The organism is Sphingomonas kyeonggiensis (genome assembly GCF_030812785.1).
Classification (GTDB): Bacteria; Pseudomonadota; Alphaproteobacteria; order Sphingomonadales; family Sphingomonadaceae; genus Sphingomonas; species Sphingomonas kyeonggiensis_B.
Genome location: NZ_JAUSTJ010000001.1, coordinates 718,769 through 942,383 on the forward strand (window position 1 = coordinate 718,769; position 223,615 = coordinate 942,383).

Here is a 223,615-nt window from a genome sequence, read left to right on the forward strand (position 1 = left end):
CATGGCGCCGGCGCCGTTTCTACCGCATGCTCGCCGCCATGTTGTTCAAGGCCGCCGAACCCGAGGAGCGCTACCGCGTCCTCCAGCGTTTCTATCAGCTCGATCCGGGGCTTATCGGGCGTTTCTATGCCGGGCATTCGACGCTGTTCGATCGGCTGCGGATCGTTTCGGGCAAGCCGCCCGTTCCGCTGGGCAAGGCGGTTTCGGCAATTTTGGGGGCGTCCAGGTGAAGCGTGCGGCAGTGGTGGGTGCCGGGATCGGCGGGCTGGCGCTCGCCATCCGGCTGCAGTCGGCGGGTGTCGACACGGTGGTGCTGGAGGCGCGCGACAAGCCCGGCGGTCGCGCCTATTTCTGGGAGCGTGACGGCTTCACCTTCGATGCCGGCCCCACCGTGATCACCGCGCCCGAGGCGCTGGAGGAGCTGTGGCAGCTCTCCGGACACCGCATGTCGGACGATGTGACGCTCAAGCCGATCTCGCCCTTCTACCGCCTGTCCTGGCCCGACGGCACGCGCTTCGACTATTCCAACGACGATCATGCGCTCGCCGCCGAGATCGCCCGGCTCGAGCCCCAGGACGTCGCCGGCTATGGCCGTTTCCTCGAATATGCCGCCGGCGTATACGAGGAAGGCTATGTGAAGCTCGGCACCGTCGCGTTCCAGGACTTCATGTCGATGGTTCGCGCCGCGCCCGCGCTTGCCAAATATGGCGCCTGGCGCTCGGTCTATTCCAAGGTCTCCAGCTTCATCCGCAACGAGAAGCTGCGCCAGGCCTTCTCCTTCCACACGCTGCTGGTCGGCGGAAACCCGATGACTGCGAGCGCGATCTACGCGCTGATCCATCAGCTCGAGCGCCAGGGCGGCGTGTGGTGGGCCGAGGGCGGCACCAACCGGCTGATCGCCGCGATGGTCCGTCATTTCGAGCGCCTCGGCGGCATTATCCGCCTGGGGGACCCGGTGGCGGGCATCGACACGCTGGGCGACCTCGTCACCGGCGTGCGCACCGCGAGCGGGCACGAGCTGCAGGTCGACGCCGTTGCCTGCAATGCGGACGTGGTCCACAGCTATCGCGACCTGCTCAAGGGCTCGCGCTCCAGTCAGCGCGCCGCGCAGAGCCTCGAGCGCAAGCGCTTCTCGCCGTCACTGTTCGTCGTCCATTTCGGCGTGCGCGGCACCTTTCCGGACATCGCCCACCACTCGATCCTGTTCGGCCCGCGCTACCAGGGGCTGCTCGCCGACATCTTCGATCACGGCGTTCTCGCCGAGGATTTCTCGCTCTACCTCCACCATCCGAGCGCGAGCGATCCGGCGATGGCGCCCGAGGGCCATTCGACCTTCTATGCGCTCGCGCCCGTGCCCCATCTCGGCAAGTTCCCCGCCGACTGGAGCGAGATCGGCCCGGTATTGGAAGAGCGCATCCTGGCCGAGATACAGCGGCGGCTGATCCCCGATCTCAAGGACCGGATCGTGACCAGGTTCAGCTATGCGCCGCCCGATTTCCGCGACGATCTCGCCGCGCATCTGGGCTCCGCCTTCAGCCTGGAGCCGATCCTGACCCAGAGCGCCTGGTTCCGCACCCATAATCGCGACGATGCGATCCACAATCTGTTCTTCGTCGGTGCCGGCACCCATCCGGGCGCGGGCATCCCCGGCGTTATCGGCAGCGCCAAGGCGACGGCGGCGCTGATGCTGGGAGAAGGCAAGTGAGCGGCTTGCTCCCCGCGGCGTTCTGGCCGAAGGCGAGCGAAACCACGCATATCGGGAAGAGCAGCATATGAAGCGCGTCGCAGTCTATTGCGGTTCGGCCAGCCCGGCCGACCCTGTCTATATCGAGGCTGCGCGCCATGTCGGCCGCACTTTGGCCGAGCGCGGCATCGGCCTGGTCTATGGCGGCGGCAAGCTCGGGCTGATGGGCGCGGTGGCCGACTCGGCGCTCGCGGCCGGCGGCGAAGTGATCGGCGTGATCCCCGAGCTGCTCGTCAACGCCGAGGTCGCGCATCGCGGGCTCAGCGAGCTTCATGTCGTCGGCACGATGCACGAGCGCAAGGCGCTGTTCACCGACCTCGCCGACGGTTTCCTCAACCTGCCCGGCGGCACCGGCACGATGGACGAGCTGTGGGAAGCGCTCAGCTGGGCGCAGCTAGGCTATCACAAGGACCCGGTCGGCCTGCTCAACATCGCCAACTATTACGACAAGCTCGTCGAGTTCTGGGAGCATATGGGCCGGGTCGGCTTCGTCCGTCCGCAGCACCAGAACATGCTGATCGTCGACACCAGTCTCGAAGGGCTGCTCGACAAGATGGGCGCGGCCAAGCCGATCGAGACGATCGTCCAGATGAAGCGCGACGATCTGTGAGCGCCCCGCTTCCCTCGCGTGCCGCGATCGTCGCGACCGCGCGGGAAGCGATCGCACGCGGCTCGCGCAGCTTCGGCGCCGCCAGCAGCCTGTTCGACCGCCAGACGCGCGAGCGCGCCTGGCTACTCTATGCCTGGTGCCGCGCCTGTGACGATCTGGCGGACGGCCAGAATCATGGCCACGACGCGGTCGAGGTCGACAGGCAGGCAGGGTTGGCGCGCATCCGCGAATTGACCCAGGCGGCGCTCGACGGCCAATGGGTCGGCGATCCCGCCTTCGACGCGCTGCGCATCGTCGTGGCCGAGACCGACCTGCCCCACCGCTATGTCTGGGACCTGGTGGAGGGTTTCGCGCTCGACGCCGCCGAATGGGGCCCGCGCCACGAGGCCGATCTCTACCGTTATTGCTATCATGTCGCCGGCAGCGTCGGCTGCATGATGGCGGTGATCATGGGCGTCCCGCCCGACGACGAGGCGACGCTAGACCGGGCCTGCGATCTCGGCATCGCCTTCCAGCTCGCCAACATCGCCCGCGACATCGAGGCGGATGACCGGATGGGCCGCTGCTACCTGCCCGACGATTGGCTGACCGAGATGGACATCCCGCCCGGCCAGCATATGAAGCCGCCCTTCCGCCAGCGCCTCGCCGTGCTCGCCGGACGCCTTACCGGCGCCGCTGACGACTATGCCGAAAGTGCCCGCCGCGGGACGCCGGCGCTGCCGTTCCGCTCGGCCTGGGCGGTGCTCGCCGCTGCCGGCATCTATGGCGCGATCGCGAAGAAGGTCGCGGCGCGCGGCGAGCATGCCTGGGATCACCGCGTCGCCACCTCCGGCTTCGAGAAGCTCGGCTGGATCGGCCGCGCCTGGTGGCAGGCGCTGCGCCGCAGGGATCTCTATCCTCCCATGCCGCGCGATCCGGATTTATGGACCCGCCCGCGCTAGCTCAACCGCGGCTATCCGCCTTGCTGCTATTGGCAATCTCCGGCGTCTGGCGCTGGCACGCGCCGGCGATCACCGGGAAATCCAGGTCCATGTTCCGGTGGAGCGCCTCGGCCATCGCCTCCTGGCAACTCGCCTGGCTGGTATAGCGCACCGGCTCGATCCGCGCCTGCCGGCAGTCGAGATTGTCGTCGCTGCAGCCCATGATCGCCAGCACGTAGAAGACCTGGTCCATCGCGCCTTCCTTCCGGGGTGAACAACGGACGGGACGGCCAGCCGTTGCATCCCGGCGCCGAGCGCCCCAAATTCAGCCACGATGGCTTCCAAACTCGATGCACCTTCCGGCGAGCGGCCGATGCTCGCCACGCTGCGGCGTTTCCTCCCCTATCTCTGGCCCCAGGGCGCCACCGGCCTGCGCGCGCGCATAGTCATTGCGCTCACCCTGGTGGTGATTTCCAAGTTCGTGCAGGTCGCCGGACCCTTTGCCTATGGCGCGGCGATCGACCGGATGTCCGGCGGCGCGCGCGATCTCGCCTGGCTGGTGATCGCACTGGTCGGTGGCTATGTCGCCGGCCGCTTCGGCACCTTGCTGTTCGAGAATCTGCGCAACGTCGTGTTTGAACGCGTCGGCCAGGACGCGACGCGGCGGCTGGCGAGCGAAGTCTTCCGCCACCTCCACCGGCTTTCGCTCCGCTTCCATCTCGAGCGACGCACCGGCGCGATCACTAAGGTGGTCGAGCGCGGCACCAAGAGCATCGATTCGATGCTCTATTTCCTGCTGTTCAACATCGCCCCGACCATCCTCGAGCTGGCGATCGTAACGACTCTGTTCTGGACCAAATGGGGCGGCTGGCTTGTCCTCGGCACGCTGGCGATGGTCGTCGTCTACATCGCCTTCACGCGTTGGGTGACCGACTGGCGCTCCAAGCTGCGCGAGCGGATGAACGACCTCGATACCGGTGCGGTTGCACATGCGGTTGATTCGCTGCTCAACTTCGAGACAGTGAAATATTTCAACGCCGAAGAGCGCGAGGCGCGGCGCTACGAGAACGCGGTGTCATCCTATGCCAAGGCGGCGACGGTCAGCGAGAATTCGCTCGCCTGGCTCAATATCGGCCAGGCAATCATCACCAATATGATGCTGTTCGCCGGCATGGCGCTAGTGGTGAACGGCTGGGCGCGGCACCAATTCTCGCCGGGCGACGTCGCGGTGGTCTCGACGCTGCTCACCCAGCTCTTCCGCCCGCTTGACATGCTCGGCTGGGTCTATCGCAATATCCGTCAGGGCGTGATCGACATGGCGAGCATGTTCGACCTGCTCGACGCCCATGCCGAGGTCCGCGACGCACCGAACGCCGTGCCGCTCGCCATCGCCAGCGGCCATGTCCGCTTCGAGGACGTGCATTTCGGCTATGATCCCGACCGCGAGATATTGAAGGGCATCGATCTCGACATTCCGGCGGGCGCCACTGTAGCGGTGGTCGGCCCCTCGGGTGCCGGCAAGTCGACGCTCGCCCGGCTGATGTATCGTTTCTACGACGTCACCGGCGGCCGCATCACCATCGACGGGCAGGACATCCGCGACGTCACCCAGTCGAGCTTGCGTGGGAGCATCGGCATCGTCCCGCAGGACACGGTGCTGTTCAACGACACGATCGGCTACAACATCGCCTATGGCCGCGAAGGCGCCACGTCAGACGAGATCGCCTCGGCGGCGCGCGGCGCCGCGATCGCCGGCTTCATCCAGTCGCTGCCCGACGGTTTCGAGACCCGCGTCGGTGAGCGCGGGCTCAAGCTCTCCGGCGGCGAGAAGCAGCGCGTTGCCATTGCCCGCACCTTGGTCAAGAACCCGCCGATCCTGATCCTCGACGAAGCGACCAGCGCGCTCGACAGCCGGACCGAGGCGGACATCCAGGCGACGCTCGAGGCGATCGAGCATGGCCGCACCACCATCGTCATTGCCCACCGCCTCTCCACCGTCGTCCATGCCGACCGGATCATCGTCCTCGAAAGCGGCCGCGTCGCCGAGCAGGGCACCCATGCGCAATTGCTGCGCAGGGACGGTCTCTACGCCGAGATGTGGGCACGCCAGGCCCAGGAGCGCGAAGCCGAGGGCGGCGACGAGGTGCCAGCGGAATAGTGGAGGCGAGGCGTGCAATTTTGTCGTTGAACCGAGCCAGGTTCCATGCCTAGCATCCGCGGATACTCAAGTCCGGATTCGCGCATGAAGCCGCTCGCATGCCTGCCGCTGCTGCTCCTCGCAGCGGCGTCCGTTCCGTCGCACCCTGAACCCGAGGTCTCGCCCGCGACCCTGCGCGCATGGAGTTCGCGGGAAGGCCGGTTCCACTGGGTTTCGGACGGCATCCGGATCGGCATCGCCCCGGTGCCCTGCGGAACGCCGGCCCAGACCGAGGCATGCCGCTGGGATGGGCACAACAACCAGGCCGACGTGACGATCACGCCGGCGGGCGGTGCGCCGGTCGTGGTCCGGACGACCGACCAGGCCGCCTATTATCGGCTGGGCGTGGTGCGCTTCAACGCACGCGACGTCCGGCCGGGACTGGTGATCGAGAACCGCTCCGGAGGGGCGGGCGGCGATGTGTGGATCCAGCTCTTCCTCCCGGAAAAGTCGGGGTATCGCGAGGTGCGGCTTCCCGGCCATCTGCAGGGCGAGCTGCCCGGGGTGCTGCGCGATATCTCGGGCGACGGCACGATCGACTTCGTGCTCGGCGATGGCCGTTTCGACGGCCGTTTCGGCTGCAACGCCTGCACGCCGCGCCCGCCGATGGTGCTCACCCTGCGCGGCGGCCAGCCCGTCGAGGTGTCGCGCGAGCCGGGATATGCGCATATCTACCGCGAGGACATGGCGCGGCTGCGGCCGGCCTGCCTGTCCGAGCGGCGCGATCGCAACGGCGCCTGTGCCGCCTATGTCGCCGATGCCGCGCGGATCGGCCGGTTCGGCACCGCATGGGCCGAGATGCTGGGCCATTGGGAGCGGGAGGAGAATCAGCTCCAGCAGCCGGAATCCTTGCGCGCATTTCTGAAGAAGACCGGTTACATCTCCTGAAAACAGGGGAGGGGCACATATGTTTTGGGGCCTGATCATCTTCATCCTGGCGCTGCTCGCGGCGCTGGTTCTCTGGTCTGCCTATGTCTCGCGCGGCGTCGAGCGCTGGGTGCCGATGGACGGCCGCCAGGTCGAAGTGCCCGGCGTGCGCATCCATTATGTCGAGATGGGGCCGGCCGATGCCCCTGCGATCGTGATGATCCACGGCATCATGAGCCAGCTGCGCGTCTTCACCTATGCACTGGCCGGGCGCCTCGCCAGCGATCGGCGGGTGATCGTGATGGACCGCCCCGGCTGGGGCTATTCGGTGCTGACCGGCCCGCGGCTCGACCTTCGCGGCCAGGCCGATGCGGTCGCCGCGGCGATCCGCGCGCTCGGGCTGGAGAAGCCGCTGCTGGTCGGCCATTCGATGGGCGGCGCAGTCAGCCTGGCGCTGGCTTTCCGCCACCCCGATGCGGTGCGCGCGCTCGGCCTGATCGCCCCCTATACCCAGCCGATCGACCAGCCGCCCGAGCCGCTCAAGGGGCTCGTCGTCCCGGCGCCGCTCCGCCCGCTGATCGCCTGGACGATCGCGGTGCCGCTCTCGATGCGCACCGGCAAGGCCAAGACGGTGGCGGTCTTCGCCCCCGATCCGGTTCCCGAGGACTTCCCGATCAAGGCCGGCGGCGCGCTCGCCATCCGCCCGGCGAGCTTCCAGATGGGTTGCTACGAGATCGAGATGGCGCCCGAAGTGATGAAGGCCCAGGCGCCGCGCTATGGCGAGATCGCGATCCCCGTCTCGATCCTCTATGGCCGCCAGGATGCGCTGCTCGATCCCGAGCTGCATGGGCGCAAGACGGCGTCGGACATTCCGAACGGCGCGATCGAGATGCTCGACGGCGGCCATATGCTCCCGGTGACGCATGTCGACGCCACCGAGGCCTGGCTGCGCAAGCTCTAGCTGCTGCCGATCTCTGCCGGCTCGGTGGTCCAGCCGAGCCGGGGGATGGTGATCGAGCGCTTCCCCGACAGGTCCGTGCGCGTAACGAACAGCTCCTTGCTCTCGATATATTGGAGTAGCCGGCGAACCCGCCCCAGCGAGCTGGTGCCATAGGTGGCGGCGATCTCGTTGTCGCTCGGGCAGGGTGCGCCCTCGCGCGCGGCGCGGGCGATGAGCAGGAACGGCCCGAGCATGTCGTCAGGCAGGGCGCGCGCCGCCTCCAGCGCCTGCGCCCAGTCGTTGTCCGGATTGCCATGGATGCCGGCGCGCGCCGCCGACAGCCGGCGGACGAAGCTCGACAGGTCGAGCGGCGGCCGGGCAAGCCCTACCATCCGGCAGCGCACCAGGAAGTCCTGATAGAGCACCGAGGGCGAGCGATAGGTGCTCTCCGGATCCTCGACGATGTCGCGCAGCACGTCGGCGATTTTCTGCGCAGCCTCCTCGGCGTCGACCTCAGGCTCTTCCTCGCGCGCCGGCACCGAGCGGGCGAGCGCCTCGAGCAGCCGGTCGGAGGCGAGCTGCGGCGCCTGGACCGGGGCCGGCGGTGTCGGCGGGGTCCATTCGGGCTCGGCGGGGGCGAGCAGCAGGTCCTTCAATTCGGCCGAGGGCGCCTCGGGCAGCGGCGTCAGCTTGGGGCTGCCGCTGCGCGCGCTGGTCTCGACCGCGCCGATCTGGATCGACACCGGCCGGCGCGACACAGCCGGGCCGAGCGCGAGGAAATGGCCGCGCGCCAGGTCGCGGATCGCCTCGGCCTGGCGGCGCTCCATGCCGAGCAGGTCGGCGGCGCGCGCCATGTCGATGTCGAGAAAGGTGCGGCCCATCAGGAAGTTCGAGGCCTCGGCCGCGACATTCTTGGCGAGCTTGGCAAGGCGCTGGGTGGCGATCACCCCGGCCAGGCCGCGCTTGCGCCCGCGGCACATCAGGTTGGTCATCGCGCTCAGCGACGCGCGGCGGACGTCCTCGGCAACCTCGCCGCCGCCCGAAGGGGCAAACAGCTGCGCCTCGTCGACCACCACCAGCGCCGGATACCAATGGTCGCGCGGCGCATCGAACATCGCGTTGAGGAAGGCGGCGGCGCATTTCATCTGCCCCTCGGCCTCAAGCCCTTCCAGGCTCAGCACCACCGAGGCGCGATGCTCGCGGATCCGCGTGGCGAAGCGGGCGATCTCGCGCTCGCTGTAATCCGCCGCCTCGATCGAGATATGGCCATATCGGTCGCTCAGCGTGACGAAGTCGCCCTCGGGATCGATGATCACCTGCTGGACATGGCCGGCGCTCTTCTCGAGCAGCCGGCGCAGCAAATGCGACTTGCCCGACCCCGAATTGCCCTGGACGAGCAAACGCGTCGCCAGCAGCTCCTCGAGATCCATGGCGACGGCATCGCCCTTGCCGTCCGTTCCCATGTCCACGCGCACCGTCATCGCAGACGCTTTGGCCGATGGCGGGGGCGGGGGGAAGCGGGTTCCGGTGAAAATCTGTGGGCGATACGCGTGCGAAACACCGTGGCGCGCTCCGGGCGGCGCTTTCCGGTGCAAACCCTGCTTGCCGCCTGCTCCCGGCCGGCGGATAGTTGCGGGGCATCGAAGGGGGACGGCATGCGCAGATCGGCATGGGTTTTGGCTGCGGCAGCGGCGGCGATCGCGAGCCCGGCTGCGGCGCAGGGCGTGAAGCTGGTGCCGGGAGAAGAGGTCGTGTTCGCGCTCGATGGCGGCACGCCCGTCGGCGCGAGGCGCGGTGCCGCCACGCCAAACGCGTTCGAGGCGGCGGTCGGCCGGCACTTCTCCGGCCAGAAGCCGCCAGAGGCCCCGGTGACCGAGGCCGTGCCGATTCCGGGTGGCGATCGCCTGCCGCCGGCGCCCGAGCCCGAAGCCGGCAAGCTCCGCTTCCGTTTCCTCCAGGTGCCCGGCACCGATCATGCGTTGCTGGTCGTCGATAATGGCTATGCCAGGGGGCTGCTCTACCGTGCGCAGATCACCAGCAATGGCCGGACCGGGCCGACCGATGTCTGCCTGGTCATGCCGGGCAAGGGTGGTGTCGAGCACTGGCCCTATGCGATCGCGTCGATCGAAGTGAGCGGGTTCGAGCTGGTCGATTGGAAGCCCGAGGACGGGGTGCCCTGCAAATAGCCTCGACTTACCCGGCAATCGCCCGCTAACCGGCGGGAATGTCTCAAGCGACCGACACGCTCCGCCGGGTCTTCGGCTTCGACGCCTTTCGCGGCGTCCAGGAGCAGGTGGTGGGCCGCGTCCTTGCCGGCGAGCGCACGCTGGCGGTGATGCCCACCGGCGCGGGCAAGTCGCTCACCTATCAGCTGCCCGCGGTGATGCTCGAGGGAACCTGCGTCGTGGTCAGCCCGCTGATCGCGCTGATGCACGACCAGCTTCGCGCCGCCGAGGCGGTCGGCATCCGCGCGGCGACGCTCACCTCGGTCGACGACAATCGCGCCGAGACCATCGAGCGTTTCCGCGCCGGCCAGCTCGACCTGCTCTACATCGCGCCCGAACGTGCTTCAGGCGAAGGCTTCCGCAACCTGCTCACCCAGGCCAAGCTCAGCCTGTTCGCCATCGACGAGGCGCACTGCGTCTCCGAATGGGGGCATGATTTCCGTCCCGACTACCGGCTGCTCCGCCCGCTGCTCGATCGCTTCCCGGACGTGCCGCGCCTCGCGCTCACCGCCACCGCCGACGCGCACACCCGCGCGGACATCCTCGAGCAGCTCGGGCTGCCGCAGGAGGGGATGATCGTCGCCGGCTTCGACCGGCCCAATATCCGCTATGCCATCGCCCCGCGCGAGAATACCACGCGGCAGGTGATCGACCTGATCCAGGAGACCCCCGGCCCCGGCATCGTCTATGCCCAGACCCGCGCTGGCGTCGAGAAGCTCGCCGAGAAGCTGGCGGCCGAGACGGGCCGGCCGGTGCTGCCCTATCATGCCGGGCTCGATCCCGATGTCCGCCGTCGCAACCAGGCCGCCTTCGTCGCCAGCGAGGACATGGTGGTGGTCGCCACCGTCGCCTTCGGCATGGGCATCGACAAGCCCGATGTCCGCTTCGTCGCCCATGCCGGCCTGCCCAAGTCGATCGAGGCCTATTATCAGGAAACCGGCCGCGCGGGCCGCGACGGCGATCCGGCGGTCGCGCATCTCTTCTGGGGTGCCGATGATTTCGCCCGCGCCCGCCAGCGGATCGGCGAAGTGGAGCCTGCGCGCCAGCCCGGTGAGCGCACCCGGCTCACCGCGCTCGGCGCATTGGTCGAGACCGCGACCTGCCGGCGCCGCATCTTGCTCAGGCATTTCGGCGAGAACAACGCGCCGGAAAGCTGCGGCAATTGCGACAATTGCCTGAGCCCGCCCGCCGCGATCGACGCGACGGTGACCGCGCAGAAATTCCTCTCCGCGGTGTTCCGCACCGGCATGATGTTCGGGGTTGGCTATATCGAGAGCATCCTGCTCGGCCAGTCGAGCGATCGCAGCATCAGCAACGGGCATGAGAGCCTCTCGGTCTTCGGCATCGTCGAAGGCGAAGAGGCGGCGCTGGTCAAGCCGGTCGCTCGCGCGCTGCTGCTGCGCGACGCGCTGCGCGCCAACGATCATGGCGGGCTCGAATTCGGGCCCGAGGCACGCTCGATCCTCAAGGGCGGGGCCAAGCTCGAGCTGGTGCTGCCGCCCAAGCGCGAGCGACGCCGGCGGGGCGGCGGCAAGGCGGGCGGAGACAATCCCGTCGGCAATCCGCTGTTCGAGGCACTGCGCGCCAAGCGCCGCGAGATCGCGCAGGAAACCGGCCTGCCGCCCTATGTGATCTTCCACGATTCGGTGCTGCGCGACATGGCCCTGCTCAAGCCGGAGAGCATCGCCGCGATGGGCAACATCTCGGGCGTTGGCGCGCGCAAGCTCGACGCTTATGGTGATGCCTTCCTGCAAGTGATCCGCGAGGCCGCGTGAGACTGTTGCTTGCCAGCGCCGCGCTCCTCGCCGGCTGTGCCCCCACGCCGCGCCCCGCCCCGCCGGCGCCGCTCACGGCCATCGCCTTCCATGTCAGCTCCTGGGGCAGGCCGGTCTCGTCCTGGACGATCGCGCCCGATGGCAGCGGCAGCTACACCCATGCCGAGGGTCCCGGCTTCGGCACCCGGCTGGTCACCCGCAAGGTCGATGCCGGCGCGCAGGGCTTCGCCCGGATCCGCGCCTTGCTCGCCCCGGCCGAGCGCGCCGCTGCCGCGCCGCCCGGATGCGGCCAGCGCTGGACCGATTTCCCCTATGGTGCCGCCGTCTGGACCGGCGCCGCGGGCAAGGCCGAGATTCCCTTCGACCTTGGCTGCAAGAATCCCGCGCTCAAGCCCATCCACGAGGCATTGCAGGCGGCGGGCAATCAGATGCAGACTTGGTCCAAGGCCGGCCAGGTCATCGAAGACAAGGAGATCACCCCATGAACCTGCGCCGCGTCGATGACAGCATCTCCGTCGCCCCCCAGATCGCCGCCGAGGACATGAGCTTCCTCGCCGAGCAGGGCTTCAGCTTCGTGATCAACAACCGCCCCGACGAGGAAGAGGCGGGCCAGCCCGAGGGCGAGGCGATCCGCGCCGCGGCCGAGGCCGCCGGGCTCGGCTATGCTGCGATCCCCGTCACCCATGCCGGCTTCTCCTCGGCCCAGGTCGAGGCGATGGCGGCGGCGCTGGCCGAGGCGAACGGCCCGGTGCTCGCCTATTGCCGTTCGGGCACGCGCTCGTGCAATCTCTGGGCGCTTGCCGAGGCGTCGCGCGGCAGCGATCCCGCGGAGATCACCGCCAAGGCCGCCCAGGCCGGCTATGACATCTCGGGCATCCGCCCGCTGCTCGACCAGCTCTCCGGCAAGGCGTGACGCAGCTCTACGTCTTCGCCGGCTCGCTCGGCGCCATCCTGGTGATGACGCTGGCGGCCTGGGCGCTTGGTCTGGGCCGCGGTGCCGCCATCGCCAGCGCCGAGGAGGCATGCGAGACCGCCCAGGGCATGATCTCGGGCTTCGATGCCGGCGAGGCGCTGCTCGGCAGCGACGGCCGGGCCGCTCTGGTTCATGGCAAGGCGGGGGATGTCGCGCTGCTCAAGATGCACGGCGCCCGTGTTGCGGTGCGGCATCTGCGCCTGCCGCTGACCAGCCAGGCGACCCCCGATGGTCTCCGTGTCGACAGCGGCGACCGGCGCTTCGGCACCGTGCTGCTGCGCGGCGTGACAGGCTACTGACAACAGGGTAAGTAGGCGCTATGCCCGTGGTGCCTCTTCTTCCCGATCCGGTGACCTACGCCATTCCCGGATTCGTCGTGCTGATCCTGGCGGAGATGCTGATCGCGCGTATCCGCGATCGCCGCCGCTTCTGCCCCAGGGACACGCTGACCAGCCTCGCGCTGGGGCTCGGCAGCACCGTGGCCGGCCTGCTCACCACCGGCCTGGTCTATGCGCTGGCGACCTGGCTCTACCAGTTCCGCATCTTCACGATCGGCTTCGCCTGGTACTGGTTCGTCTTCGCCTTCGTGCTCGACGATTTTGCCTATTATCTCTTCCACCGCGCCGCGCACCGCGTCCGCTGGTTCTGGGCGAGCCACGTCATCCACCATTCGAGCCAACATTATAACCTGACCACGGCGCTCCGGCAGACCTGGACCGGTTTCGTGAGCATCAGCTTCGTCTTCCGTCTGCCGCTGTTCCTGATCGGCTTCCACCCGGCGATGATCTTCTTCGTCGCGGGGCTGAACCTGATCTACCAGTTCTGGATCCATACCGAGACGGTCGGCCGCATGCCGCGCTGGTTCGAGGCGGTGATGAACACGCCCTCGCACCACCGCGTCCACCACGCGACCAACCCGCGCTATCTCGACAAGAACTACGCGGGGGTCTTCATCGTCTGGGACCGTATGCTCGGCACCTATGAGCCCGAGCGCGACGACGAGCGTCCGCGCTACGGCATCGTCAAGGACCTGGGCAGCTTCAACGTCCTGTGGGCCGCGTTCCACGAATGGATCGGCATCGCGAAGGACGTGTGGGCCGCGCCGGACATGAAGTCCCGAATCGGGTACATGGTCGCGCCGCCGGGCTGGAGCCACGATGGCAGCCGCGATACATCCGAGACCATCAAGGCGCGCTGGGAGGCGCGGCAGCAGCAGCAGCAGCGGGGGGATGCGTGGAAGCAGCCGACATCGTCGTCATCGGTGGAGGATCGGGCGGGAGCGCCGTCGCAGGCCGCCTGAGCGAAGGGGGCCGGTACAGCGTCGCAGTGCTGGAAGCGGGTGGCCGCAACACCAGCATCAAGACCCGCATGCCCGGGATGATGCCGTTCCAGCGCCCCGGTTCCAACTGGGCGTTCGAGACCGTGCCGCAGCGCGGGCTCAACGGCCGGCGCGGCTACCAGCCCCGCGGCCGCGGCCTTGGCGGCTCGAGCGCGATCAACGCGATGCTCTATGTCCGCGGCCATGCCAAAGACTATGACGAGTGGCATGACCTCGGCTGCACCGGCTGGGGCTGGGACGACATGCTCCCCTGGTTCAAACAGGCCGAGCACAATGTCCGCGGCGCCAGCGACTATCATGGCGACAAGGGCCGGCTCTGGGTCAGCGACCAGCTCTGGGCGCATCCCGGCTCCGAGGCGTTCATCGACGCGTGCGGCGAGCTCCAGATCCCGCGCAACGATGACTTCAACGGCGCCGAGCAATCGGGCGCCGGCCTGTTCCAGGTCACCCAGAAGAATGGCGAGCGTTGGACAGCGGCGCGCGCCTATCTCGATCGCCGCGACAATCTCGAGATCATCACCGATGCGATGGTCGAGCGCGTGCTGTTCGAGGAAGGCCGCGTCTGGGGCGTCGCCTATCAGCGCGACGGCCAGGCCCGCGAGATCCGCGCCCGCCACGCGGTGGTCCTCGCCGCCGGCGCCTTCCAGACCCCGCAGCTGCTGATGCTCTCCGGCATCGGCCCGGGCGAGCATCTGCGCGAGATGGGCCTGTCGGTACGGATCGACCGGCCGGCTGTCGGCGGCAATCTCCAGGACCATGTCGACTATGTCGCTGCCTTCGAGACCCAGGGCAGCTTCTTCCTCGGCCGCTCACTGTCCGGCACGCTCAAGTCGCTCGGCTCGATCGGCCGCTGGATGGTCAGCCGCAAGGGGCGGATGACCACTCCCTATGCCGAGGCCGGCGCCTTCCTGCGCAGCGATCCCGCGCTCGAGCGCCCCGATCTCCAGCTCCATTTCCTGATCGCGATCGTCGAGGATCATGGCCGCACCGCGGTGCCCGGCCACGGCTTCAGTTGCCATGCCTGTGTGCTGCGCCCGGAGAGCCGCGGCACCGTGCGCCTCCAGTCGCTCGATCCGCGCGTCGCGCCGCTGATCGACCCCGATTTCCTTGGCGATCCGCGCGACCTGGAGCTGCTCAAGAAGGGCACCCGGGCGATGTACCGCGTGCTCGAGGCGCCACAGCTCGCCCAATACAGGGGCCGCGACCGCTATCCGATCGACCTGGACGACGATGCCGCGCTCGAACGGCTGATCCGCGCCCGCGCCGACACGATCTACCATCCGGTCGGTACCGCCCGCATGGGCTCGGACGAAGGCGCGGTGGTCACCCCGCGGCTCAAGGTCCGCGGCGTCGAGGGGCTCTACATCGCCGATGCCTCGATCATGCCCCGGCTGGTCGGCGGCAACACCAACGCCCCGAGCATCGTGATCGGCGAACGCTGCGCCCAGTTCATCAAGGAAGATCTGGGCTAAGACTCCCTCTCCCATTGGGAAAGGGAATGAAAAAAGGGCCGGCGGTCTTAAACCACCGGCCCAGTCGTCCGCAGGAGGAACCTCGGTTGGGCGCCGCTCCTCAGGAGAGGAGAGGGAGCGGCGCCCGATCTCGTCAGTAGTTGTAGGCGCGCTCGCCGTGCGCATTGATGTCCAGGCCTTCGACCTCGACTTCCTTGCTCGGGCGGATGCCGATGGTGAACTTGAGCAGCAGGAACAGGACCAGCGAGACGCCGCCCGAGAGCAGCAGGGTCACGCCCACGCCAGTCGCCTGGGTCACCAGCTGCGTCGCCATGTCGTATTTGCCGGCAACCGCCGGGATCACGGTGAAGTCCATGAAGCCCTGGCCGCCCAGCGTCGGGTCGGCGACGACCGCGGTGCCAATCGCGCCGATGATGCCGCCGATGCAGTGGACGCCGAACACGTCGAGCGTGTCGTCATAGCCGAGCTTGTTCTTCACCGTGGTGACGAAGAAGAAGCAGACCACCGAGGCGACCGCGCCCAGCACGACCGAGGTCATCGGGGCGGCGAAGCCCGCCGCCGGGGTGATCGCGACCAGGCCGGCGACCACGCCCGAGGCCGCGCCGAGCAGCGACGGCTTGCCGTGGACGACCTGCTCGATGATTGCCCACATCGCGCCCGCCGCCGCGGTGGCGACCATGGTGTTGATGAAGGCGAGCGAGGCGAACTTGTTGGCTTCGAGGTTGGAGCCGGCGTTGAAGCCGAACCAGCCCACCCAAAGCAGCGAGGCGCCGATCATGGTCATGGTCAGCGAGTGCGGGGGCATCGGCTCGTTCTTGTAGCCGGTACGCTTGCCGATCACGAGACAGCCGACCAGGCCGGCGATGCCCGCATTGATGTGCACCACGGTGCCGCCCGCGAAGTCGAGCGCGCCCAGGCCCCACAGATAGCCATGGTCGGTGGGCAGGCTGGCGGTGAAGTCCGGACCCGGCCAGTACCAGACCATGTGCGCCATCGGGTAATAGACCAGGATCGACCAGGCCACGACGAACAGGATCAGCGGGGTGAACTTCACCCGCTCGGCGAACGCGCCGACGATCAGCGCCGGGGTGATCATCGCGAAGGTCATCTGGAAGACGACGAAGGTCGTCTCGGGCAGATAGACGCCGTTCGAGAAGGTCGCGGCGAAGGTGTTGGCGTCGACGCCGTGCATCAGTGCCTTGGAGAAGCCGCCGACGAACAGGTTGAGCGCGCCGCCATTGGTGAAGGCCATCGAATAGCCGATGGTCACCCAGAGCAGGCCGGCGACGCAGACGATGGTGAGCACCTGCATCAGCACCGAGAGCATGTTCTTGGTGCGGACCAGGCCGCCATAGAAGAGCGCGAGGCCGGGCACCGACATCATCAGCACCAGCGCGGCCGAGACCAGCATCCAGCTGACATCGCCCTTGTTGACCATCGCGTCGGTCGGCACGACCGGCGCGGCTGCGGCCGGCGCCTGCGCCAGCGCAGGCATCGCGGCGAACAGGGCGCCGAGCCCCGCCACCGCGGCAATCTTTGCTAGTTTCATCTGGACCCCCATCTTACAGCGCCGTCTCGTCGGTCTCGCCCGTGCGGATGCGCACGGCCTGGCCGACATCGAGGACGAAAATCTTGCCATCGCCGATCGCGCCGGTGCTGGCGGCGGCCTGGATCGCTTCGACGGCGCGGTCGGCCAGGTCGGGACCCACCACGACCTCGATCTTGATCTTGGGCACCATGTTGGTGCTGTATTCCGCGCCGCGATAGATTTCGGTCTGGCCCTTCTGGCGTCCGAATCCCTTCACTTCCGACACGGTCATCCCCGCGACGCCGACGCCCGTGAGCGCCTCGCGGACCTCGTCCAGCTTGAACGGTTTTATGATGGCGATGATGAGCTTCATTTCGCCCCCTCGTTTGGCGGTTATCCCGGGGGCTCTCGTCGCAAACAGCGTGCCAAGCGCAAGAAACACACGATTCCGTTGGGTTCCGGCGCAATCAAATATTACGAAGAGGTAAAAATTTGTGCAGTTGCGAAGGCGTGCCTAAAAATTGGGCAGATTTGCCGAGCGTCTCGTGTCGGATTTTCGCGCAAAGGTCAGAGGAGGTGGACCCCGTCGCGAAGCGGCCCACTTCTCATCCGAAGAGAAAGGTCACGCCATGCCGCGCGCAATTACTCCTCCGCGCTCTCTGCGCCTCTGCGCGAACCAACCTTCTTCTCTTCGCTGCCGCGCCTTCGCGTGAAAAATGAAGTAAGCAGCGAAGCATGACGCTCGCGCTTCCCTTTTCCCTGCTGCTGCTCGCCCCGCAGGACGGCCTCCCTCCGGTTCGCTATCCGGTGCTCGCGGCCGAGGCGACGAGCGCAAAGGGCTTCGTGCCCACCGGATGGACGCTGGAGACCAGCATCACCGGTGATCTCGACGGCGACGGCAAGCCCGATCTCGCTTTCGCGCTGCACATGACCGACCCCGCCAATGTGCTAGAGAACAAGGGCGGTTTCTGCGGCGAGACGCTCGACACCAATCCGCGCATCCTTGGCGTCGCGCTGGCCCGGCCGGGTGGCGGCTACCGGCTCGTTGTCCAGAACCACAGCCTGGTCCCGCGCCGCGACAATGCCTGCGCCGAGGACTGGTTCGACAGCGAAGGCGTGAGCGGCGGCGGGCTGGCGATCGCGCGCGGCAATGTCGTGGTCACGCTCGGCCGCTTCATGAGCGCTGGCGGCTGGGGCATGGGCAGCACGGTCTTCACCCTGCGCTGGCGGGAGAATGCGCTGCGGCTGATCGGCTTCGACGTCCGGAACACCCAGCGCAACAGCGGCGAGACCTCGTCGCTCAGCATCAATTATCTTACCCGCAAGGTGCGGACCGGCCACGGCTCGATAGAGAGCGATGCCGAGAAAATCCGCTGGAGCCGGCTTCCCGGCACCGGGCTCCCGACGATCGACGCGGTCGGCAACGGGCTCGACTATGATCCGGGCGGGCTGGTCGGCGGGCTGTGATGCTGCTCGCCATCCTCCTCTCCGCGTTGGCGATGACGCTGATCGTCGGCGTGCGCTATCTGCTGGCGAGCGGTGGCCTCGCGCTCGCCACCCAGCTGCGCCACCCCGGCCTCTATGCCGGGCTCGACAGCCAGATCCGCCGCGAGATCGGTTGGAGCCTCGCCAGCGCCGCGATCTACGGCGTGCCGGCGGGGATCGTCGCCTGGGGCTGGCAGAACCATGGCTGGACGCGGATCTACGCCGATGTCCACGCCTTCCCGCTCTGGTACCTGCCCGTCTCGGTGCTGCTCTATCTGCTCGCGCACGACGCCTGGTTCTACTGGAAGCATCGCTGGATGCATCGCCCCGCGCTGTTCCGCCGCATGCACGCCGTCCACCATGCCAGCCGTCCGCCGACCGCCTGGGCGGCGATGAGCTTCCACCCGCTGGAAGCGATCACCGGCGCGGTGGTGATCCCGGCGCTCGTCTTCCTCGTCCCCATCCATGTCGGCGCGCTCGGGCTGGTGCTCGCGATCATGACCGTGATGGGCGTCACCAACCATATGGGCTGGGAGATCTGGCCGCGCTTCGTCTGGCAGGGGCCGCTGGGCGCCTGGCTGATCACGGCCAGCCATCATCAGCGGCACCACGAACAATATGGATGCAATTTTGGACTCTATTTCCGTCACTGGGACCGGCTCTGCGGCACCGACAAGGGCCTTGGCGCTTTCGATCGCAACCACGCTGCTGCTGGGCGCCGCCGCGCCCGCGCCGAATGAGGGTGGCGCGCTCGACATCGCGTTTACCGGGCTGCGCTCGGCCAAGGGCGTGGTCCGCATCTGCCTGGTGCAGGACCCGAGCGACTTTCCCGATTGCCGCGAGGGCAAGGGCGCGCTGAAGCGCACGCTCCCGGCCGCCAACCCCCGCATCCGCCTCGAAGGTCTGGCGCCCGGCGACTATGCCATCGCCGCGATCCACGATGCCAATGGCAATGCCAGGCTCGATACGGTGCTGGGCATCCCGCGCGAGGGTTTCGGCTTCTCGCGCAACCCCGCGATCCGCTTCGGCCCGCCGCGCTACAAGGATGCGCGCTTCGCTCTCGGCGCCGATGCCCAGATGCAACAGGTTCGGATTCGCTACCTTTTATAGGAACTTGCAGGGATCGGGCCGCGTTTCGCGCCTGCAACATCCTGAAGGCTAGTTCATGATTCGACTTTGCGGCGCACTCCTCGTCTCGCTCCTCGCCGTCGCGCCCGCCTGGGCGCAGGACCAGGCCGAGCCCCAGCCCGCCCCCCAATCGGCCGAAGTCGCCGAGGCGGCCAGCGAAGGCGCAGCGCGGCTCACCCTCGGCGTCGGCGCCGCCTATTTCCCGGACTATGAAGGCTCGAGCCACAATCGCTGGACGCCGATCCCGGTCGCCAATGGCACGGTCGCGGGGATGAGCTTCACCCTGGTCGGCAACCGCGCCCAGCTCGACGTGATCCCGAACGCGACCGGTCCCGGCTGGGACATCCAGTTCGGCCCCGTCGCGGTCTACAACATGAACCGCTCGAACCGCGATTCCATCCGCGATCCCCGCGTCCGGGCGCTCGGCGAAGTCGATTCCGCGCTTGAGGTCGGCGGCTATTTCGGCATCGGCCGCACCGGGCTGATCACCAGCGATTTCGACAAGCTCTCGGTGACCGTGTCCTATCGCAAGGACGTGACCCGGGTGCACCGCGCCGGCATCTGGAACCCGGTGGTCACCTATTCGACGCCGCTCAGCACCAAGGCGATGGTCAGCCTCTCGGCCTCGGCCGAGATCGTCGAGGATCGCTATGCCCGCACCTATTTCGGCGTCACCCCGGCGCAGAGCCTCGCGAGCGGGCTGCCCGTGTTCCGGCCCGAGGGCGGCCAGAAGGACATTACCTTTGGCGGCTATTTCGCCTATGCGCTCACCGGCAACCTGACCAAGGGTCTGTCGCTGGTCGCCGGCGGCACCTATCGCAAGCTGGTCAAGGACTTCGCCGACAGCCCGCTGGTCAGCATCGCTGGCGACCGCAACCAGTGGACCGGCGCGGCCGGGCTGGCGCTCACCTTCTGAGCGCTGGACCTCGCTTCCCCAAGCGCCTAAGACCGCCGTCATCCCCGGGGGAGCGCTGATGCGCGCTTGAGAGGGAAGCAGCAGCTTCCGACCCGCTGAACCTGATCCGGTTGAGACCGGCGTAGGGAGGGAGCGGCCCCACCACAGGACCGTCCTCTCCCCTTTGGAGAAGTGACGAATGGCCGATATCCCCGCCAAGACCGAACTCGCCGTCACCACCGGCGCGATCCGCGGCTCGAAGAAGATCCATGTCGGCCCGCTGAAGGTCGCGATGCGCGAGATCCATCTCGAGCCGGGCTCGGGCGAGGCGCCGGTCCGCGTCTACGACACCTCCGGTCCCTATACCGATCCCGAAGCCCGGATCGACATCATGGCCGGCCTGCCCGAGCTGCGCCGCGACTGGATCCGCGCCCGCGGCGACGTGGAAGAAGTCACCCAGCGCGAAGTCCGTCCCGAGGACAATGGCCAGCTCGGCCCCGATCGCTCGGGCGGCGTCCAGCCCTTCCCGAACGTCCGCAAGAAGGTGCTGCGCGCCAAGCCGGGCGCCAATGTCTCGCAGATGCATTACGCCAAGCGCGGCATCATCACGCCCGAGATGGAATATGTCGCCGAGCGCGAGAATCTCGGCCGCGCCCGCCTCGCCGAATATGTCCGCGACGGGAACAGCTTCGGCGCCTCGATCCCCGATTACGTGACCCCCGAGTTCGTCCGCGAGGAAGTCGCCCGCGGCCGCGCGATCATCCCGAACAACATCAACCACCCGGAATCGGAGCCGATGGCGATCGGCCGCAACTTCCTGGTCAAGATCAACGCCAATATCGGCAATTCCGCCGTCGCCTCGAACGTGGCGCAGGAAGTCGACAAGATGGTCTGGGCGATCCGCTGGGGCGCCGACACGATCATGGACCTGTCGACCGGCCGCAACATCCACGACACCCGCGAATGGATCATGCGCAATTCGCCCGTCCCCGTCGGCACCGTGCCGATCTACCAGGCGCTCGAAAAGGTCGGCGGCATCGCCGAGGACCTGACCTGGGAGATCTTCCGCGACACGCTGATCGAGCAGGCCGAGCAGGGCGTGGATTACTTCACCATCCATGCCGGCGTCCGCCTGCCCTATGTGCCGCTCACCGCCAAGCGCGTCACCGGCATCGTCTCGCGCGGGGGCTCGATCATGGCGAAATGGTGCCTGGCGCACCACAAGGAGAGCTTCCTCTACGAGAAGTTCGACGAGATCACCGAGATCATGAAGGCCTATGACATCGCCTACTCGCTCGGCGACGGCCTGCGCCCCGGCTCGATCGCCGACGCAAACGACGAAGCCCAGTTCGCCGAGCTCTACACGCTGGGCGAGCTGACCCACCGCGCCTGGGCGCAGGACGTGCAGGTGATGATCGAGGGCCCCGGCCATGTGCCGATGCACAAGATCAAGGAGAATATGGACAAGCAGCTCGAAGCGTGCGGCGAGGCGCCCTTCTACACGCTCGGGCCGCTCACCACCGATATCGCGCCGGGCTATGACCATATCACCAGCGGCATCGGCGCCGCGATGATCGGCTGGTACGGCACCGCGATGCTCTGCTACGTCACGCCGAAGGAGCATCTGGGCCTGCCGGACCGTGACGACGTCAAGGTCGGCGTGGTCACCTACAAGCTCGCCGCCCATGCCGCCGATCTCGCCAAGGGCCACCCGGCGGCCAAGGTCCGCGACGATGCGCTGAGCCGCGCCCGCTTCGAGTTCCGCTGGCGCGACCAGTTCAACCTCTCGCTCGATCCGGACACGGCGGAGAAGTATCACGACCAGACGCTACCGGCCGAAGGCGCCAAGACCGCGCATTTCTGCTCGATGTGCGGCCCCAAATTCTGCTCGATGAAGATCACGCAGGAAGTCCGCGACTTCGCCGCCAAGCAGAACGCGCCGGTCGAGGGCTTCCTCGCCGCCGAGGATGCCGAAGCCGGCATGGAGGCGATGTCGAAGCTCTACCACGAGACCGGCCGCGAGCTCTATATGGGCCAAGGCGACCGCGAGCACGATTGAGCCCTATGGCTTGACTTGGACGGGGCGGGCATCGTTCTTTCGCAGGCGAATTGCCGTGCGGAGGAACGATGCCCCTGCTTGCCCTCGCCCTTGCGGCCGCCAATCCCGCCTTCCCGCCGATGGACGACGATCTTCGCGCCGAATGCGCGCGCGTGGCGAAGGTCTATCCGCTCCTGATGATCGCCGCGATGGCCGAGGGGCCGGTCGATTGCGGCGATCCGGAGTCGGGCGAGTCGGTCGATTGCGCCGCGGGCGAGACCCCGGAGCAGAAAAAGGCCCATGCCCTGCGCTGGGAGCTCCGCAAATATCAGGAGGCCGGCTACAAGGCCGCGGACGCTGCCTGCGACGACTGGCGCGCCTATCCCAAGTCCGACGACATGCGCGCGATCGCGGCCAGCGCCATTGCCGAGGCTCGATCACGCGACAAGGCGACTTCGGTACCGCCGGCCCCGGCGCCGGCAAACTGACGCGCCGGGCAATCCGGTAGCGCGGGAAGCTTGACCAATCGGAACATTATGGCAACATTCGGCGCGAACACGCCGGAGCCTGCCGCATGACCGATCATTGCACCGATTTCGATTTCCAGCAGGGCCGCTGGACCGTCCATCACCGCCGTCTCAAGTCGCGCCTGACCGGCTGTACCGAATGGGAGACCTTTGCCGGCACCAGCGAGCAGCGCCCGTTGCTCGGCGGCAACGGCAATGTCGAGGACAATCTCCTCCATCTGCCCGCCGGCGACTATCGCGCCGTGGCGCTGCGTTCCTATGATCCGGAGGCCGGCACCTGGGCGATCTGGTGGCTCGACGCCCGCAATCCCCATGCGCTCGACACGCCGGTGACCGGCCGGTTCGAGCAGGGCATCGGCACCTTCTACGCCGACGACACGCATGAAGGGCGCGCGGTCCACCTGCGCTTCCTCTGGCTCGACACGCAAGGCGATACGCCGCGCTGGGAGCAGGCGCTGTCGGCCGATGGCGGCGAGAGCTGGGAGACCAACTGGGTGATGGAGTTCACCAGGGCCTGAGGCCGGTCCCGATCGCCGGAGTCATGTCCGAAACGGACAAGCTTGCGTCCAAAGCCGAGCCAAACCCCGATACCCTCGCGCGCAGGCAGTGAGGGGAGGGAGCGATGAAATATGCATGGCGTCGATGGAGCGGGGCGCTGCTACTGGGGATGGCGTTCCTGGCGGCACCCGGCGCGCTCGCGCAGAAGCGCATGCTGATCAACGTGCCGCCGACCGCCCTCGAGCTGTCCGACGTGAACACCACGGCGCTGGCCGACCAATTCGTCAGGTCGGGAGCGCTGGTGAAGGTCTATCTCTGGCCAACCGAGTTGGGCGGCGAGGACGATCCCCGCAACATCGTCTACATCACCCCCGAAGCCGCCGAAACGCGCGCGACGGTCGCCGGCAATCTCCGTCGTTTCCTGAGGGCGGACGAGGCGAACGACGTCGAGGTGCTGCCCGAGTACAAGGGCACCAGCATCGTCCCCACCCGCATCGTGTTCAAGGCGCGCCACAAGCGCGGCGGCGCGCCGTTCGAGCAGCTGGTGGACGTCTGGCACTAGGTGCCCAAGGGGCATCGGCATCAGGGGGAGGGCGGAATGGCACAGGCATGGCAGGGGCTGGCTGGCGCGCTGCTGCTGTTCGGTACGCTGAGCCTCGCGCCCGAGGCCGCGGCGCAGGAAGCGCAAGGCGTGGTCAACGGCCCCGACTTCTCGGAAATCACCAGCAAGGCGGCAGCGCAGAAGCTGGTCCGCCAAGGCCAACTGGTACGGATCCGCGCCTTCCCCGCCGAACTGGGCGGCCCGGCCTACAGGCGCAACATCCTCTACGTCCCGCCCGAGGTGGAGGAGGCCCGCCAGCTCCTGATCGGCACCCTCCGCCGCTTCACGGAGGAGGACCTGATCGACAGCCTCGATGTGCAGATGGAGTACAAGGGCACCAGCATCATCCCCGCGCGCATCCACTATATCGGAACGCACAGCCGGGGCGGGGAACCGTTCGAGGCGGTGGTGGAGGTTTGGTAGATTTACCCTTGGTTCGGTAGGTACATCGTTATTGGAGAATCTACTGAATCAGGATCATCAAGTGCCCGTCGTACTTGCGCCGCAATTTGCGACTTATAGGCTTCGAGCTGAGGAACCATTCTATAGATACTGCTCGTATCTATTGTTATGGTTCTAACTTGATTTACATCGAATGGAATTCGGTCTGAGCTTCGCATTAGCTGAACTACTGGCTTGCGTAACATATGCCGGATAGCTAATTCATAAAATACATTGGGATTGTGGTATGACAGGTCAGCGATAACAAGTCTTGCTTTGAAAAGATATTCAATGACTTGCTTGGTTATCACGCCAGGCTGATCGATTTGATCTGCGCGGACAACCTTTAATTTCAAAGTTTCCAGTGCAGGTTCAATAATGGATCCAAGAAACAAATCCGAATGATCTCGCTGCTCGGAGCCGGCCTCTCCGATCGGTGTTATATAAAATGCCGTGGATTCAAAGTGCGCATCTCCGGAGGTAATTAGGTTATTGCCGGATGGGGTAGTAGGTATATATGAATCATCTTGCCTATTAATTGATGAGGGGAGCTCATCAAGAAGATGATCTACAGTTATAATTCTATCTGCGCCTGATAGTGTCTGTAGAAGTCCGACGAATCTCAAATTCACAATGAATGTATCTACAGCTTCCTCGGCCGCTTCCGCATCAACATTAAACTCTTTAATGGCATCAATAAGTGCTGCCTTGGCGGGGAGTCTAAGGGTCTTAAACTGATTATAGAGTCCTGCAAAAGGTTCGATATCAAGTATGGAAAGCTGTACGCGGCATCGAGTTCGCTCTCTAGGCTGAATCTGCTCGTCGGCAGCTTCTTTCCTTCCGAAGTTAACTCAAGAATGTCTGCTTGGTATCCACCTTTAATAAGGCCATATTTGTTTGCATTCGTGATTACTTGCCGACTCAAGCTGCTCTCAGGCGATTTCCCGAGATGATTAAATAGAGTTACGCGTCTAACCGTAGCTCCGGCGCCAAAATCTAATACGGATTTGGCAAAAGTAAGAGCCTCTTCAAAAGGCGAGGCTGGGAAATTTCGAACAATTCTAGATTTCTTATTTTTCTGAGGAGTACCTTCAGATGGCGCCGTGGCATTCCTACGACGCTTGGCGTCAGGTTTTCCGGTGCCTTTTTCCGGTGCGGAGTTGGTTTCTTCCGACATGAGTCCTCCGGATAAAATTCGTTATCAACCAATCACAACGTTGGGCACAAAGCAAGAACGATCCTATGTAGGCTTTGCTGACCCCAAGTAATTGTGGCAATTTGAGCCGGCCGCAAGAATAGCCCATGAAGGCAAAGTGCCTCACCTGGTCCACATCGCCCTGATTGTTCGCGACTATGACGAAGCGCTCACCTTCTACATCGGCAAGCTCGGCTTCACGCTGGTCGAGGACACATACCAGCCCGAGCAGGACAAGCGCTGGGTGACGATCCGCCCGCCCGGTGCGCCGGAGAACGCCACCACCATCCTCCTCGCCCGCGCCGCCACCCCCGAACAGGAAGCGGCAATCGGCAACCAGGCCGCGGGCCGCGTCTTCCTGTTCCTCGCCACCGATGATTTCGAACGCGACTTCGCCGCCTTCACCGCAGCCGGTGTACGCTTCGTCCGCGCGCCCACCGATCAGCCCTATGGCAAGGTCGCGGTGTTCGAGGACCTTTACGGCAATCGCTGGGACCTGATCGAGCACCGCCAGGCCTGATCGCCGCCGCCCCAGATTTGCCTGCAAGCCCATGCAGCTATATCCTCCCGCCATCCGCCCTGGGGGGAACCGCCATGAACACGCACAAGCTGCTGCAGGCCGCGCTTATCCTGTTCGGTGTCGTCTGCTGCCTCGTCTATCCGCTCGCCATCGTCTGGCCCTCGGGCTGGGCCTGGCATGAGGGGTCGCCGGCCGCCTCCAACTATTTCCTGATGATCGTCGGGGTCTATGCGACGCTCGGCGTCTTCCTGATCCGCGCCGCCGCCGATCCGCAGGCGAACCGGTCGCTGATCCTCTTCGCCATCTGGTCGAGTCTGGTCCATGGGCTGATCATGGGCGCCCAGTCCTTCGCCCAGCCGATGCACATGGGGCACATCCCCGGCGACGTGTCGGCGCTGCTGATCATGGCGGCGGTGCTGGCCTGGCTGCTCCACGCCGATCGCGCCCGGGCCGCCGATGCCCCGGCCTGACGGCCTGCCCGCGCCGGTGCCACGCCTCGCCAGGGAAGCTGCGGCCCCCGAGCCGCATCCCCTCGCCACGCCCCAGACCGCCCGCGCCAGCATCCGCATAGGAGAACGCATCCTGCTCGAGGCCGAGGCGCGCGCCACGCCGATCGGGCTGATCGCGATCGGCGGGATGGTCGCGGCGATCCTGCTCGCGGTGCCGCCGATCCTCCGCGCCGCCCGCGCGCCGCACCGGCTCCCGCCCGGCTGATGGATGCTCCCGTGCAACACTTGCCGGGAAACGATCCTACGGCACTCGCACAATAGGATTTCGTCTGATCCAAGCTTGCGGATGGAACAGCAGGACCATCGTATCGCATTCGATCCCGCGCTATCCGCAGGGATCGATCCCTTCCACCCTCCCGCCACGGCATCTGCCGCGGCGGCGCTGCCGCCGGCCTTGCTCGACGCGCATGGCCATGACCCGGACGACTATGAATGGGTCCCGGTCCGGCGGAAGCATAGGCACGACGGCTGGTCGCCCGAGCGCCAGCGCAGCTTCATCGAGGCGCTCGCCGATCGCGGTTCGGTGACCGAGGCGGCGCAGGCGGTCGGCATGTCGGTCAGCAGCGCCTACAAGCTGCGCCGCTCGCCGGGCGGGGAGAATTTCGCCCGCGCCTGGAACATCGCGCTCCATCAGGCGGCGCTGCATCTTGCCGATGTCGCCTTCGACCGCGCGATCCACGGCACGGACGAGCCGGTGTTCGACAAGGAAGGCCGCCGGGTCGGGCGCCGCATGCGCATGAACGACCGGCTGCTGATGTTCCTGTTGCGCGCGCATCTGCCCGAACGCTACGCGCATGCCCATCGCGAGGCGCTGCCGCCCGGCGTCGTGCAACCCGGGCCCGGCATGCCGCTGGCAGCGGCGCTCGCCGCGCTGTCGCCCGTGGCCCCTGCCGATCCCGCCGCCCTGCTCTCGCCCGAGGCGCTGGACGATGCCATCGAGATCGCCGATCTCGCCGACGGCAAGCTGCCGCACTGGCTCTACGAGAAGTCCGAGGACGAGCAGGACGAAGCGGTGCGGGCGGAGCAGGCTGCGATCGATGCGCGGATCGATGCCGAACTCGCCCGGCTGCGCGGCGAGCCCCCGTTCGATGCGGAGTTCGACGACGACTGAGCCGGCGAAAACACGCTTTTTGGCGTGTACTTCGTGTACTTTGAACCCGGCGCCGGGCCGGCTCAGAGCCCCCGGCGCCGCTTCCAGTCGAGCGTCACGCCGATGCGCTTGTCCCAGCTGCCGTCCCACTGCGTCTCCAGGCCGTGTGCCTCGAGCTCGGCGACGATCTCGCGGCCCACGGCCAGCGCGGCGTCCTCGCCTTCGTCACAGGCGCCATAGTTGAGGTAGAGCCCGCCGCCGTCCACCGCGCCCTCGGTGTCCTGCATGTGGTAAAAGGCATAGCCATGCGCCGGGGCGCCGGTCTCCTCGACCGCGCGGACCTCGTCCCAGATCTCGGTGGCGCCGCAATTGCCGCAGCAGCTGAAGTTCTGGCGGGCGATCACGCCGGCCTCTTCCAGCGCGGCGAAGGCGGCGTCGAGCCGGTCGCAATCGGTCTCCTCGGGCCATTGGCGCTCGGCATAGCGCTGCTCGGCCAGCGCCTCGCGCAGCGCCTTCTGCGCCATCGGGCGAAGCGCGTCGGGGGTCAGGTCGTCGGCAAAGGCGTCGGCCGCGTTGGTCAGGATCGCGTCCTCGTCATAGAAGCCGCTCGCCACGTCGCGGCGGATCTGGTCGCGCACCCATTCGGCCTTTTCCTCCGGCGGCGTCGCCGGGGGCGCCAGCACGGCCTCGGTTTCCGTCTCGGGCGCGCGCTTGCCGAACAACCGGCCGAACAGCGACTTCATCATTTCCTCCATCGTCCGGAGGGCAAGATAGCAACTGCCGCGCGCTACGCCTATGCCGCGCGCCGCAAAAACGGGTCAGAACATGCCCGGCACGTCGCGCTGCGGGACGCTCGGCTTTGCCGGAGTGAGCAGCTCGTTGCCGGGCGTCGCGGCGCCGGTCTCGTTCAGGCTGCGCGCCGCGGCGGTGGCGGTGACCGCGCTGATCGCGGTGCAGCTCTTGCCCTGGATGAAGTCGAGCGCGGCGCGGGTCGATGCCTCGCGCGGGTCGCCCAGCTGATAGGCGATGTCGTCCGATGCGCGGCAGCTCGCCTTCACCGTGCCGGCCAGGCCGGAGAAATAGGCGCCCTGATGGTCGCGATTCTCCAGCGCGAAGGCGATGATGCGGAAACGGTCGTCGCAGGCGGTCTTGTCGATCGCGATCTGGCCGACTGGCTTGCCATAGGTGTTGGTGCCGACCAGCGCCATATTGGTGCCGAGATAGGGCAGCATGCCGGCGGCGACGAGCTCGCTGGCCGATGCGGTGCTGGAGGTGCCGATGAACGCGATGCGGGTCGGCGCGATCGACTGGGTCTGCGGCGCGAAATAGGCGGTCTCGTTCTCCGCCGACTTGCTCGGGCGGAAGGTCATATAGTCGAACACGTCCGAGGTGCTGCGATTGGCCCCCAGCAGATTGCCCATCAGCTCGGCGATCGAGACCAGGCCGCCGCCATTGTAGCGCAGGTCGATGATGACCTCGGTCACCCCTGCCGCCTTGAACTGGGCGAAGGCGGCGCGCAGCGGCGAATCGGCGGTGTTGATGAAGGTACGCAGGTTGACATAGCCGACGCGGTGGCCGCCATCGTCGATGATCTTGGCGCCGTAGCGCGACGAGACCGGGGTGAGGGTATAGTCGGTCTTGGAGATGGTCACCACGCGGGTGCCCGCCGCCGCGTCGCTCACCCGCATCACCCGGCTGGTGCCCGCGGTGCTCGGGCCGAGCGCGTTGGTCAGCGCATCGGTGCCGCCCGCGGCCAGGATGTCGCTGACATTCTGCAGGTTGCCGGTGGTGGTGCCGATCGCCTGGATCTCGGTGCCGCGGTCGATCCCGGCGGCCAGCGCGCTGGTGCCCTCGAAGGTCTCGGCCGAATAGAGGCGGTTGCCGCTCAGGTAGAGGCGGAAGCCGAAGCCCGCGCTCGAGCCCGAATTATAATAGGCATTCTCCTCGGCGATCGAGGTGACATAGGTGAAGTAGCGGTCGCGGCCCTGGGCGCGCGCGGTGGCGGTGAGCGCGTCGACATAGGCGCCGACGGTCGAATAGGGCGCCGGGTCGAGGCTGGCGGGCAGCGTCTCGGGGAAGAGATACCATTCGTTGAGCTGCGCGGCGGCCCAGGTCTGGCGTTCGCGCAGGCTGCAGCCTGCCGCCGTGGTGGGGGTGGGCGTCGGCGTGGAGGTGCCCGTCGATCCGCCCCCGCCGCCCGAGACGGAACCGCTCCCGCCACCGCCGCTGCAGCCGGCCAGGGAAAGCGCGATCAGGGCGGTCAGGGTGCGGCGCATCGGTGTCTCCTTGGCCCGAGCTTAGGCTCAGGAAATTTGCGAGTCATCCCCTTGTTATTGCCGGATTCGACTCAATGCACGGAAAGGAACATAAAGCGAACATATCAGGTGAGTCGAAAGCATGGGAATGTCCGAGCCGGTCCTGTACGTCATGGCCAAGCCTCCGCCGGAGGTGCGCCCGGCCCTGCAGCGCTTCCGCAGCGCGCATCGGCTGGACGCGCATTATCCGCCGGACCACTGGCACAGCACGATGCTCAAGCTCGGACTTGCCCGAGACTGGGCGCCGCACCAGCTGGACCGGCTCCGCGAGGAACTCGGCGCGCTCTGTTTCGATCCGTTCGACATGGTGTTCGACGCGATCGACGGACGGGCGCTGCGGGGCCGCAAGGGGATGCCGGCGCCGGCGGCGTTCCACCGTGCGCTCCGCCGCGCCGCGCGGCGTTGTGGCGTGGAGCTGCCGGTGCACAATTTCTGGCTGCACCTCAGCCTCGCCTACAAGGGCATGGGCGTGCCGCGCGCACCGATCGATCCGGTCTCCTGGCGCGTGGAGGAATTCCAGCTGATCCGGAGCGACCATGGCCATGCGACGCTCGGCCGCTGGCCGCTAATCCAGCGCCAATACGCCTTAGCCCTGTAGCGGAGGCAGCGCCCAGTCGATCGGCTTCTGCCCGACGCTCTTCAGGAATTCGTTGGCCTTGGAGAAGTGCTTCGAGCCGAAGAAGCCCGAATAGGCGGAAAGCGGCGAGGGATGTGGCGCCTTGAGCACCAGGTGCCGCCCGCCCCGGTCGATCGAGTCGACGAACGCCGCCTTCTTCTGGGCATGGCTGCCCCAGAGCAGGAAGACCACCGGCTCGGCGCGGGCGTTGACCAGCCGGATCACCGCATCGGTGAACCGCTCCCAGCCACGCCCCTGATGCGATGCCGCCGCGCCCATCTGCACGGTCAGCACCGCGTTGAGGAGGAGGACGCCCTGCTCGGCCCAATGCTCGAGGAAACCGTGCCGCGCCGGCGGGATGCCGAGGTCGGCCTCCATTTCCTTGTAGATGTTGACCAGGCTCGGCGGGGTGCGCACGCCCGGCTTGACCGAGAAGCACAGGCCATGCGCCTGGCCCTCGCCATGATAGGGGTCCTGGCCCAGGATGACGACGCGGACATTCTCCAGCGGCGTCAGGTCGAGCGCGCGGAACCACTCGCTGCCCGCCGGGAAGATGCGCTTGCCCGCCGCCTTCTCGGCGACGAGGAACTGGCGCAGCGCCGCCATGTACGGATCGGCGAACTCGCCTTGCAGCGGTTCGAGCCAGCTCGGATGGAGTTTCACCTCGGCCATGGCCCTCCTGTCCGAAAGCCCGGGCGCGCTGTCAATTGCTACGCGAACGGCAATCGGTCCGAAGCGGGCAGCGGGCGCAATCGGTGGCGTCGAAGCGGCAGAGCGTCTGGCCCAGCTTCTTGGTGCCGATATGGAAATCGAGGAAGTCGCCGCCCTGCCATTCGGGCATCGCCGCGGTCACCGCCTCGCTCGCGTCGCGCCCCTCGGCGCTGCGCCGGACGAAGCCGGTGCGCTGGAGCACGCGCAGTACATGCGTGTCGACGATCAGCACCGGCCGGTCGAGCGTGCTGGCGTTGAGCGTCGCCGCCGCGACCTTGCGCCCCACGCCCGGCAGCCGCTCGAGCCAGGCGAGCGCCTCGCCCAATGGCAGTGCTCCCAGGAAGCGCAGGTCGAAGGTCCTGCGCTCCGCCGCGATCCGCCCGAGCGCGCCGATCAGATAGCGCGCCTTGTCCTCGGCATGGGTGACCGCATGGATGGCGCGCAGCACCTCGGCCGGCCCCGCCGCCAGCACCTGGCCCGGCGTGCCGAAGCGCGCGACCAGCCGGTCATAGGCGGCCAGCGACACCGGGTCCTTGGTCCGTCCGCTGATCAGCGACTTGACCAGCGCTCCGATCGGCGAGCGGCGCGGCAGGGGACCGGCGAGCGCGCGCATCGGCTCCAGCGCTTGCTGCCAGCGCGCAATATCGTCATGCCCATGGAAGCCGAAGCCCGATTGCATGCGGCTATGAATAGAACATAATGAGAACGAGAACAATGGGGCAGCCCGCGCGTTGCCCCGCAAAAGAACAGAGGAGGAGACGATGCCGTTCACCGGAAGCTGCCATTGCGGCGCGATCGCCTATACGGTCGACGAGGATCCGCCCCGCCAGGCGATGGCGTGCAACTGCTCGATCTGCCGCCGCAAGGCACCCCTCCACCACTTCACCACGCCGGACAAGTTCACCCTCCACACCCCGCGCGACGCGGTGGCGACCTATGAGTTCAACCATCACGTCATCCAGCACCATTTCTGCAGCAACTGCGGCGTCGCGCCCTTTGCCGAGGGCCGGGGGCCGAACGGGCCGATGGTCGAGATCAACCTGCGCTGCGCCGACGGGGTCGATCTCGATGCGCTGAACGTCCAGCAGTATGACGGGGCGGCCCGCTGAGACTGGCCGTGGCGGCGGGGCAGTGGCATGGGGCCTCCCATGCACATGACTCACGATCCCGCCGCCCAGGCCGCCGAGACGATCGGCTTCGACCAGTTCCTCGCCGTCGATATCCGCGTGGGCACGATCGTCGAGGCCGAGGCATTCCCGGAGGCGCGCAAGCCCGCCTTCAAGCTGCTGATCGATTTCGGCCCGACGATCGGCCGCAAGCGCTCCTCGGCGCAGATCACCGAGCACTACACGCTCGAGCAGCTGCCGGGCCTGCAGGTCGCCGCCGTGGTCAATTTCCCGCCGCGCCAGATCGGCAAGTTCATGTCCGAGGTGCTGACGCTCGGCTTCCCCGATGCCGAGGGCAAGGTGGTGCTGTTCCACCCGAGCGAGAAGGTGCCGGACGGCGGCCGGCTGTTCTGACCGGTACCGCTAACAATTCCGATTGAAACGAGCCGGACACAAGCATAGCCTCCCCACAAAACAACAAGGGGAGGCACCTAATGACCATGCGACTGGCGCTCGCCGCCATTGCCATGACGATTCCGGCCGGGCTCGCCGCGCAGACGGCACTGGCCGAGCCCGAGATCCTCAACAACGCCAATCCGGACAGCTTCCAGGTCTATGGCCTGCCGGGCGGTGGCAAGCCGCAACCGGTCAAGGACGCCAAGGTCCAGTTCGGCAAGGCGATCCGGGTCGAGACGCCGGGCGGCGGCAATGCCTGGAGCATCGGGGTCAACTCGCCGCTCCAGCTGGGGGTGAAGAAGGGCGACAAGATCGTGATCGCCTTCTACGCCCGGGTGCAGAAGCCGGCCGAGGGCGCGACTACCGCCGAGATCGCCAACGCCCAGATCCAGCTCGCCGCGGCACCCTATACCCGGCTCTTCGGCAACCCGGTCACCGTGGGTCCGGAGTGGAAGCTCTACACCGCCGCCGGCCATGCCGATCGCGACTATGCCAAGGGCGAGCTCGCCGCCGCGCTCCACATCAACACCGCCAGGCAGGTGCTCGATATCGGCGCGATGGCGGTGCTGAACTATGGGCAGAAGCCCTGACGCCTACAGCCTGACCTGCTCCCCGGCGAAAGCCGGGGCCCAGGGTTTCTCTGCTGTGTCGCTTGTGACCCTGGGCCCCGGCCTTCGCCGGGGAGCAGGTTGTCGCGGAATAACGGCTACGCCCGCACCACCGTCACCAGATAGTTCAACGTCTCGCTGGTGCCGGTGACGAACCCGCGCGCCGGCGAGAAGCCCAGCCCCGTGCGGTCGATCACCTTCAGCCCGGCCGCCGCCAGCAACTCCTCCAGCTCCTCGGGGCGGAGGAACTTGTTCCAGTCATGCGTGCCCGGCGGGATCGCACCGGTGCCTTCGGCCAGCGTGATCATCGCCAGATGCGAGGCGAGCGTGCGGTTGGGGGTGGAGAGGAGCATCAGCCCGCCCTCGGCCAGCGCCCCGGCCAGCGCGCCGACGAACGCCGCCGGATCGGTGACATGCTCGATGACCTCCATCGAAGTGACCAGGTCGAAGCTGCGTCCCGGCAGGTCCTCGATCCCGCCCGCGATATAGTCGATGGCGAGCCCGGTCGCGGCGGCATGGGCGCGGGCGGCGCCGATATTCTCGGGCGCGGCATCGATGCCGGTCATCTTCGCCCCCAGCCGGGCGAGCGGCTCGGCGAGCAGCCCGGCACCACAGCCGACATCGATCGCGGTCTTGCCCGCCAGCGGCGCGAAACCCGCGCTGTCGCCGCCCCAATGCGCGTCCACCGCGGCGCGGATATAGCCCAGCCGCGCCGGATTCAGCCGGTGGAGCATCGCCGAGGAACCCTTCGGATTCCACCAGTCCGCCGCCAGCTTGCCGAAATGCTCAGCTTCACGCGGGTCAATCGTAGCTTTGGTTGCGCTTGCCATGCGCCGCTCCTATCAGGGCGCCCCATTATCGTCATCCCCGCAGCTGCGGGGACCAGGCCCGCAAAGCAGACAGGCTCTTTCCATGGCGCGTATCGTGATGAAGTTCGGCGGCACCTCGATGGCAGGCATCGAGCGCATCCGGAACGTTGCGAAGCGCGTCAAACGCGAATGGGATGCCGGCAACCAGGTCGCGGTGGTCGTCTCGGCAATGGCCGGCGAGACCGACCGGCTGGTCAATTTCTGCCGCGAGGCAAGCTCGCTCTACGATCCGCGCGAATATGACGTGGTCGTCTCGGCCGGCGAGCAGATCACCTCGGGCCTGCTCGCCGTGGCGCTCCAGGCGCTTGGCGTGCCGGCGCGTTCCTGGCTCGGCTCGCAGGTCGCGATCCACACCGATGCCGCGCACGCCAAAGCGCGCATCCAGACGATCGATTCTGCCGGGCTCGAAGCGGGCTGGGCGCAGGGCGAAGTCGCGGTGATCCCCGGTTTCCAGGGCGTGACCAGCGATGGCAGCAACCGCGTCACCACGCTCGGCCGCGGCGGCTCGGACACCTCGGCGGTCGCGGTGGCGGCCGCGGTCAAGGCCGATCGCTGCGACATCTACACGGACGTCGACGGCGTCTACACCACCGATCCGCGCATCGTCCCCCGGGCCCGCAAGCTCAAGAAGGTGACGTACGAGGAGATGCTGGAGCTCGCCAGCGTCGGGGCCAAGGTGCTCCAGACGCGCTCGGTGGGCCTGGCGATGAAGGAACAGGTCCGCGTCCAGGTGCTGTCGTCGTTCACCGGCGACGATGCCCCGATGGCGGACACGCTGCCCGGAACGATGATCGTGGGCGAAGAGGAGATTCAGGACGTGGAAAGCCAGCTCATCACCGGCATCGCGCACGACAAGAACGAAGCGAAGATCACCCTCACCGCGGTGCCGGACAAGCCCGGCGCGGTGGCGTCGATCTTCAATCCGCTCGCCGCGGCCAACATCAATGTCGACATGATCATCCAGAACATCGCGCACCAGAGCGCGGGTTCGGCGAGCGCGACCGACGTGACCTTCACCGTGCCGGCCGCCGATCTGGCCCGCTCGATCGAGGCGCTCAACCAGGCCAAGGGCGTGATCGGCTTCACGGACCTGCTCCAGGACACGCGCGTCGCCAAGATCTCGGTGGTCGGCGTCGGCATGCGCAGCCATGCGGGCGTCGCCGCGACGATGTTCAAGACGCTCGGCGAGCGCGGGATCAACATCCAGGCGATCACCACCTCGGAGATCAAGGTCAGCGTGCTGATCAACGAGGACGAGACCGAGCTGGCGGTGCGCATCCTCCACACCGCCTATGGCCTGGACGCGACCGACGAGGCCGCCTGACCGCGTCCTGCCGGATCGCGTTCTGACTGCGCGCTGCAACGAAGCGTAACATGCGGCGCGATGCTGCCATGTTTCGGTCGCGCTGCCGCCGCGCCGCCATGGTTGGGGGAAGTTCGTGATGCGGTGGCCTTCCCGTCTCTTTTCTGACTCGGGACTGCTCCGCAGGCGCGGCGCGGCCTTGCTGATCGCGCTCGTCCTCGAGCTGCTCCTGCTGGCGCTCCTGCTGTTCTTCGTCCCGCCCTTGCCGGGGCGCAAGCAGGGCAACAGCCTCAACACTTTCGGAATCGAGGCGTCGAAGGGCGAGGAGAGCCCCGACAAGAAGCCGGCCGAGAAGCAGCAGAAAAAGGCCGCGCGCGCGCAGAAGGCCCAGGCTCAGGCGCAGACCCAGCCGCCGCCTCCGGTGCCGGTGCCGATCGAGACGCCGGTGCCGGTCGGGCCGCCGACCTTCCTCAAGCTCAGCCGCAACGACTATCAGCAGGGCGATATCGCCAAGGTGCCCTCGCGTGCCGAGACCAGCGACGGCGCAGCCACCGAGACTGCCGATGCGGGCGGCGGGGGCGGGGCGGGCGACACGCCGGTCGCGGGCCGCAAGGGCCGCAACGGCGAGACGCTCTATGTCGCCGAATGGTATCGCGAACCGCGCAACGCCGAGCTCAATCCCTATATCAACCCGAACCGGGCGCGCTTTCCGGGCTATGGGCTGGTCGCCTGCCGGACGGTGGCGCGCTACAAGGTCGAGGATTGCTACGAGCTCGAAGAGACGCGCGGCACGGGCTTTGCCGGATCGGTCCGTCAGGCCGCCTTCCAGTTCCTCGTCCGTCCCCCGCGCGTCGGCAAGAAGCCGATGGTCGGCGCATGGGTGATGATCCGCATCGACTATCGCCAGACCAATCGCCCGTCGGCGGACATCTCGCCTTCGGGTCCGGGAAGCCGGGAGCCCTAGGCTCGGGGGGCGGCTCTGCTTGCAATGTAGGATTTCGCATGGTTGCGTCGAAGCATCGGGAAGCGCCCCCGATCGCTCTTTGACTGGTAGGAAATATAGGACCGGTCCGCTCGCTGGCCTGCGCAACAAGCTTGCGAGAGCCGCAGGGGCGCATGCTGCGCATATGTCGTGACCTTTGTGAACTTCCGGCCCGGCTGCGGCCCCGCGCTGTAGGATCGAACCGAGCCGCGAAAACCCGCTTCTGGCGTGTACTTCGTGTACTTTGGCGATTCGCGGGGGCCTTGCCGGGTAATGGCCTGGGCGGCTAGGCGAGGGGGATGACCAATGCATCTTCCATCGGCGCCGAGCGCCTGGCCCGCCGCATGGCGCGCGGCTGCGCGTTCCTGGGCACCGAGACCGCCATCCTGGGCGGCGCCATGTCCTGGGTGTCCGAGCGCAACCTCGTCGCCGCCATCTCCAATGCCGGCGGCTTCGGCGTGATCGCCTGCGGCGCGATGACGCCCGAGCTGCTCGACAAGGAGATCGCCGGGACCAGGGCGCTCACGTCGAAGCCCTTCGGCGTCAACCTGATCACCATGCACCCGCAGCTCTTCGAGCTGATCGAGGTCTGCAAGAAGCATGATGTCGGCCATGTCGTCCTCGCCGGCGGCCTGCCGCCCGCCGGCTCGCTCGATGCGATCAAGGCCAATGGCGCCAAGCTGATCTGCTTCGCCCCCGCGCTCAGCCTCGCCAAGAAGCTGATCCGCTCGGGCGTCGATGCGCTGGTGGTCGAGGGCATGGAGGCCGGCGGCCATATCGGCCCGGTCTCGACCAGCGTGCTGGCGCAGGAGATCCTGCCTGAGGTCGCCGAGCAGGTCCCGGTCTTCGTCGCCGGCGGCATCGGCCGGGGCGAGGCGATCGCCGGCTATCTCGACATGGGCGCCGCCGGCGTCCAGCTCGGCACCCGCTTCGTCTGCGCGACCGAGAGCATCGCCCACGCCAATTTCAAGAGGGCGTTCATCCGCGCCTCGGCCCGCGACGCCATCGCCAGCGTGCAGATCGATCCCCGCCTGCCGGTGATCCCGGTTCGCGCGCTCAAGAATGCCGCGGGCGAGCTGTTCTCCGCCAAGCAGCGCGAAGTCGCCCAGCTGCTCGACGAGGGCAAGGTCGAGATGCTCGAGGCCCAGCTGCAGATCGAGCATTACTGGGCCGGCGCGCTGCGCCGCGCAGTGATCGAGGGCGATGTCGAGCATGGCAGCGTGATGGCGGGCCAGTCGGTCGGCATGGTCTCGAAGGAGGAACCCGTTGCCGACATCATCGCCACGCTGATGGCCGAGGCGGCGCACGCGCTGGAGAAGCGCGCGGTCTAGACTCGGCCCGGGGAGCGCCTCAGCGGCGCTCCCGGTACAGCTGGTACAGCTCCTTCGCGCACTGGAAAGCCGTCGCCGCGGCGACCACGAGCACGGCGATCTCCAGGCTCTTGTCCAGGCTCTCCTGGATCCGCGCGGCCTTTGCCGTGTCGGTGCCGACAACGGTGACGATCTGCCCGGCCTCGTGCAGCACCTTGGCGATCAGCAGCGTGCCGGCGGTGCAGCCCAGGATCAGCGCGGCGCGCACCACCTTCCAGCCCGGGCGCAGGAAGCCGATCAGGCTCAGCACGATCCGCGCCCAGACCAGCAGCGCCACCGGCCAGTAGAGCGTCGCCCAGACCTGTGCGCCGGTGATGCGCACGCCGGCATCGTGCGGCACGAAGGGGAAGGTGAAGCCGCCTGCCCACCAGATCAGGAAGGCGATGCCGAAGCCGATCTCGAACAGCGGCTCCCAGCGCTTGCGCGGCGGCAGGTCGAGCCGGAGCTTGCCCAGGTCGGGCAGCTCCTCGGGCTTCCACTTGGCGAGATAGGCGTCGAGCCAGCCGAGCCGCTCGATCACGGCGAAGGACAGCGTGACCAGCGCGGCATTGTAGAGCAGCGAATGGGCCAGTTCGCCCGATCCGTGCGCGAGGGCACGGGCAAGGTTGCCGGTCACCACCAGGCCGCCGCCGATCTGCACCAGCTCGATCGCCGCGACCACGACCAGCACGACCTTGAGCACGAACCAGTAGAAGGGGAACACCTCCGCCCCGATCAGCGCGCGCTGCTCGTTATATTGCCCGGCGACAGCGATCGGATGGCCGAACTCGCGCAGCAGCTGGCTGACCTCGTCCTTGCCCAGCGGCCGGCCTAGGCTCTCCTCGCGATCCTCGATGCGCGCGGCGATCAGGTCGGCCAGCTCGGCGATGATGTCGTCGGCCTTGGCGGCCGGCAGGTTCCAGCGCACCGCGCCGAGATAGCGTTCGATGAGGTCCATCACTTGTCTCCCTGCGTCAGGCGGAGGATCGATTCGGAGATCGCGTTCCATTCGGCGAGCAGCTGGCCGAGCACGTCGAGGCCGACCGGGGTGAGCCGGTAGAAGCGCTTGTTGCGCTTGGCTTCCTCGCGCCACTCGCTGGTCAGTAGGCCCTGGGCTTCCAGCCGGCGGAGCAGCGGATAGAGCGCGCCCTCGTCGATCGGCAGCCCGGCTTCCTCCAGGCTGGTGCGCAGCGTGTAGCCATAGCGCTCCTCGCGCAGCGCGCCGAGCACCGCCAGCACCAGCGATCCGCGCCGGAGCTCGACGCGCAGCTTCTCGAACAGGTCTTCCTCGACCGGCATCATCCTGTGCCTCATATCGTGTATGACACATACTATGTAGCGCACAGTATATGTTGACGCAAGGGGGCACCGCTCGTTACGCAAGTGCTTGTAATTTGCGACGAATCGAGGCGGTAAACACCTGATTCACAAGCATTCTTCAGGCCGGATTCAGCGCGATGGGCAATGCTGCAGGCAGGGGATAGAGACCGGGGGGTTTCTTGCATGAAGAAGGTGTTTTGGAGCGCTGTTGCGCTCTGTGGACTCGCGTGTGCAATGCCTGCGCATGCGCAATATCGGGATGGCGGGATGGTCGATCGGCCGCTTCCGCCGACAGGCTCGACGATGAACCAGCTGATCCCGGCCATGGCCGCCGATGGCCGCTATGACACGGTCAATCACGACATCTCGCGTGATCAGATGGCCTGGCATATGCGGGCAGCGCTCAACGTGGCGGCGCTCGGCTGCCGCGACGCAGCGGAGCGCGAGACGGTGGCGGCCTACAATGCGATGCTCGGCCGGCACCGGGCACCGCTCGCCGCCGCCGATGCCGCGGTGAAGGGCCAGTATCGCGCCCGCTACGGCGCGGGCTGGGATTCGCGGCACGACCGCGACATGACCCGGGTATATAACTTCTTCGCCCAGCCGCCCGCCCAGCCCGGCTTCTGCCGCGTCGCGCGGGAGGTGTTGGTGGAGGTTGGACAAGTCGCGCCCGGGCAGTTCGCGGCCTTTGCCGCCGATGCGCTGCCGCGGCTCGAGCAACCCTTCACCGACTTCTACCGCGACTATGACGCGTGGCGCGCCGCCGATCGCGCCTGGCATGGCCAGCTGGCGAGCGTTCAGCGCTAAAACATACGGCGCCGTAACGGTTTGTGTTCGCCTGCGCATGGCGTGGGCGAACACAATCTGTTAGCGCCTTGCGCATGCCCGTTTCCGCCGCCGCCTCGGCCCGTGAAATCCTGACCCGCCTTCACGACGTGATGGCGTCGCGCAATCCGGCGCAGTCGAAGCTCAATTCGGTGGTGGGCATCATCGGCGAGGCGCTCGATAGCGAGGTCTGCTCGATCTACCTGCTGCGCGAAGGGCTGCTTGAGCTGTTCGCGACGCGTGGTCTGGCGCAGGAAGCTGTCCACGTCACCAAGCTCGCGCTCGGCGAGGGGCTGGTCGGCACGATCGCCCAGAATGTCGAGACGCTGAACCTCGACGAGGCCGAGATGCACCCCGCCTTCGCCTATCGGCCGGAGACGGGGGAAGAGGCGTTCCACAGCTTTGCCGGCGTGCCGATCATCCGGCGCGAGCAGTCGGTCGGCGTGCTCGCCGTCCAGCACGCCGAATCGCGGCGCTATGCCAGCGAGGAGATCGAGGCGCTGCAGACCGTGGCGATGGTGCTCAGCGAGCTGATCGCCAATGCCGACCTGATCGATCCGGCGAGCGCCGGCGGTTCCACCCGGCTCCAGTCGACCGCGCCCGAGCTCGGCCACGGCTTCAAGCTGGTCGACGGCATGGCCGCCGGCGTCGCGGTGTTCCATCAGCCGCGCATCACCATCGAGCATACCGTCGCCGAGGATACCGAGGCGGAGCGCCACCGTGTCTATGCCGCGTTCGACAAGATGCGTGAGCAGATCGACCGGATGGCCAGCCAGGCCGAGTTCGGCGTTGGCGGCGAGCAGGACGAGATCCTCGCGACCTACAAGATGTTCGCCTATGACGAAGGCTGGTCGCGCCGGATCAACGAGGCGATCGATTCCGGCCTCACTGCCGAGGCGGCGATCGAGCGCGTCCAGCAGCGCACCCGCCAGCGCATGCGCGAGATCGACGATCCCCTGCTCCGCGACCGGATGCACGATCTGGAGGACCTCTCCAACCGGCTGCTCCGTATCGTCTCGGGCCAGCTCGGCACCGCCGCGCAGATGGGCCTGCGCCAGGATTCGATCCTGATCGCGCGCAACCTGGGTCCCGCCGAGCTGCTCGAATATGACCGCCGCCGCCTGAAGGGCGTGGTGCTGGAGGAGGGCTCGCTCACCGCCCACGTCACCATCGTCGCGCGTGCCATGGGCGTGCCGGTGCTGGGCCGCGTCCGCAACATCCGCCAGCTGATCGCCGAGGGCGACATGCTCCTGCTCGACACGAGCGAGGAGAGCCTGTTCGTCCGCCCGACCCAGGCGATGCAGGAGGCGTTCGAGACCAAGCTCGAGCTCAGCCAGAAGCGTCGTGCCGCCTTCGCCCAGATGCGCGGCGTCGCGCCCGTCACTGCCGACGGGCACCGGGTGACGGTGATGGTCAATGCCGGTCTGCGCGACGATCTCGCCGCGCTCGACCTCACCGGAGCCGACGGCATCGGCCTGTTCCGCACCGAATTCCAGTTCCTCGTCTCGGCCACCCTGCCCCAGCGCGAGATGCAGCGCCGGCTCTACAAGGATGTGCTCGACGCGGCCGGCGACCGGCCCGTCACCTTCCGCACTGTCGATATCGGCGGCGACAAGGCGCTGCCCTATCTCAACCATGACGAGGACGGCGAGGAAGAGAACCCCGCGATGGGCTGGCGGGCGCTCCGCCTCGCGCTCGATCGCGATGGCCTGATGAAGGCGCAGGCGCGCGCGCTGATCGAGGCAGGTGCCGGGCGCACGCTCAACATCATGTTCCCGATGGTCTCCGAGCCCTGGGAATTCGATGCGGCGCGCGAGCTGTTCGAGGCGCAGCGCAACTGGCTCGCCGCGCGCGGTCGCAAGATGCCGACCGAGATTCGCTATGGCGCGATGCTCGAGGTGCCGGCGCTGGCCGAGGTGCTCGACGTGCTGCTGCCGCGGCTCGACTTTCTGTCGATCGGCACCAACGATCTCACCCAGTTCCTCTTCGCCGCCGATCGCGCGCATCCCAAGCTCGCGCTGCGCTATGACTGGCTCAGCCCGTCGATCCTGCGTTTCCTCCGGCGTGTGACCGCGCAGGCCCAGGCGGCGGGCGTGCCGGTGGGGGTCTGCGGCGAGATGGGCGGACGACCCTTGGAAGCGCTGGCGCTGCTCGGCCTGGGTATCGATCGCCTGTCGATCACTCCCGCCGCGGTGGGGCCGATCAAGGCGATGATCCGCTCGCTCGATCGCGCCGCGCTGATCGAGGCGATGGCCGCGATGCTCGCCGAGCCGGGCCGCTCGCTGCGCGATGCGCTCGAAGCCTGGGCAAGCGAACATTCCGTCGAACTGGCCTGATCTGCGGGCAAAATAGCCCCTGTCGGCGTTGACAGGGGCGGCGTGGTGAACGACAGCTTCAGCCGTGGCGGAAGCACCGGGCGCAACCCTTCCGCTACGGAGAGTATGGATGGAAGGCGAAGCCGCCGAAGACCCGAACCTGTTCCCCGCCACGGTGGGCGACAAGCTGCGTGCCGCGCGTGAGGCGCAGGGACTGGACCTTCCCGAGATCGCCTCGCGCACCCGGATTCCGCAGCGCCATCTCGAAGCGATCGAGAAGGGCAATTATGCCGGGCTTCCCTCGATCACCTATGCGCTGGGCTTCGCCAAGGCCTATGCCCGCGCCGTCGGTGCCGACGAGGTGGCGATCGCGCGCGATCTGCGTACCGAGCTGCACCGCAATCCCGAGCGCGCCGCGCCGATCCCCGCCTATGAGACCAGCGATCCGGCGCGCGTACCGCCGCGCGGCCTGGCGATCTTCGGCGCGCTGCTCGCTTTGGTCCTGATCGTCGGCGCGATCCTCTATTACGGCACCGACCTGTTCCGCGGCAGCGCGCCCGCGCCCGAGACGCTGGCGACCGAGGAGCCGGTGGCGAACACCGCCGACAACGGCATCGCCGGCAACGCGGTCGCGATCGTGCCGGTGGCAGCCGGCGGCCAGGTCTCGCTGATCGCGCTCGACACCGTCTGGATCCGCGTCACCGATGCCAAGGGCACCCGGCTCGTCGAGAAGGAGCTCGCTCCGGGCGAGCGCTATGACGTGCCGGCCGATGCCGATCATCCGCGCATCCGCACCGGCGGGCCGGAGAAGATCCAGGTGACGCTCAACGGCTCGAACATCGATCCGCTCGGTCGTGCCGGCACGACCGTCGATGTCGAGGTGAGCGCCGATGCGCTGCGCAACCGCAACCAGCCCGGCGCGGGCCCGATCGCGGGGTCGAGCCCGGCGGCCTCGTCCGCGGCGCCCGCCCGGCGCGAGCGTCCCGCGGCGGCGCGTCCGCCGGTCGTGGCGCCTGCACCTGTCGAGCCGCTGCCTGCGACGAGCACTGCCAACAGCACGCCATAAGGATTTTCCCCGGGACTGGCGGGGAGTGCCTCCTACCGGTTATAGCGAATGTCTGTTCACCTTGTTTGACCTGCACCGGGGGGTGTGATCGATGCGTTTTCTTCTCGCTGCAACGGCAATGGCCGTCGTCTTCGCTGCCGCCGGCACGGCTCAGGCCCAGGATTCGGGCATTTCCGGCCGCGTCGACCGGCTCGAGCGCGAGATGCGCGCCGTGCAGCGCAAGGTCTTCCCGGGCGGCGCCGGCCAGACCGTCGAGCCGCAGATCACGCCCGAGACCGACACCAGCATCCCCGGTATCCCGTCCAGCTCGCCGCTCAATGACCTCACCAGCCGCGTGACCGCGCTCGAGGAGCAGCAGCGCACGCTCACCGGCCAGGTCGAGCAGGGCCAGTATCGCCTGCGCCAGCTCGAGGACGCCTTCGCCGCCTATAAGCGGCTGACCGACAACCGCCTCAAGGCGCTCGAGGATCGCTCGACCGCCAATGCCGCGCTCGGCGGCGAGGACACTACCGTGCCCGGCGACACCGCCGGTGCGGTGATCCGCCCGCCCGCCCCGATCGGCACGCGCCCGTCGATCCCGGCGCCGGGATCGAGCACCACGCCTGCGAACACGCCGAAGCCGACCGGCACACGCGCCCAGCAGGTCGCCGCGATCGAGAAGCCGGCGACCGGCGATCCGGCCGAGGACGGCTATACCTATGGCTTCCGCCTGTGGCAGGCCAAGCTCTATCCGGAAGCGCGCCGCGAGCTCGAGGCGGTGGCGACCAAATACCCGACGCATCGCCGCGCCAGCTATTCGCAGAACCTGCTCGGCCGCGCCTATCTCGACAGCGGCGCGCCCAGCCTGGCGGCGGTCGCCTTCTACGAGAATTACAAGAAGAACCCCAAGGGCGAGCGCGCGCCCGACAGCCTCTATTATCTGGCCCAGGCGCTCATCAAGCTGAAGAAGCCCGCCAGCGAAGTCTGCAAGGTCTATACCGAGCTCGATCAGCTCTACGGCGACAAGCTGTCGATCGAGATGAAGACCGGTGTGGCCGAGGGCCGTGCAAGTCAGAAGTGCAAGTGACCGGCTGACGCTCGACCCGAACACGGTCGAGCGCTTCCGGCGCGACTGTGCGGCGCTTACCGGTGCCGCGCCTTCCCCGGACCATCCCCTCGCGCTCGCCGTCTCGGGCGGGCCGGACAGTCTTGCCCTGCTGCTGCTCGCTCATAATGCCTGGCCCGGCGCGGTGATCGCCGCCACGGTCGATCATGGCCTTCGTCCCGAAGCGGCGGAAGAGGCGGCACTGGTCCGGCGCCTGTGCAACCAGCTCGACGTGCCGCACGAGACGCTGGCCGGCACCGTCCCCGCCGCCGGCAATCTCCAGCAGGGCGCCCGGGCGCTGCGCTATGCCCTGCTCGCCGACTGGGCGATCGGCCGCGCCGCCTGGGTCGCCACCGCGCACCAGCAGGACGATGTCGCCGAGACTTTCCTGATGCGGGCGCGGCGCGGGGCCGGCGTGGGCGGCCTGGCGGCGATGGCGGCGGCGCGGCCGCTCGGCCCGGTCACGCTGATCCGCCCGCTGCTCGGCTGGACCCGTGCCGAGCTGGAGGCGCTGGTCGCAGCAGCCGGCATCGCCCCGGTCCGCGACCCCTCCAATGCCGATCCGCGCTTCGACCGCGTCCGCATCCGAGCGCTGCTCGCCGAGGCTGGGGACTTGCCCGCCGATCGCCTCGCGCTTGCCGCCGCGAATCTCCGCGATGCCGAGGATGCGCTCGCCTGGGCCGCCCAGCGCGAATGGCAGGCCCGGGCAACGGTTGCGCCGGATCGGGTGACGCTCGACCCTGCCGGCCTGCCCCGCGAGCTGCGCCGCCGCCTCGTCGAGCGCGCCGTCGCCGCGGTGCGCGCCGCGCATGGGCTTGGCCCCGACTGGCGCGAGACCGGGCTCGAGCCGCTGCTCGCCGCGCTCGATGCCGGGGGCACCGGTACGATTGCGGAAGTGATCGGCCGAACCAAAGCCGGTATCTGGCGTTTCGAACTGGCGCCGCCGCGTCGATCACACTGATCGACGCTGTTCCATTGCCATTAACTTGGCCGTGCCTATCTTGGTACGCGAAAGGTACCGATTCCGCATGAGCGACAACGACAAGAACCAGCAGGGTCCCGAAAATGGGGGCAACCCCTGGATGAAGAGCCTGTTGATCTGGGTGGGCATCCTGGCGGCGCTCGCCCTGTTCGTCAGCCTGTTCGGCAACAACAGCGCGCCGGCGACCGGCGACGCGATCTCCTATTCGCAGTTCATCGGCAAGGTGAACAATGGCGAGGTGAAGAGCGTCAACATCGCGCGCGGCACGGGCGTGGTGACGGGCATCTTCACCAACGACAGCAAGTTCCGCACGAACGCGCCCGAGGATCCCCAGATGATCCGCAACCTGCTCGACAAGAACGTGCAGGTCACCGCGCGTGCCGAGGAAGGGCCGAACATCTGGTTCTACCTGCTCTACCAGTCGCTGCCGTTCCTGCTGATGCTCGGCATCGCCTTCTTCGTGATCCGCCAGATGCAGAAGGGCTCGGGCTCGGGCGCGATGGGCTTCGGCAAGTCGCGCGCGCGCCTGCTCACCCAGAAGGAAGGCAAGGTCACCTTCGACGACGTGGCGGGCATCGACGAGGCGCGCGAGGAGCTCCAGGAGATCGTCGAGTTCCTCAAGGACCCGACCAAGTTCGCCCGTCTCGGCGGCAAGATCCCCAAGGGCGCGCTGCTCGTCGGCTCGCCGGGTACCGGCAAGACCTTGCTCGCCCGCGCCATCGCCGGTGAGGCGGGCGTGCCCTTCTTCACCATCTCGGGCTCGGACTTCGTCGAGATGTTCGTCGGCGTCGGCGCGTCGCGTGTGCGTGACATGTTCGAGCAGGCCAAGAAGTCGGCCCCGTGCATCGTCTTCATCGACGAGATCGACGCGGTCGGCCGTTCGCGCGGCGGCGGCATCGGCAACCAGAATGACGAGCGCGAGCAGACGCTCAACCAGCTGCTCGTCGAGATGGACGGCTTCGAGGCCAATGAGGGCATCATCATCATCGCGGCGACCAACCGCCCCGACGTGCTCGATCCCGCGTTGCTCCGTCCGGGCCGCTTCGACCGCCAGGTCGTGGTGCCGACCCCGGATATCGACGGCCGCGTGAAGATCCTCCAGGTCCATATGCGCAAGGTGCCGCTGGCGCCCGACGTCGATCCCCGCGTCATCGCGCGCGGCACGCCGGGCTTCTCGGGCGCCGACCTCGCCAACCTCGTAAACGAGGCTGCGCTGCTCGCGGCGCGCCGCGGCAAGCGCCTCGTCGCGATGAGCGAGTTCGAGGAGGCCAAGGACAAGGTGATGATGGGCGCCGAGCGCCGCTCGATGGTGATGACCGACGACGAGAAGCGGATGACCGCCTATCATGAGGCCGGCCATGCGATCGTCGCGCTGCACGAGCCGGCATCGGATCCGATCCACAAGGCGACGATCATCCCGCGCGGCCGTGCACTGGGCATGGTGATGCGCCTGCCCGAGCGGGACAGCTATTCGCTCCACCGCGACAAGATGCACGCCAACCTTGCCGTGGCGATGGGCGGCCGCGTCGCCGAGGAGCTGATCTTCGGCTATGACAAGGTCTCGTCGGGTGCCAGCGGCGACATCCAGAGCGCGACGCGCCTGGCGCGTGCGATGGTCACGATGTGGGGCATGTCGGACAAGGTCGGCCCGATCGAGCATACCTATTCGGACGACAGCTATCTGGGCCAGGGCGGGCTGCGCAATGCGCCGATGTCCAACGACACGTCGAAGCTGATCGACAGCGAGATCAAGAAGCTGGTCGAGGGCGGCCTCAAGCGTGCCCAGCAGCTGCTGACCGACCATAACGACCAGCTCCACGCGCTCGCCAATGCGCTGCTCGAATATGAGACGCTCACCGGCGAGGAGATCAAGCGCCTGATCTCGGGCGAGGATATCGGCCGCGAGGACCCGCAGAACATCCACCGTCCGGTGGCGGTCGCAGGCACCTCGATCCCCAAGATCCGCAAGCCCAAGGGCCCGTTCGGCCAGCCGACGCCCCAGGGCGCCTGACGCAGCGGCAGAAACGCTGCCGACACGCGAAGCGATTAGCCCCTCTTCGGACCATTCGGAGAGGGGCTTCTCATATGCGGGCGTCGATCGTCGCTTCCCTGCTTCTCGTCAGCATTCCGGCCTCCGCGCAACAGGCGCCGCCGGCAACGGCGCAGGCCTTCCTCATCCGGTGGAACGAAGTGCAGAGCCTCGGCCTGTCGCCGGTCTCGCCCGAGATGCAGGCGCTGCTCGCCGCGTTCGGCGAAGAGGCGGCGCGCTACAAGGAAACGCTCGCGGCCGATGCGAAGGCCGGCAAGCCACCGCGCGCCTGCCCGCGCAAGGGTAGCAGTGACACGATCGACCTTGGCGGGCTCGCTGCGTCCTTCGAAGCGCTCCCGGCGGATGCGCGTGCCGGACTGACCTTCCACGACGGCGTCTATGCGTTTCTCGACCGGCGCTATCCCTGCGCCGGCTGAGCCTTCAGCCGAACATCCCCAGCGCCACCAGGATCAGCAGGAAGATCACCAGGATCCAGCTGATGAAGAAGGTCAGCACCCAGGCGCGCATGAAGGCGGAGAACCAGCCGATGTCATAGGCCTGTTTGAGCTGGCGGGTGATGTGGACGAAGGGCACCAGCACCGCCACCGTCCATAGCGGACCGCCGCCCAGCCCGATCGCGTTGGCGATCGCCACCACGATGTAGAAGAGCGACATGAACGCGATCGAATAGGTGATGAAGATCGTGTGGTCGTACAGCTTGTACTGGCGCTTCCAGAAGAACAGCGCCCACAGGAACGGCAGCGACAGCGGGATCAGCAGCCAGGAGAATTTGTAGCTGGCCGACTGGAGCTTGTACATCATCAGCGCCGGGTTCTTCTGCCACTTCTCGATGCCGTGATCGAGCGCGTGCCAGCCGGTATGCGCCTCCGTCGTCGATACGTCGATCGGGCCGCCCTCCAGCGCCTTGCCCGCCTTGTCGAGCCCGGCGAGTTGCTGCTGCGCATCGGCGATGTCCTCGCGATACCTGGCCTTGTCGTCCTCGTCGTTCGCCTTGGCGAGCTTCTTCTGCGCCTTGTTCAGATCGTCCTGCGCGTCCTTCCTCGCAAAGTCGATCGCCGCCACCGGTTTGAGATTGCCGCCGCCCAGCTCGCTCGGCGCCGAGATGCCGACCCAGGAGAAGACCGCGAACATCGCGAAGACCGAGAAGAGGAAGATCGCCATCGGCGAGACGAAGCGCGCGCGCTCGCCGGCGATGTAGCGCTTGGTCAGCTCGCCCGGGCGCCAGGCGAGCATCGGCAGCGTGTTCCACAATTTTCCTTCGAAGTGGAAGACGCCGTGCAGGATATCGTGGCCGATCGCGTGCAGCGAGCGGTGGACATGCCCCGCCTGGCCGCAATTATGGCAATGCGATCCGATCAGCGCGGTCCCGCAATTGAGGCAGAGCCCATGGTCGTCGCCATGACCTTCGCCTGCGTTCGGCTCCACGGCGCGACCAAGCAACGCCCCCGTCGCCAGTTCCCCAGCTGCTTCGAGTTCCCCCACCATGGGCAGCAGGCCTATCAGCTTCATGTTGCACGTGCTAGGCGCATGCGCAGCATGACCGATACCGCTGCCCTGATCGCCGAAATGGCCGCCCGCGCCCGCCTCGCCTCGACGAAGCTCGCCGCGATGCCGACCCCGGCCAAGGCAGCTGCGCTGCGTGCTGCCGCCGCCGCGATCCGTGCCGATGCCGCCACGATCCAGGCCGCCAATGAAGAGGACATGGCCGCCGCCGAGGCGAACGGCCTGTCCGGCGCGCTGCTCGACCGGCTCAAGCTCGACGCGAAGCGGATCGAGAGCATGGCTGCCGGCGTCGAGGCGGTGGCCGGCCTCGCCGATCCGGTCGGCGACGTGTTCGACCGGGTCGAGCGCCCCAACGGCCTGGTCCTGACCCGGGTAAGGGTGCCGATTGGGGTGATCGGCATCATCTATGAGAGCCGGCCCAACGTCACTGCCGATGCCGGCGCGCTCTGCGCGATGGCGGGCAATGCCGCGATCCTGCGCGGCGGTTCCGAAGCGATCCGCTCGAACCGCGCGATCCATGCGGCGCTCGCCCGTGGTCTCTCCGAAGGCGGCATGCCCGCGGATGCGGTGCAGCTGGTTCCCGTCACCGATCGCGCCGCAGTCGGCGCGATGCTCACCGCAGAAGGCGCGATCGACATGGTGGTGCCGCGGGGCGGCAAGGGGCTGGTCGCCCGCGTCCAGGCCGAGGCGCGGGTGCCCGTGCTCGCCCATCTCGACGGGCTCAACCACACTTATATCGACGGCGCCGCCGATCCGGCGATGGCGAAGGAGCTGGCGCTCAACGCCAAGATGCGCCGCACCGGCATCTGCGGCGCGACCGAGACCCTGCTGATCGACCGCGCCTTTGCCGATCCCGCGCCGATCCTCGCCGGCCTGGCCGATGCCGGCTGCGAGCTGCGCGGCGACGCCGATGTCCGGGCGCTCGAGCCGCGCATGGTCGCGGCCAGCGATGAGGATTGGGACACCGAATATCTCGATTCGATCCTGTCGGTGAAGCTGGTTGACGGCGTCGATGCCGCGATGGCGCACATCGCCGCGCATGGCTCGCACCATACCGATGCGATCGTCACCGCCGACGAAGCCGTGGCGGAGAAGTTCCTCGCCCAGGTCGACAGCGCGATCGTGGTGTGGAACGCCTCCACCCAGTTCGCCGATGGCGGCGAGTTCGGGCTGGGCGCCGAGATCGGCATCTCCACCGGCCGGCTGCATGCGCGTGGACCCGTCGCGCTCGAAGGCCTGACGACGTACAAATGGGTCGTCCGCGGTACGGGGCAGGCGCGTCCTTGAAGCCTGTGTATCGAATGTATACATTCGTTGCATGACCAAGCCGGCCGTCATCACCGCCCGCCTCGACGAAGAGGGATTGGCAAGGCTCGATACGCTCGCCGGGATGCTTGAGCGATCGCGGGCTTGGATCGTGGCGAAGGCGGTTCAGCGCTATGTGGATGAGGAGCTGGAGTTTCGTGCCTTCATTCAAGAGGGCATAGACTCGGCCGATCGTGGCGAATTGATCAGCCAGGAAGACATGGAAGCCTGGTTCGAAGCCCGCCACCGGCAAGCCGCCGCTGAATGAATCGCGCTCGATGGACACCGCCGGCGCAGGACGACTTGGCCGCGCTGGACGATGAGTCTTCTCAACTGTCGCCAGAATATGCGCGGCGCATAGGGCGTGAAGCCTTGGCCGCGGCGCGTTTTCTGGCGGAGAATCCTGGAGCAGGCCCCGTGGTTGAAGGCCCAGTGCGCAAATGGCGCGTGCTGCGAACCGACTATGTTCTCCTCTATCGGATTGTCGCTGGCGGGGTGGAGATTCTTCGGCTCCATCACGCAATGCGCGATTGGCGGCCGCGTCGGCAATGAAGCGCATCGGCCTGCTCGGCGGCTCGTTCAACCCGGCGCATCTCGGTCATCGCAAGCTTTCGCTCCACGCGATCCGCGCGCTGGGGCTCGATGAAGTATGGTGGCTGGTCTCGCCCGGCAATCCGCTCAAGGACAGGGCCGGCATGGCGCCGTTCAAGGTGCGCATGGCCTCGGCCGAGCGCATGGCCCGTCACGCGCCGATCCGGGTGTCGGACATCGAGAAGCGGATCAAGACGCGCTACACCGCCGATACCGTCCGCAAGCTGCCCCGGCTCTTCCCCCAGCATCGCTTCATCTGGCTGATGGGCGCGGACAATCTCGCCCAGTTCCACAAATGGGAGCGCTGGCGCGATATTGCCGAGCAGGTTCCGATTGCGGTGATCGCCCGTCCGGGATATGATCGCGATGCCCATGCAAGTCCTGCAATGGGTTGGCTGCGGCGCGCTGTGTGGCCCGCAGGCCAGGCGAAGAACTGGACGCGTTGGAGATTGCCGGCCCTCGTGCTGTTGCGCTTCCGCCCCGATCCTACTTCGGCGACGAGCCTTCGGGCCGCCGATCCCGCCTGGCACCGGCGTTATGCGGGTACCGGTCAAAGTGATACTTTGACGGGATCGGATAAGGCGTCGTCTCCATCCCGACACCACACAGACCCGTTGCAACCCTAGGAGGCCCCTTGGCCACATCGCCCAATGTTCTGCGTTCCTCCGATGCCAAGGATGGCGTCGAGGCGCTGCACCAGCTCGTGATGGCGTCGCTCGACGACGATCAGGCGGTCGAGACGGTCTCGATCCCGCTTGCCGGCAAGAGCAGCATCGCCGACTACATGGTCGTGGCCTCGGGCCGCTCGACGCGCCAGGTCGCCTCGATGGCGATCAAGCTCGCCGACAAGATCAAGGCCGAGTTCGGCCGCACCCCGCGCGTGGAAGGCCTGCCCACCGCCGATTGGGTGCTGATCGACGCGGGCGACGTGATCGTCCACCTGTTCCGCCCCGAGGTGCGCAGCTTCTACAATCTCGAGCGCATGTGGTCGTTCGGCGAAGCCGGCCAAGCGTAATCCGGTAAGGGGCCGCGCGGGCGATGCAGCTACACATCGTCGCGCGCGGCAAGATCGGCCGCAGTCCGGAAGCGGAGCTGGTCGATCGCTATCTCAAGCGCATCCAATGGCCGACCCGGGTGACCGAGCTGCCCGATACCGGCGGCAAGGTCCCCGACATCTTGGGCACCACCCGGGTCGTCATGCTCGACGAGCTGGGCGAGAACCTGCCCTCCCGGGTGATCGCCGAGCGGCTCGGCGCCTGGCGCGACGACGGGGTGCGCGAGACGCGTTTCCTGATCGGCGCGGCGGACGGGTTCGACGATGCCCAGCGCGCCCAGGCAGACCTGCTGATCAGCTTCGGCCGCGCTACTTGGCCGCACATGATGGCCCGCGCGATGCTCGCCGAGCAGCTGTGGCGCGCCACCTCGATCCTTGCCAACCACCCCTATCATCGCGAAGGCTGAGCCCATGCTCCGCCCGCTCGTCCTTGTTGCCAGCCTGGTCGCGATCCTCGTCACCGGCAATCTCGCCGCGGCGCAGGCGCCGAGCCTGGCCGAGCAGCAGGGCCGGCTGCGCGACGCCACCGCCCAGTCCAATGCCGCCCAGGCCCGCAGCGCCGCGCTCGAGCGCCAGGCCGCCGCCGAAAGCAACCAGGCCGCCCAGGCCCGCGCCCGCGAGGCCGCCGCCGCCGAACGGATCAAGGCGGCCGAGGCCGACATCGCCGCCGCCCGCGCCCGAATCGGCATCGTCGATCGCCAGCTGGCCGGACAGCGCACCCGCGTCGCCGAGCGCCAGGGGCCGATCCTCCGCCTGATCGCCGCGCTCCAGTCGATGGCGCGCCGCCCGGCGGTGCTCGGCCTGGTCCAGCCCGGCTCGACCACCGACATGGTCCATGTCCGCGCCGTGCTCGGCACCGTCATGCCCGTGGTCGAATCGCGTACCCGCGACGTCCGCGCCGAGCTCTCCCGCATCCGCCAGCTCCGCGCCCAGGCGCTCGCCGCGGTGAACAGCTTCCGCGACGCCCGCCAGCGGATCGAGCAGGAGCGGATCGGGCTCGTGAAGCTCGAAGCCGAGCACCGCGCCCGCTCGGCGCAGCTTGCCTCCAGCGCGCTCGTCGAATCGGACCGCGCGATCGCCCTGGGGGAACGCGCCCGCGAGATCGTCGATCAGATCGAGACCAGCGGCGAGGCCGCCGAGATCCAGGCCGATCTCGCCGCACTTCCCGGCCCGCTGCCCCGCCCCGGCAGCGCCGTCGCCGCCACCGGGCCCAGGGGCGGCCCGCCCTATCTGCTTCCCGTCGCCGGCACGGTCGTCACCGGCATGGGCGAGCTTTCCCCCACCGGCGTGCGCGCGCGCGGCGTCACCCTCGCCTGCGCCGCCAACAGCGATGCCGTCGCCCCCACCGGCGGGCGCATCCTCTTCGCCGGCCCGTTCCGCGACTATGGCGGCGTCGTGATCATCGATCATGGCAATGGCTGGACCAGCTCGATCACCGGGCTCGGCGCCATCGCCGTCCGCGTCGGCCAGCAGGTTTCGCAAGGCACCCGCATCGGCCGCGCCCCCGAAACCGAGGCGCCGCGCATCACCGTCGAGCTGCGCCGCCGCGGCGAACCCATGGACCTGGCAAGGCTGCTCGGCTGAATCTGCCGTGCAATTGCCGCGATCCCGTCCTAGATTGTCTCTCGAACGCGTTTCCGGAAAGTAGTGTTGATGCTCCGTTCGTTCCTTCAGGTCACCGCCGCCGTCAGCGCACTGGCGCTCGTCCCCGTTGCCTCCGGCGCAATGGCCGGCGTCGATACGCAGAGCTTCAAGGAGCTCGATACCTTCATGGAAGTCTATAGCCAGGTGAAGGCGAACTATGTCGAGAAGGTCGACGACGCCACGCTGATGAAGGGCGCGATCCAGGGCATGCTCGCCGCGCTGGATCCGCATTCCAGCTTCGCCGACGGGCTCGACTACGACAATCTCAAGATCCAGACCGACGGCAATTATGGCGGTCTCGGCCTGACGGTCACCCAGGAAGACGGCGCGGTGAAGGTCGTCGCTCCGACCGAGGACACGCCGGCCGCGCGCGCGGGCATGAAGTCGGGCGACTTCATCACCCATATCGACGGCAAATTCATCGTCGGCGGCAGCCTCGACGAGGCGATCGAGCAGATGCGCGGCAAGCCGGGCACCCCGGTCACGCTCACCGTGATCCGTCCCGGCGCCGACAAGCCGCTCACCTTCTCGATGAAGCGCGAGATCATCGTGCAGAAGCCGGTGAAGTGGGACGTCAAGGACGGCGTCGGCATCATCAACATCAACACCTTCACCGCCCAGACCGGCGCGGACACGGTCAAGGCGATCCAGGAGATCGACAGGAAGCTCGGGCACAAGCCGCTCGGCTATATCGTCGACCTGCGCGAGAATGGCGGCGGGCTCCTGTCCCAGGCGATCGAAGTCTCCGACGTGTTCCTGTCGCACGGCGAGATCGTCTCGCAGCGCGGCCGCGAGAAGACCGATATCGAGCGCTGGTATGCCGATGTGAACGAGCCCGGCATCACCCCGATCCCGGGCGACCTCGCCAAGGGGCTGCCGGTGGTCGTGCTGATCGACGCGGGCACCGCCTCGGCCTCGGAGATCGTCGCCGGCGCGCTCCAGGATCATCACCGCGCGCTCGTCATGGGCGTGCGCAGCTTCGGCAAGGGCTCGGTCCAGTCGATCCTGCCGATGGGTGCACGTGCGGCGCTGCGCCTCACCACCGCGCGCTACTACACCCCGTCGGGCCGTTCGGTGCAGGAAGGCGGCATCAAGCCGGATCTGCTCGTGCCCCAGCTCAGCGATGCCGACTACAAGACCCGCCCGTCGATCCGCGAGGCCGACCTGCGCGCGCATCTGATCAACAACGACAAGGTCGACGATTCGGTGCTCGAGGACGATCAGCGCACCGATCCGCGCTTCGCCAAGACGGCCGAGCAGCTGAAGAAGGAAGGCGTGGACGACTTCCAGCTCCACTACGCCCTGCAGACCATCTCGCGCCTCGGTCCCAAGACCCAGGTCGCCGCCGCGAAGAGCAAGTAAGCGATGCGCAACGACGGGCTTCGCACCGCGCGCTGGATCGCGCTCCTGCTTCCGCTGGCGCTGGTCGGCGGCGCGCACACCACCGAGTTCTTCGGGCTGGTGCCGTGCGAGATGTGCTGGTGGCAGCGCTATCCGCATTATGTCGCGATCCTGATCGCGCTGTCCGCCTTCCTGGTGAAGGACCGCCGCGCCCAGCTCGGGCTCGTCCTGCTCGCCGCGCTTGCGGTGGCGGTCAGCGGCGGCATCGGCGTGTTCCATGCCGGCGTCGAGTATAAATGGTGGCAGGGCATCACCGCCTGCACCGCCCAGGTCCACGGCGCCAACCCGATGGACATGCTCAACGATGCGCTGCGCCGTCCGCTGATCCGCTGCGACGTGCCGCAATGGACGTTCTTCGGCATCAGCCTGGCCGGCTTCAATGCGATCCTCTCGCTTACCGGCGCCTTGGTTATCTTCGTGCTGGCTCTCCGGAAAGGCCGCGCATGAGCTGGAAGCCCGGCGATCGGCGCGAGGGGATATCCTCGATGGTCCGCGTCGATCAGGCGGGCGAATATGGCGCGACGCGCATCTATGCCGGGCAACTGGCGGTGATGGGCGATCGCACCCCGATGGCGCGGATGATCGCCGGCATGGCGAGCCAGGAAGAGCGCCACCGCGCCTTTTTCGACGCGATGATCGCACGGCGCGGCGTGCGCCCCACTGCGCTCCAGCCTTTCTGGGACGTCGCCGGCTTCGCGCTCGGCGCGGTCACCGCGGCGATCGGACCCGAGGCCGCGATGGCCTGCACCGCCGCGATCGAGACCGAGATCGATCTCCATTACCAGCAGCAGCTGGAAGAGCTGGGCGCGGGCGATCCCGAGTTGAGCGAGGCGGTGGCGAAGTTCCGCGAGGAAGAGCTCGAGCACCGCGATACGGCGCTGGAGCATGGCGCGGAACAGGCACCGGCCTATCCGCTCCTGTCCGGATTGATCCGCACGGGCTGCCGCGCTGCCATTGCGCTGTCGAAACGGATATAAAGCCCAGGTTCAGCCGTTTCCCCCGATGCACGGCGCCAGAGGAGTAAGGCCGATGTTGAAGCAGATCGTGATCGCAGGCGCGCTCGCCGCCATTCCGATGCTGATGCCCGTCGCGGCGCAGGCCCAGAACGCGCCGCAGAACGGCGTGCTGGTCATCTATGGCAAGGACAAGTGTCCGACCAACTCGAACGGCGAGGAGATCGTGGTCTGCAAGCGCCTCGACGAGGCCGAGCGCTATCGGATCCCGACCAATCTGCGCGAGCAGGGCGGCCCGCCGCAGAAGACCGAGAGCTGGGCGGTGCGTTCGCAGGATTCGCTCACCTCGGGCGATTTCGGCACCGGCAGCTGCACGACGGTCGGCGTCGGCGGCGGCACCGGCTGTTTCGTCCGCCAGGCCACCGCCGCCCGCGCCGAGACCCGCGCCCGCCGCAAGGCCGAACAGAACCTGCCGCTGCCCTGATCAAATCCTCCCTCGCGAAGCGGGGGAGGAATGAGAGGAATTACACCCTAACCGGCCACCGCCCCACCCATTCGGGCGGCTCGCGCCGCAGGCAATCGGCGATGATCCACAGCATCACCATCGCCCGGGCGGTCGCTGCCCAGGCGATGTCGATCGTGCTGGCCGAGGGCCAGGCCCCATCCGCTCCGGCGAAGAACCAGAACTCGGCAAAATAGGCGACGACGCTCGTCCCCGCGAACAGCGCCACCGGCCATAGCCGCGGCGCGGTCATCACCAGCAGCGGCCACAGCCACAGGTCGAATTGCGGCGAATAGACCTTGTTGGTCAGCATGAACCAGGCGAGCAGCGGCGTGGACAGCAGCCACAGCCGCGCATGGTGGCGCTTCCAGCCCAGCGCGATGATTGCCGCCCCGCCGATCACGAAGGCGAGCCCGGCGTAGAGATTCTTCGCCTCGGTGCCGAGCGGCAGGATGCCCAGCGCGCCCAGCACGTCCCAGCTCCCCGCCGCGGTGCCGCTGCGCGACTGGGAGAAAAGGTAGAATTCGCTCCAGTTCTTCGGCGCGAGCAGGATCACCGGCAGGTTCACTGCCAGCCAGGCGCCGATCGCCGCCAGCTTCACCCAGCCGGTCCGCACGATCCGCTGCCACCAGCTCCGCCCCGTCTCGAAGAAGGCGGAGAAGACCAGCAGCGGCAGCATCACCACCGGGAACAGCTTGGCCGCCACGCCGAGCCCGGCCGCGCCGGCGGCAGCGATCAGCCGGTTCTCGCGGGCGAGCAGCATTGCCCACACCGCCAGCGTCACCGCGATCATGTCCCAGTTATGCCCGACATAGAGGATCAGCGGCGGCGCGGCCGCCCACCACCACAGCCGCTTGCGGTCCATCCCCGCGCGCCACAGCATCCACAGCACCAGGAAGGCGAGGGCGATGTTCACCGCCGTCACCACGCCCAGGAACTTGGCGTCGTTGGCGCGCTTGCCGAAGATCAGGTGCGTGGCCACGCCTTCCACCCAGATCGCCGCGCCGGTCAGCACCGGATATTCGATCGGCGTCTGGAGATAGGGCACCTTGCCCTTGTCGACCTCGCGCGCCGACCAGAAGGGCACCGCGTCGCTGTAGCAGCCGGTGAGATACTGCTCTGAATCGGTCCAGCCGCCGGGCATGCAATGCTGCTTGAAGCCGAAGCCGAGCAGGCAGGTGACCGCCAGCCCGATCAGCAGGATCCTGAAGTGCCGGTCCATCCGCAATCGCATCGCACACTCCAAAAATTCCTCCCCCAGCTTGTCTGGGGGAGGGGGACCGCCGCCGAAGGCGGTGGTGGAGGGGCCTGCCGGTACCGACGCGGTTCGCGTCGGCCCCTCCACCATTCGCTGCGCGAATGGTCCCCCTCCCCGAGCGAGCTCGGGGAGGAATGATGATCTCGGGCGTTGCCTTCCCACAACCCACTGGACACCGCAATATCAGGAACATAGAAGGAACAAATGCCGCAGCTCGATATCCGCGCGAAGCTCGCCATCCTTGCCGATGCTGCCAAATATGACGCCAGCTGCGCTTCCTCGGGCACGACGAAGCGCAATGCGGCGAGCGGCCCGAAGGGAGGCCTCGGCTCGACCGAGGGCATGGGCATCTGCCACGCCTATGCGCCCGATGGCCGCTGCATCTCGCTGCTCAAGATCCTGCTGACCAACAGCTGTGTCTTCGATTGCCACTACTGCATCAACCGCAAGAGCTCGAACGTCCGCCGCGCCCGCTTCACGCCCGAGGAAGTCGTCGAGCTCACGCTGAGCTTCTATCGGCGCAACTATATCGAGGGGCTGTTCCTCTCCTCGGGGATCATCCGCTCGTCGGATTACACGATGGAGCAGATCGTCCGGGTCGCCAGGCTGCTGCGCGAGGAGCATGATTTCCGCGGCTATATCCATCTCAAGACCATTCCCGATGCCGATCCCGAGCTGGTCCACCAGGCCGGCCTTTACGCGGACCGCGTCTCGATCAATGTCGAGCTGCCTACCATCGCCGGCCTCACCCGTCTCGCGCCCGAGAAATCGGCGGGCCGGATCGAAGGCGCGATGCGCGATGTCCGCACGGCGATCGATGACACCACGGACGCTGGCAAGCGCTACAGGTCCGCGCCGAAGTTCGCCCCCGCCGGCCAATCGACCCAGATGATCGTCGGCGCCGATGCCGCCACCGATGGCGACATCATCACCCGCGCCGCTGGGCTCTATGACCGGTTCCAGCTGCGCCGCGTCTATTATTCGGCGTTCAGCCCGATCCCCGATGCCAGCGCGGTGCTGCCGCTCCAGCGCCCGCCGCTGATGCGCGAGCATCGGCTCTACCAGTCGGACTGGCTGATGCGTTTCTACGAATACAAGCCCGGCGAAGTCGCCGAGGCGGCGGACCCGGCGGGCATGCTCCCGCTCGACATCGATCCCAAGCTCGCCTGGGCGCTCAAGTTCCGCGAACGTTTCCCGGTCGACGTCAACCGCGCCCCGCGCGAGGCGCTGCTGCGCGTGCCGGGGCTGGGGCTCAAGGCGGTGGATGCGATCCTCGCCGCCCGCCGCTGGCGCCGGCTGCGGCTCGACGACGTCGCCCGGCTGACCGCCTCGATCGCCAAGGTCCGCCCCTTCCTGGTTGCCGAGGACTGGCGCCCGGTCGCCCTGTCCGACCGCGCCGATCTGCGATCGCTGGTCGCCCCCAAGCGCGAGCAGCTCGAACTGTTCGCGGCCTAGTCGGCGATCGGCACGAACAGCCCGCGCTTGCCCACGCCCAGCACGACATTGGTGGTGAAGCGGCGCACATTGGGATTGTCGGCCATCAGCCTGCTCATCAGCGCGTCATAGGCGCCGACATCGGGCGCGACGATCACCAGCATGAAGTCGGCGGTGCCGGTGACGTAATAGACCTGCTGGATCTGCTCCTCCGCCGCCATCCACTGGCGCAGCCGGGCGATCAGCTCGGGCCGTTCGCGCTCGATCTCCAGCGCCGCCAGGAAGAAGTTCGGCTTCCCCGTCTTGAGCGGATCGACCACGGCGATCTCGCTCAGGATCACCCCGGTCTCGCGCAGCCGCTTGAGCCTGCGCAGCACCGCGGAAGGCGACAGCCCCACCTGCTCGGCCAGCGCGTCGGCGGTCTGGCCGGCGTCGCGCTGGACGAGGGTGAGGAGCTTGCGGTCGAAGCGGTCGAGATCGGATCGGGCCATCGCCGTCACCCTAGCGGGCAAATCCGCCGAAATCCGGCGATTCCTTCCATGCCTTCGCCGGAATGCGGCGTCGCGGGCCTTTATCTCCTGCGGCGAAGGAGCATTTCATGATCGACCATATCGAGATCCGCACCGCCCGCCTCGCCGAGAGCCTGGCCTTCTATGCCGATGCCCTGGCGCCGCTCGGCTACAGCCAGAAGGTCGACGGGCCCGCCAAGGGCTTCGGCAACGAGGCCGCGCTCGACCTGTTCCTGGTCGAGGCCGAGACGCCGTCCGACCTCCATTTCGCCTTCACCGCGCCCGACCGCGCCACGGTCGACCGGATCTACGCCGCCGGCCGCGACGCCGGCCATGTCCTCGATCGCGCGCCCGCGCTCGCCCCGCACATCCATCCCAACTATTATGCCGGCTATCTCCGCGATCCCGATGGCCGGCTGATCGAGTTCGTCTGCCACCATCCCGATCCGGCCTAACTGACAGGACTGTCAATTTCTCCCGAGCGGCGTATCATCCTTCAAAAATACGCAAATAGGGAGAGAGGGATGCTTCGATTCTGTGCGCTTGCCGTGCTGCTCGCCGCGACGACTCCGGCGATGGCGAAGGACATCACCGTCGAGGCCGGCCCCAATGCCCAGGAGCGGCTCCAGTCGGCGCTGCTCGACGCCAAGCCCGGCGACACCGTCCGCATCGGCGTCGGCCGCTTCGAGCTGACCGACGGGCTCAGCCTCGACGTGAACGGCGTGACGGTGCGCGGCGCCGGTGCGCTCAGGACCGTGCTCAGCTTCAAGGGCCAGCTCGGCGCGGGCGAGGGGCTGCTGGTCACCTCGGACGATGTGGTGCTGCGCGACTTCGCGGTGGAGGATTCCAAGGGCGACGGCATAAAATCCAAGGGCGCAAACCGTATCGTCTACAAGAATGTCCGCGTAGAATGGACCGGCGGCCCCAAGGCGAGCAACGGCGCGTACGGCGTCTACCCGGTCGAGAGCGAGGACGTGCTGATCGACGGCGTCACGGTGAAGGGCGCGTCGGACGCGGGCATCTATGTCGGCCAGTCCAACCGCATCATCGTCCGCAATTCGACCGCGATGTACAATGTCGCCGGGATCGAGATCGAGAATAGCGGCCTGGCGGAGGTGACGAACAACCTCGCCACCCACAATACCGGCGGCATCCTGGTGTTCGACCTGCCGGCGCTGCCCCGCCGCGGCAAGGGCTGGGTCACGGTCTCGGGCAACCGGGTGCTCGACAACGACACCCCCAATTTCGCGCCCCCGGGCAACACCGTCGCCACCGTCCCCACCGGCACCGGCGTGCTGGTCATGGCCGAGAACGACGTCGATGTCCGGGACAACGAGCTGAGCGGCAACGGCACCGCCAACATCATGGTCGTCGCCTATCGCCAGCCCTTCGAGGACAAGGGCTATGATCCCTATCCGCGCAACATCCGCCTCGCCGGCAACAAGCATGGCCGCGCCGGCTTCGCGCCCGCCATGCCCGGCGGCAAGGAGCTGGCTGCGGCGCTGGGCGGCACGCTGCCGCCGGTCTTCTGGGACGGCACCGGCGGCGACCAGGTCAGGCTCACCGGCAATGACGGCCCGGTGCTGACGCTAGGCCTCGCGCTCGGCGCGGGGATCGAGACCGCCAAGCCCCAGCTGATCAAGCTCGCGGACGAGATCCCGCCGCCCTGGCAGACCTTCAAGCTGCCGGCAGCGATGGAGGCCGCCGCCCGATGAAGGCACTGCTCGGCGCGGCCGCCCTGTTCGCCGCCGCGCTGCTCGGCCGCCCCACCGGCGTGAACGACGCGGCGATCACCGCCGAGGGCTGGCCCGCGCATCTCTCCGACTATGGCTTCTTCACCGACCTCAAGGCCCGCACGCCCGCCCAGCGGCTGATGGCCTATGATCTCGAGACCCCGCTCTTCTCCGACTATGCCGGCAAGGAGCGCTATATCTACCTGCCGGACGGCACCCGGGCGAAGTACGATCCCGACAAACCGCTCGACCTCCCGGTCGGCGCCGCCTTGATCAAGACTTTCGGCTACCCCGTGAACGGCGTCTTCAAGCCCTTGGAGACCCGAGTTCTGCTCCACCGCGCCGGCGGCTGGGTGCCGATTCCCTATGTCTGGAACGCCGAAGGCACCGATGCCGACCTCAAGCGCGCGGGCACCCGCGTCCCCGTCCGCTTCACCGATCCCTCGGGCGAGACGCACAGCATCTCCTATGCCGTGCCCAACCAGAACCAGTGCAAGGATTGCCACGGCCTGGCCGGCCAGGTCACGCCGATCGGCATCAAGGCACGCTATCTCAACCATGGCGGCCAGCTCGAGAAGCTGCTCGCGGCCGGCATGCTCGACCGGCTTCCCGCCGACGCCCCGAAGGTCGCCCGCTGGGACGACACCGCCGCGCCGATCGACGCCCGTGCCCGCGCCTGGCTCGAGATCAACTGCGCCCATTGCCACAATCCCGAAGGCGCCGCGTCCAACTCGGGGCTGTTCCTCGACCTCGCCCGCACCGATCCCGAGCAGCGCGGCCTGTTCAAGCGCCCCACCGCCGCCGGCCGCGGCGCCGGCACGCGCGATTTCGATATCGTCCCCGGCGATCCCCAGGCCTCGATCCTGCTCTACCGGATGGAATCGACCGACCCCGGCATCGCCATGCCCGAGCTCGGCCGCGCCACCGTCCACAAGGAAGGCGTCGCGCTGGTCCGGGCGTGGATCGAATCGATGCCGAAAACGCCGGAGAAGCGTTAGTAGCCGTCATCCCGGCGAAAGCCGGGATCTCGTGCCGCGGGCCGTTCGCTTGCCGCCTGAGATCCCGGCTTTCGCCGGGATGACGGTTGGGAGTTGGTGTGCGCGTCGTAAGTCTGGCAAGCGAGGACGATTTCACCGGCTGGCGCGACGCCGCGCGCGGGCTCGCCCGGGCCGGCGTCCCGGCGTCCGAGATACTTTGGCAGGTCGGCGACGCTCCGACCGACCTCTTCGCCGACGAAGCCGTGCTCCCCCCAGCCGCACCGCGTCCGCTGAAAGTTCCCCGCGCGTTCCTCGACCTCGCCCAGTCGGCGATCCTCCACCGCGATCCCAAGCGCTTCGCCCTGCTCTACACGCTGCTCGCCGGCGATCCCCACCGCGTCGCCGACCAGGCCGATCCGCTGGTCCGCCGGCTGGAGGCCATGGCCCGCCAGGTCCGCCAGGACATCCACAAGATGCGCGCCTTTGTCCGCTTCCGCGAAGTCCGGGACGCGCTGCCTTTCCCCGGCACCGGCGAACCCAACACCCGCTATGTCGCCTGGTTCGAGCCCGAGCATCACATCGTCCGCGCCAATGCCCGTTTCTTCGTCGAGCGATTCACCTCGATGCGCTGGTCGATCCTCACCCCCGAGCTGTCGCTCCACTGGGACACCGAGACGCTGTCCGAAGGCCCCAGCACAACGAAAGCCGATGCCCCCGGGGAGGACCCGGTCGAGGACATCTGGAAGACCTACTACGCCTCGATCTTCAACCCGGCGCGCCTCAAGACCGGCATGATGCTCAAGGAGATGCCGCGCAGATATTGGAAAAACATGCCCGAAACCGCGTTGGTCCGGGAGCTGGTCGCAACCGCGCGCCAGCGGGAGACGGCGATGGTGGCGACCCAGCCAAGACCAGGCGGCAATATCGAAGGCGCGTGGCAGGCGCTGCGCGACGAGGCGGCGCACTGCACCCGTTGCGATCTGTTCAGGCACGCGACCCAGATCGTGTTCGGCGAAGGCCCGGTCGATGCCCGGATGATGATCGTTGGCGAGCAGCCCGGCGACCAGGAGGACCTGGCCGGCCGCCCGTTCGTCGGCCCGGCCGGCGAGATGTTCGACCGTGCCATGGCGCAGGCCGGGATCGACCGCGACACGGTCTACGTCACCAATGCGGTGAAGCATTTCAAGTTCGAGCGCCGCGGCAAGCGCCGCATCCATTCGAAGCCCGATGCCGGCGAAGTCCAGGCCTGCCGCTGGTGGTATGAGCAGGAGCGGCTGCTGGTGAAGCCCGAAATGACCATCGCGCTCGGCGCCACCGCCGCGCGGCAGCTGCTCGGCAAGGCGGTGACGATCACCGCGACGCGGGGCCGGGCGATCGAGCTGCCCGAAGGCGGCCTCGGCTGGGTGACGATCCACCCCAGCTTCCTTCTCCGTATGCCAGACCGGTCGAAGGCGGAGGACGAGTTCGCCGCATTCGTCGAGGATTTGAAGGGCGCGGCAAAGGCGCTCAGCTAGAAATTCCTCCCCCAGCTTGTCTGGGGGAGGGGGACCATTCGCAAGCGAATGGTGGAGGGGCCGCCGACGCAGGCGGCGTCCTGCCGGCCCCTCCACCCCGACGCTTCGCGTCGCGGTCCCCCTCCCCGAGACAAGCTCGGGGAGGATTAAGGGGCGAACCCCAACCCCTCGGCAATCCCTTTCACCTTCGCCGCTCGCCCCGGCGCGAACTTCTCCACCATCGCCCGGTAGCGCGCCACCGTCTCCGCATCCGCGCGTTCCGGCGATCCCGAATCGAACGGCGGCGCGGGATCGTACTCCAGGCTCAGCTGCACGAACCGGGCATGGTCCTCGCCCCGGATCGTCGCGGTCAGCGCCAGCGCGAAGTCGATCCCCGCAGTCACCCCGCCGCCGGTCGCGCGGTTGCGGTCGAACACCACCCGCTCGGCCACCGGCTCGGCGCCGAACCAGGCGAGCTGCTCGCGCGATCCCCAATGGCAGGCCGCCCGATAGCCCTTCAGAAGCCCCGCCGCGCCGAGCAGCAGCGATCCGGTGCACACGCTGGTCACCCAGGCCGCGCCGTCCGCCACCTGCTTCAGCCAGGCGAGCGTCGCTTCATCCTCCATCGCCGCCACCGTGCCGAACCCGCCCGGCACGCAGAGGATGTCGGTCCGCGACACCTCCTCGAAGGTCGCGGTCGGCAGCAGGGCGAACAGCGCGTCGGTGCGCACCGGATCGCGGGTCTTCGCCACCAGGTCGAGCGCGACGTTGCCCATGCGCGACAGCACCTGGGCCGGCCCGGTCAGGTCGAGCTGGGTCACGTCGGGAAACAGCAGGAAAGCGATGTGCAGCGGCTCGGGCATCATGATCCTCCAAAGCGTGAAGGGTGCCCAGGCGAACGGCGTCCACGCCCGCGCTTCCCGATGGTGCCCCATCTCGTATCGCCAGTCACGCGGACGGCATGGATTTACCGCAACCGGATCGGCCTGTCACGGAACGAAAACGCCCCTCCTTCGTCATCCCCGCGAAGGCGGGGATCCAGAGTCATGAAGGAAATCGCTCTGTAACCCTGGATCCCCGCCTTCGCGGGGATGACGGATCAGTAGTTGTCCCTTGCTTCACAACCCTGCATCCAATATTAGTTCGTTCGAACGAACAAGATTCGGTGCAGATGACCAGCCAGACCCTGATCGACACGGCGATCGAGCAGTTCGGCCGCCACGGATTCGAAGGCGCCAGCACGCGGGAGATCGCGCGCGCTTCCGGCACCGCCATGTCATCGATCACCTATCATTTCGGCGGCAAGCAGGGGCTCTATCTCGCCGCTGCCGATCACATCGCCGCCAGCGTCCGCCAGATCCAGGGTCCCGCGCTGGAGGCCGCCCGCCAGGTCGCCGAGAACGGCACGCGCGATCAGGCGATCGAGGCGCTGCTCGCCCTGCTCGACGGTTTCGCGCTGATGATGATCAGCCCGCAGACCGAGGCCTGGGCGCTGTTCATCACCCGCGAGCAGCAGAACCCCACCGAGGCGTTCGACCGGCTCTACACCGGGGTGATGCAGGGCGTGGTCGATACCTTCGTTGCCACGCTCGCGCGCATCCGCACCGACCTGCCCGATAGCGAGGTACGCGCCATGGGCATCCTGCTGTTCGGCCAGTGCCTGGTGCTGCGCGTCTGCCGCGCCGCCGTCACCCGCATCCTTTCGGTCGAGGCCATCAACGAGCCGACCGCCAGGCTCCTGCGCGCCCGCCTCCGCGCCAACGCCCTCTGCATCCTGTCGGAGAATCCCGCATGAACCGCCGCCGCATCGCGATCCTCGTCGTCCTCGTCGCACTGGGGATAGCCGCGTTCGCCACCAGCGGCTTCGGCCTGTTCAAGGCGCGCGACGATGGCGCGCTCGCGCTCAACGGCAATGTCGACATCCGCGAGGTCGATCTCGGCTTCCGGGTGAATGGCCGCATCGCCAGCATCGCGGTGGAAGAGGGGGCCAAGGTGAAGCAGGGCCAGCTGCTCGCCACGCTCGACGCCGCGACGCTCGACAGCCGCATCGCCCAGGCCGATGCGCGGGTCTCGCAGGCCGAGGCGCAGCTCGCCAAGCTCCGCAACGGCAACCGCGCGCAGGACATCGCCCAGGCCCGCGCCCGGGTGGCCGCCGCCGCCGCGGTCGCCCAGGACGCCGATCGCGACTATGCCCGCCGCCAGCCCCTGGTCGAGCCGGGTGCGATAAGCCGCGACATCTGGGAGCAGACCGTGGCCAGCCGCGACAAGGCGCGCGCCGACCTGCAACAGGTGCAGCAGGCGCTGTCGCTGCTGAACGCCGGCAGCCGCAAGGAGGATATCGACGCCGCCGCCGCCGATGTCCGCTCCGCCATCGCCGCGCGCCAGGGCGCTGCCACCGATCTCGGCGACGCCCGCCTGCTCGCCTCGACCGACGGCACCGTCGTCACCCGCGCCCGCGAGCCCGGCGCGATCGTCCAGCCCGGTGAGACGGTGCTGACCCTCGCGATCCTGCGCCCCCTGCGCGTGCGCGCCTATGTCGCGGAGAGCGATCTCAGCCGGATCGGCCCGGGCATGGAGGTGGTGGTCACCGCCGACGGCAACCCCAAGCGCTACAAGGGAACGATCGGCTATATCTCGCCCCGCGCCGAGTTCACCCCCAAGACGGTCGAGACCGAGAATCTCCGCACCGACCTCGTCTATCAGCTGCGCATCATCGTGAACGATCCGGACGATGCGCTGCGCCAGGGCCAACCGGTGAGCGTGTCGGTGCCGGGCGCCCGGCCGAAGCACAAGGATTGAGGGAAGCATGAGCCGCTTCCCCTTCTTGTTCTCCTGCGAAAGCAGGGGCCCAGGGCCACGGGTGTGTCGCGTGCGGCCCTGGGTTCCTGCTTTTGCAGGAACACAAGGGGGGAACAGGTGACCCAGCCCCTCGCCACCACCACCGACCTGGTGAAATGCTTCGACGCCAACCGCGCGCTCGACGGCGTGTCGATGGCGATCGAGCCCGGCCGTATCACCGGCCTTGTCGGTCCGGACGGCGCAGGCAAGACCACCCTCATCCGCATCCTCGCCGGACTGATGGCGCCAACTTCCGGGACCGTTGCGGTGCTGGGCGGCAAGCCCGGGGAAAAGCTCGACGATCTCGGCTACATGCCCCAGCGCTTCGGGCTCTACGAAGACCTCTCCGTCATCGAGAACCTCCGCCTGTACGCCGAAGTTCGCGGGCTCCCGAAAAGCGAACAGCAGGCGAGCTTCGACCGGTTGATGGACTTCACCGATCTCGCCCGTTTCCAGGATCGGCTGGCGGGCAAGCTGTCGGGCGGGATGAAGCAGAAGCTCGGCCTCGCCTGCGCGCTGGTCAAGACGCCCAAGGTGCTGCTGCTCGATGAGCCCGGGGTCGGCGTCGACCCGATCAGCCGCCGCGAGCTCTGGAGCATGGTCGGGGACCTGACCGAGCAGGGCATCGGCGTGCTCTGGTCGACCGCCTATCTCGACGAGGCGGAGAAGTGCGACACCGTCTATCTGCTCAACGAAGGGCAGCTGCTGTTCGACGGCTCTCCGGCGGAGCTGACCGGCCGGGTGAAGGATCGGGTGATCCGCGTCACCGGCTTCCAGGAGCGCCGCCGCCAGTTCCTCACCCATGCGCTTGACCGCGACGACGTGATCGACGGCACGATCCAGGGCCGCTCGGTCCGCCTGCTCGTCGCCGACGGCAAGCCGGTTCCGGACGCCAAGGCGCTCGCAGGCGGTCCGGACACCGAAGTTGGCACCGCCGATCCGCGCTTCGAGGACGGCTTCATCGAGCGGCTCGGCGGCGGGCCCAAGGGCACCTCGGCGCTCGCGGAACGCTACCGCACCATCCCCGAGACAGAGGAGTGCGCGATCGAGGCGAAGGGCCTCACCAAGGTGTTCGGCGAGTTCACCGCGGCCAAGGATATGAACTTCCGCATCCCGAGGGGACAGATATTCGGGCTGCTCGGCCCCAACGGGGCGGGCAAGTCGACCACCTTCAAGATGCTCTGCGGGCTGCTTTCGCCAACTTCGGGGGCCGGAGCGGTCGCCGGCAAGTCGCTCCGCAAGTCCGCCGCCGCCGCCCGGGCGTCGCTCGGCTATATGGCCCAGAAATTCTCCCTCTATGGCGACCTCTCGGTCCGCCAGAATCTCGATTTCTTCGCAGGGGCTTACGACCTGCCGCGCGACAAGGCGAAGCGCGCGATCGAGGCGATGATCGAGATCTTCGAGCTGGGCGACAAGGTCGATGTCAACGCCGGCACGCTCCCGCTGGGCTTCAAGCAGCGCCTTGCGCTTGCCTGCGCGGTGATGCACGAGCCCCCGGTGCTGTTCCTCGACGAGCCCACCTCGGGCGTCGACCCGGTCACCCGCCGCGAATTCTGGATGCATATCAATGGCCTGGTCGAGAAGGGCGTGACCGTATTGGTCACCACCCACTTCATGGACGAAGCCGAATATTGCGACCGCGCCACGCTGATCTATCGCGCCGAGCAGATCGCCACCGGCACCCCCGACGAGCTCAAGGCCGAGGCAGCACGCCTCACCCGGGCCGAGGATCCGACGATGGAGGACGCCTTCATCGCCCTGATCGAGGAATTCGACCGCAAGCGTGAAGCGCGGGAGGCCGCATGACGTTCCGCTTCGATCTCAGGCGCCTGGCCGCCCTGGTCCGCAAGGAGGCGGCGCAGATCCTGCGCGATCCTTCCACCTTCCTCATCGCCTTCGTCCTGCCGATGATCCTGCTCTTCCTGTTCGGCTATGCCGTCTCGCTCGACAGCACGCGCACCCGCGTCGGCCTCGTCCTCCAGGACAGCAGCGCCCCCGCGCTGCGCCTCGCCCAGGCCTATCGCAGCTCGCGCTATTTCGAAGTGACCGAGGCCCGCACCGTGGCCGAGGTGCGCGACAAGCTGGTCGATGGCGAGCTGCGTGCGCTGATCGTCATCCCCCAGGATTTCGGCGCGGGGATCAAGCGCGGGCACATGCCGCTGATCCAGATCGTCACCGACGGCTCCCAACCCAATACCGCCAATTTCGCAGCGGCTTACGGCGAGGGCGTCCGCGCCAGCTGGGCCGCCGCCGAGGGGCTGGAGCGCAACCCGAATGCGCGCGCGGCGCCCGTCACCATCTCGGCGCGCTACTGGTATAATCCCGAGCTCAAGAGCAAATTCTTCCTCGTCCCCGGCTCGATCGCCAACGTCATGACGATGGTCGGCACCTTGCTCACCGCGCTGGTCGTCGCGCGCGAATGGGAGCGCGGCACGATGGAGGCAATGATGGCCACGCCGATCTCGATGGCCGAGTTCATCGCCAGCAAGGTCATCCCCTATTTCTTCTTGGCGCAAGCCTCGATGACGCTCTGCGCGGTGATCGGGATATGGATATTCGGGGTGCCATTCCGCGGTTCGATCTTCGCGCTCTACGCCATCTCCTCGGCCTTCCTGATGCCGGCGCTCGGCCTTGGCCTGTTCATCTCGGCGGCGACCAAGAACCAGTTCGTGGCGAGCCAGGTCGCCTTGCTCTCGGCTTTCCTGCCCACCTTCCTGCTCTCCGGCTTCATCTTCGAGATCGGCTCGATGCCCTGGCCGATCCAGGCGCTCACCTATATCGTCCCGGCCCGCTATCTGATCCCCAGCCTCGAGACCGTGTTCCTCGCCGGCGACCAATGGGGGCTGCTGCTGCCGAACATCGGCATCATGCTGGTCTTCGGCGCGGTGTTCTTCACGCTCTCCTTCCGCGTCACCCGCCGGAGCCTCGACTGATGCGCCGGTTGTGGGCCATGATCGTCAAGGAGATGTGGGCCGTGCTGCGCGATCCGCAGGCGCGGCTGGTGCTGTTCGTGCCGCCGCTGATGCAGCTGTTCATCTTCACCTATGCCACCACGTTAGACGTCAAGAATGTCGATATCGGCATCCTCGATCGCAGCTCGGGCGCGCATTCGGTCGAGCTGGTCCAGCGCCTCGCCGGCAGCCCCAATTTCCGCCGGATCGAGCTGCTCCGGACGCCGAAGGAACTGAAGTCCGCGATCGACAACCAGAAGGTGATCGCCGCCCTGGTGATCGACGAGGATTTCGACCGGCAGCTGGCGCGCGGCGAGAGCGCGACGATCGGCCTGGTGCTCGACGGCCGCCGCTCCAACGCCGCCCAGATCGTCGCCGGCTATGTCACCAACATCGCCGGCGGCATCGGCGCCGAACTGGCCCCTCCCCAGGTGCGCGGACAGGCAGGCGGCAGCGTGGTGACCAACTGGTACAACCCCGCGCTCGACTATATCTGGTTCACGCTCCCCTCGCTGGTCGCGATCATCACCTCCGTCGCCGGGCTCGCCATCACCTCGCAATCGGTGGCGCGCGAGCGCGAGCTGGGGACGTTCGACCAGCTGATGGTCTCGCCCTTGCGGGTGCACGAGATACTGATCGGCAAGATGGTCCCGCCCTTCATCATCGGGATGATCAACGGCAGCGTCTATCTGGTGGTCGCGCCGCTCGTCTTCGGTGTGCCCTTCACCGGCTCGCTTTTGCTCTTCTGGCTCTCGCTCGGCATGTACCTGCTCGCGCTGATCGGGCTCGGCATGCTGGTCTCCGCCGCCTCGCAGACCCAGCAACAGGCCTTCCTCGGCGTGTTCCTCGTCACCACCCCGCTGATCCTGCTCTCCGGCTATGCCAGCCCGATCGACAACATGCCGGACTGGCTGCAGACGATCACCTATCTCGATCCCGCCCGCTATTTCCTCGTCATCGTCCAGGGGCTGTTCCTCAAGGCGATGCCGGCAGGCGCGGTGTTCCACCAGCTCTGGCCGCTGGCGCTGATCGCCGTCGCGACGCTCTCCGCCTCGGCCTGGCTCTTCCGTGCGCGCATGGAGTAACCGATGATCCGCTCTTTCCCTTTGTTCCTGCTCCTCGCCGCCTGCACGGTGGGGCCGGACTATCATCCGCCGGAGACGAAAGCCGCGCCGAACTGGGTCGAGGCCGGCACGCCCGGCGCGGTCGATCTCAAATGGTGGGACCGGTTCGAGGATCCCCAGCTCTCCGCGCTCGTCCAGCGCGCGGTGGCGTCGAGCCCCGACCTGAAGGAAGCCCAGGCCCGCCTGGCCGAGGCGCGCGCCAATCGCGAGGCGATCGCCGGCGGGCGCCTGCCCAGCGTCACCGCCAAGGGATCGGCGACCGAGAATGTGCTGAGCAACAATGGCCAGCTGCCGATCGGCAACATCCCCTTTCCGGGTTTCTCGCGCGATTTCCCGCTGTTCGATCTCGGCTTCGATGCGAGCTGGGAGGTCGATCTCTGGGGCCGGCGCACCCGCCAGATGCAGGGCGCCACCGCGCGCGAGGAAAGCGCCGAGTTCGCGCGGCGCGACGTGATGCTCACGCTGATCGCCGAGGTGGTCCGCAGTTACATGGACCTGCGCGCGGCCCAGGCCGATGGCGCGACTGCCGAGGCGCAGGCGGGCTCGGATGGCGAGCTGGCCCGGCTCACAAGGCTGCGCTTCGATCACGGCGAGGCTTCGCGGCTCGAACTCGACCGCGCTGATGCGGCGGCCAAGGCGAGCGCCTCGGCAGTGCCCAATGCCCGTGCCCAGGCGAGTGCCGCATCCTACCGGATCGCCACCTTGGTCGGCGTGCCACCCGAGCAGGTCGTGCCCGAGCTGCAGGCCGCCGCGCCGCTGCCGGCGAGCCCCGATGCGATCCTGGTCGGCCTGCGCTCCGATCTGCTCGAGCGCCGCCCCGATGTACGCCGCGCCGAGCGCGAGCTTGCCGCCGCCAGCGCCGATATCGGCGTTGCCACCGCCGATCTCTTCCCGCGCTTCAGCCTGCTCGGCAGCATCGGCCAGCAGGCGCGCAAGCCGGGCGACCTGGTCTCGGGCGATTCCTTCCGCCTCCAGCTCGGGCCGAGCTTCTCCTGGCCGATCTTCCAGGGCGGCACGATCCGCGCCCAGATCCGCGCCGCCGACGCCCGGGCCGATGCCGCAGCGGCGCGCTACGAGAAGGCGGTGGTCGGCGCGCTGTCGGACAGCGAGGCTGCGATCAACCGCTTCCTCAACGCCCGTGCCGCCGCCGATGAGGCGGCGGTGTCGCTGGCCCGCGAGCAGAGCGCCTTCGCGCTCGCCCGGCAGCGCGCGGATCGCGGCGAGGACGACCGGCTGACGCTGGAGCGCGCGCGCCAGTCGCTGCTCGCCGCCACCCGCCGCGACCAGCAGGCGCGTGCCGCCAAGGCACAGGCAGCGACCGCGCTCTACAAGGCGCTGGGCGGCGGCTGGAACTGACAAGCTTGGCCGCGGAGTAAAGATAAGATCTATACGACTTATTCCGCGCAAATTACCGCTTTTGGCGTGTACTTCGTGTACTTTGGCGGCCTCGCTACGCGATCGGCACGCGGATCTCGAAGCTGGTCCCGCGCTCCGAAGGTACCAGCGCGATCGTCCCGCCATGCGAGGCGAGCAGAGATCGGGCGATCGGCAGGCCCAGCCCGGTGCCGCCAGCGGCCCGGCGGCTGGTGAAGAAGGGCTCGAAGATACGCGCCCGGTCCGCCTCGGGGATGCCGGGGCCGTTATCGGCGATGCGGAGCCGGAGCGTGCCCTCTTCCTGGGTGGCGGCCATGCTCACCTCCGTCGCCCCGGCCTGGCGGCTGTTCTCGACCAGGCTCTCGACGATCGCCTCCAGCATCGCGGCAGGCATCGCGGCGCGGGGCAGGGTGTCAGGCAGGTCGAGCATGATCGCCAGCCCGCGATCGGTCCAGGCATCGGCGATCCGGCGCAGCGGCAGCGCCACCTCGCTCGCCGCACCCGCATCGGCCTCGGCCATGTCGGCGCGGGCGAGCTCGAGCAGTCGGGTGACGAGCTGGGCCAGCCGGTCGGCATCGGCGCCGGCATTGGCGAGGAAGCGGCGGCGGTCCGCCTCGTCCATGTCCGCATGGTCCTCGAGGATCTCGATCACGCCGCGGATGCCGGCGAGCGGGGTCTTGAACTCGTGGCTCACCGCATGGGCGAAGTCGCGCAGGTAGCGAGAGCGCCGGTCGATCGCATCGGCCATGGTGGCGAAGTCGCTGTAGAGCGCCTGGATCTCGATCGCGGCGGTGCGCGGCACCTCGGGCACCGCGCCGCCGCCGCGCGCCACGTCGCGGGTCGCCTGGCTCAGCATCTCGATCGGCCGGGCGATGCCGCGCGAGAGCAGGCCGCTCAGCACCACCAGGGTCGCGAAGATCGCGCCGATGCCGAACAATATCTTGCCGCGATCCTCATAGAGCCCGCGGAACAGCACGCGCGGCGAGCGCGACAGCAGCAGCACCGCCACCACCTTGTGGTTCACCACTACCGGCCGGGCATGGTGGATACGCAGGCCCGAGGCGCGGCTCAGCCATTCGAAGGCATATTCGGGCCGATAGTCGCCGCGGCGGCGCAGCACCGTCTCGGGCCGCCCGGCCCGCGCCGCAGCCAGCTCGGGCAGGCCGGCGAGGCTGCTGCCTTCATTCTTGCCGATCAGGATGCGGCCATCGGATGCGAGCAGCAGGATCGAGGCGAGCGTGGCGTCCGACGTCGCGTTCACCACCGGGGCGAGGCGCGCCGCGGCTGCCTGGACATCGGGGGCCGGGCTGCCGGCAACCGGAGCGGGCTCGGGACGTTCGGGCAGCGGCCGGGTGCCTAGGTCGATGGTGGAGAGCGGGCCGCCGGCAATGCCGCTCGACACGCGCGGAGTGAGCTCCGGCCCCGTCGAGCCCGGCCATTCGGCGCTGGCCACGGCGGCGAGCGCCGTCCCCTGCGCGATCAGCTCCGCCTCGGTCTGGCGCACCAGCGTGTTCTCGTAGACGCGCAGGAACAGCGCACCGACCCCGGGCAGCGCCGCCACGAACACGAAGGTGACGAGCAGGATCGTGCGCAGCCGCAGCCGCGGCCAGAAGCGCCGGATCGGCGCCTTTATCCCCTCGATCAGCCCTCCGAACATGCGCCGATACGATATCCGATGCCCGCCCGCGTCTCGATCAGGTCCTGCGCGCCGGCCTGGCCGAACTTGGCGCGCAGGTTGCGGACATGGCTGTCGATCGTCCGGTCGGTCAGCGCGAAGCCGGGGCCGCGCAGCCGGTCGATCAGCGCGTCGCGGCTGAACACCTTGGAGGGCATGGCGGCGAGCGTGCGCAGGATGCCGAACTCGGTGACGGTGAGCGGCACCGCCGCCCCCGCCCAGCTCGCCTCCCAGCTCTCCGGATCGAGGCCGAGCTTGCCGTGGCGGATCACCGTGCCGGCGCGGTCGACATCGGGGGCATGGGCGGCGGTACGGCGCAGCACCGCCATCACCCGCGCCACCACCTCGCGGGGGGAGAAGGGCTTGGTGACATAATCGTCGGCGCCCAGCTCGATGCCGATGATCCGGTCGATCTCGTCGTCGCGCGAGGAGAGGAACAGGATCGGCAGTCCGCCCTCGGCACGCAGCCGCCGGCAGACCTCGAGCCCGTCCATCCGCGGCATGTTGATGTCGAGCACGATCAGGTCGGGCGCCTGGCTCTCGGCGATCTGCAGTGCTTCCTCGCCGTCCGCCGCCTCGATCGTCTCGAGCCCGGCCTTGGCGAGCGCGAAGACGAGCAGCTGACGGATATGCGGATCGTCATCGGCGACGAGGATGGTGCGAGGCATGGGGCATTGGATCATCGCGAGGGTGTTCCGGTCAACGGCGGAGTGGCGGTGGCGACGGCCTCGGCGACCGGATCGCTCTCGGAGGTGGCCGCGGGCATGGGATCGGGGGCGGGATCGTCGCGGATCCACCCGTCGCATTCGCGGTGCGTCCCTGGCCAGGTTGCGGCAGGGGCCGGCGGGTTGGCGCCGAGCAGCCGGCGCGCCGTGTGGAGCCGGCGCTGGTTGCGCCAGGTCCAGCTGTGCCAGTCGGCCTGACGCTCGACCAGCCTCGCCATCGCCTCGGCGCGGACATAGCGGACGCGGTCGCGGAACTTGGGCGGCAGCGGCCGGCGCTCCAGCTCGATCAGCGAGAGGAGCGAGGAGGGGCCGGTGCGCGACAAATAGCAGAGGTCGAGCTCGACCCCGCGCCCGCCGACCTCGCGGGCATGGCGGACGTTCCAGGCCGCGGCGCTCGCCTCGAGATCGACGACACTCGCCGTGCCCAGCACCAGCGTGGCGATCAGCGCATTGGCGTTGATCAGCCAGGCGGCGCTCCTGCCCGCGAGCATCCTCCAGCAGATCAGCGTCAGCCCGATCGCCACCAGCCCCATCCAGGCGAGCGCGGCGATGCGGAAGCCGGTGAGCGAATAGGCCTCGACATAGTCGAGCGTGCGCAGGATCGAGGAGGCGACGAGCAGCAGGTTCTGCGCGACCCAGAGCACCACCAGCCGGCGGATCGCCGGATTGGCGGCGCTGGCCGAGCCGGGCTTGAGCGCGACCAGCACGAACAGCCCGGCGAGCAGCGCGGTGGCGATCAGCGGATAGGCGCCGCGATGGGCATAGTCGGCCAGCGTCACGCCCTTGGGCAGCGCCGCGCCGCTCCACAGAAAGGCGAGGTCGAGCCCGTTCTGGAGCGCGAACACTGTGTTGAACAGGATCAGCGAGAGCAGCAGCGTCGCTTGGGGAAGACCGGGCATGCCGATCTCGGCCTTGGGCAGCCCGGCGACGATGCGGGTGGCCCAGCGCGTGGGGCGCAGGCTCGGCCAGGCGACGAGCAGCAACAGCGCCCACAGGGCCATGTTGTCCGCCGAGGGCAGGCGAAGCTGGTCGAGCCCCCGCGCGATCAGGGGGTTGGCGCTGGCGAACAGGGCGAGGAATAGCCCGGTCATCGCCAGCGGCAGGGCGAGCAGGGCGGCCAGCCCCGCAAGGTTCGGCCGTCCCAGGCGCGGGCGGGCGCGGAACAGGCGGATGAAATCGAGCGCCGGGGCGAGCGGTCCGGTCGCCGCATGGGCGAGCAGCCTCAGGCTCCAGCGCCAGGCATCGTCGAACCTGCCGATGCGCGGCATCAGCGCCGCGATCGACAGCGCGCTCCAGAACAGCACCCAGCCGAGCAGGCTCGGATCATGCGCCAGAGCGGCGGCGAAGCCGATGGCGACGGCCAGCGCCACCAGGCTCGCCCGCCGGCGCAGCGCCGGCCGGGTCAGCAGCAGCACCAGCGCCCAGCCAAGCGCGAGCCCGCCGATCCACGAGCCGAAGGACACACCGTGCAGGAGTTGGTCGGTGGCGGCGATCAGCGCGATCGCCGCGGGGATCTTCACGAGAAAGCTGTAACGGGTGCGGGCCATGCGGGTCTCCCAAGTTCGGAAGTGGCAATGGCCGCGCGCCGTCCAGCGATACCGGCGAAGCGCAAGGAGAAGCCGTGCAGAATCGGTGCAGTCGCGGGGCTGCGCATTGTTGTTTTATGTCGGCCGCATATCGCCTATCGTGGGGACAGGAGGGCGTGATGGGGATTTTTGACTTCCTTTCGAAGCAGTTTGTCGATGTCATCGACTGGGTCGACGAGCCCGGCACGCTGGCCATCCGCTATCCGATGCAGGATCGCGAGATCCAGAATGGCGCGCAGCTGACCGTCCGCAGTGGCCAGACGGCGCTGTTCTTCAACGAAGGCCAGATCGCCGACGCCTTCTTGCCGGGGCTCCACACGCTCCAGACCGGCAATCTTCCCCTGCTCACTTCGCTGATGAACTGGGACAAGGGCTTTGCCTCGCCGTTCAAGGCGGATGTCTATTTCTACAGCCAGAAGGAGCAGACCGGGCTCAAATGGGGTACTGCGCAGCCGATCACGGTGCGCGACAAGGAGTTCGGCCCGCTGCGCGTCCGCGCCTTTGGCAGCTACAGCTTCCGGATCGAGGACGTGTCCGCCTTCGCGGTGAAGATGATGGGCTCGCTCGACCGGCTGACCGTCGGTGATGTCGAGCCGCAGCTGCGTGCCGCGATCGGCACGGCGATCGCCTCGGCGCTCGGCGGGGGCGAGATCGCCTTTATCGACCTGGCCGCCAACCAGAGCGCGCTTTCAGAGAAGCTCAAGGCCGCGGTCGAGCCCGCCTTCACCCAATGGGGACTGAGCTGCACCAGCTTCTTCATCGAGAGCCTGTCGCTGCCCGAAGAGGTGCAGGCGATGCTCGACAAGGCCAGCTCGATGCGCGTGGTCGGCGATCTCGACCGGTTCATCCGCTTCCAGAGCGCCGAGGCGATCGAGAAGGCCGCGGCCCAGTCGGGCGGCATCGCCGGGATCGGCGCGGGCGCGGCGGCGGGCATTGCGATCGGCCAGAGCATGGCCGGCGGGATCGGCGGCGCGGCGCCGGCGGCCGCCCCTGCGGCACCGGGCGAGGACGCCTATGCCCAGATCGAGAAGCTTCACAAGCTGCTGACGATCGGCGCGATCACGCAGGACGAGTTCGACGCCAAGAAGGCCGAGCTGCTCTCGCGCATCCGCTGACGTCGTCATGAGCCTGAGCTTCAATTGCCCCAATTGCGGTGCCGAGGTCGTGTTTCGTTCGGCGGCCCTGCCGGCGCGCGTCTGCGGCTATTGCCATAGCCTGCTCACCCGTAACGATGGCGGCGTGATGGTAGTCGGCAAGTCCTCGCCGCTGCCCTTCGACGTCAGTCCGGTGCAGATCGGCATGCGCGGGCGGATCGAGGATCAGCCGTTCGAAGTGATCGGCCGGGTCCGCTGGGCGTGGACCGACGGCGCCTGGAACGAATGGCTGCTGCTGTTCGGCGACGGGAGCCATGCCTGGCTGGGCGATGCGATGGGCCAGTTCATGCTGCTGCGCGAACGCCCGTTCAGCGAGGTTCAGACGCGCACGCTCAAGGACATCGCCAGGGGCAAGGAAGCCATGCCGGGTGCCGAGATCACGCTCGACGCGCGCAAGCTCGCGATCGTCGATGCGCGCGACGTGATCTGCGTCGCTGCCGAGGGCGAGCTTCCCTTCACGCCGACGACCGGCTGGAAGCTCTACAGCGTCGATCTGCGCGGGGCGAAGGGCGAGTGCGCGACGCTGCAGCGCGATGCGCTCGCCACGACCTTCTATCAGGGCCAATATGTGACGCTCGCCGACCTCGCCCCGACCGGGCTGCGCGCGTTCGAAGGCTGGGCGCTCCCCGCCTATGCAGCCTGAGATGCAGCCCGTGGCCGATATCCAGCTGCCCGCCGCACCGGCGGTGAAGGCGCTGGCCTGCCCGGCATGCGGCGGCTCGGTCGAATTGCGCGCGGCCGGCTATTCGGTGAGCGTCGTCTGCCAATATTGCAGCTCGATCCTCGACGTCGCCGATCCGCAGGTGAAGCTGATCGCCCAATATAACCAGGCGGCGGAGGCATTGGAGATCCCGCTCGGTTCGCGTGGCACGCTGCGCGGAGTCGAATGGGAAGCGATCGGCTATATGCAGCGCTCGGCCTATGGAGGCGGGGCCTGGGACGAATATCTCCTGTTCAATCCCTATCATGGCTATCGCTGGCTGATCACCGACGGCCGCGGCTGGAGCCTGGGCGAGCAGCTGACCGTCACCCCGCTCCGCGACGATTACGAGACGCTGCGTCTGGGCAACCAGACCTATCAGCGCTTCTACGAGGACAGCACCGCACGCGTCGATTACGTGCTCGGCGAATTCTACTGGCGCGTGGCAGTGGGCGAGGAAGTGGTCGGCGCCGACTGGGCACGCCCCGGCGCGATGCTCTCGCGCGAGAAGAATGCACATGAAGTAAGCTGGACCCGCTCGGTGCTGCTCACTCACAAGGAAATGGCCGATGCGTTCGGCGTCCGGAAGGGGGCCAGTTGGCCGCCCATGCCGCACCAGCCCTCGCCCAACGCTGCCTGGCTGGGCATGGGGTTCAAGATCTTCGCGGGCATGTTCCTGCTGCTCGCCGTGCTGATCCTGGCATTTGGCGGCACGAGCTGGACCAGCGCCGGACGGTTCCCCGTCGCGCCGGACGGCAGCGAGCGCACGGTCACGCTCGGCCCGATCCATTTCGGCCATCTGTATCAGCGCGTCGAGATCCGCGCCGACGTGCCGACGCTGGAGAATGGCTGGGTCGATCTCGATTACAGCCTGGTCGATCGCAGGACGCAGCAGGTCTATGAGGCGTATGGCGCCGCCGAACGCTATTCCGGCAGCGATTCCGACGGGCCCTGGACCGAGGGCTCGCGCGGCTCCTCGGTCTCGGTGGCGAGCGTGCCGGCGGGGGATTACGATCTGGTCGTCGACTACAAGGGCAATCGCTGGAGCAGCGGCTCGCTCTACAGTCCGCGTTATGTCGGCATGCCCGAGGATCTCGGCTGGATGACGCCGGTGAACAAGCCCGAGGTCGTGGTGGAGGTGCGCACCGGCGCGCTCTTCCTGTCCAGCTTCTGGATCGCGCTGATCCTGCTCGGCCTGCCGCTGCTGATCGGCCTGATCCGCCACATCCAGTTCGACAAGGCCCGCCAGGCGGAGAGCGATTTCGCGCCCACGGGCTTCGCCGCGCTGGGCGCATCGGAGGACGATGAATGAACCCGCGTACTTTCCTCTATGGCCTCTGGTCGCTCGGCGTCGTCGCCTTGTTCGTGCTGAGCGGCATCTTCGCCTGGTCGCCCTTTGCCGAGGGCGGTCGCGCCCGCGCGCATGCGGGCATCTACGGTCCCACCCACAAATAGGGAGTCGGATATGGTCACCACTCTACCCGCCTTGCTCTCCACCCTGCTCTATGCGGTGATCGGCATCGTCGTCTTCGCCGTCGGTTTCGTGGTCCTCGACCTGCTCACCCCGGGCAAGCTGTGGCAGGAGATCCATGAGAAGCAGAATGTCGCGGTGGCGGTCTTCGCCGGCGCGGTCGCGATCGGGCTCGCGATGATCGTCGCCGCCGCCATCCATGGCTGAAGGCGATCCTGCCCATCCAAGGTTCCGCACGTCCGCTCCGGCAGCGGCGCTGCTTGCGTCTGCCTTTGTCGTCTCCACCTGCGGGCTGATCTACGAGCTGCTCGCCAGCACACTGGCCAGCTATCTGCTTGGCGACAGCGTCACCCAATTCTCCACCGTCATCGGCTCCTATCTCTTCGCCATGGGCGTGGGCAGCTGGTGCTCGCGCTATGTGAAGCGCGACGAGGTGCGGCTGTTCGTCCGGGTGGAGCTGCTGATCGCGCTGATCGGCGGCAGCTCGGCCGCGGCTTTGTTCCTGCTCTTCCCGCTGGTCGAGCATTTCCGGGTGGCGCTCTACGGGCTGGTGCTGGCGATCGGCTTCCTGGTCGGGCTCGAGATCCCGCTGCTGATCCGCATCCTGCGCGGCTTCGACTTTCGCGAGACCGTGTCCAACGTGCTGACGTTCGACTATGTCGGCGCGCTGGTCGCCAGCCTGCTCTTCCCGCTGCTGCTGATGCCGCATCTCGGCATGATCCGCACCGGCTTCCTGTTCGGCATCGCCAATGCAGCGGTCGCGCTGGCGCTGCTTTTTGTGCTGCCGCGCGCCGTCGGCTACCGCGTCGAGAAGCTCGCTGGCGTGCTGATCCTGCTCGGCCTGATCGCGGGGTTCGTCGCCTCGGACCGGCTTCAGCGCTGGGCCGAGGTGGCAAGCTATGGGGAGCCGGTGATCTACGCCCAGACGACGCGGTTCCAGCGCATCGTGCTGACCCGCCGCGACGACGATCTGCGCCTCTATCTCAACGGCAACCTCCAATTCTCGTCGCGCGACGAGTATCGCTACCACGAGGCGCTGGTGCATCCGGCGCTCGGCCGGGTGGCCAATCCGCGCAACGTGCTGATCCTCGGCGGCGGCGACGGGCTCGCCGCGCGGGAAGTGCTCAGGCATCCCGAAGTGGCGAAGCTGACCCTGGTCGATCTCGACGGCGAGATGACCAGCCTGTTCGCGCATACGCCGACGCTGACCCATCTCAACCGCGGGTCGCTCACCGACAAGCGGATGACGGTGATCAACGCAGACGGCTTTCGCTGGGCGCGCGAGAATAGCGGCCAGTATGACGCGATCGTCGTCGATTTCCCCGATCCGGTCGATTATTCGGTGGGCAAGCTCTACACCGAGACCTTCTACCGCGCGGTGCGCGAGCTGCTCGCGCCGGGCGGGATGATGGTGGTGCAGAGCACCTCGCCGCTGGTCGCCCCCAATGCCTTCTGGACCGTCGCCTCCACGCTTGAGGCAGCCGGGCTGCAGACCCGCGGCTATCATGTCTATGTGCCGAGCTTCGGCGAATGGGGCTTCGTTCTCGCCTCCGCCGGCGCGATCCCCGATCAGGCGCGCATCCTCCCCGGTGGCCGCTTCCTGACCCCGACTATCGACCAGCGTCTGTTCGACTTCCCGCCCGACATGGCCCGGCGGCCGACGCCGGTGAACCGGCTCGACAACCAGGTGCTGGTGCGCGAGTTCGCCGATGCCTGGGGCAAATATGAAGGCTGACCGGCGCGGCTTGCTGGCGCTCGGCGCGGTGGTGGTAGCCGCGGCGGGCGGCGGGCTGGCCTATGCGCTCGGCCGCCGGCCGGCGCTGCCCCTGGGCAAGCTCGGTGGGGCGGACCTGGCGCGAGGCCACCGGCTGCGCGATGGCGATTTCCCCGCGCCTAGCGTCGAGCAGGAGGTTGACCTCGTCATCGCCGGCGGTGGCGTGGCCGGGCTGTCGGCCGGCTGGCGGCTGGCCGATGCGGGTTTCACCCGCTTCCAGCTGCTCGAGCTCGAGGACGAAGTCGGCGGCAACGCCCGCAGCGGCCGCAACGCCGTCTCCGCCTATCCGCTCGGCGCGCATTACCTGCCCGTCGCCAACCGCGAGGCGAAGGCGCTCCAGTACCTGCTGCGCCAGCTCGGCATGATCGCCGGCGATGCGGACGGCGTGCCGGTCTATGATCCCGCCCAGCTCTGCGCCGATCTGCAGGAACGGCTGTTCTGGCAGGGCCGCTGGCAGGAAGGGCTGATCCCGCGGACCGGCCTGACTGCCCAGGACCGCGAGGATCTCGCCGCCTTCAACCGCGCAATGGCCGACTTCTCCAAGCGGGTTGGCAGCGACGACAAACCCGCCTTCGCGGTGCCCAGCGCCTATAGCTCGCGCGACCCGGCGCTCACTGCGCTGGACCAGCAGGATTTCGCCGCCTGGCTCGACGCGCAGGGCTGGACGTCGCCGGTGCTGCACGCCCATGTCCGCTATGCGATGCGCGACGACTATGGCACCGAGCCGTACGCCGTCTCGGCCTGGGCCGGCATTCATTACTTTGCCGCCCGCCGCGGCTGGGCGGCCAATGGCGCCGGCGAGAACGAGCTGACCTGGCCCGAGGGCAATGGCCGGCTCACGGCCCGCCTCGCCGGCTTCTTCCCGGACAACATCGCCCGCGGACATATCGTCCACCACGTCGCACGCGACGCAGACCAGGTGCTGGTCGACAGCTTCGACGTCGCCGCGAGCCGCACGGTGCGTACCCGCGCCCGTGCAGCCATCCTCGCTATGCCGCACTTCATCGCCACGCGGGTCTGCCCCGAACTCGGCGACGCCAAGGCCTTCAGCTACGCACCCTGGCTTGTCGCCAATGTCACCGTCGATCGCCTGCCGGGCGGGCGCGGCGTGCCGCTCGCCTGGGACAATGTGTCGAGCAGCAGCGATTCGCTCGGCTATGTCGTCGCGACGCACCAGGGCCCCGCAGCGATCACGCAGGGTACGGTACTGACCTGGTACCTGCCGCTCTCCGACATGGAACCCGCCGCCGCGCGCCGCCTGCTCGTCGAGCGCAGCGCCGACGAGTGGAAGCGCATCGTGAGCGACGATCTGCTGGCGCTGCATCCCGAGCTGGACGGCGCGATCCGCGAGATCGCGCTGTGGCGCTGGGGCCATGCGATGATCCGCCCGACGCCGGGCTTCCTGGAACGCGGCCAGGCGCACCAGCCCCGGCCGCCGCTGTTTCTCGCCCATTCCGATCTCAGCGGGCTGTCGCTGTTCGAGGAAGCCCATTATCACGGCGTGCGGGCGGCCGAAGGCGCGATGGCGCTGCTGCACCACGCCCATGAGAGCCTGTTGTGACCAGCGGACACCATCTTATCGCGGACCTTTCCGGCGGCAGCCGGCTGGATGACGCGGCGCATATCGAGGCTTGCCTGATCGCGGCGGCGGCCGCGGCGGGCGCGACGCTGCTCGAGATCCGCCTGCACAGCTTCGGCCCGGCCCAGGGCGTCACCGGCGTCGCTCTGCTCGCCGAATCGCACATGTCGATCCACACCTGGCCCGAATATGGCACCGCCTGCATCGACATCTTCATGTGCGGGCCGAAGCATGACCTTGCCGCCGGGCTCGATGCCATCCTGGCGGGCCTTGGTGCCGAGATTGCCCATTCCTCGATCGTCGAGCGGAACTTCGGCGGCTGAATCGGTCTATCGCGGGGGAACCGCCGCTCCCGCATAGGGATCATAGGAAGGCGCTGCCTTCGGTGTCGGGAGGGGCAGCGGCGGGGGTGTCGGCACCGCTCTGGAAATGACCACGGGGGCCGCGGCCTGCGGACCCGAGCGGACGGCACCAAGGATGCCCGCCGCGATCGTGGGCGCGCCGAACAGCACGAAGCACCCCAGGATCACCGTGGCGCCGCGGCGGATCTGCAGGCGGCCGGTGAGCATCAGCAGCCCGATACTGGCCACCGCGATCACCGCGATGCTGGTCGCTATGGTGCCGAGCGCGACCTGCTCGATCCACCGGACCGCCGCGGCCAGGCTGCTCGATCCCTCCGGATCGGCGAGCGAAGGGGTGATCGCATAGGCATAGACCAGTGCCGTCACGCCAGCAGCACCTGGGCGACGCTGCGCTTTCCGCCGACCCGCTGGAGCTGGACATAGACGTCGACGGTGCTGCGCACATAGTGCCGCACATCGTCGCGGCTGAGCTGGGTGCCGGCCTGGAGCACGAGCAGCACGATCTGCTCGATCGCGCGCTCGGCGGAATCGGCATGGACCGAAGTCATCGAGCCGGGATGGCCGGTGTTGATCGCGCGCAGGAAGGTATAGGCTTCCTCACCGCGCAGCTCGCCCAGGATGATCCGATCTGGCCGCATGCGCAGCGAGGCGGCGAGCAGGTCGGTCGCGGTCACCCGCGCCTCGCCCTGGCTTCCGCGCACCGCGAGCAGGCCGACCAGATTGTCGTGATGCTGGTGCAGCTCCGGCGTGTCCTCGATCAGGATCAGCCGCTCCCCGGCCGGGATCTCGCGGATCAGCGCATTGAGGAAGGTGGTCTTGCCGGTCGAGGTGCCGCCCGAGACGAGGATGTTCTTGCGCGCCTTCACCGCGGCGGCGAGCATGCCGGCGACGTCGCCCGCCGCGAGCAGCTCGGCGAGGCGCAGGTCGGTATCGGACTTGCCGGGCGTGGTGCCGCGGACCGTGCCGGAAAAGGCACCGGCGCTGACATAGTCGTCCAGGCCCAGGTCCGACGAGATGTGCTTGCGGATCGCGATCGCCATCGGTCCGCGCGTCGCCGGCGGCGCGGCGATCTGGACGCGGGAGCCGTCGGGCAGGCTGGCGGAAAGCAGCGGGTGCTCGCGGCTGATCCCCTGGTGCGAGAGTGCCGCGATCTGGCGGGCGAGTCGGTCGAGCGTCGGCACGTCGAGCCCCGGCGCCTCGTGCCGCTCGACCGCACCGCCCAGCGTCTCGGCCCAGACCTCACCCGGGCGGTTGACATAGATGTCGGTCACGTCGGGCCGCGCCAGCATGCCGGTCAGCGGCGCGAGATAGGCGCGGAGATAGACCTGGGCGTCGATCGCGGCGGCCTCGCTCACCGGCTCTCGACGCCCGTGAAGTCGAGGTCGCGGGCCACGAAGACCGAGATGCTCGTGGCGGCCTTCACCTTGAGCGTAGGTTTGATGTCGGCGGGGGCGGGGCTGCGCGCGGCGCTGCCCAGCGTGCCCGGCAGCGCCACGATCACCTGGCCGTCGGCCGCGCGCGCGGCGAGGTTGACGCCCACGTCGAGCGCCGACTGCAGGATCGCGCCGGTGAAGCGGGCGAAGAAGTGCGAATTGACGCTGGCGCGGATGCCCCCCTGGCCGAGCGGGTCGCTGGCCGGCGATCCGATCGCGATGGTGACGCCGTCGGGGCGGATCAGGCGTATCCAGTTGACCAGCATCCGCTTCTGCCCGCTCTCGGTATCCGAGCCATATTCGCCGATCAGCCGGCTGCCGCGCGGGATCAGGATGCGGCTGCCGTCGAACCCGCGAATGTCGCGCGAGACGAGCGCGCGGGCGAGGCCGGGGCTGGTCGAATCGAGCGCCGTCTCGAGCACCGCCGGGATCAGCGTGCCCTGCGGCACGGTGGTCGGCTTGTTGGCGAGCACGCCCGCGCTGGTGCGCGTACCGGCGACGGCCGTCCGCCCTCCCGTTTGCTGTGCGGCGGGCTGGGCAGCATTGGGCCCTGTCTGGCCCGGCGTGCCGGCCGTGGTGTCCAGCACCAGCGCTGGCTCGGTGGTCGTCCGGGTCGGCGGAGGCGCGGGGGCGACCGGCGGCGGCGGCGTGTAGGCCGGCTGGGGATAGACGATCGCAGGTGGCGGTGGCGGGGTGTACGGCGCCGGTGCCGGTGTCGGTGCCGGCAGGGGTTGCGGCGCGACCAGCACGGGCGCGGGCACCGGCGGCACATAGAGGGGCGGGGCCTCGGAAGGCGTGGACAGCGCCTCGCCGGCGCGGGCGCGCACGGCCGGGGAACTCAGCGCGCGGCGGCGGGCGTCGAGGATGGCGAACAGCACCACGCCGATGCCGACGACAATGAGCACCAGCACCCAGGCGGGCGGGCCGGCGCGGGGCCGTACGACCACGGGCAGCATGTTCGGCTCGACTGCGGGGCGCGGATCGCTGGCGGGGGGCGGGACCGTCGCCATCAGCGGTCGCCCAAGAAGCGCACGGCCTGCGCCTTGTGCTTGTCGATCCGGAAGACGAGCCGGTCCTGCACGCTGTCGATCACCATCCGTCCGTCGCGCATCATGCCGTTGACCAGCGTTTCCTTGCCCTGATCGTTGATCGCATAGATCGCGGGAAGCGCACGCTCCTCGGGCCATTCGACATAGGTATGGATGCCGTCGTCATGGATGCCGTTCGGCCGCAACGCGGGATCGCCGCGGACCTTGTAGCGGCCGACGACCTTGTCTGCGGCGGGCTGGGCACCTGCCTGGCCAGCCGCGGCTGGATAGCGGAACTTGACCGACCAGGCCGTGTCGGCCGTCGGTGCGGAAAGCGAGTTGAGCTCGAAATTGTAGAGCCGCGTGTCGGTCACCACCGTCATGTTGGTCGAGACGCCGGGCTGGACCGCCTTGATGAACAGGCGGTCGCCCCGCCGATTTGCGGTGACCTGCCAGGCGCCGCTGTCGCCCAGCGCGATATTCTCGATATGCTCGTCGGGCGCGAGTTCGAGCATCAGCTGATAGCCCGGCGCAGCCTCGAGTCGGACGACCTGGTCGGGGGCATAGTCGACCGTCTGGATGCGCGGATCGCCTTGCCCGGGTTGCGGGCGGACCTGCGCATTCGCGGCCCCGGGCGCGAGCATCAGCAGCAGAAGCAGGGCGGCGCGTTTCACAGCTCCACCTCGGGGGTCCGGGCCGGGCGTGGCACAACCTGCAGCCCCGGCCCGGCCGGTGCGGTCGGCGTCGGGCTGGCGGCGGGCCCGGGTTCCGGCGCGGTCGCGGCGGGTTCGGGCGGCGGCAGCGCCTCGGCGTTGCGCTGGTAGCGGGTCACTTCGAAGCCCAGCGGGTTCACGAACCGGTCCTCGAGCTGCAGCGGCTCGCCCGAATAGCGATAGCGGATCACCGCGACCCAGGCATTGGCCGGCTGCACGGCACCGTTCGCATCGCGCCGCACCGTCTCGAAGCGCACCATTGCGGCGTTCTTGCCGAGCGGCGACACGCTCTTCACGCGGGTGTCGACCACGCTGCTCCGAGGCAGCCGGACGAGCGGGCTGTCGGGATTGGAGGCCTGCATGCCGGCGACATAGGCGTTGCGGGCATCCCCTTCGGACCAGAGCGAGACCTTGCGGTAGCTGGCCTGGAGCGAGGTCGCGTCGAAGCTCTCGCGCGCGATCACATATTGGACGAGGAAGGACTGGGTCAGCGCAGAATCGGGAGTGATGCGCTGGGCGTCGAGCGGCTTCAGCGCTTGGACGAACCCGGTCTGCCGGTCGACGAGCAATGTATAGGGTTCGACCGTCTTGAGCGGGGTGAGCGCGATCAGCGCCGCGGCTTCGAGCAGGGCGATCGCGCTGGCGACCCCGGCGACGATCCAGGCGGTGCGCCGCGATCCGCTGAGCGCGGCGCGGCTGTCCTCGGCCCAGCTGCCGGCCTCGCGATAATAGGCGTCCAGCCCCTCGCGCGCCTTGTTCTTCATTTCCCGTAATCCCGTCGTGTGGCGCTGGCCGAGACCCGGCTGCGGGTCCGGCGATTTGTCTGTCCGAGCGGCGTCGGCGCGCCTGCGGGCATGTCGCGCAGGCTGGTCGCACCGGGGGTGCGTGCGGCGGCCCCCGATGCGGCTGCGGTACTGGCGAGGCCCGCTTCCTGGCGCTGGATGCGGGCCACGGCCTCGGCCACCGCGGCGGCGCGCGAATGCTGCGCGGCGGGGGCCTGGCGGCGCTCGGCAAGGCCGGCGGGCTGCGATCGCTCGACTGCGTCGGCGGCGGCGCCCGCCCGCTCGGCCAGGCCACGCCACACTGCGCCGAGACGGAAGCCGATCGCCACGCGCGCCGCCATGCCGAGGCCGGCGACCAGCGCCAGGCCGAAGGCGAGCGCGGTCACGAACAGCTCGTTGGTCGCGCCGCCGATCGGCAGCCCCGCCGCGCGCTTCTGGAGCAAATCCGCGAGCCAGGGCTCGAGCAGCGCGAGCTCGACGCCGAGCAGGACCGTCACGGCCACTGCGCCGAGCATCGCCGCGACGAGCCCGCGCACCCAGCCTTCGAACAGGCTGCGCGTCCCTTCGAACAGCAGCAGCGCGATGAAGAAGGGGCCGAGCGCGAGCAGCAGGCCGGCGACCAGCCGGACCGCGGCATAGGCGGCGATGGTCGCGGTGAGGAAGGTCGCGCGCGCGGTGCCGAGCGCGAAGGGGCCGACGATGCTCGGCGGCTCGGGATTGGGCTCGGCGACGGCGACCGGCTGCCCGTCCGCGCCGGTGCGCACGCGGGTGGCCACCAGGTTCGAGCCGGTGCCGATCGCGTTGAGCGCGACCAGTCCGTTGTCCACCTGTTGCAGCCGCACGACCAGCCCGCCGCTGGATCCCGGCAGTCCGGCGCTCCCGCCCGCGCCGGCGGCAAGCTCGGCCGGGCCGTGCATCGTCACGTCATAGGCGAGCGTGCGATAGGCGTTCCAGTTGGTCGCAAGGGCGAGCACCACGCCAATCTTGACCAGCGCCATCACCCCTTCGCGGACACCCGGCGTGTCGCCGAACAGCAGCCGATAGCCGTAAAAGGCGATGAACAGCGTGAGCAGTCCGGTGAGCAGCAGCGACAGCGGCGATCCCGGTGCGGCTGCAGCCTGGTAGCCGGCGGCGCCGATCGTCTGCGCCTGGCAGTCGACGAAGGTCAGGACACTCTGGAGATAGGCGCCGTCGGTGATGCCCGAGCAGGTCATGCGACCTCCAGCAGCCGGGGCAGCCATTCCGCCGGATCCTCGCCATGCTCGGCGCGGATCTGGTCGAGCAGCCGCACGGTGCGCTCGCGGCCGGAAAGGATAGTGAGCAGCTCGCGCTCGCCGCTCAGATTGAGACGCGCGACGACGCTTTCATTGCCGTGCTTGATCAGGAAACAATGCGCATTGTCCGGCAAGGTGCGCACCAGATCATATTCATGCTCGGTGAGCCCGAAGCCTTCCATATAGTCGCTGGCCCGCGCCTTGGGATTGGCCATGAAGATCTGCGTCGCTGCCTGCTCGATGATCGCGCTGGCGATGCGGCTCTCGAGCGCGTCCTGCGCGCTCTGCGTGGCGAAGCCGACGATGCCGTTCCGCTTGCGGATCGTCTTCTCCCAATCCTTGATCCGGCGGACGAATACTTCGTCGTCGAGCGCCTTCCAGCCCTCGTCGACCACGATGATCGCCGGCGTGCCGTCGAGCCGTTCCTCGACCCGGTGGAAGAGATACATCATCGCCGGCGTGCGGACGATGGCGTCGTCGAGGATCTGGGTCATGTCGAACCCGACCGTGTCGGCGGTCAGGTCGGTCAGGTCCCGGGCGTTGTCGAACAGCCAGGCACGCTCGCCGTCGCCCCACCAGGGCCGCAGGCGCGCCCACAGGTCAGCACCATGCGGCCGGTGGCTGCCGCGGAACAGCGCCACCAGATGGCGCAGCCGCCGCTGTTCGGCGGGCTGGCCGAAATTGGCGTCGATCGCGTCCTTGATCTGGGCGAGCTCGTCAATGTCCGCTCCCCCGGCGAGCAGCGCGACCCAGTCGATCAGGAACTGGCGATTGGCGGGGTTGTCCTCCATCTGGAGCGGGTTGAGGCCCGAGGCCGTGCCGGGCCGTAACAGGTCGTAGCGCCCGCCGACCGCGCGCAGGAACGGCTCGGCGCCGCGATCCTTGTCGAAGAAGATGATGCGCGGGGCGAACTTGCGGCTCTGCGCGAGCAGGAAATTGAGCACCACCGTCTTGCCCGAGCCGGAGGGGCCGATCACGGTGAAATTGCCCAGGTCGCCGTGATGGAAGTTGAAGTGATAGGGGCCGGCCGCGGTGGTCTCGAGCAGGGTCACCGCCTCGCCCCAATGGTTGCCCGCCGCCTGGCCCTGGGGCAGGTTGTGGCCATTGGCGAAGCCGGCGAAATTGGCCGTCGAGATCAGCCCCCGCCGGGCGATATATTTGAAGTTGCCGGGAAACTGCGCCCAGAAGGCCGGCTCGAGCGCGATCTCCTCGCGCACCGCGATGATGCCGAGATCGGCGAGCGTCGCCTGCACCTCGGCCACGCCCTGGTCGACCTCAGCCAGCGTCGCGCCCCGCACCGCGATGGTCATGTGATGCTCGCCAAAGCCGGCGCGCCCGGCGGCGACCTCGTCCTTGGCGCCGGACAGGTCGGCGCGCAGGCTCACCGCCTCGTCCTCCGCCGAGCGCATCCGGCGGAGCGCCAGGTTCATCTTCGACAGCGCGACCTGGCGCTCGACGAAGCCGAAGCTCTGCGAGATGGTGGTTTCGAAGGGCAGGCGCAGCAGTTCGTCGAGCATGCCGGGCGCCGACTGGCCCGGATAATCCTTGATCGAGACCATCGCCACGAAGCTGCGCGGAGACGGGCCCGCTGCCCCGAGCTCGATCGTCTCCTGCCCGAAGCTGATCCGGCGATAGGGCAGATAGGCGCCGGCATCCTGCATCGGCAGCAGCACCGGCCGGACCTCGCCATTGTAGAGCGAGGACAGGAATTCGAGCGGCTCGGAGCAATTGCCCTGCGGGGTCTGGTAGACCGAGAGCAGCTTGGGCGCATAGCTGCCGAGCGACGCGACCAGCGCCTCGCGGGCGGTGTCGAGCGCGCGCAGGTCGTGCACGGTATTGGCGGCTGCCGGGGTGCCGCGCAACCGGTCGAGCAGGCCCATCCGGCCCTGGAGCGGGCGCCGGATCAGCGTGAGGAACAGGTCGTTGGTATAGAGCCGCCGCTCGGCCAGCCGCGCGCGCCATGCGTCGTCGAGCCGGGCCGAGAAGGCATCGGGAAAGCTGGCGTCGAGCTCGGGCTCGATCGCCCGGCGCACGACATGATAATAGACCGCGAAGCGCGAGGAGCCGATCGACTGGAGCATCGCGTCGCGCAGGCGCTTGCGATAGTTGAGCTCCTCGGTGTCGGCGGTCTCGAACAACAGGCCGCGCAGCTGGATCACCTGGAGCAGCATGCCGTCCCGCGTTTCGACCGTATGATCGTCGACGTGGCGGGCATAGGGCAGGTGCCGTCCGGCCGGCGCCTCACGCGCGACGACCTTCGGATCGCGCGTCAAGGCCGGTAGGAGTTGCATTGCCAGATCTTGTGATTGCGCACCCGCGGGCAACGGCTCACCCGCGCCAGCCAGAGGTCGAAGAAGCGCGGTTCGCGCAGGCAGGCGAGCACGCCTGCCAGGTGGATGACGAGCGCCGCGACCACTGCCCAGACCGATTTGAAGATCAGGAACAGCTCGGTGGCGATGATCGCGTTGGCGACGAAATAGCTATAGGTCACGCCCGCAAACATCTGCGGACGCGTAAGCGCCACGAAAAGGGGGTCGCGTTCGAGCCCGTTCATCTACTGGCCGAGCTGGGCGCTGGTCTGGATGCCCGCGACGATGCTCGCGGCTCCGAACAGGATGAAGCAGCCCAGGATGACGGTGGCGCCGTAGCGCCAGTTGATCCGGCCCGTGAGCATCAGCAGCCCGACCGACGCCACTGCAATCACCGCGACCACGGTCGCCACTGTGCCCAGCAGGGTGCCCTGCAGCCATTGCACGGCGCCGACGATCACACCCGAGCCGGCGGGATCGGCAGTCAGCTCCTGAGCCCAAGCGGTGGCGGGCGAAAGCAGCGCCGAAACGCAGCTTGCGCGCAACAATAGGCCCTTGGTGCGGATCGACAAAACCAGTCCCCTTCGATTGAAATCCAATACTGCGCGGCGCGAGGCCGATTGCCAATGGCTGCAACCGGCAATTTTGCCACGGACGCACCGATTTGGGCCCGATTAGGCCATCGTGCAGGCCGCGACAAACCCGACTTTCCTTGCGGTACGGCTGGCAGCGTCCAGCAAACACCTCGATACGCCGCCGGTCCGCTATGCTGCGACGGTCAGGCCTGGGTCACGCCAGGCCAATCCAGCTCGAACCGGGCGAGATATTTGCGCAGCCGGTCCGCATCGTTTGCCGATGTCCGGCGGGTGCGCGATGCGGCGAAGAGCGTGCGGCCGGCTTCCGAAAGCGAGCGGCTCTTCCGGCAGATGCGGATCGTCTCGGCGAGCTGCACGCGGTCGAAGGGATCGATTTCGGCCAGGGCTACGGGCGCCAGGATTTCGCTCAGCAAGTCCGTGCCGTCGTCACGCTGGCCGGACCAAAGGCGCTGCAGGCGCCCGATCTCGGCTTCGACGCAGTCCATGTCGATGCGGCCCTTGGGGCTCAGCGTCGCCATGCGCGTGACGCTCGCCGCCAGATCGCGGAAATTGCCGGGCCAGCTTGCGCCCGGGCCGGTCGCGAAGGCGAGATAGCGCTGACGCGCTTCCTTGTTGAAGCTGGCGCGGTCGCCCTCGCGCTCTGCGAAACGGTCGAGCTCATAGTCGAGATTGGGTTCGATGTCCTCGCGCCGCTCGGCCAGGCCGGGCAGGCGGAAGGTCCACAGGTTGAGCCGCGCATAAAGATCGTCGCGGAAGGTGCCGGCGGCCACGGCCTCGCCCAGATCGCGGTTGGTGCCCGCGATCAACTGGAACTCCGACGCCGCTTCCTTGTCCGAGCCCACGGGCAGGAAACGTTTGTCCTCGATCGCGCGCAGGATCATGGCCTGCTCGTCGAGTCCCAGTTCGCCGATCTCGTCGAGGAACAGCATTCCCTTGTCGGCCGTGCGCAGCAGTCCGGGCCGGTCAGCGACCGCGCCGGTGAACGCGCCCTTGCGATGTCCGAACAGCGCGGACATCGCGCCATCGCCCTTGAGGGTCGCGCAATTCACTTCGACAAAGGTGCCGGCGATCTGGTGCTTGAGGCGCTTCAACTCGTAGATGCGGCGGGCAAGCTGGCTCTTGCCTGCCCCGGTCGGGCCCATCAGCAGGATGGGCGCCTTTGAGCGCAACGCCACCCGCTCGATCTCGTCGATCATGCGATTGAAGGTGGCACTCTGCGTCGCGATGCCGGATTTCAAGAACGAGGTGCTTTCCTCGGTCGCCGCGGCGAAGCGCGTGGCGATGCTGTCATAGCGCGATAGGTCGAGATCGATCGCCGTCCAGCGGCCCGGCGCGCCGCCATCTTCCGCGCGCTTGGCTGGCTGGGTCTGCAGAAGCCGGCCGGGCAGGTAGCGCGCCTCGGTCAGCAGGAACAGACAGATCTGGGCGACGTGCGTGCCGGTGGTGATATGGACCAGATAGTCCTCGGCATCGGGATCGAAGGGCTCGGCGCGGGCGAAGTCGAGCAGCTTGCCGTAGACTTCCTCGAAATCCCAGGGATCGTGGAAATCGAGCCGGCGCAAATCGACGCGCGTCTCGGGCGAGACCGACTGGATATCCTCCGCGACATATTCGGCGAGGCGGCTGTGCGGCCGGCCATGGAGCAGGATGAAGCGATCGACGCGCAGGTCCTCATGCATCGTCAGCGCGACCGAGGGGCGCCACTTGTTCCAGCGCGATGGCCCGAACTTGCTCGCATCGAGCGTGGAGCCGAGGAATCCGATCACGGTAAGGGGCTTCATGATTATACGATAAGATAAAGAGCGATCCATATCGATAGGAAAATAGCACCGCTTCGATTGCAGTCAAAATCCTCGATCCGGTGAGGAGGAGAATAAAATCGCGTTAAAGCAGTGTCTTGTGAGAAATCCTCCGGTCCCTCCGGCAAATTGGCACGCCCGCTGCAATGTTTTCGGTGTCGGACGGGGAGTTGTCGAACCTTCCAGCCCGGCGGCGGAAATGCGGGGCGGCCGGAATGGGCTGGCCGCCCCCGAACATATTCACAGGGCGTAGCTCAGGCTGCGCAGAGCGCCCGCCTTGGGAGCGGGAGGTCGCAGGTTCAAATCCTGCCGCCCTGACCATGTTGAGGAGTTGGACGATGGCCAACAAGGGACTGTTCGCTTCGGCGATCGCACGATTGATGCCGGCAACGGACACGGTGAACCAGGCGGGAGCGCCGGCTTACGGCTATGGGCCCGAGCACAAGCTCGCCCAGATCGCCGCGACCGGCACGCTGGCCGACACGTTCTACGACGCGGCCGAGACGCAGCTGGCCGATGTGCTGGCGGCGGCCCAGGCCTGCGACCCCGAATTCGTGGCGCAGGCGGCGGTCTATGCCCGCCAGTCCGGCGCGATGAAGGACATGCCGGCACTGCTGGCGGCGTATCTGACGGTTGCCGATCCGGATCTCGCGATCCGGGTGTTCAACCGGGTGATCGACAATGGGCGGATGCTGCGCAACTTCGTGCAGATCATGCGCTCGGGACAGGTCGGGCGCACCTCGCTCGGCTCGCGGCCGAAGCGGCTGGTCCAGCGCTGGCTGGAGCAGGCGTCGATGCCGCAGCTGATGGCGGCGGCGACCGGCCAGGATCCGAGCCTGGCGGACGTGGTGCGCATGGTCCACCCCAAGCCCGCCGATGCGGCGCGGCGCGCTTTCTATGGCTGGCTGATCGGGCGTCCCTATGATGTTGCCGCGCTGCCTGCCGAAATCGCGGCGTTCGAAGCGTGGAAGGCCGATCGGTCGCTCCCGCTGCCGCCGGTCCCGTTCGAGTGGCTGACCGCCTTCTCGCTGACCGCGGAAGACTGGGCGGTGCTGTCGACCCGGATCGGGTGGCAGGCGCTGCGGATGAACCTCAACACGCTGGCGCGCAGCGGCGCGTTCGACGTGAAGGGAGTCGCCGAGGCGGTGGCCGCGCGGCTGGCGGATGCGGAGGCGATCGCGAAGGTGCGGCCGATGCCGTACCAGCTGATGGTCGCGCTGGACCAGGCGCGCGAGAGCGTGCCGCTCAAGGTCCAGGCGGCGCTGGAGGATGCGCTCGAGCAGTCGCTCGTCCGCGTGCCGAAGGTGCCGGGCCATGTGGTCGTCTGCCCCGACGTGTCGGGATCGATGGCCTCGCCGGTGACGGGCTACCGCAAGGGGGCTTCGTCGGCGGTGCGATGCATCGATGTCGCGGCCCTGGTCGCGGCGGCGATGCTGCGGACCAACCGCGAGACCCAGGTGGTGCCGTTCGAGAACCATGTCGTGGGCGTCAAGCTCGATCCGCGTGCGCGCCTCGCCGTGAATGCGGCGAAGCTGGCCGCGATCGGCGGGGGCGGGACCAATGTCTCGGCGCCGCTGGCGATGCTCAACGCGATGCGGGCTGCCGTCGACCTGGTGGTGATCGTCTCGGACAACCAGTCCTGGGTCGATTCGGTCCGGGGCGGGGCGACCGCGACGCTGCGCGAGTGGAACGAGATCAAGCGCCGCAACCCGGCCGCCAAACTCGTCTGCATCGATATCCAGCCCTACGGCACCAGCCAGGCGCCGCAGGGACGGGCAGACATCCTCAATGTCGGGGGCTTCTCCGACGCGGTGTTCGACACGATCGCGCGCTTCGTCTCGGGCGACACGCGCGACTGGGTGGGCATCGTCAAGCAAGTGGAGATCTGAAGATCAGGGCCGTGGCGAATGCCGACGGGATTACATTGCTCCAAGGGGAAACCCGAAAGTCCGGAAAGAGCGCCCGGGAGGCTTTGGCCGAACGGGAGGTGGGGTTTGAGTCCCCCGTTGCAGCGGTAGCTCAAGGACAGTCTCGTCACCCCTCGTCGCCACGGCCCAACATCAACATCACGGCGAATGCCGGGCAAGGACTACATTGGTAATGCGGGTGTCGCGGGTTTGAGTCCCGCCTGCTCCTTCGGGAGCAGTAGCTCAGCGATAGAGCACCGGCCCTTCGGGGCAGTCTTTCCCAAATCTCGTCGCCGTGACCTAATTTACGCTGGCGAATACCGGTGGGACTACATCAGGACCCTGGGAATGCCGGTTCGATTCCGGCCGGGCGGCAACGTCCGTAGCTCAAATGGATAGAGCACAAGGCATATCTCACCAACACCTCGTCGCCAGCACCAGAACACTCCGGCGGATGCCGCGATGGACTACACCTTCAACGTGTCCCTTCGGGGAACGTCCATCGCACTCCTCGCCGCCGGAACCCCATTCAAGTCGGCGAATGCCGGCGGGACTACAGGGTAGAGCACCCGCAGCGATGCGAGAGGTCGGCGGTTCAATTCCGCCTCCGGGCAACCGGATAGCTCAGCACAAAACGTCTCGCCACCGCTCGTCGCCGGCACCATGATCGCGTTTGCAGGAGGTCAGGATGACCGAGACTTTGTACGATATCCAGCACGTCGAGAGCGGCGTGCCGATCAAGATGTGGACCCGCGGCGTGCCCGTGGAAGACGGCGCGCGCGCGCAGCTGGCGCGGGCGGCGCAGATGCCGTTCGTGTTCAAGCACGTCGCCGCGATGCCCGACGTCCATGTCGGCATCGGCGCGACCGTGGGCTCGGTGATCCCGACCAAGGGCGCGGTGATCCCGGCGGCGGTGGGCGTCGACATCGGCTGCGGCATGATGGCGGCACGCACCTCGCTGGTGGCGAGCGACCTGCCCGACAATCTGGAGGGCATCCGCAGCGCGATCGAGCAGGCGGTGCCGCATGGCCGTTCGGTCGGCCGCGGCAAGCGCGACCAGGGCAGCTGGGGCGATCCGCCCGCGGCGATCGTCGAGGCCTGGGCCACGCTGGCGCAGCGCTTCGATCGGATCACGGAAAAGTATCCGCGTCTGAAGAACACCAATCATTTGGTGCATCTGGGGACGCTGGGCACGGGCAACCACTTCATCGAGCTGTGCCTGGACCAGGAGCAGCGCGTATGGGTGATGCTCCATTCGGGATCGCGCGGCGTGGGCAATGCGATCGGCACGTTCTTCATCGAACTGGCCAAGCAGGACATGCGCAAGTGGCACATCAACCTGCCCGATCAGGACCTGGCCTATTTCCCGGAAGGGACCGACCATTTCGACGATTATGTCGAGGCGGTCGGCTGGGCACAGGACTTCGCGGCGCTCAACCGGCGGATGATGATGACCAACGTCATCCGCGCGCTGCGCAGCCAGATCGCCAAGCCGTTCGATGCGGAGATGGAGGCAGTCAACTGCCACCACAACTACGTCCAGCGCGAGAATCACTTCGGTGATAATGTGCTGGTCACCCGCAAGGGCGCGGTCCGCGCGGCCAAGGGCGTGCTGGGGATCATCCCCGGCTCGATGGGCGCCAAGTCGTTCATCGTGCGCGGCCTGGGCAATGCGGAATCGTTCGACAGCTGCAGCCACGGCGCGGGGCGCATCATGTCCCGCACCGCGGCCAAGAAGCTGGTGAGCCTCGACGAGCATATCCGCGACACCGCGGGCGTCGAGTGCCGCAAGGACGAAGGCGTGATCGATGAAACGCCGAAGGCGTACAAGCCGATCGAGGCCGTGATGGCGGCGCAGGCCGACCTGGTCGAGATCGTCCATACGCTCAAGCAGGTGGTGTGCGTGAAGGGGTGAAACGGGATCAAGCGGCATGCCGGTGGCATGCCGCCCCGTTTCACCGGCTGCGCAAGCAGCCGCGGGCAAAAGCTCTCGTCGCCCGCGCCGATCGCGCACCACCATCCCTTATCGTGGAGCAGTGCTCATGACCCTGGCGCCATGCCCTTGTTGTCGCTCACCCGCCCTGACCGATCCTGGCGGCTTCGAGATCTGCCAGATTTGTGGCTGGGAGGACGACGGCCAGGGAGATGCCGATGCCGATGTCGTGCGCGGCGGCCCGAACGGTGATCTGAGCCTCGCCGAGGCTCGGCGCCGCTTCGCCAAAAATGCGGCATTGGAGGCGCAATTGCACGCCAGTCCCCGCTGGACGCGGGAAGGAAACAAATAGCTGGACCGAACAATGTCTGTGACCAACTACTCCTCTGCAGCGATCGCTCCCGCCGTCCGGCAGGAGATCGAGACCCGGCTCGACGCGATCGAGGCGACACATGGCGTGCGCCTGCTGCTGGCGATCGAGTCCGGCTCGCGCGCCTGGGGCTTCCCCTCGCCCGACAGCGACTATGACGTGCGCTTCCTCTATGTGCGCCCGCGCGAATGGTATCTGTCGCTCGCGCCCGGCCGCGACGTGATCGAGACCCCGATCGAGGACGAGATCGACCTGAACGGCTGGGATGTGCGCAAGGCGCTCGGCCTGCTGCTCAAGTCGAACGCCGTGGTGAGCGAGTGGATGCTCTCGCCGATCCGCTACCGGACCGACGATCCCTTCGTCGCCCGGCTCGCCGAACTGGCCGACGATCTGCTCGATCCGCGGGCGATCGCCTATCATTATGCGCGCTCGGGCAAGCTGGCGGCGGACCGCTGGCTGGACGGCGAGGGGGACGTGCCGGTGAAGAAGTATTTCTACGCGCTTCGTCCCGCGCTGGCGATCCGCGCGATCCGGCTCAACCCGGATGCGCGGCCGCCGATGAACCTGCAGGCGCTGGTCGCCGCCGGCGATCTGCCGGCCATGTTGGTCGAGCAGATCGAGGCGCTGGTCACCGCCAAGGCGCGCACCAACGAGCGTGCCAACGGCACCCGCCTGCCTGAGATCGACGCGCTGATCCGCGGCGAGCTCGAACGGGCGGGCGATCTGCCGGTGCGCAAGCGGCGCGATCGCTTTGTCGATCGCGCCAATCAACTCTTCCTGGAACTGGTGAATACATGATCATCATCGACGGATCGGAAGGCGAAGGTGGCGGGCAGGTGGTGCGCAACAGCTGCGCGCTGTCGCTCGTCACCGGCCAGCCCTTCCGCATCATCAATGCGCGCGGCAAGCGCGAGAAACCGGGGCTTATGCGCCAGCACGTCACGGCGATCGAGGCGGCATGCGCGATCGGTGGTGCCGTTTGCGAGGGCGTGGCGGTCGGTGCGTCCGACTTCAGCTTCATGCCAGGCCGCGTCACGCCCGGCGAGTATCATTTCGCCGTGGGTACTGCGGGGAGCACCGGGCTGGTCTTCCAGACGCTGCTCATGCCGTTACTGTTGGCCGGCGGCCCCTCGCGGCTCGTCCTTGAGGGTGGCACCCACAATATGCTGGCGCCACCCTTCGACTTCATGGCGAAAGCGTTCGTGCCGATCGTGCGCCGCATGGGTGCGCAAATCGAAATGCGGCTGGTCCGCCACGGCTTCTATCCGCGTGGTGGGGGACGGATCGAGGTAGATATTGTGCCGGGCACGCTGTCGCCGGTCGATTGCCTCCATCGCGGCGCCCTTCGGTCGGTATCGGGTACTGCGTTGTTCGCGGCGCTGGCGCCCAACATTGCCGAGCGCGAGATTGCGACTGCGCGCAAGTTTCTTCCGGACTGGCCCGAGGATGTTTTCGCTGTGCGACAACTCCCGGACGAACAAGGCCCGGGCAATGTGTTGTTGCTCGAGGCGGTCTTCGAGCATGCCACTGAGATCGTCGCCGGCTTCGGCAAGTTGGGGGTGTCAGCGGAATCGCTCGCTAAGACGGCGGCGCATCGCATGGCCGGATTTCTGGCGTCGGATGCGTTCGCAGGGCCTTATTTGGCCGACCAGCTTTTGCTGCCTTTTACGCTGGCGGGCGGTGGTTCCTTCACTACGGTGAAGCCGAGCCAGCATGCGCTTACCGCACGGGACATTATCGGGCGCTTTACGGGGCAGCGCTGGGTGTTCGAACAGCAGTCGAATGGCTGTCACCTGGTACGGCGAAAGCGCGACACTTGATTCTTCCGCCCGCTCCCCATCCGACGGAGCGGGCGCTTTTTGCACGAGGCTACCAACGGCTCGGTGGCTGGCCAGTAGCGGCCATGCCGCGTTTATTGCAGACGACGGCTCAGGTCCTCCCGGAATGCCGCCTGCGCAGTCTCCTGGATCCGCGCGGGCGTGACTGAACCGCCCGCAGCCGTAAGCTCCCCTGCCCAGGCTTCGACCTGCGCCGTACCATGCGCGGCTTCCAGGCTGGCGAACACACGCCATGCCGCTTCGTAGCGCGCAGGGGTGTTGCGTTCGTCGCTAACCATGTCGCCCGGCCCGAAGCTGAACGGCCCGGGCGGGGCATAGTGCGGATCGGCCTTGATCTTCTCCCGTTCCTCCGGGCCGACCTGGCGCAGGATCGCCTCGGGCTTCACCTGCATGCCACCCCAGCGCGCCAGTGCTACCGGCTCGGTCGAAGACTCGAGCGCCTGGGCGCCCTGGCGTGCATCCTCGCGACCCGCCTCGGGCGCAAGGACCGCTACGACCTTGCGGCTGATCCACTGGGCATGCCCCTCATGAAACCAGCGCGGCGTGTCCGCACCCAGGCGCTTCTGGAAGGCATGGACCTGCTCGTGCGGCATCACCACCACGGCCATATGCTGTGCGGCGGGGGTGAGCGAGCCATCCGGCGCGGTGGCGATTGTCCAGCGCTTCTCGGACGCGCTGCGCGGCGGGATATAGTCGGCATGCGCGGTAAAGACGACCGAGGACCAGCGGGCATTCCGCCAGACCGCGCCGGTCTCGGCATGAAGCAGCCGCATCTGCGCGCCGAGACAGGCCGCCCGCGACCATGCCGCGTGCTCGGAGATGGGATCGTAATAGGCATGCATCGAACCGCCGCTCACGCGATCCGTGATGTGCAGATGGGGCAGGTCGGTGCCGGCCGCGCCGATCGCCTCGATCGTGATCCCGGGCAGCCCGGGGCGCGTCCCGACCGGCGAGGCACAGGCGGCGCGCGCCTGTGCCTCGAAGCGATCGGAAGCGGTGACCGGCTGTTCGAGCAGCGCGAAGCCGAGCAAGGGGAAAAACATCGATCGTCTCCTGCGACGTGGATATCAGCACGCGATCGGGAGCGGAGCGGTGGGATCGACCAGCCCGGCGGCGCGCAACTCGCGCCAGAAGTCGCCGGGGATGGCTTCGTCGAGCGCGGCGCGGTCCTCGGCGATGCGGCCGGGGCGGCTGGCGCCCGGGATGACTGCGGCGACGGCGGGGTTGGCGAGCGCGAACTGCAGTCCGGCCGCCTTCATGCTGATGCCGTGGCGGTCGGCGAGCGCCTTGATCCGCGCCACCTTGTCGAGGATCGCGGGAGTGGCAGGCGCATATTCGAAATTGGGTCCACCGACGAGCGCGCCCGAGCTGTACGGGCCGCCCACCACGATGCCGAGCCCGCGCTCCGCCACCTTGGGCATCAGCCGCTGGAGCGCGCGGCCATGGTCGAGCAGCGTGTAGCGGCCGGCGAGCAGCGAGCCGTCGGGGCGGGGGCCGTCGAGGTCGAGCAGTAGCTCGATCGGCTCGACCTTGTTGACGCCCAGGCCCCAGGCCTTGATCACGCCCTCGTCGCGCAACCGGTCGAGCGCCTTGAAGGCGCCGGTCCGCGCTGTCTCGAACGTCGCCAGCCAGTCGTCGCCATAGAAATCCTGCGCGATGTCGTGGACCCAGACGATGTCGATGCGGTCGGTCTGCAGCCGCTTCAGGCTGTCCTCGATCGAGCGCAGCGTGGCGTCGGCCGAATAGTCGTTGATCACCTTGTTGGGGCGGCCATGCGCAAACACCGCACCCTTCTCGCCATTGTCGCGGGGGCCGTCCTCGAGCTCGTCGAGCACGACGCGGCCGACCTTGGTGCTGATCACATATTCGTCGCGCGGCTTGCCCTTCAGCGCCTCACCCATGCGGATCTCGGCCAGGCCGGCGCCGTAGAAGGGGGCGTTGTCGAAATAGCGGATGCCGTCGTTCCAGGCGGCCTCGACCGTGGCGAGCGCCTCGTCCTCGGGAATGTCGCGAAACATATTGCCGAGCGGCGCCGCGCCGAAGCCGAGCGGGCTGCCGATGATGTCCTTGAGTGCCATGATGGGGATCCTTGCTTCAGGCGACCGCGACCGGATCGAGCGTCAATGGCGTGCGCTCGGCGAGGTCCTCGATCTGCGAGAGATAATTCTGGAAATGCGGGCTGGCGCGGTGCGCGGCGATGGCGCCTTCGTCGGCATAGAGCTCGTCGAGCACGAAGCGGGCGGAATCCGTCCGATCCTGCCACAGGTCATAGTGGAGGTTGCCGGGCTCGGCCCGGCTCGGCGCGAGCATGCTCTCGAGCAGCGCCCGCAACGCCTCGGTCTTGCCCGGGCGCACGGTGAGAATCGCGATGATCTTCAAATTGGACATGTGCCTCTTCCCTGCCGGACCGGCGAGGCGGCGCAGCGCCCCACCGGTCATCCGCGTCCTCACGCTGCGATCAGCGCCCGGTCGAGCGCCTCGACCAGCGCCGCGGCGATGGGGTGGTCCGAACGCGGGTTCTGGCCAGTGATCAGCTCGCGGTCGACGATCACATGGGGCTCGAAATCGGCCGCGCCGGTGATCACTTCGCCGCCGGCGATGCGCAGCGCATCGGGCATGTAGAAGTAGAGCTGCGCGTGCAGGACATTGTCCTCGACGATCTTCTCCTCGCTCGTCGAGAACACCGTCATCCGGTAGCCGGCATATTGCCAGCCCTTGGCCCATTCGGCGGCCTTTGCGGTATCACCGGCGATCAGGGCGGCGCGGAACTCGCGGGCGTGCGGCATCGCCGCGGCGACGGCGATCGGGCCGTGGCAGAGCAGCGCGGTCGGCTTGGCGCGTTCGTGGAAATGGCGCAGGATCACACCCACCTCCGCATCCTGCATCAGGTCGACTGCCGGAGCATGGCCGCCGGGGAAGAACAGCCCGGCATAACCGTCCAGGCCCTCCGCGATCACCTCGCCCAGCGTCCGCACCGCGTTCATCGCGGGATCGTTCGCCCAGAATGCCCTGGCCTGCGCGAGCGCAGCCTCGTCGCCGCCGAAATGGCCCGCCGAGTCCGACAGTTCGTCGATATGCGGCTTGGTGCCGTCCGGCGTGGCGAGCACCACGTCATAACCGGCATCGATCAGCGCCATCGCGGGGACGACGGTTTCGTTGAGATATTGACCGGTGGGTGCCCAGCCACCGCCCTGCAGTTCGATCCGGGTGGCGTTGGAACCGATCACGAGCACTGTACCCTTGGCCATCTGAGCCTCCATTCGCTTGCTGTCCCGAGTGGACGCGGCCGATATGCGCGCCGATCAGTCATTCCAGAACTTTATTTCCTTGATTTCAGTTATATGCTTGAGAAGATATCTCATGCGCTACGACCTCAATCTGCTGCCGATCTTCGTCGCGTTGATGGAGGAGCGCAGCGTCACGCGCGCGGCCGAGCGGCTCGGCATGACCCAGCCTGCGCTTTCCAACGCGCTCGCCCGGCTGCGCGCGATGCTGCAGGACCCGCTCTTCATCCGCGAGCGCTACGGCATCCAGCCGACCCCGATCGCGCTCGAGCTGGCGCCGCGGATATCCGAGGCGCTGGCCGCGCTCGACGACACGGTGCTCGGCCAGCAGGATTTCGATCCCGCCAGCGCCGAGCGGCTCTTCACCATTGCGCCCAATGGCTATGTCGAGTTCGTGCTCGTGCCCGCGATCGTCGCGCGGCTCCAGCAGGTGGCGCCCGGGGTCAAGCTGCGCCTGACGCCCTATGGCAACGACCTTGCCGAGACCGGGGTGACCTCGGGCACGACCGCGATGGTGCTCGGGCGCATCGTCGACCCGCCCGACAATCTCGTCGTCCAGCATCTGATCGACGAAGGCCTTGCCTGCGTCGTGCGCGCCGACCATCCGGAGATCGGCGACAGCATCTCGCGCGAACAGTTCGAGCGGCTGAAGCATGTCAACGTCGTGCCGCCTGGGCGGATGCGTGCCGGCCTGTTCCAGGCGCTCGCGCAGCAGCAGCTGAAGCGCGAGGTGGCGATCTCGGTCACCAACTTCTTCGCGGTGGCCGAGATGGTGGCGGTGACCGATCATATCGCGACGCTGCCCAGGCTGATCTGCCACCGCCTGGCGCAGGATCCGCGGCTCAGGATCCTGCCCGCCCCGGTCGATCTCGGCACCTTCCCGGTCGAGATGGCCTGGCATGTGCGCTACCGCCACGATCCGGCGCATCGCTGGCTGCGGGGGCTGGTGGGCGAGATGATCCGCCAGGTGTCGATCCCGGCCCCGGCAGCCTGAGCTCACCGGGCCGGCTCGGCCGCCGCCTTTGCGGCCGCCTCCTCGATCAGCGCGGCGACCGCTTCCGGCTTCGATAGGAAGATGGCGTGGCTGCCAGGAACTTCGCGGAGCGTCGCGCGGGCGCGCTGCGCCATGCCGCGCTGGCCTGCGGGCGGGATGATCCGATCGTCCTGCGGCACCAGGAACCAGCTCGGCCTGGTCTTCCAGGCGGGCACGGTGATCTTGCCCTCCAGCGCCCGTGCACCCCAGGGCTGCTGCGAATCCGCCATGAACTTCGCCGTCTCGGGCGCCACGTCGCCGGCGAAGAGCGCGGGGAATTGCGCCTTGTCGAGCGTCAGCGTGCCGTCGGGGCCGGCCACGATCGGCAGGGCAGGCGCACCCGGCGGGGCGCTGGCGGTGATCGAGGCGACCGACTCCCCCTGGTCCGGCGCGAAGGCGGCGACATAGACGAGGGCGCGCACCTTCGGGTCTGATCCCGCCTCGGTGATCACCATCCCGCCATAGCTATGGCCGACCAGCACTGCCTTGCCCGGGATCGTCGCGAGCGCGCGCCTTGTGGCCGCGACATCGTCCTCGAGCGATGTTGTCGGGTTCTGCACGACGATCACGTCATAGCCGTCCCTGCGCAGGACCCTGTACACGCCGGCCCAGCCCGATCCGTCGACGAACGCGCCATGGACGAGGATGATCGTCGGATGCTTGCTATCGTCTCCCGCAAGGGCCGGGGCGGCGCTGGTGATCAGGCTCGCGGAGGCGAGCGCTGCGATCAGCTTGTTCATCTCACACTCTCCTCAATCAGCGACGGTTGCCGAGGATCTGCATCCGCATCGCCTTGACCGGCTCCTCGGCGAGCTCGGGCAGGCGCGCGAACCAGGCCTGGACGTGCGGCGTGCGGTTGTGCGCTTCGAAATCCGCCTGGGTGGCGAATATCTCGTAGAAGATGAAATGGCCGGGCCGCTCGCGATCCTCCTGGAGGAAATAGAGCAGGTTGTTGGGCTCGGCGCGGACCTTGGCGACAAGCGGCAGCGTCGCCTCGCGGAGCGCCGCCTCCTTGCCCGGTTTCGCCTGCACCTCGGCGACCACGGCATAGGCGGTGGCGGGGATGTCGGCATAGCGGATGCCGTCATGGTCCTGCGCCAGCGCGGGCGTAGCCGGCACCGCCGCGCCGATCAGCACGGCGAGCGCGAAGCGAGTGGAAAGGCGCATCTTGCATCTCCTCTGGAAGAACGGGTTCAGTCGGCGATCCAGTTTCCGTGGAAGCCGGGCGGGACGATGTGGGGGATCCGGATGCGGGCGAGCGGCGGCGCCTCGAAAGCACGGGCGTCGAGGATCGCCAGGTCGGTGGTCCCGGCCGCCACATCGATCACGAAGCCCATCAGCCAGCCTTCATCCTCTTCCGCGTCCGGATGCGCGGGCACGAAGATGAATTCGCAGGGGTGGCGGTCCGGACCGAAGTCGTGCGCCTGGCGCGTGCCGGCGGCGAGGTCGTGCTTGAACAGACCCGTGCCGAGGAACGGATCGACCATCGCCATCGCATAGGCAAAGCGATAGGGCTGGCCGAGCCGCCGCTCGTCGCAGCGCGGGAATTCCTGCGGCGCGGGATCGAGCACCCTGCGCCGCACCGTGTGTGCCAGCGGATCGAGGGTCCAGCGCTCCAGGCTGCAGCGCTCGGAATCGGGACCCGAGGTCCGCCGCCAGAACATCTTGTCGTGTACGACCAGGTCGAGGATCACGCTTCCGTCTGCCGCGTCGTGCGCGTTGACGGTGTGGAAGGCGAAGCAGGGATCGACCGGGCACCAGATCACCTCCCCGGCATCGCCGTCGCGCGGCAGCAGGCCGATGCGCGGCTCGTGCCCGGCATTCCAGCGATAGGGGAATTGATAGCCGGCGATGGCGGCGGCGAGCGAGAAGGTGACCGGCAGGTCGAGCAGGATCGCGAACCGCGCCGTGAAGGCGAAGTCGTGGAGCATCGGGCCGTGGCGCACCGGTACCTTCACTTCGCGCCGTACCCGTCCATCGGAGCCGATCGTCAGGTAGCGGATCGTCCTCCACTTCGCCGCGTCATAGCTCACGGCGAGCATCTCGCCGGTCAGCGGGTCGACATGCGGATGCGCGCTCAGCCCGCCGCGCAGCGTGCCGGCGAAGTCGGTATAGCGCTCGGTCTCCAGCGTCTCGCCGATCACCACCGGGGTGCTGCCCGCCTCGATCAACCCCAGCGTCTCGCCGCCATAGCCCGTCACATTGGTGTTGACCGTGTCGAACAGGTGGCGCGGCCCCGGCGTCCGCGCCTCGCCAAGCGCGTCGCTCACGGCGTTCGAGCGGATCCAGCGATTGCGGTACCAGAGCGCCCGGCCATGCTCGATGCGGATACCGTGGATCATCCCGTCACCGGCGAACCAGTGATGCCGGCGCGGGCTGGGGTTCATCGGGTTGGGTCCCATGCGCAGATAGCGCCCGCGCAGCGCCGCCGGGATCGTGCCGATCACCTCGAGATCCTCGATCACCAGCTCCGCGTGCATCGGGCTGTTCACGCCGGTGATGTACGGCGTGTCCTGCACGGTGACGGGGCGGCGTCCGAGGAGCGAGCCGAACATGGCTCAGGACTTGCCCGCCACCAGGCGCTGCCGCGCCGTGCGGGCATTGTCGAAGACCTGCTTCACCGGTCCCAGCGCCTGGACGAATTCAAGCTGCTCGCCCTCGGGACCCTTGCAGTAGATCAGCCGCCAGCCGTTCGACTTGCCCTCGGTGATCGGGTTGGAATTGGCCTGGAGCGGCGCGGCCTTGCGCTCGGTCTCGCTGGTTACCGTGACCACGCGGTTGGCGCGGACCTGCACCATGCCGCGCCGCGCCGACTCCGCCTCCAGATCGTGGATGAACTGGTTGAAGTCGACATCGTCGCGGATGTGGAAGCAGATGTGCATCATCCGCGGAAAGGCCGGGCTCATGTGATCGAGCGGCTCGGCGAAGCTGCGCGGCCCGCCCAGCGGCTGGTCGGCATCGCGATATTGCAGCAGCTCGAGTACGACATTGTCGAACTGGACGAAGCGCACGTCGAGCCGCTGCGCGCCACCCTTGAGATCGGGCACGCCGATCGTCCGCGGATTGACCCCGCGCACCCGCGCCTCGATCTCCTGGTCGGTCAGCAGCGTGTTGTGGATGCGCTCGCCCTGGAAATCGCCGTCGCGCATCACCTCGGTGCCGCCCAGCACCTCGGTGTAGAAGGTGAAGGCGCGCTCCATGTTCTGGACGGTCAGCCCGAAATGCTGGACGCCCTGCAGTCGCATGCCGAGCGAGCTGGCGCCCGCCTGCGCCGCGGTGGCGGGCACGACCCCGCCGGTCGCCAGCAGGCCCGCCATCGCCACGCCGCCAGCGGCCTGCAGCAGCTCGCGCCGATCGATTCCCTGGCGCTCAGTCTCGTCGGTCATCGCCTGTCTCCTTGGTTCAAGGTCGTTGCCGGCCGCCCGGGCCGGGATCGCGTGGAACGGCGCTCCGCCGGGGGGAGGGGCAGGGAGCGGAGCGCCGTTTCCGTCTGGCGCTCATTGGGCCAGATATCCGCCGTCGATCGCGAGCGTGGTGCCGGTGACGTAGCTGGCCTCGTCGCTGGCCAGGTACAGGCAGCCATAGGCGACCTCGCTCGCATCGCCGCCGCGCCGCATCGGTGTCGCCTCGATCACCGCCCGGTTGAGCGCCGCATCCTGCGCATCGGTGAGCGGCGTCCGGATGAACCCGGGCAGCACCGCATTCACGCGGATGCCGTCGCCGACATAGGTGATCGCCGCGTTGCGCGTCATGTTGAGCACCGCGCCCTTGGCTGCGTGATAGCCATGCGCCCCGGCAACCGCCGCGGCACCCCAGATCGATGCGATGTTGACGATCGATCCGGCCTGCTGCGCCCGCATCACGCGCACCGCCTCGCGCATGCCCAGGAAGATGCCGGTCTGGTCGACCGCGATCATCCGCTGCCAGGCATCCAGGCTCAGTTCGTGCAGCGGCTCATAGGCGATGATCCCGGCATTGTTGATCAGGATGTCGAGCCCGTCCGCCTGCCCGACAACATCGGCCACCGCGCGCGCCCAGTCGCCCTCGCTGGTCACGTCCAGCGGGATCGCGGTGACGCCGGCCGGCCAGGCCCGCGCCGGCGGCACGATGTCGGCCGCGAACACCACCGCGCCCTCGCGATGGAAGAGCTCGGCGACGGCATGGCCGATGCCGCTGGCGGCGCCGGTGACGAGCGCCACTTTTCCGGTCAGTCGCATGCCGCGCCCTCCCTGTCCGCGATGTTGCGATCCATTGTCTGGCGGAGCGGAAGCGTGTCGGCGATGTCGGGCGGGGTAGCGGGCGCCTACACTTTCGGGGGCGCGCCGGCGAAGGACATCGGTCCCGGTCGGGCGCGGATGGCGGCCGCGCAGTGCGCCGATCCCCAAATGGGGTAGGCTGTGCTACGCCTTCCGGTGCCGACACGCCCGGCATGCCGCGATAGGGCCGGGCAGGATCGCGAAGGGGGACGCGAGTGCGTGCGCTGATTGCCGCCTGCAGGGGATTGCTCGCCGCCACGCTCGCGGCCGCGGCGATGCACAGCGTACCTGCTGCCGCGCAGCGGACATCCGACGTCTTCGACCAGTTTCGCCATGATCGCTGGATGATCTACGATGGCGCGCCGACGGGAATGCAGATGGTCCGGCAGACCGGCGACGGCTGGATCTGGATCGCCGCGTCCGAGGGGCTGTTCCGCTTCGACGGGGTCAGCTTCGAGCGGATACAGGTACCCCAGGGCTCTCCGCTCGAACGCGCCTCGGCCGGTCCGCTGCTGGTCACGCGGGCGGGCGAGCTCTGGGTGGGCTATAACCAGAGCGGCGGCGTTGCGGTCTATCGCGGCGGCCAGCTGAGGCCCGTGCCGATGCCCAAGCCGCCCTTGTCGGTGACGGCACTCACCCAGACCCCGGACGGTGCGGTGTGGGCGTTCTCCGCCGTGTTCAACTATGATTATGGCCGGATATATCGCTTCGCGGACGGCCATTGGGAGGATGTCGACCGGCGGTTCGGCCTGGGCGACGGCTATGTGTCGGGCGGATGCGTCACGGCGGACGGGACACTCTGGTTCACGCGCTGGAACCAGGATCGGGGCGTGCTGGTCCATCTGCGTCCCGGGGGGCGCCGTTTCCAGGACAGCGCCTATCCGGTCAGCCGGAGCGGCTGCTTCGCGGATCCGCAGGGCCGATTATGGGTCACCGGGCGCGACGGGTTCGTGATGCTCGCCGGTGCGGACGGAAAGGAGCTCGCCCGACCGATCCCCTTTCCCAAGGCGCGGGGCGCGCCGAGCTGGACGGAGGCGATGGATTCGGCTGGCGGCCTCTGGGGCTGGGCGGCGCCGAGCGGGGTCTTCTATTCGCCGGGCGCGGCGGCTGGGCCGCAGGGAGTGCCCGATCGGTCGGGCCGGTTCTCGGTCACCGATGGTCTGTCCTCGGACATTCTCTACGACCTCTTCATCGATCGCGACGGCAATGTCTGGGTCACGACAGAACTGGGGCTCGACCGGTTCCGGCGGGCCAGCGCGGTCCCGGAGTCCTTCGTGCAGGGCAAGTTCTCCGACGGGCTCGGCCTCAGCCAGAATGGGCCGGAGCTCTATGCCGACACCACGCAAGGCATGTTCCAGCTTTCGCCGGGCGCGCCGCGCAAGCTTCTGGAGCAGACCTCGATCGGCCATTGCCCGGGGCGCGGCACGGGCATCTGGATGATCCAGGAGACAGGGATCGTGCGCCTCCGGGACGGGCGGCAAACCCGCTTTCCACTGCCCTCGGGCGAGGATCTGACCTCGGCCTGTGCAGAGGACCGGCTCGGCCGGTTCTGGGTCGGCACGGTCGACGGCGCGCTGAAATGGCACGACGCAGGCGGCTGGCACGTGCCCGCACGCCCCTTGCCCAAGCCGAACTGGTGGGACCTGGTGCCCACCGCCAGCGGAGACATCGCCTATACCTCGGGTACCGACCTCGTCAGGATCGTCGGCGACAAGCTCCTGGTCACGCCGCTCGGGCAGTACAAGCCCGGTCTCATCACCAATCTCTCGACCGGCGGCGGGGACATCTTCGTCAGCGGCAGCAACGGTCTTTTCCGCATCCGTGGGAACCGGATCGCGCGGATCGACTGGCGGCGCTTCCCCTGGGTGGCGCGGCTGCGCGACCTGCTGCAGACCCCGGCCGGTGACACCTGGCTGATGCGCGCCTTCTTCACCTCGCGCGTCTCTACCGCCGATCTCAACCGCGCATTCGACGATCCGAGCGCGCCGCTCGACCGCGTCGTGCTCGATCTGCGTGACGGTCTCCGCCCGCCGCAGAGCAATGATTTCTCAGGGCGCCAGATGGGTGTCGGCGCCGATGGACGGGTCTGGCAGCTCAATCGCTATGGCGTATCGTTCATCGATCCCGCCCGGATCCTGCGCGAGGCGCCGCCGCCCCCGGTGATGATCCGCGCGCTGACGGCCGCCGGCGCCATCCACCGCGATCCCGCCACGCTGATCCTTCCGGCCGGGAGCCATGCGTTCGACATCGCGTATACGGCGCTTTCCTATACCTATCCCGAGCGGTTGCGTTTCCGCTACCGGCTGGAGGGGGTGGACGAGGACTGGATCGACGCCGGCAGCCGACGTCTCGCTTCCTATGCCAATCTCGGTCCCGGCCGGTATCGCTTCCACGTCATCGCCTCGGACAACCAGCACAACTGGAGCAGCCCGGGGGCGCTGCTCGATGTCGAGATCCGGCCGACCTTCCTGCAGAGCTGGCCGTTCAAGCTGCTCTGCGCGGTGCTGCTGATCGGTCTGCTCTGGCTTGCCTATTCGCTGCGCCTGCGTGCCGTCGCCAACCGCATCCATCAGCGCATGGCCGACCGGATGGCCGAGCGCGAGCGCATCGCGCGCGAGCTGCATGACACGTTGCTCCAGGGCATCCAGGGACTGATGCTGCGCTTCCAGTCGGTCACCGACCGGATCTCCGATCCCCTTACCCGGCAGACGCTCGACGATGCGCTGGACAGTGCCGACGCGGTGGTGGTCGAGGGGCGCGAGCGGGTGCGCGACCTGCGCTGCGTGCCCGCGGCGGGGGAGCTCGCGCACAAGATCGATGCGTTTGCCCATGCGATGACCGAGGGGGGCGGCCCTCCGATCCGACTGTCGGTCAGCGGGGCGCAGCGTCCGCTGCATGCGCTGGTGACGACCGAGGCGCTGCGCATCGCCGAGGAGGCGCTCCGCAACGCCCTGCGCCATGCCGCGTCGGAGGCGATCTCGGTCGATCTCGACTATGGCCGCGGGCAGTTCGGCATGCGCGTCCGCGATGCAGGCGTGGGAATCCCCGAGGAAATCCTCGCGGCCGGAGGTCGTTTGGAGCATTATGGCCTGGTCGGCATGCGCGAGCGCGCGGGCCGCATCGGTGGCCGGCTCGCCATCGTGTCTCGAAGCGGCGAGGGGACGGAAGTCATGCTGAGCGTGCCGGCACGGGCCGCCTATGCCGAGCGGCGCCGCGGTTTCCTGGGCTGGCTTCGAGCGATCGCCGGGGGCGGGCAGGCGCGATGACCGGGGGGAAGCGCATTCGCGTGCTGGTCGTCGACGATCATGCCGTGCTCCGGGATGGCATCGCGGCGATCGTCGCTCCCGAGCCCGACATGGTCCTGGTCGGCGAGGCGACCAATGGCGCGGAGGCGGTCGACGCCTTCTTCAGCCTGCGCCCCGATGTCACGCTGATGGACCTGCAGATGCCGGTGCGCAGCGGGATGCAGGCGATCGCCGAGATCCGCGCCCAGGCACCGGCGGCACGCATCGTCGTGCTCACCACCTATGACGGCGACGTCCAGGCAGTGCGTGCGCTCAAGGCCGGAGCATGCGGTTATCTGCTCAAAAGCTCGCTCCGCAAGGAATTGCTGGAGACGATCCGTATCGTCCACGCCGGCGGCCGCTACGTCCCCCCGGCGCTGGCGCAGCAGATCGCCATTCATGCGGCCGAAGACCCGCTCAGCCCCCGTGAGGTGGCGATCCTCGAACATGTGGCGGCGGGCAAGCCGAACAAGGTGATCGCCTGGGAGCTCTCCCTCTCCGAAGAGACTGTGAAGGCGCATCTGCGCGGCGTTTATTCGAAGCTCGACGTCAATGACCGCACCCAAGCGGTGACCGTCGCGCTGCGGCGGGGCATCATCACCCTTTGACGAGTAGAAATCGGGCTCCGGATTGGAATATCGTCTGTGCCCCTCCGATTAAGTCTATCGCTTCTCGACCCAGCCGTTGACCAACTGCTCTCCACCTGATGAGTATGACGACAATGCTGAACGCTGGCTCGCGAGCGATGATCGTCGCGCTGCCCCCACCTCGGCAACCGATGCCGATCAGGTGGCGCGATGTCGGACGTGGTGCAGCTTGCCCTCAGAGGGGAAGAATGCCCCGGCGCTGACTGAGGCGGACCTAGTGCTCCTGACAATTGTTCCCAACGCAGCACCGCTGGGGCGATGGTAGATGCACTCGCAAGATCAAAAGGCTGCATCGCGCGTCCTGGAGCGAAATCGATTCTCGCCGAGCCCAGCCCGATATCCTGTCGTCACCCGCTAGGTTGGATAAGAAGAACCAACTGCCGGCTCCTTTGGCATTGATCCCGAGGAACAGACCGTCTCCGTCAGAACATTGCCTGGGGTTTTGGACAGCGACCGGATTTGGGCTGCGGTGAGCCCCTTGAGCCTCTTATGATACCCACCTCACTCTTCTCCACACTTCCTGCAAGATGGTGTCGGATCGAGTGAGCGCAGCGGAAAATATGCTAATTCCTAAGGTTTATCCGCGGGTTATGGAGAGTTTGGTGATCCCTGCGGAGGGGGTGGCGGAGCGGGAGGAATCTCAGCTTTGGCGGTAGTGAATTGATTTACTTGACGAATCTAGCAATGGTCGGTCGGCTACCCCCCACTTTTCCCCCCATTCGGTGTGAGATTTTATGGAACGATGCACGAGTTGCGTCCGTAATGCGTCGCCCAATGGCGGCCATTGAACGGTTGGTTCACCCTGTTAGCTTTTGGAAGGGGCATTGCGGTCCAGGCTTCTGACACTAGGAGGCGAACCCAGCGGATGCCATCGACGGTAGCGCAGATCATTTGACCGACGGTGGCGATCTGGTGGATGCTGGTGGTTGATCGACGAGGACGAAACCGCCTGACGATGCCCGCACCTGCCAGCCCTAAAATTTATCACATCGTCCACGTGGACAAGTTGGCAGCAATTGCTGCGGACGGGTTTCTGTTTTCTGACGCGGTCATGGCGCAGCAACCGGCCAATGGCACCGTCATCGGCATGAACAACATCAAGGCGCGGCGGATGAACGAGTTGACGCTCGCAAGTCATCCAGACCTCCACGTCGGTCAGTGCGTGCCATTCTATTTCTGTCCGCGCTCGGTGATGCTCTATCTCATTTATCGCCGGAACTCGGAACTGGCGTACCAGGGTGGACAAAACCCGATTGTGCATCTCGTCGCCGATCTGCACGCGGTTGTCGCTTGGGCACAGGCAAATCAGCGACGTTGGGCGTTCACGCTGTCGAACGCGGGGTCCTACTATTTCGAAGATCGTTGTGATCTTGCACAACTCGGCGACATCAACTGGAACGCGGTGCAAACCGACCAATGGTCGGGGAGTCCGACCAAAGAGCAAAAGCAAGCCGAGTTCCTGCTTGAGCGGCATTTCCCTTGGCACCTGATCGAGCAGATCGGTGTGTTCAATCAGGCGATAGGCCAGCAGGTGGGGCAGGCCATCGCAGGCGCGGTGCATCGTCCCCCGGTTCACATTCGACCGGCGTGGTATTACTGAGGGCGAACAAACATGGCACAAATCGAACTCAGAACAGGCGATATCTTGAAGGCGAATGCAGAGGCAATCGTCAACACGGTGAACTGCGTCGGCATCATGGGGCGCGGGATCGCGCTTCAGTTCAAGAAGGCGTTCCCGGCCAACTTCCGCGCCTATGCGCTCGCCTGCGAGGATGGCGAGGTGCAGCCGGGCAAGATGTTCGTTTATGACACCGGCTCGTTCACCAACCCGCGCTACATCATCAATTTCCCCACCAAGCGGCACTGGAAGGGCAAGAGCCGGATAGAAGACATCGACAGCGGGCTGGCCGCACTGGCTCAGGAAATCAGCGAGCGGGGGATCAAGTCCATTGCCATACCGCCGCTTGGCGCGGGCCTTGGCGGGCTGGACTGGGATGACGTTCGTCCCCGCATCGAAGCTGCGCTACGCGATCTGCCCAACCTCGACGTGCTGATCTACGAGCCCAAGGGAGCGCCTGAGGTGGTCAAGTCGCGCGACGTGCCCAACATGACGCCGGGCCGCGCCGCGCTCATCGTGCTCATGAATCGCTATCTGCAAGGGCTCATGGACCCGTTCGTGACGCTGATCGAGGTTCAGAAGTTGATGTATTTCATGCAGGAAGCCGGACAACCGCTCCGGCTGAACTACATCAAGCATCACTACGGCCCCTATGCCACGAACCTCTCGCATGTCCTCAACAAGGTCGAGGGACATTTCGTCGCGGGGTATCAGGACGGTGGCGATCAGCCGGACAAGGAACTGACCATCGTGCCTGGCGCGATCCCGGAGGCAGAGGCATCGCTAGAGCACGAAGCGGTAACTCACGCCCACTTCAACAAGGTGGCTGATCTGGTTGACGGCTTCGAGACACCGTATGGGCTGGAACTGCTGGCGACGGTCCATTGGGTGGCCACCCGTGAGGGGGCTGATACCGCTGAGAAGGCTCTCGCCGGGGTTCGGGGATGGAATGACCGTAAAAAAGTGTTCACCGAGCGTCAGGTCGCCATCGCGTTTGATACGCTCAAATCCAAAGGCTGGCTCGCCGCCGCGTGAGCGCGAAGCGACTTGAGATACTTCAAGGCGCTGATTTTCGCAGGCATGACGTGGCTGCAAGTGTGCATCGCCCAGCGCGGGACCGTGGGCCTATGGCCGACTGGTGGGCTATGCGCGACAAGTTGCGAAGGCAGGCCGAAGCTCAACGGAGCGCTTCGAGCCATCGAAGCGCCCGCGGGATAGGGTCATTGGAGATTGTGCCCTTTGATCAAGCTTGCGGACAGCGGAGCCTCCAAATCAGTTCGTGGAACGCTTCTCACTCGCGCTGGAAGACTCAGGCACAGGCGTATTCTATCAGCCCCAAGGTAGACACAAACCTCGTCGAGCAAGTGATCGGGAACTCGCATGCGCGCTCCTATGAGCGAGGCAAACAACGCGTCGGCGATCTGGCCGGCGTCCAGCACCGCGCGGACCTGCGTACTCAAAAGAAGGTCGGTGGTTGTGGCGACGGTGAGGACCGGAAATCGAGTGGCGGCAATGGAGATCGCCTTGCGCTCGTCGATTAGCGCGGTCGCGCCCAGGTGGAGGGCGATCGCGAGCGTGGCGGCCTCGCCATCGTCTAACGTCTGGCTGGCGGGGCCGGCGACCAAGCTCAGATAGACGTCCTCCATCTCCTCCGGCAGGTCGACGACCATGACATAGCCGGCTGCGATCAGCGGCGTGACGCTGGCGTGGGTGCTGCGGCCCTTGTCGCGCCCGCGTTCGAGTTCGCCGAGCGCGATGCTCGAAATGATCGCGGGCCTTGGCAAGGCGTGCAGTACGTCCCTCGCGCGCCCACTGGCGACAAGATTGATCCAGACGCTGGCATCAGCGACGAGCGGCGGTTCAGGCCGAAAACGAACGGGATCCATCCGTCTCAGCTCCTTCCGCTTCGAACTCATCAATGAGTGTCCGGGCATCGACGCGGTCGATGTGGAGGAGACGGGCAATCTGGCCTTCGCTGAGTAGCGCTTGACGCCAAGCTTCGCTGGCCATGACACCCATGCGCATCGAGATCTGGCGACGCGCGTCGACTTTGGCATCGTCAGGTGGGATCAGGTCGCCGAGAACCTCAAGCGCTTGGGCATCGGTGATCCCGCCCTGCTGGACGAACCAGTCCCAAGCGCCTGGCTTTGCGAGCCCCAGCTCTTCAAGCCGCCTGACCATGGCTTCGCGTGAGACGCCGAAGACGTGGGCCAGCAAAATGATGTGCCGGCGGGTCAACTTCGACGCTCCGGCGGTCAGCTCTTGGAATTTGACGTGCACCGCTCGAGCCGGAGTGAGGAAGCAGCGTGCAAAGGTGTTGGCATAGCGCTCCTCCCGGGTTGATTCGGGCGTCCCATCATGAAGTGTGTCCGGCGATTGGCGGGTCGAGATGAAGTGCCCCAACTCATGTGCGCCGGTCTGAGTGCGGCGATCGCGCGGATGGTCGGCGTTCAGCAGGATACAGGCGCCCGCGCGTTCGTCGAAAGCGTAGAGCCCCGAGATTTTTGGGTCGAGTTTCCGCACATAGACACGCGCGCCAAGCTGCAGCTCGAGCAAGCTCACGATATCGTGAACTGGCGCGAGCCCGAGCCCAAGCCACTGACGCAATTCGGCGGCGTCGTGCTCAGCCTGAAGGGCGACATTGCCCGGCAGCAATGGGCGCTCGGGCGGATCGAGCCGCGCGCGGTGGATGCCAAGCAGGTCCTCGAACTCAACCTCTGCCTGGACGAGGCGATTGAGCAGTTCGATGGCCGCTTCCAGTTTCTCGCTCTGCTCGCCGGTATGACGGAACCGCGGCCGCAGATCCACGCGGATGCTGTCCTGGCGCAGTAGTTCGTTTAGCGACAGCCCGTAGAGAACCGCGAGCTTCTGGAGTTCATCGACGCGCGGCCGACGCTGCCCTTGCTCCATCGCAACCAGAGTGGTGCGTGCGACATCGAGCGCAGCCGCTGCGGCCGCCTGCGTGAACTTCGCGTTCTCGCGAGCCTGCCGTAGCAGATCTCCCAAGTCTTTGGGCGATAGTCCGCCCGGGATCAGTGCCATGGCGACACCATAGCAACGCGGGAGACGAATGAGCGGTTACCGAGGCTGACGAGGAAATCGAGCCACTCTGCCCGGTGCCGCTCAAGCAAACCCGTCAGTGCGCGCTCGCCTTCGACCATCTCGACACCGAGCGCGTCAGCGGTTTCGCGCGCAACACGACGAACGGTGCGCTGGTGCAGGTCGGCCCCGCTGAGCGCAGCGAGATGGTCGAGATGAAGGATACCAGCGAGTGCATAGTCGCGAAACGCCGATGACATGCGGGAGAAGCCCGCCACGGCGCCTTCTTCCATTTCGGCGGCGCGTAGGTTCTCCCAGATATATCGCGAGGGCGGTTCTTCGATCCCTGCGCGGTGCATGCTCATGCGCCGCAACATGCAGGCTGCGCAGACGCCGCACTGGCGACGCTCGCCATCGAAGCTAACGCGACGCGAATCCTGCCAGCACGAGCGCGTATCATGCCAGGTGGGTGGATTGGCGAGAGAGTTCGCCATGGCGAGGGTTTCGCCCTTGGTGCTCCAAATACGGGGGTATTCATAGGTCGGGGCCTTGTCGGTGAGGGCTTGAAACAACCGCTCGATACGTCGGGTAAATGCAGGGTGAACGCGATAATCGGGATAGCTCTGCCCAGACGAGGCCAGGATAGGCCCAAGCGCACCCTGTCCGCTCTCGGTGACCACGATGCGGTCGACGGGAGCGAGCTGGGCGGCAATGCCAGTGATCACCGCGAACTTGAAGCCCCGAGACCGCGCGGACGATTCAACGCGCTGACGCTTGCCGAGCTTCACGTCGAACGGGACGGTCGCGAAGCGGCGCTTCTTGCGCGGGACCTTAGCGCTGTCGACACCCTTGGAACCGAGACGGACGCGGACGAGACCGCCTTTCTCCTGGTTCTCGACGATCGCGGCGACGGCCCGGGAGTCGAGCCCGTCACTATAGGGCATGATGATCTTGTCGGGGGTGTCGAGTTCAAGGCGACGCGGCAAGATTTTCGTCACGGGATCGCGGCGTTCGGTGAAGCTGACAGTCCAGCGATCGCCAGTTAGAAAGGCGAGCGCCTCTTCGAGCGTGCTACGGACTAGTGGCGAGCTCCATTTCTCTTCTTCATGCACCGCCACGAGCAAGTCGAACGACCGCGCCCAGCCCCAGGCCGGCCGCCGGACGCTGAGGTCGCAATATTCGACCGCGGCCGCTATCACGAGTAGGTCGATCAGATCGCGACGCCAGTCGGCGAAGAAGAAGTCCTTAAGCCCCTCGATCGACAACGTGATGGTCTGGCCGAGCGTTGCCAGGCGCGCGCCCTCTCGCGGCGCTTCGCCGATCTCGATGGCATCGACACGGTGCGGCACCGTCTCTGCGACATGATAGGCCTTGGCGGTCAAAGCGGAACTCCATCATCGAGGCCGGAATAGACGACGGTGGCGGTCCGCGCCGGCGCGTCCGGTGCCCGCAACAGCATCCGGGCAACGCCGGACACGTCCACGCCGCCATGTGCTTCTTCGAGACGCAAACGGGTGGCGCGCGCTCGGTGATCCGAGGCTTCGCGATGCATATGTTCTTCGATCTGGCGGCTCCCAGCGAGCATGCGATCAGACACGCTGGCTTCTGCGGCGCGCTGGAGCGCCGCCTGCCCGCGAAGGCCGTCCTGCAAAGCATCGATCGCGTTGTTCACGAGCCCATGCTCCATAGTCGAGGAGCATTCACGATGGAGCGCGTTCAGGTCAGCGGTCGGCAGATCCCGAAAAAGCCCGGGCTCGTCGGGACCGATGATCATAGCCGTCACACGACGCACGAGGCCGGCAGAAAGCTCTGCGCGGCAGTCGCGCTCCGCAGCTTGCTGCAGTGCTTCGGAAATCTCGGGCATCGAAAATGAAGATAGAAAGGCGCGCTTCGCCGCCCGCTTCCACTTCGGTGACATCGGCAAGGAACGGTATGGACCATCGCTCATGTGAAGCCCTCCTGGAATCCTAAATTCCAAATAGACCTGACATTGTCAACACTTCTCGATAAGAAACCTGCCATGCCTCAGCTGGGCACGTTCCGCCGCGTGATTCGTGGGCTGCCAGGCCCGTTGGAACGGGTGAGTCGACCGGATGACATATGGGTGGCGCTAACGGGTAAATTGGTGCTGCAGCGACTTCGAATTGCGCGTGAGCGTTAGAGTCATTTGTAGAGCGAACGTGCTTCCGAGGTGGACCAGCAGGGACGCGCGCAAAATCGCAACCTGTCACTCTCGCATGAATTCTGGTTTTGGGGCGGACTTTGGGCAGCTTAGCCTAGAAGGCGCAAAGCTCGCTATTTATGTCGCGCTGGCGGGTTCTCTCGCTCACGGACGACAATCTGCTTCCAACGCTCTGGATCGGCCTTTGCCATCATCCGCTGGCCAGCCCGCCACATATCGGCATCAAGCATTCGGGCGGCGATTCGCTCTGGTACCGCCCAGCTAACCGGAAGTGATCTTGCGATAGCCCCCGGCAAAATAGCGAACGTCACCATGCCCGCGACAGCGAACGCTATACGGTTGTGCAGCAACTCGCGGTTCTGCTCGACGGTCGATCGCGACCGCGCGATCATCGCGTCGATGCGGCCGGCGGCGGCGTCCATGCCCGCAGCCGCGCGCTGTAACATTTGCTGATCGCACTCCCGGCTAGCAACTGCGGCCGCAGCGATCTGGCTGCCTATGCCCTCGGGGGTCAGCCGCATGGCAGGCTGTTTGGCGATATTCCCCACCCAGCTCGTGACCACCTCAAGCCGCTTCGAAATCTCTTCGAGGCTAGGCGCGTAATCGGGCTGAGAGCTGCGCTCGTCGGTGAGCCGTTCCACAGCGCGACGAAGCAGGCTGATCTCCGCACGCAACTCGCCGAATGCATGCGCGGCGAGGCTGGTGTCTACTTCGCGGGTGCTGTCTTGATCCATCCACAAGTGTCTATCGCCCGAGCCCGCGACCACGCGAGAGACCGAGCCAGTCTTGGATGCTGTGGGATATCGACGCCCCCTCCTTCGCCTGGATTCCGAGGGCCGGGAGCCGCTTTCTGACTAGCGACTCGGCTTGTGCATCGCGTTCGAGGCTCTTGCCGAGCGCACTCATTTGCTGCCCGATCGCCCGGACGCCGGTCCCATCACCGGCATGGCGAAGCGCGCGGTGCGCTTTGACCAACTTCTGCCAGTCCTCCACAAACCGGTCGGCGCGACGCTCAGGGCTAACGCGCAACTCCGCCTCGAGGATCATAGCGCGAATGGCGGTGTTGGTCCGGCCCCGGGCCGCTTCATCGACCAGCCTTATATCACGCGCGAAGGCTGCGCGAAGATCTCGGGAAGCGTCGGGGCGGGCAGTGTCCAGCGCCTCGCGTGCCTTGTAGTAGGCGACACGCTGGTGTGGCAGCTCGGTGTAGCCGTCCTTGCGCATCCGCATGATATCGGCAGTCGCGCGGGCGAACCGCTGCACCGGATTTTCTAGTCCAATCGGCTGCGCATTGCGTGCAGGCGACGGTGTTGCGATCCGCACTCCTTCGAACATGCCGCGTGTCAGCGGGGGCGCCATCGGCCGCAGGTCGAGACCGACAAATGGATCACGCGCCAGACCGGGTTTCGTTTTCTCGATCGCCGCCTCTGGCAGCCATATCTGCCGCCGGTCGGCGAACTCGCGCGTGTAATCTGAAGCCACGTCCTTCGCGCGATCGCGGGACAGCGCGCGGACGAGCTTCGCGGGTTCGGCGAAATCGTCACGACCATAATGGAGCTCGACATGGTCGCGGTGCCGCGACAGCGCGACATAGGCAGCGTGTCGGTCGAGACCTGGTGTTGCCAGTACATGCGCCCGATCGACCGTCACGCCTTGGGCCTTGTGGATCGTCGCGGCATAGCCGTGGTCGATCTGCGCATAGTCCTTGAGGTCGAATTCGACGGCGCGACCATCATCGAGCATCACCACCATCCGGGCGGTCATCACGCTCTCCACGATTCCAAGCGAACCGTTCTTCACGCCTAGGCCGCGCTCGTTCTTCAGGAACATGATGCGGTCACCAGATGCGAATGTCCGCTGCCCCCGCTCTGCGCGCAGCGTGATGTTCTCGCCGAGCTGCCCGGCAGCGCGCATTCGCTCGCGCGCGGCCAAGTTGAGCGCCTGCACCTCATCATTGGTGTGGGTGAGGATGATCCGCGTCGCGGCCGGCGCCGAGGCGCGATCGCGATCCCAGCGATCGACCAGATCGGCACGCGCCTGCTCGCGGGTCTCAGCGGCATGAACATGGCCATGCTCGTCATAGGCGATCAGCGCCTCCCCGCTTCGGCCGGTGGCGAGATACCGGGTGGCATCACGCTGCCAATCCTCGCGCTGGCGGCGAATGTCGGTGATCTCAACCGAGCCGTGCCGCTCGGCAATCGATCGGAAGGCGGCGCCGGCTTCGATCGCCTGGAGCTGCTCGGGATCGCCGATCAGCACGACCTTGGCGCCGCGCTTCTCCGCCTCGGCGATCACGCGCTCCATCTGCCGTGAGCCGATCATGCCGGCCTCATCGATCACCAGCACATGGTCACGCGACAATAGCTCGCGGTCCTGCGCCCATTGATGTTCCAGGCTGGCAATCGTCCGCGACTGAATCCCTGAACCGCTCTCCAGATTCTCAGCGGCGATGCCGGACAGCGCCAGACCCTGGACCTGATAGCCGGCACGCTCCCAGGCATTGCGCGCAACACCGAGCATCGCCGACTTGCCCGTGCCGGCATAGCCCACGACCACACCGAGACCGTCGCCGTCGGTGACATGCTCGAATGCCGATCGCTGTTCTGCGGAGAGCACCAGGCCGCGTCGCTCGGCCGCAGCCACCGCGCGTTCGCGATCCCGGTCAGCGACACGATGCGTTTCGCGCTCGGCGAGCGCCTGCGTGGCGCGAGCCAGCCGCTGCTCGGTCTCGATCATGTCACGGCTGGTGAACCGGTCCTGGCCGCGTCCGTCCTTGCCCAACGCCACCAAGTCGGGCGCACCGCGCACCGCGGCCATCACCTGGTCGAACTGATCCTTCCCGTCGCTATGGCGATGCGCTAACATCGCAAGGTCGCGGGTGGTGAATGTCGCCTGGGTACGGGTGATCGCGTCAAGCGCGATCCGCGGATCGGCAATGATCTTCGCGCCGTTGGAACGCGCGATCTCGCGATGCTCTGCGGCGCGCTCGGTATCGAGCCCCTGCGCCGCCATCCGAGACGCCGCCGGCCCGACCTTGTTCTGCGGCTCCAGCTCAATGCCCTGCGCTTCAAGAGAGCGATGATCGATCCGTGCATCGATATCGAGTTCGGCAAGCCGTTGGTTGACGTGCTCGCTCCAGCGCTCCCGCCATTTCTCCAGAAGATCGGTGCGGTTCCAGTCGCGATTCTTCTTTCCGAACCCGTCCTCGCCGACCTCGCGCATCGTCAGCATCACATGCGCATGCGGCTTGGCCAGGCCATCCGCGCCGATGTCCCAATGCACGTTGAGATCTGCGATCATACCCCGATCGACAAACTCATCGCGCACGAAGTCGCGGGCGAGCTCAATCCCCTGCTCCTTCGTCATCTCCCTGGGAATCGCGAACTCGATTTCGCGCGCCAGCTGCGCGTCGATCCTCTTCTCGGCCGCCTCGACCTCGTTCCACAGCCTTTCGCGGTCGGCGAGATGCTCCGGCGCACCGTCCGGCAGCATCACCTCGGAGTGGACGACGCCTGCCTTGTTCGAGAAGTCATGGTGCCGGTCGAGCCGCTGGTCGTGCAGCCGCGAAGCCGAGCGATAGGCAGCCGACGCCAGCGCCGACGAGCCCGAAGCGCGTGAGATGACTTTGGCCGAGAAATGGTAGATCGCCATGACGGCAATCCACTTACACTTCAGAAGCGACGTCGGCACGACGTATAAGCGCGCCCTCGAAAGAATTCATCTTTCTCGGGACTGGGTAATCCCATGAGATTTCAGGGCGTTGTCCTTGATCGAGAGCAGCGGTAACTGGTTCGTCCTTGCCGCACAACGCAAAGGATGAACCATGCGCAAACCCCGAGATTTCGATGCCGAGCTGAAGGCACTGGCCGACAAGGCCAGGCACCTGCAGCAGCAAAAGCTCCACCAGCTTGGCGAGCTGGTGACCGTTACCGGTGCGGACACGCTGTCGCCCGAGCATCTGGCCGGCGCGCTGCTCGCTGCGGTCGAGATGAAGGACGCGCCGACGAAGGAGGCATGGCGCAAACGCGGCGCCGCATTCTTTCAGAGCAACAGCCGCAAGAATGCCGGAGCGAATGCGCAGGAATCAGGTGTCGTTTCGGCACGCGCTGGCGGCGCGGCATCGTCTGTACGCGCAGATAGCGCGTCAGGATAAGCGAGCCTGGGTCGTGAAGCGGCGTGAGCGCACGCGGCAGCTGATCGAGCTGGGCGGCCTCGTTGCAAAGGCAGGCCTGGTAGAACTGACCGATGATGATCGCGCGGTGATCTTCGGATTGCTGACGAGTGCCGCCGGGACTTTGCAAGGCGAGGATCGCGATCAAGCACTTGTGCTATGGCGGCGGCGCGGAAAGCGCGCATTCGGCAATGAAAGAGATGGTTGACCGGGAGTTGGTTGCGTCGCCAACCAATATACGACAGGGACGGTGACCAGGCGTGCAGCTATCAAATCCGATATCGCGCTGCGCCAACTAAGGAAGGGTCGCGAATGTCCGACGAGAACTCCCTGAACGCCGTCGAGCTTGCCGCAGAACTCACGATTGCCTGGCTTGGCAATCAGAATAACCGCGTGAACGCCGAGGATGTACCTGCATTCCTGCGCACGATGCACGCGACTGTTATCGAACTCGATGGAAAAGCGGCGCCCACAACTGAGGCAGTCGATGAAGCCGGCAGTGAGTCCGAATACACGCCAGCTGTCTCGGTACGGAAGTCGCTCGGCTCGAAAGATCACATCATCTCGATGATCGACGGCAAGCCCTACAAGACGCTGCGTCGCCATCTCTCGACGCACGGCCTCACGCCCGAGGAGTATCGCGCGCGGTATAACCTCAAGGCGGATTATCCGATGGTCGCGCCGAGCTATTCCGAGCAGCGCCGCGCGATGGCGCACAAGATCGGCCTTGGCGCCAAGGGCCGCGCGGCCAAGTCGGGCGCGGCCGCAACGCCGGCCTCGTCTCCGGCACGCAAGCCTCGTGCGAAAACGAGCGCTTCGTAACAACCATCTGCGCGCCGGGCGCGGTGCGCCCGGCGCGCTAGTCGCAGGCGGCTGATCCAGGCTGCGAGATTTCGGCCAGCGATCGGCGAGCAAGCATCGGCCGCGCCTGCGACAACGCGATTTTAACGCGGCTGCGCAAGGCTGATTGCATGTCTTTCCTTGTCCTCGCTTGCGTGTTGATCGCCGTGGACGGCGACACGCTCCGCTGCGATCAGGAACTCATTCGCCTGATAGGAATCGATGCGCCGGAGTTGCCGGGGCATTGCCGGGACGGGCGCGATTGCGCTCCTGGTGATCCGCTGGAATCAAAGCGAGCATTGGAAGTTCTGGCGCGCGGGACTGCGTCGATCGATCGCCAGGGCCGTGACATATATGGCCGAACGCTGGCACGGGTGCAGGTGGGCGGAGTCGATCTGTCATGCGCGCAGCTAGCGGGTGGGCACGCGATTTACCGGGCAGACTGGGATCAGTTCGGTTTGGTCGGCACCGATTGTGGAATAGCGAAGCCACCCCAGGCCGCTTCTGCTCCGCCGTCAGCTCGGCGCGCTCGACCGGTTTCAGCACCGAAAGCTGCTGTCACCGGCTGGAGCTATCGCAATTGCGCCGAGGCTCGGCGCGCGGGCGCGGCCCCGCTGCGCCGTGGAGAGCCCGGCTATGGTGCTCACATGGACGGGGACGGTGATGGCATCGCCTGCGAGCCATTCAGGAGATAGTGCCGTTCGGCAGGCGGGTGTAGGCACCTGATCAGGCGAGGCGCTCCTCGCATACCACGCGAACCAGATCGCGCAGCACCGCGACCCGCTCGCCGAGCCAGGCCAGTTCCTCGGCGGTGATCTTGTAGTGCGGCGAGTAGCGCGCGTTCACATAGGCTTGGCGCAGCAGCTCGAACCGCCTGCGACTGTCCTTGTCGTCGCGCGGCCATGCTTCGATGAGAGACGGTGCGATATCCTCCGCGCGCGAGCGCAGGAAGTTCAGCTTGTGCGATTTGGGACTGTAGAGCGTGAGCACGAGCAGAGTGCAGTGGTAAAGGCGCTCCGCCGTTTGATGCAGCAGGAAAGCGGCATCGCGTTCCTTGCCCTTCTCGATGTAAAAATCCGCACCTAACAAGCCACTCTCGGCTTGAGCGAACCAGTAATCGAAGTGCTCCTGGGCCTCCGTCCGCGCTTCCTCAGGCGGCAGGTTCTGCGGTGCCGCAAACCCAAACCCCTCAGCCTCGTAGAGCGCGATGCCCTGCTTGAGGATATCGACAAAGAACGGCCGCCCGCGCTCGAGCTGTTTGTTCACATCGCTGAGGGTGTGGACGATGAAATTGACCGGTGCGCTGAGCGTCTGGGCAATGGTCACTTCGCGCATCAGCCGGTCATCGGCGGCACCCCAATATTCGGTGACATCGGTCAGCCGTTCGTCATTGACGACGACAAGGATATCGTAGTCCGAATGATAGCCGCCAATCGGATCATCGACCCAGTCGCCACGCGCATAGGAGCCGAACAGCACCAGCTTGAGGATCCGCGCGGCCTTCTTCTTGGGATCGGTGGTCCGCGCTGTGATCTCGGCGAATTCCTCGAACAGGATGCGCACGACATGGGCCAGCTCGCGCTGCTTGGCCTGTGGCAGATGATCGAGATCGCTTCGCATAAGACAGCCTCAACCTGTGGCAGGCTCGGACCGGATGGCAAGGCCTATCCGGTCCATAACCCGAGGATCATTGCTGGCGTTGATCCGCCTCGGCTTGAAGGAAGCCGAGCAGATAGTCGGCCGCCTTGCTGGCAGCGCTCGCGGCGCGGAAGACCGCCTTCTCGTCCTCGCGCAGCACGGCGAGCCACAAGCCGATATAATCCGAGTGCCGGACGGTTGGCTGGATAGAGAGCGATGCACAGGTAAAGGCACTCGCCATCTCGGCGACCAGCTCCTCGCGGGCATAGTCGGCACTGCCGAAGCTGCCGCGCAGGTTGCGATCTAGACGGCTCGCATGGCCGGTCCAATGCCCCAGCTCGTGCAGCGCAGTGCGGTACCAGTTGATCGGTGCGGGAAAGGCTGCCTGCGGCGGTACCTGCACATAGTCGTGCGACGGGGAATAATAGGCCTCGCCGCCACCAATCCGAAAGTCTGCGCCGGTTGCCGCAATCACCGCCTCGGCCAAAGGGATTGCCTCGCGCTCAGTTGCCATCGCAGGAAGCGCCGTCACCTTGTCCGGCAGCCCCTCGCACTGGTCGATGTTGAAGACAGTGAAGCGCTTCAAGAACGCCAGCTGTCGCGCCTCCCGCTCCTCGCTCTGCGCGCGCTCGGCTTCGACCTTCGGCGTGAAGCGATCGGCATAGCAGATGGTGGTGCCCCGCTCGCCCTTGCGGACATTGCCACCAAGCGCCTTGGCCTGCCGATAGGTCAGCCAGCGCTGCGAGGCATAGCCGCCCTCAATGACCGCCGCCCAGAGGATCAGTATGTTGATCCCCGAATAGCGCCGCCCCGTTCCCGCGTTATGCGGCATCGTACAGCCGCACGCCGCGCTGTCCCACGGCTGCACCCAAGGCAGCCGCCCCTGCTCCAGCTCGGCAATCACCCGCGCGGTCACCTCGCTATAAAGGCTCTCGCGGTTGGTTCTGGTCGTCTCCATCTTCCCTGCTCCTCAAACCACCGCAACCGGCGCCGGAATGGCGGGTGGGCGGCAGGAGCGGTCCGACGGTCCCGCCGGCAGAGGCGGGCCGCACCCGCAGGGCTGCAACGCAGTGGAAGACCCGGGCATCGCCCGGGTTGCGGCACGCCGCGGCGGGATCACAGGGCAGCGACGCCCACCCGCCAGAACGAGTGCCGGAGGCCAACGCCGGCGCATCCGCGCCGTCCGCAGATCTCAGCGCGAAGCGCTGCCCAGCGCCCCAGGCGCCTATCAAACATGCATCCTCGAATCCGGCCGGCCGTCGCGGCGGCGTGCGCGCGCGACCGTGCGCCAGCCGCCGCCGCGCCTTCCGGCGCGGGTCGAGTGTGCGACGCGGAAAGCAAGAGGCGCCGCGGACCCTGGCGGCTTCGCGGAAGCCCGCCAGCGAACGCCCATCAGATATCGCGTTCCACTACTCGCCGGCTCCACCGGCCATTACGTCAGCGATCGTCACCCGAATGGACCGAGACGCGCAGCGACTCGGTGCCGCGCGGCGGCGTAGAGCGCGATCACACCGCAGGCATGAGACGCTCTGACACGCGACCCTCGAGAATCGCGAACCGCCTTTATGTACGAAGATCGACGCCCAGATACGCCCATATACGCGACCGACACGACCACCCCTTGCCCAGATGAACAACCCTGCACAGCCTCCCTCCGGGGAGCACCAATCAGACGCAAATAATGCAAGGTGATACCAATGCAGGCCGACACTCCAGACCGTATCCTCCGGATCAAGACCGTCCTCGATCGCACTGGCCTCAGCCGATCGACTCTGTACCGGAAGATGCAGAACGGCACCTTCCCCAAGAACGTCCAGATCAGCACGCGCTGCGCCGGCTGGAGGGAGTCGGCGATCAACGCTTGGCTGCGCAACCCGATGTTCTATTCGGCGGACGACCACGCCTAAGGATAAATGCTCAGGCGAAACTGCTGGTCGCACCGGATGCGCTGGCAATCATGCCCGTAGCGCGGGAAATCAACGCAAACCCAAGTATGCTGCCAACGCATGCGCGCCGATCGTAGAGCCTGCGACATGGAGGCTGCGTCCATGACGTTCATCACCCCGGAAGGGCAGGCTCTGCCCCATTCGCGCCGCGGTTCGCCCAGCATTTCGATTGTGCTCCTTGGCCTCGCTGCCGATACGGTGATCGCGCTGCTCAAATTCGCGGCTGCCCGGGAAAGCGGCGCGACAGCGCTTTTCACCGAGGGCGTCCACAGCCTGCTCGATGTGCTGACCGAGGTGATCCTGCTATATGGCCTAGCGTCTGCCCGCCGGCCGGCCGACCGCAATTTCCAGCTCGGCTATGGCCGCTCCGCCTTTTTCTGGAATCTCATCGCCGCGATGCTGATCCTAGCGCTGGGCGCTGGTTTCGCCTTGCGCGAAGGGTGGCACCAATATGCAGCTCCCCAGCCCCTCGGGCCCAGCACGACGAGCTTCGTCGTCCTCCTCCTGTCCTTCCTGATCGATGGCAGCTTCGCCTTCTTCACCTGCCGCAAGATCGTTCGCACCTCGAGCGAGCACAGTCTCGTCCAGTATCTGCGCCGGTCACGGGACGGCGCGACGCTCACCGTGCTATTCACCAGCTTCGCATCGCTCGCGGGAATCCTCATTGCGGCGCTGGGGACACTGGCAAGCACGCGGCTTGCCTTCCCTGCCGCCGACGGGATTGCCTCGCTCGCTATCGCGTTGATGATGGCGGCAACGGCGCTGCTACTCGCCAATGAGAGCCGCAGCCTGATCATCGGCGCATCGGCCTCGCCCGAAACCGAACGCAAGATTCTTGCACTGGCGGCCACGGTGCCGGAGGTGGCTGCCGCCAATGGCATGATCACTGTCCATATCGGCCCCGGGCGCCTCGTCGTTTCGATCAGCATCGCCTTTCGTGCCGAGTGCCGGACACAGGATATCGAGCGCGCCGTCGTAGCGATCGAGGAGCGGATCAAACACGGCGTTCCGCAGGTCTCGCTGCTGCTCGTCAAACCGCAGAGCGCGCAGCAGTTCCAGGACGTCCAGTTTCGGCGTGGCTGGTAAGGCCCGAGTGCCGGTACCTAGGTATAGTGTTCAGGCGCTTCCCGTTCGGCGAGTTTCCGGCCCATCGCACCAAAGATCACGGGAGCCCACCATGTCGACCAAACCCTTTGCAAGTCCGCGCGAAGCCGCACGCCCGTTCACGCCTGAATTGACCGGCTATGTCGAGGATCCGCTTTTCTCCAAGGTCTGGGAAGACAGCGCGCTCTCGAAGCGTGACCGTAGCCTCGTCACCATCGCCGCACTGGTGGCCGTGCGGGGCCTCGAAGAGATGCCGGCACATCTCAATCAGGCTCTAGCAAACGGGGTCACCCGACAAGAGCTAAGCGCAGTCATCACGCATATGGCGTTCTATGCGGGCTTCCCCGCCGCCATCTCGGCATCGGCGATGGCCACCGCTACGCTCGGCCCACGGGATGCCTGACCGGCGCAGCCGATGGCTAGATCCGGCGCCCCTGACTCTTGCGCCACGCCAGCGGAGAGACGCCTGCAAACTTCCTGAATACCCTGCTGAGATGGCTCTGGTCCGCGAAGCCGCAATGGATCGCGACTTCGGAAATGGGAATGCGCTCGTCGCGGAGCATCTCTCTCGCTCGGTCGACCCTCCGCTCAAGCAGCCACTGATGCGGAGGCATACCGGTGGATTGCCGGAACGAGCGGGCGAAGTGCGCGCGCGACAGGCCGCATTCCTCGGCCAGGATATTCAGCGAGATATTGCCGTCGAGGGACGCCTCGATCAGTTCCTTGGTCCGTCGCTCCTGCCACGCCGCGAGGCCGCCCCGAATGGGCCGGGGCTTCGCGGTGGTGATGCCATACCGGCTGGCCAGGTGGCTGCACAGCGCCCAGCCGATATGCTCCAGGAAAAGGCGATTCGCCTCATGCGGGTGATCGAAAACTGGCCGCATCGCGAGCGCAAGCCCGTATAGCTGCCCGTCGTCCATGGGCTCGCCTGGAGCGGATTGTAGATCCTCGACCTCTGCGGGAGCCTCATCCGTCAACGCGAAGCCGAATGCTCGCCGATCGACATGGAAATTGAGACAATCGAATGCGGTCCGCAGGTTCGCCCGCCAGTTTCGCCGATAGTCGAAGAAAACGGTTTGCCCGGCCCCTTGCGAGTGGAAAGCCAGCTTTCGCCCATTCAGGAAGATCTCTCCAGCATAGTCGCGCAACTGGACATTGATAAGGAAGGCATCCTCGATCAGATGCGGATCGGTCATGCCGAGACCACTGGTTTCCGAGCGCAATCGTGCCGCGCCGATCGGGAAGTTTCCCGGCCCCTCGAACGTTACCGAAGCCGCGTCTCGTACCCGCAGAAAAGTTTGAGAGCGATTTGTACGCATTTCCGGTCTCTGCCAGCCCGTTGCTCGTGAGCGCAAGGCCCGCCTTATCCATGAGATCGGAGCTGCCTCGTGCCCCCGTATGGGGGCGCAATCTCACCCGATATGGTAGGTCATCGCGACGTGGTTTGCTCGGCAATCAGTCTTTAGGGCGTGGTGCGGGCGAACCTAGGGCTGCGGCAACCAGCAGGCCGATGCCGATGGCGCCCGTCAGCACGCCTGCCGTGACCAGCGCTGCGAGACTCGCGCCGATCAGCGCCGTCGAACTGCTCGCCCCGGCATGCATGATATCCAGTGCACCGATCATGCCGCGAAAGGCGTAGGAGCCGGGCACCATCGCGACGACGCCCGGAAAGGCGAAAACAGTCCATGGCGCACGCAGCCTTCGGGCAAGCAGCATGGCCATCAGCGCCGCGACGAAGGCGCCGAGCAACGTGGCGAAGACAAGATCGCCGCTCATGCTAAGCACCATCGTTCGCATGCCGTGCGCAAGCGCGCCGCACAGGACAATCGCCGGGATCAATCGCAGCGGGGCGTTGAACAGGATCGCAAACCCAAGCGCGGCTAGGCCGGAAAGAGCGACATCCAGCGGCAAGGCCAGGGTCTCGGAATGGATTTCGACCGGAAATCGCACACCCCAGACCATGCTCGCCACTACCAGGCCGGAAGAGATCGCAAGCACGACGACAAGGGCATTGGCGAGCCGCGCCACTCCGATCGACGAATGCCCTTCGACAAGGTCCCGTACGCCGTTGATCAGCGGCACGCCAGGCACGAGAATCATCCCGGCGGCAACGAGCGCGAGGAATGGATCTTCGTGCAGGAAATGCAGGGGAAGGACGGCCACTGCCCCACTTGTTGCAGCGGTCGAGGCGGCGATGGCGGCGGTTGCGCTGCCCCGCTCCGCCATCCAGCGGCGAACCAGCATGTTGACCAGGCCGGCAACGAACGACGCGCCAACCACTGGTCCGGTCGCGCCGAACAAGCGCGCGAGCGCAGCTGCGGTCATTGCCACCGCGAGAACGACGAGCCAGCTGGGATAGGCGGATGCCTGGCGTTCGATTGCTTGCAGCCGGGCGTCGGCCGCGTCCGCGTCGAGATTGCCTGACGCGATAGCGTCGGAGACCGCCTCGAGCGCAAATAAGCGACCGGCGTCGATGCCCATAGCGCCTACCGCATGGCCAACCCGGGTGCGATAGATTCCACCCGACGCGACCATGAGGAGAAGGCGTTCGCTGCTGATGAAGAACTGGACCATGAAGCCCAGCCGCCCGGCGAGCGCCTCGACCCGCTGCCGGACATGTTCGCTGTCCGCCCCCGCCGCGAGAAGCAGGCGGGCCAGCCGGAGCAGCACATGTCCCGCAGAATCAATGCGCCATGCCGGCTTGTCAGCCATCGATATTGTCGATCTTGAGCACCGGCGCGGTCGCCGCACGGGTGGCGCGACAGGCATCGGCGTCCTTGGTGAGGTCGATGCCCCAGGTGGGGAAGACGGCACGCAGCTTCGGCAGCCAGCCGGCCTCGGTCAGCCGCTCGGCAAAGCAGCTATGTAGCACTTCCACCGAAATCGCCGCCGCTGTCGAGGCGCCCGGGGACGCGCCAAGCAGAGCGACCAGCGACTTGTCGGCGGCGGCGACCAGCTCGGTGCCGAACACCAGCTTGCCGCCTTCGTCGCCATCGTCCGGCTTGATGATCTGCACCCGCTGACCGGCAATCGCTTCCTGCCACTGCCCGCGCTTCGCCTGCGGGAAGAACTGTTGCAGCATCTCGAACTGGTGATGCCGGCTTTGGAAGACCTGGCCGATCAGATACTCCTCCAGCCCGGCATTGTCCTTCGCCACTTCGAGCAACGGCAGCAGGTTGGCGGCCGTGATCGATCCGAACAGGTCGGTTTCCGATCCATGCTTCAGGAACTTGGTGGAGAAGCCGGCATAGGGGCCGAACAGCAAAGAGGTCTTGCCGTCGATCACTCGGGTATCGAGATGCGGCACGGACATGGGCGGCGAGCCGCTGGCGGCCTTGCCATAGACCTTGGCGTGATGGCGCGTGGTCACTTCATCGATGTCGCAGCGCAGCCAGATGCCGCTTACCGGGAAGCCGCCATAGCCCTTGGCTTCGGGGATGCCCGATTTCTGCAGCAGCTCGATCGCCGCGCCGCCCGCACCGATGAACACGAAGCCCGCCGAAAGCGACTGGACGGTGCCGTCATAAGTGTCTTCGAAAGTGACGGTCCAGCGGCCGTCATCGGCACGATCGATCGCAGTCACTTCGCGATTGTAGCGCAGGTCGATACCCTGGTCCTGGAGGTGATGGACCAGCAAATGGGTCAGCGCGCCATAATCGACATCGGTTCCGGTGATGATGCGGGTGGCGGCGATCTTCTCGGCAGGGTCGCGCCCTTCCATCACCAGTGGCGCCCATTCGGCAATCTTCGCGGGATCCTCGCTATATTCCATCCCGTGATAGCAGTGATGCGCGCTCATCGCCGCATGCCGCGCCTTGAGGAACGCGACATTCTCCTCACCCTGGACGAAGCTCATATGCGGGCACGGATGCAGGAAGGCGCGCGGATCGGGGATCGCGCCCGTGCCGACCAGATGCGCCCAGAGCTGGCGCGAGATGTCGAACTCGGTGTTGACCTTCAGCGCTTCGGAGATGTCGATGCTGCCATCGGCGCGCTGCGGGGTGTAGTTGAGCTCGCAATTGGCGGCATGACCGGTGCCCGCATTGTTCCACGCCATCGAGCTCTCTTGCGCGCAATCGCCCAGCCGCTCGAGCATCGCGATTCGCAGGCCGGGATCGAGCGTGTGCAGCAAGGTGCCCACCGTAGCGCTCATGATGCCGGCGCCGATCAGCAGCACATCGACATCGTTGTTCGGAGAAATCGTCATGCCTGGGCTTCCTTCGGCGTGAAGCGCAGGTCCGCGCCTTCCTGATAGATTGCATAGGCGCGCCGCCATGGCTGATCGCCGATCAGCCGCCAGCGATGGCCGCTGCCGCTATTGTCCTGCGCGATCAGCACGTCACCGGGATTGATCGTGAAGGTCGCGCCCGACTTCACTTCAAACTCAAGCGTGCCCGACAGGGTGATGACGAACTGCGGCTGCGGATCCTGATGCCAGTCGAACCCGCCGACGCCGGTCTCCTGGAAGGAGAGTTCGGTCACCGGGATCGGCAGGCCCGATGCCTTGCCATGCGTGCCCGCGCCGATTTCGAGTTCTCCTTCCTCGAACAGCGAGTTGCCGTCAGGGCCGGTCCACATTCTTACGCAACGGATCATGATGTCTCTTTCTTATGCGCCGGCCAGGCCGTGGCCGACCATGTCGAGCGGGCGGATGGTCTTGTCGAAAAGCGCTTCGTCGACCTTGCCCGAGGCAAGCGCCGCTTCCTTGAGCGTGGTGTCGTCGGCGATCGCCTTCTCGGCGATATGCGCGGCATTCTGGTAGCCGATCACCGGCGAGAGCGCGGTGACCAGCATCACGCTGCCTGCGATATATCCGGCGATCTTCTCGGGCACGATCTCGGTGCCTTCGACCGAGAACTCCCGAAACCGGTCGCAGCCGTCGGCCAGGATGCGGATCGAGTGCAGCACATTGTTGATGATCACCGGCCGCATCGCGTTGAGCTCGAAATTACCCTGGCTGCCGGCGAAGGCGACGGCGTTGTCATTGCCCAGCACCTGGATCGTGATCATGACCATCGCCTCGCACTGGGTCGGGTTGACCTTGCCCGGCATGATCGAGGAGCCGGGCTCGTTATCGGGCAGCTTCAACTCGCCGAACCCGCAGCGCGGACCCGAGGCGAGCCAGCGCATGTCGTTGGCGATCTTCATCAGCGCCACCGCGAGACCGCGCAGCCCGGCCGAGGCGCGCACCATTGCGTCGAGCGAGCCCTGGGCAGTGAACTTGTTGGGCGCGGTGACGAAGGGCTTGCCGGTCAGCTCGGCGATCTTCGCCGCAACGTCTTTCGAGAATCCCGGCGGCGCATTGAGTCCGGTGCCGACTGCGGTGCCGCCGACCGCGAGTTCGTAGAGCCCGGCACGGCTCGCCGCGATATCCGCGATGCAGGCGCGGATCTGCCCCGCCCAGCCATACCATTCCTGGCCCACGGTGAGCGGCACGGCGTCCTCCAGATGGGTACGACCGATCTTGACCACGTCCATCCAGCCATCGGCCTTCTTCTCGATCACCTCGACCAGCCGGGTGACTGCGGGGATCAGCTGGTCGTCGATCGCAAAGACGGTGGCGACATGCATCGCCGTGGGGAACGTGTCGTTGGACGACTGACCCATATTGACGTCGTCATTCGGCCCCACCGGATGCTGGCTGCCGAGCGTGCCGCCGAGCAGCTGGATCGCCCGGTTTGAGAGCACCTCGTTGACGTTCATGTTAGATTGGGTGCCCGAGCCGGTCTGCCAGACATAAAGCGGGAAATGATCGTCGAGCTCGCCGGCGATCGCCTCGTCCGCCGCCTGGACGATCGCGTCGCGCTTCCATTCGGGCAGGCGACCGGCGGCGGCGTTCACCAGTGCGCACGCCTTCTTCACCACGCCATAAGCGTGGTAGACCGGCTTGGGCATGCGATCGTCGCCAATGTTGAAATGGTGGAGCGAGCGCTCGGTCTGCGCACCCCAATAGCGATCGGCCGGCACCCGGACCGTGCCCATGCTATCGAATTCCGCGCGGCTGCCGGCCGCATCCAGACCGATCGGGATCGTCTGCAACTCGGGGATACTGGTCAACGCTTACTCTCCTTGCTGAGGGGGCCGAAGCGCGATGGCGCGCGCTCGCGGGGGAGGAGGGGCGCCCGGTCGGATTGCAGGTCGCCATAGGTGCCGCCGGCCGCCACGTTGCCCTTGAACACGACGTAGATCGCCAGCGTGTAGGCAAGGGTCAGCGGCAGGATGACGATGCCCGCGCCCCAGAACAGAAAGGCCTGCGAACTGGCCGGCGCCGCCGCCTGGGCCGCCGTGATCGAATACGGAATCATGTAAGGATAGAAGGACACGGCCAGAGTCCCGAACGCTGCCGCGAAGAGAGCGATCGCGGCAAGGAACGGCAGGAGCCTGCGGCGGCGAAGGATCGCCCAGGCCAGGAGGATCGCCGCCGCTCCACCTGCTGCCGGGAAGATGCAGAGGACCGGCCGTGCGCTCCACAACCGCATCACCGGCAGGTCGAGCCGCATGGCCGACACGAAGGCGATGGCCAGGAAAAGCAGTACGCCCAGCAACAGCTTCGGCAGCATGCGATAGGCCAGCGCCTGGACTTCGCCCGGCGATTTGTAGGCGAGCCAGCCCGCGCCCATCAGCATATAGCCCAAGCACAGGCCCAGCCCGCAGAGCAGCGCGAACGGCGAGAGCCATCCGAAGGCGCCGCCGACATAGTAGCCATCGACGATCGGCAACCCGACGACCAGCGCGCCAACGGCCGCGCCTTGGGCGAAGCTGGCGACTAGCGATCCCCCGATAAAGGCCCAGTCCCAGAAGGCGCGAAAGCGAACGCTCTTGTCGCGGTATTCGAAGGATACACCGCGAAGGATCAGTGCGGCGAGCATGACGATCAGCGGCAGGTAGAAGGCCGAGAGCAAGGTCGCGTAGACGAGCGGAAATGCGCCGAACAACACAGTGCCGTTGACGACGAGCCACGTCTCGTTGCCGTCCCAGACCGGTGCGACGGCGGCCAGCATCTCCCGCCGGCCCGGTTCGTCACGGACCAGCGGCAACAACATGCCGACACCGAGATCGAAGCCGTCGAGCGTGACATAGAGGAAGATCGACAGCGCCAGAACACCGAGCCAGAAATCGATCATCGCAGCGGTTCCTGCCCCGCCGGATCCGGCTGTTTGCCGGGACTCGCGCCGAGGATTGAGAGCGGGCGCTTGGGATTGGTTTCGCCGAGCCGTGGTTCGGGAGCGCCGATCGGCCCGCTGCGCAGCAGGCGATAGATGTAAATCGTGCCGAAGGCGAAGATCGCGGCATAGACCAGCGCGAACAGCGCAAGCGTCGCGGCGACCATCGGCGCGGTCAGGAATGGTGTGGCCGCATCTGCGGTGCGGAGTTGTCCATAGACCGTCCAGGGCTGGCGTCCCACCTCGGCGACGAACCAGCCCGTCAACGTGGCGATGAAGCCGAGCGGGAATGAGAGGAAGATCGCCCGTAGGAGCCAGCGCTTTCCTGCGATCTTCCCGCGCCAGACTTGCCAGCCGCCGTACCAGGCGAGCACGAGCATCAGTAGTCCACAACCGACCATCACGCGAAAGGCGAAGAAGGGTATCGCGACCGGCGGACGATCCTGCGGCTTCCAGTCGGCCAGACCGACTTCGCGCGAATCCAGTCGCATCGAACCGATCAGGCTGCCGGCATAGGGAATGCTCAGCGCGTATCGGTTGCGACCGGCCTGTTCGTCGGGCCAGGCGATCAGGACTTCGGACGCCGGCTGCTCGTCGTGCCAGCGCGCCTCGATCGCGGCGAACTTCGCCGGCTGGCGGTCATGGACATAGTCGCCGACCAGATGGCCGAAGATCAACTGCGTCGGGACCAGCACGGCGGCGAGACCCAGTCCCATGCGCAGCATTGTAAGGGCCTCGTCCTGGAAGCGGCCGCGCAACAGGTGCCAGGCGCCCGTCGCGGCGACGCAGAAGGCCGAGGTGAGGTAGGCCGCGAGCAACATATGGGGGAAGCGCACCCACACCACCGGGCTGAACAGAATCGCGAACCAATCGGTCGGCACGAAGACGCCGTCCGCCGTTCTCGAGAATCCCAGCGGTGCCTGCATCCAGCTGTTGTTCACCATGATCCAGAAGGACGACATGGTAGTACCCAAGGCCACCATCAGGCATGAAAGGAAGTAGAGCCAGCGCGACACCCGGCTGCGGCCGAACATCATCACGCCGAAGAAGCTTCCCTCCAGCGCAAAGGCAGTGAAGCTCTCGTAGACGAGCAGCGGCCCCTGGATCGCCCCGGTTTGGCGCGACAACTCGCTCCAGTTCGTACCAAACTGGAAGGCCATCACGATGCCCGACACGACGCCCAGCCCGAAGGCAACCGCGAAGACGGTGCGCCAGAAGTCAAACAGCCGACGATAGACCGACTTCCCCGTGGCGAGCGAGAGAGCTTCGAGGAGGCACAGCCATGCTGCGAGCCCGACTGTGAATGCTGGAAAGATGATATGAAAGGAGATCGTCGCCGCGAACTGCACGCGGGATAGGAAGAGCGCGGTCCAATCCATCGCCTGGCTCCTGCTCAGCCCGGGATCACGCCAAGCGGGCAAATGCAGCTCGGAAGGACAATCAGCATTGCGCGCATCGTGTGTTCCAATCTGGACGGGCTGACGAACCCGGCTCCGACATCGTCGCGAAGGACCGGGATTGTCTGCGAAGAAGATCGCGGCGGTCGGCTTGGCCGGCCATTATCTCTAGGTATGGAGCGGAGATCGGCGCGCGCGCTTGCGCGATTGTGCAGGCCTTTGGACATTCGCCGGCAAAGTGATGGACAAGGTCGAGCCTCTGTCCGGCATGCTCGTGCTCCGAAGCGTGCCACCATGCGCCTCGATTACATCGCGGCAGATCGCGATCGCCAGCGCATCGCCCGGTCCACCCGGTCCCGGGCCATGGGTCACGGCCACCCGCACATAATCATCGCCATCGCGCTGCGCGGTGACCTCCAGCAGGCGCGCGGCGGCATCGCGTCCTCGCAGGATCTCGATGCCGTTCATGATGAGATGGATCACCGCCTGTTCAACGCGCGCGGAATCGCAGGTGATTTCGGGCAGGCTCGGGTCGATCGAGCAACGTAGCGTGACGCGTCCGGCAGCGAGCTCGCGCCCAAGCAAGGCCGTTGCATTTCTCAATATCATGGCGATACCCACGGTCTCACGCGTCTGCTGCGGGGGGCTAACAAAAGCACGCGTGCGATGAATGCGCACGGCCATGCGTCGGGCGGCGTCGCCGATCTCCGCCACCGAGGCGCGCACCTCATCCCATTCGGGTTGGGGCCGATCGAGCCACCGCGCCGCAGCCTCGGCATGGTCGAGCACAACCCCCACGGGCCGACTGAAACTGTCGACTAGCGAAGCGGTGAGCGCTCCGACCATGGCGACACGCTCGCGGTGCGCCTGATCCTCGCTGCTTGGTCCATGGCGCCTGCACCGCGCTGCGATTGCCAGCTTCGCATAGCCAAGCCCGATCAGGCTGATTGCCAGCATGGCACATGGGAATTCGATGCTCGCCTGTGTGTCGTCGAACCCTTTTCCGATAAGCTGGGCCATGAGAAGCAGCGCTATACCCGCCACAAACCAGCCATGCTCTCGCGCGCCAGCAGCAAGGCGTTGCGACCCAGCCCAACGACCCACGCTCCCGTTCATCCTGCACCTCGCAAATCAATCCGAATTGGACCGACCGGTCATTGGAGAAAGGGCGCCCCACATTCGTGGACGATTTTGCGGTTCCGGGACGATGCGTGCGCAAAGCGCGTAACTCGATCGGGAATCGGAACACCCACAATGGGCGCGGAGAGGCCGGCAAGACAGGAACCCCGCCTTGCCGGCTTCTCGGTCCCGATGGCCTCAGGCCTTGTTGGCGGTCAAGGCGCGACGGCCGATGCTGGCCGCGAAGAGCGGGGTCTCGCGATGATTATGGTCGCCACCAGCGTCCTGGCGTGCCTTGGCGGCATCTGCATAGCTGATATTATGCGCGGCGATGAAATCCATGAACGCATCAGTCGGGTGCGCGGTCACGCTGTTGGTGTAACGCGTGCGCCCACCCTCGATACCTTCCGCCTTGAGTTCCCAGATCACGTTGACCTGGGTACGGCCCGCTGCGGTGAACACGTCAGAAATCGAGTTCATCCGGCAATAGGTCGGGGTCGCTTCTTCCGCGACATAGTGCTGGATGACCAGACCGGTGCCGATCATCTCGACATTGATCATCATGCGACGACCGTCGTCGGTAGTGGTAGTACCGGCGCCGATATGATCGGGCGGGCAGCAGCGCTGATACTCGGCCTCCGGAAGGTTAAACAGCCAATCGGCGATGTCGATCTTTTCGATCGGGACGTCGATTTCTGCTGAGAATGCCGACTGCGAGAGAATGGTGTCGGTGAGAACCTTCATGGCGATTTCCTTCCGTGATGAGTGGCCTGGCAATGTTCTTCACCCCGACCTCGAATTGATCGAAAATCGAAGCTGCGAGGATGCGTTTTCCACATCACCATCGCCGGATTTCGGATATCGCCAGCCCGACCTTAACTCACAGATATACTAAGGTTTATTTTTTAAAATCATCGCTCTATCTACATTCAATTCAGCACTTTTGTACCAAATATAGGCTTGCCGCGTAGCATGCCCTCCCTTTTTAGAGGCCGAGGCATAGGCTCATCTTCGAGGAAATTCGACCAGACACGCGAAAGCCACCTCACCTACAGTGGGGCGGCTCGCCATATTCATTGATTCTGCCGTCGCGTGTTTCCAGGCTACGCGGATGTAGTTAGAAAAATCTCGAACTCATCGGTCAGTTCTCGGCCCACTCGTCGAAGTCGAACAGCGTACGGTATTGGCGCGGTTGCGAGCGCAGATATTGAGAAGGCGCGCGGACATGCCCGCCAAGATGGGCCGCAGCATGCCACGGCCAGCGTGGATCATAGAGCGCTGCGCGCGCGATCCCCACCAGGTCGGCGTCGCCCGTGCCAACGATCGCCTCTGCCTGCTCGAATTCGGTGATCAGACCCACAGCGACCACCGGAACGGAGACCGCCTGCTTGACCGAGCGCGCATAGGGGACCTGATAATTGGGACCGTCGGTTATGCGCTGAATTGGGTCGAGTCCGCCGCTGGATACGTTAAGCGCTGAGCAGCCCCGTTCCTCGAGAGCCTTCGAGAAGCGGACCGCATCGTCGATGGACGCACCACCCTCGATCCAATCATTCCCGGATACCCGCACCGTCACCGGTCGCTCTTCTGGAAAAGCCGCGCGCACGGCATCGAAAATCTCAAGGGGAAAGCGCATGCGGTTCTCCAGGGAACCGCCATAAGCGTCTTCACGCTTGTTGGTGTAGGGTGAGAGGAACTGGTGGAGCAGATAGCCATGTGCAGCATGGATCTGCACCGCATCGATGCCCAGTCGCCCGGCACGGCGCGCGCTTCGCGCGAAGCTCTCGCGCAATCGGGCCATGCCATCTGCGTCGAGTGCAGCGGGAGTCGGCCCACCGGTGCTCAGGGGGACCGCGGATGGCGCCACCGTTTGCCATCCGCGCGGGTCGTGCGGGGCGATGTGCCGCCCTCCGCGCCACGGGACCTCAGATGACGCCTTTCTGCCGGCGTGCGAGAGCTGGATCGCGATCGGCATCGATGACCAGCTTCGTACGGCGTCGAGCACCCGCCCCATAGCCGCTTCGGTCTGGTCGTCCCACAGGCCGACGTCGGAGGGCGTTATGCGGCCTTCAGGAGTTACGGCGGTGCCCTCGATGGTCAGCAGAGCCGCGCCCGATAAGGCCAGATGTCCCAGATGCATGAGGTGCCAGTCGGTCATCTGACCATCCTGCGCGGAATATTGGCACATCGGCGCGATCACGATGCGGTTGTCGAGCTTGAGCGATCCAACCTGGAGCGGCTCGAACAGCTTGGGACGGTCCATGAAAGTCTCCCGCTAGGCATTCTGCGTGGTGAAGTTGGCCTCCGGTCTAGGCCCGCGGCAGTGACGCGAAATCATACTGTGGTTTGTCACGCGACTATCCTCCGCCGAGGATGCGGGCCGCGTCGGCGAAGCTTCCTGGCAAACCGATGAAGTCGAACCCGGTGATGACGAATGCCGTTACCCAACCAAGCACCAACAACAGCTTTGGCGTGGCCCAGCCTGGCGCGAAACGCCGCACAGTGACGAAATGCAGAAGGGGAAACATGGCGAACGGTAGTTGCATCGCCAGCACCACCTGGCTCAGAATGAGCAGATCGTTGACGCTGCTATCCCCGCGCAGCCCGATCACGAAGACGGCTGGAATGATCGCCATCGCCCGGGTGATGATCCGGCGCTTCCAGGGAGCGACTCTCCATTTCATAAAGCCTTCCATCACGACCTGGCCGGCGATGGTGCCGGTTATGGTGCTCGATTGGCCGGAGGCGAGGAGAGCAACGGCAAAGATCACACTGGCGAGCGCCGAACCGACGGCGGGGGCGAAGGTCAGATATGCCACGCGGATCCAGTCGGTATCGTCTCCAAGTACGTAGCGATGCCCGTCGAGGACCAGTTCGCTCCGCCCGTGAAAGACAACCGCCGCGAGGATGAGGATCGCCGCATTCACCAGAAAGGCTAGCGATAGCGAAATTCCCGTGTCGATCGCGTTGCATCGCAGGGCGATCCTTTTTGACGCAGCATCATCCTCTGTTGTCCGGCTCTGGACGAGCGCTGAATGGAGATAGAGATTGTGCGGCATCACCGTCGCGCCGATGATGCCCACGGCCACGCTCGCCATGCCGGCAGTTGCCAGGGTCGGATGGACGAGGGCTGTCCCGATTTCATGAAAATCCGGTCGGGTACCCGGCAGCACGAAGAGCTCGATGAAGAACGATCCGGCGATTGTCACGACGAGCACCAGGACGACACGTTCAATCGTGCGCATGCCATGTCGCTGCAGAAGGAGCAGTAGGAACACGTCGGCGGCAGTCATGATCACCGCCCAGAATAACGGCACGCCGAACAGCAGATTGATCGCCACCGCCGAACCAAGCACCTCCGCCAGATCGCAAGCCGCGATTGCTATCTCGCACAGGATCCAGAGGGGCACGCGGCACCAGGAGGGATACCAAGCCCGGCAGGCTTCGGCGAGGTTCTTGCCCGACACGATTCCCAACCGTGCAGCCAGAATCTGGAGCACGATCGCCATCGCGCTAGCCAAGGCTACGACCCAAAGCAGGCCATAGCGGTAGAGCGCGCCCGCCTGAAGATCGGTCCCCCAGTTGCCGGGATCCATGTAACCCACGCTGATCAGAAGCGCCGGACCCAGGTAGGCGCGATACGGTTGAAGCGCGGGCGCAGACCAATGCGGCACCCGGATCGAGTGAACTGCTTGGCTAAGCGTCCAAGATCTCGATTTCCTTGGTGGTGCAACCGACTGAAACAGCGATCTTCGTTGCATCTCGCACTCTCCAAGGGAAACGGCGATCGCCGTGAACTACCCCAAGGAAATGCCGTGCGCCGTTACCCGGCACCACCATCCATAGGTCTTAAATGCTGAGGATCATCCCATTGAGAAAAAACCAGATTGTCGCCCGACCCGGCTAGTTTGGCGACAACTCCACCGCACCTTCGTCGGGATTCTCCGACTGCAGGCCTTACGCGGCAATGTCTTCGATAAAGAAAGGCCCTGAGCATGGGTTGCTCAGGGGATGACGATTTCCGTGGCGTTTTCCCTGCCCTCATTCGCTGACGCGGGCACCTTTTTGCAGAAGGCTGCCCAGTCACGCATCAAGAGCCGGCGCTTGTCGAGAAAGTCGGTGCGGCGATACGCCGCCTCTACCTTGTTCGAAACCGTATGGGCGAGTGCGGCCTCCGCCACTTCGCCAGAATAATCCGTCTGCTCCGCTACCCAATCCCGGAATGCAGATCGGAAGCCGTGCACCGTCACCGTTAGCTCCCCATCCCGAAGGATTTTGAGCAGGGTCATGTCAGAGAGCGGCTTCTTCACGTCCTGACCAGGAAAAACGAGGTCTCCCACTCCCGCCTTGTATTTCTTCGCTCTTTCGAACACGGCGGCCGCTTCGGGCGACAAGGGAACGATGTGAGGCCGCCCCATCTTCATGCGCGCGGCGGGGATCTTCCATAGGCCGGCTTGTAGATCCGGTTCCGACCAGAGTGCGCCGCGTATCTCACCTGATCGTGTAGCCGTCAGGATGAGCGCTTCCAACGCGAGCCGCCCAACCGACTCGCGTTCGCCAAGCTTCTCCAGGAAATTCGGCACGTCCGCATAGGGCATTGCGGCGAAATGGCCGTCTTTCTTGGGCTGTCGGGGGAGCCCCTTGGACAACGACCGCATCGGCGCTTCGCTGGCGCGAAAACCCTTAGCGCAAGCCCAATCGAGAACCGTGCCGATGCGCTGCCGTACTCGCCTCGCCGTCTCCGGCTTGGAAAGCCAGATCGGGATCAGAACCTCCCGAATCGCGGGACTCTCGATCTTGTCCACCGGGAGGTCGCCAATCTTGGGGAAGGCGTAGGTGGTCAGGGTCGCAATCCACTGGTTCTGGTGCTTGCCGTTCTTCCAAGCCCTTTCGTGCTCCTCATGCACGAGTTTGGCCGCATCACGGAAGGTCGGGACAGTCTGCCGTTCCTGCTTTCGCTCCGCGACCGGGTCGATTCCCTGCGCGATCTTCTTGCGCATGACGAAGGCTGAATCGCGTGCATCCGCCAACGAGACGTTCTTCAGCGAACCCAGGCCAATTTCCCTTCGCCGCCCATTTGCCTGAACCCGAAGAACCCATCTCCCGGCCGCCTTGCCGGTGACATCGAGAAAAAGGCCGTCGCCATCGGCATACCGCCCCGGCTCAGACAATGAGCGAACCTTAAGCGCGGTGAGCTTTCCCATAACCCTCGCTCCCAAAATACCCGCCATTTTACCCACCACATTGTGGTGGGAAGTGGTAGGATTGAGTGAAATCCGATGAGACGAAGAACGCCGGATTTCGTGAGGTTTTATAGCACTTTAGGAGGGTTTTTGCGAGCCCGGAAAGGGGCGCAAGTGGCGGAGCGGGAGGGATTCGAACCCTCGATACGGTTTTGCCGTATACTCACTTTCCAGGCGAGCGCCTTCGACCACTCGGCCACCGCTCCGCATGTCCTGGAAGTTGCGTGCCCTAAACGTTGACGAAGGCCGAGGCAAGCAGCAGTCTCCACACCCATGCTCAAGCTGCTCCTCGCGTTCGCCGCGCTCGCCCAGACCGTCCCGTCGGACCCCGCCCCCGAGGACTGGAAGGCGATCCCCGACAACGAGATCCTCGTGATGACGCTGCAGGGCGGCCACCAGGTCCATATCCGCCTGGCCCCGCGCTACGCCCCCGCGCACGTCGCCAATATCCGCAAGCTCGCCGAGGCGCATTGGTGGGACGGCACCAGCGTCTACCGCGTACAGGACAATTACGTCACGCAGTGGGGCGGCGGCGACGACAAGACCGCGCTGCCGCCCGGCGTGATCGAGAATCCGCCTGCGGAATATGAATGGCCGGGCTTCGATGCGGTGAAGAGCGTCACCTTCGCCAAGCCCGACAGCTATGCCGCGAAGACCGGCCTCAGCGCCGATGGCTGGCCGCTCGCCAATTACGGCGCGGTCAGCTCGCTGACCCATTGCTATTCGATGGTCGGCGTCGCCCGCGACCTCGCGCCTTCGACCGGCAGCGGCGCCGAGCTCTACACGGTGATCGGCCACGCCCCACGCCCGCTCGACCGCAATATCGCGATCGTCGGCCGGGTGGTCGAGGGCATGCAGTGGCTCTCGAGCCTGCCGCGCGGCACAGCCCAGCTGGGCGTCTATGCCAAGGACCAGGTGCCGACCCCGATCCTCTCGGTGCGCCTCGCCAGCCAGCTGCCCGAGGACGAGCGCCCGCACTTCCAGTATCGCGCCACCGACAATCCGCGCTTCGCCGCCTGGATCAAGGCGCGCGAGAATCGCGACGGGGCGTTCTTCACCGTGCCGATGGGCGGGGTGGATGTGTGCAACGCGCTGCCGGCGGTGCGGCGGGCGCAGTAACGCATCACAACGTCATCCCGGCGACCCCGGACTTGATCCGGGGCGGGATCTCGTGCCGTATCCCGCCTTCGCCTGAGATCCCGGCTTTCGCCGGGATGACGGTTATGAGGCCGTCGGAATGGCCCTTACTTCCCCACCCAGTCCGCGACTTCGACCGCGACCTGGTTCGCCGCCGTGTTGAGCGCGGCCGCGACGAGGTCGGGCTTCACTTCGGTCAGCGGCGCGCGCGCTTCGAAGCGGCGCTTCTGGAATTTGGTGGCGTCGTCGCCCTGGACGAGCAGCGCGTCGAACACGACCACCGCCTGGTTGGTGTCGGCATCGACGCCGAAGCGGCGCAGCTCGCCCGACAGCACGGCGCCGGGGTCGACCTGCGACTGGCGATAGCTCAACACCGGGCGGCCGGTGCGTGCCGAGATCGTGTCGCCGACCAGCCGGGCGAACAGGCGCGGCGGCGCCTCCACCCATTGCGCGTCCTTCACATAGGCGACGGCATTCTCGCCCTGATGGACCGGCACCCGCACCGTCGCCAGCTCGTGCGGCACGGTCGGGAACAGCACGGTCACCGTGGTGCCCGAGGCGGCGGTCTGCACGTCGCCCGGCTTGATCTGCTCGGCGGCCTGGAGGGTGAGGAACGGCGTCTTGGGCGGCTTGCCGCCGATCGAGATGCAGCCGGACAGCGTGGCGGCGAGCGGGGCGGCCAGCAGGAGCAGGGCGGGCTTCTTCATCGCGGGCCTCACTTGTTGGGCTTGTAGTCAGGGAGCTTGGGGCTGCCGACCAGGCTGGACGCGCCGCCCTGGTCGATCTTGTCGGCGACCGAGGAGAGCGACTGGGCCATCTGACGCAGATCCTGGATGAGCTGGCCGATCTCGGGTACGGTCTTCTTCGAGAAGGCCTGCACGCCCGGCCGGGCATCGCCGAGCATCGCATCGAGCGTTTCCATGCTCTTCTTCGCCGAGGCGATCGTCTTGTTGAGATTGGCGATGGTCGGCTTGACGTCCTCGGCGACGACGCCGTTGGTCGTCTTGGCGAGCTCGCCGATCTGCTCGGTGGCGACGCCGAACTTCTGGATGGCGATGCGCGTCTCGGCCAGGGTCGCGGCGATCTCCGGCCCGCGATCGGCGAGCGCATCGGTCAGGCGATTGGTGTTCGCCAGGATGCCGGCGATCGACGCCTGGTTCTTGTCGCTGATCAGCTCGGTCAGCCGCTCGGTGAGCGTGGTCAGCCGCTCGAGCAGCTTGGGCGCCGAGGAGAAGATCGCGCCGAGGCCGCCGGGCTTGGTGGGGATCACCGGCACGCCCAGCGGGCAGGCCGCTTCGGGATGCTGGCGCGGGCAGCGGATCGGCGGGGCACCCTTCACCGCGCCTTCGAGCTGGACGGTGCTGGGGCCGGTGAAGCTGCTCTGGATCGTGGCGGTGGTGCCTTCGAGGATCGGCACCTCGTCCTTCACGGTGATGCGGACGCGGACCAGCTGGGGATCGGGCTTCCAGAACTCGATAGCCTTGACCTGGCCCGAGGGCACGCCGGAAAAGGCCACCGCCGAGCCCGGGTTGAGCCCGTCGACCGCCTGGCGGAAGAAGATGTCATATTCGCGCTCGTTGCCGCCGGAGAGGCGGGCGAGCCAGACGATGAACAGCGCCAGCACCGCGAGCAGGATCAGCACGACGGCGCCGACGAGCACGTGATTCGATCGAGTTTCCATCAGCCCCTGTCCTCAGCCTCGGCATGTGCCTTGGCGCTGCCGACCGCTGCGCGTCCGCGCGGTCCGTTGAAATATTCCTGGATCCACGGGTGATCCAAGGCGAGCAGCTCGGGAATCGTTCCGACTGCGATGACTTTCTTGTCCGCCAGCACCGCGACCCGGTCGCAGATGGCGTAGAGCGTGTCGAGATCGTGCGTGATCAGGAACACGGTGAGCCCCAGCGTCTTCTGCAGCGAGGCGGTGAGCTCGTCGAACGCCGCCGCGCCGATCGGATCGAGCCCGGCGGTGGGCTCGTCGAGGAACAGCAGCTCCGGATCGAGCGCGAGCGCGCGGGCGAGGCCGGCGCGCTTCTTCATGCCGCCCGACAGCTCGGAAGGGTATTTGGGCGCGGCTTCAGGGGGAAGTCCGGTCATCACCACCTTGTACGCCGCGATCTCGTCGAGCAGCGCTTGGTCGAGCAGGGGGTAAAATTCCTTGAGCGGGACCTGGACATTCTCCGACACGGTGAGCGTGGAGAACAGCGCGCCGCCCTGGAACAATATGCCCCAGCGCTTGCGGATCGCGGTCGCCTCGGTCTCCTCGCGGCCGATCGTGTTCTCGCCGAACACATGGATGTCGCCTTCGATGGGCGTCTGCAGCCCGATGATCGAGCGCATCAGCACCGACTTGCCGGTGCCCGAGCCGCCGACCACGCCGAGGATCTCGCCGCGGCGCACGTCGAGATCGAGTCCGTCATGGACGATCTGGTCGCCGAAGCCGTTCTTCAGGTGGCGGACCTGGATGACGATATCGTCCTGGGGCGCGGAGGCGTCGCGGGTGTCGGTCATATCCACCCGATCTGGCTGAAGAACACCGCGAAGAAGGCGTCGAGCACGATCACCAGGAAGATCGCCTGGACCACCGCGGTGGTGGTGCGCCGGCCGACCTGCTCGGCATCGCCTTCCACCTGCATGCCCTGGAAGCAGCCGGCAATGGCGATGATCGCGCCGAACACCGGCGCCTTGATCAGCCCGACCCACAGATCGTTGAGCGGCACCACTTCGCGGATGCGCTGGACGAAGGTGATCGGGGGAATGCCGAGCTGGATCCAGCAGAGCAGCCCGCCGCCGATGATCCCGATCAGCGCCGAATAGAAGCCGAGCAACGGCAGCATCGTCACCACCGCGATGGTGCGCGGCACCACCAGCGCCTCCATCGGGGAGACGCCGATCGTGCGCATCGCGTCGATCTCCTCGGTCAGCTTCATCGTGCCGATCTGCGCGGCGAAGGCCGAACCGGAACGCCCGGCGACCATGATCGCGGTCATCAGCACGCCGAGCTCGCGCAGGGTGATGCGGCCGACCAGGTTGATCGTGTAGACTTCCGCGCCGAACTGGCGGAGCTGCACCGCGCCTTGCTGCGCGATCACCACGCCGATCAGGAAGCTCATCAGCCCGATGATGCCGAGCGCGGAGACGCCGACCACTTCGAAGCGATGGACGGTGGCGTGGAAGCGGAAACGGCGCGGATGGGTGGCGACGTTCCAGAAGGCGATCACCGTGGCGCCCATGAAGCCGAGCAGGCCGTAGAGCGTGTGCGCGGCGGTGAACACCGCGTCGCCGATCTCGGCGAGGAGATGGACGAAAGCGCTTTGCGGCTTGGGCGGCAGCTCGATCGGATGCTCGGCGGCGACGACCTGGTCGAACAGATGCTGGCTGGCGGGCTCGAGCCCCTCGACGCTGGCCTGCTTGTCGCGGGCGAAGCGGTGGACCACCCAGGCGCCGACGGTGTCGATCCGCTCGACCTGCGACAGGTCGATGCGGCTGACCGCGCCATCGACCGTATCGAGCCGGTCGGGCAGGTCGCCGAGGCTGGCGAGCGACAGATTGCCGGTGAAGCGGAGGACCGCGCCGCCGCCATCGGAATCAACCCGTTCGAAATCGGCCAAAGCGCTCATCGCGCGCACCTTTCGGCGATTCGGGCTGGATCGGCAAGCGTCCCCGCTCGTAGATGCGTCAATGCACTGTCTCGCAATCTACGACATGGACAAGACGATCACCGCTGCGCCGACCTGGACGCGGTTCCTGATCGCGGCGGCAAAGGCGCGCGCGCCGTGGCGGCTGGCGCTGTTCCCGGGGGTGGGCGTGGCGGGGCTCGGCTATTTCCTCAAGCTGGTCGACCGCGCCGGGCTCAAGCAATTCTCGCAGCGGCTGCTGCTCGGCGGGGCGCTGACGCCCGCGGAGATGGCGAAGGTCGCCGAGGCCTTTGCCGCGCACGAGGTGGCGCATGGCGTGCTCCACGGCGCGCGCGAACGGATCGCGGCGGACCGGGCGGAGGGCTATCGGCTGGTCATGGCGACCGCCTCGCACGGCTATTACGCCGCCGCGATCGGCCGGCTGCTGGGCTTTGACGACGTGATCGCAACCGAGGCGAAGCGCGATGGGCAAGGCCGGATTCTCTCCCTGATCGAAGGGGATAACTGTTACGGGCCCGTAAAGCTCCACCGCATCGAAAGCTGGATGGCGGGGCAGGGGATCGGGCGCGGCGGCGCGCATGTCCGCGCCTATTCGGACCATGTCTCGGACGCGCCGCTGCTCGGCTGGGCGGACGAGGGCTATGCGGTCAACGCGCATGGGCCGCTGCTCGCGCTTGCCGCCGAAAAGGGCTGGCCGATCCTCGACTGGAGATAATCGCTACGGCGTTCGTTCTTCTCCCTGCATGACAAGATGCGGAGAGGATCATGGCCAAGACGCTGAAACAACTGGCGGAAATGATGAGGGACGTCGATTTCGCGATGCTCTCGACGCATAGCGACGGCGGCACCATCGCGGCGCGCCCGATGAGCAACAACCGCGAAGTCGACTATGACGGCGACAACTGGTTCTTCGCCTGCGAGGACACGAGGCTGATCGCCGATCTGGAGGCGAATGCGCAGGTCGGGCTCGGCTTCCAGGCCAAGGCCGGGCTGCTGGGGATGAAGCCCGTGTTCGTCCATATCGAGGGCGTCGCCGAGCTGATCCGCGACAAGGCGGCGTTCGAAGCACATTGGACCAAGGGGCTCTCGCTCTGGTTCAAGGAAGGTGTCGATACGCCCGGGCTGGTGCTGATCAAGGTGCATGGCACGCGCGCGCATTACTGGGACGGCGAGGACCAGGGCGAGATCATGCTGGCGCGCGAGGTGGCGGTTTAGTTGCAGATCGTCATCCCGGCGAACGCCGGGATCTCGTGCGATGGCGGGAAAAGAGTCGCCTGAGATCCCGACTTTCGCCGGGATGACGGTTTGGTTCAGAGCAGCGCATCCACCGTGTGGATCGCGACGCCAACCAGCCCGCCGACCAGCGTGCCGTTGATCCGGATATATTGCAGGTCGCGGCCCACGGCGTTCTCGAGCCGGCCGGTGATGGTCTCGGCGTCCCAGCCCTTGATCGTATCGGAGACCAGCCGGACGATGCCGTCGCCATAGTCGGTCGCCGCGCCCACCGCGGTGCGGCGGGCGAAGCGGTTGATCGTGTGGGCGAGGCGGCGATCGTCCTGCAGCGTCTGGCCGAGCTGGCGCATCGCGTCGCCGAACGCGCCGGTGAGCAGCGCATCGGGATTGCGCGCGACGCGGAGCAGCGACGCGCGGCCGGTCTCCCAGATGCCCATCCACCAGTCGGCCAGCGCCGGATTGTCGAGCAGCTCGTTCTTGAACGCCTCGACCTGCGCGCGGCGCGCGGGATCACTCTGCAGGTCGCGGGCGAGCTGGGCGATGCCTTCCTCCGCCTTGGCGCGCAGCGGGTGGCCGGGGTCCTCGGCCATGTCGCCGATCAGCTTGGCGAGGCCCTCGATGATCTTGTTGGCCAGCGTCTCGTCAAGGCCGGTCCAGCGCATCACCGCGCCCGAGCGCTCATGCACCATCTGGCGGATCAGATGCTCGTTGGCGTCGAGCACCTTGGCCGCCCAGCGGACAATGCCGTCGAGCAGGGGGCGGTGGCGGTCCTCCTGGATCGCAGCCTCGAGCGCGCGGCCGAGCAGTGGGGCGATCTCGAGCGCGCGCAGGCGCCCGGCGATGGTGTGCTTGACCATGCCGCCGAGCCGTTCCTGGTCGAGCGCCTCCAGTACGTCCGCGCCGAGCCGGCCCAAGCCCGCGCGCAGCCGGCCGCGCCCCGGTCCCGGATCGGCGAGCCAGCGGCCGGCGGCGCCGGCGACGTCGAGCCGCTGCATCCGCCGGGCGACCACCCTGGGGGTGAGGAAATTGTCGCGCAGGAACTGGGCGAGGGTAGCGGCGATCCGGTCCTTGTTGCGCGGGATGATCGCGGTGTGGGGGATCGGCAGGTGGAGCGGGTGACGGAACAGCGCGGTCACCGCGAACCAGTCGGCCAGGCCGCCGACCATCGCCGCCTCGGCAAAGGCGCGGACATAGCCGATCGCGGGATGGAGATGGTCGAAGGCGCGGGCGAGCAGGAACAGGACGGCCATCGCGACCAGCAGGCCGGTCGCGACCAGCCGCATCTGCCGGAGGCCGGCGGGGACGGCCTCGGATGAAGAAAGGGGAGTGCGTAACAAGGTCACGCACTCCCCAATACATCAGACGGGATCAAGTTCACTCCGCGGGCTGCGGCGAATCGTCCCCGGGTTTGTGCTCGATCGTGCCGCCGCCATGGCCCTGGCCGATCACGCGGCTGCCATCGTCGCCCGGCTTGAAGGTGAGCAGGCGGCGCGACAGGCGCGGCCCGAGCCACTGCTCGAGGCCGACCGCGAGGCTGAACAGCGCGGGCACCATCACCAGCGTGAGCAGCGTCGAGAGGATCAGGCCGCCGATCACGGTGATGCCCATCGGCGCGCGCCACGAGCCGTCGCCGTTGAGCGACAGCGCGGTCGGGATCATGCCCGCGACCATCGCCACCGTGGTCATCACGATCGGCTGGGCGCGCTTGTGCCCGGCGTCGACGATCGCGGTGAACTTGTCGACGCCCTTGGCCATCTCCTCCAACGCGAAGTCGACGAGCAGGATCGAGTTCTTCGCGACGATGCCGAACAGCATCAGCGCCCCGATCAGCACCGGCATCGAGATCGGCTGGCCGGCGATCCACAGGGCGATCAGCCCGCCCAGCGGCGCGTTGAGCAGGGAGCCCATGTTGACCAGCGGCGACATGAAGCGCCGATAGAGCAGCACCAGCACCGCGAAGACCAGGAACACGCCCGACATCAGCGCGATGACGAAGTTCTTGACCATCTCGGCCTGCCACTTGGCGTTGCCGACGGTCATCTCCGCCACGCCGATCGGCAGGTTCTTCATGATCGGCAACTCGTGGATCTTCTGCAGCGCCACGCCCGAGACCACGGCCTTGCCCGTCTTGGGATCGGTCGCGAGGTCCGCACCGACGACGACGCGCCGCTGCAGGTTCAGGCGCTCGATCTTGGTCGGGCCGGTGCCGAAGGCGATCTCCGCCACCGTGCCGAGCTGGACCGAACCGCCATTCTGCGTCTGCACCGGCAGGTTCTTGATCGTGTCGAGCTTGGCGCGGGCATTCTCCTGCAGCGCCACCCGGATCGGGATCTGGCGGTCGGTCAGCGAGAATTTCGCGCTGTTCTGGTCGATGTCGCCCAGCGTCGCGATACGGATCGCGCTCGACAGCGCCGCGGTGGTCACGCCGAGATTGGCGGCCAGGTCGAGGCGCGGCTTGATCACGATCTCCGGACGGTTGAGGTCGCCGGCGATGCGCGGCGCCACCACGTCGGGCAGCTTCGACATCTGCTCGACCAGCGTGAGCGCGGTCTTGGTGAGCAGCGCGGGATCCTCGCCGCCGAGGGTGATGGTGAGCGCGCGGCCGCTCGAGCCCCAGCCACCCTGGGCGCGGAAGCCCACCCGGGCATCGGGAATCCTGAGCAGCTCCGGCGCCAGGCGACGGGTGAACTCGTCGCTCGTCTCGGTGCGCTTGTCCTTGAAGATCACCAGCACGCGGCCATTGCCGACACCGGCGCGCTCGTAGAGATTCTCCACGTTCGGCTCGGTGCGCAGGCGATCGGCGACCTGGCGGACGACACGATCGGTCTGCTCGAGCGTGGTGCCCGGCACCATCTCGACATTGACGCTCACCTGGTCCTCGTCCTGCGTCGGCTGGAAGGTCATCGGCAGGATGAAGAAGAAGGCGACGGTCATCACCAGAGACAGGAAGAAGCCGAGGATCGCCGACCAGCGATGGTGCAGCGTCCAGCGCAGCAGCTTCACATAGGCGTCCATGATCCGGCCTTCGCCGTGCGTGGCATGGCCCTTGGCCTTGAGGAAATAGGCCGCGATCATCGGCGTGACGAGACGCGCGACGGCCAGCGACATCAGCACAGAGGCGACGACGGTCAGGCCGAAATTCTTGAAGAACTGGCCCGAGATGCCCGGCATCAGGCCGACCGGCAGGAACACCGCGACGATCGACATGGTGGTGGCGAGCACCGCCACGCCGATCTCGTCCGCCGCGTCGATCGATGCCTGATAGGCCGATTTGCCCATGCGCATGTGGCGCACGATGTTCTCGATCTCCACGATCGCGTCATCGACCAGCACGCCGGCCACCAGGCTGAGCGCAAGCAACGTCATCTGGTTCAGCGTGAAGCCCAGCAGGTCCATGAACCAGAAGGCCGGGATCGACGAGAGCGGGATGGCGAGCGCCGAGATGATCGTCGCGCGCCAGTCGCGCAGGAAGATGAACACCACGATGACGGCGAGGACGGCGCCCTCGATCATCGCTTCCATCGCCGAGTCATATTGCTGCTCGGCGTATTTGCTCCAGTTGGCGAGCAGCTCGAAATGAACCTTGTCGTTGTTCTTCTCGAGCTGCTTCAGCTTCTTGTCGGCCTCGTGATAGATCGTCACGTCCGACGCGCCCTTGGCGCGCTGGATGTCGAACGAGATCACCGCATGGCCGTTGAACCGCGCGGCGCTGCGCAGCTCGGCATAGCTGTCCTGCACCGTGGCGATGTCGGCGAGGCGCACCGTGCGGCCGCCGCCGACCGCGATCTGGGTCTGGCCGAGCGTATAGGCGTCCTTGGCGTTGCCGAGCACGCGGACCGACTGCTCATAGCCGGAGATCTCCGCGCGGCCGCCTGCGGCGTTCATGTTCACCTGGCGCAGCTGCTGGTTCACCTGGCTTGCGGTGAGGCCATAGGACTGGAGCCGGGCCGGATCGAGCTGGACGCGGATCTCGCGGTTGACGCCGCCATTGCGGTTCACCGCCGACATGCCCTCGATCGAGAGCAGGCTCTTGGCGACGGTGTTGTCGATGTACCAGCTCAGCTGCTCGACGGTCATGTCGGGCGCGATCGCGGTGAAGCTGGCGATGTCGTTGTCGCTCGCCGAATCGACGCGGCCGATCTGCGGCTCGAGGATGCCGTCGGGAAGGTTGCCGCGGACCTGCTGGATCGCGCTGCGCACATCCTCCACCGCGCGGTCGATCGGGGTGCCGATCGCCAGCTGCACGACGGTCTGCGAATTGCCCTCGGTCACCGTCGAGTTGATCTCGTCGATGCCCTGCAGGCTGCGCACCGCGCTTTCGACCTGCTGGGTGATCTGCGTCTCGAGCTCGCTCGGCGCGGCGCCCGGCTGGCTGATCGAAACCCAGACGATCGGGAAGTCGATGTCCGGATTGTTGTTCACGTCCATCCGGTTGAAGCTGACAAGGCCCGCAACCGTGAGGAACAGGAACAGGACGATCGGCGGAACCGGGTTCCGGATCGCCCAGGCGGAGATGTTCCGGAAGCTCATCGCTGGATCCTACTGCTTCTTGAGGAGCTGGGGGATGACCTTCTGCCCCGGGTTCAGGAACGCGCCCGCGGTCAGCACCACGCGCTCGGTGCCGGCCAGTCCCTGGGTGATCGACACGCCCGCATCGGTGACCTCGCCGGTGACCACGGGGGTGCGGACGGCCTGGTCCTTGGCGTCGAGCGTGTAGACGTAATTGCCCTGCGCGTCGGTCTGGATCGCCGACTGGGGCAGGATCACGGCGCTGTTCGAGCCGGTGATGATCTGCGCGCTGGCGAAGCCGCCCGGGCGGAGCGCCGGATTATAGTTGAGCTGGATGCGGGCGATGCCCTGGCGGGTGTTCGGATCGATCACCGGCGAGACCTGCCACACCGAGCCGCTGAACACCTGGGTGCTGCCGGTCGGGGTCACCTGCGCGGTCGAGCCGACGCGGGTGCGCAGGAGGTCGGCCTCGGCGAGCTGCGTGCGCAGCTCCATCTGGCCGCCCATCGCCATGCGGAAGAGCACGCCCGAGCCGCCGCTGACGATCTGGCCCGGCTCGACCTGGCGGGTGAGCACCAAGCCGGCTTCCGGCGCGCGGATGTCGAGGCGGTGGTTGCGCGCCTGGGTCTCGGCGAGCTGGGCGCGGGCGACGCGGACGCGGGCCGAGGCCTGATCGCGCGCGGCGGTCAGCCGGTCGATATCCGCCTTGGAGACGAAGCCGTTCGAGACCAGGCTCTGCGCGCGGTCGAGATTGGCCTGGGCGAGCTTGGCATCGGCCTCGGCGACGCGGACCGACGCGGCGAGCGAATCGGCGGTCTGCACCTGGACCGAGCGATCGACCGTGGCGAGGACCTGGCCCTTGGCGACCCAGGTGCCCGGCTCGACGAGCACGCGGGTGACAAGGCCGCCTTCGCCGACCACGCCGACCGGCATCTCGCGCTTGGCGGCGAGGCTGCCGGTACCGCTGATCACCGTCTGGATCGCCTGGCGGCCGGGGACCGCGATCGTCACGGTCGGGATCTGCGACTGGTTGCCCTTGGCCGCCGACTTGCCGGCGGCTGCGCCCTTGACGGCCCCGCCGTCCTGCCTGCCCATCGTGAAGAAGGCGGCGACGGCGATCAATGCCACCACGACCAGGGTGATCCAGAGCCAACGCCGCGACTTCGGCGCGCCCTCACCATTATACTCCAGCCGCTCCTGTCGTCCGAACATCCCTGCCTCGTAATTCATGTGCGACATTCCGATCCGGCCGAAATGGCCGCTGCCCCCAAAGTTGATCGCACTGTATTAGATGAATAAGTCACCAGCCACAAGGGCCGTTTCGCGTGGCCGGGCAAATGCCCGTTTCGGCCATTTTCCGCAAGTATCCGGAATGTTCCAGAACCGTTTCCGGCAAGAAACAGTTGCAATAGAGTCGCACCGGCGCGACGTTCCCACGCGGTCCGGGGGAGACGGGCCGAATCGAGGAGGGATTCAATGCCGCATGGGATTATTGGATGGCTGCTCATCGGCCTCGTCGCCGGTGCGCTTGGCAAGCTGATCATGCCGGGCAAGGACCCGGGTGGCATCATCGTTACCATCCTGATCGGTATCGCCGGTGCGCTGCTGGCCTTTTACCTGACGCCGATGCTCGGCCTCGAAGTGCGCGACAGCACCTGGCAGGCCTATGCCGCGGCGACTGCCGGTTCGGTCGTGCTACTGGCGCTTTATCGGCTGATCATGGCGCGCCGGGTCTGAGGCAGACGATTTTCGTTCAGCTTGCATTTGTCCCGCGTGCGGCAAGCCGTGCGCGGGACAAGTCATTTCAGGAGTGTTCGATGATCCGTGTTGCCCTTGCCGCCTCTGCCATCCTGCTGACCACGGCGGCCTTGCCCGCCGCCGCGCAGCAGGAGGCGCGCCCCGTGCTGCTCGACGGCACCGTGCTCGATGTGAGCGCGACCGGCATCAGCACGCGGGTGCCCGACCTGGCGGTGATCCAGGCGGGCGTCGTCACCCAGGCGGCGACCGCGGCCGAGGCGATGCAGCAGAACAATGCGCAGATGGCCAAGGTGCTGGCGGCGCTGCGCGGCGCCGGTGTCGCCGAGCGGGACATCCAGACGGCGCGGATCAGCCTCAGCCCGCAATATCGCTATGCCGAGAACAAGCCGCCGGTGATCACCGGCTATCAGGCGTCGAACCAGCTATCGATCCGCTTCCGGGACGTCGGCAAGAGCGGCACGATCCTCGACGCGCTGGTCCGCGAGGGCGCCAACGACATTTCGGGCCCGAACCTGACGCTCGACAAGCCCGAGGGCGCGCTCGACGAGGCGCGGGTCGATGCGGTGAAGAAGGCGCGGGCCCGGGCCGAGCTCTATGCCCAGGCGGCCGGCCTCAAGGTCGATCGCATCCTGGCGATCTCGGAGAGCGGGGCGCTGCCGCCGATGCCGGCGCCGATCATGATGCGGGCCAATGCCGGCTTCGCCCAGGACAAGGCGATGGAAGTGGTCGCCGGCGAGCGCGAGCTGACGGTCAGCGTGTCGGTGCGCTTCCTGCTAAAGTAAGCAGCGCGTCCATGAAAAAGGGGCCGTCCCTTGCGGGGCGGCCCCTTTTGGCATGCGTCGTCTAGGATCAGCGCAGCGAGCCGCGGCGGACCAGATTGACCAGCGCGAGCAGGATGATCGCGCCGACCAGCGACACCAGGAAGGTGGTCGGGGTGATCACGCCGCTGTTGATGTCACCGCTGCCGAACAGCCAGCCGCCGACAAAGGCGCCGACGATGCCGACGATCACGTTCAGGAAGATACCCTGCTGGGCATCGGTACGCATTACAATGCTGGCGAGCCAGCCGACGACACCGCCGATGACCAGCCAAACGATGAGGTTCACCATAAGTCCCTCCGTTATCTAGGCCCGCGGACCGGGCGACGGAGGAAAAATGAGCGGGCGGTCATGTTGGTTCCGTACCGATATTTTGCACGGAAACGGGAACTTTTCCTGGGGGCATCAAAGAAAACGGCCCGCCCCGGGGGTGCCGGGGACGGGCCGATATTGCTCCTTGAGGGAGGAGTTCAGAACTTCTGCTGACGCTCGTAGAGCGAGCGATAATGCTGGATGCGGGTCACGCGCAGCCCGGGCATGCCCGAGCGGTCGATCGCGCGCTGCCAGCCGGCGAATTCCTCGACGGTGAGGCCATAGCGCTCGCACACCTCGTCGACGCTGAGCAGCCCGCCATTGACGGCAGCCACCACCTCGGCCTTGCGGCGCACGACCCAGCGGGTCGTCTCGGGCGGGGGAAGCGTCTCGAGCGTAAGCGGCTCGCCGAGCGGGCCAATCACTTTCGCAGGACGGATCTTCTGGTTCTCAATCATCTACTCGCCTTTCGGGGCGGGGGGCCCCCGCTACGCAAACTCAACGACCAATCGATATTCGGCGGACCTTGAACATCGACTAAAACGCCTCGGTAAACAGACCCTTCATTCTTCCCGTCGACGGGCCAGAGCGAGTGCTGCAGCGCGATGAAACGCTCCGTGCACCGGCGCGAGCAGCTGCTCGACCGGCGCGATCAGCGCCAGCCGTGCCTGCGCACGTGCCGTGGGACTCGCTGCCTGGCGTGCCGCCACGCCGACCAGCAGCACCGCCAGTTCGGTCGGCATGGCGGTGATCGCCACGTCGCGTTCCAGTCTGGCAAAACTCAGGTCCACGCTCTCTTACCCATCCGACAGGTTGAACTCGGATGAGCCTTTCTACCCAAAAGTCTTGAAGGGTCCGTAAAGCAGGTGAAAACGGGAGCTTAACCAGCATTACCGGAATCCGACCGGGGTAGCGCGGGGAAGTACGAGCCCCTAAATGCGCGCGATCATGATCGCAGGAGACTTCCAGCTCGAAGGGCCGCTCAAGGCGCGCCGCATCGTCGTCGCCATGTCGGGCGGGGTCGATTCGTCGGTCGTCGCCGCGCTCGCCGCCGCCACCGGCGCCGAGACGATCGGCGTGACGCTGCAGCTCTACGACCATGGCGAGGCGGTCGGCCGCGCCGGCTCCTGCTGCGCCGGCCGCGACATCCGCGACGCCCGCGCGGTCTGCGACAAGCTGGGCATCGCGCATTACGTCTTCGACCATGCATCGAGCTTCAAGAGCGAAGTGATCGACGACTTCGCCGACGAATATCTCGCCGGGCGCACGCCGATCCCCTGCGTGAAGTGCAACATGGGGCCCAAGTTCACCGACCTGTTCGCGCTCGCCCGCGACCTGGGCGCCGACTGCCTTGCGACCGGGCATTACGTCCAGCGCGTGCTCGGGCCGCAGGGCGCCGAGCTGCACCGCGCGCATGATCCGGCACGCGACCAGAGCTATTTCCTGTTCGCCACGACCAGCGCGCAGCTCGACTTCCTGCGCTTCCCGCTGGGCGGCATGCCCAAGCCGCAGGTGCGCGAACTCGCCGCCGAGCTGGGCTTGGGCGTGGCGGGCAAGCCCGACAGCCAGGACATCTGCTTCGTCCCCGACGGCGACTATGCCAGCCTGGTCAAGAAGCTGCGCCCCGAGGCGGAGACCGGCGGCGCGATCGTCGACGAATCGGGCAAGGTGCTGGGCCAGCATCGCGGGCTGATCCACTTCACCGTCGGCCAGCGCCGCGGGCTCGAGATCGGCGGTGCGCCCGAGCCCTATTATGTCCTGCGGCTCGATCCCGAATCGAAGCAGGTCGTGGTCGGCCCCAAGCGCGCGCTGGCGGTGCGCGCGGCGCGGATCGAGGGGATCAACTGGCTGGGCGGCGACTATTCGGGTCCGATCACCGCCAAGGTGCGCAGCCTCGCCAAGCCGGTGCCGGCGCGGCTGGAGGGCGACCGGGTGGTGTTCGATTCGCCCGAGTACGGCGTGGCGCCAGGTCAGGCCGCGGTGCTCTATGCCGGCGAGCGGGTGCTGGGCGGCGGCTGGATCGCCGAGACCGAGCGGGCGGAGCTGCTGCCGGCCTGATTCGCGGCGAATTCCGGCCCGGAAGTTCACTAAGTTCACGACATCCACGCGCGAGGCGTGTGTTCTTCCCGTGAACACGCGCAGCCGAGCACATCCGGGCGTGCGATCGGAATCGGGGGAGGTGCGGCTGGCCTGCATCGACCAGGGTAGATCAGACGAAATCCTACATTGCCAGCCTATTCTCCCGCTCCCTCTGGGAGCGGGAAATGATTTGGGCCGGCCATGCCCCCGATGGGAGAGGGAAGCTACTTCAGGAAGGCGAGGATCGCCTCCGTGGCCGCTTCGGGCTGTTCCTCCATCAACCAGTGGCCGGAGGCGGGGATCACGACTTCGGTGACGTTGTCCGCCGCGGCGCGGGCGATCACTGCCATGGTCGATCCGAACGACGCCGCGCCGCCGATCGCCAGCACCGGCATCCGGAGCTTGCCCCGGGCGAGCAGCGCGCGATCGTCGATCACGTCCTGATCGAAGGCACCGAACTGGCTGAACCCGGCGTGCATCGCGCCGGGCAGCGCATAGAGCTTGGCGTAGTGGACGCGGGAGGCTTCGTCGAACTTCTTCGGATCGGCTGAGAACTCGTTCCAGAAGCGATCGAGATAGATACGCTCGCGCCCCGCCACGAGCCGCTCCATGTCCGGGCCGCCGAAGCGGAAATGCCAGACCAGCGGGTTCTTGAGCACTTCCTCCCAGGGGCCGATGCCGGGGATCGGCGCGTCCATCAGCACGAAATGCGAGACGCGGTCGGGGTGACTGGCGACGAACGCATAGCCGACCATGTTGCCGATATCGTGCGCGACCACGTCGAGCGGGCCGGTGACGCCGAGCGCGGCGAGCACGCCGGCGACATCCTCGGCCTGGTTCTTCTTGTCATAGCCGCCGGCCGGCTTGGCGGAGAGGCCGAGGCCGCGCAGATCGGGGATGATGACCCGGTGATCGCGCACCAGCCGCGCGGCGAGCGGCTCCCACATGTCGCCGGTCTCGCCATAGCCGTGGAGCAGCAGCACGACGGGGCCGCTGCCGCCGACGCGGACATGGATGGTGGTGCCGTTGGCCGCGATCTCGCGCGTCGTGAAGCTGGCGGGATAGGGCGCCACCTGCGCGGCCGCGGGGGCGGTGCCTGCGAGCGCAAGAGCCAGAGCTGCCAGACCGGATTTCCACATCGCACTTCTCCCCCACAGAGGGACGAGGATTCGCCCGGACGCGGAGGGTGCCTGTGAAACCGCGCAGGCGCTAATGCTTTCTGAGCTTTGCGGCAGCAGGGTTTGCGCGCGGTGGACCGATGTGTATTATTCAGTTAATACACATCGGAGATGCCCATGTTCCTTGCCGCTGCATTTTCGCTCGTCCTGTTCCAGAGCGTGCCTGCTTCACCGGACCCTGCCTTGCTCGCCGAGGTAAAGGCAGCGGACTCGGCCCTGTTCGAGACCTTCTTCGAGCGCTGCGAGCCGACGCGCATGGCGGCGATGGTGACGCCCGATCTCGAGATGTACCACGACAAGGGCGGGGTGGTGGCGACCAGCAGGGAGGGATTCGTCGCCCTCTATGCCAAGGAGTGCGAGCGGCGGAAGGCGCCCGATAGCTGGCGCAGCCGCCGCGCGCTGGTTCCCGAGACGCTGCATGTCGATCCGGTGCCGGGCTATGGCGCGATCGAGGAAGGCGACCATGTCTTCTACGAGCGCAAGGGCGATGGGCCGGAGAAGCTCGTCGGCAAGGCGCATTTCGTCCATCTGTGGAAGAAGACGCCGGACGGCTGGCAGGCGGCGCGGATCCTCAGCTACGCGCATCGGGGGGTGGAGTGACGAGGCTCCCAATCCGAGCCTCGATCGTCACCCCGGCCTTGTGCCGGGGTCCACTATGCCTCCTGGACTGACGGTAGAGCCTCTCGTCCATGAATCGCCTCCCGGTGGACCCCGGCACAAGGCCGGGGTGACGGATTTAGGCGAAGGCTCCGCGCCTAGACCCCAAACTCCCCGATAATCACCGTCACGCACTTGCCGCCCAGGATCACCCGGTCGCCGGCCAGGCCGCAGGCGATGTGGCCGCCGCGCTTCGAGGCCTGGAAGGCGCTGAACGTGTCGCGGCCGAGGCGCTTCGTCCAATAGGGGGTCAGCACCGAATGGGCCGAGCCGGTGACCGGATCCTCGTCTATCCCGGCGGCGGGGGCGAAGACGCGGCTGATCACGTCGGTGCCCTGGCCCGGCGCGGTGACGATGTTGAGCGTGTGGCCGATCGTCGCCAGCGCCTTGAAGTCGGGCGTCAGCGCCAGCACCGCCTCGGCGCGGTCGAGTACGGTCAGGTCATAGCCGTTGGGATGGCGCAGCGTCTCGCCCAGGCCGACGCCGAGTGCATCGAGCAGGCCCGGCACTTCGGCGGGCTCGGGCGGATAGGACGGCAGGGCCATCGCATAGCCGTCCCCGTCGCGGCGCACTTCCAGGATTCCGGCCTTGCGGGTCCGGAAGGTGACCCGGTCGCGCGCCGGATCGGCGGAGAGGACGAAATGTCCGCTCGCCAGCGTGGCATGGCCGCACAGGGCGACCTCGACCGCGGGGGTGAACCAGCGCAGCTCGAAATCCGCCTCGCCGCTCGCGTCGGGGAGGATGAAGGCCGTCTCCGAGAGATTGTTCTCCTCGGCGATCTGCTGGAGCAGCGCGTCGTCCAGCCAGGAATCGAGCGGGATCACTGCCGCCGGATTGCCGGTGAAGGGGCGGTCGGCAAAGGCGTCGATCTGGGCGAATGGCAGCTTCACTCGGGGTCCTTCAGCAGATTGGCTTCGATCATCGGGTTCTGCGGCTCGTCGACATGACCGTCGGGATCGACATGGATCAGGATCTCGGTGCCCGGGAAGGCTTCGCCCAGTTCCTTCTCCAGCGCCTCGACCACGTCATGCGCCTGCTGGATCGTCATCGCCGGGTTCATCGCGATGTGGAACTGGACGAAGTCATTGTTGCCGCTGCTGCGCGTGCGCAGATCGTGCAGGCTCTTGAGCGCGGGGTTGCGCCCGGCGACCTCGACAAAGGCGCGGCGCTTCTCCTCGGGCCATTCCTTGTCCATCAGCTGGTCGATCGCCGCCTCGCTGGCGCGCCAGGCACCGAACAGCAGCCAGAAGGCGATGGCGATGCCGAACAGCGGATCGGCGCCGCGCAGGCCCCAGGCATCGAGCGCGAGCGCGGCGATCACCGCGGCGTTGAGCATCAGGTCGGACGTATAGTGGATCCGGTCGGCGCCGATCGCCACCGATCCGGTCTGGCGGATGACATGCGCCTGGTAGCGGGTGAGCGCCAAGGTCACGAGGATCGCGATCATGCTCACCGCGATGCCCGATTCGGGCGAGGCCGAGATGTCGCCGCCGCGCAGCCGCTCGATCGCGCGGACCAGGATGGCGAGCGCCGAGACGGCGATCACCACTACCTGGAAGAGTGCGGCCAGCGCCTCGGCCTTGCCGTGCCCGAAACGGTGATTCTCGTCGGCCGGCTGCGAGGCCCAGTGGACGCCGCCGAGCGTTACCAGCGAGGCGAACAGGTCGAGGATCGAGTCGGCCAGGCTGGCGAGCACGGCGACCGAGCCGGTGGTCCAGGCCGCCCACGCCTTGAGCGCGCCGAGCAGGATCGCGGAGCAGACGCTGGCGATGGCGGCGCGGCGCGCGAGGTTGGTCACGGGTACAGCAGGCCTTCGGACCAGCCCTGGCCGGTGCGGGTGAAAAGCCGGCGCTCGTGCAGGCGGTGGGCGCGGTCCTGCCAGAATTCGATTGTGCTGGGGGTGACGCGGTAGCCGCCCCAATGCGGCGGACGGGGGACGTCCTGCCCCTCGAACCGGGCCTTCGCTTCCTCGAAGCGCGCCTCGAAGGTCTCGCGGGCATCGAGCGGGCGGGACTGGTCCGATGCCCAGGCGCCGAGCTGCGAATCCCGGGCACGGGTGGCGAAATAGGCGTCGCTCTCGGCATCGGTGGCGCGGGTGACGCTGCCCTCGATGCGGATCTGGCGGCGCAGCGACTTCCAGTGGAAGAGCAGGGCGACCTTCGCCCCTTCGTGCAGGTCCTGCGCCTTGCGGCTCTCGCGGTTGGTGTAGAAGACGAAGCCGTCGGGGCCATGGCCCTTGAGCAGCACCATCCGGGCGGAGGGCTGGCCCTGCGCGCTCACTGTGGCGAGCGTCACCGCATTGGAGTCGTTGGGCTCGCTTGCGCGCGCTTCCTGGTACCAGCTGTCGAACAGGTCGAACGGATCGGTGGTCATGCCGGGGGCTCTAATCCTCCCCCGAACGGGTGTCGAGGAACGACTCCTTTGCTGGCACATTGAATCGGCTTCGCAACGAGGAGAGCGAGATGGCGGCGCGCGCCTATTGGCAGGGACAGATACGGCTGGCGCTCGTGTCGATCCCGGTCGAGATCTACACCGCGACCAAATCGGGCGCGCAGATCAGCTTCCACCAGATCCACGAGCCGAGCGGCAAGCGCATCAAGTACGAGAAGGTCGCGCCCGGCGTCGGCGCGGTCGAGCCTGACGAGATCGTGAAGGGGTTCGAGGTCGAGAAGGGCGAATATGTCCTGCTCGAGCAGGACGAGATCGATGCGGTGAAGCTCGAATCGAAGAAGACGCTCGAACTCACCCAGTTCGTCGATCTGGACGAGATCGACGTGCTCTATTTCGAGCGGCCCTATTTCGTGGTGCCGGCGGACGATCTTGCCGAGGAGGCGTTCATCGTGCTGCGCGAGGCGCTGAAGCGCACCCGCAAGGTCGGGCTGGGCCAGCTGGCGATGCGCGGGCGGGAATATGTCGTCAGCCTGAAGCCGTGCGGGCGCGGCATGGTGCTGGAGACTTTGCGCTATGCCGACGAGGTCAACAAGGCGCAGGGCTATTTCCGCGACATCCCCGACAGCGCGCCCGATCCCGAGCTGCTCGGGCTGGCCGAGACGCTGATCGAGAAGAAGGTGGCGAAGTTCGATCCCCGGGAATTCCACGACCGCTATGTCGATGCGCTGCACGACCTGATCGAGCGGAAGAAGAAGGCCAAGGGCCGCAAGATCATCGAGGACAAGGACGACGGCAAGGAGAGCCGCGGCTCGAACGTGGTCGACCTGATGGCGGCGCTCAAGAAGTCGCTGGAGAAGCCCGGGGCGAAGACGAGCCGGGCGGTGAAGACGAAGCCGGCGGCCAAGGCTCCGGCGAAGAAGCGTGGGTGACGGATCGATGGCGAGGTCCCCCGATCCGCTCGAGAAGTACAATGCCAAGCGCGACTTCGCGAAGACCGCGGAGCCGGCGGGCAAGGTCGCCAAGGCCGGCGGCCACCGGTTCATGGTCCAGAAGCACGACGCCACCCGCCTCCACTGGGACTTCCGGCTGGAGATCGACGGGGTGCTCAAGAGCTGGGCGGTGACGCGCGGGCCGAGCCTCGATCCGGACGAGAAGCGCCTCGCGGTGCGCACCGAGGACCACCCGCTTTCCTATGCCGATTTCGAAGGGACGATCCCCAAGGGCGAATATGGCGGCGGCACGGTGATGCTGTGGGATGACGGGACCTGGGCGCCGATCGAGGGGAAGAGCGCGAAGGACCTGGAAAAGGGCCATCTCCACTTCACGCTGGAGGGCGAGCGGATGAAGGGCGAGTGGCTGCTCATCCGATTGAAGCCGCGGGGCAGGGAGAAGAACGAGAACTGGCTGCTCCGCAAGATCGACGACCCATATGCCGGCGCGACCGACGCACTGGTCGAGACCGCCCTGACCAGCGTGAAGACCGGGCGGACGATGCAGGAGATCGCGGAGGGGAAAAAGGCATCTCAAAAACCGTCATCCCGGCGAAAGCCGGGATCCCGGGCGGCTGGCGCTACTGCACGAGACCCCGGCTTTCGCCGGGGTGACGGTAAGGGCAAGAACCCCGCTTTCCAGAAGCCGCAGCTCGCGACGCTGGTCGACACGGTGCCCGCGGGCAACCAGTGGCTGCACGAGGTGAAATATGACGGCTATCGCGCGCTGCTCAGCCTGGGCGGCAAGGGGCCGAAGATCTATACCCGCACCGGGCTCGACTGGACCGACCGCTTCCCCGGCATCGCGGAGGCGGCGGCGAGCCTCGCCGGGCCGGCGCTGATCGACGGCGAGATCGTCGCGTTCAAGGACGGCAAGCCGGACTTCTCCTCGCTGCAGGAAGCGCTGTCCGGCGGCGGCGAGGGGCTGACGATGTTCGCCTTCGACCTGCTCGAATCCGATGGCGAGGATCTGGCGAAACAGCCCCAGCTCGCCCGCAAGGAGCGATTGCGTACGCTGCTAACCGGCGCGGATCAGCGCATCCAGTTCTCCGAACATGTGCTGGGCAGCGGCGAGAAGCTGTTCGAGACGATGTGCCGCGAAGGCTATGAGGGCGTCGTCTCCAAGCGGGCCGATGCGCCCTATCGCGGCGCGCGGACCAAGGCATGGCTCAAGACCAAGTGCATCCGCCGCCAGGAGTTCGTGATCCTCGGCTGGTCGCCCTCCAGCGCGAAGGGCCGCGGCTTCCGCTCGCTGCTGCTCGGACTGAACGGGCCGGACGGGCTGGTCTATGCCGGCAAGGTCGGCACCGGGTTCAGCATGGAGACGCTCCAGGAGCTGCGCGCGCGCTTCGATCGGATCGAGGCGAAGAAACCTGCCGCAGAAGTCCCCCGGGCCGAGGCGCGCGGCGCGCATTGGGTGAAGCCCGAGCTGGTCGCCGAGATCGCGTTCAGCGAGTTCACCGCCGACAATGTCGTGCGCCATGCCAGCTTCATCGGGCTGCGCGAGGACAAGCAGGCGAAGGAGGTGGTCGCCGAGAAGCCGGTCGCGCCGCCCGAGCCGGCCAGGTCCGCGATCAAGATCAGCAGCCGGGAGCGAGTGATCTTCCCCGGCGACAACCTGACCAAGGGCGACCTGGCGGACTATTACCTCGCCACCGCGCCGATCGCGCTGCCCTGGCTCGCCAACCGGCCGATCAGCCTGGTCCGCTGCCCGCAGGGCCGTGCCCGGCAATGCTTCTTCCAGAAGCACGATGCCGGCAGTTTCGGCGAGCAGGTCCATCATGTCGACGTCCGCGAGAAGGACGGCTCGGTCGAGCCTTATCTCTATGTCGAGGATGCCGACGGGATGATGGCGTGCGTCCAGATGGGGACGATCGAGTTCCATGGCTGGGGCAGCCTGGTCGCCGATATCGAGAAGCCCGACCGGCTGGTGTTCGACCTCGACCCCGACGAGGGGCTCGATTTCGAAGCGGTGAAGAAGGCGGCGGCGGATCTGAAGGACCATCTCGCCGATATCGGCCTGACCAGCTGGCCGCTGCTGTCGGGCGGCAAGGGCGTGCATGTCGTGGTGCCGCTGGTGCCGAAGGCGGAATGGCCCGAGGCGAGGAGCTTCTGCGAGCGCTTCGCCCGCGCCTTGTCCGAAGCCGAGCCCGAGCGGTTCACCGCCAACCTCAAGAAGGTCAATCGCAAGGGCAAGATCTTCATCGACTATCTGCGCAACCAGCGTGGGAGCACGGCGGTGCTGCCCTATGTCGCCCGCGCCCGCGAAGGCGCGCCGGTGGCGGCGCCGGTGACGTGGAGCGAGCTGAGGGACATCGACAGCCCGAAGCATTTCAGCATCCGCGATGCTGCCGAGCTGCTCGAGCGTGCCACCGGCCGCGCGCTGCAGGGCTGGGGCATGGCCGACCAGGCACTGCCCGACGTCTGATTTGCCCCGCAACCGGTTGTATCGCCGCGTTTTCGCTGGACGGCCCGCCCGGCTTGGTTAAGCTTCCCTCCACCAGATGCATTTCCGGGGGGATTCATGCGCTTCAAGCTTCTCGCGACCGCGGCGCTCGCCGCGGCCTTTCTCGTGCAGACCGCTCATGCCCAGGCCGTGATGAACGTGCCGACGGGCGGTGACGGGGCCAAGCCGGTGCCGCAAAAGCCCGTAGCCGATCCGGACGACACGCCCGAGGAAATCGCCAAGGACGCGCAGCGCGACCTGAAGGACACGCGCTTCTACAACAAGCCCGGCGCCACCCGCGCGCAATATGACGCCGACTGGCAGGATTGCCGCCTGATCGCGCGCGGATCGCGCACGCCGGCGGGCACCGTGCCTTATTATTACAACCCGGCGGTGGTCTCGCCGGTCGCCGCGGGCGTGGGCGGACTGTTCGGCAGCCTGATCGGCAGCGCGATCGCCCAGGGTGCCCAGCGCCGCGAGAATCGTCGCGCCTGCCTGCTGATCAAGGGCTGGCGCCTGGTCGAGGTGCCGAACGCCACCGCGGCGCGCGTCGCCACGATGACCGACGACCAGCGCAGCGACTATTTCAACTCGATCGTCGGCGCCGAGACGGTGGACGGCGCGATCACCGAGCGGAAGAGCTTCGAGCTGGCTGCCGATCCGAACCTCAAGCTCGACGCGCCGCTCGCCGGCACCGGCGCGCTGTGGCTGGGCAAGAATGTCGATCCCAAGACGCCGTTCGCGCTGGCGCCGGAGGAAGGCGCGATCGTCTTCGGCTTCCGCCGCCCCGACGAGGGCAGTGCCGGCCGCTCGGGCTCGGTCGCGGTCACCCGCTACGACGCCAATGTCCGCGACCTGCTCTATCGCCCCAAGGACTGGAAGAAGACCGGCGACAAGACGACCTATTCGCTGCTCGCCAAGAGCAAGGACAAGAAGGCGGCCTATGAGGTGCAGGTGCTGCGCGTCACGCCGGGAGACTATGTCCTGTCGGGCAGCGCGGTGGGCAATCTGCTGATCACCAACAGCTTCTGCTTCGGCGCGCCGACCTTCCATGTCGGTCCGGGCGAGACGCTCTATGTCGGCGATTTCGTGCCGTATCTGAGCGCGAAGATGACGAATGGCGAGCGGCTCAATGCCATCGCCTGGGCCTCGCATATCGAGGATGCGCGCGGCGTGCTCGCGGGCAGCCAGGGGGCGCTCGCCAGCGCGCTCAAGCCGGCGGTGCTGCGCGACCGCGCCACCTATGCCTGTTCGGCGATCGTGATGGACCGCTGGGACCTGCCGGGCGTCGAGGACCTGCCCGAGCTGCCGCCCCAGCCCGCCGAGGCGCCCGCGCCCGCCCCCGTCGTGGCGGCGCCCGCCACGCGCTGAACCTGCGAACGGGGTTGGGGAAGCCCTCAGCCCCGTGCGCGCAGCCAGTTGCCCAGCCGCGCGCGGATCGGCAGGTCCCACCAGCGATAGGCGGCCCAGGCGACCAGCAGCAGGAACGGCACCAGCGCGGTGCCGATGGCGAGCAGTTCCGCCTGCGACGCCTTGCCGTTCGCGACGAAGTTCATCCAGACATAGAGGAACGGGAAATGGGTGATGTAGATCGGGTAGGAGATCCGTCCGCTCGCCTTGCATAGCCAGAGCATGCCGCGGCCGGGCTCCGAATGGCGGCCGGCGATCAGGATGGCGGGAAACAGCAGGATCACGACGGCCGCTTCGTAGAGCCCGTTGAGCTTGACGCCGTGCACCACCGGCATGGTCGGCGCGGCGATCGCCGCGAGCATCACCAGCGACAGCGGCAGCCAGCCGAGCCGGATATCGGGAAGCCGGTCGCGCACCCGGTACAGCCACAGGCCGGTGAGGAAGGGGAAGAACAGCCGCACCGGCGCCATCCACAAGGTCTCCCAATAGGAGCCCTGGTCGAGCGTCCCGGCCATCGCCGCGCCGGTTACCAGCACCCCGCCGCTCAGCACCGCCAGCACCGCGAGCCAGCGGGCGCGCAGCCGGCGCAGGACGAGCGCATAGGCGAGGTTGCCGATATATTCCTGGAAGAGCGTCCAGATCGGTCCGTTCAGCGGATGCGTGTCGGTCCAGCGATTGGCCAGCGGCCAGCTCGGCAGCGCGAACAGGCACAGGGCGAAGGCGCCCAGCACCGACGCCAGCGGCACTGCCTGGGCCTGGCCGGCAAAGGGATCGAGCAGATAGCTCGCCAGCCCGAGCAGCGCGCCGAGGATCACCAGCGGGTGCAGCCGGATCAGCCGCAGCGCGAGGAAGCGTCCGGTGCCCATCCGGTCCCAACGGTCGTCATAGGCATAGCCGATCACGAAGCCGGACAGCGCGAAGAAGAAGTCGACGGCGAGCGGCGCGTGGTGGAGCACCACCTTGGCGCCGTCCCACATCACGGTGATCCCCTGGATGTGGAAGAGCACCACGATCAACGCCGCGGTACCGCGCAGGCCGTCCAGGACCTCGAAATGTTCCTTGCCCGTCGCCGTCCGGTCCGGCGCCGTCGCCAGCGTCTCCGCGATTTCCGTCACTAGCCTCTCCGCTCCGTTTGCGCGGAGTGGTGTCGGGCCTGGGCGCAAACCGCAAGCCCGAACCGGTCAGGCGGCTACGTCGGCGCGGCCCCATTTGCAGCGCAGGATGCGATAGACGGTGTAGAGGAAGGCCAGCCCGAGCGCGCCGAGCGAGACCGGCTGGGCGATGGCCTCGGGCGCGGCCAGCCACAACAGGGCATAGAGCGCGCCTGCGAGCGTCATCGCCAGGCCGGCGCTGCGCAGGGCGGCCTGCATGCGCCGCTCGGCGGCGAGCGAGGCGCGCGGCGCGGCCAGCGTCTTGGGAATAAGGTTGCCGCACAGGGCGACGATCACGCCATTGGCCATCATCACCGTGCGCGTGCCGACGCTGCCATCGAGCATCCCGGCATGGACCAGCTCGCGCAGCACCAGCGTGGCGACCAGGATGAACAGGGCGGCGGCAATCGACGTGGCTATACCGATCTTCATGCGGAGGATCCTTCCCGAGGGGCGGCGGGCGCGGTGCCGCCGATGCCGAACAACTGGCCGAAGCTGAGCAGCGCATCCTCCAGCACCGAGAGCTGGAGGCGATAGACGATCGACTTGCCGTCGCGGTGCGCGGCGATCAGCCCGGCTTCGCGGAGTATGTTGAAATGCGCGGACATGGTCGGGCGCGAGACCGGGAACCGGTCGCTCAGCTCGCCCGCGGCCATCGGCCCCTGCCGCAGCAGCTCGAGCACCTTGCGGCGCGTCGGGTCTGCCAGGGCTTTGAAGATGCCGTTCATGGCGATGATATTTAGCTAAACGTCGAAATGAGTCAAGCGGGTGCTGGGGAAGGGTTGGTAGGTTCGCGGTCCCTATTTCTTCTCGTCATCCCCGCGAAAGCGGGGACCCATCTCCCAGGCGATACTCAAGCGCACCGGCGGTATTGGTCGATAGCGCACGAGATGGGTCCCCGCTTTCGCGGGGATGACGGAAGCAGGCTATCGATTCGGTTGAGCGGCTAAACCTGACCCGCAGCCTCCAGGATCAGATGCGCAATCTCATGCGGGTGCGAGAGCATCGAGACATGGCTCGACTTGAGCTCGATCGTCGTCGCGCCCATCCGCTTGGCCATGAAGCGCTCGAGATCTGGATTGATCGTCCGGTCCTCGGTCGAGACGGCGTACCAGCTAGGCTTGCTGCGCCAGGCGGCCTGGGTGGTGCGGCCGGTGAGCAGCGGCTTGTGAAAGGGCTGCTGCACCGCGAACAGCGCCCGCGCCTTGCGAAGCGGCAGGTCCCCGGCGAAGTCGCGCAGAAAGGCGGCCTCGCCGAGCCGGCCCTCGTCGCCGTCATAGACGATGCCCGCGGTTGCCGGCGGTGTCGGGTATTTCGCGGCGAGCGCGGCGTAATCCTCGCCCGCATCGGGCGCGCGGGCGGCGACATAGACCAGCGACGACACATTCGGGTGCATGCCCGCCTCGGTGACGATCATGCCCGAGAAGCTGTGGCCGACGAGCACGGTCGGCCCGTCCTGCCGGTTCAGCACGCGCGTGGCCTCGGCCACCGCGTCGGGGAGGGTGGTGAGCGGGTTCTGCACCGCGGTGACGTTGAGGCCGCGGTCCTGGAGCAAAGGAATCACTTCGGACCAGCAGGAGCCGTCGGCGAACAGGCCGTGGACGAGGACGATGTTGCGCGCCTTCACCGCCGCCTTGGGACGGGCAAGCGCGGGGGCGGCGAGCGAGACGGCGAGCGAGGCGAGGGCGGCACGGGAAAAGCCGCGGCGGTCGAGCGAAAGCTGGGACATGGGGGCGCAACTCCGTCGGAGGGCGGGACGCCGCCGATATGCACCCGGCCTGCGCCTCACCCAATCATCCAAAGGTTTGGCGGGCCGCAACCCGGCTTGCACAGCGTGCATTCACGCGACGGAGAAGATATATTGCAAACGATTCTCAATAGTATTAGGGCCCGCGCAACGCCGCCGGGAGCGCGGCGACCCATCCGCTCGAAAGGGGTCCACTTTGACGTTCAGGCTTTCTCTCTCGCTGGGGGCCGCGCTCTGCGCCCTCGCCACCCCTGCCTTCGCCCAGACGGAGGAAGCGCAGAAGCCGGCCGAGGGAGAAGAGATCGTCGTCAGCGGCCGCTATACGATCCCCGACAAGATCGACACCGCGACCGGCCTGGGCCTGACGGTGCGCGAGACGCCGCAATCGGTGAGCATCGTCACCGCCCAGCGCATCCTCGACCAGAATCTGATCAGCGTCGCCGACGTGATCAACAATGGCGTCGGCGTGTCGGTCAACGAAGTCGATGACGTCCGCAACACCTTCTATGCGCGCGGCTTCGAGATCCGGAACACCCAGGTCGACGGCGTGCCCGCGGCCTGGACGCTGGCCGGCGGCAATGGCGAGACCAGCATCGACGTGTCGATCTACGAGCGCGTCGAGATCGTGCGCGGCGCGACCGGCCTGCTCTCGGGCGCCGGCGATCCCTCGGCCTCGGTCAACCTCGTGCGCAAGCATGCCGATGCCAGGGAATGGGGCGGTTACGTCAATGCCAGCGCCGGCAGCTGGGACACCTATCGCGTCTCCGCCGATGTCGGCGGTGCGCTCGACGCCAATGGCCGCATCCGCGTCCGCGCGGTCGGCCGCTACGAGAATGGCAAGAACTTCACCGACCTGCTGCACACGAAGAAGTATGTGCTCTACGGCGTGGTCGATGCCGATGTGACCGACAGCACGCTGGTCCGCGCCGGCATCAGCTACCAGGACACCAAACCCAGGGGCGCGACCTGGGGCGCGCTGCCGACCTTCTACAGCGACGGTTCGGTCACCACCGATCTGAAGCGCTCGCAGACCACTGCGGCCGACTGGACCTATTGGAACTCCACCAACCGCAACATCTTCGCCACGGTCCGCCAGGAGATAGGCGACCGCTGGAGCGTCACCGCCAACTACAACCAGCTGCGCAACACCGGCGATACCCAGCTGCTCTACCTGTACGGCACCGCCGACCGGGCGACCGGCACGATCGCGAGCAGCAATCCCTACAAGTCGAAGGGCGTGAGCACGCAGGATAGCTTCGACGGGCAGATCAAGGGCAGCGTCAAGCTGTTCGGCCGCGATCACGAAGTCGTGCTCGGCGCGCTGCACAGCGTGCTCAACCGCCACACCGACAATTTCGTGGCGCCCTATACCGAGAACAACCCCGCCTGGGGCGCCGGGCTGAATTCCTGGGCGACCAACGTGCCCGTCCTTGGCCGCGAGGGCGCGGCCTTTCCCGAGCCGGTGTTCGGCACCACGGCGGTGCGCAACGAGCAGGAGCGGATCGAGCAGACCGGCTATTATGGCGCGGTGCGGCTCAACATCGCCGATCCGCTCAAGATCATCGCCGGCGGCCGCCTCGCCAGCTGGCACCAGCGCGGCTTCGCGTGGAGCGGCTCGAGCGATTACGGCAAGAGCGACGAGTTCATCCCCTATGTCGGCGCGCTGCTCGACATCACCTCGAACCACCGGCTCTACGCGAGCTACACCAGGATCTTCCAGCCGCAGAACCTGCGCACCCGCACCCTCGACCTGATCGCGCCGCTCGACGGCAAGGCCTATGAGGTCGGCCTGAAGAGCGCCCTTTTCGGCGAAGCGCTGCAGACCTCGGTCGCCCTGTTCCGCATCGAGCAGGACAATGTCGGCCAGCCCGACATCATGGTCACCCCGCCGGGCGGCGGCCTGCCGCAACAGACTTATGTCGCCGCGCAGGGGGTGACGAGCGAAGGCTTCGAGATCGAGGCGACCGGCAAGCCGCTGCCCGGCTGGAACATCAATTTCGGCTATAGCCAGTTCAAGGCCGAGGACCGCGACGGCGTTGCCGCCAATACCGAGCAGCCGCGGCGCCTGCTCAAGCTGTTCACCACCTATACGGTCGATCGCCTGACCTTCGGCGGCGGCGTCAATTATCGCAGCGAGGCCTTCACCATCGCGCCCAACCCGGTCACCAATGCGCCGTTCCGCTTCGAGCAGGGCGGCTTCGCGCTGGTGAGCCTGATGGCGCGCTATGCGCTGAGCGAGAAGATCTCGGTCCAGGCCAATGTCGAGAACCTGCTCGACAAGACCTATTACAGCCAGATGGGCACGTTCAGCCAGTATCGCTACGGCGCGCCGCGCAACTTCACGGTCAGCGCCAGCTACCGCTTCTGAAAAGGGGGCAGGGAGGTGCGGCATGCGCCTCCCTCGTCCCAAGCCAGGGAGAGTGACGAATGAAGACGCTTCTGCTTGCCGCCGCCGCGATGCTGATCGCCGCCCCGGTTGCCGCGCACGAGATCTGGGTGGAGCATGACGGCAAGGGCCCGGCACGCATCTATCTGGGCGAGCCGAACGAGGCGGTGCCGGCCAATGGCGATCCGGAGTTCCCCAAGCTGCAAAGGCCGCAGCTGGTCGGCACGACCGCCACGCTGACCCGCCGCGCGAACCATATCGAGGCGGCGGTGCCGGCTACCGGCGACGTGCGCGTGCGCGACGATGCGGTGTTCGAGCCCTGGCAGTCGGGCGACGCCAAGCAGGGCGCGATCTTCTATGCCCGGGCCGGCCGCAGCGAGACGAGCCACAAGCTCGACCTCGAGCTGGTGCCGGTGGCGGCGAACAGCGACAAGTTCACCCTGCTCTTCCGCGGCAAGCCGCTGGCCGATGCCAAGGTCACGGTGATCACGCCCGATCGCTGGCAAAAGGCGTTCACCACCGACGCCCAGGGCCGCATCGATGCGCCGCAGCTCGGCAAGGGCCGCTACCTGCTCAGCGCCTCGCACACCGAAACCGCCCCGGCGAAGCTCGGCGGGCAGGACGTGGCGAGCGTGACGCACATCTCGACGCTCACCTTCGTGCGCTGACCCGCAACGGGATGCGTGCACGGCGTGGCCGTGCGTACGCATCCCATGTTGCCACGCAGCAGGGATTGCCCCATCAGTCGCCGCGGATAGCTGGGGACGAAGCTTGGCGAGCAGCGCCGCACCTCTGTTCGACGCGGGAACGATCGCCGACCGGTGGATCGCCGAGTATCGCGCGTCCGCGCCTGCCGACGACATGCTCTCGGGCGATCCGGCCTGGGCCGCGGTGTTCGAGGAGCTGGCGGGACTTGCCGGCGAGAATCTCGAGGCCGCACGCGAGCGCGCGCATCGCCATGCCGAGGACATCGGAACCGGCTTCCGCATCGCCGGCGAAGGCGAGGAGCGCCCCTGGCCGCTCTCGCCGATCCCGCTGCTGATCCCGCAGGCCGAGTGGAACGCCATCGCCGCCGGCATTGCCCAGCGCGCCGAGGTGATGGAGCAGGTGCTCGCCGACCTGTACGGCCCCGGCAAGCTGGTCGCCGATGGGCATGTGCCCGCCGCGCTCGTCACCGGCAGTCCCTTCTTCCTGCGCCCGCTTGCCAATTCGGTGCCGCCGGGCGGCTATCATCTTCAGGCGCTGGCGATCGACCTGTGCCGCGGGCCGAACGGCGAATGGCGGGTGCTCGCCGATCATCTGCGCGCGCCCGCCGGGGCCGGCTATGCGCTCGAGAACCGGCTGGCGATGGCGCAGACGCTCGACGGCCTCCAGACCCGGCTCAACATCGCCCGGCATGCGCCCTTCTTCGCCGCCTTCCGCGAGGGCCTGGCCGCGCGCTGCCGCCGGGCCGAGCCACGCATCGCGCTGCTCACCCCCGGCCGGCTCAACCCGAGTTATGCCGAGCAGGCGCATCTCGCCCGCTATCTTGGCTGGCTGCTGGTCGAGGGCGCCGATCTCGCGGTGCTCGACGACAAGCTCTATGTCCGCACCATCGCCGGCCTGAAGCGCGTCGATGCGCTGTGGCGCCGGCTCGATCCGCGCCTGCTCGATCCGCTGGCGCTCGACAGCCATTCGACGATCGGCGTGCCGGGGCTGGTCGATGCGATGGTCGCGGGCAATGTCGTCATCGCCAATGCGCCAGGCGCCGGGCTGCTCGAGGCGCCAGCCTTTGCCGCTTTCCTCCCTCGGCTCGCCGAGCTGCTGACCGGAGAGGCGCTCAGCTTGCCCAATATCGCCACCTGGTGGTGCGGCCAGGACGATGCAAAGGCCCATGTCGAGGCCGATCTCGATCGCCTGCTGGTCAAGTCCGCCTTTGGCGTCCCGCCGCTCGGCCTGCCCGGGGCCAAGGCCGTGCTCGGCGCGGCGCTGCAGGGCGAGGCGCGCGCCGCGCTGCTCGCCGACATGGCGCGGCGGCCCCAGGATTATGTCGGGCAGGAGATCGTCCATCTCTCGACCATGCCGGTGGTCACCGAGGACCGGCTCGCCGCGCGCCCCTTCACCCTGCGCGTGTTCGCGGCGCGCGGCAGCGATGGCGCCTGGACCGTGCTGCCCGGCGGATTCGCCCGGATCGGCGAGCATGCCGATGCCCGCGCTGCGGTGATGGGCGAGGGGATGTGGTCGGCCGATGTCTGCGTCCACGGCCCCGATCCGGTCGAGCCGGTGTCGCTGCTGCCCGCGGGCGATTCGACCCAGCTGCGGCGCAATCCGGGGACTTTGCCCAGCCGGGTGGCCGACAACATGTTCTGGCTCGGCCGCTATCTGGAGCGCGGCGAGGCGCAGCTCGGGGTGATCCGGGTGCTGCTCGGCAATTCGATCAGCGCGGATACCGGCGCGGCGCTCGCCGCCGATACCGTCCGCCGGCTCGTCGACATCCTCGTCGCCAACCAGGCCGCGCCGGCGCCGGGCGCGATCCGGCGCGCCGACCTGACCCATCTCGCCCGCGCCGCGCTCGAGGATGTGGAGCAGGGCTGGAACAGCGTCGCCGCGATCAACGCCCAGGCGCGGCTGATCGGCCAGGTCTCGCGCGACCGGCTGGCTGCCGACATGGTCCGCCTGCTCGACGCGCCCTTCCCGGCGCGCGGCACGCTGCTCGACAAGGCCGGCTCGCTGCAGCGGCGCTATTCGGCGCTGGCCGGGCTCGCCGCCGAGCATATGGGGCGAACCGATGCGTGGCGCTTCCACGACATGGGCCGGCGGGTCGAGCGCGCGCTGGCGACGCTCCGCTTCCTGCGCGCCTTCGGCCGCGTCGATGCGACCAGCGACGATCTCGGCACCCTGCTCGACCTGGCGGACAGCCAGATCAGTTATCGCCAGCGCTATCTGACCGGCATCGGCCGGGTGCCGGTGCTCGATCTGGTCACGCTCGATCCGGGCAATCCGCGCGGCATCGCCTATCAGGTCGGGGCAATATCGGGCCATCTCAACAAGCTGCCGGTGCTGTCCGACGACGGGCTCGCCGAGCCGCAGCAGGAGCAGGCGCGCGAGCTGGCGGCGATCCTGGTGACCGGGCAGGCGGTGCGGATCGACGACACCATGCTTGCCGGGCTGGAGCTGCGCCTCGGCCTGCTCTCCGATGCGATCGCGCGGCGCTATTTCCTGCAGGGTGCCGAGCCGCTGCGCGCCGCCGGGCTCGTCCTCGCCTGATGCTCTACCGCATCCGCCACGTGACCCGGTTCGACTATGCGCAGCCGGCCGCGTTCGCGCGCTGCAATCTGCGCCTCAAGCCGATCTTCTGGTCGGGGCAGGACGTGCTCGACTATGCCCTGTCGGTCGAGCCGGGCGGGCGGATCTTCCCGGCCCGCGCCGAGGCCGGGCTCGCCAATGTCGTGCGGCTGGTGCTGGAGGTGCCGACCAGCACGCTGACGATCGAGAGCAGCGCGCGCATCCGGGTCGAGCGGCCGATCCCGGTGCCTTCTGCCTCCGATCCGACGGTCGCCGGGATCGCGCGGCTGTCGCGCGAGAGCCGCGACATGTCGCCGGCCGGTCCCGCCGCCTATCTCTTTCCCTCGCCGCAGATCCCGCTCGACGGCGCGATCGCCGAATGGTGCGCGCCGGACCTGGCGCCGGACCGCGGTGTGCTGGAGGCTGCCTACGCGCTGGCCACCCGCATTCAGCGCGAATTCGATTTCGATCCCAGCGCCACTTTGGTCGACACGCCGCCGCGCGCCGCCTTCGACAAGCGCCGGGGGGTCTGCCAGGATTTCGCGCAGATCATGATCTCGGGCCTGCGCGCCGCCGGCCTGCCCGCCGCCTATGTCTCGGGCTATCTGCGCACCCTGCCGCCGCCGGGCCAGCCCCGGCTGGTCGGCGCCGACGCGACGCATGCCTGGGTACTGGTCTGGGCGGGTCCCGATCTCGGCTGGGTCGGGGTCGATCCGACCAACGGCATCTGGATGGCGGAGGACCATGTCGTGATGGCGATCGGCCGCGACTATGCCGAAATCGCGCCGATCGACGGCATCGTGCTCGGCTCGGGCGCGCAGGACATGCATGTGTCGGTCGATGTCGAGCCGCTCGACGCGGAATAGGAAATAAAACATCTCTCTCGCGTAACAAGATTGCGCTGTGCGGCGATGGATGCCGCTCCAGGCGCGTACTTCGTGTACTTTGGGCGCGTGACGGCACTCGGCGACATTCGCTGCGCGCCCTTGCGTTAGCGGCCCGACACGCCGAAATACGGCGCGTCCAAAGGGGTTTTGATGGCTGCTGATCCTTATTCCGTCCTGAATGTCGCGCGCGGTGCGAGCGAGGCCGATATCAAGAAGGCCTATCGCAAGCTCGCCAAGGAGCTGCATCCCGACCGCAACAAGGACAATCCCAAGGCGGCGGAGAAGTTCAGCCAGGTCACCCAGGCCTATGACCTGCTGACCGACAAGGACAAGCGCGCCCGCTTCGATCGCGGCGAGATCGATGGCGAGGGCAACCCGACCAACCCGTTCGGCGGCTTCAGCCCCGGCGGGATGGGCGGCATGGGCGGCGGCCAGGGCGGCTTCCGCGCCGATTTCGGCGGCGGCGGCGAGGCCGGCGGCTTCGGCGACATCTTCGAGGGGCTGTTCGGTGGCATGGGCGGCCGGCGCGCTGCCGGCGGTGGCGGCGGCTTCTCGGGCGGCTTCGGCGATTTCGGCCGGCGTAGCTCGGCCAAGGGCGCCAATGTACCCTATCGGCTGGCGGTGAGCTTCGAGGATGCCGCGAGGCTGGCGCCGCAGCGGGTCACCCTGCGCGACGGCAAGACGATCGACCTCAAGCTGCCCGCCGGGGTCGAGACCGGCACCCAGATGCGCCTGGCCGGCAAGGGCGAGGAAGGGCCGGGCGGCCCCGGCGATGCGATCGTGACGATCGAGATCCAGCCGCACCGCTTCTTCGAGCGCAGCGGCGACGATATCCGGCTCGAGCTGCCGGTCACGCTGTCGGAGGCCGTGCTGGGCGCCGAGGTGCGCGTGCCGACGCCCGACGGCGCGGTGATGCTCAAGGTCCCCAAAGGCTCGAGCTCGGGCAAGACGCTGCGCCTCAAGGGCCGCGGCTTCCACCACAAGGGGGCGGGGCGCGGCGATCTGCTCGTCACGCTGATGGTCGAGCTCCCGGTAAATGACGATGCGCTGATCGAGTTTGCCCAGGGCTGGACCGACAAGGGGAACCCGCGTGGCCGCATGGGCGTCTAACGCCTTGTGACGACAGGGGAAGATACGGGCGCCGCTGAAGCGAAGCCGGGGCTTGGATCCCGCGTCCTCGGCCTGCTCGCCCGGATTGGTCTCGGTCCCAGATTCTGGACGGTGGTCAAGCGGGTGGTGATCGGCACGTTCAACGACGGCTTCACCTATGCCGGCAACCTCGCCTATCTCAGCCTGGTCACGCTCTTCCCCTTCTTCATCGTCGCCGCCGCGATCGCCCAGCTGTTCGGGCGCAGCTCGGAGGGGGTGCACACGCTCGAGGCGTTCCTCCACACCGTGCCGCCCGACGTCGCGACCTTGCTGCGCAAGCCGGTGCAGGACGTGCTGATGGCGCGGACCGGCAACCTGCTGTGGTTCGGCGCGATCGTCGGGCTGTGGACCGTCGCCGGCTTCATCGAGACGATCCGTGGCATCCTGCGCCAGGCGTACGGCGTCCAGTCGAGCACGCCCTTCTGGCGCTACCGGCTGGGGGCGATCGGGATGATCATCGCCTCGGTGATCATCACCATGGCGGCGTTCAGCTTCCAGGTGATCCTGACCGCGGTCGAGCAGTTCCTCTACAATATCTTCCCCTGGGCGTCAGAAGCGCAGCGCATCGTCTCGCTCAGCAAGATCGCGCCGGCGGTGGCGCTGTTCGGCGCGCTCTACATCCTGTTCTACTCGCTGACGCCCAGCCGCTACCGCAAGAGCAAATGCCCGAAATGGCCCGGCGCGCTGTTCACTGCGGTGTGGTGGCTGCTGGTTACCGCCCTGTTGCCCAAAATCCTCGGTACGCTGGGAAATTACGATCTGACCTATGGAAGCCTTGCAGGCGTGATGATCGCGCTGATCTTCTTCTTCCTCGTCGGGCTCGGTCTGGTAGTCGGCGCCGAGTTGAATGCGGCTCTGGCGGAAACGCCCGAAACGAGTCTAGAGGAACCGCGGAAGAATGGAGAATAGCGCGTCGTGACCGGATTGATGCAGGGCAAGCGTGGGCTGATCATGGGCCTCGCCAATGACAAGAGCCTCGCCTGGGGCATCGCGAAGAAGCTCGCCGAACAGGGCGCCGAGCTGGCATTCAGCTATCAGGGCGACGCGCTACTCAAGCGCGTGAAGCCGCTCGCCGAGCAGCTCGGCTCGGACACGCTGATCGATTGCGACGTGGCCGACATGGACGCGCTCGATGCGGCGTTCGACACGCTCAAGGCGAAGTGGCCGACGATCGACTTCATCGTCCACGCGATCGGCTTCTCCGACAAGTCGCAGCTGCGCGGGAAATTCTACGACACCACGCTCGACAATTTCCTGACGACGATGAACATCTCGGCCTACAGCCTCGTCGCGGTGGCCAAGCGGGCGCGCGAGATGATGCCGGAGGGCGGCTCGATCCTGACGCTGACCTATTACGGCGCCGAGAAGGTGATCCCGCACTATAACGTGATGGGCGTCGCCAAGGCCGCGCTCGAGACCAGCGTGAAGTATCTCGCGGTCGACATGGGCCCGGAGAATATCCGCGTGAACGCGATCTCGGCCGGCCCGATCCAGACGCTGGCGGCGCGCGGCATCGGCGACTTCAACTATATCCTCAAGTGGAACGAGCTGAACTCGCCGCTCCGCCGTACCGTGACGATCGAGGATGTCGGCGGCGCCGGCCTCTACATGCTCTCGGATCTGTCGTCGGGCGTGACCGGTGAGATCCATCATGTCGATTCGGGCTATAACGTGATCGGGATGAAGGCCGAGGACGCACCGGACATCGCGCTCTCTTGAGTATCGTGGTGCGCCCCGCGACCGGCGGGGATGTGGCGGCGATCGATGCATTGCTCCGCCGCGCCTTCCCGGCCGAGGACGAGGCGCGGCTGGTCCAGCGGCTGTGCATCGACGGCGACATGGTGCTGACGCTGGTTGCGGACGACGAGGAGACCGGCGCGCTTGCCGGGATGGTCGCGTTCAGCCGGATGGAGGTGGAGATCGCCGGCAAGGCCATTGCCGCGGTCGCGCTGGCGCCGCTCGCGGTGGACAAGGCCTGGCGCCAGCAAGGCGTCGGCGAGGCTTTGGTCCAGGCCGGGATCGCCCAGCTGGGCGCGGCGGGTGCGATGCTGTGCTTCGTGCTCGGCGAGCCCGGCTATTACGAGCGCTTCGGCTTCGCGGCGGAATGGGCGCAGGGATTTGCCTCGCCCTATGCCGGTGAGTATCTGATGGCGCTGCCGCTGCAGGGCGGCGCCATGCCGTGCGGGGTGCGCGGCGCCGCGACGCACGCACCGGCGTTCGCGCAACTGGGCAGGGTCGAGTGAGCTTCAACACCTTCGGACGCGTCTTCCGCTTCACCACCTGGGGCGAGAGCCATGGCCCGGCGCTAGGCGCCGTGGTCGATGGCTGCCCACCGGGACTGAGCCTGTCCGAGGGAGACATCCAGCCCTTGCTCGACAAGCGCCGCCCGGGCCAGTCGCGCTTCACCACCCAGCGCCAGGAGCCGGACCAGGTCCGCATCCTCTCGGGCGTGTTCGAAGGGCGCACGACCGGCACGCCGATCGCGCTCCACATCGACAATGTCGACCAGCGCTCCAAGGATTATTCGGAAGTCGCCAAGGCCTATCGCCCCGGCCATGCCGATTATGCCTATGACGCCAAATACGGCTTCCGCGACTATCGCGGCGGCGGACGCAGCTCGGCGCGCGAGACCGCGGCGCGGGTGGCGGCGGGTGCCGTCGCGCGGCTGGTCATCCCCGAAGTCACGATCCTCGCCTGGGTCGAGGCGATCGGCGGCGACGCGATCGACTATGCCAATTTCGACGCGAACGAGATCGGCAACAACCCGTTCTTCTGTCCCGATGCCGAAGCGGCGAAGCGCTGGGAGGCGCTGGTCGATGGTGCGCGCAAGTCGGGCTCGTCGCTCGGCGCGGTGGTCGCCTGCGAGGCGACCGGCGTGCCCGCGGGCTGGGGCGCGCCGCTCTATGCCAAGCTCGACAGCGAGCTGGCCGCCGCCTGCATGTCGGTCAACGCCGTGAAGGGCGTCGAGATCGGCGACGGCTTCGCCGCGGCGGCGCTGACCGGCGAGCAGAATGCCGATGCGATGCGCCCGGGCAATGACGGCAAGCCGCACTTCCTCGCCAACCATGCCGGCGGCATCGCCGGCGGCATCTCGACCGGCCAGCCGGTGCGGGTACGGGTGGCGTTCAAGCCGACCAGCTCGATCCTGACCCCGGTCGAGACCGTCACGCGCGAAGGCGAGGCGACCGAGATTCTGACCAAGGGCCGCCACGATCCGTGCGTCGGCATCCGCGGCATGCCGGTGGTCGAGGCGATGGTCGCGCTCGTCCTGGCCGACCAGAAGCTGCTTCATCGCGCCCAGATCGGCTGATTCGTTTTCCGGAGGCCGGGCTCTCCGGCCCAGGCAAATAGCCGGTCGCACCCCACGGTGCGGCCGGTTTTAACATGCGCGCCGGTTTCGACCCGTCCCTTGACGGGCTCACCTCGTTGCTCAGCCGTGTGCCGGGCAGGGTTGGCTGAAATGTCTGGAAACAATCCAGACATGTGTAACCGCTCGAAGGGTTGTCGGCAAAAACCGAAGGAGGATTGCCCTGTTATGTTGCTCAAAACCCTGATCGGCGCCGCGGCGCTGCTGGCCGCCCCCGCGGCTTTCGCCCAGACCACTACGCCCTCGGACCCGTCGGCCAACCCGCCGACGGAAACCACCGCTCCTGCGCCGGCTCCCGACCCCAGCGCCAATCCGGCGCCTGCGCCGGATACCAGCACGGCCACGCCCGCGCCCGATCCGGCTTCCCCCAGCCAGGATCCTGCGGCTTCGTCCGAAGACAAGCGTGATGCCAAGAAGGAAGGCAAGAAGAAGCCCCACTAGGGCTCCCGACGCAGGGGATGCGCTACCCGCCCTGGCCGGACGGGTAGCGCATTGCCGCGTTCTCAGTCCGCGAAGGGATCGCGGACCAGAATCGTGTCCTCGCGCTCGGGGCTGGTCGAGACCAGCGCCACCGGGCAGCGGATCAGTTCCTCGACCCGGCGGATATACTTGATCGCGGCGGCCGGCAGCTCGGCCCAGCTGCGCGCACCGGCGGTGGTCTCCTGCCAGCCCGGCATCGTCTCATAGACCGCTTCGACCGCAGCCTGATCGGCGGCGTTCGAGGGATAATAGTCGATCTCCTCGCCGTGCAGCCTGTAGCCGGTGCACACCTGGATTTCGTCGAACCCGTCGAGCACGTCGAGCTTGGTCAGCGCGATGCCGGTGATGCCCGAGACGGCGGCCGACTGGCGCAGCAGCACCGCGTCGAGCCAGCCGCAGCGGCGCTTGCGCCCGGTGACGGTGCCGAATTCATGGCCGCGCGTGCCGAGCCGCTCGCCCACTTCATTGTCCTGCTCGCTCGGGAACGGGCCCGAGCCGACGCGGGTGGTATAGGCCTTGGCGATGCCCAGCACGAAGCCGACCGCGCCCGGGCCGATGCCCGAACCGGCCGAGGCGGTGCCCGCCACGGTGTTCGACGAGGTGACGAACGGATAGGTGCCGTGATCGATGTCGAGCAGCACGCCCTGCGCGCCTTCGAACAGGATGCGGCGGCCGCGTTCGCGCGCGGCATTGAGCGCGCGCCACACCGGCTGGGCGAAGGGCAGGACGAAGCCGGCGATCTCGCGCAGCTCGGCGAGCAGTGCCTCGCGGTCGATCGGCGGCTGGTCGAAGCCGGCGCGCAGCGCGTCGTGATGCGCGGTCAGGCGATCGAGCTGCGGACCGAGCTCGTCAAGATGGGCGAGGTCACACACGCGGATAGCGCGGCGGCCGACCTTGTCCTCATAGGCCGGACCGATGCCGCGGCGGGTGGTGCCGATCTTGCCGGCGCCGCTGGCATCCTCGCGCAGCGCGTCGAGATCGCGGTGGAAGGGGAGGATCAGCGGGCAATTGTCCGCGATCATCAGCTTGTCGGGCGTGATCTCGACGCCCTGGCCGCGCAGCTTCTCTACCTCGGCCTTGAGGTGCCAGGGATCGAGCACCACGCCGTTGCCGATCACGCTCGGCGTGCCGCGAACGATGCCCGAGGGAAGCAGCGAGAGCTTGTAGACATTCTCGCCGACGACGAGCGTGTGGCCGGCATTGTGGCCGCCCTGGAAACGCACGACCATGTCGGCCCGCTCGGCGAGCCAGTCGACGATCTTGCCCTTGCCTTCGTCACCCCATTGGGCGCCGATAACCGCTACATTTGCCATGGATACACGTCTCCGCCTGCCGGGGCGGGCCACAAGCCGCCCTTCGACAGGACTCGGCGGCTGGGCTTTACGGAGGCCGGGGCGCAAGGCGCCGAAGCCGCGGCGCGCATGGCGTGTGTGGACGATTCGGTCAAGTCGATTTGCCGTGATCGGAGGGCTTTTCCCCCGGCGAAGGCCGGGGCCCAGACTAGGCGTGCGCGTCACAGACGCGCCAAGGCGCGTGACTTTCAAGGACTGGGCCCCGGCCTTCGCCGGGAAAGAAGGTGGCCGCTTAGGCGTCCAATGCCGCCCGCACCGCAGCCGCCAGCCGGTCGAGATCGAACGGCTTGGCGAGGATCGTCTCGCCCGCGACGCGCGCCGTTTCCGGGGCATAGCCGCTGGTCAGCAGCACCTTGAGGCCGGGCATCCTTGCCCGCGCCCGCTCGGCCAGCTCGCGCCCGGTCATCTCGGGCATCACCACGTCGCTGAACAGCAGCGAGACCGGCGGGCCGGCCTCGATCAGCCGCAGCGCCTCGGGCCCGTCGCGCGCGCCGATCACTTCGTAACCGAGCTCGCGCAGCGCCTCGATCGAGTAGTTGCGTACCCGCTCCTCGTCCTCGACCACCAGCACCGTCTCGCCGCTGCGGGCGCCCATCGGCACGGCGATCGGGGCCTCGGCGCGGGGTGCCGGCGCGGTGCCGGCATCGGCGGGCAGATAGAGCCGCACGGTGGTGCCCTGGCCCGGCTCGGTGTCGATCCCCACCGCGCCGCCCGACTGGCGGATGAAGCCGAATACTTGGCTGAGCCCGAGCCCGGTGCCCTTGCCCACCCCCTTGGTGGTGAAGAAGGGATCGAAGGCGCGGGCGGCCACTTCCGGCGTCATGCCGGTGCCGGTATCGACCACGGCGATCTCGACATAGTCGCCCGGCTGCAGCTCGAGCTCGGCCGCTTCCTCCGCCTCGAACCGGGCATTGGCGGTGGCGAGCACCAGCTTGCCGCCATGCGGCATCGCGTCGCGGGCGTTGACCGAGAGGTTGAGGATGACGTTCTCGAGCTGGTTGGGATCGGCGCGCAGCGGCGAGACGCCGGCCGGCAGCAATGTCTCCACCGTCACGTCGTCGCCCAGCGTGCGGACGAGCAGCTCGATCATCCCGCGCACCATCTCGTTGGCGTCGATCGCCACCGGGGCGAGCGGTTGCTGGCGCGAGAAGGCGAGCAGCCGCTGGGTGAGCGCGGCGGCGCGGGTCGCCCCGTCGCGCGCGGCGGTGATGTATCGGTCGATATCGAGCCGGCCCTGCGCCACCCGCCGCTCGAGCAGGTCGAGCGCGCCGATCACCACGGCGAGCATGTTGTTGAAGTCATGCGCGATGCCGCCGGTGAGCTGGCCGACCGCCTCCATCTTGTGCGCCTGGCGCAGCCGTTCCTCGGCCGCCATCAGCTGCTCGGTCCGCTCGCGCACCGCCGCCTCCAGCGCCTCGCGCGAGCGGGCGAGCACTTCGCGGGCGTCGACAATGTCCTGGATGTCGGTGCAGGTGCCGAACCAGCGGGTGATCTCGCCCTGCTCGTTCCGCACCGGCTGGGCGCTGCCGAGCACCCAGCGATACCGGCCCGAGCGATGCTTCAGCCGATATTCGATCCGGTAGCGCGCGCCGGTTTCCAGGCTCTGGTGCCATACCGACCAGGCGCGCTCCTGGTCGTCGGGATGGAACATGCCGTTCCACGCCGCGCCGTCGGTGCTGCCGTGCGGCACGCCGGTATATTCGTACCAGCGGTCGTTGTAATAATCGTGATAACCGTCGGGCAGGGTCGACCAGACCATCTGGTCGATCGAATTGGCGATGGCGCGGAACTTGGCCTCGCTCTCGCGCAGCGCCGCCACTGCCTCGATCCGCTCGACCGCGTCCCAGGTCGTCTCCGCCACCGCCTCGATGAAGGCGACTTCCTCGGCGCTCCAGCGCCTCGGCTCGGCGCTGTTGATCGACATCACCGCGACCCATTGTCCGCCGCGCAGCAGCGGCACGCCCACTCCGGCGCCGGCGAGATGCGCGAGCCCCGGCGCCTCATGCGCGATGTCGCCCAGCACTACGGTGCGGCCGGAGCGATAGGAGCGGGCATTTTCGGCCAGCGCCTCGATCGGCAGCGTGCCTTCGAGCGGGGCGAGCCTGCCGCTGGTCCAATAGGGGCCGAAGCGCACCGCCTCGCCCTGCACCCGGTAGAAGACCACCCGGTCCAGCGCCATCTGCTCGCCAAGCGCCGCGGCGGTGAAGCGCATCACCGCATCGGCCGAATCGAGCGCGCGCTGCTGGTCGGACAGCGCACCCAGAAACGCCTGCGCCTCATTCGCCTCGCGCAGTTCTTCCGCCGTGTCGCGCGCGGCCTCCTCGGCCAGCTTGCGCTCGGTGACGTCGAAGGCGACGCCCGGGAAGCGCAGCGGCCTTCCCTCCTCGTCGAAGGTCGCGCGGCCCTGCGCGCTCACCCAGCGCAGCGTGCCGTCGCTCTGGACGAGCCGATATTCCTCGTTGAACGGCACGCGCTCGGTGAGGGTGCGGGCGATGCTCGCCTCGAGCCGGGCGCGGTCGCCGGGATGCACATTGACGAAGAAGCTCTCGATCGGCGCGCCCTTGCCGGCCAGCGCCTCGTCGACGCCGTAGAGGCGCAGGAAGCGCGCATCGGCGGTGACCTGGTCGCGCGCCACGTCCCACACCCAGGTGCCGACGCCGAGCGAGGCGTTGAGCGCGAGCTGCAGCCGCTCCTCGCTCCGCCGCAGTGCCTCCTCCGCGGTGGTGCGTTCGGTCACGTCGTTGGCGGCGACGAAGATATCGGTGGTGTTGCCGTTCGCGTCCTTGATCGGCTGGTAGACGAAATCGAGGAAGCGGGTGTCGGCCGGGCCATCGGCGCGGCGCTGGAGCAGCACGGGCACGCCGTCCGCCCGGAAGGTCTCGCCGTTGGCATAGACATTGTCGAGCAGCGCGACGAAGCCCTGCTCGACCACTTCGGGTAATGCCTCGGCCACCGTCATGCCCAGCACCGGGCGCCCGCCGATCAGCGCCAGATATTCCGAATTGGCGAATTCGAAGCGATGCTCGGGGCCGTGGAGCAGCGCCGTCGCGCCGGGCGCCTGCTCGAACAGGTCGCGCAACCGCGCCACTTCGGCCAGCCGGGCGCGCTCGGCGAAGACGTTCCGCGTGGTCTCGTTGCCCTGGTTGAGCATGCCGGCGACGCGGCCCTCCACATCACGCAGCGGCGTGAAGCTGTAGTTCCACCACGTCTCCTGGCGCCGCCCGCCCCGCTCCATCATCAGCTGCTGGTCGTAGATCGCGAAGCCGCGGCCACTTTCCAGCACCCCGACGATCTGCGGGCCGACCACGTCCCAGATGTCCGCCCACACCTCCGCGCCCGGCCGACCCAGCGCCCAGGGGTGGCGATCGGCGGGGATCGTCGCCCAGGCGTCGTTGTAGAGCAGGTAGAGTTCCGGCCCCCAATAGACCGCGGTCGGGAAGGTCGAGCCCAGCGCCACGTCGAGCGCGAATTTCAGCACGTCGGGCCAATGTTCGGGCGGGCCGAGCGGATGCGCGTGCCAGTCGAAATCGCGGATTCGCGCCGCCATCTCGCCTTCATGATCCAGAAAGCGCAGCGCAGCCCCCATGCGCCAACCGATGCGGGGCACGGCCTCCCGAGTCAACCGACGGAGTCAACTCGACTTGGCCGCCCGGACGGTTATGGATGGAGCAAAGGAGAGACTTAATGAAGCTCGCAAGCCTGAAGAGCGGCCGTGACGGCAAGCTGGTCGTCGTTTCCACCGATCTGGCCTGGTATGCCAGCGCCGACATGATCGCGCCGACGCTGCAGGCGGCGCTCGACAATTGGGACCGGGTCGAGGCCGACCTGCGCAACCTCGCCACCGATCTCGATCACGAGGTGATCCCGCGCGAGCGCTTCCACGAGCGGCTCGCCGCCGCCCCGCTGCCCCGCGCGTTCCAATGGGCGGACGGCTCGGCCTATGTGAACCATGTCGCGCTCGTCCGGCAGGCCCGCAACGCCGAGATGCCCGACAGCTTCTGGCACGATCCGCTGATGTACCAGGGCGGCAGCGACGGGTTCCTGGGACCCCGCGACGCGATCCCGCTCGCCGACGAGGCCTGGGGCTGCGACCTCGAAGGCGAAGTGGTGGTCGTCACCGGCGACGTGCCGCTGGGCGCGTCGCGCGAAGAGGCGCTCGCCGCGATCCGGCTGGTCGGCCTCACCAATGACGTGAGCCTGCGCAACCTGATCCCGGGCGAGCTCGCCAAGGGCTTCGGCTTCTTCCAGTCCAAGCCGGCCAGCGCCTTCTCGCCGGTCTTCGCCACTCCCGATTCGCTCGGCGACTGGTGGAAGGACGGCAAGCTCCACCGCAAGCTGATGGTCGATGTGAACGGCAAGCCCTTCGGCCGGGCCGAGGCGGGCATCGACATGACCTTCGACTTCGGCACTTTGGTCGCGCACGCCGCCAAGACCCGCAAGCTCGGTGCCGGCACGATCATCGGCTCGGGCACCGTCTCGAACCGCGGCGAGGATGGCGGCCCCGGCAAGCCGGTCAGCGAAGGCGGCGTCGGCTATTCCTGCATCGCCGAGATCCGCACGATCGAGACGATCCGGGGCGGCAAGCCCGAGACCCCCTTCCTCAAGGCAGGCGATACAGTGCGCATCTGGGCCGAGGACGACAGGCACCACCCGATCTTCGGGGTGATCGAGCAGACCGTCGGGGGCTGAATGACTCGGGAGGATCGGCTGTTCGAGCGCGCCCGCGCGATCATGGAGCGGCGGGCCAATGGCTTTTACATGCCGATCCTCGATCATCTCGCCCGGCGTGGCCACGCGCATGCGATGCTGGAGCTGGCCGGGCTGTTCAGCCAGGGCAACGATCCGGCGAATCTGGGCATGATGTCCCGGGCGGGAACGCCGGCATGGCTCTACCGGCGCGTGTGGCTGCGAGGTGGCCCTTATGCGAGCCTTGCCGCGCAGAATCTCGCGATGAGCCGGTTCAACATCGGGGACTTGCACGGTTACCGCCTGTGGCTGCGGCGCGCCCAGATGCTCGGCGACAATGATGCCGGTCTGGAGCTCGACCGGTTCGAGACCCGCTTGCCCTTTGGTGCCGCGAAGGCGATCGGACGTGGGCGGCCCTGGCGTCGTAGCGAGCGCTGAGCCGGTTGCGAATGGCGGCTCGCGTGCCGATCTCTGCACTATGACGGGCGAGCGCTTCTATTCCGTGTTCGAGACGGTGGCGGGCTTCGCCGCGATCGGCTGGAACGCGCGGGGCATCAACAGCTTCCGGCTGCCGGCGGGCACCGCGCATGAGGCCGAACGCGCATTGCTCCGGCGCCTGCCAGACGCCCGGCTGGCGTCGCCGCCTCCCCAGGTGCAGGCGGTGATCGACGACGCGCTGCGCTATTTCGCTGGCGCGCGCGTCGATTTCGCGCAGGTGCCCGTCGATCTGGGGCAGCAGGAACCGTTCTTCGAGCGCGTCTACACCGCCGTGCGTGCGCTCGGCTGGGGCGAGACGGCGACCTATGGCGCGATCGCGAAGCTGCTCGATGCCGGCCCCGAATTCGCCCGCGATGTCGGCCAGGCGATGGCGGCCAATCCGGTGCCGCTGATCGTCCCCTGCCACCGGGTGACCGCGGCGAACGGGAAGATTGGCGGCTTCTCGGCGCCCGGCGGTTCTCTGTCCAAGGCGCGCATGCTCGAGATCGAGGGCGTCGAGGTGCGAGACGGGATCGTCACCCGCAACCTGCCGCAGCTGGGGCTGGGGTTTTAGAGCCTTTTCAGTTCCCCGGCTTTCGCCGGGGAGCAGCTATGCTGATGCCATGCGGCTCAGAATCCAAACCCGCCTTGCCGTTCGATCAGCGGCCAGCGACCCAGCTCGACATGCCGGTGCTCGCCAGGCATCGAATGGATCAGCACGAAATCGGTCGCATCCCAGCCGATCGGCGGAATCGTCCGGGTAAAGGGCCGGCCCTTGCGGTAGAGCAAGGTGACGTGGGGATGGAACTCCCAGCCGCCGCGCAGCAGCCCGGCGCCGGCCAGCCCCGCTTGCAGCTTGCGCCCAAGCTCGGCCAGCGCATCGATCTTGCGACTGGGCCGCAGCGCGATCGTCTCGTTGCCGCCCGAGATGCGGTCGAGCGCAACGGGAACCGGCGCTGCGGAAACCTGTGCGCCGATCTCGATCAGCCGCTTCATCTCGGCATAGGGCTGGCGCGGGAAATCCTCGGTGATGCCGAGCGTGATGTGCAGCCGGTCGTTCTCGACCATACTTTCGGCGAGCCCGAGCTGGTCGCGTTGCACCCCGATCAGGTTGCGGGCGAGCGGCGAGGGGCGCAGCGCAAAGAACAGGCGGTTCCTCGGCATCAGTGGAAATCCCTTGAGCGCACCGGGATCAGGTCCGGCGCCTTGAGGCTGCGGCGCGGCGGCCAGCTGTCGGCGGGGCGCTGGCGCGGGACGAGCCGGTCGCGCGGATCGATCTCGCCGCCATGCCGCGCGCCGTCGCCCGGCATGGTCATGTCCGGCAGCTCGAGCTCACCGACCTCGCGCAGCCAGGGCGTCAGGTCGGTGATCTGCTCGGCGACGAGGTGGATCACGATCCCTTCCTTCTGCACCTTGCCCTTGATCGCCAGCATCGTGGCGGACATCACGGTGCGGCGATTGGCTTCGAAGCGATCCGCCCAGAGCACGGCATTGGCGATGCCGGTCTCGTCCTCCAGCGTGACGAATACCACGCCCTTGGCGCTGCCCGGCCGCTGGCGGACCAGGATCAGCCCGGCGACTTCGACGCGCTGCCCGTCCTTCATGTCCAGCAGGTCCGCGCACCTCGCGATCCGCCGCGCTTCCAGCCGATCGCGCAGGAAAAGGAGCGGGTGCGCACGCAGCGACAGCTGGGTGGCGCGATAATCCTCCACCACTTCGCGCCCGGCGCTGAGTGGTTGCAGCGAGACCTGCGGCTCGATCACTTCGGCCACGGTCGCGCCCTCGCGGGCATCGGCGGCGGCGAACAGGTCGAGCGGCGCCTGGCTCAGTCCCTTGATCGCCCAGAGCGCCTGGCGCCGGTTGAGCCCCAGCGCCTGAAAGGCATCGGCCCGGGCGAGCCGTTCCAGCGCGGCGGGCTTCACCCGCGAGCGGCGCCAGATGTCTTCGATCGAAGTGAAGGGGGCTTGTGCGCGTGCCCTCAGGATCGCTTCGGCATCGTCTTGGGCAAGCCCCTGCACGATCCGCATGCCGAGCCGGATCGGTTGCAGGCTCGTCCAGTCTTCTTCGGTCCCGCAGAAGCGCGCATCCTTCTCACGCGCATTCGGCCCCGCGGCCATCATCCGGGTATCCCAGTCGCTGTCGTTGATGCACACCGGTTGTGCCTCGACACCGTGGTTGCGGGCATCGCGGATCAGCTGCGCCGGCGCGTAGAAGCCCATCGGCTGGGCATTGAGCAGCGCGGTGCAGAACACGTCCGGATGATGGCATTTCATCCAGCTCGAGGCATAGGCGATCTTGGCGAAGCTGGCCGCATGGCTCTCGGGGAAGCCGTAATTGCTGAAGCCCTTGATCTGCTCGACCATCTGCGCGGCAAAGGTCTCGCTGATGCCGTTGCGGCGCATGCCTTCGATCAGCTTGGGGCCGAACTCGCCGATGTCCCCGCTCGATTTGAAGGTTGCCATTGCCCGGCGCAGCCGGTCGGCTTCGCTCGGGGTGAAGTCCGCGCCGACGATCGCCACCTGCATCGCCTGTTCCTGGAACAGCGGCACCCCCAGCGTCTTCTTCAGCACCGTCTTCAGCTTGGGTGAGGGATAGTCGACCAGGTCCGGATTCTGCCGGCGCTTGAGATAGGGGTGGACCATGTTGCCCTGGATCGGCCCCGGCCGGACGATCGCGACCTGGATCGCGATGTCGTAGAAGCAGACCGGCTTCATCCGCGGCAGCATCGACATCTGCGCACGGCTCTCGATCTGGAACACGCCCAGCGTGTCGGCCTGCTGGATCATGTCGAACGTAAGCGGGTCCTCTTCCTGCATCTTCGGCGAGGCGAGGGTGAGATAGGTCTGCTTGTGCTCGGCAAGCAGGTCGAAGGTGCGCCGCATGCAGCCGAGCATGCCGAGGCCGAGGATATCGACCTTCATGAAGCCCAGCTCCTCGATGTCGAGCTTCTCCCATTCGACCACCCGGCGGTCGATCATCGCCGCCGGCTCGACCGGGATCAGGTCGTGCAGCTTGTCGCGGGTCAGCACGAAGCCGCCGGGATGCTGGGAAAGGTGACGCGGCGTGTCGACCAGCTGGCGGGCCAGTTCGAGCGTCAGCGCCAGTCGCGGATCGCTGCGATCGAGGTTGAGCGCATCGGCATGCTTGTCATCGACGTCGTTCGACCAGCCCCAGACCTGGGACGACAGCGCCGCGGTCATGTCCTCGGGCAGCCCCATCGCCTTGCCGACTTCGCGCAGCGCGCTGCGCGAGCGGAAGCGGATCACCACCGCGGTGAGCGCGGCATGGTCCTGGCCGTAATTCTCGTAGATCCACTGGATCACTTCCTCGCGCCGTTCATGCTCGAAATCGACGTCGATGTCGGGCGGCTCCTTGCGCTCGGTCGAGATGAAGCGCTCGAACAGCAATTGGTGCTTGATCGGATCGATCGAGGTGATGCCGAGCGCGAAGCAGATCACCGAATTGGCGGCGCTACCGCGCCCCTGGCAGAGGATGTGCTGACTGAGCGCGAACTGGACGATCGAATTGACCGTCAGGAAATAGGGCGCGTACTCCATCCGCTCGACGAGTCCGAGTTCGTGCTTGAGCAGGTCCTGATGCGCCTGGGATGGCTTGCCGGCGAAGCGCTGCTTGAGTCCGTTCCAGGCGAGCGTGGCGAGGGCTTCCTGGGCGCTGCGGCCATGGATGACTTCTTCCTCGGGATATTGGTGCTTCAGCTCCCGCAGCGAGAAGGTGCAGCGTTCGGCGATCGCCTCGGAAGCGGCGAGCGCTTCGGGATAGTCGCGAAAGCGGCGCGCCATTTCCTCCGGCGACTTGAGATGCCGGTCGGCGCTGCGCTCGCGGCGGAAGCCGAGCTCGTCGATCGTGCAGCATTCGCGGATCGCGGTGACGACGTCCTGCAGCATCCGCCGGTCGGGCGTGTCGTAGAGGACGTCGCCCGTCGCCAGTGCGGTCAGCCCGAAGCGGCGGGCGGCGAGGTTGAGCTCGTGCAGCCGCATCGCGTCGCCCGGGCGGCGGTGCTGGGTCAGGCAGAGATGCCCGCGGTCGCCGAACACATCCGCCATCCATTCGAGCGCCTGGGGGTCGCCGGTATCGGCCAGCCCGGGCACCAGCGCGGCGACCATGCCCTCGGCCGCGCCGGCAAGGTCGTCCCAGTGGAGGAAGCACTGGCCCTTCTCGCCCTTCTGCGCATCGGCGCGCGACTTGCCGAGCGTGAGCAGCCGGGTGAGCCGCGACCAGGCGGCACGGTCCTCGGGCCAGACCAGCACCGAACTGCCGTCGACCAGGTCGAGCCGGCAGCCGGCGATCATCCGGATCTTCAGGCCGAGCGCGCTGATCTTCTCCGCGGCGACCAGCGCGCGCACCACGCCGCCCACCGAATTGCGATCGACGATCCCCAGCGCCGGCAGGCCGAGCAGCGCTGCCTGCTTGAACAGGTCTTCGGGCGAAGACGCGCCGCGCAGGAACGAGAAATGCGTCGTCACCTGGAGCTCGGAATAGCTCATCCGAACACCCCGTGGAGATACCAGCTGAGGTCGCCGGTCGCCGGGCGCTCGCCATCGCCGGCGCGGAACAGCCAGTAACGCCGGCCGGCCTCGTCCTCGACGCGGAAATAGTCGCGCACGCTCATCCGCTCGGCGTCGCGCTTCCACCATTCGCCCTGGATGCGCTCGGGGCCGTCGGCATGGATCACGCGGTGGGGTTGTCCGCGCCAGGTGAAGCGGCGGGGCGGCTGGTCGGGCAGCTCGGCGATGACGTGATCGAGCCGCTCGGGCCGGCGCAGCAGCCGCGCCGGGCGCGGCCAGCCGGGATGCCAGGGCGGCAGCGGCGGGTTGCGGTCGAGCTGGCGGACATCGTCGCGCTTGCCGCGCTGCGCCGGCCTAGCCGGGGGATCGAGCACCGGCGCGCGCGCCTCGGAACGCTCGGGCACGTCGCTCTCGACCGGCTGCATCCGCCACATCGCGCCGAGGCCGATCCGCGTCGCCAGCGTGTCGACCAAAGTGGCGAGGTCGGGCGCCGCTTCCTCGTCCAGCCGCTCGACCACCGGTTCGGGGCCGAGCAGACCGGCGCGGCGGACATGGAGGGTGATCGCATCGATGCCGTATCCCGGCTCGACATCTTCGATCCGCCGCTTGAGCAGGCGGAGCAGATGCGCGGGGTCGCGATTGGGCCGGGCCAGACCGATGCGGATGCGCTGCGGCACCCCGTCGATCCGCTCCGCCACGCATTCCAGTGCCTGCACCCCCAGCCCCTCGGCCTCGAGCGCGGCGGCGAGGCGTGGGGTGAGGGTGCCCAGCCAATGCTCGATGGCCTCTGCGGACGCGATTGGCTCGGCGAAACGCTGCTGCACCGCGATGCTCTCCGGCGGGATCACCGGATCGAGCGGCTCGGCGATGCGGCCCAGCGCCTGATCGAGCCGCAGCACCGTCGCCCCGCCGAAGCGGCGGGTGAGCGGCGCGCGCGGCAGCATGGAAAGCTCGCCGATCCGGTCCACGCCGAGCCGCTTGAGCAGCTCGACCGCGGCTTCGTCGATGCGCAGCGCCGGGGTGGGCAGCACGGCGAGCGCGGCGGCCTGCTCGCCCGGCGGGCAGATGCAATGGCCATGATAGCGGGCGAGCGCCCAGGCGGCGCCTGGCGTGTCGGCGATCGCGATCCGCGCGGTGAAGCCGGCGCGCGCGAGCAGGCGGACGATGCGCCGCGCCATCGCCGCCTCGCCGCCGAACAGATGCGCGGTGCCGGTGATATCGAGGAACAGCCCGTCCGTATCCGACAGTGCCACCACCGGCGACCAGCGCCGCGCGGCGAGGATCGCGAGGCGCTTCAGCGCGGCGAGATCGCCCTCGGGATCGGCCGGCCGGACATCGAGCCCGCGCACCTGCGCCCGCGCCTGGGTGACCGCCATGCCCGGCCGCAGCCCCAGCGCCTGCGCGGCAGGGCAGGCAGCGGCGATCTCGATACGGCTGCCATTGCGCAGCGAGGTGACGAGGGGGGCACCCAATTCCTCCCCCAGCTCGCTGGGGGAGGGGGACCGCGCGACGTAGTCGCGTGGTGGAGGGGCAGCGGGCGAAGCCCGCCGGCTGGCGCCGGCGGCCCCTCCACCACGCCGCTTTGCGGCGGGGTCCCCCTCCCCGAGCTGAGCTCGGGGAGGAACTGGTTCATCCACCTGCGCCCATTTCGCTCCCGGCCGCCAATGGCCCTCATGCTGGGCGGGCTTGCGAAGCGGAGCCTGGGGGGCGGGAAGGAGGCGCGGGTCAGGCCGCGCGCCGGCGCGCGCTTCCGCTCGCCACAGCCTTTCGATGGGCCATAGCGGGAGGAAGAGCGCAGCGACCCGTTGCATCGCATGCCTCCACCGTGATTTCGAATCCTTCGCCCCCCTTCTGTCGCGCCAGCTCGAGCTTCCAGCGCCCGCGCCCGACGCCCTCCACCGGCAGCTTCGTCGAGGGCGCCGAGGCCACCCGCCAGCGCGTCACCGCTGCCGAGGGAGGCGAGATCGGATCGCTGCCCTCGCGCGCGGCGCGCTTCATCAGCAGCGCGATCGTCCGGCCGCCCTCGGCCGCGAGCTGCAGCCGCCGCGTCGCGGTCATGTCCGCGCGCCTGGCCTCGCCGATCACCGCGCCCAGCCCGCGATGGCGCAGCCCTTCCTCCATCACCGCGAGCAGCTCGGCATCGTCCTTGGCCTCGGCATAGATCAGGCGCTTGGGATCGAGCCCCGACTGGGCGAGCCCCGGCGCGAACAGGTCGCGCCGCCGCACCACCCACAGCACCGGCCCCCAGGCGCGCGCCGCGATCCCGGCGAGGAACAGGGTCGCCGCGCAATCGTCCGCCATGTCGCTGGTGCCCGCCGCCACCTCATGCAGCGCGTCGAGCCTGAGCCCGCCATCGGCGAGGCGCGAATCGAGCGCCTCGATGCCGAAGGGCAGCGATGGCCGCCGGCGGAATCCGCCGGTCTCGAGACCGCGTAGCGTCTCGCGCAATTGCTTCAGGACGGCAGGATCGGCCATGCTGCTCACGACTCGGGGACAAAATCGTTCCCATTTTGTTCCATATCGGCGCAGAGTCAATTGCCATTCCGCCACGCGCGCCTAAGCTCGCCGCAATCGCAGAATGCATGGGGACAATCGCGAACATGATCCGCAACTTCAGCCGCCGTCAGGCGCTTCTCGGCACCAGTGCCGCACTCGCAACGCCTTTCCTGGGGAGCCTGATGGCAAAAGCTTCTAGTATCGGGACTGCCGAACCCGTCGACGCCTCGCCCCTGCTCAAGCCCTGGCCGGGCGGCTATGGCGGCGTGCCCCCCTGGGACAAGTTCAAGGCGGAGATGTTCCCCGCCGCCTTCGAAGTGGCGATCGCCGAGCAGCGCCAGGAGATCCACGCGATCCGCAACGCGCGCACCGCCTCCACCTTCCACACCGTGATCGAGCCGATGCAGAAGGCCGGCGAGACGATGGACCGGGTCGAATCGGTCTGGGGCGTCTATGAGAGCAACCTCGCCGACAAGCAGGTCCAGGCGATCGATCGCGAATGGAGCCCCAAGCTCACCAAGGCGAATGACGAGCTGTTCCTCGATCCCCTGCTCTTCGCCCGGGTGAAGGGCGCGTACGACACGCGCGCCAGCCAGAAGCTCGATCCCCAGCAGCTCCGCCTGCTCGAGCGCAGCTATCGCGGCTTCGTCCGCCGCGGCGCCGCCCTGTCCGATGCCGAGCGCGCCGAGGTGAGCCGGCTCAACCAGGCGCTCGCATCGGCCTTCTCCGATTTCAGCCGGCGGCTGCTGGCGGACGAGGAGACCTGGATCGTCCTCGACAGCGAGGCCCAGCTCGCCGGCCTGCCCGACAGCTTCAAGGCCTCGCTCAAGGCCGCGGCCGACGAGCGCAAGGTCGCCGGATGGGCGGTGGTCAACACCCGCTCCTCGGTCGCGCCCTTCCTCACTTACTCAACGGACCGCGCCCTGCGCGAGAAGGTCTGGCGCGCCTTCATTTCGCGCGGCGACAATGGCAATGCCAGCGACAACAAGGCCGGCATCGCCGAGATCCTCAAGCTCCGCCAGCAGCGCGCCAAGCTGCTCGGCTTCAGGAACCACGCCTATTTCCGCATGGACGATACCATGGCCGAGACCCCGGCCAATGCGATGAAGCTGATGATGGCGGTCTGGCCCGCCGCCCGCGCCCGCGTGGCGGAGGAAGTCGCCGACATGCAGGCGCTCGCGGACAAGGAAGGGGCGAAGATCACCATCGAGCCCTGGGACTATCGCTTCTATGCCGAGAAGGTCCGCAAGGCGAAGTACGACCTCGATGAGAGCGAGGTGAAGCCATACCTCGAACTGAACAACATCCTCCAGGGCGCCTTCTACGCCGCCGGCCGGCTCTACGATCTCGGCTTCAAGGAGGTGAAGGACGTGCCGGTATTCGATCCGGCCGTGCGTACCTTCGAAGTAACCGACACGCGGACCGGCAAGAATATCGGCATCTTCTATTTCGACGGCTATGCGCGTTCCGGAAAGCGTTCGGGCGCCTGGGCCACCCGCTATCGCGGCCAGCAGAAGTTCGACGGGGTGCGCAACACGCTCGCCTCGAACAACAACAATTTCGTCAAGGGCGGGGCGGGCGAGCCGACGCTGATCAGCCTCGACGATGCGACCACGCTGTTCCACGAGTTCGGCCACGCGATCCACAGCCTGCTCCAGAACATCACCTATCCGGGGCTTGCCGGCACGCCGCGCGATTTCGTCGAATATCCGAGCCAGGTGAACGAGAACTGGCTGCTCACCCGCGACGTGCTCGACAAATACGCGAAGCACTACAAGACCGGCGCGCCGATGCCCCAGGCGCTGGTCGACAAGATCGAGAAGTCCTCGACCTTCAACCAGGGCTTCGACACGGTCGAATATCTCGCCTGTGCGATCCTCGACATGCAGCTGCATGATCGCGAGGAACCGGTCGCCGACATCGCCGCGTTCGAGAAGGAGGCGCTTGCCGCGCTCGGCATGCCGAAGGAGATCGTGCTGCGTCACCGCATGCCGCAGTTCAGCCACCTCTTCTCGTCGGACGCCTATTCGGCCGGCTATTATTCGTACCTCTGGTCCGAGACGATGGATGCGGACACCTGGGCGGCGTTCCAGGAGACGGGCAATGTCTGGGACAAACCGACCGCCGACCGCTTCCGCGCCACCCTGCTTTCCACCGGCAACGAGACCGACCGCAAGGTGGCGTATCGCGCGTTCCGCGGCCGCGATCCGGACGTGTCCGCGCTGTTCAAGCGCCGCGGGTTTCCCGTAGCGTGATCTAGCCCTTGGTTCCCCGGCGAAAGCCGGGGCCCAGGGTTTCTCTGCCAAATCGCTTGTGATCCTGGGCCCCGGCTTCCGCCGGGGAGCAGCTTAGTGTCGCAGGGTATCCGTCCGCCCTGAATTCCCATCCTTTCGCCCGGCATTTCAGGTCAGCACCTCTGACCTACTTGCGCGCGCATTTGAAATTTTATAACAACGGCGCGAAACGTGATTCCCGGGCGTTTGGCAACGGGAACCTATGTCCGGAGAGCCCATGTGAGCGAGCGCGATCGCGCCAACCTGCCCCCGCTTGCGCTGCACGTGCCCGAGCCGCGATTCCGCCCGGGCGACGAGGCGGACTTCAGCGACATCGCGGTGCCGCCCGCCGGCGCCACCCGCCGCCCCGACACTGCCGATGCTGCCTCCAGCTTCCACGAGCTGGCCTATGGCCTGGTCCGCGTCCTCGACGACGAGGGCAATGCGGTCGGCCCCTGGGATCCTCGCCTCGACGCAGACGCCAAGCGCCGCATGCTCCGCTCGATGGCGCTTACCCGCGCGTTCGACGAGCGCATGTTCCGCGCCCAGCGCCAGGGCAAGACCAGCTTCTACATGAAGTCGACCGGCGAGGAGGCCGTCTCGATCGGCGCCGCGATGGCGCTGGCCGCCGACGACATGTGCTTCCCCTCCTATCGCCAGCAGGGGATCCTCATCACGCGCGGTTATCCGATCGTGACGATGATGAACCAGATCTACTCGAACAAGGCCGATCCGCTCGAGGGCCGCCAGCTGCCGATCATGTACTCCTCGAAGGAGTATGGCTTTTTCTCGATCTCAGGCAATCTCGCCACCCAATACCCGCAGGCGGTGGGCTGGGCGATGGCGAGCGCGGCCAAGGGCGACACGCGCATCTCGGCCACCTGGTGCGGCGAAGGCTCGACGGCGGAGGGCGACTTCCACTCGGCGCTGACCTTCGCGACGGTCTACAAGGCGCCGGTCATCTTCAACGTCGTCAACAACCAATGGGCGATCTCGAGCTTCTCCGGTTTCGCCGGGGCCGAGGCGACCACCTTCGCGGCGCGCGCGATCGGCTATGGCATCGCGGGTCTCCGCGTCGACGGCAATGACGCGCTGGCGGTCTATGCGGCGACCGAATGGGCCGCCGAGCGCGCGCGGACCAACCAGGGCCCGACGCTGATCGAGCATTTCACCTACCGTGCCGAAGGCCATTCCACCTCCGACGATCCCACCGCCTATCGCTCGGCCGGCGAGCCCAATGCCTGGCCGCTCGGCGATCCGATCCGTCGCCTCAAGGAACATCTGATCAAGATCGGCGAATGGGACGAGGAACGCCACGCCGCGCAGGATCTCGAGCTCGCCGAGCTGGTCAAGCGTGAGCAGAAGGAAGCCGAGAAGAACGGCATCCTCGGCCACGGCATGCACCAGCCCTTCGAATCGATGTTCGAAGGCGTGTTCGAGACGATCCCGTGGCACCTCAAGGAACAGCAGCAGCAGATGCTGGACGAGCAGAAGGCGGCCGGCCTGTGAGCGACGTGACGCAGATGAACATGATCCAGGCGATCAATTCCGCCATGGACGTGATGATGGAACGCGATCCCAATGTGATCGTGATGGGCGAGGATGTCGGCTATTTCGGCGGCGTCTTCCGCGCCACCGCCGGGCTCCAGGCCAAATACGGCAAGGCGCGCGCCTTCGACACGCCGATCACCGAGATCGGCATCATGGGCGTGGCGATCGGCATGGGCGCCTATGGCCTGCGCCCGGTCCCCGAGATCCAGTTCGCCGATTATATCTATCCGGCGCTCGACCAGCTCGTCTCCGAAGCCGCACGCCTGCGCTATCGCTCGGCCGCGGACTTCACCGCGCCGATCACGATCCGCTCGCCCTATGGCGGCGGCATCTTCGGCGGCCAGACCCACTCGCAGTCGCCCGAAGGCATCTTCACCCATGTCTCGGGCATGAAGACGGTGATCCCCTCGACGCCGTACGACGCCAAGGGGCTCCTCATTGCGGCGATCGAGGACAATGACCCCGTCCTCTTCCTCGAGCCCAAGCGCATCTATAACGGCCCGTTCCACGGCCATTATGACCGCCCGGCCAAGACCTGGGCCGATCATCCCGGCGCGCAGGTGCCCGAGGGCCACTACCGCGTCGAGCTGGGCAAGGCTTCGGTGGTCCGCCCCGGCGAGGCCGTCACGATCCTCTGCTACGGCACGATGGTGCACGTCGTCGCCAACACGGTCGAGGAACTGGGCGTGGACGCCGAGATCGTCGATCTGCGCACGCTCGTACCGCTCGACATCGAGACGATCGAGGAATCGGTGAAGAAGACCGGCCGCTGCCTGATCGTCCATGAAGCGACGCGCACCTCGGGCTTCGGCGCCGAGCTCTCGGCCCAGGTCCAGGAGCGTTGCTTCTACCATCTCGAAGCGCCGATCGAACGCGTCACCGGCTTCGACACGCCGTACCCGCACAGCCTGGAATGGGCCTATTTTCCCGGCCCGGTCCGTATCGGCACCGCCCTCAAGAAGATCCTGAAGGACTGATCCGCCATGGCACGCTTCACTTTTCGTCTGCCGGACATCGGCGAAGGCATTGCCGAGGCCGAGATCGTCGCCTGGCACGTCAAGGTCGGCGACAAGGTGTCGGAGGACCAGCAGGTCGCCGACATGATGACCGACAAGGCTACCGTCGAGATGGAATCGCCCGTCTCCGGCGTGGTGGTCGAGCTCGCCGGCGAAGTCGGCGAGATGGTCGCGATCGGCTCGGGCCTGATGGTGATCGAAGTCGAGGGCGATGCTGCCGAGACGGCACCCGCGGCGGACGAGACCCCCGTCGAGGAGCAGGTCGAGGCGGAGACGCCTGGCGTCGAGGAAGAATCTCCCTCTCCCCTTCAGGGGAGAGGGCAGGGAGAGGGGGACGTATCCCCGGCTCCCGTGCCCACCGAACCTGCCCCTCTCCCCGCAAGCGGAGAGAGGGAGAAAGTCCTAGCCTCCCCCGCAGTCCGCGCCCGCGCCAAGGATCTCGGCATCGACCTCGCCACCGTGAAGTCGGACGGCAACCACATCCGCCACGCCGATCTCGACGCCTATCTCCGCTACGGCAGCGCCCAAGGCTATCATGCTCCGCATGTCAGCCGCGCTCGTGAAGACCAGCCGATCAAGGTCATCGGCATGCGCCGCCGCATCGCCGAAAACATGGCCGCCTCGAAGCGTGCCATCCCACACTTCACCTATGTCGACGAGATCGACGTCACCGCGCTGGAAGCGATGCGCGGCGATCTCAACGACAATCGTGGGGCACGCCCCAAGCTGACCATGCTGCCGTTCCTGATCGTCGCGATCTGCCGGGCGCTGCCCGACTTCCCGATGATCAACGCGCGCTATGACGACGAGGCCGGCGTGGTCACCCGCCATGGCCGCGTCCATCTCGGCATGGCGGCGCAGACGGACGCAGGCCTGATGGTCCCGGTGATCCGCGATGCCCAGGACCGCAATGTCTGGCAGCTCGCCACCGAGATCAGCCGCCTCGCCGAGGCCGCGCGCACCGGCAAGGCCAAGTCGGAGGAGCTGTCCGGCTCCACCCTCACCGTCACCTCGCTCGGCCCGCTCGGCGGCATCGCGACCACCCCGGTGATCAACCGTCCCGAAGTCGCGATCATCGGTCCGAACAAGATCGTCGAGCGCCCGATCTTCCACGGTGACGAGATCGTCCGCGCCAAGCTGATGAACCTGTCGATCTCGTGCGACCACCGTGTCGTCGACGGCTGGGATGCGGCGAGCTTCGTCCAGGCGGTGAAGAAGCTGCTCGAGACCCCCGTGCTGCTGTTCGCCGACTGATGCGCTGGCGGGCGATGACTTCGGGCGATCTCGACGGCGTCGTCGCGGTCGCCCGCATCGCCTTCCCGGACCATCCCGAGGGCTGCGCCTGTTTCGAGGAGCGGCTCGCGCTGGCGCCGGAAAGCTGCTTCGTCCTCGAAGGCGAGGGGCGCATAGCCGGCTATCTCATCGCCTATCCCTGGCCGCCGGAGGCGATCCCTCCGCTCGACACCCTGCTCGGCGGCTTGCCGGACAAGCGCGACAGCTGGTACCTCCACGACCTTGCCCTGCTCCCGGAGGCACGCGGCGGCGGCAATGCCCGCGCCGGCCTCGCGCTCCTCTTCGCAAGGCTCGACGCCCCCATCGCCCTGGTCTCGGTCAACGACTCCGCCGCCTTCTGGCAGGCCCAGGGCTTCGAACCCCAGGACTCCCCCGCGCTGAAAGCTAAGCTCTCCAGTTATGGCCCGGATGCGCGTTACATGGTGCGGAGCGTCACAAAGCCGGTGCAGACCTTCACCATGCACTTCGATCTCCTCCAGTCGATCAGCCTCGCCGGCGATGTCGCCGTCCCCAATGACGACCGCACCGGTTTCGCCGCGCGCCATGCCTGGGTGATCGACGGTGCCACCGATCTCGGCCCGCCCGGGCTGGTCGGCGCGCAGGGCCGGGCGGCCTGGCTGGCGGGCATCGCCCACGCCGCTTTCACCGAAAGCCGCGCCACCTCGGTCGAATCGCTGTTCGGCGAAGTCGGCGACGCGATCCGCCACGCCTGGCAGCGCGACCGAACTCGCGATCCGGAGGACCGCTGGGAATACCCGCTCGCCTCCGCGCTCGCCGTCCGGCTGGGCGAGGGCGTGCTGGAGATCGGCTGGCTCGGCGACTGTGTCGGCTTCCTCTGGTCGGGCGGCCCGGTCACCCGGCTCGGCCCGCTTCGCGAGATCCGCAATTCGGAGGCCGAGCGTGCCGCCAGCCTCGCCGAGCACGGCCTGGGCAGCCCCAAGCGTTCGGCCCCGATCCTCGCCAATCTCCGCTCCACCCGCGGCCGCACCGGCATGCGCGTACTCAGCATCGATCCCGAGCACATGTCCGAAGTCGCCGGCGCCAGCATCGCCTGTACGCCTGGCGACGAACTCTTCCTGATGAGCGATGGCTATGCCGCGCTGGTCGACAGCTACGGCGCCCATGACGACACCAGCCTGATCGAGGCGATCCGGTCGCGCGGCCTCGCTGCCATTGCCGAGGAGCTGCGCGCGATCGAGCGCGAAGACGCCGCCTGCACCCGCTTCCCGCGCTTCAAGGCGTCGGACGACGCCACCGCCCTGTGGCTCCGCATCGGAGGCTGAGATGCACTGGATCCTCCGCTACGCCACCGCGCCCGACTATATCGAGCGCCGCGTTGCCTTTCGCGACGCGCATCTCGCCCTAGCCTGGCAGAGCGTCGACAGAGGCGAGCTGCTGCTCGGCGGCGCCCTCGGCGACCCGCCCGAGAGCGCGCTGCTGCTCTTCGCGAACGAAGCCGCGGCCAGCGCCTTTGCCGAGGCCGATCCCTATGTCGCGAACGGCCTGGTCGTGCGCTGGGAGGTGCTGCCCTGGAACACCGTGGTCGGCGAACAGGCGGCGAACCCGGTCAGGCCCGCCGCCTGAGCCTTTAGTCCTTGGTGTAGATCGAGCGGCTCAGCGCGTCGCGCACCTGCTCGCGCCCGTCCAGGATCCGCGTCTTGGCTGCGGCGGCTACTGCGTCCGCCTGCTCGGCCAGCGTCTGGCGTTTCGCCTTGTTCGCGGTGAAGGCCGCGGCGTCGGCACCGCTGTGGAAGCCGAAATAGCCATTGTCATTGTACCAGCTCCGGCGCGCGAGCAGCGTGCAGAGCTCGGCCGTCGCGTCGAGCATCGCCTGCTGGTTGGCGAGCAGCGCATCCTCCTTCGTATCGCCGGCGATCCGGGCGATGCCCAGCTTGGCAGCCTTGGGCAGACTCGCGCTGCCGATCGCCTCGGCCAGCGCCGAGCGCCGCGCCGTGCGCGCCAGGCTCTGCTCGGCGGCGAGCGCGCGCAACTGTTCGATCTCGCCGCAATTGCCGATCGCATGCGGGTTCTGCTGGAGCAGATAGGGGCTGGTGAGCGCCCCCATGCCGAACTTGCCCTGGGCATCGAGGAAGGCGCGCGCCGCCGCCGCATCGGCCTGCACCGCATCGGCATAGAGCTGCGAGACCGGCCCGCGCGTCCGCACCCCGGCGGGCAGGATCACCGCCCCGTCGGGCGCCAGCTCGATCTCGGCGAAGCTGCTCGCATCGGCGCGCGACTGGGTCTGGAACTGGCCGTGGGCGATCGCCGCCGCGCCGGCACCCGCGCCGATCAGCAGCACCAGCGATCCGAGCTTCCAGGCCAGGCTGGCATGGCGCGTCGTGATCGCGAAGCCGATCAGCCACAGCACCAGCCCAGCCGCCGCCCCGCCGATCAGCAGCGCCGGCAAGGGCAGCGGCGTCGCGAAGCGCGGGCCGAGCAGGGCCGCGAGCACCAGCACTGCCGCGCCCGCCAGCGTGGCGATCAGCGGATGACCGTCGCGGCCGCCCTCTTCCCAATGATCCGGCATGATTCCCCCTTGTTCGCGAACAGCCTAGCGGGGAAGCGTTTCGGTGCAATCGCTTTGGCGGTCCCAAGCGGCGCTTGCTTGCGCGGGCGCCCCGCTCCGCGCAAGGGAGCCCGATGACCAGCACCACTCCAACCGCGCGCGCCTCCGGCAATCGGGGCCTCGCGCTCGCCATCGGCGCCTATGGCATCTGGGGAGTCCTGCCGCTCTATTTCCACGTCCTCGCCACCGTGCCGGCGCTGCAGATCCTCGCCCACCGGGTCGTCTGGTCGGTGCTGTTCCTCGGCGTGCTGGTCTTTGCGATGGGCCGGGCCCGGGATATCTGGCGGGCGGCGCGCGGCCGCACGCTGCTGCTGCTCTGCGCCAGCGCCGCGCTGATCGCGATCAACTGGTTCGTCTATATCTGGTCGGTCGAGACCGATCATGTGCTGGAAGCCAGCCTCGGCTATTTCATCAACCCGCTGGTCAGCGTCGCGCTCGGCCTGCTCGTGCTCGGCGAGCGGTTGCGGCGCTGGCAGGGCGTGGCGATCGCTATGGCCGGGGCGGGCGTGCTGGTGATGGCGGTGAGCGGTGGCGGCGCGATACTGATCTCGCTCTCGCTGGCCTTCAGCTTCGGCTTCTACGGGCTGGTCCGCAAGGTGGTGGCGATCGATGCGCTGGGCGGGCTGACGGTCGAGACGGTGCTGCTCGTGCCGTTCGCCGGCGGCTGGCTGCTCTATACGGCCTGGCAGGGGACGAGCGGCTTCGGCGTATCGGGCGCGCAGAACGCATTGCTGCTCGCCGCCGGCGTGATCACGGCGATCCCGCTGCTGATGTTCGCCGCCGCGGCCCGGCTGCTGACGCTCTCGATGATGGGGCTGATGCAATATATCGCGCCGACGCTCCAGTTCTTCGTCGCGCTGGCGCTGGGCGAGCCGCTGCAGACGGTCCACCTGGTCACCTTCCCGCTGATCTGGGCCGGCTGCGCGCTCTACGCCTGGGACAGCATCCGCGCCGCCCGCGCGCCGGTGCCGGCCTAGGCGTAAGGCGTCAGTTCGGGCCACTTTATCCTTCGTCATCCCCGCGAAAGCGGGGACCCATCTCCCAGACGATCCTCAGGCGCACCGGCAGTATGTGTCGATAACGCACGAGATGGGTCCCCGCTTTCGCGGGGATGACGAGAGAAGTTCGCGTCGCGCGCTTCGTCAAAAATATTAAACCAATCGGTTGACTATCCCGCCCGCTGCGCAGATATTAAACTACATGGTTGAATATAGACTCGACGCCACCTTTCACGCCCTTTCCGACCCGACCCGGCGCGGAATGCTTGCGCATCTCTCGCTGGGCGAGAAATCGATCGGCGAGCTGGCCGAGCCCTTCGCGATGACCTTCGCGGGGGCCGCCAAGCATGTGAAGGTGCTCGAGGGTGCGGGCCTGGTCGCCCGCCGCAAGGTGGGACGCAGCTATATGTGCGCCTTGAAGCCCGATCCGCTCGCCGAGGCCGAACGCTGGCTGAAGCAGTGGGAGAAGTTCTGGACCGTCCGCCTCGATGCGCTCGAAGCGCTGATCGCCGCAGACCAGAAGGAGACCCGTTCATGACCCAGGCCACGCCTTTCCTGATGTTCCAGGGCGGCAAGGGCCAGGCCGCGCTCGATTTCTGGATCGAGACCGTGCCCGGCAGCCGCATCGACTCGGTCGAGCGCTTCGGCCCCGACGGCCCGGGTCCCGAGGGCACGATCATCCGCGCCCATGCGGTGATCGCCGGGCAGAAGGTGATGGTGCATGACAGCTTCCTCACCCATGGCTTCGACTTCACGCCGAGCTGGTCTTTCTTCCTCGACGTAGCGGACCGGGACGAGTTCGACCGGCTGTTCGCCGCGCTGTCCGAGGAGGGCGGCGTGCTGATGCCGCCCGACAACTATGGCTGGAGCACCCGCTTCGGCTGGGCCAGCGACAAGTTCGGCGTCTCGTGGCAGGTCAACCTGGCATGAGCGCGCCGGTGGTCCTCACCGTCACGCGCGAATTTGCTGCGAGCCCGGAGCGGGTGTTCGACGCCTGGCTCGATCCCGCACAGGCTTCGCGCTTCCTCTTCGCCACGCCGGACGGCGAGATGCTCCGCTGCGAGATCGATCCCAAGGTCGGCGGGCGCGGGCTGATCGTCGAGCGGCGCGCCTCGGGCGATGCGCATCACCGCATCCGGTTCGAGGCAATCGAACGCCCGCACCGGCTCGTCTTCCTCTTCTCGGCCGATCCAGCAGAGGACGGGGAATGGACCCGCGTGGCGATCGACATCGCTCCCACCCATGGGGGCTGCACGCTCACTCTCACCCATGAAATGGACCCCGCTTGGGCCGCCTACGAGGACCAGACCCGCAAGGGCTGGACGATGATCCTCGAAAGCCTGGGCCGCATCACGGAGAAGCAAGATGGCTGATACGCTCGTTGCCGATACGATCACCCCGCAGATGCTCCGCTTCGAGCGCGACCTGGCCGCGCCGATCGAGACGGTGTGGCAATATCTGGTCGATCCGGAGCTGCGCGCGCGCTGGTTCATGGGCGGCCCGACCGAGGCGCGCGAAGGCGGCAAGCTCGGCCTGACCTTCAACCACCAGGACCTGTCCGACGGCGAGGTGCCCAACCCCGAGCGCTATGCCAAGCACCAGGGCAAGGCCTGGTCGGAGACGATCCTCAAGATCGAGCCGCCGCATTTCCTCGCCTTCACCTGGGACGATGGCGAGGCCGGCGAAGTGAAGATCGAGCTGTTCGCCTTCTCGCCGGACCGTACCCGCCTCGTCCTCACCCATAGCCGCCTGCGCGGCGCCGAGGACGCCCGCAACTTCGGCGGCGGCTGGGGCGCGCATCTCGCGGTGCTGCAGAAGCGCCTGGCCGGGGAGCCCGTGGAGAATTTCTGGGACCTGCACGCGGAAGCCGAGAAGCGCGCGGCACAGGCGGTGGGGCTCTGACCTTCTGGTCACCCCGCCCCCCAAACCGTCACCCCGGCCTTGTGCCGGGGTCCACCGGGCGGCGAGTCATGGACAAGAGGTCAAAGGCCAGTCCTCGCGGCATGGTGGATCCCGGCACAAGCCTGCCCTGAGCGCCTGCCTTGCAGTCAGCCGAAGGGGCCGGGATGACGAGAAAGGGAGGGGGCGTCCCAAGCTCTCCGCCAACCACGGTTGCAATGTAGGATTCCGCCTGCTTGCCTTTCCAGGCTGGGTCCCGGGCCCGGCCGCTCTTTGCCCTGTAGGAACAATAGGATCGGTCGCGCGCAAGCAAGTTGCGAGATGCGCGGCGTTCGCGGGAAGTGTGTCAACCTAAGCGCCGCGAGAACCCGCTCTTGGCGTGTACTTCGTGTCCTTTGGCGAGTCGCCGCGGCGCGCGGCGTAGGCGATCAGGGAATCTCGAACAGCCCCGCCGCGCCCATGCCCCCCGCGGTGCACATCGATACCACGACATAGCGCACCCCGCGCTTGCGCCCCTCGATCAGCGCATGGCCCACCAGTCGCGATCCGCTCATCCCGAACGGGTGGCCGATCGCGATGGCGCCGCCATTGACGTTGAACCGGTCGGGATCGATGCCCAGCGTGTCGCGGCAATAGAGGCACTGGCTGGCGAACGCCTCGTTGATCTCCCAAAGGCCGATATCCTCGACCGTGAGGCCAGCGCGCTTGAGCAGCTTGGGCACCGCGAAGACCGGGCCGATGCCCATCTCGTCGGGCTCGCAGCCGGCGACCTGGAAGCCGCGATAGATGCCCAGGATCTCCTTGCCCTCGGCCTCGGCGGCCCGGCGGTCCATCAGGATCTGGGCGGCGGCGCCGTCGGAGAGCTGGCTGGCATTGCCGGCGGTGACGTGATGGCCTTGCTGGACGAACTGGCCATCCTTCCACACCGGCTTCAGTCCGGCGAGCACCTCGGGGGTGGTGCCGGCGCGGATGCCCTCGTCCTGGGTGACGGTCACCGTCTCGCTGCCGGTGCGACTGCCTTCCTTGTCGAACAGCGCCTTGGTCACGGTGATCGGCGCGATCTCCTCGGCAAAGGCGCCGTTGGCCAGCCCCGCGGCAGCGCGCTGCTGGCTCGCGGCGGCGAAGGCGTCCTGCGCTTCCCGGCTGATGCCATAGCGCTCGGCGACGATCTCGGCGGTCTCGATCATCGGGATGTACGCCGCCGGCACCCTGTCGGTCACCGACTGGTTCACGTAGCGCGGCGCGTTCCGCATCGTCAGGCTGATCGATTCCATGCCCCCGGCCAGCGCGACATCGATCTCGTCGGTCATGATCGATCGGGCGGCCAGGGCGATGGCGGTCAGGCCCGATCCACACTTCCGGTCGAGGCTGAAGGCGGGGACGCTATGCGGCAGCCCGGCGGCGAACAGTGCCATCCGCGCCATGTTCGCGCCCTGCGTGCCCCATTGGTTGCCCATGCCGTAAAAGACGTCGTCGATCCGCGCCGGATCGATCCCGGCACGTTCGACCGCGGCGTTCATCACATGCGCGGCGAGCACCGGCGCCTCGGTGTCGTTGAAATAGCCGCGACCCGCCTTGCCGATGCCGGTACGCGCAGTCGAGACGATCACAGCTTCGCGCATCCCGGCATTCCTCTCCATTTTTAGAGGATGCGGTATGGCGCTGCGGGGCGGCGATTGCAATGGCTTCGCGCCGCCCCATATCCGCGTCCGGAGGTAGCGCATGGCGAGCAGGCAGATACTGGTTCCGGGGCCGGATCATCCGATCACGGTCACGCCCTCGGGCGCGCATGTCGTTGTCCGCGCGGGCGGCAGGGTGATCGCCGATACCAGGCAGGCGCTGGAGCTGCGCGAGGCAAGCTACCCGCCGGTCTTCTACATCCCGCGCGCGGATGCCGACATGGCGCTGCTTGAGCGGAGCGACCATGCCAGCTACTGCCCCTACAAGGGCGAGGCGTCCTATTTCTCGATTCCCGATGGCGCCGCGAATGCGGTGTGGAGCTACGAGACGCCCTATGACGCGGTCGCGGCGATCCGCGACCATCTCGCCTTCTATCCCGACCGCGTGGAGATCGAGATCAGTCGCTGAACACCGGCGGGCGCTTCTGCATGTTGGCCATCACCGCCTCGATCTGGTTGGGGGTGCGCAGGAGGGCGGCCTGCTCGCGGCTCTCGGCCAGCAGGGTCTCTGCCGCGCCTGCCTCGAGATTGGCCAACCGCTTGGCGGCGCGGATGGCCTGGGGGTTGCGGCCCGCGATCGCCCGGGCCAGGGCCAGTGCCTCGGCAAGCGGATCGTGCGCGATGTTCGTCACGAATCCCAGCCTTTGCCCTTCCTCGGCGCCGAACTCCCGCGCGGTATAGGCCAGCTCGCGCAGCGCATCGTCGCGGACATTGCCGCGCCACAGCGCATAGCCGGCCATGTCGGGCACGATGCCCCATTTCATCTCCATCACCGACAGCCGCGTGCCTGGCGCGGCGATGCGGATGTCCGCGCCGCTGGCGATCTGCAGCCCGCCCCCGAACGCCACGCCGTGCATCGCCGCGATCACTGGCACCGGCAGCGTCCGCCAGCCCCAGGCGACTGCCTGGAAGTCGTTGGCGAGCCCCTGCGTCCGCGCCATCAGGTCGGTGCCCGATCCGGCCGATGCCATGCTCGCCATGTCGAGCCCGGCGCAGAAGCCCCGCCCTTCGCCCGACAGCACCACCGCGCGAAGCCCCGCTTCCGTCTCCAGCCGGGCGATCGCGGCGATGATCCCCGCGAACATCGCCGGGTCGAGCGCGTTCAGCTTGTCCGGCCGCGCCAGCCGCACATCGGCCACGCCTTCGCTGATCTGGACCGTGACGCGCTCTTCCATGCCTGCTCTCCCAAGTTCCCGGCAGAATAGCGCGCAATCACGCCGCGCAAAGCCGGTAGCCGCGTCCCTTGTCGGTCAGCAACATCGGCGCGCCGAAGCCGCGGTCGAGCTTGGCGCGCAGCCGCGAGACATGGACTTCGACGACATTGGTGCCCGGGTCATAGCCGAGCCCCCAGACGGCGGCGAGCAGCTCCGATCGCCCCGCAGGCCGCTCGCCCTGGCGGATCAGGTGGAGCAGCAGGGCGTATTCGCGGGGGAGCAGCGGCAGGATCCGCCCGGCACGCGTCACCCGCCGCTCGACCGGATCGATATGCAGATCGCCGAGCACGATCTCGGGGCGCCGGCGGACCCGCGCGGCAAGTCGGGCGGCGACTTCTTCGGGCGTTGCGGACGAGAGAACAGCGTCATCGGCCCCCGCATCGAGCGCACGCGCCACGCCGTCCTCGGTGTTGGTGAGGAGGAGCAGCAGCGGCCCGTGCCATCCATGCGCCCGGATCGACGAGACCTGCTCCGCCCGCCCGGCGAGCAGCGCCGCTTCCGCCTTCACGCCGGGGGCGAAGGGCACCAGCCCCAGCCCGCGCGCCGAGGCGGCCTCTGCCAGGCCGGGCAGATCGACGGCACAGGCGACGGGAACGGTCACGACATCGAGGCTAGCGGCGATATCCCCGTTTTGGTTGCAACCATGTCCGTTATGGAGTCAGTCGCATCCGGGCATGTCCGGCGACGAAGCGATCGGGATCATCGGCCGCCTGGGCGAAGCGTGCCGCGGCCTGGTCGGGCTGGGCCGAGGCGAGCGCATCGAGCGCGGTCACCCGCATCCGCGGGCAGGGATGACGCCGGGCGAAGCGCTCGGCAAGGTCGAGGCCGTTGCCGGTGTGCACGGCGATCGCCACGAGCGCTTCCGCGGCGGTCACGGTGAGCCCCGCGGCGATCGTGCCGCGGCCGATGTCGAAGCGATACTGGTCGAGCCAGGGCTGGGCGGGATCGGCGCCGAGGATGTTGAGCGACACCGACATGCTGTCGGGCGGCAGCTGGACGTGGATGTCGCGCCGCATCCGGTAGAGCATCAGCTTGCCGGGATCGAGCCGGGCGCGCTCGATGAAACGCAGCCCCGCCTCCTCGCCGGGCAGCCCGACCAGCGGGGCGACGTCATATTCGTAATAGTCGCTCCAATAGCCCGGGCCGAGATAGCCATAGGTGAGGAACGGGAAATTATGGTCGTGCGGCAGGTCGTAGAAGAAGGCCGCGGGCCCGCTGGCGCGCGTGACCGGATCCGCGCGGGCCAGCCAGAAATTGGCGCGCAGCACATAGCGGCCGTTGGGTGGGCGGAGCAGGAAGACCTGGGCGCCATAGCCATTGCCTTCATGCTGCGCGGCGCAGCGCGTCTTGAGCTCCTCGATCGCCAGCTCGGCAAGGAAGTCGGGATTGCGGCCCAGCCGGGCGAGTAGCGGACCCCAGCTGGCGAAGGCGTCCTCGTCGCGCGCATCGACGGGATAGGTGTCGAGCGTCTCGACCAGCTCGTCGAGACCGATCGCACCGCCGGTACCGGGATCGATCAGGCGGGGCATGCGGGCTCCAGCCGCGATCGCACCACCGATAGCGTCCGCGCCGCGGCCTCCCGCACTTCAACGTGGGGATCGCTCGCCGCCATCGCCTCGAGCCGGGGCAGGGCGGCGCGCGCATCGAGGGCCAGCCATTCGCGCATCGCCGCCCAGCGCAGGTGAAAGGCGGAGTCGCGCGTCGCCTCGTCGAAACGCGGCCCGGCATCGGCGCGGCCGGCGAGGCGGAGAAAGGCGAGCAGCATCTCGGTGCGCGAGGCGCGGTCGTCGCCGCTCGCGATCCGGAGCAGCCGGCCATCGGCGACCGCATGCTCGCGCATCAGTGGCGCAGCGCCGGTGCGGACCGTCGCCACCAAGGTGACCACGTCGCTTTGCGCATCGGCGAGCAGTTGTGCCTCGGTGCGCCCGTCGATCGCATGGACCTGGCCATCGGCGAGCGGCAGCGACGCCAGCTCGGTGCAAGGCGGTGCATCTGCTGCCCGGAAACCCGGTCCCGCCAGCGCCACCTGCCAGCGCCGCAACCGCGCCCCACCGCCGCGGACATAGCGGGTCACCACCCGTCGGCCCGAGAAGGTCAGTGCGCCGGGTGCCGGCAGCCGCCGCATCGCCGCCGCGCTGGTCACGCAGGCGGAGAGAGCGACCGCCGGGCACTCGAACAGCACCGCGCCGATGCGCAGGCCGTCGCGGCTGGTCCGGAAGGGCGGCTCGAACAGCGGATCCGCGGCGAGTGCCTCGACCAGCGGCTGGAGCAGCGCCGTCGCCCAGCCCGGATCGCCGAGCAGCCGCGTCGCGCGGACCATGGCCTCGGCCGCATCGTCCGCCGGGCAATCGGCGAAGACGGCATCGACGGCGCGATAGGCCTCTCCGGCGCGCCACCCCAGGATCGTGCCGCGTGCTGCTACCCGCGCCGCGACGATTGCCGCACGTGTCTCCGTGTCGATCCCGCTCATGCGAAGTCGGGCGCGATCTCGTAGATCAGGATGGCGATCCCGACGATCAGCTCGAACAGATCGTCGACATCGCCGATCGCCGCCCGCAGCGTGCCGTGCATCGCCACATTGGTGCCGAGCTCGGCGATCTCGCCCATGTCGATCCGTACCAGTCCCATTGCTTCCCCCTTCTCCAAAGGTCCCGACGGGGGGAGGCTAGGGTCGGCGGCGGAAATGGTGCATCTTACAACGATGTAATTGCCCCCATTTGCGTGCTTTCCGCCGCCGCGCTAGGGCCGGACCATGAGCCAGCCGGCCCCTTCCAGCTTCGACCCGCAGCTTTTCTTCGGCCTGCGCTATGCCAGCCACGGCACGCGGCTGGGCGTCGGCTATCGCACGCACGGGCCCGACTGGGCCGAGCTCGAGCTGCCCTATCGCGAGGATTTGATCGGCGATCCGGCCTCCGGCGTGCTCGCTTCCGGGCCGATCCTCGCGCTGATGGACATGGCCACCGCGGTCTCGGTCTGGCTGCGCGCCGGCGCCTTCGTGCCCCAGGCGACGCTCGACCTGCGCATCGACTATCTGCGCCCCGCCACACCGGGCCGCACGGTGATCGGCCGGGGCGAATGCTACCGGCTGACCCGCTCGATCGCGTTCGTGCGCGGCCAGGCGCATGACGGCGATCCCGACGACCCGATTGCCCATGTCGCCGGCACCTTCATGGCTACGGAGGGCTATCGATGATCCTGCCCCCCTATGCCAGGCTGCTCGGCCTCACCGTCGAGCCGGGCGACGACGCCCCGGTGCTGGTGATGCCCTTCGGCCCCGACGTGCTCGGCCGGCCCGGCTTCCTGCACGGCGGCGCGATCGGCGGGCTGCTCGAGATGGCGGCGGTCGGCGCGCTGTGGCAGGCGCTCGGCACCGACGAGACCCAGGTCAAGCCGATCAACCTGACCGTCGATTACATGCGCGGCGGCCGCGACAAGCCGACCCGCGCCCGGGGCATCGTCACCCGGCTCGGCACCCGCGTCGCCAATGTCGAGGCGGTGGCCTGGCAGGACGAGCCCGATCGGCCGATCGCCGCGGCGCGGATGAACTATCTGATCCTGCGCTAGGCGCTTCCTACATCGCAGGCGGCTGCGGCTCGTCAAAGTACACGAAGTCCACGCCCGAAGCGGGCTTCGCGGCGCCTGAGCTGGCCCGCTTCGTGGGAGTGCCGCGCATCGCGCAATATCCTTGCGCGTGATTGATCCTATTGTTCCTACAGGGCACAAAGTGCTGCAGTCCCCCGGCGAAAGCCGGGGCCCAGGATCACGAGCGAGTCGGCAGAGAAACCCTGGGCCCCGGCCTTCGCCGGGGAACAGCGGAGCTCACTGCTTCGGCGTGAGCTTGAACAGCCGGCCGTTGGTCTTGCCGGCATCCTCGAGCAGCCACACTGCGCCGTCCGGGCCCTGGACGACATCGCGGATGCGCATGTTGAGGTCCCATTGCTCGGCCTTGCTTGCCTTGTCGCCATCGAGCGCGACGCGGATCAGCCCGCGGCCCGACAGCGCGCCGATCAGCAGAGAACCCCTCCATTTCGGGAACAGGCTGCCCGAATAATAGGCCATGCCGCCCGGCGAGATCGACGGGTTCCAGAAGACCTTGGGCGCCTCATAGCCGTCGCCCGGAGCGTGATCGGGGATCGGTGTGTCGTCGTAATTGTCGCCGTTCGAGACATTGGGCCAGCCATAGTTGCGGCCCTTGACGATCAAATTGACCTCGTCGCCGCCCTTGGGGCCCATCTCATTCTCCCAGAGTCGGCCGCCGGCGTCGAACACCAGGCCATAGGGATTGCGATGGCCGAGGCTCCAGGTCTCCGACGGCACGAGGTTGGTGCCTTCCACCGTCTCGGTGCGGCCCGGCGCGGTCTTGGCGATCTCGGTGTTCCTGGGCGGATCGGTGACGGTCACGGTCGGCGTGCCGGTCTTGCCTGCCCAGGGATTGCCCGGTGCCGGCTTGCCGTCGAGCGTCAGGTGCAGGATCTTGCCGAGCGCCTGGTTGGGGTCCTGCGCCGGAGTGAAGCGCTGGCGCTCGCCCGAAGTGAGGAACAGCGACTTGCCGTCGGGCGCGAAGGCGATGATCGCGCCGAACTGGCCGCCCTTGCCGTCCGATCCGGCACGCCACAGCACCTGCGGATTGGTGAGCGCGGGCGCGGCGCCATCGATGAAGGTGGCGCGGGCCATCGCCAGGCTCGACCCGTTCGGGCGCGGTTCGGCATAGGTGTAATAGACCAGATGGCTCTTCGCGAAGTCGGGCGCGGGGATCACGTCGAGCAGGCCGCCCTGGCCCTGGAACGCGACATCGATGTTGGCGATCGGCTGTTGCGACTTGCCGTCTGCCGAGACGAGCAGGATCTTGCCTGCCTTCTCGGTCACCAGCATGCGGCCATCGGGGAGGAAGGCCAGCGCCCAGGGCGTGTCGAAATCGGCGACCTGGGTGAGGGTGAAGGGCGGCGTGCTGTCCGCCGGGGTGGCCGGCTGTTGCTGGGCCGAGGCGCCGGAACCGGCATTGCAGGCGGCGAGCAGTGCGAGCGCGGGCAGCGCCAGGCGGATATGCGAGTGCATCGGCAGGACCCTCTTGGTTTCGCGGGTGCCAACGCGCAGGCGACACTGCGGCTCCGCGGGACCCGAAAGCCTTGTGCGGGCGAAACGCGCGCTTGCCAAGCGGGACCGGATCGCAAGCGTTTCGATACGTCGCCGGATCATAACGCTGCCGTTTCAATAAGTTGCGCAAATCTACGGTATTGCGCAACTTTCGTTCTTTCCCCATCCTCGGCAACGGAATCGGGTGGGGGTTTTGTTGGCTTATCTTCCCTGGGCAGGCGCCGCCGCATTGGCGGGCATCCTCGTATTTTCTTCACCGGTTCGGGCCGATCCCGAGCCGCGCGCACCGACCGCCGCGGAGCTGCTCGCGCCGCCGGCGATCGAGGATCCCCAGCTCTCGCCCGACGGCAGCGGCATCGCGGCGCGGATCGCACCGCGCGGCCAGCTCGCCCTGTTCGACCTCGCCCGTCCCGACGCGACGCCGCATCCGCTGGCCTTGCCGCGGGGCGAGCGGCTCGAATGGTATGTCTGGCGCGGCCCGGGCCGGCTGCTTGCCAGCCTCCGCCGCGACGAGGGCGCGCCGATGACCCGGCTGGTCGAGATCGAATCCGGCAACGGCCAGGTCGTGCAGCTCGGCCAGGCCCGCCCCGCGGAGATCGGCGAGGAACTGCTCCATATCGATCGCAAGGCCGGCTTCCTGCTGCTCAAGGCGCAGGACCGCCGCCACGACACGCCCGCGGTGTGGCGCGTCGATCTCGCCACCGGCCTGCGCACGCTCGCGGTTGCCGCACAGCCGCATGTCCGCGACTGGGTGGTCGACGGTGCCGGGGTGGTTCGCGCTGGCATGGGCGAGAAGGGCGACCGTTCCTTCCTGGTCTATCGCCGCGGCGAAGGCGACCGGTTCAGCCGGGGCGAGGGGGCTGCCGATCCCGACATCGCCCAGTTCGCACCGGTGCAGGGCAGCGACCAGGGCTATGCGCTGGCCGAGGCGCCGTCGGGGCGCATCGCGCTCTATGGCTATGATTTCCGCCGCAGCCGGCTCGGCGCTTTGGTCTATGAGAATGACAAGGCCGATCTCGACGGGTTCGAGCTGGGGCCGGACGGCAAGCCCGCCGGCGTCGCCTATACTGACGACCGCGACCGGATGCTGTGGTTCGACGGCACCGCGCGCAGCCGCCAGGCGGCGATCGACGCGGTGCTGCCCGGCCGCACCAACCGCATCGTCTCGGCGAGCGACGACCGTGCGCGGCTGCTGGTCTACAGTGCCACGGCGAGCGATCCCGGCACCTATTATCTGTTCGAGCACGGCCAGGCCCGGCGGATCGCGGCGATCAACCCGGCGCTGGAGGGCAAGCCGCTCGCGGCGGTGACCAGCATCGCCTATGCCGCGCGCGACGGGCTGACCATCCAGGGCTATCTGACCCTGCCGGCCGGCCGGGAAGCACGCGACCTGCCGCTGATCGTGATGCCGCATGGCGGGCCCTTCGCGCGGGACGGCTGGGACTATGATCCCTGGGTCCAGTATCTCGCCGGCAAGGGCTATGCGGTGCTCCAGCCCAATTATCGCGGCTCGACCGGATTCGGGCGGAAGATGACCGAGCGGGGCGATGGCCAATGGGGCCGGGGCATGCAGGACGATGCCGATGACGGCGTCGCCTGGCTGGCCGGTCGCGGCGCGATCGATCCGAAGCGGGTGTGCATCATGGGCGCCTCCTACGGCGGCTATGCGGCGATGTGGGCGGCGGCGCGCGACAAGGGCATCTATCGCTGCGCGATCAGCTATGCCGGGATCTCGGACGTGCGCGCGCAGCTCGACTATGACCACAAGACCTTCGAGGAACGCGCCTTCCGCGCCTGGCGGAACCGTATCCAGGGTCGCGCGCCCTCGCTCGAATCGCTGTCGCCGGTGACCTATGCCGCCGGGCTGACCATGCCGATCCTGATCGCGCACGGCACTGCCGACCAGACCGTGCCGGTCGACCAGTCCGAGCGGATGCACGATGCGCTGACCCGGCTGGGCAAGGCGCACGAGTTCGTCGAATATGCCGGCGAGGACCACACGATGCGCGATCCGGCGAACGAGGCGGACTTCCTGGCGCGGGTGGGGAAGTTCCTGGATGCGCATAATCCGGGGTGAGCGGGTGTAGATTCTATATCCCGTCACCCCGGCCTTGTGCCGGGGTCCACTATGCCTCACGCAATACGGCGGGAGCCTCTTGTCTGGCGCGCGCCTCCCGGTGGACCCCGGCACAAGGCCGGGGTGACGAGGGGAGCGGGGCGGGCTGCATCCCCCGAATCCGATTGCTCTTGCCGCAGCGCAGCCAAGTGCGTATATCGCACGTGCTTTCTCGACATCGTCAAACATGCCGAGGTCGGGGCCCGCAGGGCTCCGGCGCTGAAGCTGCTTGACCATATCCGGAGTCCCGCGTGGCGAATATTGCCGACCTCACCAAGCTGATCGAACCCGAAGCCGCAGCGCTCGGGCTCGCGCTGGTGCGCGTGAAGATGTTCGGCGGCACCAGCGATCCGACGCTGCAGGTGATGGCCGAGCGCCCGGACACGCGGCAGCTGACCATCGATGATTGCGCCGACCTGTCGCGCCGCATCTCGGACGTGTTCGATGCGCTGGAAGAGGCGGGCAAGGACCCGTTCGACCATGCCTATCGCCTCGAGGTCAGCTCGCCCGGCATCGACCGGCCGCTGACCCGCGCGCAGGATTTCGAGGACTGGAAGGGCCATGAGGCGCGCCTCAACCTGGTCGAGCCGCTCGAGGACGGGCGCAAGCAGCTCACCGGCGACCTGATCGGCGCCGAGGGCGAGCTGATCTCGATCGACGTCCGCAAGTACAAGGTCGTCAGCGTTCCGTTCGGCGCCATCGCCGACGCCAAGCTGCTGATGACCGACAAGCTCATTGCCGCAACCGTGCCGCTCTCCGCAGAGGGCGCCGAAGAATACGAAGCAGAGGAAAACGACTGATGGCCACTGCCATTTCCGCCAACAAGGCCGAGCTGCTCGCCATCGCCGATTCGGTCGCGAAGGAGAAGCTGATCGACAAGGCCATCGTCATCGAGGCGATGGAAGACGCGATCCAGCGCGCCGCGAAGAACCGCTACGGCGTCGAGAACGACATCCGCGCCAAGCTCGACCCGAACACCGGCGACCTGCGCCTGTGGCGCGTCGTCGAGGTGGTCGAGGCGGTCGACGACTATTTCAAGCAGGTCGACGTCAACCAGGCGCAGAAGCTGCAGAAGGGCGCCGTGATCGGCGACTATATCGTCGATCCGCTGCCCCCGATCGAGTTCGGCCGCATCCAGGCCCAGGCCTCGAAGCAGATCATCTTCCAGAAGGTCCGCGACGCCGAGCGCGAGCGCCAGCATGAAGAGTTCAAGGACCGGGTGAACGAGATCATCACCGGTGTGGTGAAGCGCGTCGAGTTCGGTCACGTCGTGGTCGATCTGGGCCGCGCCGAGGGCGTGATCCGTCGCGACCAGCAGATCCCGCGCGAAGTGGTTCGCGTCGGCGACCGTGTCCGCTCGATCATCCTTAACGTCCGCCGCGAGAACCGGGGTCCGCAGATCTTCCTGAGCCGCGCGCACCCCGAGTTCATGAAGAAGCTGTTCGCGCAGGAAGTGCCCGAGATCTACGACGGCATCATCGAGATCAAGGCCGCCGCCCGCGATCCGGGTTCGCGCGCCAAGATCGGCGTCATCTCGCATGACAGCTCGATCGACCCGGTCGGCGCCTGCGTCGGCATGAAGGGCTCGCGCGTCCAGGCCGTCGTGCAGGAGATGCAGGGCGAGAAGATCGACATCATCCCCTGGTCGCCCGACACCGCGACCTTCGTCGTCAACGCGCTGCAGCCGGCCAATGTCAGCCGCGTCGTGATCGACGAGGAAGAGGATCGCATCGAAGTCGTCGTTCCCGACGATCAGCTCAGCCTCGCCATCGGCCGCCGCGGCCAGAATGTGCGCCTGGCCTCGCAGCTGACCGCCAAGGCGATCGACATCCTCACCGAGACCGACGCCAGCGAGAAGCGCCAGGCCGAGTTCGTCGCGAACAGCGAGATGTTCCAGAACGAGCTCGACGTCGACGAGACGCTGGCCCAGCTGCTGGTCGCCGAAGGCTTTTCGAGCCTCGAGGAAGTCGCCTATGTCGAGCTCGACGAGATCGCCGGGATCGAAGGTTTCGACGAGGAGCTCGGCCAGGAGCTGCAGAGCCGTGCGCAGGAAGCGCTGGAGCGCCGCGAGGAAGCCAACCGTACCGCCCGCCGCGAGCTGGGCGTCGAGGACGACCTCGCCACCATGCCGTACCTGACCGAGGCGATGCTGGTCACGCTCGGCAAGGCGGGCATCAGGACGCTCGACGACCTCGCCGACCTGGCGACCGACGAGCTGGTGCAGAAGAAGCGCGCCGAGCCGCGCCGCCGCAACGAGGACGCGCCGAAGCGCGAGCAGGACAAGGGCGGGATCCTCGCCGAGTACGGCCTGAGCGACGAGCAGGGCAACGAGATCATCATGGCCGCCCGCGCCCACTGGTTCGCGGACGAAGAGCCCGCCGCCGAGGCCGTCACGGCCGGGGAGGACGAAGCCTGATGCCATTCATCGACATCCGCCTGGCCGGCCCGGCCACCCGCGAGCAGAAGGCTGGCATCGTCGCCGATGTCACGGCCTCGATGGTCGCGCGCCTGGGCAAGCCGGCGGCTGCGGTTCAGGTCAACATCACCGAGCTTTCCCTCGAGAATTACGGTGCGGGCGGTCAGCTGATCGCGGACCGCGACGCGCCGGCGAAGGGAGACGCGCATGCGGAACCCTCGCAATGATACCGCTTCGGTAAAGGCGAAGAAGCAAGCGGTGGACGGTCCCGTCCGCCGCTGCATCCTCTCGGGCGACCGCGAGGTGCGTGACGGGTTGATCCGTCTCGCGCTTTCGCCGGATGGCGAGGTGCTGCCCGATGTCCGTGCCAAGGCCCCGGGCCGCGGCGCCTGGATCGGCGTGACCCGCGCCGAGCTGGAGGCGAGCGGTGGCAAGCTCAAGGGCGCGCTCAGCCGCGCCTTCAAGACCGGCGACATCCGCATTCCCGAGGATCTGGGCGCGCGCATCGCCGAGCAGTTGCAGCGCGCGACGCTCGACCGGCTGGGCCTGGAGTTCAAGGCGGGCAATGTCGCGATCGGCGGCGACCGCATCCAGGAAGCCGGGCGCAGCGGCCGACTCCACCTGCTGCTCCATGCGAGCGACGCGGGCGAGGACGGGGCGCGCAAGCTGGCTCAGGCATGGCGCGTCGGCCTCGATGAAGAAGGAAGCGGGCGCAAGGGCTTAACATTGCCGATCCCGCGCACCATATTGTCCTTGGCGCTAGGCCGCGAAAATGTGGTACATGCCGGCCTGACCGACGCCAAAGCAGCCGCCCGAACGCGCGAAGCGCTCGATCGGTGGCTGCACTTTATCGGACCCGATTCCAATCCACGCCCTTGCGAAACCCTTTCGCAAGGCGCATCGGCGCTTCCGTCGGAAGCGTCTGACGACGAACGACAGACTGAAGGACTTTAGGCAGCGCATGAGCGACACCGACAACGAAAAGCCGAAACTGGGCATGCGCGCGCCGCTGGGGATCAAGCGCACGGTCGAGACGGGCAAGGTGAAGCAGAGCTTCAGCCATGGCCGCTCGAATACGGTCATCGTCGAGACCAAGAAGGCGCGCGTCTTCCGCAAGCCGGGCGAAGGTCCGGCGGAAGCGCCCGCGCCCGAACCCCAGGTCTCCGCACCTGCACCCGTCGCGGCTCCCGCGCCGACGCCGGCCCCTGCCCCGCGCCCGCCCGTCTCGAACGAGTCGGCGCAGGAGCGCCAGGCACGCCTGCTGCGCGAGGCTGACGAGCAGCGCATGAACGCGCTCGAGGAAGCGCGCCGCCGCGAGGAGCGCGAGCGTGCCGAGGCCGCCGAGGCCGAAGCGCGCCGCGTCGAGGAGAAGGCCCGCGCCGAGGCGGAGGCCGCCAAGGCTCCGCCGGCGCCCGAGCCGACCCCTGCGCCCGCACCGGCTCCCGAAGCGCCCAAGGTTGAGGCTGCCGCTCCGGCGCCTGCGCCCAAGCCCGCTCCGGCTCCGGCCCCCGCTCCGGCTCCGGCCCCCGCGCCGACTCCGGCCCCGCCGCCGGCGCCGGTCGCGCTGCAGCTCGATCCGAGCCGCCCGGCGCCGCGCCTGTTCACCCCGGTCCAGCGTCCCGAGATCCCCAAGCCGCAGCCCAAGCCCGAGCCGAAGCCGGAGGCCGCCGCGGCCCCCGCTCCGACCCAGGCCGCGCGTCCGGCCGGTGCCGGTGCGCCCGCAGCGCGTCCCGCCCCCACGGGCGGTGCGCCGGTGCGCCGCGGCCCCGAGCCCGCGCGTCCGCAGCAGCGTGACCGCAAGGGCGACGATCGCCGCCAGTCGGGCAAGCTCACCGTCAACCGCGCGCTGGGCGGCGAGGACGGCGCCCGCGCGCGTTCGCTGGCAGCCCTCAAGCGTGCCCGCGAGAAGGAGCATCGTCGTTCCTATGGCGGCTCGTCGGCGCCGCGCGAGAAGCAGGTCCGCGACGTGGTCGTCCCCGAGGCGATCACCGTGCAGGAGCTCGCCAACCGCATGGCCGAGAAGGGCGCCGACCTGGTGAAGGCCCTCTTCAAGATGGGCATGCCGGTCACCGTCAACCAGACGATCGACCAGGACACCGCCGAGCTGCTGGTGACCGAGTTCGGCCACAACCTGCAGCGCGTCAGCGAGAGCGATATCGACCTGGACGTGGCCGAGGCCGATGCCGAGGACACGCTGCAGCCGCGCGCGCCGGTGGTGACGATCATGGGTCACGTCGACCACGGCAAGACCTCGCTGCTCGATGCCCTGCGCGGCACCGATGTGGTGAAGGGCGAGGCCGGCGGCATCACCCAGCATATCGGCGCCTATCAGGTCACGCTGAAGGACAAGTCGAAGGTCACCTTCCTCGACACGCCGGGCCACGAGGCGTTCACCCAGATGCGCGCTCGCGGTGCCGACATCACCGACATCGTCGTGCTGGTGGTCGCCGCGAATGACGGCCTGATGCCGCAGACGATCGAGGCGATCAACCACACCAAGGCGGCCGGCGTGCCGATGATCGTGGCGATCAACAAGGTCGACCTCGACAGCGCCAATCCGCAGCGCGTGCGCGAGCGTCTGCTCGAGCATGAGGTGATTGTCGAGGAGATGGGCGGCGAGACCCAGGACGTCGAAGTCTCGGCGCTCAAGAAGATCGGTCTCGACACGCTGATCGAGAAGATCCAGCTCCAGGCCGAACTGCTCGAACTCAAGGCCAATCCGGACCGCGAGGCCGAGGGCACGGTGATCGAGGCGAAGCTCGACAAGGGCCGCGGCCCGGTCGCGACGATCCTGGTCAACCGCGGCACCCTCAAGGTCGGCGACGTGTTCGTCGTCGGTGCCGAGAGCGGCAAGGTCCGCGCGCTGGTCAACGACAAGGGCCAGCAGGTCAAGGAAGCCGGCCCCTCGACTCCGGTCGAAGTGCTGGGCCTCTCGGGCGTGCCGATGGCGGGCGATCCGCTGCAGGTCGTCGAGAACGAGGCGCGTGCCCGCGAAGTCGCCGAATATCGCCAGGGCGTCGCGCTCCAGAAGCGCACGACCAACGCACCGGCCAGCCTCGAGAGCATGTTCTCGGCGCTCAAGGAAAAGCAGGCGATGGAATATCCGCTGGTCGTCAAGGCGGATACCCAGGGTACGGTCGAGGCGATCGTCGCGGCGATCAACAAGATCAGCACCGACGACATCAAGGCGCGCGTGCTCCATTCGGGCGTGGGCGGCATCACCGAGAGCGACGTGTCGCTCGCCGGCGCCGCCGGTGCCCCGATCATCGGCTTCAACGTGCGTCCGAACGCCAAGGCGCGCGAGATCGCCGAGCGCAACAAGGTCGCGTTCAAATATTATGACGTGATCTACGACCTGACCGACGAGATCCGTGCCGGCATGGCCGGCCAGCTCGGTCCGGAAGCGTTCGAAACCGTCGTCGGCCGCGCCGAGATCAAGGAAGTCTTCTCGGCGGGCAAGCACGGCAAGGCCGCCGGTCTGCTGGTCACCGAAGGCGCGATCCGCAAGGCGCTCAAGGCGCGCATCACCCGGGACGATGTCATCATCTACCAGGGCGAGATCGCCTCGCTGCGCCGCTTCAAGGACGACGTCGCCGAAGTGCGCGCCGGCCTGGAGTGCGGTGTGACGTTCAGCCAGAACTTCACCGACATCAAGGCGGGCGACTATCTCGAAACCTTCGAAGTCGAGATGCGCGAGCGCACCCTCTAATGCCGGTAAGCCGGGGGAGACGACGCAAGTCATCGCCTCCGGCACCGCGCCGGCGGAGCTGGTGGCGGGATACCCTGGCGTGGGTGGCTGACGGCATCGGCCTCGTGCTGCGAGGATGGACGCCGTGATGCACTCGATCTTCGACGATTTCCCGTCGCCTTCCTCGGCCCGGCTGCTCGG

General features: G+C 67.4%; 222 protein-coding genes, 2 tRNA genes, 1 pseudogene and 2 riboswitches (2 of these 227 cut by a window edge). Of the genes and pseudogenes, 133 read left to right on the plus strand and 92 right to left on the minus strand.

Going from position 1 to position 223,615, the window contains the following annotated elements; translation table 11 throughout:
• From crtY to J2W22_RS03575, 4 genes are all read left to right on the plus strand, one after another.
• Positions 1–230: the end of a lycopene beta-cyclase CrtY gene (crtY, locus tag J2W22_RS03560; protein ID WP_307116882.1), read on the plus strand. Its footprint begins 934 nt before the window's first position; the window shows 230 of its 1,164 coding nt (coding positions 935–1,164); its start codon lies off the left edge, out of view; it ends in the stop codon at positions 228–230.
• Positions 227–1,705, plus strand: a complete 1,479-nt coding sequence (locus J2W22_RS03565) for a phytoene desaturase (protein WP_307116883.1) — start codon at positions 227–229, stop codon at positions 1,703–1,705. Before crtY ends, J2W22_RS03565 begins: the two co-directional genes overlap by 4 nt.
• A gap of 67 nt (positions 1,706–1,772) precedes the next feature.
• A complete protein-coding gene (locus J2W22_RS03570) occupies positions 1,773–2,354 on the plus strand; it encodes an LOG family protein (protein ID WP_307116884.1) in 582 nt (193 codons plus the stop codon).
• The gene (locus J2W22_RS03575; protein WP_307116885.1) at positions 2,351–3,295 is read left to right on the plus strand and encodes a phytoene/squalene synthase family protein; all 945 of its coding nucleotides are present in this window, start codon (positions 2,351–2,353) and stop codon (positions 3,293–3,295) included. Before J2W22_RS03570 ends, J2W22_RS03575 begins: the two co-directional genes overlap by 4 nt.
• Before the next feature lies 1 nt (position 3,296).
• On the opposite strand, the gene J2W22_RS03580 is transcribed toward J2W22_RS03575, so the two are convergent.
• Positions 3,297–3,527, minus strand: coding sequence for a hypothetical protein (locus tag J2W22_RS03580; RefSeq protein ID WP_307116886.1), 231 nt, complete (start codon positions 3,525–3,527; stop codon positions 3,297–3,299).
• A gap of 81 nt (positions 3,528–3,608) precedes the next feature.
• On the opposite strand from J2W22_RS03580, the gene J2W22_RS03585 reads away from it, so the two are divergent.
• From J2W22_RS03585 to J2W22_RS03595, 3 genes are all read left to right on the plus strand, one after another.
• Complete coding sequence (locus tag J2W22_RS03585) at positions 3,609–5,432, plus strand: ABCB family ABC transporter ATP-binding protein/permease (protein WP_307116887.1); 1,824 nt, start codon at positions 3,609–3,611, stop codon at positions 5,430–5,432.
• A gap of 84 nt (positions 5,433–5,516) precedes the next feature.
• The gene (locus J2W22_RS03590) at positions 5,517–6,359 is read left to right on the plus strand and encodes a hypothetical protein (RefSeq protein ID WP_307116888.1); all 843 of its coding nucleotides are present in this window, start codon (positions 5,517–5,519) and stop codon (positions 6,357–6,359) included.
• Positions 6,360–6,378: 19 nt separating this feature from the next.
• A complete protein-coding gene (locus J2W22_RS03595; RefSeq protein WP_307116889.1) occupies positions 6,379–7,299 on the plus strand; it encodes an alpha/beta fold hydrolase in 921 nt (306 codons plus the stop codon).
• Here the strand turns inward: J2W22_RS03595 and J2W22_RS03600 are convergent.
• Positions 7,296–8,759 carry an ATP-binding protein gene (locus tag J2W22_RS03600; protein WP_307116890.1) on the minus strand — a complete coding sequence of 488 codons (1,464 nt, stop codon included), beginning with the start codon at positions 8,757–8,759 and terminating at the stop codon, positions 7,296–7,298. The genes J2W22_RS03595 and J2W22_RS03600 overlap by 4 nt on opposite strands.
• A gap of 174 nt (positions 8,760–8,933) precedes the next feature.
• Here J2W22_RS03600 and J2W22_RS03605 point away from each other — a divergent pair, with 174 nt between their 5' ends.
• The 7 genes from J2W22_RS03605 to J2W22_RS03635 are packed head-to-tail and all read left to right on the plus strand — an operon-like array spanning position 8,934 to position 15,062.
• Positions 8,934–9,464 (plus strand): hypothetical protein, encoded by a 531-nt coding sequence (locus J2W22_RS03605; protein WP_307116891.1) that lies wholly within the window; start codon positions 8,934–8,936, stop codon positions 9,462–9,464.
• Between the two features lie 38 nt (positions 9,465–9,502).
• A complete protein-coding gene (gene recQ / locus J2W22_RS03610) occupies positions 9,503–11,278 on the plus strand; it encodes a DNA helicase RecQ (RefSeq protein ID WP_307116892.1) in 1,776 nt (591 codons plus the stop codon).
• Positions 11,275–11,763: a hypothetical protein gene (locus J2W22_RS03615; RefSeq protein ID WP_307116893.1), complete on the plus strand. Its 489-nt coding sequence runs from the start codon at positions 11,275–11,277 to the stop codon at positions 11,761–11,763. The genes recQ and J2W22_RS03615 overlap by 4 nt, the downstream gene beginning before the upstream one ends.
• The gene (locus J2W22_RS03620; RefSeq protein WP_307116894.1) at positions 11,760–12,191 is read left to right on the plus strand and encodes a TIGR01244 family sulfur transferase; all 432 of its coding nucleotides are present in this window, start codon (positions 11,760–11,762) and stop codon (positions 12,189–12,191) included. The genes J2W22_RS03615 and J2W22_RS03620 overlap by 4 nt, the downstream gene beginning before the upstream one ends.
• Positions 12,188–12,550: a hypothetical protein gene (locus tag J2W22_RS03625; protein WP_307116895.1), complete on the plus strand. Its 363-nt coding sequence runs from the start codon at positions 12,188–12,190 to the stop codon at positions 12,548–12,550. The genes J2W22_RS03620 and J2W22_RS03625 overlap by 4 nt, the downstream gene beginning before the upstream one ends.
• 20 nt (positions 12,551–12,570) lie before the next feature.
• Positions 12,571–13,551 carry a sterol desaturase family protein gene (locus J2W22_RS03630; protein WP_307116896.1) on the plus strand — a complete coding sequence of 327 codons (981 nt, stop codon included), beginning with the start codon at positions 12,571–12,573 and terminating at the stop codon, positions 13,549–13,551.
• Positions 13,485–15,062, plus strand: a complete 1,578-nt coding sequence (locus J2W22_RS03635) for a GMC family oxidoreductase (RefSeq protein WP_307116897.1) — start codon at positions 13,485–13,487, stop codon at positions 15,060–15,062. The genes J2W22_RS03630 and J2W22_RS03635 overlap by 67 nt, the downstream gene beginning before the upstream one ends.
• Before the next feature lie 133 nt (positions 15,063–15,195).
• Here the strand turns inward: J2W22_RS03635 and J2W22_RS03640 are convergent, their stop codons facing one another.
• Both J2W22_RS03640 and J2W22_RS03645 read right to left on the minus strand, forming a co-directional pair.
• Complete coding sequence (locus J2W22_RS03640; protein WP_373422934.1) at positions 15,196–16,623, minus strand: ammonium transporter; 1,428 nt, start codon at positions 16,621–16,623, stop codon at positions 15,196–15,198.
• A 1-nt stretch (position 16,624) separates the two neighbouring features.
• Positions 16,625–16,963: a P-II family nitrogen regulator gene (locus J2W22_RS03645; RefSeq protein WP_307116899.1), complete on the minus strand. Its 339-nt coding sequence runs from the start codon at positions 16,961–16,963 to the stop codon at positions 16,625–16,627.
• 362 nt (positions 16,964–17,325) lie between these two features.
• Between J2W22_RS03645 and J2W22_RS03650 the strand changes: the two genes are divergently transcribed.
• The 9 genes from J2W22_RS03650 (at position 17,326) to J2W22_RS03690 (ending at position 24,185) form a co-directional block, all read left to right on the plus strand.
• On the plus strand, positions 17,326–18,057 hold the full coding sequence (locus J2W22_RS03650; RefSeq protein WP_307116900.1) for a hypothetical protein: 732 nt from the start codon (positions 17,326–17,328) through the stop codon (positions 18,055–18,057).
• The gene (locus J2W22_RS03655; RefSeq protein ID WP_307116901.1) at positions 18,057–18,815 is read left to right on the plus strand and encodes a sterol desaturase family protein; all 759 of its coding nucleotides are present in this window, start codon (positions 18,057–18,059) and stop codon (positions 18,813–18,815) included. The genes J2W22_RS03650 and J2W22_RS03655 overlap by 1 nt, the downstream gene beginning before the upstream one ends.
• Positions 18,757–19,185, plus strand: a complete 429-nt coding sequence (locus J2W22_RS03660; RefSeq protein WP_307116902.1) for a DUF2141 domain-containing protein — start codon at positions 18,757–18,759, stop codon at positions 19,183–19,185. Before J2W22_RS03655 ends, J2W22_RS03660 begins: the two co-directional genes overlap by 59 nt.
• Positions 19,186–19,240: 55 nt before the next feature.
• Positions 19,241–20,119 (plus strand): MipA/OmpV family protein, encoded by an 879-nt coding sequence (locus J2W22_RS03665; RefSeq protein ID WP_307116903.1) that lies wholly within the window; start codon positions 19,241–19,243, stop codon positions 20,117–20,119.
• A 41-nt stretch (positions 20,120–20,160) separates the two neighbouring features.
• Positions 20,161–20,251: riboswitch (TPP riboswitch) on the plus strand.
• 46 nt (positions 20,252–20,297) lie between these two features.
• On the plus strand, positions 20,298–22,157 hold the full coding sequence (thiC, locus tag J2W22_RS03670) for a phosphomethylpyrimidine synthase ThiC (protein ID WP_307116904.1): 1,860 nt from the start codon (positions 20,298–20,300) through the stop codon (positions 22,155–22,157).
• A 68-nt stretch (positions 22,158–22,225) separates the two neighbouring features.
• Entirely contained in the window at positions 22,226–22,624 is a 399-nt protein-coding gene (locus J2W22_RS03675; protein WP_307116905.1) for a hypothetical protein, read from the plus strand.
• 86 nt (positions 22,625–22,710) lie between these two features.
• Positions 22,711–23,181, plus strand: coding sequence for a DUF1579 domain-containing protein (locus tag J2W22_RS03680; protein ID WP_307116906.1), 471 nt, complete (start codon positions 22,711–22,713; stop codon positions 23,179–23,181).
• A 104-nt stretch (positions 23,182–23,285) separates the two neighbouring features.
• A complete protein-coding gene (locus tag J2W22_RS03685; RefSeq protein WP_307116907.1) occupies positions 23,286–23,723 on the plus strand; it encodes a hypothetical protein in 438 nt (145 codons plus the stop codon).
• Positions 23,724–23,759: 36 nt separating this feature from the next.
• Positions 23,760–24,185: a hypothetical protein gene (locus J2W22_RS03690; protein WP_307116908.1), complete on the plus strand. Its 426-nt coding sequence runs from the start codon at positions 23,760–23,762 to the stop codon at positions 24,183–24,185.
• Positions 24,186–24,187: 2 nt separating this feature from the next.
• On the opposite strand, the gene J2W22_RS03695 is transcribed toward J2W22_RS03690, so the two are convergent.
• Both J2W22_RS03695 and J2W22_RS03700 read right to left on the minus strand, forming a co-directional pair.
• The gene (locus J2W22_RS03695) at positions 24,188–24,835 is read right to left on the minus strand and encodes a hypothetical protein (RefSeq protein ID WP_307116909.1); all 648 of its coding nucleotides are present in this window, start codon (positions 24,833–24,835) and stop codon (positions 24,188–24,190) included.
• A gap of 11 nt (positions 24,836–24,846) precedes the next feature.
• The gene (locus J2W22_RS03700; RefSeq protein WP_307116910.1) at positions 24,847–25,380 is read right to left on the minus strand and encodes a hypothetical protein; all 534 of its coding nucleotides are present in this window, start codon (positions 25,378–25,380) and stop codon (positions 24,847–24,849) included.
• A 136-nt stretch (positions 25,381–25,516) separates the two neighbouring features.
• On the opposite strand from J2W22_RS03700, the gene J2W22_RS03705 reads away from it, so the two are divergent.
• The 4 genes from J2W22_RS03705 to J2W22_RS03720 all read left to right on the plus strand — a co-directional run bounded on the left by J2W22_RS03705 (position 25,517) and on the right by J2W22_RS03720 (position 27,538).
• The gene (locus tag J2W22_RS03705) at positions 25,517–25,918 is read left to right on the plus strand and encodes a VOC family protein (protein ID WP_307116911.1); all 402 of its coding nucleotides are present in this window, start codon (positions 25,517–25,519) and stop codon (positions 25,916–25,918) included.
• A 74-nt stretch (positions 25,919–25,992) separates the two neighbouring features.
• Complete coding sequence (locus J2W22_RS03710) at positions 25,993–26,388, plus strand: DUF6632 domain-containing protein (RefSeq protein WP_307116912.1); 396 nt, start codon at positions 25,993–25,995, stop codon at positions 26,386–26,388.
• Complete coding sequence (locus J2W22_RS03715; RefSeq protein ID WP_307116913.1) at positions 26,375–26,632, plus strand: hypothetical protein; 258 nt, start codon at positions 26,375–26,377, stop codon at positions 26,630–26,632. Before J2W22_RS03710 ends, J2W22_RS03715 begins: the two co-directional genes overlap by 14 nt.
• A gap of 81 nt (positions 26,633–26,713) precedes the next feature.
• Positions 26,714–27,538: a hypothetical protein gene (locus tag J2W22_RS03720; protein WP_307116914.1), complete on the plus strand. Its 825-nt coding sequence runs from the start codon at positions 26,714–26,716 to the stop codon at positions 27,536–27,538.
• A 62-nt stretch (positions 27,539–27,600) separates the two neighbouring features.
• Here the strand turns inward: J2W22_RS03720 and J2W22_RS03725 are convergent, their stop codons facing one another.
• Together J2W22_RS03725 and J2W22_RS03730 are read right to left on the minus strand one after the other, a co-directional pair.
• A complete protein-coding gene (locus J2W22_RS03725; protein ID WP_307116915.1) occupies positions 27,601–28,260 on the minus strand; it encodes a DUF6891 domain-containing protein in 660 nt (219 codons plus the stop codon).
• Positions 28,261–28,335: 75 nt separating this feature from the next.
• Positions 28,336–29,793, minus strand: a complete 1,458-nt coding sequence (locus J2W22_RS03730) for a S41 family peptidase (RefSeq protein WP_307116916.1) — start codon at positions 29,791–29,793, stop codon at positions 28,336–28,338.
• A 127-nt stretch (positions 29,794–29,920) separates the two neighbouring features.
• On the opposite strand from J2W22_RS03730, the gene J2W22_RS03735 reads away from it, so the two are divergent.
• Complete coding sequence (locus tag J2W22_RS03735) at positions 29,921–30,430, plus strand: 2'-5' RNA ligase family protein (RefSeq protein WP_307116917.1); 510 nt, start codon at positions 29,921–29,923, stop codon at positions 30,428–30,430.
• Here J2W22_RS03735 and ung read toward each other — a convergent pair.
• Positions 30,419–31,120: a uracil-DNA glycosylase gene (ung, locus tag J2W22_RS03740; RefSeq protein WP_307116918.1), complete on the minus strand. Its 702-nt coding sequence runs from the start codon at positions 31,118–31,120 to the stop codon at positions 30,419–30,421. The genes J2W22_RS03735 and ung overlap by 12 nt on opposite strands.
• Before the next feature lie 31 nt (positions 31,121–31,151).
• A complete protein-coding gene (locus J2W22_RS03745; protein WP_307116919.1) occupies positions 31,152–31,838 on the minus strand; it encodes an endonuclease III domain-containing protein in 687 nt (228 codons plus the stop codon).
• Between the two features lie 82 nt (positions 31,839–31,920).
• On the opposite strand from J2W22_RS03745, the gene J2W22_RS03750 reads away from it, so the two are divergent.
• The 3 genes from J2W22_RS03750 to J2W22_RS03760 all read left to right on the plus strand — a co-directional run bounded on the left by J2W22_RS03750 (position 31,921) and on the right by J2W22_RS03760 (position 33,311).
• Positions 31,921–32,268, plus strand: coding sequence for a GFA family protein (locus tag J2W22_RS03750; protein ID WP_307116920.1), 348 nt, complete (start codon positions 31,921–31,923; stop codon positions 32,266–32,268).
• Between the two features lie 39 nt (positions 32,269–32,307).
• Positions 32,308–32,679 carry a tRNA-binding protein gene (locus J2W22_RS03755; RefSeq protein ID WP_307116921.1) on the plus strand — a complete coding sequence of 124 codons (372 nt, stop codon included), beginning with the start codon at positions 32,308–32,310 and terminating at the stop codon, positions 32,677–32,679.
• Positions 32,680–32,759: 80 nt separating this feature from the next.
• Positions 32,760–33,311 (plus strand): hypothetical protein, encoded by a 552-nt coding sequence (locus J2W22_RS03760; protein ID WP_307116922.1) that lies wholly within the window; start codon positions 32,760–32,762, stop codon positions 33,309–33,311.
• A 116-nt stretch (positions 33,312–33,427) separates the two neighbouring features.
• Here J2W22_RS03760 and ubiG read toward each other — a convergent pair whose 3' ends face one another.
• Positions 33,428–34,159, minus strand: coding sequence for a bifunctional 2-polyprenyl-6-hydroxyphenol methylase/3-demethylubiquinol 3-O-methyltransferase UbiG (gene ubiG / locus J2W22_RS03765; RefSeq protein WP_307116923.1), 732 nt, complete (start codon positions 34,157–34,159; stop codon positions 33,428–33,430).
• An 82-nt stretch (positions 34,160–34,241) separates the two neighbouring features.
• Between ubiG and J2W22_RS03770 the strand changes: the two genes are divergently transcribed.
• The 3 genes from J2W22_RS03770 (at position 34,242) to J2W22_RS03780 (ending at position 37,814) form a co-directional block, all read left to right on the plus strand.
• Positions 34,242–35,522: an aspartate kinase gene (locus tag J2W22_RS03770; RefSeq protein WP_307116924.1), complete on the plus strand. Its 1,281-nt coding sequence runs from the start codon at positions 34,242–34,244 to the stop codon at positions 35,520–35,522.
• A 178-nt stretch (positions 35,523–35,700) separates the two neighbouring features.
• A complete protein-coding gene (locus J2W22_RS03775) occupies positions 35,701–36,465 on the plus strand; it encodes a hypothetical protein (RefSeq protein ID WP_307116925.1) in 765 nt (254 codons plus the stop codon).
• A gap of 317 nt (positions 36,466–36,782) precedes the next feature.
• Entirely contained in the window at positions 36,783–37,814 is a 1,032-nt protein-coding gene (locus J2W22_RS03780; protein ID WP_307116926.1) for an NAD(P)H-dependent flavin oxidoreductase, read from the plus strand.
• 19 nt (positions 37,815–37,833) lie between these two features.
• On the opposite strand, the gene J2W22_RS03785 is transcribed toward J2W22_RS03780, so the two are convergent.
• Positions 37,834–38,790 carry a hypothetical protein gene (locus J2W22_RS03785; RefSeq protein ID WP_307116927.1) on the minus strand — a complete coding sequence of 319 codons (957 nt, stop codon included), beginning with the start codon at positions 38,788–38,790 and terminating at the stop codon, positions 37,834–37,836.
• Positions 38,790–39,134, minus strand: a complete 345-nt coding sequence (locus J2W22_RS03790; protein ID WP_307116928.1) for a PadR family transcriptional regulator — start codon at positions 39,132–39,134, stop codon at positions 38,790–38,792. The genes J2W22_RS03785 and J2W22_RS03790 overlap by 1 nt, the downstream gene beginning before the upstream one ends.
• Before the next feature lie 321 nt (positions 39,135–39,455).
• Between J2W22_RS03790 and J2W22_RS03795 the strand changes: the two genes are divergently transcribed.
• From J2W22_RS03795 to J2W22_RS03825, 7 genes are all read left to right on the plus strand, one after another.
• The gene (locus J2W22_RS03795) at positions 39,456–39,959 is read left to right on the plus strand and encodes a hypothetical protein (RefSeq protein ID WP_307116929.1); all 504 of its coding nucleotides are present in this window, start codon (positions 39,456–39,458) and stop codon (positions 39,957–39,959) included.
• 74 nt (positions 39,960–40,033) lie between these two features.
• On the plus strand, positions 40,034–42,313 hold the full coding sequence (gene ptsP, locus J2W22_RS03800; protein WP_307116930.1) for a phosphoenolpyruvate--protein phosphotransferase: 2,280 nt from the start codon (positions 40,034–40,036) through the stop codon (positions 42,311–42,313).
• Positions 42,314–42,422: 109 nt separating this feature from the next.
• Entirely contained in the window at positions 42,423–43,358 is a 936-nt protein-coding gene (locus J2W22_RS03805) for a helix-turn-helix domain-containing protein (protein WP_307116931.1), read from the plus strand.
• Between the two features lie 91 nt (positions 43,359–43,449).
• On the plus strand, positions 43,450–44,424 hold the full coding sequence (locus J2W22_RS03810; RefSeq protein ID WP_307116932.1) for a tetratricopeptide repeat protein: 975 nt from the start codon (positions 43,450–43,452) through the stop codon (positions 44,422–44,424).
• On the plus strand, positions 44,402–45,403 hold the full coding sequence (gene tilS, locus J2W22_RS03815; RefSeq protein ID WP_307116933.1) for a tRNA lysidine(34) synthetase TilS: 1,002 nt from the start codon (positions 44,402–44,404) through the stop codon (positions 45,401–45,403). Before J2W22_RS03810 ends, tilS begins: the two co-directional genes overlap by 23 nt.
• A gap of 67 nt (positions 45,404–45,470) precedes the next feature.
• A complete protein-coding gene (gene ftsH / locus J2W22_RS03820; protein ID WP_307116934.1) occupies positions 45,471–47,435 on the plus strand; it encodes an ATP-dependent zinc metalloprotease FtsH in 1,965 nt (654 codons plus the stop codon).
• A 74-nt stretch (positions 47,436–47,509) separates the two neighbouring features.
• Complete coding sequence (locus tag J2W22_RS03825; RefSeq protein ID WP_307116935.1) at positions 47,510–47,890, plus strand: hypothetical protein; 381 nt, start codon at positions 47,510–47,512, stop codon at positions 47,888–47,890.
• Positions 47,891–47,894: 4 nt separating this feature from the next.
• On the opposite strand, the gene J2W22_RS03830 is transcribed toward J2W22_RS03825, so the two are convergent.
• On the minus strand, positions 47,895–48,983 hold the full coding sequence (locus J2W22_RS03830; protein ID WP_307116936.1) for a DUF3667 domain-containing protein: 1,089 nt from the start codon (positions 48,981–48,983) through the stop codon (positions 47,895–47,897).
• A 27-nt stretch (positions 48,984–49,010) separates the two neighbouring features.
• Here J2W22_RS03830 and J2W22_RS03835 point away from each other — a divergent pair, with 27 nt between their 5' ends.
• From J2W22_RS03835 to J2W22_RS03885, 11 genes are all read left to right on the plus strand, one after another.
• Entirely contained in the window at positions 49,011–50,264 is a 1,254-nt protein-coding gene (locus J2W22_RS03835) for a glutamate-5-semialdehyde dehydrogenase (protein ID WP_307116937.1), read from the plus strand.
• A 31-nt stretch (positions 50,265–50,295) separates the two neighbouring features.
• Positions 50,296–50,550 carry a CopG family ribbon-helix-helix protein gene (locus J2W22_RS03840; RefSeq protein ID WP_307116938.1) on the plus strand — a complete coding sequence of 85 codons (255 nt, stop codon included), beginning with the start codon at positions 50,296–50,298 and terminating at the stop codon, positions 50,548–50,550.
• Entirely contained in the window at positions 50,547–50,834 is a 288-nt protein-coding gene (locus J2W22_RS03845; protein WP_307116939.1) for a type II toxin-antitoxin system RelE/ParE family toxin, read from the plus strand. The genes J2W22_RS03840 and J2W22_RS03845 overlap by 4 nt, the downstream gene beginning before the upstream one ends.
• Positions 50,723–51,499, plus strand: a complete 777-nt coding sequence (locus J2W22_RS03850; RefSeq protein ID WP_373422935.1) for a nicotinate-nucleotide adenylyltransferase — start codon at positions 50,723–50,725, stop codon at positions 51,497–51,499. The genes J2W22_RS03845 and J2W22_RS03850 overlap by 112 nt, the downstream gene beginning before the upstream one ends.
• 80 nt (positions 51,500–51,579) lie before the next feature.
• The gene (gene rsfS / locus J2W22_RS03855) at positions 51,580–51,888 is read left to right on the plus strand and encodes a ribosome silencing factor (RefSeq protein WP_116840187.1); all 309 of its coding nucleotides are present in this window, start codon (positions 51,580–51,582) and stop codon (positions 51,886–51,888) included.
• A gap of 23 nt (positions 51,889–51,911) precedes the next feature.
• Positions 51,912–52,334 (plus strand): 23S rRNA (pseudouridine(1915)-N(3))-methyltransferase RlmH, encoded by a 423-nt coding sequence (locus J2W22_RS03860; protein WP_307116941.1) that lies wholly within the window; start codon positions 51,912–51,914, stop codon positions 52,332–52,334.
• Between the two features lie 4 nt (positions 52,335–52,338).
• Complete coding sequence (locus tag J2W22_RS03865) at positions 52,339–53,511, plus strand: murein hydrolase activator EnvC family protein (RefSeq protein WP_307116942.1); 1,173 nt, start codon at positions 52,339–52,341, stop codon at positions 53,509–53,511.
• Between the two features lie 69 nt (positions 53,512–53,580).
• Complete coding sequence (locus J2W22_RS03870) at positions 53,581–54,933, plus strand: S41 family peptidase (protein WP_307116943.1); 1,353 nt, start codon at positions 53,581–53,583, stop codon at positions 54,931–54,933.
• A gap of 3 nt (positions 54,934–54,936) precedes the next feature.
• On the plus strand, positions 54,937–55,419 hold the full coding sequence (locus J2W22_RS03875; protein WP_307116944.1) for a disulfide bond formation protein B: 483 nt from the start codon (positions 54,937–54,939) through the stop codon (positions 55,417–55,419).
• Positions 55,416–55,949: a demethoxyubiquinone hydroxylase family protein gene (locus J2W22_RS03880; RefSeq protein WP_307116945.1), complete on the plus strand. Its 534-nt coding sequence runs from the start codon at positions 55,416–55,418 to the stop codon at positions 55,947–55,949. Before J2W22_RS03875 ends, J2W22_RS03880 begins: the two co-directional genes overlap by 4 nt.
• Before the next feature lie 52 nt (positions 55,950–56,001).
• Positions 56,002–56,409 carry a hypothetical protein gene (locus J2W22_RS03885; protein ID WP_307116946.1) on the plus strand — a complete coding sequence of 136 codons (408 nt, stop codon included), beginning with the start codon at positions 56,002–56,004 and terminating at the stop codon, positions 56,407–56,409.
• Positions 56,410–56,449: 40 nt separating this feature from the next.
• On the opposite strand, the gene J2W22_RS03890 is transcribed toward J2W22_RS03885, so the two are convergent.
• Positions 56,450–57,661, minus strand: a complete 1,212-nt coding sequence (locus tag J2W22_RS03890; RefSeq protein WP_307116947.1) for a glycosyltransferase 87 family protein — start codon at positions 57,659–57,661, stop codon at positions 56,450–56,452.
• 228 nt (positions 57,662–57,889) lie between these two features.
• On the opposite strand from J2W22_RS03890, the gene J2W22_RS03895 reads away from it, so the two are divergent.
• Entirely contained in the window at positions 57,890–59,140 is a 1,251-nt protein-coding gene (locus J2W22_RS03895) for a putative DNA modification/repair radical SAM protein (protein ID WP_307116948.1), read from the plus strand.
• On the opposite strand, the gene J2W22_RS03900 is transcribed toward J2W22_RS03895, so the two are convergent.
• The gene (locus tag J2W22_RS03900) at positions 59,137–59,610 is read right to left on the minus strand and encodes an Lrp/AsnC family transcriptional regulator (protein ID WP_307116949.1); all 474 of its coding nucleotides are present in this window, start codon (positions 59,608–59,610) and stop codon (positions 59,137–59,139) included. The two genes, J2W22_RS03895 and J2W22_RS03900, sit on opposite strands and share 4 nt — an antisense overlap.
• Positions 59,611–59,717: 107 nt before the next feature.
• Between J2W22_RS03900 and J2W22_RS03905 the strand changes: the two genes are divergently transcribed.
• The 4 genes from J2W22_RS03905 to J2W22_RS03920 all read left to right on the plus strand — a co-directional run bounded on the left by J2W22_RS03905 (position 59,718) and on the right by J2W22_RS03920 (position 63,852).
• Positions 59,718–60,083 (plus strand): VOC family protein, encoded by a 366-nt coding sequence (locus tag J2W22_RS03905; RefSeq protein WP_307116950.1) that lies wholly within the window; start codon positions 59,718–59,720, stop codon positions 60,081–60,083.
• Between the two features lie 69 nt (positions 60,084–60,152).
• Positions 60,153–61,343: a parallel beta-helix domain-containing protein gene (locus J2W22_RS03910; protein ID WP_307116951.1), complete on the plus strand. Its 1,191-nt coding sequence runs from the start codon at positions 60,153–60,155 to the stop codon at positions 61,341–61,343.
• A complete protein-coding gene (locus J2W22_RS03915) occupies positions 61,340–62,359 on the plus strand; it encodes an SO2930 family diheme c-type cytochrome (RefSeq protein ID WP_307116952.1) in 1,020 nt (339 codons plus the stop codon). The genes J2W22_RS03910 and J2W22_RS03915 overlap by 4 nt, the downstream gene beginning before the upstream one ends.
• Before the next feature lie 98 nt (positions 62,360–62,457).
• The gene (locus J2W22_RS03920; protein ID WP_307116953.1) at positions 62,458–63,852 is read left to right on the plus strand and encodes a UdgX family uracil-DNA binding protein; all 1,395 of its coding nucleotides are present in this window, start codon (positions 62,458–62,460) and stop codon (positions 63,850–63,852) included.
• A gap of 146 nt (positions 63,853–63,998) precedes the next feature.
• Here J2W22_RS03920 and J2W22_RS03925 read toward each other — a convergent pair whose 3' ends face one another.
• On the minus strand, positions 63,999–64,694 hold the full coding sequence (locus J2W22_RS03925; protein ID WP_307116954.1) for a DJ-1/PfpI family protein: 696 nt from the start codon (positions 64,692–64,694) through the stop codon (positions 63,999–64,001).
• 18 nt (positions 64,695–64,712) lie between these two features.
• Positions 64,713–64,793: riboswitch (ZMP/ZTP riboswitch) on the minus strand.
• 209 nt (positions 64,794–65,002) lie between these two features.
• Between J2W22_RS03925 and J2W22_RS03930 the strand changes: the two genes are divergently transcribed.
• From J2W22_RS03930 to J2W22_RS03955, 6 genes are all read left to right on the plus strand, one after another.
• A complete protein-coding gene (locus J2W22_RS03930) occupies positions 65,003–65,626 on the plus strand; it encodes a CerR family C-terminal domain-containing protein (RefSeq protein ID WP_307116955.1) in 624 nt (207 codons plus the stop codon).
• Positions 65,623–66,630 carry an HlyD family efflux transporter periplasmic adaptor subunit gene (locus J2W22_RS03935; protein WP_307116956.1) on the plus strand — a complete coding sequence of 336 codons (1,008 nt, stop codon included), beginning with the start codon at positions 65,623–65,625 and terminating at the stop codon, positions 66,628–66,630. Before J2W22_RS03930 ends, J2W22_RS03935 begins: the two co-directional genes overlap by 4 nt.
• 117 nt (positions 66,631–66,747) lie before the next feature.
• Positions 66,748–68,475: an ATP-binding cassette domain-containing protein gene (locus tag J2W22_RS03940; protein ID WP_307116957.1), complete on the plus strand. Its 1,728-nt coding sequence runs from the start codon at positions 66,748–66,750 to the stop codon at positions 68,473–68,475.
• Entirely contained in the window at positions 68,472–69,602 is a 1,131-nt protein-coding gene (locus tag J2W22_RS03945) for an ABC transporter permease (RefSeq protein ID WP_307116958.1), read from the plus strand. Before J2W22_RS03940 ends, J2W22_RS03945 begins: the two co-directional genes overlap by 4 nt.
• The gene (locus J2W22_RS03950) at positions 69,602–70,705 is read left to right on the plus strand and encodes an ABC transporter permease (RefSeq protein WP_307116959.1); all 1,104 of its coding nucleotides are present in this window, start codon (positions 69,602–69,604) and stop codon (positions 70,703–70,705) included. The genes J2W22_RS03945 and J2W22_RS03950 overlap by 1 nt, the downstream gene beginning before the upstream one ends.
• Before the next feature lie 3 nt (positions 70,706–70,708).
• Positions 70,709–72,100 carry an efflux transporter outer membrane subunit gene (locus J2W22_RS03955; protein ID WP_307116960.1) on the plus strand — a complete coding sequence of 464 codons (1,392 nt, stop codon included), beginning with the start codon at positions 70,709–70,711 and terminating at the stop codon, positions 72,098–72,100.
• Between the two features lie 94 nt (positions 72,101–72,194).
• Here J2W22_RS03955 and J2W22_RS03960 read toward each other — a convergent pair whose 3' ends face one another.
• Genes J2W22_RS03960 through J2W22_RS03970 form a run of 3 tightly spaced genes read right to left on the minus strand, consistent with a single transcriptional unit; the run spans position 72,195 to position 76,065 of the window.
• Complete coding sequence (locus tag J2W22_RS03960) at positions 72,195–73,775, minus strand: sensor histidine kinase (protein ID WP_307116961.1); 1,581 nt, start codon at positions 73,773–73,775, stop codon at positions 72,195–72,197.
• Entirely contained in the window at positions 73,760–74,461 is a 702-nt protein-coding gene (locus tag J2W22_RS03965) for a response regulator transcription factor (RefSeq protein ID WP_307116962.1), read from the minus strand. Before J2W22_RS03965 ends, J2W22_RS03960 begins: the two co-directional genes overlap by 16 nt.
• Positions 74,462–74,472: 11 nt before the next feature.
• A complete protein-coding gene (locus tag J2W22_RS03970) occupies positions 74,473–76,065 on the minus strand; it encodes a DUF4153 domain-containing protein (protein WP_307116963.1) in 1,593 nt (530 codons plus the stop codon).
• A 158-nt stretch (positions 76,066–76,223) separates the two neighbouring features.
• Between J2W22_RS03970 and J2W22_RS03975 the strand changes: the two genes are divergently transcribed.
• Genes J2W22_RS03975 through speD form a run of 8 tightly spaced genes read left to right on the plus strand, consistent with a single transcriptional unit; the run spans position 76,224 to position 83,105 of the window.
• Positions 76,224–77,219, plus strand: coding sequence for an SPFH domain-containing protein (locus J2W22_RS03975; RefSeq protein WP_307116964.1), 996 nt, complete (start codon positions 76,224–76,226; stop codon positions 77,217–77,219).
• A gap of 7 nt (positions 77,220–77,226) precedes the next feature.
• Positions 77,227–77,901 carry a DUF4178 domain-containing protein gene (locus tag J2W22_RS03980; protein ID WP_307116965.1) on the plus strand — a complete coding sequence of 225 codons (675 nt, stop codon included), beginning with the start codon at positions 77,227–77,229 and terminating at the stop codon, positions 77,899–77,901.
• A gap of 10 nt (positions 77,902–77,911) precedes the next feature.
• On the plus strand, positions 77,912–79,270 hold the full coding sequence (locus tag J2W22_RS03985; protein ID WP_307116966.1) for a DUF4178 domain-containing protein: 1,359 nt from the start codon (positions 77,912–77,914) through the stop codon (positions 79,268–79,270).
• Positions 79,267–79,413: a hypothetical protein gene (locus tag J2W22_RS03990; RefSeq protein ID WP_307116967.1), complete on the plus strand. Its 147-nt coding sequence runs from the start codon at positions 79,267–79,269 to the stop codon at positions 79,411–79,413. The genes J2W22_RS03985 and J2W22_RS03990 overlap by 4 nt, the downstream gene beginning before the upstream one ends.
• A gap of 10 nt (positions 79,414–79,423) precedes the next feature.
• Positions 79,424–79,636 carry a DUF350 domain-containing protein gene (locus J2W22_RS03995; RefSeq protein ID WP_307116968.1) on the plus strand — a complete coding sequence of 71 codons (213 nt, stop codon included), beginning with the start codon at positions 79,424–79,426 and terminating at the stop codon, positions 79,634–79,636.
• Positions 79,629–81,164: a polyamine aminopropyltransferase gene (locus tag J2W22_RS04000; RefSeq protein ID WP_307116969.1), complete on the plus strand. Its 1,536-nt coding sequence runs from the start codon at positions 79,629–79,631 to the stop codon at positions 81,162–81,164. The genes J2W22_RS03995 and J2W22_RS04000 overlap by 8 nt, the downstream gene beginning before the upstream one ends.
• Complete coding sequence (locus J2W22_RS04005) at positions 81,154–82,764, plus strand: FAD-dependent oxidoreductase (RefSeq protein ID WP_307116970.1); 1,611 nt, start codon at positions 81,154–81,156, stop codon at positions 82,762–82,764. The genes J2W22_RS04000 and J2W22_RS04005 overlap by 11 nt, the downstream gene beginning before the upstream one ends.
• Positions 82,761–83,105, plus strand: a complete 345-nt coding sequence (gene speD, locus J2W22_RS04010) for an adenosylmethionine decarboxylase (protein WP_307116971.1) — start codon at positions 82,761–82,763, stop codon at positions 83,103–83,105. Before J2W22_RS04005 ends, speD begins: the two co-directional genes overlap by 4 nt.
• Before the next feature lie 6 nt (positions 83,106–83,111).
• On the opposite strand, the gene J2W22_RS04015 is transcribed toward speD, so the two are convergent.
• The 10 genes and pseudogenes from J2W22_RS04015 to rtcR all read right to left on the minus strand — a co-directional run.
• The gene (locus J2W22_RS04015) at positions 83,112–83,510 is read right to left on the minus strand and encodes a TrbC/VirB2 family protein (protein WP_307116972.1); all 399 of its coding nucleotides are present in this window, start codon (positions 83,508–83,510) and stop codon (positions 83,112–83,114) included.
• A complete protein-coding gene (gene virB11, locus J2W22_RS04020) occupies positions 83,507–84,433 on the minus strand; it encodes a P-type DNA transfer ATPase VirB11 (RefSeq protein WP_373422960.1) in 927 nt (308 codons plus the stop codon). The genes J2W22_RS04015 and virB11 overlap by 4 nt, the downstream gene beginning before the upstream one ends.
• A gap of 62 nt (positions 84,434–84,495) precedes the next feature.
• Positions 84,496–85,587, minus strand: coding sequence for a TrbI/VirB10 family protein (locus tag J2W22_RS04025; RefSeq protein WP_307116974.1), 1,092 nt, complete (start codon positions 85,585–85,587; stop codon positions 84,496–84,498).
• Positions 85,587–86,279 (minus strand): TrbG/VirB9 family P-type conjugative transfer protein, encoded by a 693-nt coding sequence (locus J2W22_RS04030; protein ID WP_307116975.1) that lies wholly within the window; start codon positions 86,277–86,279, stop codon positions 85,587–85,589. Before J2W22_RS04030 ends, J2W22_RS04025 begins: the two co-directional genes overlap by 1 nt.
• Entirely contained in the window at positions 86,276–87,082 is an 807-nt protein-coding gene (locus tag J2W22_RS04035) for a virB8 family protein (protein ID WP_307116976.1), read from the minus strand. The genes J2W22_RS04030 and J2W22_RS04035 overlap by 4 nt, the downstream gene beginning before the upstream one ends.
• Positions 87,079–88,314 carry a type IV secretion system protein gene (locus J2W22_RS04040; protein WP_307116977.1) on the minus strand — a complete coding sequence of 412 codons (1,236 nt, stop codon included), beginning with the start codon at positions 88,312–88,314 and terminating at the stop codon, positions 87,079–87,081. Before J2W22_RS04040 ends, J2W22_RS04035 begins: the two co-directional genes overlap by 4 nt.
• Entirely contained in the window at positions 88,311–90,665 is a 2,355-nt protein-coding gene (locus tag J2W22_RS04045; protein WP_307116978.1) for a VirB4 family type IV secretion/conjugal transfer ATPase, read from the minus strand. Before J2W22_RS04045 ends, J2W22_RS04040 begins: the two co-directional genes overlap by 4 nt.
• Positions 90,644–90,928, minus strand: coding sequence for a type IV secretion system protein VirB3 (locus tag J2W22_RS04050; RefSeq protein WP_307116979.1), 285 nt, complete (start codon positions 90,926–90,928; stop codon positions 90,644–90,646). Before J2W22_RS04050 ends, J2W22_RS04045 begins: the two co-directional genes overlap by 22 nt.
• Positions 90,929–91,255 (minus strand): TrbC/VirB2 family protein, encoded by a 327-nt coding sequence (locus J2W22_RS04055; protein WP_307116980.1) that lies wholly within the window; start codon positions 91,253–91,255, stop codon positions 90,929–90,931.
• Between the two features lie 275 nt (positions 91,256–91,530).
• Positions 91,531–93,090 (minus strand): annotated as a pseudogene (gene rtcR / locus J2W22_RS04060) (RNA repair transcriptional activator RtcR); the annotation flags it as partial.
• 231 nt (positions 93,091–93,321) lie between these two features.
• Between rtcR and J2W22_RS04065 the strand changes: the two are divergent.
• The 6 genes from J2W22_RS04065 to rtcA all read left to right on the plus strand — a co-directional run bounded on the left by J2W22_RS04065 (position 93,322) and on the right by rtcA (position 99,108).
• Positions 93,322–93,399 (plus strand) — tRNA-Pro (locus J2W22_RS04065).
• Between the two features lie 17 nt (positions 93,400–93,416).
• On the plus strand, positions 93,417–94,967 hold the full coding sequence (locus J2W22_RS04070) for a vWA domain-containing protein (RefSeq protein WP_307116982.1): 1,551 nt from the start codon (positions 93,417–93,419) through the stop codon (positions 94,965–94,967).
• A 706-nt stretch (positions 94,968–95,673) separates the two neighbouring features.
• On the plus strand, positions 95,674–96,900 hold the full coding sequence (locus J2W22_RS04075; protein ID WP_307116983.1) for an RtcB family protein: 1,227 nt from the start codon (positions 95,674–95,676) through the stop codon (positions 96,898–96,900).
• A 127-nt stretch (positions 96,901–97,027) separates the two neighbouring features.
• Positions 97,028–97,270, plus strand: a complete 243-nt coding sequence (locus tag J2W22_RS23470) for a CPCC family cysteine-rich protein (protein ID WP_373422936.1) — start codon at positions 97,028–97,030, stop codon at positions 97,268–97,270.
• A gap of 12 nt (positions 97,271–97,282) precedes the next feature.
• On the plus strand, positions 97,283–98,086 hold the full coding sequence (locus J2W22_RS04085; protein ID WP_307116985.1) for a nucleotidyltransferase domain-containing protein: 804 nt from the start codon (positions 97,283–97,285) through the stop codon (positions 98,084–98,086).
• Positions 98,083–99,108, plus strand: coding sequence for an RNA 3'-terminal phosphate cyclase (gene rtcA, locus J2W22_RS04090; RefSeq protein ID WP_307116986.1), 1,026 nt, complete (start codon positions 98,083–98,085; stop codon positions 99,106–99,108). The genes J2W22_RS04085 and rtcA overlap by 4 nt, the downstream gene beginning before the upstream one ends.
• A gap of 92 nt (positions 99,109–99,200) precedes the next feature.
• Here rtcA and J2W22_RS04095 read toward each other — a convergent pair whose 3' ends face one another.
• From J2W22_RS04095 to J2W22_RS04110, 4 genes are read right to left on the minus strand one after another with little or no spacing between them, the layout of a single operon-like run.
• Entirely contained in the window at positions 99,201–100,169 is a 969-nt protein-coding gene (locus J2W22_RS04095) for a hypothetical protein (protein WP_307116987.1), read from the minus strand.
• 24 nt (positions 100,170–100,193) lie between these two features.
• Entirely contained in the window at positions 100,194–101,204 is a 1,011-nt protein-coding gene (locus tag J2W22_RS04100; RefSeq protein ID WP_307116988.1) for an aldo/keto reductase, read from the minus strand.
• A 16-nt stretch (positions 101,205–101,220) separates the two neighbouring features.
• Complete coding sequence (locus tag J2W22_RS04105; protein WP_307116989.1) at positions 101,221–101,514, minus strand: putative quinol monooxygenase; 294 nt, start codon at positions 101,512–101,514, stop codon at positions 101,221–101,223.
• A 59-nt stretch (positions 101,515–101,573) separates the two neighbouring features.
• Positions 101,574–102,374, minus strand: a complete 801-nt coding sequence (locus J2W22_RS04110) for a type 1 glutamine amidotransferase domain-containing protein (protein ID WP_307116990.1) — start codon at positions 102,372–102,374, stop codon at positions 101,574–101,576.
• Between the two features lie 112 nt (positions 102,375–102,486).
• Between J2W22_RS04110 and J2W22_RS04115 the strand changes: the two genes are divergently transcribed.
• The gene (locus J2W22_RS04115) at positions 102,487–103,404 is read left to right on the plus strand and encodes a LysR family transcriptional regulator (RefSeq protein WP_307116991.1); all 918 of its coding nucleotides are present in this window, start codon (positions 102,487–102,489) and stop codon (positions 103,402–103,404) included.
• A gap of 2 nt (positions 103,405–103,406) precedes the next feature.
• Here J2W22_RS04115 and J2W22_RS04120 read toward each other — a convergent pair whose 3' ends face one another.
• From J2W22_RS04120 to J2W22_RS04140, 5 genes are all read right to left on the minus strand, one after another.
• Entirely contained in the window at positions 103,407–104,183 is a 777-nt protein-coding gene (locus J2W22_RS04120) for an alpha/beta fold hydrolase (protein WP_307116992.1), read from the minus strand.
• Positions 104,184–104,199: 16 nt separating this feature from the next.
• A complete protein-coding gene (locus J2W22_RS04125) occupies positions 104,200–104,610 on the minus strand; it encodes a putative quinol monooxygenase (RefSeq protein ID WP_307116993.1) in 411 nt (136 codons plus the stop codon).
• Between the two features lie 26 nt (positions 104,611–104,636).
• Positions 104,637–105,998: an 8'-apo-carotenoid 13,14-cleaving dioxygenase gene (locus J2W22_RS04130; protein ID WP_307116994.1), complete on the minus strand. Its 1,362-nt coding sequence runs from the start codon at positions 105,996–105,998 to the stop codon at positions 104,637–104,639.
• A gap of 3 nt (positions 105,999–106,001) precedes the next feature.
• Positions 106,002–106,829 (minus strand): VOC family protein, encoded by an 828-nt coding sequence (locus tag J2W22_RS04135; protein ID WP_307116995.1) that lies wholly within the window; start codon positions 106,827–106,829, stop codon positions 106,002–106,004.
• A 111-nt stretch (positions 106,830–106,940) separates the two neighbouring features.
• Positions 106,941–107,660, minus strand: coding sequence for an SDR family NAD(P)-dependent oxidoreductase (locus J2W22_RS04140; protein WP_307116996.1), 720 nt, complete (start codon positions 107,658–107,660; stop codon positions 106,941–106,943).
• Between the two features lie 254 nt (positions 107,661–107,914).
• Here J2W22_RS04140 and J2W22_RS04145 point away from each other — a divergent pair, with 254 nt between their 5' ends.
• The 4 genes from J2W22_RS04145 to darG all read left to right on the plus strand — a co-directional run bounded on the left by J2W22_RS04145 (position 107,915) and on the right by darG (position 114,283).
• Positions 107,915–110,965, plus strand: a complete 3,051-nt coding sequence (locus tag J2W22_RS04145) for a sensor histidine kinase (RefSeq protein WP_307116997.1) — start codon at positions 107,915–107,917, stop codon at positions 110,963–110,965.
• Entirely contained in the window at positions 110,962–111,591 is a 630-nt protein-coding gene (locus J2W22_RS04150) for a response regulator (RefSeq protein WP_307116998.1), read from the plus strand. Before J2W22_RS04145 ends, J2W22_RS04150 begins: the two co-directional genes overlap by 4 nt.
• Before the next feature lie 940 nt (positions 111,592–112,531).
• Positions 112,532–113,230: a type II toxin-antitoxin system toxin DNA ADP-ribosyl transferase DarT gene (gene darT, locus J2W22_RS04155; RefSeq protein WP_307116999.1), complete on the plus strand. Its 699-nt coding sequence runs from the start codon at positions 112,532–112,534 to the stop codon at positions 113,228–113,230.
• Between the two features lie 12 nt (positions 113,231–113,242).
• Complete coding sequence (gene darG, locus J2W22_RS04160) at positions 113,243–114,283, plus strand: type II toxin-antitoxin system antitoxin DNA ADP-ribosyl glycohydrolase DarG (protein ID WP_307117000.1); 1,041 nt, start codon at positions 113,243–113,245, stop codon at positions 114,281–114,283.
• A 185-nt stretch (positions 114,284–114,468) separates the two neighbouring features.
• Here darG and J2W22_RS04165 read toward each other — a convergent pair whose 3' ends face one another.
• The 6 genes from J2W22_RS04165 to traA form a co-directional block, all read right to left on the minus strand.
• Positions 114,469–115,134: a hypothetical protein gene (locus J2W22_RS04165; RefSeq protein ID WP_307117001.1), complete on the minus strand. Its 666-nt coding sequence runs from the start codon at positions 115,132–115,134 to the stop codon at positions 114,469–114,471.
• The gene (locus tag J2W22_RS04170; protein WP_307117002.1) at positions 115,109–116,290 is read right to left on the minus strand and encodes a helix-turn-helix domain-containing protein; all 1,182 of its coding nucleotides are present in this window, start codon (positions 116,288–116,290) and stop codon (positions 115,109–115,111) included. The genes J2W22_RS04165 and J2W22_RS04170 overlap by 26 nt, the downstream gene beginning before the upstream one ends.
• On the minus strand, positions 116,281–117,669 hold the full coding sequence (locus J2W22_RS04175) for a 7-cyano-7-deazaguanine synthase (RefSeq protein ID WP_307117003.1): 1,389 nt from the start codon (positions 117,667–117,669) through the stop codon (positions 116,281–116,283). The genes J2W22_RS04170 and J2W22_RS04175 overlap by 10 nt, the downstream gene beginning before the upstream one ends.
• Positions 117,666–118,235: a hypothetical protein gene (locus J2W22_RS04180; RefSeq protein WP_307117004.1), complete on the minus strand. Its 570-nt coding sequence runs from the start codon at positions 118,233–118,235 to the stop codon at positions 117,666–117,668. Before J2W22_RS04180 ends, J2W22_RS04175 begins: the two co-directional genes overlap by 4 nt.
• A gap of 347 nt (positions 118,236–118,582) precedes the next feature.
• On the minus strand, positions 118,583–119,203 hold the full coding sequence (locus J2W22_RS04185) for a DUF6118 family protein (protein WP_307117005.1): 621 nt from the start codon (positions 119,201–119,203) through the stop codon (positions 118,583–118,585).
• 10 nt (positions 119,204–119,213) lie between these two features.
• The gene (traA, locus tag J2W22_RS04190) at positions 119,214–122,120 is read right to left on the minus strand and encodes a Ti-type conjugative transfer relaxase TraA (RefSeq protein WP_307117006.1); all 2,907 of its coding nucleotides are present in this window, start codon (positions 122,118–122,120) and stop codon (positions 119,214–119,216) included.
• Between the two features lie 172 nt (positions 122,121–122,292).
• On the opposite strand from traA, the gene J2W22_RS04195 reads away from it, so the two are divergent.
• From J2W22_RS04195 to J2W22_RS04210, 4 genes are all read left to right on the plus strand, one after another.
• Positions 122,293–122,622, plus strand: a complete 330-nt coding sequence (locus J2W22_RS04195) for a conjugal transfer protein TraD (protein WP_307117007.1) — start codon at positions 122,293–122,295, stop codon at positions 122,620–122,622.
• Positions 122,623–122,635: 13 nt separating this feature from the next.
• Complete coding sequence (locus tag J2W22_RS04200; RefSeq protein WP_307117008.1) at positions 122,636–122,848, plus strand: conjugal transfer protein TraD; 213 nt, start codon at positions 122,636–122,638, stop codon at positions 122,846–122,848.
• A 104-nt stretch (positions 122,849–122,952) separates the two neighbouring features.
• Positions 122,953–123,462: a MucR family transcriptional regulator gene (locus tag J2W22_RS04205; protein WP_307117009.1), complete on the plus strand. Its 510-nt coding sequence runs from the start codon at positions 122,953–122,955 to the stop codon at positions 123,460–123,462.
• A 149-nt stretch (positions 123,463–123,611) separates the two neighbouring features.
• Positions 123,612–124,175, plus strand: coding sequence for a thermonuclease family protein (locus J2W22_RS04210; protein ID WP_307117010.1), 564 nt, complete (start codon positions 123,612–123,614; stop codon positions 124,173–124,175).
• Between the two features lie 31 nt (positions 124,176–124,206).
• On the opposite strand, the gene J2W22_RS04215 is transcribed toward J2W22_RS04210, so the two are convergent.
• The gene (locus J2W22_RS04215) at positions 124,207–125,100 is read right to left on the minus strand and encodes a HEPN domain-containing protein (protein WP_307117011.1); all 894 of its coding nucleotides are present in this window, start codon (positions 125,098–125,100) and stop codon (positions 124,207–124,209) included.
• A gap of 67 nt (positions 125,101–125,167) precedes the next feature.
• Entirely contained in the window at positions 125,168–126,076 is a 909-nt protein-coding gene (locus J2W22_RS04220) for an ArdC family protein (protein ID WP_307117012.1), read from the minus strand.
• A 739-nt stretch (positions 126,077–126,815) separates the two neighbouring features.
• Here J2W22_RS04220 and J2W22_RS04225 point away from each other — a divergent pair.
• From J2W22_RS04225 to J2W22_RS04235, 3 genes are all read left to right on the plus strand, one after another.
• Entirely contained in the window at positions 126,816–127,025 is a 210-nt protein-coding gene (locus tag J2W22_RS04225) for a helix-turn-helix transcriptional regulator (RefSeq protein WP_307117013.1), read from the plus strand.
• A gap of 141 nt (positions 127,026–127,166) precedes the next feature.
• Positions 127,167–128,150 carry a cation diffusion facilitator family transporter gene (locus J2W22_RS04230; protein WP_307117014.1) on the plus strand — a complete coding sequence of 328 codons (984 nt, stop codon included), beginning with the start codon at positions 127,167–127,169 and terminating at the stop codon, positions 128,148–128,150.
• 91 nt (positions 128,151–128,241) lie between these two features.
• Entirely contained in the window at positions 128,242–128,571 is a 330-nt protein-coding gene (locus tag J2W22_RS04235) for a carboxymuconolactone decarboxylase family protein (RefSeq protein ID WP_307117015.1), read from the plus strand.
• A 16-nt stretch (positions 128,572–128,587) separates the two neighbouring features.
• On the opposite strand, the gene J2W22_RS04240 is transcribed toward J2W22_RS04235, so the two are convergent.
• The 13 genes from J2W22_RS04240 to J2W22_RS04300 all read right to left on the minus strand — a co-directional run bounded on the left by J2W22_RS04240 (position 128,588) and on the right by J2W22_RS04300 (position 143,296).
• Positions 128,588–129,487 (minus strand): helix-turn-helix domain-containing protein, encoded by a 900-nt coding sequence (locus J2W22_RS04240; RefSeq protein ID WP_307117016.1) that lies wholly within the window; start codon positions 129,485–129,487, stop codon positions 128,588–128,590.
• Between the two features lie 136 nt (positions 129,488–129,623).
• Positions 129,624–130,880, minus strand: coding sequence for a threonine/serine exporter family protein (locus J2W22_RS04245; protein ID WP_307117017.1), 1,257 nt, complete (start codon positions 130,878–130,880; stop codon positions 129,624–129,626).
• Entirely contained in the window at positions 130,873–132,375 is a 1,503-nt protein-coding gene (mqo, locus tag J2W22_RS04250) for a malate dehydrogenase (quinone) (RefSeq protein ID WP_307117018.1), read from the minus strand. Before mqo ends, J2W22_RS04245 begins: the two co-directional genes overlap by 8 nt.
• Positions 132,372–132,746, minus strand: coding sequence for a cupin domain-containing protein (locus J2W22_RS04255; RefSeq protein ID WP_307117019.1), 375 nt, complete (start codon positions 132,744–132,746; stop codon positions 132,372–132,374). Before J2W22_RS04255 ends, mqo begins: the two co-directional genes overlap by 4 nt.
• Before the next feature lie 30 nt (positions 132,747–132,776).
• On the minus strand, positions 132,777–134,225 hold the full coding sequence (gene fumC, locus J2W22_RS04260; protein WP_307117020.1) for a class II fumarate hydratase: 1,449 nt from the start codon (positions 134,223–134,225) through the stop codon (positions 132,777–132,779).
• Positions 134,222–135,292 carry a cytochrome d ubiquinol oxidase subunit II gene (gene cydB, locus J2W22_RS04265; protein ID WP_307117021.1) on the minus strand — a complete coding sequence of 357 codons (1,071 nt, stop codon included), beginning with the start codon at positions 135,290–135,292 and terminating at the stop codon, positions 134,222–134,224. The genes fumC and cydB overlap by 4 nt, the downstream gene beginning before the upstream one ends.
• The gene (locus tag J2W22_RS04270) at positions 135,289–136,710 is read right to left on the minus strand and encodes a cytochrome ubiquinol oxidase subunit I (RefSeq protein ID WP_307117022.1); all 1,422 of its coding nucleotides are present in this window, start codon (positions 136,708–136,710) and stop codon (positions 135,289–135,291) included. Before J2W22_RS04270 ends, cydB begins: the two co-directional genes overlap by 4 nt.
• A 186-nt stretch (positions 136,711–136,896) precedes the next feature.
• The gene (locus tag J2W22_RS04275) at positions 136,897–137,748 is read right to left on the minus strand and encodes a sensor histidine kinase (RefSeq protein ID WP_307117023.1); all 852 of its coding nucleotides are present in this window, start codon (positions 137,746–137,748) and stop codon (positions 136,897–136,899) included.
• Positions 137,749–138,045: 297 nt separating this feature from the next.
• Positions 138,046–138,591, minus strand: a complete 546-nt coding sequence (locus tag J2W22_RS04280; protein WP_307117024.1) for a hypothetical protein — start codon at positions 138,589–138,591, stop codon at positions 138,046–138,048.
• A 397-nt stretch (positions 138,592–138,988) separates the two neighbouring features.
• Positions 138,989–140,110, minus strand: a complete 1,122-nt coding sequence (locus J2W22_RS04285; protein ID WP_307117025.1) for an NADH:flavin oxidoreductase/NADH oxidase — start codon at positions 140,108–140,110, stop codon at positions 138,989–138,991.
• Positions 140,111–140,204: 94 nt separating this feature from the next.
• The gene (locus tag J2W22_RS04290) at positions 140,205–141,608 is read right to left on the minus strand and encodes an Nramp family divalent metal transporter (protein WP_307117026.1); all 1,404 of its coding nucleotides are present in this window, start codon (positions 141,606–141,608) and stop codon (positions 140,205–140,207) included.
• 243 nt (positions 141,609–141,851) lie between these two features.
• Positions 141,852–143,051 (minus strand): tyrosine-type recombinase/integrase, encoded by a 1,200-nt coding sequence (locus J2W22_RS04295; protein ID WP_307117027.1) that lies wholly within the window; start codon positions 143,049–143,051, stop codon positions 141,852–141,854.
• Positions 143,052–143,205: 154 nt separating this feature from the next.
• Positions 143,206–143,296, minus strand: a tRNA-Ser gene (locus J2W22_RS04300).
• Between the two features lie 67 nt (positions 143,297–143,363).
• Here J2W22_RS04300 and J2W22_RS04305 point away from each other — a divergent pair.
• A complete protein-coding gene (locus J2W22_RS04305) occupies positions 143,364–144,209 on the plus strand; it encodes a peptidylprolyl isomerase (protein ID WP_307117028.1) in 846 nt (281 codons plus the stop codon).
• Positions 144,210–144,334: 125 nt separating this feature from the next.
• Here the strand turns inward: J2W22_RS04305 and J2W22_RS04310 are convergent, their stop codons facing one another.
• From J2W22_RS04310 to J2W22_RS04325, 4 genes are read right to left on the minus strand one after another with little or no spacing between them, the layout of a single operon-like run.
• Complete coding sequence (locus J2W22_RS04310) at positions 144,335–144,934, minus strand: ABC-type transport auxiliary lipoprotein family protein (protein WP_307117029.1); 600 nt, start codon at positions 144,932–144,934, stop codon at positions 144,335–144,337.
• 8 nt (positions 144,935–144,942) lie between these two features.
• Positions 144,943–145,908, minus strand: coding sequence for an MlaD family protein (locus J2W22_RS04315; RefSeq protein WP_307117030.1), 966 nt, complete (start codon positions 145,906–145,908; stop codon positions 144,943–144,945).
• Positions 145,908–146,735: an ABC transporter ATP-binding protein gene (locus tag J2W22_RS04320; protein WP_307117031.1), complete on the minus strand. Its 828-nt coding sequence runs from the start codon at positions 146,733–146,735 to the stop codon at positions 145,908–145,910. Before J2W22_RS04320 ends, J2W22_RS04315 begins: the two co-directional genes overlap by 1 nt.
• Positions 146,732–147,844 carry an ABC transporter permease gene (locus J2W22_RS04325; RefSeq protein WP_307117032.1) on the minus strand — a complete coding sequence of 371 codons (1,113 nt, stop codon included), beginning with the start codon at positions 147,842–147,844 and terminating at the stop codon, positions 146,732–146,734. Before J2W22_RS04325 ends, J2W22_RS04320 begins: the two co-directional genes overlap by 4 nt.
• Positions 147,845–147,905: 61 nt before the next feature.
• Between J2W22_RS04325 and J2W22_RS04330 the strand changes: the two genes are divergently transcribed.
• Positions 147,906–148,577 carry an HAD family hydrolase gene (locus J2W22_RS04330; RefSeq protein WP_307117033.1) on the plus strand — a complete coding sequence of 224 codons (672 nt, stop codon included), beginning with the start codon at positions 147,906–147,908 and terminating at the stop codon, positions 148,575–148,577.
• A gap of 50 nt (positions 148,578–148,627) precedes the next feature.
• Positions 148,628–149,077, plus strand: coding sequence for a pyridoxamine 5'-phosphate oxidase family protein (locus J2W22_RS04335; RefSeq protein WP_307117034.1), 450 nt, complete (start codon positions 148,628–148,630; stop codon positions 149,075–149,077).
• Between the two features lie 95 nt (positions 149,078–149,172).
• On the opposite strand, the gene J2W22_RS04340 is transcribed toward J2W22_RS04335, so the two are convergent.
• From J2W22_RS04340 to J2W22_RS04350, 3 genes are all read right to left on the minus strand, one after another.
• Positions 149,173–150,378 (minus strand): DUF445 domain-containing protein, encoded by a 1,206-nt coding sequence (locus J2W22_RS04340; protein ID WP_307117984.1) that lies wholly within the window; start codon positions 150,376–150,378, stop codon positions 149,173–149,175.
• A 91-nt stretch (positions 150,379–150,469) separates the two neighbouring features.
• Entirely contained in the window at positions 150,470–153,625 is a 3,156-nt protein-coding gene (locus J2W22_RS04345; RefSeq protein WP_307117035.1) for an efflux RND transporter permease subunit, read from the minus strand.
• A 9-nt stretch (positions 153,626–153,634) separates the two neighbouring features.
• The gene (locus tag J2W22_RS04350; protein ID WP_307117036.1) at positions 153,635–154,834 is read right to left on the minus strand and encodes an efflux RND transporter periplasmic adaptor subunit; all 1,200 of its coding nucleotides are present in this window, start codon (positions 154,832–154,834) and stop codon (positions 153,635–153,637) included.
• A gap of 246 nt (positions 154,835–155,080) precedes the next feature.
• On the opposite strand from J2W22_RS04350, the gene J2W22_RS04355 reads away from it, so the two are divergent.
• The gene (locus J2W22_RS04355; protein ID WP_307117037.1) at positions 155,081–155,341 is read left to right on the plus strand and encodes a GlsB/YeaQ/YmgE family stress response membrane protein; all 261 of its coding nucleotides are present in this window, start codon (positions 155,081–155,083) and stop codon (positions 155,339–155,341) included.
• Positions 155,342–155,421: 80 nt separating this feature from the next.
• Positions 155,422–156,144 carry an SIMPL domain-containing protein gene (locus J2W22_RS04360; protein WP_307117038.1) on the plus strand — a complete coding sequence of 241 codons (723 nt, stop codon included), beginning with the start codon at positions 155,422–155,424 and terminating at the stop codon, positions 156,142–156,144.
• A 67-nt stretch (positions 156,145–156,211) separates the two neighbouring features.
• Here J2W22_RS04360 and J2W22_RS04365 read toward each other — a convergent pair whose 3' ends face one another.
• The 3 genes from J2W22_RS04365 to J2W22_RS04375 all read right to left on the minus strand — a co-directional run bounded on the left by J2W22_RS04365 (position 156,212) and on the right by J2W22_RS04375 (position 157,284).
• Positions 156,212–156,469: a GlsB/YeaQ/YmgE family stress response membrane protein gene (locus J2W22_RS04365; protein WP_307117039.1), complete on the minus strand. Its 258-nt coding sequence runs from the start codon at positions 156,467–156,469 to the stop codon at positions 156,212–156,214.
• Between the two features lie 182 nt (positions 156,470–156,651).
• Entirely contained in the window at positions 156,652–156,951 is a 300-nt protein-coding gene (sciP, locus tag J2W22_RS04370; protein WP_183999330.1) for a CtrA inhibitor SciP, read from the minus strand.
• A 105-nt stretch (positions 156,952–157,056) separates the two neighbouring features.
• On the minus strand, positions 157,057–157,284 hold the full coding sequence (locus J2W22_RS04375; RefSeq protein WP_307117040.1) for a hypothetical protein: 228 nt from the start codon (positions 157,282–157,284) through the stop codon (positions 157,057–157,059).
• Between the two features lie 157 nt (positions 157,285–157,441).
• Between J2W22_RS04375 and mnmA the strand changes: the two genes are divergently transcribed.
• A complete protein-coding gene (mnmA, locus tag J2W22_RS04380; RefSeq protein ID WP_307117041.1) occupies positions 157,442–158,551 on the plus strand; it encodes a tRNA 2-thiouridine(34) synthase MnmA in 1,110 nt (369 codons plus the stop codon).
• A gap of 245 nt (positions 158,552–158,796) precedes the next feature.
• Here mnmA and J2W22_RS04385 read toward each other — a convergent pair whose 3' ends face one another.
• Positions 158,797–159,711, minus strand: coding sequence for an alpha/beta fold hydrolase (locus tag J2W22_RS04385; protein WP_307117042.1), 915 nt, complete (start codon positions 159,709–159,711; stop codon positions 158,797–158,799).
• Between the two features lie 156 nt (positions 159,712–159,867).
• Here J2W22_RS04385 and J2W22_RS04390 point away from each other — a divergent pair, with 156 nt between their 5' ends.
• Entirely contained in the window at positions 159,868–160,350 is a 483-nt protein-coding gene (locus tag J2W22_RS04390; RefSeq protein WP_307117043.1) for a nuclear transport factor 2 family protein, read from the plus strand.
• Between the two features lie 155 nt (positions 160,351–160,505).
• Here the strand turns inward: J2W22_RS04390 and J2W22_RS04395 are convergent, their stop codons facing one another.
• Genes J2W22_RS04395 through pdxH form a run of 3 tightly spaced genes read right to left on the minus strand, consistent with a single transcriptional unit; the run spans position 160,506 to position 162,780 of the window.
• On the minus strand, positions 160,506–161,297 hold the full coding sequence (locus J2W22_RS04395; protein ID WP_307117044.1) for a PhzF family phenazine biosynthesis protein: 792 nt from the start codon (positions 161,295–161,297) through the stop codon (positions 160,506–160,508).
• A complete protein-coding gene (locus tag J2W22_RS04400) occupies positions 161,294–162,205 on the minus strand; it encodes a cation diffusion facilitator family transporter (RefSeq protein ID WP_307117045.1) in 912 nt (303 codons plus the stop codon). The genes J2W22_RS04395 and J2W22_RS04400 overlap by 4 nt, the downstream gene beginning before the upstream one ends.
• The gene (pdxH, locus tag J2W22_RS04405) at positions 162,202–162,780 is read right to left on the minus strand and encodes a pyridoxamine 5'-phosphate oxidase (protein WP_307117046.1); all 579 of its coding nucleotides are present in this window, start codon (positions 162,778–162,780) and stop codon (positions 162,202–162,204) included. The genes J2W22_RS04400 and pdxH overlap by 4 nt, the downstream gene beginning before the upstream one ends.
• 89 nt (positions 162,781–162,869) lie before the next feature.
• Between pdxH and ku the strand changes: the two genes are divergently transcribed.
• The 3 genes from ku to J2W22_RS04420 all read left to right on the plus strand — a co-directional run bounded on the left by ku (position 162,870) and on the right by J2W22_RS04420 (position 167,604).
• Positions 162,870–163,727 (plus strand): non-homologous end joining protein Ku, encoded by an 858-nt coding sequence (gene ku / locus J2W22_RS04410; protein WP_307117047.1) that lies wholly within the window; start codon positions 162,870–162,872, stop codon positions 163,725–163,727.
• Between the two features lie 7 nt (positions 163,728–163,734).
• Positions 163,735–166,215, plus strand: coding sequence for a DNA ligase D (ligD, locus tag J2W22_RS04415; protein WP_307117048.1), 2,481 nt, complete (start codon positions 163,735–163,737; stop codon positions 166,213–166,215).
• Positions 166,216–166,311: 96 nt separating this feature from the next.
• On the plus strand, positions 166,312–167,604 hold the full coding sequence (locus tag J2W22_RS04420) for a hypothetical protein (protein WP_307117049.1): 1,293 nt from the start codon (positions 166,312–166,314) through the stop codon (positions 167,602–167,604).
• A 26-nt stretch (positions 167,605–167,630) separates the two neighbouring features.
• On the opposite strand, the gene J2W22_RS04425 is transcribed toward J2W22_RS04420, so the two are convergent.
• From J2W22_RS04425 to J2W22_RS04440, 4 genes are all read right to left on the minus strand, one after another.
• A complete protein-coding gene (locus J2W22_RS04425) occupies positions 167,631–168,758 on the minus strand; it encodes an acyltransferase family protein (RefSeq protein ID WP_307117050.1) in 1,128 nt (375 codons plus the stop codon).
• A 66-nt stretch (positions 168,759–168,824) separates the two neighbouring features.
• The gene (locus J2W22_RS04430) at positions 168,825–169,226 is read right to left on the minus strand and encodes a hypothetical protein (protein ID WP_307117051.1); all 402 of its coding nucleotides are present in this window, start codon (positions 169,224–169,226) and stop codon (positions 168,825–168,827) included.
• Positions 169,223–169,522: an autorepressor SdpR family transcription factor gene (locus J2W22_RS04435; RefSeq protein WP_307117052.1), complete on the minus strand. Its 300-nt coding sequence runs from the start codon at positions 169,520–169,522 to the stop codon at positions 169,223–169,225. Before J2W22_RS04435 ends, J2W22_RS04430 begins: the two co-directional genes overlap by 4 nt.
• Positions 169,523–169,740: 218 nt before the next feature.
• On the minus strand, positions 169,741–170,523 hold the full coding sequence (locus J2W22_RS04440) for an alpha/beta fold hydrolase (RefSeq protein WP_307117053.1): 783 nt from the start codon (positions 170,521–170,523) through the stop codon (positions 169,741–169,743).
• A 214-nt stretch (positions 170,524–170,737) separates the two neighbouring features.
• Between J2W22_RS04440 and J2W22_RS04445 the strand changes: the two genes are divergently transcribed.
• The 10 genes from J2W22_RS04445 to J2W22_RS04490 all read left to right on the plus strand — a co-directional run bounded on the left by J2W22_RS04445 (position 170,738) and on the right by J2W22_RS04490 (position 182,035).
• Entirely contained in the window at positions 170,738–172,909 is a 2,172-nt protein-coding gene (locus tag J2W22_RS04445) for a TonB-dependent siderophore receptor (RefSeq protein WP_373422937.1), read from the plus strand.
• A 59-nt stretch (positions 172,910–172,968) separates the two neighbouring features.
• A complete protein-coding gene (locus J2W22_RS04450) occupies positions 172,969–173,595 on the plus strand; it encodes a DUF4198 domain-containing protein (protein WP_307117054.1) in 627 nt (208 codons plus the stop codon).
• Between the two features lie 103 nt (positions 173,596–173,698).
• Positions 173,699–176,173, plus strand: a complete 2,475-nt coding sequence (locus tag J2W22_RS04455) for a circularly permuted type 2 ATP-grasp protein (RefSeq protein ID WP_307117055.1) — start codon at positions 173,699–173,701, stop codon at positions 176,171–176,173.
• A complete protein-coding gene (locus tag J2W22_RS04460; RefSeq protein ID WP_307117056.1) occupies positions 176,173–177,057 on the plus strand; it encodes a transglutaminase family protein in 885 nt (294 codons plus the stop codon). The genes J2W22_RS04455 and J2W22_RS04460 overlap by 1 nt, the downstream gene beginning before the upstream one ends.
• 171 nt (positions 177,058–177,228) lie before the next feature.
• Complete coding sequence (locus tag J2W22_RS04465; protein WP_307117057.1) at positions 177,229–178,188, plus strand: DnaJ C-terminal domain-containing protein; 960 nt, start codon at positions 177,229–177,231, stop codon at positions 178,186–178,188.
• Between the two features lie 111 nt (positions 178,189–178,299).
• Complete coding sequence (locus J2W22_RS04470) at positions 178,300–179,136, plus strand: YihY/virulence factor BrkB family protein (protein ID WP_373422938.1); 837 nt, start codon at positions 178,300–178,302, stop codon at positions 179,134–179,136.
• A 6-nt stretch (positions 179,137–179,142) separates the two neighbouring features.
• Positions 179,143–179,946, plus strand: a complete 804-nt coding sequence (fabI, locus tag J2W22_RS04475) for an enoyl-ACP reductase FabI (RefSeq protein WP_307117058.1) — start codon at positions 179,143–179,145, stop codon at positions 179,944–179,946.
• Between the two features lie 8 nt (positions 179,947–179,954).
• Positions 179,955–180,470, plus strand: coding sequence for a GNAT family N-acetyltransferase (locus tag J2W22_RS04480; RefSeq protein WP_307117059.1), 516 nt, complete (start codon positions 179,955–179,957; stop codon positions 180,468–180,470).
• Entirely contained in the window at positions 180,467–181,537 is a 1,071-nt protein-coding gene (aroC, locus tag J2W22_RS04485; RefSeq protein WP_307117060.1) for a chorismate synthase, read from the plus strand. The genes J2W22_RS04480 and aroC overlap by 4 nt, the downstream gene beginning before the upstream one ends.
• Before the next feature lie 225 nt (positions 181,538–181,762).
• Positions 181,763–182,035: a hypothetical protein gene (locus tag J2W22_RS04490; RefSeq protein ID WP_307117061.1), complete on the plus strand. Its 273-nt coding sequence runs from the start codon at positions 181,763–181,765 to the stop codon at positions 182,033–182,035.
• Between the two features lie 62 nt (positions 182,036–182,097).
• Here J2W22_RS04490 and J2W22_RS04495 read toward each other — a convergent pair whose 3' ends face one another.
• Together J2W22_RS04495 and J2W22_RS04500 are read right to left on the minus strand one after the other, a co-directional pair.
• Positions 182,098–183,387, minus strand: coding sequence for an adenylosuccinate synthase (locus tag J2W22_RS04495; RefSeq protein WP_307117062.1), 1,290 nt, complete (start codon positions 183,385–183,387; stop codon positions 182,098–182,100).
• Between the two features lie 271 nt (positions 183,388–183,658).
• Complete coding sequence (locus tag J2W22_RS04500; protein ID WP_307117063.1) at positions 183,659–187,033, minus strand: PAS domain-containing protein; 3,375 nt, start codon at positions 187,031–187,033, stop codon at positions 183,659–183,661.
• A gap of 77 nt (positions 187,034–187,110) precedes the next feature.
• On the opposite strand from J2W22_RS04500, the gene J2W22_RS04505 reads away from it, so the two are divergent.
• From J2W22_RS04505 to J2W22_RS04515, 3 genes are read left to right on the plus strand one after another with little or no spacing between them, the layout of a single operon-like run.
• Positions 187,111–188,115 carry a fumarylacetoacetate hydrolase family protein gene (locus J2W22_RS04505; RefSeq protein WP_307117064.1) on the plus strand — a complete coding sequence of 335 codons (1,005 nt, stop codon included), beginning with the start codon at positions 187,111–187,113 and terminating at the stop codon, positions 188,113–188,115.
• Positions 188,116–188,550, plus strand: a complete 435-nt coding sequence (locus tag J2W22_RS04510) for a hypothetical protein (RefSeq protein ID WP_307117065.1) — start codon at positions 188,116–188,118, stop codon at positions 188,548–188,550.
• Entirely contained in the window at positions 188,519–189,163 is a 645-nt protein-coding gene (locus tag J2W22_RS04515; protein ID WP_307117066.1) for a methylated-DNA--[protein]-cysteine S-methyltransferase, read from the plus strand. Before J2W22_RS04510 ends, J2W22_RS04515 begins: the two co-directional genes overlap by 32 nt.
• A gap of 56 nt (positions 189,164–189,219) precedes the next feature.
• On the opposite strand, the gene J2W22_RS04520 is transcribed toward J2W22_RS04515, so the two are convergent.
• The 4 genes from J2W22_RS04520 to J2W22_RS04535 all read right to left on the minus strand — a co-directional run bounded on the left by J2W22_RS04520 (position 189,220) and on the right by J2W22_RS04535 (position 195,590).
• Entirely contained in the window at positions 189,220–189,753 is a 534-nt protein-coding gene (locus J2W22_RS04520) for a 2'-5' RNA ligase family protein (protein WP_307117067.1), read from the minus strand.
• The gene (locus J2W22_RS04525; protein WP_307117068.1) at positions 189,753–193,094 is read right to left on the minus strand and encodes an error-prone DNA polymerase; all 3,342 of its coding nucleotides are present in this window, start codon (positions 193,092–193,094) and stop codon (positions 189,753–189,755) included. Before J2W22_RS04525 ends, J2W22_RS04520 begins: the two co-directional genes overlap by 1 nt.
• Entirely contained in the window at positions 193,091–194,587 is a 1,497-nt protein-coding gene (locus tag J2W22_RS04530) for a DUF6504 family protein (protein ID WP_307117069.1), read from the minus strand. Before J2W22_RS04530 ends, J2W22_RS04525 begins: the two co-directional genes overlap by 4 nt.
• A gap of 253 nt (positions 194,588–194,840) precedes the next feature.
• Positions 194,841–195,590, minus strand: a complete 750-nt coding sequence (locus J2W22_RS04535) for an ImuA family protein (RefSeq protein ID WP_307117070.1) — start codon at positions 195,588–195,590, stop codon at positions 194,841–194,843.
• Between the two features lie 107 nt (positions 195,591–195,697).
• Between J2W22_RS04535 and J2W22_RS04540 the strand changes: the two genes are divergently transcribed.
• The 6 genes from J2W22_RS04540 to J2W22_RS04565 all read left to right on the plus strand — a co-directional run bounded on the left by J2W22_RS04540 (position 195,698) and on the right by J2W22_RS04565 (position 203,328).
• A complete protein-coding gene (locus J2W22_RS04540; protein WP_307117071.1) occupies positions 195,698–197,866 on the plus strand; it encodes a M3 family metallopeptidase in 2,169 nt (722 codons plus the stop codon).
• A gap of 258 nt (positions 197,867–198,124) precedes the next feature.
• Entirely contained in the window at positions 198,125–199,393 is a 1,269-nt protein-coding gene (locus J2W22_RS04545) for a 3-methyl-2-oxobutanoate dehydrogenase (2-methylpropanoyl-transferring) subunit alpha (protein WP_307117072.1), read from the plus strand.
• A 14-nt stretch (positions 199,394–199,407) separates the two neighbouring features.
• The gene (locus J2W22_RS04550) at positions 199,408–200,412 is read left to right on the plus strand and encodes an alpha-ketoacid dehydrogenase subunit beta (RefSeq protein WP_307117987.1); all 1,005 of its coding nucleotides are present in this window, start codon (positions 199,408–199,410) and stop codon (positions 200,410–200,412) included.
• Between the two features lie 6 nt (positions 200,413–200,418).
• A complete protein-coding gene (locus J2W22_RS04555) occupies positions 200,419–201,705 on the plus strand; it encodes a dihydrolipoamide acetyltransferase family protein (RefSeq protein ID WP_307117073.1) in 1,287 nt (428 codons plus the stop codon).
• 14 nt (positions 201,706–201,719) lie between these two features.
• Positions 201,720–203,027, plus strand: coding sequence for a GNAT family N-acetyltransferase (locus tag J2W22_RS04560; protein WP_307117074.1), 1,308 nt, complete (start codon positions 201,720–201,722; stop codon positions 203,025–203,027).
• Between the two features lies 1 nt (position 203,028).
• Positions 203,029–203,328, plus strand: a complete 300-nt coding sequence (locus J2W22_RS04565) for a YciI-like protein (RefSeq protein ID WP_307117075.1) — start codon at positions 203,029–203,031, stop codon at positions 203,326–203,328.
• 4 nt (positions 203,329–203,332) lie between these two features.
• On the opposite strand, the gene J2W22_RS04570 is transcribed toward J2W22_RS04565, so the two are convergent.
• Positions 203,333–204,271, minus strand: coding sequence for a hypothetical protein (locus J2W22_RS04570; RefSeq protein ID WP_307117076.1), 939 nt, complete (start codon positions 204,269–204,271; stop codon positions 203,333–203,335).
• 113 nt (positions 204,272–204,384) lie between these two features.
• Here J2W22_RS04570 and rarD point away from each other — a divergent pair, with 113 nt between their 5' ends.
• The 5 genes from rarD (at position 204,385) to J2W22_RS04595 (ending at position 207,210) form a co-directional block, all read left to right on the plus strand.
• Positions 204,385–205,287, plus strand: coding sequence for an EamA family transporter RarD (rarD, locus tag J2W22_RS04575; RefSeq protein ID WP_307117077.1), 903 nt, complete (start codon positions 204,385–204,387; stop codon positions 205,285–205,287).
• A gap of 223 nt (positions 205,288–205,510) precedes the next feature.
• The gene (locus J2W22_RS04580) at positions 205,511–205,846 is read left to right on the plus strand and encodes an ArsR/SmtB family transcription factor (protein ID WP_307117078.1); all 336 of its coding nucleotides are present in this window, start codon (positions 205,511–205,513) and stop codon (positions 205,844–205,846) included.
• A complete protein-coding gene (locus tag J2W22_RS04585; RefSeq protein ID WP_307117079.1) occupies positions 205,843–206,238 on the plus strand; it encodes a VOC family protein in 396 nt (131 codons plus the stop codon). The genes J2W22_RS04580 and J2W22_RS04585 overlap by 4 nt, the downstream gene beginning before the upstream one ends.
• Positions 206,235–206,681 (plus strand): SRPBCC family protein, encoded by a 447-nt coding sequence (locus tag J2W22_RS04590; protein WP_307117080.1) that lies wholly within the window; start codon positions 206,235–206,237, stop codon positions 206,679–206,681. Before J2W22_RS04585 ends, J2W22_RS04590 begins: the two co-directional genes overlap by 4 nt.
• The gene (locus J2W22_RS04595; RefSeq protein ID WP_307117081.1) at positions 206,674–207,210 is read left to right on the plus strand and encodes an SRPBCC family protein; all 537 of its coding nucleotides are present in this window, start codon (positions 206,674–206,676) and stop codon (positions 207,208–207,210) included. Before J2W22_RS04590 ends, J2W22_RS04595 begins: the two co-directional genes overlap by 8 nt.
• Before the next feature lie 425 nt (positions 207,211–207,635).
• Here the strand turns inward: J2W22_RS04595 and J2W22_RS04600 are convergent, their stop codons facing one another.
• On the minus strand, positions 207,636–208,829 hold the full coding sequence (locus tag J2W22_RS04600) for an acetyl-CoA C-acyltransferase (RefSeq protein WP_307117082.1): 1,194 nt from the start codon (positions 208,827–208,829) through the stop codon (positions 207,636–207,638).
• Positions 208,830–208,929: 100 nt separating this feature from the next.
• Between J2W22_RS04600 and J2W22_RS04605 the strand changes: the two genes are divergently transcribed.
• Positions 208,930–209,295: a DUF427 domain-containing protein gene (locus J2W22_RS04605; protein WP_307117083.1), complete on the plus strand. Its 366-nt coding sequence runs from the start codon at positions 208,930–208,932 to the stop codon at positions 209,293–209,295.
• On the opposite strand, the gene J2W22_RS04610 is transcribed toward J2W22_RS04605, so the two are convergent.
• The 5 genes from J2W22_RS04610 to J2W22_RS04630 are packed head-to-tail and all read right to left on the minus strand — an operon-like array spanning position 209,285 to position 212,728.
• Positions 209,285–210,061 (minus strand): crotonase/enoyl-CoA hydratase family protein, encoded by a 777-nt coding sequence (locus J2W22_RS04610; protein WP_307117084.1) that lies wholly within the window; start codon positions 210,059–210,061, stop codon positions 209,285–209,287. The two genes, J2W22_RS04605 and J2W22_RS04610, sit on opposite strands and share 11 nt — an antisense overlap.
• A gap of 37 nt (positions 210,062–210,098) precedes the next feature.
• Entirely contained in the window at positions 210,099–210,701 is a 603-nt protein-coding gene (locus J2W22_RS04615) for a winged helix-turn-helix domain-containing protein (RefSeq protein WP_307117085.1), read from the minus strand.
• Between the two features lie 49 nt (positions 210,702–210,750).
• The gene (locus tag J2W22_RS04620) at positions 210,751–211,629 is read right to left on the minus strand and encodes a transposase (RefSeq protein WP_307117086.1); all 879 of its coding nucleotides are present in this window, start codon (positions 211,627–211,629) and stop codon (positions 210,751–210,753) included.
• Complete coding sequence (locus J2W22_RS04625; RefSeq protein ID WP_307117087.1) at positions 211,617–212,570, minus strand: hypothetical protein; 954 nt, start codon at positions 212,568–212,570, stop codon at positions 211,617–211,619. Before J2W22_RS04625 ends, J2W22_RS04620 begins: the two co-directional genes overlap by 13 nt.
• Positions 212,567–212,728 (minus strand): hypothetical protein, encoded by a 162-nt coding sequence (locus tag J2W22_RS04630; RefSeq protein WP_307117088.1) that lies wholly within the window; start codon positions 212,726–212,728, stop codon positions 212,567–212,569. The genes J2W22_RS04625 and J2W22_RS04630 overlap by 4 nt, the downstream gene beginning before the upstream one ends.
• Positions 212,729–212,852: 124 nt before the next feature.
• Between J2W22_RS04630 and J2W22_RS04635 the strand changes: the two genes are divergently transcribed.
• Together J2W22_RS04635 and J2W22_RS04640 are read left to right on the plus strand one after the other, a co-directional pair.
• A complete protein-coding gene (locus tag J2W22_RS04635; RefSeq protein ID WP_307117089.1) occupies positions 212,853–213,293 on the plus strand; it encodes a PaaI family thioesterase in 441 nt (146 codons plus the stop codon).
• A complete protein-coding gene (locus tag J2W22_RS04640) occupies positions 213,290–213,664 on the plus strand; it encodes a PaaI family thioesterase (RefSeq protein WP_307117090.1) in 375 nt (124 codons plus the stop codon). The genes J2W22_RS04635 and J2W22_RS04640 overlap by 4 nt, the downstream gene beginning before the upstream one ends.
• Positions 213,665–213,919: 255 nt before the next feature.
• Here the strand turns inward: J2W22_RS04640 and J2W22_RS04645 are convergent, their stop codons facing one another.
• Positions 213,920–215,155: a PQQ-dependent sugar dehydrogenase gene (locus J2W22_RS04645; protein WP_307117091.1), complete on the minus strand. Its 1,236-nt coding sequence runs from the start codon at positions 215,153–215,155 to the stop codon at positions 213,920–213,922.
• A 235-nt stretch (positions 215,156–215,390) separates the two neighbouring features.
• Here J2W22_RS04645 and J2W22_RS04650 point away from each other — a divergent pair, with 235 nt between their 5' ends.
• The 7 genes from J2W22_RS04650 to J2W22_RS04680 all read left to right on the plus strand — a co-directional run.
• On the plus strand, positions 215,391–217,271 hold the full coding sequence (locus J2W22_RS04650) for an alpha/beta hydrolase family protein (RefSeq protein WP_307117092.1): 1,881 nt from the start codon (positions 215,391–215,393) through the stop codon (positions 217,269–217,271).
• A 290-nt stretch (positions 217,272–217,561) separates the two neighbouring features.
• Positions 217,562–218,110, plus strand: a complete 549-nt coding sequence (gene rimP, locus J2W22_RS04655) for a ribosome maturation protein RimP (RefSeq protein ID WP_307117093.1) — start codon at positions 217,562–217,564, stop codon at positions 218,108–218,110.
• Entirely contained in the window at positions 218,110–219,726 is a 1,617-nt protein-coding gene (gene nusA / locus J2W22_RS04660) for a transcription termination factor NusA (RefSeq protein WP_307117094.1), read from the plus strand. The genes rimP and nusA overlap by 1 nt, the downstream gene beginning before the upstream one ends.
• Positions 219,726–219,953, plus strand: coding sequence for a tautomerase family protein (locus J2W22_RS04665; protein ID WP_307117095.1), 228 nt, complete (start codon positions 219,726–219,728; stop codon positions 219,951–219,953). The genes nusA and J2W22_RS04665 overlap by 1 nt, the downstream gene beginning before the upstream one ends.
• On the plus strand, positions 219,934–220,680 hold the full coding sequence (locus J2W22_RS04670; RefSeq protein WP_307117096.1) for a DUF448 domain-containing protein: 747 nt from the start codon (positions 219,934–219,936) through the stop codon (positions 220,678–220,680). The genes J2W22_RS04665 and J2W22_RS04670 overlap by 20 nt, the downstream gene beginning before the upstream one ends.
• A gap of 7 nt (positions 220,681–220,687) precedes the next feature.
• On the plus strand, positions 220,688–223,435 hold the full coding sequence (gene infB / locus J2W22_RS04675) for a translation initiation factor IF-2 (RefSeq protein WP_307117097.1): 2,748 nt from the start codon (positions 220,688–220,690) through the stop codon (positions 223,433–223,435).
• A gap of 127 nt (positions 223,436–223,562) precedes the next feature.
• On the plus strand, positions 223,563–223,615 hold the 5' portion of the coding sequence (locus J2W22_RS04680) for a PaaI family thioesterase (RefSeq protein ID WP_307117988.1). 373 nt of this gene lie beyond the right edge of the window; 53 of the gene's 426 nt are visible here — the first part of the coding sequence; its start codon is at positions 223,563–223,565; its stop codon lies beyond the right edge, outside the window.

Coding starts and splice junctions, on each gene's coding strand:
- traA (WP_307117006.1), bottom strand. CDS start 122,120: ATGGCGATCTACCATTTCTCGGCCAAAGTCATCTCACGCGCTTCGGGC.
- J2W22_RS04270 (WP_307117022.1), bottom strand. CDS start 136,710: ATGGATTGGACCGCGCTCTTCCTATCCCGCGTGCAGTTCGCGGCGACG.
- J2W22_RS03905 (WP_307116950.1), top strand. CDS start 59,718: ATGATCGACCATATCGAGATCCGCACCGCCCGCCTCGCCGAGAGCCTG.
- J2W22_RS03675 (WP_307116905.1), top strand. CDS start 22,226: ATGCCCCTGCTTGCCCTCGCCCTTGCGGCCGCCAATCCCGCCTTCCCG.
- J2W22_RS03710 (WP_307116912.1), top strand. CDS start 25,993: ATGAACACGCACAAGCTGCTGCAGGCCGCGCTTATCCTGTTCGGTGTC.
- thiC (WP_307116904.1), top strand. CDS start 20,298: ATGGCCGATATCCCCGCCAAGACCGAACTCGCCGTCACCACCGGCGCG.
- J2W22_RS03805 (WP_307116931.1), top strand. CDS start 42,423: ATGGAAGGCGAAGCCGCCGAAGACCCGAACCTGTTCCCCGCCACGGTG.
- J2W22_RS03945 (WP_307116958.1), top strand. CDS start 68,472: ATGACGTTCCGCTTCGATCTCAGGCGCCTGGCCGCCCTGGTCCGCAAG.
- J2W22_RS03780 (WP_307116926.1), top strand. CDS start 36,783: ATGACCAATGCATCTTCCATCGGCGCCGAGCGCCTGGCCCGCCGCATG.
- infB (WP_307117097.1), top strand. CDS start 220,688: ATGAGCGACACCGACAACGAAAAGCCGAAACTGGGCATGCGCGCGCCG.
- J2W22_RS04570 (WP_307117076.1), bottom strand. CDS start 204,271: ATGCCGGATCATTGGGAAGAGGGCGGCCGCGACGGTCATCCGCTGATC.
- J2W22_RS04220 (WP_307117012.1), bottom strand. CDS start 126,076: ATGGAGACGACCAGAACCAACCGCGAGAGCCTTTATAGCGAGGTGACC.
- J2W22_RS03600 (WP_307116890.1), bottom strand. CDS start 8,759: ATGACGGTGCGCGTGGACATGGGAACGGACGGCAAGGGCGATGCCGTC.
- J2W22_RS04295 (WP_307117027.1), bottom strand. CDS start 143,051: ATGGGAAAGCTCACCGCGCTTAAGGTTCGCTCATTGTCTGAGCCGGGG.
- J2W22_RS04240 (WP_307117016.1), bottom strand. CDS start 129,487: ATGCGTACAAATCGCTCTCAAACTTTTCTGCGGGTACGAGACGCGGCT.
- J2W22_RS03640 (WP_373422934.1), bottom strand. CDS start 16,623: ATGGGGGTCCAGATGAAACTAGCAAAGATTGCCGCGGTGGCGGGGCTC.
- J2W22_RS03585 (WP_307116887.1), top strand. CDS start 3,609: ATGGCTTCCAAACTCGATGCACCTTCCGGCGAGCGGCCGATGCTCGCC.
- J2W22_RS04235 (WP_307117015.1), top strand. CDS start 128,242: ATGTCGACCAAACCCTTTGCAAGTCCGCGCGAAGCCGCACGCCCGTTC.
- J2W22_RS04210 (WP_307117010.1), top strand. CDS start 123,612: ATGTCTTTCCTTGTCCTCGCTTGCGTGTTGATCGCCGTGGACGGCGAC.
- cydB (WP_307117021.1), bottom strand. CDS start 135,292: ATGATCGATTTCTGGCTCGGTGTTCTGGCGCTGTCGATCTTCCTCTAT.
- J2W22_RS04170 (WP_307117002.1), bottom strand. CDS start 116,290: ATGGCACTGATCCCGGGCGGACTATCGCCCAAAGACTTGGGAGATCTG.
- J2W22_RS03960 (WP_307116961.1), bottom strand. CDS start 73,775: ATGTTCGGAGGGCTGATCGAGGGGATAAAGGCGCCGATCCGGCGCTTC.
- J2W22_RS04345 (WP_307117035.1), bottom strand. CDS start 153,625: ATGAGCTTCCGGAACATCTCCGCCTGGGCGATCCGGAACCCGGTTCCG.
- J2W22_RS04350 (WP_307117036.1), bottom strand. CDS start 154,834: ATGAATTACGAGGCAGGGATGTTCGGACGACAGGAGCGGCTGGAGTAT.
- J2W22_RS03975 (WP_307116964.1), top strand. CDS start 76,224: ATGGGGATTTTTGACTTCCTTTCGAAGCAGTTTGTCGATGTCATCGAC.
- J2W22_RS03645 (WP_307116899.1), bottom strand. CDS start 16,963: ATGAAGCTCATCATCGCCATCATAAAACCGTTCAAGCTGGACGAGGTC.
- J2W22_RS04335 (WP_307117034.1), top strand. CDS start 148,628: ATGGCCAAGACGCTGAAACAACTGGCGGAAATGATGAGGGACGTCGAT.
- J2W22_RS03850 (WP_373422935.1), top strand. CDS start 50,723: ATGGCGCGTGCTGCGAACCGACTATGTTCTCCTCTATCGGATTGTCGC.
- J2W22_RS04670 (WP_307117096.1), top strand. CDS start 219,934: ATGCGGAACCCTCGCAATGATACCGCTTCGGTAAAGGCGAAGAAGCAA.
- J2W22_RS03570 (WP_307116884.1), top strand. CDS start 1,773: ATGAAGCGCGTCGCAGTCTATTGCGGTTCGGCCAGCCCGGCCGACCCT.
- J2W22_RS04005 (WP_307116970.1), top strand. CDS start 81,154: ATGAAGGCTGACCGGCGCGGCTTGCTGGCGCTCGGCGCGGTGGTGGTA.
- J2W22_RS03860 (WP_307116941.1), top strand. CDS start 51,912: ATGCAGCTACACATCGTCGCGCGCGGCAAGATCGGCCGCAGTCCGGAA.
- ung (WP_307116918.1), bottom strand. CDS start 31,120: ATGGCCGAGGTGAAACTCCATCCGAGCTGGCTCGAACCGCTGCAAGGC.
- J2W22_RS03825 (WP_307116935.1), top strand. CDS start 47,510: ATGCGGGCGTCGATCGTCGCTTCCCTGCTTCTCGTCAGCATTCCGGCC.
- J2W22_RS03895 (WP_307116948.1), top strand. CDS start 57,890: ATGCCGCAGCTCGATATCCGCGCGAAGCTCGCCATCCTTGCCGATGCT.
- J2W22_RS04385 (WP_307117042.1), bottom strand. CDS start 159,711: ATGTGGAAATCCGGTCTGGCAGCTCTGGCTCTTGCGCTCGCAGGCACC.
- J2W22_RS04465 (WP_307117057.1), top strand. CDS start 177,229: ATGGCTGCTGATCCTTATTCCGTCCTGAATGTCGCGCGCGGTGCGAGC.
- J2W22_RS04605 (WP_307117083.1), top strand. CDS start 208,930: ATGGCGAGCAGGCAGATACTGGTTCCGGGGCCGGATCATCCGATCACG.
- J2W22_RS03955 (WP_307116960.1), top strand. CDS start 70,709: ATGATCCGCTCTTTCCCTTTGTTCCTGCTCCTCGCCGCCTGCACGGTG.
- J2W22_RS04510 (WP_307117065.1), top strand. CDS start 188,116: ATGACTCGGGAGGATCGGCTGTTCGAGCGCGCCCGCGCGATCATGGAG.
- J2W22_RS03680 (WP_307116906.1), top strand. CDS start 22,711: ATGACCGATCATTGCACCGATTTCGATTTCCAGCAGGGCCGCTGGACC.
- J2W22_RS03750 (WP_307116920.1), top strand. CDS start 31,921: ATGCCGTTCACCGGAAGCTGCCATTGCGGCGCGATCGCCTATACGGTC.
- J2W22_RS04215 (WP_307117011.1), bottom strand. CDS start 125,100: ATGCGAAGCGATCTCGATCATCTGCCACAGGCCAAGCAGCGCGAGCTG.
- J2W22_RS04330 (WP_307117033.1), top strand. CDS start 147,906: ATGCACTGTCTCGCAATCTACGACATGGACAAGACGATCACCGCTGCG.
- J2W22_RS04560 (WP_307117074.1), top strand. CDS start 201,720: ATGACTTCGGGCGATCTCGACGGCGTCGTCGCGGTCGCCCGCATCGCC.
- J2W22_RS04635 (WP_307117089.1), top strand. CDS start 212,853: ATGAGCCAGCCGGCCCCTTCCAGCTTCGACCCGCAGCTTTTCTTCGGC.
- J2W22_RS03795 (WP_307116929.1), top strand. CDS start 39,456: ATGAACCAGCTGATCCCGGCCATGGCCGCCGATGGCCGCTATGACACG.
- J2W22_RS04275 (WP_307117023.1), bottom strand. CDS start 137,748: ATGGCCCAGCTTATCGGAAAAGGGTTCGACGACACACAGGCGAGCATC.
- J2W22_RS04040 (WP_307116977.1), bottom strand. CDS start 88,314: ATGACCTGCTCGGGCATCACCGACGGCGCCTATCTCCAGAGTGTCCTG.
- J2W22_RS03980 (WP_307116965.1), top strand. CDS start 77,227: ATGAGCCTGAGCTTCAATTGCCCCAATTGCGGTGCCGAGGTCGTGTTT.
- J2W22_RS04450 (WP_307117054.1), top strand. CDS start 172,969: ATGAAGACGCTTCTGCTTGCCGCCGCCGCGATGCTGATCGCCGCCCCG.
- J2W22_RS03700 (WP_307116910.1), bottom strand. CDS start 25,380: ATGTCGGAAGAAACCAACTCCGCACCGGAAAAAGGCACCGGAAAACCT.
- J2W22_RS04165 (WP_307117001.1), bottom strand. CDS start 115,134: ATGGATCCCGTTCGTTTTCGGCCTGAACCGCCGCTCGTCGCTGATGCC.
- J2W22_RS03865 (WP_307116942.1), top strand. CDS start 52,339: ATGCTCCGCCCGCTCGTCCTTGTTGCCAGCCTGGTCGCGATCCTCGTC.
- J2W22_RS04245 (WP_307117017.1), bottom strand. CDS start 130,880: ATGGCTGACAAGCCGGCATGGCGCATTGATTCTGCGGGACATGTGCTG.
- J2W22_RS04290 (WP_307117026.1), bottom strand. CDS start 141,608: ATGCAACGAAGATCGCTGTTTCAGTCGGTTGCACCACCAAGGAAATCG.
- J2W22_RS04555 (WP_307117073.1), top strand. CDS start 200,419: ATGGCACGCTTCACTTTTCGTCTGCCGGACATCGGCGAAGGCATTGCC.
- J2W22_RS03650 (WP_307116900.1), top strand. CDS start 17,326: ATGACGCTCGCGCTTCCCTTTTCCCTGCTGCTGCTCGCCCCGCAGGAC.
- J2W22_RS04505 (WP_307117064.1), top strand. CDS start 187,111: ATGAAGCTCGCAAGCCTGAAGAGCGGCCGTGACGGCAAGCTGGTCGTC.
- J2W22_RS04185 (WP_307117005.1), bottom strand. CDS start 119,203: ATGGATCAAGACAGCACCCGCGAAGTAGACACCAGCCTCGCCGCGCAT.
- J2W22_RS03910 (WP_307116951.1), top strand. CDS start 60,153: ATGCTTCGATTCTGTGCGCTTGCCGTGCTGCTCGCCGCGACGACTCCG.
- J2W22_RS03875 (WP_307116944.1), top strand. CDS start 54,937: ATGCGCAACGACGGGCTTCGCACCGCGCGCTGGATCGCGCTCCTGCTT.
- pdxH (WP_307117046.1), bottom strand. CDS start 162,780: ATGACCACCGATCCGTTCGACCTGTTCGACAGCTGGTACCAGGAAGCG.
- J2W22_RS03620 (WP_307116894.1), top strand. CDS start 11,760: ATGAACCTGCGCCGCGTCGATGACAGCATCTCCGTCGCCCCCCAGATC.
- J2W22_RS04000 (WP_307116969.1), top strand. CDS start 79,629: ATGGCTGAAGGCGATCCTGCCCATCCAAGGTTCCGCACGTCCGCTCCG.
- recQ (WP_307116892.1), top strand. CDS start 9,503: ATGTCTCAAGCGACCGACACGCTCCGCCGGGTCTTCGGCTTCGACGCC.
- J2W22_RS04070 (WP_307116982.1), top strand. CDS start 93,417: ATGGCCAACAAGGGACTGTTCGCTTCGGCGATCGCACGATTGATGCCG.
- rsfS (WP_116840187.1), top strand. CDS start 51,580: ATGGCGTCGCTCGACGACGATCAGGCGGTCGAGACGGTCTCGATCCCG.
- J2W22_RS04195 (WP_307117007.1), top strand. CDS start 122,293: ATGCGCAAACCCCGAGATTTCGATGCCGAGCTGAAGGCACTGGCCGAC.
- J2W22_RS04075 (WP_307116983.1), top strand. CDS start 95,674: ATGACCGAGACTTTGTACGATATCCAGCACGTCGAGAGCGGCGTGCCG.
- rtcA (WP_307116986.1), top strand. CDS start 98,083: ATGATCATCATCGACGGATCGGAAGGCGAAGGTGGCGGGCAGGTGGTG.
- J2W22_RS03665 (WP_307116903.1), top strand. CDS start 19,241: ATGATTCGACTTTGCGGCGCACTCCTCGTCTCGCTCCTCGCCGTCGCG.
- J2W22_RS04205 (WP_307117009.1), top strand. CDS start 122,953: ATGTCCGACGAGAACTCCCTGAACGCCGTCGAGCTTGCCGCAGAACTC.
- J2W22_RS04280 (WP_307117024.1), bottom strand. CDS start 138,591: ATGAAGGTTCTCACCGACACCATTCTCTCGCAGTCGGCATTCTCAGCA.
- J2W22_RS03715 (WP_307116913.1), top strand. CDS start 26,375: ATGCCCCGGCCTGACGGCCTGCCCGCGCCGGTGCCACGCCTCGCCAGG.
- J2W22_RS04310 (WP_307117029.1), bottom strand. CDS start 144,934: ATGAAGAAGCCCGCCCTGCTCCTGCTGGCCGCCCCGCTCGCCGCCACG.
- J2W22_RS04360 (WP_307117038.1), top strand. CDS start 155,422: ATGATCCGTGTTGCCCTTGCCGCCTCTGCCATCCTGCTGACCACGGCG.
- J2W22_RS04050 (WP_307116979.1), bottom strand. CDS start 90,928: ATGAACGGGCTCGAACGCGACCCCCTTTTCGTGGCGCTTACGCGTCCG.
- J2W22_RS04625 (WP_307117087.1), bottom strand. CDS start 212,570: ATGAGCGGGATCGACACGGAGACACGTGCGGCAATCGTCGCGGCGCGG.
- J2W22_RS04230 (WP_307117014.1), top strand. CDS start 127,167: ATGACGTTCATCACCCCGGAAGGGCAGGCTCTGCCCCATTCGCGCCGC.
- ubiG (WP_307116923.1), bottom strand. CDS start 34,159: ATGGCAAGCGCAACCAAAGCTACGATTGACCCGCGTGAAGCTGAGCAT.
- J2W22_RS03950 (WP_307116959.1), top strand. CDS start 69,602: ATGCGCCGGTTGTGGGCCATGATCGTCAAGGAGATGTGGGCCGTGCTG.
- J2W22_RS04550 (WP_307117987.1), top strand. CDS start 199,408: ATGAACATGATCCAGGCGATCAATTCCGCCATGGACGTGATGATGGAA.
- J2W22_RS03760 (WP_307116922.1), top strand. CDS start 32,760: ATGACCATGCGACTGGCGCTCGCCGCCATTGCCATGACGATTCCGGCC.
- J2W22_RS03925 (WP_307116954.1), bottom strand. CDS start 64,694: ATGCCCGAGCCGCTGCACATCGCTTTCCTGCTGTTTCCCGACGTGACC.
- J2W22_RS23470 (WP_373422936.1), top strand. CDS start 97,028: ATGACCCTGGCGCCATGCCCTTGTTGTCGCTCACCCGCCCTGACCGAT.
- J2W22_RS03685 (WP_307116907.1), top strand. CDS start 23,286: ATGAAATATGCATGGCGTCGATGGAGCGGGGCGCTGCTACTGGGGATG.
- J2W22_RS04535 (WP_307117070.1), bottom strand. CDS start 195,590: ATGGCCGATCCTGCCGTCCTGAAGCAATTGCGCGAGACGCTACGCGGT.
- J2W22_RS03885 (WP_307116946.1), top strand. CDS start 56,002: ATGTTGAAGCAGATCGTGATCGCAGGCGCGCTCGCCGCCATTCCGATG.
- J2W22_RS04255 (WP_307117019.1), bottom strand. CDS start 132,746: ATGTGGACCGGCCCTGACGGCAACTCGCTGTTCGAGGAAGGAGAACTC.
- J2W22_RS04150 (WP_307116998.1), top strand. CDS start 110,962: ATGACCGGGGGGAAGCGCATTCGCGTGCTGGTCGTCGACGATCATGCC.
- J2W22_RS04430 (WP_307117051.1), bottom strand. CDS start 169,226: ATGAAGATCGGTATAGCCACGTCGATTGCCGCCGCCCTGTTCATCCTG.
- J2W22_RS04565 (WP_307117075.1), top strand. CDS start 203,029: ATGCACTGGATCCTCCGCTACGCCACCGCGCCCGACTATATCGAGCGC.
- J2W22_RS03595 (WP_307116889.1), top strand. CDS start 6,379: ATGTTTTGGGGCCTGATCATCTTCATCCTGGCGCTGCTCGCGGCGCTG.
- J2W22_RS03840 (WP_307116938.1), top strand. CDS start 50,296: ATGACCAAGCCGGCCGTCATCACCGCCCGCCTCGACGAAGAGGGATTG.
- J2W22_RS04355 (WP_307117037.1), top strand. CDS start 155,081: ATGCCGCATGGGATTATTGGATGGCTGCTCATCGGCCTCGTCGCCGGT.
- J2W22_RS04325 (WP_307117032.1), bottom strand. CDS start 147,844: ATGAGCGCTTTGGCCGATTTCGAACGGGTTGATTCCGATGGCGGCGGC.
- sciP (WP_183999330.1), bottom strand. CDS start 156,951: ATGATTGAGAACCAGAAGATCCGTCCTGCGAAAGTGATTGGCCCGCTC.
- J2W22_RS03790 (WP_307116928.1), bottom strand. CDS start 39,134: ATGATGCCGGTCGAGGAAGACCTGTTCGAGAAGCTGCGCGTCGAGCTC.
- mqo (WP_307117018.1), bottom strand. CDS start 132,375: ATGACGATTTCTCCGAACAACGATGTCGATGTGCTGCTGATCGGCGCC.
- J2W22_RS03770 (WP_307116924.1), top strand. CDS start 34,242: ATGGCGCGTATCGTGATGAAGTTCGGCGGCACCTCGATGGCAGGCATC.
- J2W22_RS04525 (WP_307117068.1), bottom strand. CDS start 193,094: ATGAGCTATTCCGAGCTCCAGGTGACGACGCATTTCTCGTTCCTGCGC.
- J2W22_RS04620 (WP_307117086.1), bottom strand. CDS start 211,629: ATGCCCCGCCTGATCGATCCCGGTACCGGCGGTGCGATCGGTCTCGAC.
- J2W22_RS04390 (WP_307117043.1), top strand. CDS start 159,868: ATGTTCCTTGCCGCTGCATTTTCGCTCGTCCTGTTCCAGAGCGTGCCT.
- J2W22_RS04495 (WP_307117062.1), bottom strand. CDS start 183,387: ATGGCAAATGTAGCGGTTATCGGCGCCCAATGGGGTGACGAAGGCAAG.
- J2W22_RS04435 (WP_307117052.1), bottom strand. CDS start 169,522: ATGAACGGCATCTTCAAAGCCCTGGCAGACCCGACGCGCCGCAAGGTG.
- ligD (WP_307117048.1), top strand. CDS start 163,735: ATGGCGAGGTCCCCCGATCCGCTCGAGAAGTACAATGCCAAGCGCGAC.
- J2W22_RS04420 (WP_307117049.1), top strand. CDS start 166,312: ATGCGCTTCAAGCTTCTCGCGACCGCGGCGCTCGCCGCGGCCTTTCTC.
- J2W22_RS04035 (WP_307116976.1), bottom strand. CDS start 87,082: ATGAAGAACAAGGCGCGCGAGGGGCTGGACGCCTATTATCGCGAGGCC.
- ptsP (WP_307116930.1), top strand. CDS start 40,034: ATGCCCGTTTCCGCCGCCGCCTCGGCCCGTGAAATCCTGACCCGCCTT.
- mnmA (WP_307117041.1), top strand. CDS start 157,442: ATGATCGCAGGAGACTTCCAGCTCGAAGGGCCGCTCAAGGCGCGCCGC.
- J2W22_RS03630 (WP_307116896.1), top strand. CDS start 12,571: ATGCCCGTGGTGCCTCTTCTTCCCGATCCGGTGACCTACGCCATTCCC.
- J2W22_RS03785 (WP_307116927.1), bottom strand. CDS start 38,790: ATGGACCTCATCGAACGCTATCTCGGCGCGGTGCGCTGGAACCTGCCG.
- J2W22_RS04315 (WP_307117030.1), bottom strand. CDS start 145,908: ATGGAAACTCGATCGAATCACGTGCTCGTCGGCGCCGTCGTGCTGATC.
- J2W22_RS04665 (WP_307117095.1), top strand. CDS start 219,726: ATGCCATTCATCGACATCCGCCTGGCCGGCCCGGCCACCCGCGAGCAG.
- J2W22_RS04045 (WP_307116978.1), bottom strand. CDS start 90,665: ATGCAACTCCTACCGGCCTTGACGCGCGATCCGAAGGTCGTCGCGCGT.
- J2W22_RS04610 (WP_307117084.1), bottom strand. CDS start 210,061: ATGGAAGAGCGCGTCACGGTCCAGATCAGCGAAGGCGTGGCCGATGTG.
- darG (WP_307117000.1), top strand. CDS start 113,243: ATGGCACAAATCGAACTCAGAACAGGCGATATCTTGAAGGCGAATGCA.
- J2W22_RS03970 (WP_307116963.1), bottom strand. CDS start 76,065: ATGGCCCGCACCCGTTACAGCTTTCTCGTGAAGATCCCCGCGGCGATC.
- J2W22_RS03915 (WP_307116952.1), top strand. CDS start 61,340: ATGAAGGCACTGCTCGGCGCGGCCGCCCTGTTCGCCGCCGCGCTGCTC.
- J2W22_RS04100 (WP_307116988.1), bottom strand. CDS start 101,204: ATGGCACTCAAGGACATCATCGGCAGCCCGCTCGGCTTCGGCGCGGCG.
- J2W22_RS03965 (WP_307116962.1), bottom strand. CDS start 74,461: ATGCCTCGCACCATCCTCGTCGCCGATGACGATCCGCATATCCGTCAG.
- J2W22_RS04130 (WP_307116994.1), bottom strand. CDS start 105,998: ATGTTCGGCTCGCTCCTCGGACGCCGCCCCGTCACCGTGCAGGACACG.
- J2W22_RS03745 (WP_307116919.1), bottom strand. CDS start 31,838: ATGCAATCGGGCTTCGGCTTCCATGGGCATGACGATATTGCGCGCTGG.
- J2W22_RS04320 (WP_307117031.1), bottom strand. CDS start 146,735: ATGACCGACACCCGCGACGCCTCCGCGCCCCAGGACGATATCGTCATC.
- J2W22_RS03935 (WP_307116956.1), top strand. CDS start 65,623: ATGAACCGCCGCCGCATCGCGATCCTCGTCGTCCTCGTCGCACTGGGG.
- J2W22_RS03990 (WP_307116967.1), top strand. CDS start 79,267: ATGAACCCGCGTACTTTCCTCTATGGCCTCTGGTCGCTCGGCGTCGTC.
- J2W22_RS04135 (WP_307116995.1), bottom strand. CDS start 106,829: ATGACCGACGAGACTGAGCGCCAGGGAATCGATCGGCGCGAGCTGCTG.
- J2W22_RS03930 (WP_307116955.1), top strand. CDS start 65,003: ATGACCAGCCAGACCCTGATCGACACGGCGATCGAGCAGTTCGGCCGC.
- J2W22_RS04585 (WP_307117079.1), top strand. CDS start 205,843: ATGACCCAGGCCACGCCTTTCCTGATGTTCCAGGGCGGCAAGGGCCAG.
- J2W22_RS04140 (WP_307116996.1), bottom strand. CDS start 107,660: ATGCGACTGACCGGAAAAGTGGCGCTCGTCACCGGCGCCGCCAGCGGC.
- J2W22_RS04460 (WP_307117056.1), top strand. CDS start 176,173: ATGCTCTACCGCATCCGCCACGTGACCCGGTTCGACTATGCGCAGCCG.
- J2W22_RS04590 (WP_307117080.1), top strand. CDS start 206,235: ATGAGCGCGCCGGTGGTCCTCACCGTCACGCGCGAATTTGCTGCGAGC.
- J2W22_RS04440 (WP_307117053.1), bottom strand. CDS start 170,523: ATGTCCCAGCTTTCGCTCGACCGCCGCGGCTTTTCCCGTGCCGCCCTC.
- J2W22_RS04600 (WP_307117082.1), bottom strand. CDS start 208,829: ATGCGCGAAGCTGTGATCGTCTCGACTGCGCGTACCGGCATCGGCAAG.
- J2W22_RS04305 (WP_307117028.1), top strand. CDS start 143,364: ATGCTCAAGCTGCTCCTCGCGTTCGCCGCGCTCGCCCAGACCGTCCCG.
- J2W22_RS03730 (WP_307116916.1), bottom strand. CDS start 29,793: ATGCGCCGCACCCTGACCGCCCTGATCGCGCTTTCCCTGGCCGGCTGC.
- J2W22_RS03725 (WP_307116915.1), bottom strand. CDS start 28,260: ATGAAGTCGCTGTTCGGCCGGTTGTTCGGCAAGCGCGCGCCCGAGACG.
- J2W22_RS03690 (WP_307116908.1), top strand. CDS start 23,760: ATGGCACAGGCATGGCAGGGGCTGGCTGGCGCGCTGCTGCTGTTCGGT.
- J2W22_RS03755 (WP_307116921.1), top strand. CDS start 32,308: ATGCACATGACTCACGATCCCGCCGCCCAGGCCGCCGAGACGATCGGC.
- J2W22_RS03870 (WP_307116943.1), top strand. CDS start 53,581: ATGCTCCGTTCGTTCCTTCAGGTCACCGCCGCCGTCAGCGCACTGGCG.
- ftsH (WP_307116934.1), top strand. CDS start 45,471: ATGAGCGACAACGACAAGAACCAGCAGGGTCCCGAAAATGGGGGCAAC.
- J2W22_RS03580 (WP_307116886.1), bottom strand. CDS start 3,527: ATGGACCAGGTCTTCTACGTGCTGGCGATCATGGGCTGCAGCGACGAC.
- J2W22_RS04340 (WP_307117984.1), bottom strand. CDS start 150,378: ATGCGGCTGGTCGCGACCGGCCTGCTGGTCGCGATGGCCGTCCTGTTC.
- J2W22_RS04225 (WP_307117013.1), top strand. CDS start 126,816: ATGCAGGCCGACACTCCAGACCGTATCCTCCGGATCAAGACCGTCCTC.
- nusA (WP_307117094.1), top strand. CDS start 218,110: ATGGCCACTGCCATTTCCGCCAACAAGGCCGAGCTGCTCGCCATCGCC.
- J2W22_RS04085 (WP_307116985.1), top strand. CDS start 97,283: ATGTCTGTGACCAACTACTCCTCTGCAGCGATCGCTCCCGCCGTCCGG.
- J2W22_RS04540 (WP_307117071.1), top strand. CDS start 195,698: ATGGGGACAATCGCGAACATGATCCGCAACTTCAGCCGCCGTCAGGCG.
- J2W22_RS03720 (WP_307116914.1), top strand. CDS start 26,714: ATGGAACAGCAGGACCATCGTATCGCATTCGATCCCGCGCTATCCGCA.
- J2W22_RS03605 (WP_307116891.1), top strand. CDS start 8,934: ATGCGCAGATCGGCATGGGTTTTGGCTGCGGCAGCGGCGGCGATCGCG.
- J2W22_RS04595 (WP_307117081.1), top strand. CDS start 206,674: ATGGCTGATACGCTCGTTGCCGATACGATCACCCCGCAGATGCTCCGC.
- J2W22_RS04105 (WP_307116989.1), bottom strand. CDS start 101,514: ATGTCCAATTTGAAGATCATCGCGATTCTCACCGTGCGCCCGGGCAAG.
- J2W22_RS03900 (WP_307116949.1), bottom strand. CDS start 59,610: ATGGCCCGATCCGATCTCGACCGCTTCGACCGCAAGCTCCTCACCCTC.
- J2W22_RS04645 (WP_307117091.1), bottom strand. CDS start 215,155: ATGCACTCGCATATCCGCCTGGCGCTGCCCGCGCTCGCACTGCTCGCC.
- J2W22_RS04110 (WP_307116990.1), bottom strand. CDS start 102,374: ATGGCCAAGGGTACAGTGCTCGTGATCGGTTCCAACGCCACCCGGATC.
- J2W22_RS03590 (WP_307116888.1), top strand. CDS start 5,517: ATGAAGCCGCTCGCATGCCTGCCGCTGCTGCTCCTCGCAGCGGCGTCC.
- virB11 (WP_373422960.1), bottom strand. CDS start 84,433: ATGCTGGCGCGGCCCGACGTGACCGACATCTATGTCAACCGCCCGGGT.
- J2W22_RS04095 (WP_307116987.1), bottom strand. CDS start 100,169: ATGTTTTTCCCCTTGCTCGGCTTCGCGCTGCTCGAACAGCCGGTCACC.
- J2W22_RS04180 (WP_307117004.1), bottom strand. CDS start 118,235: ATGAGCGATGGTCCATACCGTTCCTTGCCGATGTCACCGAAGTGGAAG.
- rarD (WP_307117077.1), top strand. CDS start 204,385: ATGACCAGCACCACTCCAACCGCGCGCGCCTCCGGCAATCGGGGCCTC.
- J2W22_RS04520 (WP_307117067.1), bottom strand. CDS start 189,753: ATGCCGAGGAACCGCCTGTTCTTTGCGCTGCGCCCCTCGCCGCTCGCC.
- ku (WP_307117047.1), top strand. CDS start 162,870: ATGGCGGCGCGCGCCTATTGGCAGGGACAGATACGGCTGGCGCTCGTG.
- J2W22_RS03995 (WP_307116968.1), top strand. CDS start 79,424: ATGGTCACCACTCTACCCGCCTTGCTCTCCACCCTGCTCTATGCGGTG.
- J2W22_RS04285 (WP_307117025.1), bottom strand. CDS start 140,110: ATGGACCGTCCCAAGCTGTTCGAGCCGCTCCAGGTTGGATCGCTCAAG.
- J2W22_RS03835 (WP_307116937.1), top strand. CDS start 49,011: ATGACCGATACCGCTGCCCTGATCGCCGAAATGGCCGCCCGCGCCCGC.
- J2W22_RS03880 (WP_307116945.1), top strand. CDS start 55,416: ATGAGCTGGAAGCCCGGCGATCGGCGCGAGGGGATATCCTCGATGGTC.
- J2W22_RS04630 (WP_307117088.1), bottom strand. CDS start 212,728: ATGGGACTGGTACGGATCGACATGGGCGAGATCGCCGAGCTCGGCACC.
- J2W22_RS04490 (WP_307117061.1), top strand. CDS start 181,763: ATGTTGCTCAAAACCCTGATCGGCGCCGCGGCGCTGCTGGCCGCCCCC.
- J2W22_RS03735 (WP_307116917.1), top strand. CDS start 29,921: ATGTCCGAGCCGGTCCTGTACGTCATGGCCAAGCCTCCGCCGGAGGTG.
- J2W22_RS04115 (WP_307116991.1), top strand. CDS start 102,487: ATGCGCTACGACCTCAATCTGCTGCCGATCTTCGTCGCGTTGATGGAG.
- J2W22_RS04580 (WP_307117078.1), top strand. CDS start 205,511: ATGGTTGAATATAGACTCGACGCCACCTTTCACGCCCTTTCCGACCCG.
- J2W22_RS03810 (WP_307116932.1), top strand. CDS start 43,450: ATGCGTTTTCTTCTCGCTGCAACGGCAATGGCCGTCGTCTTCGCTGCC.
- J2W22_RS04120 (WP_307116992.1), bottom strand. CDS start 104,183: ATGAACAAGCTGATCGCAGCGCTCGCCTCCGCGAGCCTGATCACCAGC.
- J2W22_RS04125 (WP_307116993.1), bottom strand. CDS start 104,610: ATGCGCCTTTCCACTCGCTTCGCGCTCGCCGTGCTGATCGGCGCGGCG.
- J2W22_RS04025 (WP_307116974.1), bottom strand. CDS start 85,587: ATGGCGACGGTCCCGCCCCCCGCCAGCGATCCGCGCCCCGCAGTCGAG.
- J2W22_RS04640 (WP_307117090.1), top strand. CDS start 213,290: ATGATCCTGCCCCCCTATGCCAGGCTGCTCGGCCTCACCGTCGAGCCG.
- J2W22_RS03845 (WP_307116939.1), top strand. CDS start 50,547: ATGAATCGCGCTCGATGGACACCGCCGGCGCAGGACGACTTGGCCGCG.
- J2W22_RS03655 (WP_307116901.1), top strand. CDS start 18,057: ATGCTGCTCGCCATCCTCCTCTCCGCGTTGGCGATGACGCTGATCGTC.
- J2W22_RS03890 (WP_307116947.1), bottom strand. CDS start 57,661: ATGCGATTGCGGATGGACCGGCACTTCAGGATCCTGCTGATCGGGCTG.
- J2W22_RS03830 (WP_307116936.1), bottom strand. CDS start 48,983: ATGAAGCTGATAGGCCTGCTGCCCATGGTGGGGGAACTCGAAGCAGCT.